Source organism: Idiomarina sp. 017G, assembly GCF_004362265.1.
GTDB lineage: Bacteria > Pseudomonadota > Gammaproteobacteria > Enterobacterales > Alteromonadaceae > Idiomarina > Idiomarina loihiensis.
Map to the genome: position 1 here is coordinate 1 of NZ_SNWT01000004.1, position 195,588 is coordinate 195,588.

Below are 195,588 nucleotides of genomic sequence, written 5' to 3' on the forward strand. Positions count from 1 at the left end.
ATGTTGGTCAGAATGCAGCGGTAGCGCTTGTTCAGGTATAGCTCGTCAATGCCCAGGATGCGGGGCGTCTCGAAGCGGTGCCAGCGCCCCAGGAACTCGGCGCGGGCGTTGAAGATGTCGCGCACCGTCTTCTCGTCCAGGCCGGTCTGTGCCGCCACAAAGGTGTAGGGGTGGTTGAAGGATTCCTTCTCCACGTACTCATGCAGCCGCAGTGTCATACGGAATCCGTCCACCATCTCCGGTAGCTGGGGCCTGAATGTTGTCTTGCAGGCCCGGCAGGTGTATCGGCGGCGGACCACCCAGAGAGTGACCCGCTTGCCGTGGATGGGCAGATCACGATAGGGAACATCACGCTTGCCGAACCGCACGAACTCACCCTGCACGCCGCATTCCTCGCAAGCGACGGGATCGGGCGCGTCCACCTGGAAGTGCATTTCGTCGTCGGTTGATTTGCAGCCCAGTACTTGGTATTGCGGCATGTGAAGAATGTTGTCGGGAAGTTCGGTCATGGTGTTGTATAGGCGAAGGTGTCAGTCAGATCCATCCGACTCGGCATTGGTGTTTGTTTTTTTACCCAAAAAGCTGCCGGAAACGAAAAGTAAGGCACCGAGGACAATTGCAATATCAGCCAGGTTGAAGGCCGGCCAATGCCAGTCTCGCCAATAGAAATCAAAGGAATCCACAACATAGCCACGAAAGACCCGGTCAATCAGGTTGCCCATGGCGCCACCGAGGATAAGACTGTAAGCGATGGCTTCTCCTTTATGACGATTTTCAAGGATCAGCTTGATCAGAAAAATCGAGACCGCCACCGCGATCCCGATAAAAAAGTAGCGCTGCCAGCCTCCACCATTCGCAAAAAGACTGAATGCGGCACCGGTGTTCCATAGGTGCACCCAGTTAAAGAACGGGGTCACCGAAACAGACTCGCCATAGGCCATTGATTGCTGCACCAGCCACTTTACAGCCTGATCAGACGTTGCCAGCAGGCCCGATATGGACAATAGGGCATACGGCGAGAGCTTTTTGCCAATAATGAGCATTATTTAACCCTTGAGCGCCAGAATGCGCCTGGCACCGTTAAGCACGACGAGCCCCGCGATGGTGCCGATAATTAGATCCGGATAATTGGAACCGGTCCACGCGACCAGGGCGCCGGCGGTGATGACCCCCAGGTTGATCACCACGTCGTTGGCCGAGAATATCCAGCTTGCCTTCATGTGCGCCCCGCCCTCCCGATGTTTGGATATGAGCAGCAGACAACTGGTATTGGCAATCAATGCGACGAATGCGATAGCCATCATCACCAGCGATTCAGGCTCACTACCGAATACAAAGCGTCTCACCACCTCTATGAGTACGCCCACAGCCAAGATCAGTTGCAGTACACCAGCAACATGCGCGGCACGTAACTGCATTCTCACGCTATGTCCAACCGCATAAAGGGCGAGCCCGTACACGGCCGCATCGGCGAAATTGTCCAGGGACTCTCCAATCAGGCCGGTGGACTGGGCGATCAGGCCGGCTGTCATTTCCACTACGAAAAGGAGTGCATTGATGCCGAGCAACCAGCGCAGAGTCCCGGATTCTTGCGTGGCAGAGGCTGCCGAGAACTCGGCCGCCTTGATGGTCTCCGGATCGGCAGCGACGCTTTCCTGAAGCGAGGCGCCTAGCTCCAAGGTCTTCAGTTTCGAGCTGACGGGCTCGACCTCACCGTCATGCACGACCTTCACCCGGCGGTTCGACAAGTCGAAGGACAGTGCCCGAATCCCCTCAACGCCGTTCAGGGCCAGGCGAATCATGCGCTCTTCTGATGGACAGTCCATCTTCGGCACGGCATAAACACTGACCCATTCCCCCGACGCATCGGAGGAGGCCTGCATATCGGTATCCGCCGCAGGCCTTGCATCGTCGCCACAGGGGCCTCCGCAGTTTTTACTCATGATATGACTCCACTTGAATGTGATCGGGCTTTCATTTAATACTATATAGTAGCTATAAGGTCAATAGCGTAGAGAATCCGTTGCGGAGGAACCCGATGCGTATTGGTCAGTTGGCACAGTCAGTAGGGGTAGATACACAGACGATCCGCTTCTACGAACGGCAGGGCTTGTTGCCGCCGCCTGATCGGCAGGACAACGGTTACCGTGTCTATACCGAGAAGCATGGTGAGGGGCTGGCCTTCATCCGTCGCTGCAGAATCCTGGGCCTGTCACTGGCTGAGATTCACGAACTACAGAGCTATCAGGACGACCCTCATCAGCCTTGTACCGCCGTCAACGCCTTGCTCGATGATCACATCTCTCATGTGCGGTCGCAGATAACCGCTCTGCAAGCGCTTGAGAAACAACTCGTTTCACTGAGAGCGAGTTGCAACGATGACCGGGAAGTTGAGGCGTGTGGGGTTCTTGCTGGAATTAGCGAAGGAAACATGCACCAGCAGTAGGTGAAGCATCAACCAGATAATCCGATGAGATGCCGGTCTGTCTCACTCTCATGCAAAGGTAAGATCAACCATTTAATCCGCTTACCCGAATTTATTTGCCACTACACGTTCACAAGTTGCAGACCACTATAGCTATGTTCAACGTGTTAAGCGAGTATTGGGCATAGCCAAAAAGTTAAAAGATTCATTTGTGAAAAAGCTTTCAATCAAAAAACTAAAGCTGAAGTTTTAGTAACAAGGTAAGTAACACGCTTGAATCTTAATATTTTTTATCCACTATAAAACAATAAGTTATTAGATCTTATCGATTCCGCCTCCGGCACCAACTTCTTCCTAAAGCCCTGCACTTCGTGCGGGGCTTTTTTGTATCTGTAGCCTGATGTTCACATCAGGTGCGATATCTCACCTGACATAAATGTCAGGCTACATATCAGAGAACAATATTTGGCCATTGAACCTGACGTGAACGTCAGGCTACATGCGGTTACAGAAGGTTAAAAGGGTCATCCACTGAGCGAGATGGTTCGGTAAACCAGAAAGGGCCCTCTTCGCTCATATAAAAATGGTCTTCCAGGCGCACGCCGAACTTTTCCGGGTTAATCACCATAGGTTCATTACTGAAACACATTCCCGGTGCCAGCGGGGTCTTGTCCCCACCGACTAAATACGGCCATTCATGCAAGTCCATACCTATACCATGGCCTGTTCTGTGCGGTACGCCGGGTAATTGATAGTCCGCCTTTAAGCCCAGTTCGTTCAACTTAACCCGAACCGCGTCATCAACGGATTCGCAGCTTTTACCGATACGAGCCGCATCAAAAGCAGCCTGCTGTAAATCACGTTCGTACTGCCAGAACACTTGTTGCTCTTCAGTCGCGTTGCCAAAGGGGTATGTACGGGTAATATCGGAGTGATAGCCATGCAGCTTGCAACCGGTATCAATAAGCACCCAGTCGTCTTTTTCTAAGCGCTGCTCGTAATTAACGCCGTGCGGGTAACTGGTGCCTTTCCCAAATAACACAATACAGAAAAACGACCCGGACGCTCCCACCTTACGGTGTGCTTCATTAATAAAAGCTCTGACTTCAGAAGCTGTTACGCCCTCGTGCAGCATGGCACCGGTGGCTCTGTGCACGGCCATGGTCATATCCATTGCCGCCTGAATTAACGCCAGCTCTGCGGGCGACTTATGCATGCGGCAGGCAGCGGTAATAACTTTTGCGTCGCACATTGTTTCGGCTGGTTTACGCTCTTCCAGCTTTGCCACAACGCTGTAAGGTGTAGACTCATCCAACGCCAGTTTATAGCCGTCAGAAAAATGCTCGGTTAGAAAAGCCAACAACCGCTCATAAGGTGATTCGTGTTCGTCCCACAAAAGCGTGTCCATAGGCAGTACCATTGCCTGGGTTAATGAACCGACTTCAAACGCGGGCGCTATTAAGGTGACATCCCCTTCAACCGGAAGAACGGCCCCGACCAAACGCTCACTGGGGTACCATTTTAAGCCGGTAAAATATTCCAGGTTAGTACCTGCGTTTAAATACATAGCGCTGATGCCTTGTTCCTGCATCAGTTTCTGTGCATTAGCAACGCGCTGTCGGTATTCTTCCAGTTTAATAGGCTGAACACCTTCGGTCATATCTTCCAACGCACTGAGGGCTTCCTCAGCTCGCGCAATTCCCACACCATGGGTCATAAAACACTCCTCTTATTAATTGTGCCACCAAGACAAACTCTGTATCGATTCGTCAATTACCTACTTAGCTACATGAATAATCTCAACTGACTGTAGACCGCGGTTGGTTTTCCATTGAATAGACTGCCCTACGGAAAGACCAATAAGCGCTGCCCCCAAAGGAGCAAAAACCGATAAGCTGTCTTCATATTTATCCACCTGATCGGGCGCAGTCAGGATTTTTGTAAACACTTTCCCCGTTTCTAAAACCTTAAAGGTCACTTGCCGATTCAGACAAGCTACGTCGGCTGGAATGACATTTGGTTCAACAATTTTAGCACGGGCCAGCTCAACCTCTAACTCATCCAAAAACTCTCGAGGTAAACTGGTCTCATCTAAATGATGTTCAATTACGGCCATATCGACACACGAAATAACAATGTTAGGTCTAGTATTCATAATTCTCTCTCATAAAAAAAGGCTCCGGAGAGCCCTTTAAGTTTACTCTTCAAGTTTCTTTTTCTTCTTTTCTTTTCGTTTTTCTTTCAACGTTAACTGCGGTTTTTTCTTTTGTTTTTCTTTACTCATTGGATTCACCTTATCTGTTCAAATGTTTAAATTAATCGACACATTGCACAACTAAGTTACTCCAAGGCACTACCCTCCTTTGAATTCCGGCTAAGCATCAACAGATGCGAGTCGATTCTGATTTACCGTCAGAACCTCCCATTTTATTGATATACCTTTCACAGTAACTGTTGCTATATCGCCTACGCGAAGACCAAGCAACGTCGAGCCTAAGGGGGAAATAAAAGACACCAGGTAGTTATCAGTATCCGCCAACTCTGGCGGAACCAACCTAACCCTTACCTGTTCCATTGTTTTTACATTACGCAGGACAACTGAAGCTCCGACTCGAATGCGTTTTTCAATTAAGGCTTCTTTTGACTCACTGAACTCAAGTCTATTCAATAAAATACTGAGCTCTACGGGATCTATCAGCATTTGCTGCCCCGCTTCCTGAAAAATTGGGTTTGACGGACAAACCGAGGTTTTACAGAACCTGAATGCACGCTTAAGCACGGCTTTATCTCCAACCGAACTGAACATAAATTATTTAAAGGGAATAACAGACAGACTTGCCGGACGCTTAAGGCGCGTCCGGCTTAATTTGGAAAGGTGAGAGCGGTGCTCTGTATTGAATAGTTAGACTTAAACATGATGTCCTCTTAACAACTGAATCCATCATAGCCCGTTAAAAATTTAAAGCAAGCCGACGACATTCTTTAGCCGAGCAATGTAATCCTGACTAAAGACGTTCTCTGCACGTTCAATATAAGCGTCTAAGTCAACGTACTTCAGCGCATTTTTAAAATAGAACCTATCAGCAAAAGGCTGCATTTTTTCCTTTTCGAAAATGTCCTTTACTTGCCCAAAATAAACTTCAATGTCATTAACCATAGACACCATATGCCAGTCGCTACCGTACATCATTTTATCGGCCAGTTTAAAAGGTTTGTCGGTAGTGGCTTCACGCGTTAGCTCTATCTCAAGTCGTTTAGCCAGGCTTGCCTGCGCTTTCTTGCTTCCGACAATTTCGTGCAGGTAAGACAAATCACAATAGACATGCCGGTAGCGCCGACACAGCTCTACAACTTTACGAGCGTAGTTATTCGGATCATTCCATTCATCTTCCGTATCCGACAGCCACCCTTTAACCCAGCGTCCGTTCATTTTCCGCTTTCCACCACCGGCATGGCCAAAGCATAATCTCATGGTTTCTCTCTGCTTATTCTTTGTCAGCGCCTGTTCCCAATAATCCGGGTCTGAATTCAGGCCCGAGCCTTTATAGGCTTGAAAGCCTTCCGGAGTGCAGTGAGTGAAAACCGGAATGGAATACTCCACACAAAAATCCAGAAAATAATCAACAATTCGTTCCACGTTAGGTTCGTTGCCTGCAGGCTTGTACCCCATAGGAGGATAAAACTTGAACCCTGCCTTGCCATGTTCTAGTGATCTTTCTATAGCATCACGAAGCACTCGGTCAGAGGGAGACTGAGAAACAAAACGTAAAGGGTCAAATGCGGAGAAGCCAAGGACTATTCCATCCGAAAAATTCTCCAGCGCAGTCATGCGCTCCAACTGCTGATCATAAAAATCGTATTTGGGGTCATCATCAAATGGGTAAGCCATATCCATCATGTAATGAAAAAGCACATAGCGTTCCGAGAAGTTGTCGTAATAGCCTTTTAACCGCTTAAGTATCCCGACTTCACTGCGTAGCATATTCAAGACAAAATCTATTTTGTCCGCAGCGTCTTCCAGAAACTCCAGTGACTTACGTAGCATTCGCTCTATCATTTTGTGAATGCCTGAGAACCAGCCTGATATTTTATCCTGAACGCGAGTTTCTGCTTTGAAAGTCCATTTCGTTTTTATGTAATCTAACTCCAGCTCCTGAGCCGATTCACTGTCACCGTAATACTGGTGTATTTCCTTCAGAACCGAATACAGCTCGCTGTTTACGAATTGCTCCTGATAGGCTTCGACTAACTCCGGGTTGCTATCGCCTTCTTCCAGTAAATAGTGCTCTATCTCAATACAAACCAGATGGGCAAATTCGTTGCAGATTTTTTCAGTGGCGCCTTTTTTCGATGCTACTGAAAACGATTCTAGCCGCTCTTTTAGCGTGGAACTGGCGGTTAGGGAATAGGCCAGTTTGCTAATCAGCTTTGCCGGTATTTTCCAAATTCCCCAACTTTCGAGAATCCCCTGCAAAGGCACGTAGCGGGCGTTAAAAAGGTGGGTATGGGCATCAACAACGAAAGGTAGTTTACTCATGGCCGTATCCGTTTGAAGTAACCTGATTTTTCTAGGTTTTAGTTAAGTTAATAACTCATAAAAGATCAACCAGCCCCCCGACAATTGGTAACTTTTCCTAATTTTTGGTCAGACACACAAAACCAAATAAAAACAAAAATATTAAGCCATTGATTTCAAAATGATTTATTTCTGGCCTAAGAATTGCTTTGTTGTCCATAATAAGAAGATAAGAACAACAAGGAAACATCATGAGTGTAAAATTTGAAGACCGTCCACTGGAAAAGGTCCGCGAAGAGACGATTGATCAGTTGGTAATGAACTACGGCCACGGTGAATTATCTGAAGAAGCTTTTGAACGCCGGCTTGATCAAGCCATGGATGCAACTGAACATCGCCAGCTTTCCGATTTGGTAGAAGACCTGGAGCTGAAGCCCGACACCTCATACGACAGCATGAAAGAGCAGAAATTCTCACCACATTATGGCGAAGGACGCATTCAACCAACCGAAAAGGTGATATCCATACTGTCTTCTAATGAGCGCTGTGGCGTGTGGACAGTGCCGCGTGAAATCACCATCTACTCTCTGCTAGGCTCTGTAGAACTGGACTTTACCGATGCCGTTTTTCAACACCCGGACGTCACTATCAAAATTATTGGCGGGCTTTCAAGTCTTGAAGTTTTTGTGCCTGAAGAGGTTACCATTAGCACCAACGTCTTTAGTGTTCTTGGCTCTACCGAAAATAAAGCGCCCTCAATGGGCAACCTAAAGCAAGCTCCGCATATACGAATTGAAGGCTTCCAGTTGCTTGGCTCGGTTGAAGTGAAAGTAAAACGCACCATAAAAGAGAAGTTCGTAGCCTTTGCTAATAGCTTGAAGGGCACCTTTCAATCTCGGTGAAGTCGGGATAGGTGAATTCAGTTGCGAGTCGATGACCGCTGGCCTAATCTAAAAGCCTGGTACGAGCGTATGAAACAGCGCGACTCATCAAAGGTTTAAGGAATAAACATGATTGAACTCTACACATCAGCAACCCCCAATGGTTACAAAGCCACGGTCACATTAGAGGAAATGGGGCTGGACTATAAACTGCACCATGTGCAGTTGCAGGAAAATGAGCAAAAACGCCCGGAGTTCCTAAAAATGAACCCTAACGGTCGTATTCCGGTGATTGTCGATAAAAACAACGACGATTTCGCGGTGTTTGAGTCAGGTGCCATTATGCTGTATCTGGCTGAAACCTACGACAAGCTTAACCCTAAAGACCCGAAAGAACGTTCACGTATGATCCAGTGGCTGATGTTTCAGATGGGTGGCATTGGTCCCATGATGGGTCAGGCCAATGTCTTCTATCGATATTTTCCGGAAAAGCTGCCCTCAGCCATTGAACGCTATCAGAATGAAAGCCGTCGGCTTTTTGAAGTGCTGAACACACGCTTGGGCGAGTCTGAATACTTAGCGGGTGATAACTTCTCGTTAGCGGATATTGCCAACTGGTGCTGGGTGCGTACCCACGACTGGTCCGGTGTGAGTCTGGATGGCCTGGAAAACCTGAAGCGCTGGATGAACACCATTAGCGAGCGCCCTGCCTGCCAACGCGGCGTAACAAAGCCGGAGCGCATGGGCGACCCTGACGAACTGGTCAAGAGCGCCCAGAAAATGGTGCAGCGTTAAACCGAAGCCAACTGCGCCAGATATTCATCGTAACTGCCGGCAAAGTCGCGTAAGCCTTTGTCGGTAATTTCGATAATACGCGTAGCCAGAGTCGAGACGAACTCGCGGTCATGGCTGACAAACAGCAAAGTGCCTTCAAATTGTTCCAGCGCCAGGTTCAGCGACTCTATTGATTCCATATCCAGGTGGTTAGTCGGTTCGTCCATCACCAGAATGTTCGGGCGCTGCAAAATCAGTTTACCGAAAATCATCCGGCCTTTTTCACCACCAGACAAAATCGATACCGGCTTTTGAATGTCATCAGAAGAGAACAGCATACGGCCCAACACACCCCGAATAGCCTGCTCGTCGTCACCCGGTTTTTTCCACTGATACATCCACTCGTAAACGGTCATATCCTGTTTAAACCAGTGGGCGTGATCCTGCGCGTAGTAACCTATCGCCGCATTTTCAGACCACTTAATGCTGCCTGAGTCTGGCGTGTATTCACCCATTAAGCATTTCAACAACGTGGTTTTACCGATACCGTTGGCACCAATAATGGCGACTTTTTCACCCACTTCTATCGAGGTACTCAAGCCTTTTAAGACCGCTTCGTCTTCGAAGCTCTTACGCACGTTCTCGGTTTCAAGCGCTAACCGGTAGAGTTTCTTTTCCTGAGTAAAACGAATGTACGGATTAACACGACTGGAGGCTTTAACCTCGTCCAGCTGAATTTTCTCCATTTGTTTCTGACGCGACGTTGCCTGTTTAGCTTTTGACGCGTTCGCTGAGAAGCGGCTAACAAAGCTCTGCAGCTCGGCAATTTTCTCTTTTTTCTTGGCGTTATCGCTCATTAACTGCTCGCGCGCCTGAGTGGCGGCAAACATGTATTCGTCATAGTTACCCGGGTAGACGCGCAGCTCGCCATAGTCAATATCGGCCATATGCGTACAAACCGTGTTCAGAAAGTGACGGTCGTGCGAAATAATAATCATGGTGCTTTGCTTTTCGGCCAACACGCCTTCCAGCCAGCGAATGGTGTTAATGTCCAGGTTGTTGGTCGGCTCGTCCAGCAACATAATATCCGGCTCGGAGAACAGTACCTGCGCCAGTAACACCCGAATTTTTACACCCGGCGCCAGCGCCGACATCAGTCCAAAGTGCTGCTCTACCGGTATGCCCAGCCCCAGCAATAACTCACCGGCGCGTGACTCCGCAGTATAGCCATCCATTTCAGCAAACTCGGTCTCCAGGTCGGCCACACGCATGCCGTCTTCTTCGCTCATTTCGCCGCTGCTGTAAATGCGGTCCCGTTCTTCTTTTACCGCCCACAGCTCTTCGTGGCCCATAATAACGGCATCAACGACACTGTAGTCTTCGTAAGCAAATTGATCCTGACGCAACTTACCGATGCGAATATTGGGTTCCAGCGACACATTGCCAGCCGAAGGCTCCTGCTCACCACTTAATATACGCATAAAGGTCGACTTACCGCAGCCATTAGCGCCTATCAGGCCATAACGGTTACCATTGCCGAATTTAACAGAAATATTTTCAAAAAGAGGCTTTGCACCAAATTGCATGGTGATATTTGCAGCAGAAATCACGTAGTCAACATCCAGGATCATAGGGTAAAAATTGAGCGCGCAATGTACGTGTTTTTCGCGTAAATTACAAAGAAAGATTCACTATAATAGGTAAATAGATTATGCAAATGTCCTGGACAGACATCTCTTCTGGTTTAAATAGAATCTGGAATGTCGAGTTATGGAAAACCGGAGACGCGCAGATATACCTAAGCCAGGTCATTATTGCTATTACGCTGATTATTGTTGGCGTCATTGTCATACGCTGGATAGGCTCTAGTCTGGTTAAGCGTGCCTTAAAATCCGGCCACGCCTCTCAGAACACCATTTATGCTTTTCGTAAGTTATTCTCTTTTCTGGCTTATGTACTTATTGTGCTCATTGCCCTACCGGTCGCTGGCATCCCTATTACCATATTCGCGGTTCTGGGTGGTGCATTAGCCATTGGTGTCGGTTTTGGTGCCCAGAACCTGCTAAACAACCTTATTTCCGGCATGATATTAATTGCCGAGCGCCCTATCCGCATTGGCGATATTGTAGAGCTGGAGAACGAACGCGGTCGTATTGAAGAAATTGGTAACCGCTGCGTTCGCATCAAACGTTTCGACGGTGTGCATGTGCTGGTACCAAACAGCTACTTTCTGGAACAGCGCGTAGTGAACTGGACGCTGGTATCCACTGAAATACGCAGCACAGTCACCGTGGGCGTTGCTTATGGCTCGCCGATAGACAGAGTCCGCGAATTGATGATGGAAGCGGCCAGCCAACACGAGAAAATCGTTCAGCGCTTACCTTTTGAAGTGTTTTTCGATGACTTTGGTGACAACAGCCTGACGTTTAATTTGCTGTTCTGGACGGAAGTAGAAGCCCCTATGGATATTCGCCGGGTGCAGTCAGACATTCGCTTTAAGCTGGATAAGCTTTTCGCCGAGAACGATATTGTTATCGCCTTCCCTCAACGCGACGTGCATTTGGATACGTTAAAGCCGCTAGAGATAAAGATGACGTAGCCTGAGGTTCACCTCAGGTGAGGTGGATGTAGCGGGCGCTGAGGCCGCAGGGACTATTGAGGAGGACGCCCGTAAATACATCCCTGTAGGGCTTGGGCAGCGCCATCCATGGCGCTGCACACCTCCTCAATAGTCCGCTGCAACCGTCAGGCGCGCCCTCTACCACTATTCCTCTCCGTAGCCGAATGTTCAACATCAGATAATGACTTCAAGCATCTCACCTGATGTAAACATCAGGCTACTTAGAACTCGTAGCTGTAACTTAAGCTAACGACAGTTCCTACTTCTTTACTACGAACCAGAATATCCGACTGAGTCACTTCCTGATCTTCGCCCAGCAGGTTCTTAACTTTTAAGCCGATTTTAGAATTAAAGCTCGGATAATAGTTATAAACCAAGTCCAGTGAATGGAAGGGTTGCTCATAAGCGTCCTCACGTCCACCGATACCAGCCGCTAAGATACGCTCACCAAACACGTTATACACCAGTGAGGTCGCATGTTCTCCGTTAGCTGAGTCGTAGTTCAACTGGAAGTTGGCAACGTACTCAGAGTGTCCCGTCATACGCTTAGTCCGGTTGGTTAAGTTACCCGCCAATGCCGGATCAATCGACGCTTCAGAGTCACTCCAGGTTAAGTTACCAGAGGTAAAAAACCCGTTCGCCAGGTAACCTAAATCGTGCAGCCACTCAAGCTCAACGCCATAGACTTCAGCTGATTCACCATTAACGTAACTTAAGGTGTAATCTTCATCGCCCACCTGAAGCACTGACTCAATGGGGTTCTCTATGTCCTTATAGAAAGCCGCAATGGTGTAATTGTCGCCATTATCGGCATAGTACTCAAAGCGTGCATCGTAGTTACGTAAATCACTGCTCTCTAAGCCAGCTCTACCGAACGTACGAATGTCCGTAATTGGGTCGTAGTAAGCCACCGGCACTGTTTCACGTAAATCCGGACGCACAACGGTTTCGCCGTAACCAAAACGCAGCTGGTAATTATCACTGGCCATATAAGTCAACGATAAAGCCGTGTAGAGGTCGTCTTCAGCAATGGTGCTTTCAAGCACACGCTCAGGATTGAAATAATTATTTAAATCCTGCTCACTAAAAATTAAGCTCGATGTTGCCAGAGAAACCTGTTTAAAGTCTTCATAACGAACACCACCACTTACACGCCAGGTGTTATCGAATATTGCATCGAACTCACCGTAATAGGCATCAATTTTCTGAGCGGCCAGATAGTCATCCGCATTTGGCGCACCGGGTTCACGGAAAGAAATACGGAAATCGTTGTCATCAATAACATCATCCGTCAAATAACCCGTGACACCTAACACGTCATCTAAGTCGTCCAGCACTGACAAACGCGAACCCGATGCATTGTCCAGACTAAAGCGACTGGTACTGTAATAACGCGCTTTATCAACAAAGTCATAGCCTGCTTTTAGCTCAAGCTCTATTCCAGAAAATGCAAGTGGTAATGACAGGTTACCGCCGTAAGACTTAACGTTATCTTCCATATCAACAAACTGGAAAATAGCACGGTTGTCATCGCCCGTTACGCGAGTTTCAGAGAAGTTACCCTCGGTGTCATAAATATCGTCAAAACGATACGAAACTTCGGTAGGGATATCCGTTTCCGCTTTTGATTCCGTATACTGCCAGTCGAAACCAATGCCCCAATAGTCCATAAGAGTATGTTGGCCGCGGAACTGATCAACGTTTAAGACACGCTCTTCGTATTTGAATTCGTGCTCGCGGTTAGCTATACCGGTTCCAACTATGGTTTTCAGGTTACTACCGTTCGGGCTTTGCTTGATACCAAACTCCGATTCATCTTCCGAGTCTTCTAGATAAATTTTGGTATAACTGACACTGTGTGTATCTAATTCATAACCCGCAGTGAAAAAGCCGTTCAGACGCTCAGTTTCTGTCGTTACTGTGGTTTCTTCAAAGGTGTTGTAACAAGACTTAGAGATGTCTTCGACCGTCGCCAGAGACGTTGAACAATCAGCTGTTGCGTTGTTACTGATAACCGCATTTTTGCGCTCAGAAACATCCCAGTCATTATCGTAGGAAGCCGCGGCTAACACGCCTATAGTTCCACCGAAAAATGACTCGTCAAAGCTATTACCTAAGGTGGCTTTAAAGTCCATGTTAGGGTCTAAAGATTCTTTCTTCAGCACCATGTCTCGTGGTAACTGTTTAGCCAGCGACGCATTTATTGCCCGAGCCTGATTACCCGCACTATTTCCAGAACCGGTCAGACCGTCGGTATTAACAATATTACGTAGACTAAAGTCACCCTGGTAGCGGCCAATTGCGTCTTTTATGCCTGCCGGAATACCGCTGTCGTCCCGGTTATAGGTATAACCTTCGTCTGCGTTGCTATTCATGCCAACACCCGCTTCAAGACTAAAAACAAAGTCGTCAGGCAAAGAACGCGTACGAATATCAATATTACCGCCACCAAAAGCCGCCGGCATTGAAGGTGAAAACACCTTTTGCACTGCCATGCTTTCAATAATAGTTGATGGGATAATATCCAAAGGAATGACGTTACGGGTTAAATCCGGGCTGGGAATGCTGGCACCATTAATACGGGCACTTGAATAACGCTCGCCTAAACCGCGCACATAAATAAATTTACCATCGACCAGGGTTAAACCGGTCACCCGGCGTAAAGCCGAGGCCGCGTCGCTGTCGCCAGAGCGGGACAACTGCTCGGCACCCAGAATATCAGCCACAAAAGCCTGATTTTTACGTTCCTGAACAACAGCCGCGGCACTACCCTGCAAACGACTGCCGGTGGTAACCACTTCTTCAATGGTCGATTCGCGTTCAACGTCTGCTTCATCGGCTTGCTGAGCCAAAGCTGCTGGCGCAGAGACAAACAACCCTAATCCAACCGCTAAAGCAACAGGCTTGAGTTTGTATTGATTTTTCATAACCAACTCCTGCAATAAAATCGGAAAATAGGCGCAACACCGTTGCGCCTATTCATTCGCATTCCAACTCAAATTAGTCTGCGTCAGCAGCAGCTACAGCAGTTTCAACCCACTGGTACCACTCAGAGCTTGTATCGTCGTCAGACAATGCGCCGATGAAATCAACCGGAGTAAAGAAGTCATCGTTTAGTGACGTTAAGTCATTCGCCGAGATAGTGATAGAAGAAGTCATATCTGTAGAGATACCGTCGTCATTCAGAACAGTAGCGGAGCCATCAAGAATTTCGTTTACGCCGCCGTTCGGATACCAGGCTGAGTAAGTTTCGCCATCTGCAAAGGTGTTATCACCGGTATTTACGAAGTTGTTAGTACAGGCTAAAACTGAGCTGTAGAAGTCCAGCTCGCCGTTATCTACGCCTGCTTCACCGTCTGAAGTAAAGAAGATACAACCGTCGTCAGCAGTACCATTCTCTTTAACTTTCAGGACGTTATACATTTGACCCTGGAAGTTATCATCAAACTTAGTGGCAATAGATGGATCGTTATCACGTACAGATTTACCATCAGTGGTGATAATAGTTACGTTAGCAATGGTCGGTGCTGACGTTGGTGCCTGGCTGTAGTCTGGACCGTTATTTTTCTCACCGTCGGCTTCAAATCCGCCGTTACCCATGTAGTTAGTATTGCCATCTACCGTCACTGTACCGTGTTTAATAAACAGGAACTGTGCACGGCCTTGCCAACCAGCATCGATGTCCATTGAGTCATCCTGAGTATCGGTGAAAACCACGTTTTTAACATCCGCTTTCCCCCCGAAGAACTCAATACCGTCATCATAGCCTTGATGAATATGGATAAATTCATAAGATGATCCAGAACCAACAGCGTTTAAAGTTAATGAGTTAAGGTCATCGCCATCACCACCATCGCGAGGGCCTGAACCGGCGTACCAAATTTTTGCATATTTCATTGAGCCGCTGCTATCAGTGTTATCATTACCACCGTAATAGCTCACAATACCTTCAGACTCTACGTTACAAGTACCGCCATCGCGCTGTGCATCAGTACACTGGTTGGTAATACCGTTACCGTTAATAATGATGCCGCCCCAGTCTGCATAACGTGGCGCGTCGCCAGAAACATTCAGACGGTCAAATGCGTTAGCTGAGGTAAATGTAATTGGCTTGTCGAAAGTACCAACAGCATTTAACTGCGCGCCACGAGCAATCTGAATAATGGCTTCACCAGAAGTAAAGGCCAGTGTAGCACCTGGTTCAACGGTCATAACCGGGCCATTCTGGTTAATTTCACAGCTTGTCGTCGTGTCGCAATCGACACCAACTTGCAGCGCGCCTTCAAATACGTGCACACCACCGTCAGGCAACTCTTCAAAAGTAATATCTTCATCAATTTCGATGGTCGCACTGGCGAAATTTTCATCATAGGTACAGTCTTGACCGTCGTAGGTACCTTCCACATCGCCGTAACTAGCGCACTCTACGCTGGTACCGCCATCGCCACCATTACCACCGTCAGCGCCGCCGCCATTATTAACCGTTGGTGTAACATTAATGTCGCCGCCGCAACCGGCCAAAAATAAAGCTGTCGTTACTGCAGAGATTTTGAATAAGGTATTAAATTTCATTGGGTTCTCCCGACTTGGATTTTATCCAGTTATGATTTAAGTCGGGGTGAAGAGTAAAACGCTTGCATGACAATATTGTGACAACATAAGAATGTAACAATATATTCACATTTAAGTCACTTGAGGTCATGCTGTTGATCTTTGCGCTTGTTGAATAAGTAACCTATATCAATAATGAAAAACCAAAAAGGAAACCCCATGCGTAAATTATTACTCAGTTGTGTACTGACGACTCTGTCTGTACTTGCTTTACCAGCAGCGGCCTATCAATCCGAAGAGGTTATCGTCGAGCACAACGAAGTCGCCGATAATATTTATATGCTCACAGGCGCTGGCGGCAACATGCTGATGTCATCCGGCGATGACGGCGTATTCCTGGTTGATGATCAATACACTCAGGTAGCAGAAAAAATTGCCGCCAAAATTAAGGAGCTGAGTGGTGAAGAGGTTCGTTATATTCTGAACACTCACTTCCACGGCGACCATGTAGGTTCTAATAGTTGGTTTGCCAATAATCAGAACTCAACTATTTATGCTCATGACCATGTGCGAGAACGCTTGAGTCAGGATAGCGATTTCAACGCAGCCGGCCTTCCAGCCATTACCTTTGATTCAACCCTTACCTTCCACTTAAACAATGACACCGTTAGTGTGTTTTATTTGCCTGCAGGCCACACCGATGGTGACAGCGCCGTATGGTTTGAAGACGCTAATGTGCTGCACCCGGGCGACTTATTCTTTAATGAACGCTTCCCTTTTATTGACCTGAAGAGCGGCGGTGACGTTGACGGCTACATTGCCAACGTTGAAGAGTTATTAAGTCGCATTAATGACGACACGGTGATCATTCCGGGCCACGGTCCGTTAGCTAACAAACAAGATTACCAAGGCTTTCTAACCATGCTTAAAGAGACCAAAGCCGAAGTTGATACCATGAAACAACAGGGAATGACCCTTGATGAAGCAAAAACCAAGGGGCTTAGCGATAAATGGGACGGCTGGAGCTGGTCCTTTATTAACGAAGAACGCTGGATCACAACGCTGTACTAAAGATTAGCCGTTCGTCCGGTGGTTGAAGGTGAAAGTCCATGGCCAGCTCATCGCAGTTGGCCAGCCTTGGGCATAATTCGCAGTCCTTCATGACTTTTTCCGGCAAGCTGTCTTTAGAACAATGACTAAAACCTTGCTGCTCAAAAAAGTCCGGTACCCGGGTCAGCACAATGACCCGGTTCAATTGCAGTAACCGCGCCTTTTTCAATAAATAAGACACCAGCATGCGACCCTGCCCGCGAACTTCCGTATGCGGATGGACACCCAGCGAGCGGATTTCGGCAAGGCCAGTGGTATAGATGTAAAGCGACGCACAACCCATCACCTTGCCGTCCACTTCGGTCACCGCAAACTCATTAATTGAATGTACGATGTCGTCCTTGGCGCGCGGTAAGTTTTCCCCTGCTCCGGCCCAGTGCTGAACTAAATCCAGAATTGCTCCAATGTCACCGAGGTTAGCATCCCTAATGCGAATTTTCTGCTGCTGTTGAGCGCTCTTTAATGCTTCGTTTACGCGCTGCGGTGAGGTACCGCCCAGAGCACAGCGCTTTTCCAGTAAGGCATCCAGCGTCAGCCACTCATAAACATCCTGCTCAATAACCGGAACAACCGCCTGAAACGCCTCCAGCGGCATATCTTCCAGCGGTTTTTGAGCCTGAATAGCCTGCTGCACTAACTCGCCCACATTATGGTGTGCCTGACGGAAAGGAACGCCTTTGGACACCAGATAGTCCGCAAGCTCGGTAGCATTCGCATAACCGCCCTGCGCTGCTTTACGGCAAACATCATGGTTCACGGTTAACCCATGCAGACTGGAAGTCATCATAGCCAGCGAGGCCTGCCAGGTGGTAAAGGCGTCAAATAAACCTTCTTTGTCTTCCTGCATGTCTTTGTTGTAAGCCAGCGGCAGAGACTTTAAGGTCATCATCAACCCAGTTAGCGAGCCCACCACGCGGCCGCTTTTGCCACGTACCAGTTCCAGCGCATCGGGGTTTTTCTTTTGCGGCATTAACGAAGAACCCGAGGTCACGTTGTCTGCCAGCTCAATAAAGCCAGCCTCGCCGGAATTATAGAAGATGAGATCTTCCGCCAGACGCGACAAATGCAGCATAGATAACGATGCCGTGCTCAAAAGTTCCACCACAAAGTCACGGTCGGAAACGGAATCTAGACTGTTGCGCGTCGCCTGGCTAAAGCCCAGCTCACTGGCAATGGCTTCACGGTCCACCGGATACGCCGTTCCCGCCAAAGCCCCGCAACCCAGCGGACTTTTATTCAGGCGCGTTACGGCATCCTCTAAACGTTCGCTGTCGCGCTGCAGCATTTCTACATAAGCTAAACACCAATGCGCCAGCAATACCGGCTGGGCTCGTTGCAAGTGGGTATAGCCGGGTATAACCGTGCCCTGTTCGCGCTCAGCTAAACCCAGCAATGCCTGCTGGGTTTGCTGCAACGCCTGTTGCAAAACTTCTGACTGCTGACGACACCATAACCGCAAGTCGGTCGCGACCTGATCGTTACGGCTACGCCCGGTATGCAGTTTTTTGGCTAAGTCTCCAACCTTGGCTATCAGTGCCGCCTCAACAAACGAGTGAATGTCTTCATCACCGCCGACAGCAACAGCCGCAGGGTCAGAACGCACTTCACCTAATAGTTCCTCCAGTGCCTGTTGTAACTGTTCGCACTCTTCAGCACTGAGCACCCCAACTTTTTGCAGGGCGTTGGCCCAGGCTTTAGAGCCGGTAATATCCTGCTCCGCCAGCACATAGTCAAAGGGTAACGAGTCATTAAACTGCTGAAACGCGGCATCGGGTCCTGCCGCAAAACGTCCGCCCCATAACGCCATAACCTATCCCTTTTGTTGTTTTTGCAGCGCCGCAATCCGGCTCGGAAGAGAGAACAACCGGATAAAGCCTTCGGCATGTGCCTGGTTGTAAACCTCATCGGCACCAAAGGTAGCAAAATCCTCGCTGTACAAGCTGTGCGGCGAACGTTTCTGTACCGCGGTTACCGAGCCTTTATAAAGCTTCAGAACCACCTCTCCACTGGCTGTTGCGCATAACGACTGTGCCGCAGACATAACCGATTGCTGCAAAGGGGTAAACCAGCGACCATCGTACAATAATTGCGCAAACTGCTCGCTCAACTGAGTTTTCCAGCTACGACTGACTTTGTCCAGCACCAGTTCATCAATAGCCTGCAACGCTGCCATCATCACGGTACCGCCCGGGGTTTCATAACAACCGCGGCTTTTCATTCCCACCAGACGGTTCTCCACAATATCCACGCGGCCAACACCGTGCTTAGCAGCAACGTCATTTAAAACACTCAAGCTTTCAAAAGGCGACAGCGCCTGGTTATTCACCGCCACAATTTCGCCGTTTTCCACCGTAACAGAAAGGTATTCGGGTTTGTCCGGTGCCTGCTCCGGCGATGCCGTCATAGTCCAGACCTTCTCGGTAGGCTCGCACCAGGGGTCTTCAAGTTCGCCACCTTCGTGCGAAATATGCCAGGCGTTAGCGTCGCGGCTGTAGATTTTGGTCGCTGAAGCTGAACAGGGAATATTACGTTCCGCCAGATAACCTAGCAAAGACTCGCGGCTGCTTAACTCCCATTCCCGCCAGGGCGCAATCACTTGTAAGTCTGGTGCTAAGGCCGCATAACAAGACTCAAACCGCACCTGATCGTTACCTTTACCAGTACAACCGTGAGACAGTGCGTCAGCACCGACTTTACGCGCCACTTCAACCTGAGCTTTGGCAATTATCGGCCGCGCCATAGCGGTGCCCAATAAGTAAGTGCCTTCATAAATTGCGCCGGTTTTCAGGGTCGGGTACACATAGTTTTTAACGAATTCGTCCTTTAAGTCCACCACATGGCATTCAGAAGCACCTGAAGCTTTGGCCTTTTCCTCAACGCCTTCCAGCTCTTCTGCTCCCTGCCCAACGTCAGCCACAAAGGCCACCACTTCACAGCCATAGTTTTCTTTTAACCAGGGCACAATCGCCGAGGTATCCAGGCCACCAGAATAGGCCAGTACCACTTTTTTTACATTGCTCATGAGGCTTTCTCCATAAATTCTGGCAGTGCGGCTGCCGTGGGGTTTAATAATAAAGTTAATAAGGCATTTTGCGCATACAGGCGGTTCTCAGCCTGCTGAAAACAGCGCGACAGCGGGCCGTCCATTACATCGGAGGTAATTTCGTAGCCCCGATGCGCTGGCTGACAGTGCAACACCGAAGTGGCGCCGCTGTGCTCGACCAGCTGCGAATTGATTTGGTAGGGCTGGAAGGTGTCGCGCACTTCACTCAGCGGTTTATCATCGCCCATCGACACCCAAGTGTCGGTATAGAGCGCATCAGCACCTGCCACAGCGGCAATATCGTGGGTAACCACAATGTCAGCACCACTTTCTTCAGCTTGTTTTTTCGCTTTTTTGACAAGTTCTGCATCAGGTTCATATCCCCGAGGGCAAATAATGGTGCAATCTGTGCCCAGTGCGGCCGCAGTCAACATCAAAGAATGCGAAACATTATTACCGTCGCCCAGATACACCAGCTTCAGACCTTTCACCTTGCCGTAGTGCTCCTGCAGGGTTAAAAAATCGGCCAACGCCTGACAGGGGTGAAACCGGTCACACAAGCTGTTAACTACCGGCACTGAGGCGTGCTGAGCCAGTTCTTGTAATGTATGGTGCGACATAACCCGTGCAACAATGGCATCGGCCCAGCAGGATAAATTGCGGGCATAATCAGCAACACTTTCGCGCACGCCTATGCCCTTTCCTTGCTCATTCAAATAAACCGCATGACCGCCCAGTTTTTGCAGGCCAATATCAAAAGACAAACGCGTACGCAGACTCGGCTTTTCAAACAGAGTCACAACGCTACGGCCTGCCAGAGTCTGGCGGTATTTTTCGGGGTGTGCTTTTTGCTCTTGCGCTAACGCCAATAATTGCAATGTGTTAGCCGGAGTTAACTCCAGCCCGGATAGACAATGTTTCATCATACTTACTCACTAATCTGTGTGCCTGAATGGGTTTTACTTATCAAATTCCAACTGCCTATTCGCACACATCGTCGTAAGCGTTTTGCTGCGTTAAGTGCGCTGCGAACTTTAACCAGCATGCCATATCTAATCACACCGCTTTTTGTCAGTTCGTCAATACTCCTGCTGTCCAGCTGCTCTATCAAGCGGCCTTCGCTGTCGAGCACGCCATCGACATCGGTTAGAAACAGTAAATCGGCGTCTAAGTTTGCGGCAACCGCAACCGCGGCGTCATCGGCGTTAACATTGAACCATTCGCCCTGTTTACCGAAGCCAATAGAGCTTATTAATGGCAGGTAACCGCATTTGAGCAAATTAGTAATTAACCCGGACTCAAACAGCTCGCAAGTACCTACCTGCCCAAGCTCGGCAGATTGCCGCCGACAAGAAATACCCGCCTCATGCAGCGTTAAACCAATAGGCCATGCTCCTGCAGCAATCGCCCAGGACATCAGCTGTTTATTCGCACACCCCGCCAAAGCACCCACTATGTAAGGCATATGTTGCTCAGGGCTGACACGCAGCCCTTCATGCTTTTCACTCTTTAGGCCAGCGGTGGACAGCCATTGCTGAGCCAGAGCGCCGCCGCCGTGCACAATAACGGTATTGTTTTCAGTGTCTGACAGGGACGCGAACAGAGCTCTCATCTCATCGGGCTGTTCAAGCAGGCTGCCGCCCAGCTTTATCACTCTCATAACAGCCCCTCTTCAAGTGCTAAGCCAAGCTGCAGGTTCACACACTGAATGGCCTGGCTGGCAGCACCTTTTAGCAAGTTATCAATGGCCGAAAAAGCAATAAGCTGGTTGCCCTGCCGGTGCCAGCCAATATCCACAAAGGGTTGCTGCACCACATTCTTAATGGCTGGTCGTGCTTGTTTTTCAAAACGAACCAAAGGCTGATCTGCATAACATTGATAGGCTTTATCTAAATCGGCGTCGCTAACATCATCGTTAAGCTCGGCATATACAGTCGCCAGAATGCCGCGCGGAAACTGCGCTAAATGCGGAGTGAACAACACCTCATGCTGTAACTGTTGAGCAATTTCCGGAGTATGCCGATGCTCAAACAGCCCATACGCTTGCAAAGAAAGTTCCGCACCATGACTCGTCAGCGCGGCCTTCCGCCCGGCACCGGTCACACCGGATACCGCATTAATAATAATTTTGTTGCAGCTGAGTAAGCCTGCCTGTTTTACCGGAAGCAATGCCATTAACGCCGCTGTAGGGTAACAACCGGGCACAGCAACTAACTGTGCGGCAGCTATTTCTTGCGGGTACCATTCCGCCAACCCATAAACCGCTTGTTGTAGCCACGAGTCCTGCTGATGCTCAAAGCCGTAAAATGAGGGATAATCTTCAGTTGCGTTTAACCGAAAGCCACCGGACAGGTCTATGACTTTCAAGCCAGCAGCCAGAAACTCGGGCGCAAGCTCCACACTCACGCCATGATCCGTGCAGAGGAACACTGTGTCAGCCGAGCTTTTAATGAGCTCTTTTTTTTGGCTGGATAAGCCCTGCAACGAGAGTTTCACTAAATGTGCATATTGTGGGTGTAAATCACTCAACAACGAGCCTGCATCACTGCTATGCTCAGAAACATAACAACCCAAAAGACTAAGCGCCGGATGTTGTTGCACCAAGCGGGTTAGTTCGACGCCGACGTAACCGCTGGCTCCGATTATTGCGACTGACTGAGACTGCGCTGCTGTATACTGCATGCGACAAAAACCTGTTGCTGTTTCTGAGTAAAAATGCAGAATAACCGAATAAATATACTTATGCAATAATAGTGAATAATTATATTAAGGATTACTATCATGAGCACCCCAGCCTTACCATCATTCTTCTCAATGTATCAGCAACTCATTGCACAGCCTTCCATCAGCTCTATCGACCCGAAGTGGGATCACAGCAATCAGAAAGTTGTGAATTTACTGGCTGAATGGCTGGAGATATTAGGGTTTGAGTGCGAAATCAATGAACTGCAAAGTCAGCCGGGAAAGTTCAATTTACTGGCTCGCCGGGGAGCAGGAAGTGGAGGCTTACTGCTGTCCGGACATACTGACACAGTGCCTTACGACGCCAGCCGCTGGAACTTCGACCCTTTTAAACTCACTGAACAGGACAACCGCTGGTACGGCCTTGGCAGCATTGATATGAAAGGTTTTTTTGCTTTTGTTATTCAGGCTCTGAGCGAGCTGGACGCGGCTCAGCAAACCAAGCCCGTGATGATACTGGCCACCGCTGACGAAGAAACCACTATGGACGGTGCCCGTGAGGTTAGTCGTTTTGTTAACCTCAAACCCGACTACTGCGTAATAGGCGAACCCACAGATATGCGCCCGGTATACGCGCACAAAGGCCACATGAGCGAAGTTATTCGCATTACTGGACGCTCCGGCCACAGCTCAGATCCGGCATTGGGTATTAACGCCATAGAACTGATGCACGAAGTCATTTCAGCACTTATGAAATTAAAAGAAGAGTTCAAGCATAAATATTCAGATTCAAGCTTTTCTGTGCCACACCCCACCATGAACTTTGGTCACATTCATGGCGGCGACAACGCCAACCGTATTTGTGGTTGTTGCGAGCTGCATCTGGACATTCGGCCGCTGCCGGGCTTGTCTGTCGATGAGCTTTACGTTCACCTGCACCAGGCAACGGAAAATATTCAGGCTCGCTATCCGGGGTCAATTGAGCTCATTTCACTGCACCACCCCATACCGGCTTTTCAGCAAAGTACCGACTCCGCATTGGTACAATTAGCCGAGAAAATTTCGAAAACTCAGGCGCATGCGGTTAACTACTGCACTGAAGCGCCCTTTCTTCAGGAACTCGGCTGTGAAACACTGGTTATGGGGCCTGGATCGATACGCCAGGCACATCAGCCCGACGAATATCTGTTAACTGAAAGCATAAAACCAACTCAGGAAAAACTAAAAAGTTTACTAAAAAGTTATTGTTTCTCGGGTTAGCTGCCGATAGCAAATGAGCGTTCAAATTTTAAATGTATACAAATTTGCTACACTTAGTTATCAGCAACTGCATAACGAGGAAATAAATCATGCTACGTCAAATTTCCATAGGTATTCGCGCCAGTATCGCGTTTGGACTGATAGGGTTACTCACTCTCATTTTGGGTATTTTCGCGTTAAACCGTATTGAAATTATTGATAACGGAATAACCACCGTTAGCGAAAAGCAGTTACCTGTGCTTGAAGAAATTAGCGAGCTGAACCAAGAGTTTCTTCTGGTGCGAATTCATTCTGCCAATGTATCAAGTTACGTAAACGATCCACAGCGTCTTGCTACATACAAACAGAAGTTATCAGACGCAATAACTCAATTGAAGGAAAGTCAGCGCCAATACAAGAGCATGGTTCAAGACCCTCAGGCTCAAAAGCTCTTAAGCGAATATGAAGAACTTGACAAAGAATACTGGAAGCTCAATGAACAGTTTAACAAGCTTGTCGACGCAGGTCTGGTAGACGCTATCGCATCTATTCGTGAAAACAGCATACTTCCGTTAACGGATAAAATCACACAGCAACTGGATAAAATGTATGGCGCTGAAAGATCTCTAATTAATCAGGCAGCGGACAACGCTCACAATGTCGCCGAAAACTCGATTCTTGCCGTTATAGTAGTACTAGTCGTTGTCATTGCGTTATTAGTTCTGTTCGCCGTTGTACTGACCCGCAGCATTGTCAAACCTATCGGAGCAGCCGTTGATTTTGCCGAAAGCATTGCTAAGCGCGACTTAACGCAACGTATTGAAATTGTCGGCAAGGATGAGCCTGCACAGCTACTTCGTCAATTAGAACGAACGCAAACAGAACTGCGCAATTCTATTACCACCATATCGGAATCGTCGGAGCAATTAGCGTCAACCTCTGAAGAACTAAGCTCAGTGACTGAAGAGTCTACCCGGACTATTCAGCAGCAGTCGGAAGAATTAGAACAGGCAGCAACGGCCGTAAACGAGCTGACCACCGCCGTTGAAACCGTTGCTCAGGATGCTCAAAACGCTTCTGAAGCTTCCGACGAAGCAAATCAACAAGCGCAACAAGGTAATGACCGCGTACGTAAAACGGTCCGTGCTATTGAAGAGTTGTCTCAGGAAATTGGAGATTCTTCAGGTAACGTGACCGAGCTTGCGGAAAAAGTTAAGAGCATTACTAAAGTGCTTGAAGTTATTAGCGGTATTGCCGAACAAACGAACCTGCTGGCACTAAACGCAGCAATAGAAGCGGCTCGTGCTGGTGAATCAGGTCGCGGGTTTGCCGTTGTTGCGGATGAAGTTCGCTCGTTAGCTCACAAGACACAGCAGTCTACCGTTGAAATTGAAGACATGGTTAAAGCTATTAATGAGTCCAGCGACCGATCTGTCGCCACCATGGATAAGAGCTTAGAGCGTGCTACTAAGACTCTGGACGTAGCACGTGAAGCCGGTGAAGCATTGCAGCTGATTACCGCTGCTGTCAGTGAAATAAACAATCACAACACATCCATAGCCAGTGCCGCAGAAGAACAGGCAAACGTGTCGCGCGATGTGGACAAAAACCTGGTCAGCATTCGTGACCTGTCTAATTCAACAGCCTCCGGTGCAGAGCAAACCAATGCCTCGAGCCGCGAACTCTCGCGCCTGGCCGTTGATCTTAATGAATTGGTTAAGCGTTTTAGAATTTAAATGCCTGACACTTATGTAGCCTGATATTTATGCCAGGTGGGGCATCTCACCTGATGTGAACATCAGGCTACAGGGTGCACATAGCCTGACATTTATGTCAGGTCCAATGCCGTTTCTGACGTAAACGTCAGGCCATCATAATAACCCTCCTGAATACTGCCAATTAACAGCATAAATTAGACTAATGGTGCGACCAGCATCTACTCTTAATCCGTGTTAACAAACTAGTAACAACGGATTCAAAAATGAACAATCTATTTAACTTCAGTCAACCCCTTGATGACGATGCAAAAGCGCTGTTCAACGACGAGAATCAGTCTTTTCTCGCTGAGTTAGTCGATACCTTTCAACCACGGTTAGAGTCGCTGTTAAAGAAGCGTCAGCAACGTCAGGCTCAATTTGACCAGGGTCAGTTACCTGATTTTGACTCTGCAACTCAAAACATCCGTGAAGGAAACTGGCGCATTGCCGAACTGCCAGCAGATTTGAAAAAACGCCGCTTAGAAATTACCGGACCGGTGGATCGCAAAATGGTCATCAACGCTCTGAATGCCAATGTCGATTGTTACATGGCCGACTTTGAGGATTCACAATCTCCTACCTGGGAGGGCATGGTTAACGGTCAAATTAACCTGCGTGACGCCAACATTGGCGGCATGACCTATACCGACCCAGACAGTGGCAAGCACTACGAAGTTGGCCCTGATCCTGCACTCCTAATTGCACGAGTTCGCGGCCTGCACTTACCGGAAAAGCACGTGCAGCGTAATGGCCAAGCTATTCCCGGCGCGCTAATGGACTTTGCTTTGTACTTTTTACTGAATTACCAGCAGCGACTACAACAAGGTTCAGGTGTGTATTACTACCTGCCCAAGCTGGAGCACAGCGACGAAGCCAAATGGTGGGCCGATGTTTTTCACTTTACCGAGAAAAAATTCAGCTTAAAAACCAGCACCATTCGCGCCACCATACTCATAGAAACCCTGCCGGCAGTGTTTCAGATGCATGAAATACTACACGCCATGAAAGACCACATTGCTGCACTTAACTGCGGCCGCTGGGATTACATTTTCAGTTACATAAAAACCCTGAAAGAACATCCTGAACGGGTTCTGCCCGACCGTCAGGTGGTTAGTATGGACAAGCCCTTTCTTAACGCCTATTCGCGCTTGTTAGTGAAAACCTGTCACCAGCGCGGGGCTTTAGCTATGGGCGGCATGGCAGCCTTTATTCCCAGCAAAGATCCAGCCAAGAATGAGAAGATCCTCGCTAAAGTTCACGCCGACAAAACCATGGAGCGCGACAATGGCCACGACGGCACCTGGATTGCCCACCCGGGCTTAGCTGACACCGTACGCGCAATTTTTGTCGACGGTATTGAAGGCGACAACCAGCTTCACGTACTGCGTGAAAACGACACCTCGATTGATCAGACCTTACTGCTGCAACCCTGTGAGGGCGAGCGTACTGAAGCCGGTATGCGCACCAACATTCGGGTATCGCTGCAATACATTTCCTCCTGGCTGAACGGCAAAGGCTGCGTGCCTATCTACGGCTTGATGGAAGACGCCGCCACCGCTGAAATTTCACGTACCTCAATCTGGCAGTGGATCCGCCACGGCAAAACCCTGTCCGACAACACCCCGGTCACCAAAGAGCTGTTCCGGCAGTATCTGCAGGAAGAAGCTGAGGTAGTGAAAAACGAAGTGGGTAAACAACGCTGGAACGACGAACCTTTTGAACAGGCATTAAAGCTTTTAGAAGAAATTACCACAGCCGACGAGCTGGTCGACTTTCTGACCCTGCCCGGCTACCAACAACTCAAGTAATTACAATTAAAGAACAACAAGGAATTATTTATGACAACCCAGAATCTTTCATTCGCACAACAGGTTAAAGAATTGCAAAAGCAATGGGACACCGACCCACGCTGGAAAGGTGTTGAGCGCCCCTACAGTGCCGAAGACGTTGTGCGCCTGCGTGGTAGCGTGCAGCCAGAATACACCTACGCCCGCAACGGTGCCGATAAGCTATGGCAGCTGATTCACGGCAAAGCACAGGAAAAATTCGGCAAAGACTATGTCAACGCATTGGGTGCTTTAACCGGTGGTCAGGCGGTGCAGCAAGTTAAAGCGGGTCTGCAGGCCATTTACCTTTCCGGCTGGCAGGTGGCGGCCGATAACAACTCGGCCTGCAGCATGTACCCGGATCAGTCGTTATATCCGGTCGACTCAGTACCTACGGTTGTCGAGCGCATTAACAACTCATTCGCCCGTGCTGATCAGATACAGTGGTCAAAAGGCGTTACGCCGGAAGACGACAATTACGTAGACTACTTCGCACCTATTGTTGCCGACGCGGAAGCCGGTTTTGGTGGCGTTCTCAATGCCTACGAGCTGATGAAGCGCATGATCCAGTCCGGTGCTGCCGGAGTGCATTTTGAGGATCAACTGGCTTCAGTGAAAAAATGCGGACACATGGGCGGTAAAGTACTGGTACCCACACAAGAAGCGGTGCAGAAACTTTCAGCCGCACGTTTAGCTGCCGATGTTGCCGGTACACCGACACTGATTGTCGCCCGTACTGACGCTAACGCCGCCGATCTACTAACTTCTGACTTTGACCCGAACGACAAGCCGTTCATTACTGGTGAACGCACTGCCGAAGGTTTCTATCGCGTGAAGCCGGGCATTGAACAAGCCATTTCACGCGGCTTAGCATATGCTCCGTTTGCGGATCTTATCTGGTGTGAAACCGCCAAACCAGACTTAGACGAAGCGCGTCAGTTTGCTGAAGCCGTTCATGCCAAATACCCCGGCAAACTGCTGGCCTATAACTGTTCACCGTCGTTTAACTGGAAACGCAACCTGGACGACGACACCATTGCTAAGTTCCAGCGCGAGCTTGCCGCAATGGGCTACAAATTCCAGTTTATTACCTTGGCCGGTGTGCACAACATGTGGTACCACATGTTTGAACTGGCACATGACTATGCCCGCAACGACATGTCAGCCTACGTTAAACTTCAGCAACAAGAGTTTGAAGCGGCAGACAAAGGATACACCTTTGTCGCGCACCAGCAGGAAGTCGGCACAGGCTACTTCGACGAGCTGACCAACGTCATTCAGGGCGGGCTATCCTCAGTCACTGCACTGAAAGGCTCGACCGAGGAAGACCAGTTTAAAACCTCCGCGTAAAGCGCAAGTCGGCATCATAAGGAAAGACATCCGTAAGCTCACCCTTGCGGATGTTTTTTTGTACGCGGCACCAGTAAGCCGAATCAATTAACTCTGGGTGACGCTTCAATAGCTTGTTGCGATATTTTGCTTGTGGCACCGCAAATTGCGCCAACTGCTGCGGAAATACATCGTCCGGTGCGTAGGAAACCTCCCAGTCGTTTTCCGGCAAACGTCTGAAACTCATATCCGTTAAGTAGCGCACTTCGTCGTAATCGTAGAACACCACCCTTTTATGCCGGGTGACACCAAAGTTTTTCAGCAGCATGTCGCCGGGGAAAATATTCGCCGCCATCATTTCTTTTAACGCCCGGCCGTAGTCGTCCATCGCCGCATCCACTTCTTCGTCATTGGCGTATTCTAAGTACAAATTCAGTGGCGTCATTCGGCGCTCAACAAACAACTGGTGAATAACCAAAGTATCACCCTCTATCGAAATAGAGTTGGCAATGGTTTGCTTAAATTCGTCCAGTAAGTCGGCAGAGATACGTTTCAGCGGCAGTGCCACGTCGACAAACTCTAACGTATCGGCCATACGCCCAACCCGGTCGTGCCGCTTAACCATGCGGTAACGGTCGATAACCGTCTGCCGACCAAACTCCTTAGTACCGCCCAACCGGTCTTTAATGACTTTAAACACATAAGGAAAGGACGGCAGCGTAAACACCGTCATAACCATGCCTTTAACACCGGGGGCAGCAGACAGCTGGTCGTCTGTACGGCGCAAATGATGCAAAAACTCCCGGTAGAACTCAGTTTTTCCCTGTTTATGAAACCCCACTGAAGAGTAAAGCTCTGCCAGAGTTTTGTGCGGCATTAAATCCTTTAAAAACCGCACCAAGGCAGAAGGCGCCTCTGTTTCGACCATAAAATACGAACGGGCAAAGCCAAAAATGGTCGCCATGCGGTCCGACCGGGTAATAAAAGCATCCACATAAAGCTTGCCCTGCGAATTAATCAGCACCGGTACAATAAAAGGGTAATGGTTATTTTCAGTCACCACTCGCCCGACAATATACGCGGCTTTGTTGCGATAAAACGGCGACTTCAAAACATCTATGCGCAGGTTGTGGGCTTCAATATCGGTTTCTGTTGCGCGTTCAAAGAACTTATCGCGCAGCTGTTCAATATCATTTTCAAAGTTTTCAAACTCACCACCTAAGCCAATATCCTCAAACACCCGGGTCAGTGTTCCCTCCAGCCCGTCAACCACCGGGAAATAAGAGTGGCATTCGTTCTCTACCGGCACCGGAATGTGGTTCGCCAGCACGGTTTCCACAAAAATATAGTCGTTATTAAAGTAGGCCCGGTCGAACACCCGACAAAACACCGAGTTGTAAAAGGTTTCGGCAAGCTCCGCCTGAGGGTGAAACTTCAGCAGTTGTTGGTAACGCTGCCGGGTAGCTAGCCAGAGGCCTTCATCCAGTTCTGTACCGACGCGGCGCTCGACTTTCTTAGCCGTTGTACCCACCTGATGGTCGTAATAATGAATACGCTCTGAAGCTGCCGACACAACCGCGGTCCAGTCGCGCTTTAAGAAACGTTCACGCGCGCCCTGAGTCAGCACCTGAAAACGCCGGTAATGACTATGGAAGCCATCCAGAATACTTTTTGCCAGGGTCTCGGGGCTAATTGTCATGGTCTTTCATCCGCTAAACCGGTCACAACGACTCTCTACTTGAATCAAGTTAATCATCAATAATGACAGAAACAAGACTGGCGTTATACATTCACCCTATTTATAATCCCGATAGATTTTTTATATTCCACTTATTCTGGATAGTTATGAACACCATCAAAGACATTGATCTGAACCTGCTGGTTTACTTAGATGTGCTGCTGCGGGAGAAGAACGTAACCCGTGCCGCAGCTCAGCTTAATATTACCCAGCCGGCCATGAGTAACGGTCTAAAGCGTCTACGCAACCTGCTGAATGACCCTATTTTAGTTCGCACCAGCGAAGGTATGGTACCAACTCAACGCGCGTTAGACATGCAGGAAGCCCTGCGCGGCGTATTATATTCGGTTGAGGAGATGATTCAGCCGGTGCGTGAGTTTGATGCGCCCACCAGTGACCAGGTCTTTCGTATTATGGCGTCCGACTATGCCGCCTCGACACTCATGCCAAAGCTGCTGGAAAAACTCGATGAGCAGGCACCTCACGTATCACTGGATATTATGACTCCCAGCGATATCAGCTTTCACGACGTTGAGAACGGCAAGGTGGATTTAGCCATTAACCGCTTTGAACAGTTACCACAGTCGTTTCATCAAAAGAATTTATGGAGCGACGAGTTTTCCTGCCTAATCCGCAAAGATCATCCGTTGTTGCAGGACTACACCTTAGACAACTACTTAAAAGCTCAGCATGTGTGGGTGAGTAAAACCGGTTTTGGAGTGGGCGTAGGGATGGACCCGCACGACGTACAAAAACTCGGCTGGGTAGATGACGCTTTAGATAAACTGGGCAAACGCCGGAAAATTAAAGTGTTTACCCGTAATTATCATGTGGCTATGTATCTGGCACGTCAGGGGCTGGTTGCTACCTTGCCAACCCGAGCAGCGGAACTGTATTCACAAGACAGTCAGTTAGTTATGAAAGCTCCGCCGTTTGAGATACCGGGTTTAACTCTGACCATGATCTGGTCACCGCTACTGCAGCACGATGCAGGCCACCGCTGGTTCCGACAAGTCGTCGCCGAAACAGCGGCAGCTTCCTAGCTTCCTTAATAAGGGCTTATTCTTCCCAGAAAAAGTCCTTACGTTTGAGTGGCTCCGGCAACAAGCGATCCATGGTGGTCGCGTCATAGAGTACGCCATTAACCATGGTGTGAGTCACTTTATCGGTATCACGGATGTTCTCCAGCGGGTTGCCATCAATAACGATAATATCCGCCAGTTTACCTTCTTGCAGTGAGCCTAACGCGTGGTCCATACCGAAAACCCGGGCAGGGTCGATGGTCGCCGTGCGTAAGGCTTCCAGTGGTTCCATGCCGCCCTGCGCCATCATCCATATTTCCCAGTGCTGCGCTAAACCTTCACGCTGACCATGGGCTCCGGCAAGTACCTCAACCCCCAGGTCCTGCAATTCAGTTGCCACTTCGGCATTATTAAAGTGATTGTAGTGGTTATGCGGCGCCTTTTCACGGCGCATCGCCTTGCCCACTAAAAATTCCATGGGCACATATTGAGTCAGCTTGGGATGCTTCCATACATCGGTTTCCGCATACCAGTAGTTCTCACCCCAAATACCGCCATAAGCCACACCCAGGGTTGGTGTATAAGCTACGTCACTTTGCTGCCATAACTGACGAATATCATCATAGATATTGGCTACCGGTAATGAGTGCTCAACCGTGGTGTGCCCATCCATGATCATGGTTAAGTTGTGCTGCAACAAAGAGCCTCCTTCCGGCACCACCATCATTTCCAGTTCGCGTCCGGCTTCAACCACTTGTTGACGCTGGTTACGGCGTGGCTGGTTGTAACTCTTGACAGAAAACGCGCCCACTTTCTTCAGACGCTCTAAATGAAACTTCGCGTCTTCCAGGCTATCCACATGCGAGGTGTAACCCGGGCCATTAGCACCGTATAAAATGGTACCGGTTGAAAACAGTCTTGGCGCGGCAATTCTTCCCGCTTTCTGCAGCTCTGAAGCGGCAAAAAACTCGGTTGTGTCGTTAGACGGATCGTGAATTGAGGTCACACCGAACGCCAGGTTCGCGTACTGTCCCCAGTTCTGCTGCGGGATAATTTCCGCCTGCCCCTGACTACCGTGCGCATGTGCATCAAATAAACCCGGCATAACAGTCTTGCCGCTGGTATCAATAACTTCAGCACCGGAAGGCAAATCAACCTCAGCTTCGGGACCAACCGCTACAATTTTATTATTGCGAACCACCACAGTACCCTGCTTATAAACCGTGTCGCCGTTCATGGTAATAACCTGACCACCTACAAAAGCAACCGTCGTATCCGGTACCATAGCGTCATGTTCAAAACCAATGTTCTGGCCATTTTCTACTTTCAGGGTTTCACTTTCGGTTCCGGCATTAAAAGCTTCAGCCACCGATGTATGGTAAAGCTCCGGCCCTAATGTCCAGTAAAGCTGGTCACTGTTTGCCGTCCAGGATAAGTTTTCACCAGCGCGAACGGACAACTGATGCACCGGCATTTGTTTATCACCCGGACCAACATTAATAACACTGCCACGCTCGACTAAAGGCGTCACAAATACTTTAAAACGTTCAGCAAAAGCCAATTGCTTGCCGTCCGGAGACACACGGAACTCAGTTGCTAGTTCCGACTGATACAAGTCGCGCTGCTCCAGCGTGCGTAAATCAATAGCACTTAAGGTTGGTTTATCGCCCGGAGTCATCAAATAAACCCGGTCGTTACGCGCGCCGTATTGCGGTAAATGCCCACTTTCAGCAATTTGCTCCGGTTCTGCATTGGCAGACACCGCTACGCGATAAATACCGTTTTCCAGACCAAACTTATCGGAAATTAAATAGCCTCCACGCACCTTGCGGTAAACCACATGCTTGCCGTCCGGAGAGAATGTGGGTTCAACAAAGTTGCCCTGTCCGGTATTCAGCACTTGCTCATCACCAGAACTGATATCGCGAACAATAACCTTTGCCTGCGCTTCGTCATTCCAGCGAACGAATACGACTTTTTCGCCGTCACGTGAATACTGCGGATAGAGTTCAAAATCTTCGCTATTGGTTAAACGCTGCGGCTCACCATCTGGCAACGAACGTTGATACAAGCTGCCCAAAGCTTCGTAAATCACCGCATCACCCTGAGGAGATACTTGCGCCATACGCAACATTTTCACGTCAAACTGGTCAGCTTCAACGTTTTGTTTAAAGCGCAACGCATGCTGTACTTTCTTCTCGGTTTCAACTTTAAACGGAATAATACGGGCGCTGCCGTCATCAATGTTCAGCTTCTGAATATGACCACCGGCCCAGAACACTAATTGCTTCGAATCTGGTGTCCAGTCCATAGTGGGGTAAACCCCATGAATGGCCCAGGTTTCCTGCATGTCGCGTTCCATTTTCCCGTAAACCCGCTTGTGTTCACCGGTTTTCAGATCCAGCACGTACAGCACGCTGTCAAAATCTTCACGCTTAATGTAAGCCAGGTAACGTCCGTCGGGTGACGGTGTTGGGCGAATAGCCCCACCGGCACCGCTTATCAGCGTTTCAATCTCACCAGTTTCACGCTCAAAACGTTTTATGTCGTAAATACCTTCCAGCGAATCTTTACTGTAGTGAAAGGTTTTGCCCGGCGTGTCATCCTGGGAAAAATAGATGTATTTGCCGTCCGGCGAAAACGCCGGCTCGCCTAAATCCTTCTGGTCATTGGGGCGTTCGGTCAGTTGCACACCCGAGCCGCCGCTGCGGTGGTACATCCACACTTCCCCCGCGCCTAATGAACGGCTGGCAGTGAAGTGTTTACGAGCAACCAAAAACTCGCTGTCCGGACTCCAGGCCGGGCTGTTCAGTAACCGGAAAGTTTCTTCGGTGACGGCGCGCACGTTGTTGCCATCGGCATCCATCACCCAGATGTTATCGCCACCGCCCTGGTCGGAGGTAAAGGCAATGTAGCGGCCATTTGGTGAATAAACCGGCTGCATATGCCACGCAATACCGCCTATCAGTTTTTCAGCTTCACCGCCGCCAAACGGCATACGGTAAATGTCCCCCAATAAATCAAACACAATGTATTCACCGTCCGGGCTGACATCCACATTCATCCAGGTGCCGGAGTTGACCGATATATCAATGGTTTTAAACTCCCCTTGGGGGTCGCTCACATCCCAGCCCTGGGTTTGCTCCTGTGCCATGCTCACCGGCGCAAAGCTTAAAAGCGATGCAACCGCTAAGGTTAATGTTGTTCTTTTCATGGTATAGCCTCATTAAAAATGTCTTACCTTTGTAAGGAGTTAAGATCCAAATGTCCAGTAGCTAACGTTAAATGGTGAGGAAAGGTCGATTAATGGACTTTAGAGGTCAGTAAGTTATAGTGAGAAAATATTCAGGTAACCGGATTGAATATGAACGATGCCTTAGAGAACATCCTCCTCGACGTATCTAAATCGCCAGATATTGACGGTGGCGACTTAGAGAAAGCGTCCGAGCTTATATTAGCCTCTGCTCTGAAAGGGTTGGATATTACCAGGGTTAGTATCTGGTTACTGCAATCGGACAAACAAGCCATGAGAGCGGCTAAACTCATTGACGAGAAATCGCCAAACGCTGAAGTCCCGGTACTTTACAAAAACCAGTTACCTTCTTACTTTCAGGCGTTAGAATCCGAACGCACCATTATTGCCAACGATGCCCGCTGTCATCCTGCAACTATAGAGCTAACTAACGGCTACCTGGAGGAAACCGGCGTTTACGGCTTACTTGACGTTCCCTTACGCCATAAAGGCGAGATGATAGGCGTTATGTGCTGCGAAAGTCGAAGGGAAAACCGCATCTGGACATCCGCCGAAGTCGCTTTTGTTGGTATGCTGGCCGATATTTACGGTCGCGCGGTTAGTGCCGCTGAACGAGAACGGTTTGAGGCCCTGCTCATTCAACAAAATGAACAGCTGGAAAGCATGGTAGAAGAACGTACTCAATCTCTGACCAAAGCACTGGATAACTTTAAGCAGGCTCAGGAAAGGTTAATTGAAACAGAAAAAATGGCAGCGCTGGGCAAATTAGTTGCCGGTGTTGCTCACGAGGTGAATACCCCGCTGGGCGTTTCAGTAACCGCCGTAACTCATTGCGAACATCGCCTGAAAAAACTGAATCAGAGTTTTACTGATGGTTCCATTTCACGAAAACATCTGCAGACCTTTATCGACAATACGTTTGAAGCTTACCAGCTACTAAGCAGCAACCTTGAACGCGCCGCAACACTGATTCAGAACTTTAAGAAAACGGCGGTCGATCAGTCCAGTTTTGAGCTGGTGAAATGCCAGCTCAACGACTATTTACACGCATTAGTCTTAAGCCTCAACCCTATGGTGAAAAAGAAAAAAGTCACCATTACTATTCACTGCAATGAAGATATTGTCTTGAAAACCTACCAGGGCGCACTAGCACAAATTGTGACTAATCTGGTCAGTAACACCAACGACCACGCCTTTGCCGAACCCGACGAAAATCATCAAATTGAAATTATAGCCACAGAAGAAGATAGCGGTGTACGTTTTTCTTTTCGTGACAACGGCAAAGGTATGGACAGCGAAACCATAAAAGATATTTTTGAACCCTTTTTCACCACATCTCGCCAGACTGGCGGCTCCGGACTGGGCTTATCCATTGTTTATAATTTAGTAACACGGAAACTCAAAGGTCAGATATCTGTCCAATCAACGCCTGGCGAAGGCACTGAATTTTCTTTTTTCTTACCTAATTTACCTAAATAGGATGTTGTATGCTTAAAGCTCTGCAAAACTTTTTTCAAAACAATACTGCCGCTGAACAGGCCAGCCTGAATAAGGCAGAAGGTATGACAGACGATGCATTCCTTTCACTGGTATTAATGACTGAAATAAGTCTTGCCGACGGTACGTTGTCGGACGAGGAACGCCAGCACCTCTTACATGAGCTTGAGCACGAATATGACATTACGGATGAGCAAGCAGAAAACGCTATTAGAAAAGCCGTAAAAACAGTAAAAGAAGCCGCTTCGCTGTACGAGTTTACCGCTCAGCTAAAAGCTCTCGCTTACGAAAAGCGCGTTGAGCTATTGGAAAGTTTATGGGTAGTTGCCTACGCTGATGGCGAGCTTGACCCTTATGAGGAAAGCATGTTGCGCAAGCTGGCAGACTTACTCTACATTAGTCACGCTGACTATATTCGAACCAAATTAAAAGTCATGGATTCCTAAGGTCGACGATTAAAAGCTCGGTCAGCGGCCATTTTAATGGCCGCTTTCTCTCGCCGCTTCCATTTCACTTTCCAGACGAGCGGCTTCATCGGCACGCGGCTTAGTGAAACGCGCTAACCACAAATAGAGTACTGGGGTCAGGTAAAGCGTAAACAGAGTTGCCAGCCCTAAACCACCAAATACAACCCAACCAATTGAGTTACGTGCTTCAGCGCCCGCACCAGAAGACAGAATAAGCGGTAAGCCACCCAAAACCGTGGATACCAGTGTCATCATAATAGGCCGTAAACGTATCAATGACGCCTCTTCTATCGCCTCCCTAACCGCTAATCCACGGTCCCGCAACTGGTCAGCAAACTCTACCAACAATACAGAGTTTTTCGCCAGCAGACCTATCAGCATCACTAATCCAATTTGAGAATAAATGTTCAGTGAAGTGCCGGTCAGGAATAAGGCGTAAATAGCTGCGGCAATGCCGAAAGGCACGGTCAGCATAACGACCACTGCACTGTTTAATGACTCAAACTGAGCGGCGAGTACCAGCAAGACAATCAGGAACGCCAGAATATAAGTCATAGCAATTTCCTGCGAGGTGTCTTCAAATGTTGCGGCTTCCCCTAAAAAGACCAGCCCCATACTATCAGGCAAAACTTCTCCGGCTATAGTCCGCAACTGGTCAACAACGTCTGACATAGGCATGTCATCAGGCAATTGCACATCTACTTCTATCGCCCGCCGCTGTGCTTGACGCTCAAGCTCTGCTGACACGCCTTCTTCAATAATTTCGGAAACACTGGAAATAGGAACCAAATCACCGCTGCTGGACGATACATAGAGGTTCTGCATGTCCTGTGGCGACTGAATTAAATTATTACGGGTGCGCAGCATAACCGGAATTTGCTGGTCTCCCACGTTTAAGTCGGCTACGTCATCGCCGTTAATGGCAGCACGTAAAGTTGCGGATATATCATTTAATGATACCCCCAGCTCCGCGGCTCGACGACGGTCAATTTTAACCCTCAACTGCGGCTGCGTCGGTTGATAGGAGACATTAATGTTACCCAAATCAGGCATACGTTCTTTAATAATGGCGGTAAATTCACGAGCAACCTTAAAGATCTCGTCATAATTTTCGCCGGTAATAGCCATTTCCAGGCCGCCCCCCTGACCTCGCAAGTTCAGGCTATTGTCACCAAAGGCCTGTCCCGGTGCACCCGGAACCTGACTTAACGGCTCCCGGATATTATTAATAATTTCCTGTTGGCTAATATCTCGTTCTTCCCAGGGTTTGAGGTTTGCTGTAATAAAAACTAGGTTCGGGTCCCACTGACCAACAACAGTGTAAATCGACTCTATGTCACCACTTTCTTTATACTCCAGCAAAATTTCTTCCAGTTTTCGTGCCTGGCGATCCATAAACTTCAGACCCACACCGTCAGGTCCGCGCGAAAATACCCGAACCGCTCCGCGGTCTTCATTGGGCATAAGTTCGCTGTCAATTTCATTGTAAAGCAGCGCGCCGCCACCAGCAGATAACAAAGACAAAACCACCACAACCCAGCTAAAATCGAGGGCTTTGTGCAACGTTCGTTTATAGAACCGCTTAAAGGCGTTGCCGATTCCCGCAAATCGGTTATTCTGCCCGGCCGATTTAGGCAAACGAGCGGTAAAGGCCGGAACCAGAGACAAGGCAACAAAAGAAGAAATGACCACTGCCGCCGCAAGCACACCGCCAAACTCGCGGAATAAACGCCCGGCTGTTGAAGGTAAAAACGCAATAGGAACGAAAACCGCAACCAACACCGCCGTCGTTGCCACTACCGCAAAAAACACCTCGCGTGTCGCTAATACCGCTGCTGCACGGCTGCCAAGCCCCATGCTGCGGCGGCGTTGAATATTCTCAGTAACAACAATGGCATCATCCACTATCAGACCGGTTGCCAATACCAATGCCAGCAAGGTCAGAATGTTAATGGAAAAGCCCATCAGCCAAATAGCAGCAATAGCGCCGAACAGCGCAACCGGAATAGAGAACGCAGGAATAATAGTCGCGCGGAATGAACCAATGAAGACCCATAGAGTAGCCACAACCAGAACAATAGTAATGGCAAGAGTGGTCACCACTTCAGCTACCGAGGTACGAATAAACTGCGCATCATCGTTGGTGATGCGCATTTCCATATCAGGAAAGCGCTCACGCAGGCGTTCGAGTACCGCTAACGCCTGATCAGAAATTTCGATGGTATTAGAGCCCGCCTGACGTATTACCCCCAAACCGACAACGGGTTTACCGTCAAGGCGAACAAAACTACCGGCATCAGCCGGTGCAAAATAAGCCTGAGCGACATCACCAATACGCGTGTCGTCACGGACAATTATGTTCTCAACTTGATCTTCGGTAATAGCTGTCGCATCAGCTCGTATAATTAATCGCTGGTCGGTCGAACGTAAACTTCCAGCCGGCACGTCAAAAGGCGCCAGCCGCAACGCATCGGCTACATCTGTTACCGATAAACCAAAGCTCACAAGCTTAAGGGGGTCAAGATCCACCCGCAGTACGCGTTCCCGGTCGCCGTTCAGGCGCACATCGGCAACACCATTTATAGCCAAAAATGCCGGCGATAAGTCGGTTTCCAGGCGACGCGTGAGCTCCTCCTGCGTCAGAGTATAGCTGCTAACTGCAATATCCAGAACGGAGCGCGCATCGCTGTCTGCTTTCTGTACATTAATTTGTTCGACATCGTCGGGGAGCTCGCGACGCACTTGGTTAACCGCTTCACGGACTTCTGCCGCAACCACGTCTAAATCAACTCCGGGACGGAATTCAATTGAAATACGCGCGCTATTTTCTTCACTCGAAGACTGGATAGATTCCACGCCAGAAACACGAGCCGCCGCGCCTTCCAGAATACTGGTAACCTCGGCGTCCACCGTTTCTGGTGCGCCACCCGGAAGTGTCGCACTCACACCAACAACAGGCCTGTCGACATCCGGCAGTTCACGTACTTCAACACCCATGAGCGCGGCCAGACCGGCTATGGCAATAAGAACATTGAGAACAACAATCAGTACCGGACGACGAATGGAGACCGAAGGTAAGTCGTTCGCATCCTGCTGGTTATTCAGTTGCTGATCTGACATTATTCAACCGCCTCTTGCGTATCGAGGGTGGCTCTGTCAAAGGTTACTGGTTGGCCTTCTCGCAAGCTTTGAACACCTTCAACTATCAATATATCATCACGTTGAATATCGCCTGAAACTAACACACGGCCTGCCAGACGTTGCTCTATTTGCACATCAATCCGATGCGCTTTGTCATCTTCAATAACCCAGACGAAAGGATTATTAACCCCCCAGGACAACGCCGCTTCGGGTATTGAAGCAAACTCTTCACCGGCAAGTTCTATAGCCGTTCTGAAACTGGTTCCCGGAAGGAAATCGTCGCTGTCATTATTAATTTCAGCACGGGCTCTGTACATACGGGTGGTGGCGTTAATACGAGAATCCAGTTCAATAATTTCGGCGGTTACCGGAGTGCCCGAATAGCGCCAGGGCTCTACTTTAAGTTCTGCTCCGTCCTGCAACAGGGAAACCGCTGCTTCAGGAATACGAAAATCAATTAATAAGGTTGAACGGTCATCTAAGGTTGCGATAGCCGTTTGTTGATCAATGCGGTCACCAACTTCAACGTCAGTAATACCAATAATCCCGGTAAAAGGCGCACGGATAAAACGGTCTTCCAGTTCAATTTTAGCGTTATCCAGTTCTACCCGGGCTAAATCTCTTAATAAAATAGCGTTGTCTAACTCGGACTGGGGCACAGCTCCCTGTTCACGGCTGGTTCGTAAACGTTCTACCGTACGCTCTGCATCGCGTAAGTTAATTTGTGCTTGTTCTACAGCCACTTGCTGACGACGGGCATCCAGCTCGACCAATAACTCGTCTTTCTCAACTTTGTCGCCAGGCTTAAAATTTACCGCCACGACTCTGTCGCCAACAGCAGGATAAATGGTAATGGAGCGCACAGCTTCAGCCGTACCAACTGCTTCTACCCGGTTACGCTCACGCTCAAAAGTAACTTGTTGCGCTAAAACCAGCGCTTCGCGCGATCCAAATTGTTGTGCCTGGCTCGTTTCACTTTGTAGCGAGAACAAAAACACTAAGGTAATGAGTAAAAACTTCATAACGGTCAAATGGAGCTCCAAAAAAAACTGCAGCCACGTAGGCTGCAGTTATTACTAGTCAATTTGCGGTTAAGCAATGTTGCGAAAGTTACTCTTTAATCGCAAAGCTGCCTTGCATAATTGCTGAGTGGCCAGGGAAGGTGCAGAAGAATTTATAATCAGTGTCTGCACTCATACCTTCTGTTGAAAACGTCACTGACGTTTGCTCACCACCACCAACAACATCCGTTGCAGCAATTACGGCATCAGAATCTGGCACATAGTTGTTATCCATACCTGCTGACATACCTTGTTGTACAACAGACTGCATGTCGCCAGCTTCACTCAGTACCCAGTTATGACCCATCACTTTTTTATCCAGTTTACCTGTGTGATGCAGGGTTACTGTTACTTCGTCACAGCTAGCTGGTACGGACATCTCTTTTGTATCAAATCTCATGTTGTCATTGCTATCTATGGAGAGCTCACATTCGTTCGCCTGCGCGGCGTTTGCGACAAACAGCATAGAACCCAGTAGTGCGGAAATTATGTAACGCATTGCAATACCTCTTCGGTTAGTATGAAATGATTCCTTTCTTATATACGTGATATCTCGCATTGAGATTACTTTAACGAGAATTTATATGACGAAACGTCCTTTTTCGCCGCAATCACTCCTTGCTCAGGGTGGTAGTCACTCTGACAACGAAAATGGAGTAATTATCCCTCCAGTATACACATCAACGACTTATCTGCGTGATGACGACAATCAATATCGTAGCGGCCGGGTGTATTCCAGAGCTGACAATCCTACTTATCGCCCCGCAGAAAAGCTGTTGGCAGAGTTAGAAAATGCGGTAGATGCTCGTCTGTTCGCCTCGGGCATGGCCGCCGCTACAGCTGTTTTTCAGGCTTTGAAACCCGGCGACTCGGTCATTGCTCCCAAAGTGATGTACTGGGCTTTGCGCAAATGGCTACAAACTTTTGGTGTCGATAGCGGACTTGATCTTCGGTTTGTAGATACCACGAATTTAAATGAGTTACGCGACGCTATTGCGGAAAAAAAGCCTACACTTATTTGGCTGGAAACGCCGGGTAACCCTTTGTGGACAATTACTGATATTGCCGCCGTAGCTGATATGGCTCGCAATTGCGGAGCTCTGCTTGCTGTCGATTCCACAGTAGCAACACCACTGCTGACCAAGCCATTAGATCTTGGCGCCGATATTGTTATGCACTCCGCCACCAAATACCTAAACGGCCACTCCGATGTGATTTCCGGCGCACTGGCGGCTCGTGAAGATAATGAGTTCTGGCAACGCTTAGTGGCTATTCGTGCCCAGTCCGGAGCCGTGCCGGGGCCACAGGACGCAGCACAACTCTTGCGTGGCATGCGCACGCTGTTTTTACGGGTCAGGGAAAGTTGTCAAAGTGCGTTACATATTGCCGAACAACTGGAGCTGCACCCGCAGGTTATTGAAGTGTTGTACCCTGGCCTGAAAAGCTTTGTCGGTCACGAAGTCGCGGTTAAGCAAATGCAAGGCGGTTTCGGCGGTATGCTGTCTATTCGTTTAGCGGGTGGCGAAAAAGCCGCTATTGCCGTTGCGGCTAAAACGCAGCTCTGGCACCGCGCGACGTCATTAGGTGGCGTAGAAAGCCTGATTGAACACCGCGCCAGCATTGAAGGGCCAGACACACCGGTGCCGCTGGATTTATTACGTTTATCGGTAGGTATTGAAAACGCCGACGACCTGCTGAGCGATTTACAGCAGGCCATCGATTTAGCGCATTCTTAAATACTTACGCGCTTGTAGAAGCGATATTCCGGTTTCCAGAAATTGTTGTCGATGCGCTCACGCAGCGTGTCGTCATCAATTTCCAGCGCTAAACCTTCCTGCTGCGCCACTTTACCCACCGCAAAAGCAATGTCTTTGCTTAACTGAGTTAAGTCGTTAAAAGCTGGCAACAATGCTTCGCCTTTACCATTAGCGCTGGGTGACGCATTAGCCAGTGTCTTACTTGCTACACGCAGCATTTCATCGCTAACCCGTTCGGATTTAACCGCTAACACCCCAAGACCAATGCCCGGGAAGATATAGCTGTTGTTACACTGCGCTATTGGGTATATACGGCCGTCATACTCAACTTCACCAAAAGGGCTTCCGGTTGCGACAATGGCTTTACCCTCACTCCACTTCAGTACATCCGCCGGGTGCGCTTCCACATGTTTGGAGGGGTTGCTCAGTGGGAAAATAATGGGGCGATCAACATTTTTGGCCATAGTCGAAATAACTTGCTCGGTAAATAGCCCCGCCTGACCAGACACACCAATTAAAATATCAGGCTCAGCACAATGCATCACATCCAGCAGCGACGGATACTCACCGCTGTATTCCCAGGCGTTTAAATCATTGGTTTTCTGCGCCAGCGCCTGCTGGAAGTCACGCAAACCATCCATGGTGTCCATGACCAGACCAAAGCGATCTACCATGAAAATTTGTTGCTTCGCTTGTTCTTCAGTTAAGCCCTCGGCGGTCATCTGAATCATAATCTGTTCTGCAATACCGCAGCCCGCAGAGCCAGCTCCAACAAACACCACCTTCTGTTCGCTAAGCTTTTTACCTTTTTGACGGCAAGCTGCCAGCAAGGTGCCCACAGTCACAGACGCGGTGCCTTGAATGTCATCATTAAAGCAGCAGACTTCATCACGATAACGACGCAATAAGGGCATGGCATTAGGTTGAGCAAAGTCCTCAAACTGAAGCATCACGCCCGGCCAGCGTCTGGTCACCGCTTTTATAAATTTGTCCAGGAACTCATCATACTCGTCCTGTTCAATACGCTTATGGCGGGCTCCCATATACATTGGGTCTTCCAGAAGTTTTTCGTTATTGGTACCAACATCCAGCATCACCGGCAGCGTATACGCCGGGCTAATGCCGCCGCAAGCGGTGTACAGAGAAAGCTTTCCTATAGGAATACCCATGCCACCAATACCCTGATCACCTAAGCCCAGAATTCGTTCACCATCGGTAACAACAATGACCTTAACCTTCTGCTTCGTCGCATTGCGCAGAATATCGTCTATCTGGTCACGTTCAGAATAGGAAATAAACAAACCACGTGAGCTGCGGTAAATGTCAGAAAATTTCTCACAGGCATCACCCACAGTCGGGGTGTAGATAATCGGCATCATCTCTTCCAGATGATCCGTCAGCAAGCGATAGAACAGAGTTTCGTTGTTGTCCTGAATAGCGCGCAGATAAATATGCTTGTTAATGGGCGTTTCAAAGCTCCGGTACTGCATGTAAGCCCGTTCGGCCTGCTCTTCAATACTCTCATAGCGTGGCGGTAACAAACCCGTCAGGTTAAACGCGGCGCGCTCTTCCTTACTGAAGGCACTGCCCTTATTCAATAAAGGGGTTTCCAACAAATTAGGGCCAGAATACGGAATATAAAGCGGACGCTGCGTCTGCGGCATAAGTACAAACTCCTGAAAGCCAAAGTAATACGAATATCATAGCAAAACGCGGCTGCGATTCACATGTTTCGCTGGGCTTGGGAGGAAGCGGCTGTTAAGGCGCATGTTTCGCTGGAGCGTTGAAGGGCTTTATGCCAGAGACGCTGCAAGTTCATCCATGAACGCTTGACGAAGGCCATCCATGGCCTTCGACACTCTGACATAAAGCCCTTCAACACCCGTAACGCTTACATGCGCCTTAACAACCGCTCATCAAGCTTCAGTTCGATCTAGTTCGTAATCCATAACCAGGCATTCCAGAGGTATATGTAAGCCGCTATGGAGTCGTCGAATCATAGGCAGCGTTAAACGCCGTTTCCGATTTAAAACCTCACTAACCCGACTCCTCTGACCTAAAAATGGCACCAAGTCAGAATCTTTCAGACCCTCCTGATCCATTCTGAATTTAATCGCTTCCACAGGATCGGGCGCATCGATTTTATACTTCGCTTCTTCATACGCTTCGACCAAAGTCACCAGAATATCAAGTTCATCAGCCGCTTCTGTGTTGGGTTCAGCATCCCAAAGCTCATTAATACGAGCCAGTGCACGCTGATGATCCTCAGCTGTTTTTATGGGCTTTATATTCATACCCTCACCTCTAAATTGTTTCTGCATCAATTGCGTCGTATTGCTTATGCGTACCAACGAAACGAATGTAAATCATCGAGAACTCATACTTCATCGCGACAACAAGCCGGTACTTGTTACCGTGGATATTAAACACAACCCGATTATTAGCTATAAAACTCGCATGCCGGTATTGCTCTTTTATATCCTGGGGCTTTTCCCATGACGCATATCGAGCTTCATCGAACCACGCTTTTAAAGGTTGCTCTGCATCCCTGTAGCTAGGCTTTTCCCAAAACTCGCGAAGAGTTGCCCTTGATACAATTCTCATGAACCTAGTTATCCCTAACCTGATTTCCCATTATGGGAAAAAAAGAAGTTTTGTCAATTAAATTCCCGATACGGGAAATAAACCTTTTTATCTATTGAGAGTAGCTACATTTCACAAGAAGAAAATAAGAGAAGGATTAAAGAGGCATAAGAAGTAATGGGCTACGAGGTGTAGCTTGATGTTATTACATTATAGGAAACACGAAATACGAGTGCTTAAGGGGTTACAGCGTCTTACTCAGATGATTCCCAGGGGCAGGCTTTGGCGGCAAAAGGCGATAAAGGAAAGAACTCGTGGCTTGAGGAGTGTCGAAGGCCATGGATGGCCTTCGTCAAGCGTTCATGGATGAACTTGTAGCGTCTCCTCAAGCCACGAGTTCTTTTCTCAGCCGAATTGCCGGCAAAGCCTGTCCCCGGGGCTAGAGCTTCAGGCCCCAGCGGGTGGCGGTGCGTTTGACGGCGTCGACATTTTCGGTGGCTATGATGTGCAGTGGCGTAGTGTCAAACTGGGCGCTTAAGTCCAGATGTTGTTTTAGCCAGGCCAGCATGGCTTCGCCGGAATGAATCGTTTTGGCACCGTTGAAATACGCAGAAATGCTCTCGGCTATTAGCGGAAAATGCGTACAACCCAGCAGCACCACGTCGGGCTTTTCAAGCTTGCCAAAATAATGCTTAAAGGTTTCCTGCAGTATCGGGCCGTCGTACAACTCTTCTTCGACAATAGGCACAAACAACGGCGTGGCCATAGCGTTTACCTGGTTGTAACCTAAAGCCTGTATCTGCTGCTGATAAGCACCGGAGTTTATCGTCGAGCGAGTGGCTATAACTAACACCCGGGCGCTGGTATCAATACCCTGCAGTTGTTCCAGCGCCATGACACCGGGTTCCAGCACGCCGTACACCGGTTTATTGGAAAATTTCTGCATTTGTTCCAGAGCGGTCACACTCACCGTGTTACAGGCCACTACCAGACAATCCACATCGGCGCCGTTAAAAAACTCTACCGCCTCCAGCGCATAGCGCGTAACGGTGTTGCTGTCCTTGCTACCGTAAGGCACCCGGGCTGTGTCTCCGTAATACAGCAGCTCGCTGAAACAACCACTTTGTTGTAGTGACCGCGCCACAGTTAAACCACCGACACCGCTATCAAAAACTCCGACTTTCATGCCCGTCTATTCCTTGCAGTTTACTTTTCCAAATTTACAGTTTTAAGGCGCAGCGCGTTAGTTATCACGAACACACTGGACAATGCCATGGCCCCCGCGGCCAGCATTGGCGACAGCAGAATACCGAAAAACGGATACAGTACGCCTGCGGCAACAGGAATTAGCGCGGTATTATAAGCAAAAGCCCAGAATAAATTCTGGCGAATGTTGCGCATGGTGGCTTCAGACAACGCAAAAGCCTGTTGCACAACAGTCAGGTTGTCCGACATCAGCACCACATCGGCAGATTCAATCGCCACATCCGTACCAGTGCCAATAGCAAAACCTACGTCTGCAGAGGCCAGTGCCGGTGCGTCGTTTATACCGTCACCCACAAATATGACCTGCCCCCATTGTTTTTTCAGACGCTTAACGGCATCCACTTTGCCATCGGGTTTTACATTGGCAACCACTTCGTCAATACCCAGTTCTTTGGCAATACGTTTTGCAGTAGACTCAGCGTCACCGGTTACCATGGCGGTTTTGAGGCCGTCGGCGTGCAGGCGCTTAATCAATTCTTTGGCACTGGCTTTTATGGGGTCATCCTGAGTAAATACAGCCGCCAGCTTACCGTCGATTGCGACATAAATCGGGGTGCGTCCACTCTCTGACCATGTTTTAGCATCCGCAGGCTCAGCATCCAGCGCAATATTGTTGTCCCGCATTAGCTCGCTAGTACCAATGTAAAGCGTTTTACTGTCTACTTTACCCGTGGCACCCAAACCTGAAATAGCCTCAAATCTCTCAGGCTCGCTAATTTTAATGTCCTGCTCTTTGGCGTAATTCACCAGAGCTTCTGCTGTAGGATGCTCGGATTTAGCTTCAACCGAAGCCGCTAATGTCAGCACCTCTTTTCCGTCAAACTCGCTTAGGGTAATCCACTCTGTAATAGTCGGTTTGCCTTCGGTCAGCGTACCCGTTTTATCAAAGATAACGCCTTTAGACTGCTGTAACGCCTGCAAAGCACTGCCCTGACGGAATAACACGCCCATTTCCGCACCGCGGCCGGTACCCACCATAATTGAGGTTGGCGTCGCCAGTCCCATGGCACAAGGGCAGGCAATAATCAAAACCGCGACGGCATTAACCAACGCAAAAGTAAGCGCTGACTCACTCGCCGCAAAGTACCACACCACAAAGGTCAGTAAGGCCGCCAGCATCACCGCTGGAACAAACCACAAGGTAATGCGGTTCACCGTGTCCTGAATCGGCAATTTACTGCCCTGCGCCTGCTCAACCATACGGATGATCTGCGCCAGCACGGTTCCCTCGCCGGTTGCCGTCACTTTAAAACGCAGAGTGCCTTTTTCGTTCAGCGTTCCGCCAACGACTTTGTCTTCTTTCTGCTTATGCACCGGTTCAGCTTCACCAGTTATCATAGCCTCATTGACATAACTGTCGCCGGAAGACACTTCGCCATCCAGGGCAATACGTTCACCCGGACGTACTTCAATTTTATCGCCTTTACCCAGTTCAGCAATATCGACTTCGGTCACCTCACCGTCCCGCACCACACGTGCGGTTTTGCTTTGCAGACTCATCAGTCGCTGAATCGCGTCCGAGGTGTGGCTTTTAGCCCGTGCTTCCATGAAACGTCCAGCCAGAATCAGCGTGACAATAACGGCTGAAGCTTCAAAGTAAACGTTCACTGACTCACTTGGTAACCAGGTTGGGAAAACCGTTGCCACCACCGAATAGCCCCAGGCCGCCGTAGCGCCCAGTGCAACCAAAGAGTTCATATCCGGTGCGCCCCGGAATAGCGCAGGAACTCCCAATTTATAAAAGCGAGCGCCGGGAACCGCCAATACCAGGGTAGTAAGCACTAACTGTATCCACCAGCTGGTTTGTAAACCCAGTGAGTTATGTACCCACTCGGAAAACACCGGCAGCATATGGTTGCCCATGGCCAATATAAACACCGGCAACGTCAGCAAAGTCGAAAGCCATAACTGGCCTTTTAACGTACGCATTTCCTTTGCCTGTTGCTCACGCTGTTTGCGCATTTGCTTGTCGCGATCAATCACTTCATGGGCATCGTAGCCCGCATTTTTCACTGCCTGAACTAAATCGTTCACCGACAGCTTTTCAGAATAAGTCACTTCCGCACTATCCGACGCCAAATTTACCGACGCATCTTCAACGCCGTCTAAGCCATTTAATGCCTTGTCTACACGACTGGCGCACGAGCCACAGCTCATGCCTTCCACACTTAAACGAACCGAATTACTCATTACTGCCTCCGTCGGCTTCTGCCGGTTTAAGCCACAACAGCAGCCAGAAAACCACCAGTTGTGCCACGCCAATATAACGCTGTATCGCGCCGCGTACTTCTGCCAATTCGGGGTTAATCATTAGCACAAAACCTAAGGCGATAATTACCGACAAAAGAACAAAAGCACAGCGCACCGGCCAGGTGGTTTTCGGCGTAAAGGTCAGTAAAAGAGTACCCAAAGCAAAACCGAAGTAACTGACCATGCTAATAACATTATGTAATGCCTGTGAACTGGAACCATCCGTCGGACAGCCTAAATCGCATGGTGCCAGTGCCGCACCGAGGTAAGCCACAGGGTAGAAAAATAGAAGACTCCAGCCAATATGGCTAATGCCTTTAACGCGTAAATGCGGACGCGCAGTTAGTAGTACACCGAAAGAAACCATCGCCAGTGGAATAAAACCGACCCAGCCAAACGCGCCAGCGGCAGTACTGCCAGTGGCATTAATTTCGCTTATATACTGGCTTACATGAGAAAAGTCGTCTTTTACCCAGGTGGCAACCAATTGCAGACCAACCCAAAATAAGGTCAGAATAATGAGTTGCGGCATAACGGGAGAGCTTTTCGTCGGTGTGTTTTCCATGTAGCCTCCTCGGCTGTATTAATGTGATAATCTTTCACTACAGTGTAAACCAAGATGGGAACAGATTGTGAATATTCAAGTGCTTGGCTGCAGCGGCGGACTCAGTGGCGACAATAAAGGCGGTTCCACCTGCATTCAGCTCAATCATAACATTCTGATTGACGCCGGCACCGGTCTGAATCAACTGAGTCTGGCTCAGATGCAGCAGGTTCGACATGTGTTTCTGACCCATTCTCATATGGATCACATTGCCGCTTTGCCTACGTTTTTAAGCAACCAATACGGAAGTGAGCACTTACCTGTTACGGTTTACGCACAGGCTCACACTCTGGAAAAGCTGCAAAATAATATTTTTAACGGCGATATCTGGCCTGAGCTCAGCAGCATGACCGAAGGCCCTGAGCCGATACTAAAATTTAGAAAAATCCACCCGGGTGAGTGCATAGAGCTTGAAGGTCTGGAAATTAAAGCTTTTGCCGTAGAGCATAGCGTGCCAACCGTGGGGTACAGTGTAAAAAATCAGGGCAAACACTTTGTTTTTGCCGCCGATACCATTGCCGGCAAGCAGCTGACCGAACAGCTTAACCGCTTAGGCCATATCGACACCCTAATGCTGGAATGCGCTTTTCCCGACGAGTTACTGCATGTTGCAGAAAAAACCAAACACATGACCCCGGCCCTACTACAAAGCGCCCTGAATAGTCTGGAACAACAACCCGCCGAGCTTTGGGTTACCCACTTAAAACCCAGTAACGAAAAAGCCCTGCGCGCAACCTTAGCAGCCAACCCACCGCATAAAAATACGGTGGTGTTGTAATCGGATACTTGCGGTTTCGTCACCTGACCTATGCGATTTCGTAGCCTGACATTTATGTCAGGTGAGATATCGTTCCTGACGTAAACGTCAGGCTACAGAAACATTAAACACCTACGTTACTTCAAATCCTCAGCTTACATACCAGCTTCCGCCGCTCTGCTAATTTACCCATCTTATTTGCTAAAGTGTATTTTAAAAACTACAATGAGCTTATCAATATATGAATCAAATAAATTTCACCAATGGTTGTCAGGTATAAAAGATCAAACAATCAAAGGCCGAATTATTTCGCATATTAATCGATTAATAGAAGGAAGCTCCTGTGACGTGAAGCCTATTGGTCATGGGCTAAGCGAATTAAGAATGCACTTTGGTTCCGGCTACCGAGTTTATTTTTATGAAGATCAGGGTGTGCTCATTTTGTTACTCGCCGGAGGCGATAAAAAAAGCCAAAGCAGGGACATTAAAAAAGCACACATACTTTACGAATATTGGAGCAACAACAATGGCAACGACTTTCAGAAGGTTTGATGCGGCCTCTTATTTGAACGACGCCGAGTCTGTAGCGGCATTCGTTGCCGATGCTTTGGAAACAGAAGACGCAGGCTACATTGCCAATGCTATTGGCATAGCGGCAAGAACAAAAGGTATGACAGAATTAGCCCAAAAAACTGGGCTATCCAGAGAGCAGCTATACCGTTCATTCAGTGAAAAAGGCAACCCAACCCTTAAAAGTGTACTGGCTGTTACTAAAGCTCTAGGCATAAAAATAACAGCCAGCACCTGACGTAAACGCCTGGCTACACGTCGCGAACCAGATGTTCACATCAGGTGAGATACCATGGATAGCAGGATAGCGAGCGCCCAACGGTTGCAGGGACTATTGAGGAGGTGTGCAGCGCGAGCTGCAAGAGGCATCAAACCCGTGGGCTTTCTGCTGCAGGAGTGTCGAAGGCCATGGATGGCCTTCGTCAAGCCTTCAGGGATGAACTCGTAGCGTCTCCGCTGTAGCCTGATGTTCACATCAGGTGAGATCTGGACCTGACGTAAACGTCAGGCTACACGCCCAGCTAACCGAGGTGCTTACGGGCGTTGCGGAACATGCGCATCCATGGGCTGTCTTCGCCCCATTCGTCCGGATGCCAGCTGTTGGCTACGGTACGGAACACACGCTCAGGGTGTGGCATCATTGCAGTCACACGACCATCGTCACTGGTCACTGCGGTAATGCCTTTGGGTGAACCATTCGGGTTGGCCGGGTACTGCTCAGCTATTTCACCCCAGTTATCAATGTAACGCAGTGCAACCTGACCACTTTGCTCCAGCTGTGACTGCTGCTGAGGGTTAGCAAATTCAGCACGGCCTTCGCCATGCGACACTGCAATTGGCATACGCGAACCCGCCATGTCACCTAAGAAAATAGACTTAGACTCCTGTACTTCCACTAGGCTAAAGCGCGCTTCAAAACGCTCACTGCGGTTGGTCACAAAACGCGGCCAATGCTCGGTTCCCGGAATTAACTGCTTCAGAGTCGACAACATCTGACAGCCGTTACACACACCCAGTGCCAGTGTATCGTTACGCTTAAAGAAAGCTTCAAACTGCTCACGCGCACGGTCGTTAAATAAAATAGATTTAGCCCAGCCCTCACCGGCACCTAATACGTCGCCATACGAGAAGCCACCACAAGCAGCCAGTGCCTGCATATCTTCCAGCGAGACACGACCAGCCAGAATGTCGCTCATGTGAACATCAACCGCTTCAAAACCGGCACGGTCAAAGGCGGCTGCCATTTCGTAATGCGAGTTCACGCCCTGCTCACGCAGAATCGCCACTTTCGGCGCAACGCCCTTAGCAATATAAGGCGCAGCAATATCCTCAGAAGGATCAAAAGTTAAGTCGGCCAGTAAACCCGGGTTATCGGCACGTTGTTTCAGACGGAATTCTTCGTCAGCACACACTGGGTTGTCACGCAGGCGCTGCATGTGGTGCGTTGTTTCTGCCCACACAGTACGCCAGTGCGTACGGCTCTGGGCTAATACATTCTGTTCCTCACGGGTAAAGACAATGGCGTCTTCATGCGTTGGTTCACCAATGCGTTTCACGCAGTCACCCAAGCCAGCCTCACTGTAGGCATCCATAACTTGCTGATACTGTTCATCACTCACCTGAATCACAGCACCCAGCTCTTCGTTGAACAGAGTCGCTAAGTTATCCTCGCCTAATTCGTCCAGTGCCACTTTCGCGCCACAGTTACCGGCAAAGGCCATTTCCGCAACAGTAGTGAATAAACCACCGTCCGAACGGTCGTGGTAGGCCAGTAAACGACCTTCGGTTACCAACTGCTGCGTGGTGTTAAAGAAAGCTTTAAAAGCTTCAGTGTCGTCCAGGTCTGGCGTGTGTTGCCCCAGTTGCTGGTACACCTGCGCCAGTGCAGAGCCGCCTAAACGGTTCTGGCCTTTACCTAAATCAATCAGCACCAGATGCGACTGACCTTTGTCGGTGCGCAACTGCGGTGTCAACGTCGAGCGAATGTCATTCACCCGGCCAAACGCCGTAATAACCAGACTCATTGGCGCTGTCACGGCTTTGTCTTCGCCGTCTTCCTGCCACTGAGTTTTCATCGACATCGAATCTTTACCTACCGGAATAGTAATACCCAGTTCAGGACACAGCTCTTCACCGACGGCTTTAACGGCCTCATACAAACCTGCGTCTTCACCCGGATGACCAGCTGCGCACATCCAGTTGGCGGATAATTTAATGCGTTTTAAGTCGCCAATGTCCGCAGCGGCAATATTAGTCAAAGACTCTGCTACTGCCATGCGGGCCGAAGCACCAAAGTTCAGTAACGCCAGCGGTGTGCGCTCACCCATAGCCATCGCTTCACCATGGTAGCTATCATAACTGGACGCGGTTACCGCAACGTCCGCCACCGGTATCTGCCACGGGCCCACCATTTGGTCACGGGCAACCAAACCAGTAACACTCCGGTCACCGATGGTAATTAAGAATGTTTTTTCAGCAATAGCCGGTAAGCGCAATAAACGGTCAGCGGCGTCATTCAAATCAGCGGCTTCAAGGTGTAGTGGCGTACCCTCAGTCTGTAAGCGAGCCACGTCGCGGTGCATCTTCGGCGGCTTGCCTAACAGCACGTCCAACGACAAATCAATTGGCTGATTCGAGAACTTGGCGTCGTTCAGTAAAATAGTAAGCTCTTCAGTCGCTTCACCAATAACCGCGTACTCTGCACGCTCGCGCTCACACAAGGCTTCAAAACGCGCCAGGTTTTCCGGTGCAATGGCAATAACGTAACGTTCCTGCGACTCGTTGCACCAAATTTCCAGCGGTGTCATACCCGGTTCATCGTTTGGTATTTCGCGCAGTTCAAAGCGACCACCACGACCACCATCACTAACCAGTTCCGGCATCGCATTCGACAGGCCACCAGCGCCTACGTCGTGAATAAAGGCAATAGGGTTATCGGCACCTAGCTGCCAGCAGCGGTCAATCACTTCCTGACAACGGCGTTCCATTTCCGGGTTTTCGCGTTGCACTGAAGCAAAATCTAAATCTTCGGTCGACTCGCCCGACGCCATAGACGATGCTGCGCCGCCACCTAACCCAATGTTCATAGCCGGGCCACCTAGTACAACTAGCTTAGCGCCAACCGGAATATCACCTTTTTGTACATGAGCTTCACGAATGTTACCTAAACCGCCGGCAATCATAATTGGCTTATGGTAACCGCGGGTTTCGCGCCCATTGTGGCTGTCGACCGCTTGCTCGTAGGTACGGAAATAACCGGTCAGAGCCGGGCGGCCAAATTCGTTATTAAAGGCTGCGCCGCCTAAGGGGCCTTCCAGCATAATATCCAGTGCCGAAACAATACGCGCTGGTTTGCCGTAGTTTTCTTCCCACGGCTGCTTAAAGCCCGGAATATTCAGGTTAGAAACGCTGAAGCCCACCAGGCCAGCTTTGGGTTTAGAACCAACACCGGTAGCGCCTTCATCGCGAATTTCGCCGCCGGAGCCGGTTGCAGCCCCCGGGTAAGGAGAAATCGCGGTTGGGTGGTTATGCGTTTCCACCTTCATCAAAATATGCACCGGTTCGTGGCTGTAGCCATAGCTCATGCTGTCCGGTTGAGGATAGAAACGCCCGGCTTCATGGCCTTCCATAACAGCAGCGTTGTCTTTGTAGGCCGACAACACGTAGTCCGGTGTGGTTTCAAAGGTGTTTTTAATCATTTTGAACAGCGACTTAGGCTGTTCCGCGCCGTCTATGGTCCAGTCGGCGTTAAAAATCTTGTGGCGACAGTGCTCAGAGTTTGCCTGGGCAAACATATAAAGCTCAATGTCGTTCGGGTTGCGATCCAGTTTGCGGAAATTTTCTACCAGATAATCAATTTCGTCATCGGCCAGTGCCAGACCCAGACTGATATTGGCCTGTGCCAGAGCTTCACGGCCGCCTGCCAGAATATCCACCGAAGACAATGGCTGCGGTTCCTGCGAGCGGAATAGCTGCTGCGCGTCGTTCATATCGTACAAGACACTTTCGGTCATACGATCATGCAACAGTAACGCCGCTTGCTTCAGCTCTTCTGCCGACAAGTCACCCTGCAAATAGAAAGCCACACCACGCTCAACACGATGAATACTTTTCAAGCCACAGTTGTGGGCAATGTCAGTGGCCTTTGAAGCCCAAGGAGAAATAGTACCAATGCGGGGAGTAACCAGTACCAGAGCACCTTGAGGCTCGTGTGCCGGCATTTCAGGGCCGTACTTCAGTAACTGAACCAATACGGAACGGTGTTCGTCGCTCAGTTCATGGTGCAAATCAACAAAGTGCTGATACTCGGCATAAAGCTCTTTGACAGGAATTCCTGCCTGTTTCAGTTGTTCAAGTTGCTTCGTTGTTTTGAAGGCTGATAAGGCAGGTGCACCGCGGTAGATTTCCACAAGCAAGGTCTCCAAAGCTGGGCGATTTTTGCTGGCAGATTATACAGTAGCCTGACATTCATGTCAGGTACAATATCGAACCTGACATGCACGTTTGGCTACTCAATTTTCGGGGTGCCTTCGCGGTTCACTATGCGAAACCACTTTTCGCGGCGCTCAATAATACGTTGTTTACGCTTACGAATAACGGCACGACGGCGAGAGTTGTTTTCACGTCTGAGGCGGTTGGCTTGCATAGACTTAGGCCTTTATTGCGTTGAAATGCTTAATCAGCTTACCGTGTCATAGCGGTTTTTTGCAACGACTTTATGCTAGCTTACCAGCCTAATTTGCGTAACTTAGGCTAATGTGGAAAGATCGGCGGCCGACGCACAAAAGGACCTGTTATGAATGAACTCGAATCTGACGTTTGGTACATAGTACGAACCAAGCCTAAGCAGGAGGAACGCGCCATACTGAATCTGGAAAATCAGGGGTTCGGCGTTTTCGCGCCCGAGTTAACCGTAAAAAAGGTTCGTCGGGGTGTGCGTACCTCAGTCGTTGAGCGTATGTTCCCGGGCTATGTGTTCGTTAAACCCGATGACATTATTGAGCAGTTTTACAAGTTGCGCAGCACCTATGGTGTCGCTGGTGTTCTGCGTTTTGGCGACAACATTCCGAAGGTTCCGCAAAGCTGGATTGATCAAATGCGAGGTGTCGACCAACTGACCGATGAACAGGCACCTCAAATAGGCGACACGGTCGAAATTCGGCAAGGCCCTTTCCGTGGATTCCTTGCTAAAATTGTGAAGCTGGACGGTGAATCGCGCTGCTTCGTTATGCTGGAATGGATGCAAAAAGAAGTCAAAGCCAACTTCAGCTACAAAGAACTGCAGTTTCAGTAGCCTGACGTTTACGTCAGGAACGATACCCCACCTGACATAAATGTCAGGCTACGTCGCGGGACGGCTACAGCCGCCCTTGTTCATCTAAATATTTCAATGTGTCGTAAAAGCGGCGGATGTTACCAACATAGGTCACGGGTTCATCGCCTCGCGCGAAACCATAGCGAGTATGACGGTAAAACTGCTTTTGTCTCAGCAGTGGCAAACGCTTTTTCACGTCCACCCAACGATCGGGGTTGCCGCCCTGACGCTCTGTTATGATTCGCGCGTCTTCTAAATGCCCGAATCCTATATTATACGCAGCTAAAGCAAACCAGGTTCTGTCAGGTTGCGGAATTCTTGCCGGCACCCTATTCAGCATGCGCTCCAGATAACGCGCACCGCCACGAATACTTTGTTCCGCATTCAAACGACTTTTAACCCCCATAGCTTTCGCTGTAGGCAACGTCAGCATCATCATGCCACGCACACCCGTAGGAGACACCGCTCGCGGATTCCACAACGACTCCTGATAGGAAATAGCAGCCAGTAACCGCCAGTCAAGCGAGCCCGAATGTTCTTTAAAGGTTTCAATATAACCAGGTAAAACTTGCTCTACAGCTTCAATAAATAAACTGGTAGTGACATAGTTAAATTGTTTTACATGACCAAAGTGCTGCTCTTTAATATGAGCTAAACGCCCACTGGAACGAATTTCACCAAAATACTCAATAACCGCGGCAAACAAAGAGTCATCCGTACCCTGCGGTAAAGCCCAGGCAATATCCTGATCATGCTTTACCGTAAAAGCCACACTTAAATCAGGATGAAACCGCCGTTGAATATCTAATGCAGTACTGTCGGTAATGGTGTAATCGACCTCGCCGCTAATCACCATCTGTAGCAATTCAACCGCATCATGGTCCCGGGTCGCGCGCCACTTTAAAGTAGGAATACTGTCGCCCAGACTTTTTAAAAACTCATGGTGCGAACTGCCTTCTACTACAACAATTTCACCATCAGTAATTTGCTGTAAGTCACGCGGGCGCTGCCGTGAACCTTGCTTGAAAACCACTTTCTGGCTAATAATGTCGTAAGGCGGGCTAAAACGGAACAGCTGAGCACGCGTCGAGGTCCGGTCAAGTCCGGCCGCGACAATGTCAACTTCACCGCGGCGTAGCATAGTAAACAAGTCATTCACGTCAAAGCGCGGAACCATTTCCAGTTCAACCCCCAGACGAGCGGCAAAACGTTTCGCCAGATCGTACTCGAAGCCTTGCTCACGGTCATGATCAAAATAATAGCTGGTTGGGTTTATCAGCGTTCCCACCCGCAATACCTGACGTTCCTGAACTACGGACATGGCATCGGGGCGGGTTTGAGGACTGCAGGCCGTTATTACACTAGCGGCCAGCAGTAAAATAGCAAACAGCGATACTGCAGACTTCGGCATATTAGAGAGATTCCAGAGCCCAATTCACATAAAGTTCCGTACCGGTTTTCAGTGCGTCTTCGTCGGCATAGAAGTGTGGCGAATGGTTGCTTGGTTCATTAGCCATATCACGCTCTGGTGGGGTAACCCCCAAAAATACAAACATACCCGGCACTTCCAGCGCGTAATACGAGAAGTCTTCAGCGCCGGTTACTAATGGTACTTCCTGCACCTTGTCAGCTCCCGCTACCGCTTTAGTTATCGGCAACATCTGCTCAACCAGGTCCTCATCATTACTGGTTACCGGATAGCCTAAATCGACATGAACGTGAGCTTCGGCTCCGTTTGCTTCAGCCGTTTTTTCTGCCGTTAACTTTAATTTCTCGTGAATATCCGAGCGAATGTCCATGTCAAAATTGCGGATAGTACCAATTAAGGTCACTTCGTCCGGAATAATGTTATTACGCACACCACCTTCCACAATACCGAAGGATAAAACCGCTGGCGCTTTGGTAATATTGGTCTGGCGGCTGATAATGGTCTGTGCGTTATTAATAATTTGTGCCGAAGTCACAATAGGGTCAACGCCTGTCCACGGAGCTGAACCATGAGCTTGCTTGCCCTTCACTTTAATCTCAAATCTATCTGCAGAAGCCATCAGAGGACCTTTCCGATAACCAACATGACCTGTTGGAAAACCTGCCCAGACATGAATACCAAAGACTTTTTCTGGTTTGTTATCAGCAAAAAGCCCTTCTTCCAGCATTAATGCCGCGCCGCCCTCTTCACCTTCAGGCGCGCCTTCTTCAGCTGGCTGGAAAATAAACATCACATTCCCCGCCAGTTCATCTTTCATTTCGGCTAACTTTTCTGCTGCCCCCATTAACATAGCAACATGAGTATCATGCCCGCAGGCATGCATCACACCCACTTCATTGCCGCGATACTCTGATGTTACCGTTGACTTAAAAGGGACATCGGTCTGCTCGGTAACAGGTAAAGCGTCCATATCCGCACGCAAAGCTATAGTTGGGCCTGGCTTACCGCCTTTTAGCACGCCAACGACACCTGTGTGCGCAACACCAGTTTCAACTTCCATGCCCAGAGAACGCAAATGCTCAGCCACCATTTTGGCGGTTTCAAACTCACGGTTACTCAGTTCCGGGTTGGCGTGAATATGGCGACGCCATTCAATGACCTGAGCTTCTAAGTCGCTGCTGACTTTTACCGGCGACTGCTGTGCAGCAACCTGAGCGCTATAGCCAAAGCTACTGGCCAGCATTAAGCTAATAATGAGCTTTTTCATTGTTCTCTCCTGCATAAGTGCGGATTGTTATTCTGGTACTGGGTAATATCCTGCGCTAAAATCGCCCTCATGACAACCGATGAAATCTACATGCAGCGAGCCTTAGAACTTGCTGAACAAGCGCAAAACGCAGACGAAGTGCCTGTTGGCGCGGTGTTGGTCATGGACGATAAAATTGTTGGCGAAGGTTACAATCAGGTGATTTCTTTGTCCGACCCGTCCGCTCATGCCGAAGCTCAAGCTATTCGTTCTGCAGGTCAGGCTATCGATAATTATCGGTTGGTCAACGCTACCCTGTACGTAACCCTTGAGCCCTGCGCCATGTGTGCGGGTTTAATTACCCATGCCCGAGTCAAGCGCCTGGTGTTCGGTGCAACCGACCCGCGTACCGGAGCCACAGGCACTGCCATTGAGGTTATTAACCACGCCTCTATGAACCACAAAGTGGAAGTGCACAGCGGCGTACTGGCAGAAGAATGCGGCGATATTCTGCGGCGTTTTTTTCGAGCCCGCCGCAAATCAGCCAGCGTTAAATAAGCATCCCCGTTATGGCGTAAGCCACCGTTGCCGCAAGCCCCGCTACTAACGCATAGGGCAACTGTGTCCGCACATGGTCAATATGCTCCACGCCCGACGCCATAGAAGCAATAATGGTGGTATCGGAAATGGGCGATGCGTGGTCTCCAAATATGCCACCGGAAATAGCTGCCGCTATAAAAGGCGCGGCCGGCAAACCTAACGTCATTGCCAGCGGTATCGCCAGAGGCAGCATAATGGCAAAGGTTCCCCAACTGGAGCCAATAGAAAAACCGGTAATAGCCGACAGCACAAATATCAGCGGTAACAGCATCCACAATGCCACCGAACCATCCAGAGCAGCCGCCAAAAACTCTCCCGTACCTAAGTCGCGGGTTAACCCTCCCAGCGCAATAGACAGCCACAAAATGACCGCCAGTGGCAGAATATTCCAGGCGCCTTTTAACAGGTACTTCCCAACATCGACCAAACCTGCTGGCTGTGTCATCAGGGTTCCAGCTACGGCAATACCTAACGCCACATAAATAGCGACAAACACACTTAATGTACCGTTGCCGTCAACCAATACGCCGTTCCCGGTAACCAGCAGCATAACCGGAACCATCACCACCAGCGAAATCAGGCTGGTCATAACCACCGCTGTACCTTTGCCAAAACTGGCCTCATCATCCGGACCATCGCCCCAGGTATTTTTGGAAACTTGATCGGGCACAGCATTCTTTTCAAAGGCTTTCATGGGCCCAATGTTCCAGTCGAACAACGCCACAAACAGCGCCAGCAATACCGCAAAAATGGCATAGAAGTTAAAAGCAATAGACTGAATAAACACCAGCAATGGTTGCTCAACGCCCTGGTTCGTAATGAGCGTTAAATTAAACGCCCCCCAGGCATTCAGCGGAATTAAGATACAAATAGCAGCACAGGCAGAGTCAACAATGTAAGCGAGCTTTTCGCGGGCAATGCCCAAGCGGTCATAAATAGGCCGCGAAGTGGTGCCGGAAATCATAATAGTCACGTTCGACTCGATAAAAACCACAACGCCCAGTATCCAGGTCATTAACCGTGCCCGGCGCTTGTTTTCTATCCACTGCTTTTTTTCCAGCTTCAGCACAAACTCTTTAAACGTACCGCCATTTTCCAGCACGCCAAACAACGCACCAATACCCAGAGTAAAAAACCACACCAACATATTACTGGGGTCGATAAGGGTGTCCCAAGTGCTGTTTAAAGTGCCGTAAGCAATATTGTCAGGAGCAGGCCAGAACAGCAGTATATTGGCCAGAATAATACCGCCAATAAGCGCCAGCAGAACTTTTCGGGTAACTATGGCAAATACAATTGCCAATAAGGAAGGTAAAAGACTGGTCCAGCTCAGTTCCATTTGGATGCGTTTATAAGTGTCTGATACTGGGAGGTTAAAACAATAAACCGCCGCGGGCAACACCAGCGGCGGTTTATTCATAACACTAACTCATAACCTGACATTCCGTAATCTGAAATGCCACCCCGTAGCCTGACATTTATGTCAGGTGGGATATCGTTCCTGACGTAAACGTCAGGTTACGTCCGTTAGAACTTGTATTCGATACCGATACGAGCTTCCCACAATGATGGGTTGGTCACACGGCCTTGCCCGCGAGGTTGCGAGAAACGGTTAAATTCATAACGGCCCTGATCATCGATATTAGCTTCCACTACGCCTTCTGCTTGAGGGAAACCCGCTTGGTATAACACGCCCCAGTCGTCATTCAGCATGTTAGTGAAGTTATCAATTACAAAGAACAGGCTTGCTTTATGACCGTCCATAAGACCTGGTAGCTCTTGTGATATACGCAAATCTACTTTGTGCCACCAGTCGCTGGAGAAGTCATTACGTGGAGCAATTCCCCCTGCATGCTTACCTAACCCAGACTCTTCAACAAACTCAAAGAAAGACTCCTGGTCAAACTCTGGTCCGAAAACAACGTTTGCATCATCAGCACCTGTTGGAACATAAAGCAGGTCACGGCCTGAAGTTACGTCGCCAGGATTGATGTTTGATCCGCGAGAGAACGTGTAACTGTATGGACGCCCTTTGTTCGCAGAACCAAACACGCTGAAAGTAGTATCATAACCATCAAAGAATTCGTGTTTGTAAGTTGCGCGGAACGTGAAACGGTGCGGAATTTCATAATTAGAAGTTGCCGGTAGAGGACTGTTAATGTCCGCTAAAGCCACGTTAGTGTAGTTAGAATAGGCCACAGAACTCGTCATTGGATGTGATTCTTCTGCATCTGCATAAGCATATGCAATAGACATATCTAAACCAAAATCGTATGACTTACTTAACGCTAAAGACAAAGACATAACATCAGAGTCTTCGGCAGCATTCGTCAACAAGAAGTCCTGACCACGGTCAGCTTCGCTACGCTCATAAATTGGGCGACCATCGAACAAAGTCCTAGTAGATTCTACGGCAATGTTACTAATGATTGGCTCATTCTGCTTAGAGGTGTACATCAGGTCAGCTTGTAAGACGTAGTCCTGTGGCAAGAAATAAGTAGCACCTAAAGCATATTTCCACTCGCTCGGAATCTCGAAGTTTGGATCTAACGCGTTAACGGCGAAGTCAGAGTCCGCTGCTGCAGCCTCGTCGACCATAGCCTGAGGAACATCATAACCTGGACGACCTTCTCCAGATAAAGGAATGTCAAACAAGTTAACATTAGATAGTTCGGTTTCAGCTAAGGTGATACCGTTATTCTGGTAGCTGTTAGCCAGCCAAACATTCGGATTACCGCCTGAATATAAACCAATACCACCACGTACTTCCAGTTCTGGTGATACAATCCAATTAACGCCTAAGCGTGGCTGTATAAGACCTTCACCATCAAAAGTTCCGGTATTTGCAAAACCATAACGATTTTCGAAGTTTTCGTTGTAGCGCGGGCTGTTTCCACTTTCGTACCAATCGTAACGCAGACCGGCCGTGATGGTCATGTCCATGTCTGCATAGTAGTACTCATCTTGAAGGTACACTGTGTTAGTTGCGTAATCGAATGAAGCCGCTGCATCACGCGGGTCGTTTGTCCCTGCTCCCGTATTATATGCAACTTCTGTGGCCTGACCATTACGGAAAGCCTCGATTCCACCTTCAAAAATGTACTCACCACCACGTGACTGTGGAACATACATATTGAATACGTTCAAATCTTCACGCTCGTAACCACCTGAAATGACATGGTCTCCCATAAAGTAGGTACCGCGGAACTTATAAAACGTTGTGTCGTAGTTTAGTTCATTCGCTTGGCGTGAATCATCAGCTCCTAAATAAACAATTGCATCAGAGCCATCAGGTCCAGTCGTATATATCTGAACATCACCAAAATCTTTAGGGCCTACAGTTTCCTGAGTATTATCAAGTTCTGAATAACCTACACGAACTTCGGTCGAGAAATTATCAGTCCAATCCGAGAATAGTTGTCCAACGTATGATGTAGACTCTGCACCTCGGAAATAACGGTGGTTAGCAAATTCATATTCGTCATCATCGCCATCGGAGTTAGATAAGTTACCACCATCGTTCCAGTTGTAAGTTAAAGATGCACGGTGTTTGGTGTTGATATTCCAATCAAGTTTTAAAAGAAGCTTCTCGTCTTCCACAGGAGCTGTCGAAATAGGGGTTCCAACATCATAGCCATAGACATCTTGGGCTATTTGAGCAATTTCATCTAACTGCGCCTGTGTAACACCAAAGACTGGGCTGCCAGCGTTTGAGTCAACAGGCCCACGAGAGAAGTTAGTCACACCTTCAAACTTTTCGTAGGCAGCGAAGAAAAATAGTTTATCTTCTATCAATGCTCCGCCTAAATTTACGCCGTAACGATCTTCAGAATAATCTCCGTTATCAATTGGAGTACCCTCTAACTTATCGCCACGGAAAGAGTCGCTGGTGTAATCATAAAAGAAGCCACCCTTGAATTCGTTGCTACCAGACTTAGTTACAGCATTGATGTTACATGCGGTGAAACCGCCATACTGAACATCGAACGGTGCAAACTCAACAGCAACCTGCTCAATTGCGTCATAAGAGAACGGCATTTGTTGAGTTGGATAACCATTTGAGTTAAGTCCAAAGTTATCATTTAAACGAACACCGTCAACGGTCAAGCTATTAAAGCGTGGACTAGCACCAATACACTGAACACCATCACCAAAGCTACGATCAATATATATACGAGGATCAGCTCTGACAATGTCTTTCAAGTCACGGTTAATTGCCGGGCTATCCTGTAAGTCAGACAGGTTGAAATTTGCTGCCGGGCTGTTACTACCGTAGAGGCTGTTTGCGCTTGGTGAACCTGAAACCTGAATTTTTTCCATTTCAGATTTAAGGACAATTCGCACCGACTCAGAGTCACCCAAGGTCAAATAAATGTCTTCGATTACTTCAGTACGGCCTTCCGGACCTTCAGCGACGATAGTGTAAGGGCCGCCGACACTCAATCCTCGCGCCGCGAATGCGCCTTGCTCATTAGTAGTATAAGTCTGTACCGTTCCAGTTCGCTCATTGCGCAACTGAATCGTTGTATTTGGCAGAAACTCACCCGATTGAGTGGTAACAGAGCCACGTAAGCTAGATGAGGTATCCTGAGCTATAGCTGTACCGCTAAGGCCCATGGCTATAGCAGCTGCAACAGCTGTACGCTTGAAAGTAGAGTTAAACATAGTTTTGTTCTTCCCGGTTTTGGTTTTGGGTGTTTATGCGAAAGTGAGGGTAAAGCTTGTTTATGACAATTTCGTGAAAGTTGAAAAAAATATCAGAAGCAATGGAACTTTTTTGCGAACGCAGAAGAGGAAGTTGGATCGTTCGCTTATTATTAGATGAGGAGCCACGGCACAACAGCTGATTCATTACCGGGAAGCTCATAGCCTGAAAGGCATTCAGTACGCGGCAAGAGGTCGGAGCTGTATGGGATCGGGCTGATTTCATTACGCTTCTAAGACATTTTTGTGTCAGATATGTGACATATTTTAGTCAATTTATTAGCTCTTGCCTAGTCATCCGGGAACCTTTATTCTCACCCACTGTCTTAGGCTGCTCTCAAACGGTTATCCCATGGGCTTTATACGGTTTTTATTAATTTTAACATTCGTTGTTCTTATGATTCCTACCTCTTTTAATGCAACCGCCGGTTCCGGCAAAAGCGAACCAGAAACCATACGGGTTGCGACTTTTAATGTCAGTATGGACGCATCTAATTACCTGAGCGACAGTGAGCTCCCGCAATTAGACAAATCGCCTGTACCCGAGGTGTTAAAGCAGAATCATGAACAAATTCGTGGTATTGCCGAAATACTGCAACGTGTACGACCTGATATCGTTTTAATGAACGAATTCGACTACGTTGATAAACAGGTTGGCGTAAATGTCTTTCAGGAAAAGTACCTGTCAGTTTCACAGAACGGACAAAAAGCAATTGAGTATCCTTATGCTTATATTGCTCCGGTAAATACGGGTGTGCCCTCGCCTTTTGACTTAAACCGCGACGGCAAGGCACAAGGCACCGGCATCGACGCCTGGGGTTTTGGTTGGTATCCGGGTCAGTACGGTATGGTCATTTTGTCGAAATACCCACTGCAAGCCGATAAGGCACGAACCTTTCAGCACTTCTTGTGGAAAGACATGCCCGGCCGCCATATTCCTTACGTGATGAACGAACAGAAACAGCCTACTGACGAGCAATGGTACCCCGAGGAAGTTATGGCGCAGTACCCTTTAAGTTCGAAGTCGCATTGGGACATTCCGGTGCAAGTGGGCGACAAAGTCATTCATTTATTGGCCGCTCACCCGGTACCGCCAGCGTTCGACGGCCCGGAAAACAGCAACGGTATGCGTAACTATGATGAAATTCGCTTATTCGCTGACTACCTAACGCCGGGTAAAGACAATTATATTTATGATGATAAAGGTTCACGCGGTGGGCTTGGTCAAAATGAAAGCTTTATTGTTTTAGGTGACATGAATGCAGAGGCTGGCTCTGGTGGTGTTGATGGCGCTATAGAACAATTACTGCAACACCCTCGGGTAAATGACGTTAAACCCCAAAGCCACGGCGGTGAACAGCACTCACCAGACAAACAAGGCTCGCAGTATCATACAGCGGCCTGGCGCAAGCGCGTCGACTACGTGCTGCCGTCTAACGATTTAGTCGTTAAAGACGCAGGCGTGTTCTGGCCTGTCGGTGATGAAGCCGGTAGCAAGTTAATGCAAAAGCGCAGCGCCTCTTCCGACCATCGCATGGTCTGGCTGGATATCGTGAAGTAACAAAAAACCGCTACAGCCCTTTATTTTACTGAACCTTTACAGTTGAAGGGCTGCTATTTCGCCTCTTAGATGCCATAATACAAATGTCATATCCAAGGAGGCAAACTATGAAAAAATTGATACTAACAACAGCTCTACTCGCAAGCGGCTCGCTTATGTTTTCAGCAGCCAGCAAAGCTGATGATCTAAACTATGTTAGCGGCGGCTTCTCCGATTTCTACGATTCCGATTTCTACGTAGAAGGCTCCAAAACTATCGCCCCAAACTGGGTGGGTGAAGTACAGCTACAAGATATGGGTGACTACTCACTTCGTGCTGGTGCTAAATACTTCATGGACATGGGCGCAGGCAAGCAATTCAATACTTTCCTGAAAGCAGGTGTTAGCCACTATGACTTTGGCAACTACGACGACACCAGCGCTTATGCCGGTATCGGCACCATGACTAAGTTAAGCCAGCAAACCACAGCTATTGTGGACGCCGGTTATGACTGGGGCTTAGATGGCTTTGCATCAGTTGGCGCGCGCTTACGTTACGCTTTCACTGAGCAGTTCTCTGCTGACGCCGGTTTCCGCGGAAACTTCAACAGCATCGACAACGAAGTACATTTAGGCGTGACTTACCACTTCTAAGTGGATTAAGTAAATAACAAGTCAACATTGGCGTTACGCCGTTGCAGGAAAATCTGGAGAAAGTGTGCAGCGCCATGGACGGCGCTGCACAAGCCTTACAGGGATGTACTTGCTGGCGTCTTTCGGAAGATTTCCTGCAACGGCCAGCCAATGTTTACCTGCTTATTCCCACTCGATGGTGGCAGGTGGTTTACCTGAAATATCGTAGGTTACGCGGGAAATTCCGTTAACTTCGTTGATAATCCGGTTTGATACCTTCTCTAGCAACTCATACGGCAAATGAGCCCAGCGCGCGGTCATAAAGTCGATAGTCTCTACGGCGCGTATGGCAATAACCCAGTCGTACTTACGCTGATCACCCATAACCCCCACCGAACGTACCGGCAGGAATACCGCAAAGGCCTGGCTGACTTTGTTGTACCAGTCCGCGTTGTGCAGCTCTTCAATGAAAATCGCATCGGCACGGCGCAATAAGTCGCAGTATTCTTTCTTAATTTCACCCAGCACACGAACACCCAAACCAGGTCCCGGGAACGGATGACGGTAAAGCATGTTGTACGGCAGGCCTAACTCAAGCCCAATTTTACGCACTTCGTCTTTAAACAGCTCGCGTAGCGGCTCAACCAAACCTAATTTCATGTCTTCCGGCAAACCGCCCACGTTGTGGTGTGATTTAATCACGTGCGCTTTACCAGTTTTAGAACCCGCAGACTCAATTACGTCAGGGTAAATCGTGCCCTGCGCCAGCCAGTCAACTTCGGTCAGCTTACCGGCTTCTTCATCAAAAATTTCAATGAAGGTATTACCAATAATTTTACGCTTTTTCTCCGGGTCATTCTCACCCGCCAACGCATCTAAGAAACGGTCTTCTGCACGTATTGGCAAAATGTTCAGACCATAGTGGTCGCCGAACATTTCCATCACCTGCTCTGCCTCGTTCAGACGCAGCAAGCCGTTGTCAACAAATACGCAGGTCAGCTGCTCGCCAATAGCGCGGTGCAGCAGCATAGCCGTTACCGACGAATCAACACCGCCAGACAAACCAAGAATAACTTTGTCACTACCCACTTGTTCACGGATGCGTTCAATAGCGTCATCGATGATTTTTGCCGGCGTCCATTGCTTCTCACAGCCGCAGATATCGCTGACAAAATGCTCCAGCATACGCTGTCCCTGGCGTGTATGAGTCACTTCCGGATGAAACTGTACACCATAAAACTGGCGTTCTTCATCAGCCATCGCAGCATATGGGCAATAAGAGGTTTTCGCTACGGTGTGGAATCCTTCCGGAATCATTTCCACTTTGTCGCCGTGGCTCATCCACACATCCAGTAATGGTGCGCCAGACTCAGACACAGCATCTTCAATGGCTTTAAACAGCGGACTTTGCTCTACCAGCTCAATTTGAGCATAACCAAATTCGCGCTCCAGCGAGCATTGCACAGAACCGCCCAACTGGTGTGCCATGGTCTGCATGCCGTAGCAAATACCAAATACTGGTACGCCTGCGTTAAAGACATATTCAGGCGCACGCGGCGAACCTTCTTCAGCTACACTTTCCGGGCCACCCGATAAAATAATGCCTTTAGGCGAAAATTCGCGGATGTCGGCTTCATCAACATCCCAGGCCCAAAGTTCACAGTAAACGCCAATTTCGCGAATGCGGCGGGCAATCAGCTGAGTGTACTGAGAGCCGAAATCCAGAATCAATATTCGGTGGTCGTGGATATCTCTAGTCATTAGTCATCCTGTTATGAACTGCGGTAATTCGGTGCTTCTTTGGTAATGTGCACATCGTGTACATGTGATTCGCCCATGCCGGCTGCAGTTACTTTTACAAACTGCGGCTTAGTGCGCATGTCATCAATTGTCGGACAACCGGTTAAGCCCATAGCTGAACGCAGGCCGCCCATTTGCTGATGAATAATCGCAGAAATTGGTCCTTTGTAAGCTATACGCCCTTCAATTCCCTCAGGTACCAGCTTATCGGCTTCATCGCTCTTCTGGAAGTAACGGTCAGACGAACCATTGCGCTGGTTCATTGCACCCAGGCTGCCCATACCACGGTATGATTTATAATAACGTCCCTGGTAAAGCTCAACTTCACCCGGCGACTCTTCCGTACCGGCCAGCATGCTGCCCACCATCACACAATGCGCGCCGGCAGCCAGAGCTTTAGCAATATCGCCTGAGAAGCGAATACCGCCGTCAGCAATAATCGGAACACCCGAGCCTTTAATGGCATCTACGGCATCGCTAATAGCGCTAATCTGCGGCACACCACAACCCGTAACAATACGCGTAGTACAAATTGAGCCCGGACCAATACCAACTTTAACCGCATCAACGCCCGCTTCAACCAGCGCCTTAGCGCCAGCGGCAGTTGCTACGTTACCGGCAATAATTTGTAATTCCGGGTAGTCTTTACGAGTTTGCTTAACGCGGTCTAATACGCCCTGAGAGTGCCCGTGCGAAGTATCAATAAGCAATACATCAACGCCCGCCTCAACCAGTAATTGAATACGTTCTTCTGTGCCCGCGCCAACACCGACAGCAGCACCAACACGCAATGAGCCTAGTTCATCTTTACAGGCGTTCGGTTTGTTTTCCGCTTTTTCAAAATCTTTCAGGGTGATCATACCCTTCAACTTGTGCGCGTCATCCACAACCAGAATTTTTTCAATGCGGTGTTTGTGCATAAGCTGAAGAATTTCTTCGCTTTCTGCCGTTTCGTGCACAGTTACCAAGCGATCATTGCCGGTCATTACGTGGCGAATCTCTTTGCTGTCGTCGTCTTCAAAACGCGTATCCCGACCGGTAACAATACCAACCAAGTCGCCATTACCTTCAACCACAGGAAAACCCTGAAAGCCATGCTCGGCAGTCAGCTTTTTAATTTCACCAATGGTGGTAGTAGGTCTTACGGTAACCGGGTCAGAGACCATGCCACTTTCGTATTTTTTAACTTTACGAACGTGCGCGGCTTGTTGCTCTGCGGTCATATTTTTGTGGATAAATCCGAGCCCGCCTTCCTGCGCCAGCGCAATTGCCAGTGCCGATTCAGTAACGGTATCCATCGCAGCTGAAACCAAAGGAATATTTAAAGAAATTCCACGCGTTAATTGCGTGCGTAAATCAGCGGTATGGGGGAGAACTTCGGAATGACCGGGAACGAGCAAAACGTCGTCAAAGGTCAAGGCTTCTTGGGCAATTCGCAGCATGTGCAACACTCCGTGACTGGATTCATGTTGCGGGTGGATTTTACCCGTTTAGTGCGTGGAATGCAAGTAGCCTGACTACGTTGATTTCGTAGCCTGACGTTTACGTCAGGAAAGATATCTCACCTGACATGAATGTCAGGCTACATACCACTGACTGATGAAAGTAATCGCTCAGAACCAGGAACCACCACACTATCAAAGTATTCTTTTTTCACCCCCATAGCTTCTGCTTCTTTTCTATAGGTATCATGATTATTCAGAAGGTTCTGAAGTGCCCGCCTTAAGCTGTTATTTACGGCATCAATTCCATAATGGGTGTGAGCTTCCGCGTACGCCTCGGGTGGTATCTCCCCCCAGTTTTCAAACATAACAATCAAATCAAATATGTCTTTATAAGGTTTCTGCATCCACCTATCAGCATTTGCCAGAAGCTTGGTGATAAAACATGAAGTACGGTCAATAAAAGGCACATTAAATAAATCTGCGTCATCTCCTTGCTCTAACGCGTAGTTGTCAAAAGCTACAAACTCAAGCTTAATTCTCACACCATCAACATCCAGAAAAGTGCGCACACCATATCTATCAAACGAAATATCGCGAGAATAAATAAAATCCTCTTTTACCAGCTCACCTAGCGTTCTATTCGTTACCTGTTCTCTTACCGCTCGAAATGATTTTTTATCTCTACAAAGAAAATCAATGTCAACTGATTCACGATACTCGCTAAGCTCCAGAGCTATCCGAGTGCCGCCACCAAAAAGAATTGCGTGTTCCGTTAAGTAGTGGCTATTAAAATTATCCAGGCAACGCTGAATTAACTGGTGGTGTTTACGCTGGTAAGTGCTCATCAATTTTTACGCTGCACTTGGGAGAAAACCGCCTGCATCTTTTGCCAATTTATCAATTAGCTGACGCTCGCGCTTAAGCAATTGCCTTTCTTCGACAAAACGCCAGCGAGTTTCATAAATATCCAATGCTTCTTTAGGCGTTAAGTATTTCGTATTGGTATCCCACAGAAGCTTGTCGAGCTCTGGATAATAAGCACGATCAATCTTGTCCATCAAGCCTCCGCCTACTCTTAAATATTGATACTAGTTAGTCTAATTAAGTGATTAGTATTTGTCCACTAGGGTATCCAGCACACACCGCCTTTTAACTGGGGTTCAGGCTCGGGAATAAACTGGCAGGTAGAATAGCCTGTTTGAGCATCTTTTTCGGCCTTCTTATTGTAGCGATGCACAGCATCCAGCAGTTCTCTCTCATCGGTAATGGTTTCGCTACTGTACACCACATAACTCGCTGGCCCACCACATGCCTTTTTACCTATTGGCAGTACCTTACAGCTATCTATGCTTTGCGCTTCCGGCTTACCAATCAGTTCTTTAATATCGGCCATAGTGACCGGAGTATCTGTTGCTGACTGAGCTGCACTGCAACCAGCCAATAACGCCGTTGCTGCAAAAGCTAAAAGTAGTTTCATGTGTTTCACCTATAGGTTCCTTTCAATTTGCTCAAGCCGCTCAGCTAACCAGACTTTAATAATAGATTGTCTTGTTACTCCAATGCGGGCAGCCTCTTCATCTAAAGAGTCTAGCATCCATTCAGGAAAATCCACATTCACTCGCTTTTGTTTGCGCATGGGTCTTTTCGCCTTTTCCAGCTCAAGCTCATCCATAACGTCTTCATCTGAATCGAACTTTTTGTCAAATTCACTCGCTTTCATAAAGCTTCACCTCGCTATGCCTAGAGCGTCTGACAGAAATAATCCTGATTGCTCTTGTTCGATAAGTAATCACAGCTGACCAATGCTTTCCTTTGTACTTAGCTATAACTAAATAACGCTTTTCATCTTCAGTTTTAGCCGGAATTTCAATTAACTCCGGGTCATTCCAAAGAGATTGAGCAGAGTAAAAATCAATTCCATGCTTTTGCATGTTTGATAAACTCTTTGCTCCATCAAACTCGAAAACCAACATTAAATATATACCATTTATAAATAAAATTTAAACTTAAATGGTATTAAAACGTCATTACTAAATCATTTGACGAAAGCGCATTTAGTCATGAGATATTACATCAATGGCAGAAACATAAAATCACCGATACTAGGTAATTTATAATTTTAATTACACCAAAACCAATTAATACCCGATATCAGTTAATTTATATTGATAAAAGCCAAAACCTACCTATAATCACTTTATTCGGTGAATAAAAGGAGGTGGTATGCCTAAACGCGTTAAAGCAACAGAGGCTCCCAATGTATCTGCAATTGCCAGTCCAGAATTATTAGGTCAGCTTATTAAAGCTAAGCGCACGGGAATGAAGCTTAAGCTTCGTGACTGCGCTGCACTGTGCGGTGTTGGAATCAATACTTTGTCCCGCCTTGAGCGTGGCAACCCCAACACCACTCTGGCGGCAACTTTTTCTGTGCTACAAGGTCTGGGTATCCAATTAACAGCAAAAGCAGACGCTTCAACAGAGGAGTGGGTGTAAATGCTGCATTCCGTTAATATCCGCTATGGCGAAAAGGTTATTGGCCATATAGGCCTTAGTGCAGAAACCAACCTTCCTGTCGTAGAGTATCAACATCAATGGAGGGAGAACGGCTTCCCCATCTCACCTTCACTTTCTTTCCAGAACCCCAGTACGCCAGCTAGTGTCTATAACTACCTGGATAACTTACTCCCCGAGGGAAAAGCCAGAGAGTTACTCGCGCAGAACCTTGGTGTCAGCGAAAAGAATGTCTTCGCTCAGACTTTGGCTCTGGGTCAGGATGTATCCGGAGCCTTTACATTCAGTAGCCAAAAGACTCCCAACCAACCGACTTTTCGGGAGATTCCATCGAAAGAACTCATACGGCGACTTGAACAAAAAGAAGATTTTGGATTGCTGCACTGGGACGACAAGCCCCGCTTGAGTGTTGCCGGTGTGCAGGACAAACTTAATGTTTATATTAGCCCTGACGGCCAAATTGGCTTTGGCGATGGGACGTTATCTTCAACCCATATTCTCAAGTTTGAAAAAGCCAATTTGCCGCATTTGGTGCTAAACGAATTCATTTGTATGCGGTTGGCTAAGCTTTCTGGGTTACCGACCGCAGAAACCCAGTTTATGCGCTTTGAGCAATTCCCGGCGCTCCTGGTGAAACGCTTTGACCGACGTTACGAGGCTAAAGCGGAGAAAGTATTGCGTCGCCACGTTATAGACGGTTGCCAGGCTCTGGATCTTCCCCGCGAGTATAAGTACGAACGCAATTTCGGTGACAACCGCGACATGAAGCATATTCGCGATGGCGCCAGCCTCCCAAAACTTTTTAACTTTTGCCAGGCTTCACCCAGTCCAGCACAAAACACCATGCAACTTCTGCAATGGCAGCTATTTAACTTGATGATCAGTAACTACGACAGCCACGCTAAAAACGTATCATTTTTCTGGGGACGTAACAGTTGTGACTTCACGCCAAGCTACGACTTAGTTAACGTCGCCATGTTTCCTCAGTTTAAACAGACCCTAGCCATGGCTGTAGGTGATGAATTTGAGCCTGATCATATACATGCATACCAGCTTGCTGACTTTGCAGCGAGTTGTGGTCTAAAACGCCAACTTGTAGTCGAATCACTGCGTGAATTGTCAGCTAAGGTTCTACAGGTAATCAACACACAAAACCTGTCAGAAGAGCTCGAGCAACAACAGCTTATTTCAACGGAAGAAAAAGACTATATCGCGCAGCTAATTGAGCACATCCAGGCTCGCACACAGCAGTTGCAAGCGTGTGCCGATAATATCGCTGATATAAGTTTGTAGCCTGACATTTATGTCAGGTGAGATATCGTTCCTGACGTAAACGTTAGGCTACAAACAAAAAAACCGCACCGGGCTACGCCTGGTACGGTTTTTCTTCAAAGCGAAATATTAGTGGCTAAGGCCGTCAGGAAACTTAGTCACATCCATCATATTAATACGGTTATATGCACCGCCCAATACCGAAATATCGTCAGTACTGTCTGCAACCTGATCATAAAAGTCAAATTCTAGCACGTACATCCAACCATCATCGGTTATATCAAGCACATGCCAGCGACGAACTAAATCACCAGAGTTACCGCCATTCACCCTATCAATTTGAACAACTTTCCCCGACTCTTTTACTTGCCAGCCAGGTAGCTGGTCGGCAGCAACTCGTTGAGTTGTTACGCCATGCTCACAGAAGAAAACGTCTTCGGGTAAGTCACAAACTAACCGGACATTAAAGGCCTCATTCGGTGACTTAAATTGCCACCCCCAGTACTGATCGACAGTAGGCAAATCTGCGTCTTCATTCCAGTTAGGGCGCATCCAGGAATTAATATGACCAAACCAGAACTCATCGGCTTCGGTATATAAGTCTTCAGCGGTTACGGTAACTTCCGGATCGTCTTTAACAACACGTCCATAATAACCAGCAACAGGTCCATTGGCGTCTTTCACAGTCATTAACGAGCCATAAAGCCCATTAATTTTGTCGTACATTACAACTGTTTGCTCGTAGCCATCGTACATTAAAATAATAGTGCCAGAGTCTGTCAGCTCCCATGTACCACTTACACCCGCGTATAGTGAGCTTAAGCTTCCGTCGGCGCCGAAAGTAACCATGTCTGGAATAAAGCGATTATTATTTTCTTCAGCATACTGCCCCAGTACGTTCATCGCCCAAGTTCCCTCAACGTCACTCTTGTTTAGGGGAATGAGGGTCATTCCATCGCCATTTAAATATGCCTGGCTGTCAGCCTCTGCATCAACAGCTTTAGTATAGGAACCAGAATCAGTTTCACAAAGGTCTGTAGTAATCGTCTGTTTATAAGGGGCTTTTTTTCGCACCGTATCGACACTCTGTCCTTCGACAAGAACTTTGAACTCAATATATTCATAGGTAAACTCAGTGTATACCTGATTATCGCGACAAGCCGCCTTTACCTCATCAGTAGCCCAGGAAGGAGCCCCCATCGGGAAAGACACATGAGTCCTTGGGGTATCATAGACAATTTTATAAAACCCATTGTTCTGTAACTTCCAAGTAAATGTATTTTTAGCGCCTGGGTCAGAATTAACCGGAACAGCGAGACTTTTGCCAGTCCCATCTTCATTGAAGACCAAAACTTCTGAGGACTTACTCACAAAGCCCGGAACTGTTGCTGCTGTGGGAATATAAAACGAAGGCAAGTTCGCTTCAGTCTTTTGCGGTACCAGGTTTTTGTCCGACGCAATTTGGCTTATCATTTCGCCAATTGCATTCGGGTTTTCCTGTTTTATTTTTTCAACTTCCTCTTTGAAAGCTTTTTTCTTTTTAACAAAATCCAGCGTGCTTTTGTTGCCTTCTGGCATTTTCCGGCCTTCATCAATCACCATTTTAATAACGGCAGACATTTCTAAAAGTTCGTTAGCGTCAATCGCTTCCTGAGCCATACTCAAGGCTTCGTCGTCTGCCGGTGTTTCCCCGTCGTTGGCGTCAAGCATCAGCGCGTAGCTTGCTGTGGTCACGTTAGTAACGTTCGTACCAAACGCTTCGTTGCTATCCAAGATGCCATCGTCACCCGCTTTTGACTTCAGGGAGTTTAACGAAGGAAGCGTGCTAACTAGCTCCACAAAATCCTGATTATTGCTCTCTGAGCCCTTTGCATTAATGATTAAAAGCTCTTCACCCTGTGTAAAGCTCACATCTAACGTGTAGTCACCATCAGCATTTGAAGTTGTGGTATAAGTTTCACCACCAACCGTTACAGTTACCGTCGCATCAGGGATAACTTTATCGACAATTTTACCCGAGATACTAACGGTATCCTGAACGGTAACAGTGACTTCAGCAGATGCCTCCGATTCACCATCTGTCATGGTGTAGGTAAAAGTGTCAGTGCCTAAGAAGCTGTCAACTGGCGTATACAGAATGACACTGCCATCAATGGAAGCTGTTCCATTTTCTGGGTCCGATACATCGACAATTTCTAAAGCATCATCGTCCGGATCGGTATCGTTTGCCAATACATCAATAGAAGATTCAACTCCAGTATCTACTGATACGGAATCATCAACTGCAGTAGGGGGCGCGTTATTATTGTTATTGTTGTCGTCATCACTACAGGCCGTCAAAAGCAGCAGTGAACCGAAGAAAATAGGAACTGCCTGTTTCATTAAGTTATCCTTAGGTTTGCTTTAAAATCCTGAGCCTTTTTAGCTTTCCCCAAAAATAAAGTCAACGGAAAATTTACAATTTCTTTACATTGAAACCACCCAAATCAAACAAAATGTAGCCTGACATTCATGTCAGGTGAGATACCGTTCCTGACGTAAACGTCAGGCTACAACACCAATCACCGGGCAATAAAGTGCGGGTTGAGGTAGTCTGCTTTTTGGTTGTACAGCAACGGTTCGCCGTTAAGGGTTTTGACCTCACCACCTGCTGCGCTTAATACCGCATGGGCTGCGGCGGTGTCCCACTCGCTGGTGGGGCTTAAACGGGGATAAATGTCGGCTTTACCTTCGGCTACCAGGCAAAACTTCAGTGAACTGCCTACCGCCAGCATCTCGTAGGATTTGCCCTGAGCATCTAACCAGTCGGTCGTTTCCTGTGAGGGGTGTGAGCGCGAGCCTACAACGCGCAAAGCTTCAGGTTCCTGCGTGGCAACCGAAATCGCTTTGTCGTTTAAAAACGCACCGCGGTCACGCTCGCCGGTATACATGGCGTCTAACGCCGGAGCATACACCACACCTAAAATGGGCACGCCCTTTTCTATCAGGGCAATGTTCACGGTGAATTCGTCATTTCGCTTAATAAATTCCTTGGTGCCGTCCAACGGGTCAACCAGCCAATAGCGGCACCAGTGCTTGCGCTGCGCCCAACTAATGTCTGACGACTCTTCCGAAATAACCGGGTACTGAATATCCAGCGCACGCAAACCCTCACAAATGATGTTATGCGCGGCTAAATCCGCTTTGGTCAGCGGACTGTCATCGGCCTTTTTCTGCACATCAAAGTCATTGCTTTGGTAAATGTCGATAATGGCAGCGCCTGCATCCCGGGCTATGTCTTTTACTTCTTTAAGCATGAGTCATTCCGTTGTTCTATTCAGTTACAAGGCTTGCGTAGCCTGACATTTATGTCAGGTGGGATATCGAACCTGACGTAAACGTCAGGCTACATAACCAAGCACTTGGTTCCAAAGTAACTGTATTCGGTTACAAGTGGTAAAGTAACCATATTTAGTTACATTTAAGTATTTCTAATACTTCAGTGGTGGCAATGCCGACAAATAAAACTATAGCAAAACTTGCCAAGGTTCCCAGAAGCACATATTCATTTAGCTTCGTGTCCTTCCCTTTATTCTCGCCGAAGCGCAATACCGACTTAGCGGCTATCACAAAACCAATTGCGGTATATTGCCCGGCCAATATCAGAGTAAGAATAACCAAACGCTCTATATAGCCAATGACCGCACCAGCCTCATTCAGAGTTTTATCGTTTTTCTCTCGTGTTTCACACAATTTTAAAATAAGACTGACTAATACAGAGGTCGGCTTCAAAACAAGAAGATAAGAAATGAAAACAACAAGGTATTGAACTGACAAATATTCGACAATAGAGGAAAAAGGTTGGAATAACCCGAGCCAAATTAGAATTATAACGCTCAAATGAGCCAGTTGATCTAATACAAACCAATAGAATTCACGGTTCCTTTTCCTTGGTTTACTATCTTCCTTCGGTTGTTCGTTTTCTTCCCTAGTATCAACCCATTTAATAACGGCTGCTGACTTAAGTGAATCGATAATAAAATGAGTCACGCCTATAACAGCTGTCGTTACCAATAAATCATACCAAGACATTTTCAGCATCAGCAGCAGAAACACGACCAAGCAAGCATGAATAAAAGCATGAATCGCAGTAGCATACAGTCGCTTTCGGAAGCTTGATGATAACTTTTTACCAACCAAACAATCCGGCTGAAAATAAAAATCACCGGCTATGTGCGCCAGCAGTAACAGCATCAAAATTAAATAGTCATTCATTTTATCCCCGAGCCTCTATTATCAGGTTCTCGGCATAGTACAAGTACTTCAAAACGCTATTGTAACGAGCTGAATTCAGCATCTTTGTCGTATTAGGTCTACTTTTACCTATCTCTTTCGCCAGTTCAGCATGCGAAACTTCTGGATCCCCCAGGTAACTCATCAATACGTAAGATTCTGTTTTTGTTATAGAACTTAAATGTGCATCCAGTAATTCAATGGTCGACCCGAGGTGATGTTTGAGGAGTTCGATTGTAGAGTCAAAGATTAATAACTCAGATTTCATTTTATTTAAGTTCTGCCCTGATAAAACGAAAGCCTCTCCGGTAGAACTCTTCACGTCATCTCGCAATTCGTTACTGTCACCTACAGACAAACTCTGTCGGACATCAATGTTGGTGGAGCCCGATTTAAGCGATAAACGAATAATTGTTGCTAAATAGATAACTTTTTCAGGCCGCTTTAACAGCAATTGAAACTCGTCGCCACGAAATACATCAAAATGCATCTGATAACGCTCACTAAAAGACTCAAGCGTCTGGTGCAGCCGATAAAGCATACTATCGTATTCCTCAACAGGAATTTGCCGCGAATTAACGATATCGCCAGTTATTACACCAATCATAGAGTTTTTCATGTTGTTTTCCCGTAGAGTCACACTATCAAATGTAACTCAATATAGTTACATTATCAATTGTAACTGAATACGGTTACAATATGTACGTAGCCTGACATTCATGTCAGGTGGAGTGCAGAACCTGACGTAAACGTCAGGCTACATCACCGCATACGCTTAATTATAGCATCAGTGCTGTCATCAAAGGTCTCGTCGCTTTCGCCGTCCAGTACGCGCAGTACGTCCATGGCAATTTTCTTGCCCTTCTCTACGCCGGGCTGGTCAAAGCTGTTCAAGCCCCAAATAACGCCCTGGGTAAACACTTTGTGCTCATAAGCAGCTATTAAGGCGCCAAAGCTCTCAGGGGTCAGGTCGTCCATTATCAGCAGGTTAGACGGGTGCCCGCCCGGGTAATGGTCACTGGGTGAATCGGCATTTTCGCTGCCGTCCCACATTAAGCGTCGGTGCGCCAGACAGTTGGCTACAGCCAAACGCTGCTGCTCGGCCAGACCACTGCGGGTGGCATCAGAAAAGCCGGGAGCCTCACGTTTAAGCACGGTGACAAAGTCCGCAGTAAACTGGTCATAACCCTGGTGCAAATGCTGGAAAAACGCGTGTTGTCCGTTAGGTCCAAAACCGCCCCAAATAATAGGGCCTGTGGGGTAATCTATGGCCTCATTCTCGGCAGTGTACTGCTTACCGTTACTTTCCATATCCAGCTGCTGCAGGTAGTTCGGCAACATACGCAAGCGACCGTCGTACGGCAAAATAGCTAAGTTATTAATGCCCAGCTGCTCGCGGTTATACACACCATAAAGCGCCAACAAAACCGGTAGGTTGTCCGCTAAAGGCGCGTCTAAAAAGTGCTCGTCCATGGCTTTAGCGCCTTCCAGCATGCGCTCAAAAGGTCGAATGCCGGTGGTCAAAGCAATACTTAAGCCCAAGGCCGACCATAGCGAAAAGCGCCCGCCTACGCCCTGACCAAAAGTAAATTGCTGCGCCGGTGGTATGCCATAATCCGTCATGCCTTGTGCATTCGCCGACACGCCTATTACATGCTTTGCCAGCCACTGCTCCTGAGTTAAATCAGGCTCTATCCATTTGCGTACGGTATCCACATTGGCAAAGGTGTCCACCGTACCAAAGGACTTAGACGACACAATGAATAAGGTGGTTTCCGGGTCAACAATGGGCAGTACCGCATAAAGCTGGCCACCGTCCATAGAAGACACAAAATGTACCTGCAAGCCATGTAAAGCAGCGTCGTCCGCAAACTCTTTCAGCGCAAAGGCCCCCATTTGCGGACCTAAGTCGGAGCCGCCCACACCAATGTTCACAACATCGGTAATGGGTTTTCCGGTACTGCCTAACCAACGGCCGGAACGCAGCTTTTGTACGGTATCCACAAAGCGGGTTTTGCGGTTACTTTGCTTAGCCACCGCGTGTACCGAGCGGCTCAACACATGAGTTACCGGGCGATCTTCGCTTAGGTTGCGGTATTCACCGCGGCACAGCTGCCGGCGGTAATCATCGAAGTGTTCGGGTAAGCGTTTGCCAGCGGTTTCGAGTAGTTCGTCCACTGACAGCTTTTGGTAGCTGGTATCTAAAGCTAAGTAAGGTCCGTTTTTTATCATCCGTTTGTCCATTTTCATTTTTCGTCTGGGCGTCGTCTGACATGCCTTCGTAGCCTGACGTTTACGTCAGGAACAATATCTCACCTGACATAAATGTCAGGCTACATTCATCATGTCAGGTCACATTCACCATGTCAGGCGACATCCGATTCATCATCGCTACAGGTGCGGTGTTTATTCCAAATAACATCACAAATACGGTCGTCCAACGGGGCGTAGCCGGTTGGGGCGTCCAGCAATAACTGGCGCAGTTCGTCAATGGCGAAACGTTGGCATGTATCGTCTAACAGCCCCAGCAATTTCTCCATTTCGTCCCAGCTTAGCGACTGCTCATTGGCACGCAATATACGCGGGTGGTCACTGGCTTCTACATTGTCACCAATTAACAGTTCTTCGTACAACTTCTCGCCCGGCCGCAAGCCACTAAACTCTATGGCAATATCGCCGTGCGGGTTCTTCTCGGTTCTCTCTTCCAACCCCGACAGGCGGATCATCTTGCGGGCTAAATCGACAATTTTAACCGAGTCGCCCATGTCCAGCACAAACACCGAGCCGGAATGCCCCATGGTGCCTGCCTGAATCACTAACTGCGCAGCCTCGGGTATGGTCATAAAAAAGCGGGTAATATCGGGGTGCGTTACGGTTACCGGCCCGCCGTGTTCAATCTGCTCCTTAAACAAAGGCACAACCGAACCGGAAGACCCCAGTACATTGCCAAAACGCACCATTGAAAAACGCGTTCCGCGCTGGCGTTGCGCCAGCCCCTGCAGCACCAACTCCGACAAGCGTTTGGTAGTACCCATAACATTGGTAGGCCGCACGGCTTTGTCGGTGGAAATTAACACAAACTGCTTAACACCCGCAGCAATTGCCGCCTCGCCGGTATGCCAGGTGCCAAACACATTATTGCGCACGCCCTCAACCATATTGTATTCAACTAAAGGCACATGCTTATAAGCGGCGGCGTGGTATACGGTATCCACAGCAAAAGTTCTCAACACAGTTTCAATACGGTTGCGTCGCTGAACCGTACCTATAACAGGAATAATTTCTGCACCAATGCCCTGCTGCTGGCAAATAAGTGTAAGCTCGCGCTCTATAGCGTATAGAGCAAATTCCGACAGCTCATACAGCACCAATGCCTTAGGCCTCTGCTTCAGTATCTGGCGGCACAATTCAGAACCAATAGAGCCACCCGCTCCCGTTACCAGTACAGTTTGCCCGGTAATATGCTTTTCCATTAGCTGCGGCGCCGGAGTCACCGGGTCACGCCCTAACAAGTCTTCAACCCGAACATCCTGTAACTGGTCAATCGACAAGTCGCCATTCACCATATCGGCCATACCGGGTACGGTTTGTACTTTTACCGGCAGAGCTTCCAAAGCATCCAGAATTTGGCGGCGTCGCGAGCGCAGCGTGCTGGGCAAAGCCAACAAAATACGTTGAATATCCAAGTCGCGAATGGCGCGCTCGATATGTTCTGGCGAAATAACTTTTAACCCCAAAACCGAGGTATTCTGTAAGCCACTGTCATCATCAACGAATAACACCGGGTGAAACTCATCACCGTTAGATATCGCCTGAGCTAATTGTCGTCCGGCCGAGCCCGCACCATAAATAATAACCCGGTCTTTTTGCCGACTCATTACCCGTTGATACCCTTCGCGAACCACAAGGCGACTGCCGCCTGTCAACAGAAAAGCAATAAGCACATAATTCACAACAGCGGACACAGGTAAAGAAATACCCATTACCCATGCCCCGGCAACCAACAGTACGCCGCTGAATATAACGCTAAAAAACACCAGGCTCAGCACTTTAAAGCCAACATAGCGCACTACCGCCCGGTACAAACCCAAACGAGTAAAAGCAAGTAGCGTAATACCTAAAACTACGCCGCCCAGAATAATCCATTGCGACCAACGCAACGGCACAATGGCATCAAAGCTTAATAAGTACGCCAAAACCATAGCCACAGTTATTGACCCTATATCAATAACCAGACCAATCCCCCGCTTAACGTTGCGAGGCAGCTGCATCAGTAACTTAAAAAGTTTCAATGTCTACATCCTTTTCAGACTATTTTAACGGTTATAAAACGGCGCTCTGTCATCAGTGTAATCATACAAACGCGCTCTGCGTTGCAACTGCTGACCACCATTTCGGGACAATGGTACCCAGCTAAAACCAATGCGTTCACGTGTATTGCGTACGCTCATTAAGTCAAACGGAATACTAATGAAAAAGCCTTTGGTAAAGCTACCTTCACCATACTCTTCGGCCGACACATTGGTAAAGGCAGCAAATGCACCGGCAATTACGCCGCTATCAAAACGCTTCTGCATGGTCACATTAACGCCTTTATCACCCGCTAAGAACTGGCCAAAGTCTAGCTGTAATAAAGTATCAGACAACCACGGCATTTGGTAATAAGCGCTAACAAAACCCGTAGTTACCTCATAATCTAAGAAGCCACTACCGCCTGTATAGTTCCGTTGACGCACTCGGTTAATATGCGCACCAAAAGCCCAGGGGCTGTCTATAGGCCGGTACAATATTTCAGCACCGGCACCACCAAACATCCGCTCAAGGTACCCAGCGTACGCCATAGCGAACCAATCCTGACTAAGCCGTTTATGATAAGTCACCTGTGCAGAGTCTAGCCACACGTCATTCTTAATATAGCGTCTTACCTGAGTACGCACTTCGGGTAAGTCAGACGGCCCACCACCCAGGAAGTTAAACTCGTCGTAGTTATTTGCCACGTTAAAGCCAACTTCACCAAACACTTCTAAGTTTTCTGCTAACCAACGCCGCCCAAAAGCAAAGACACCCAACTGATAAGTCTGAAAGTTTTCGGGACTGCCAAAGTCTTGTTTGAAGAAGGGTTTTAGCCCGTAACTGTTACTGAAACGATAGTCGGGGTTAAGCTTCCACTCGTCACTGTCTTTAACCGGTGGCTGTTCCGGATACAAGCGCGTGAAAAGCTCCTTGGTTTCATCCACGCCCTTACCCGGCTCTTCGTTTCGAATTCGCCGTTTAAATTCTTCGGCATCAACCTGTGTATTTACACTTGGGTTAAACAGCGCCTGATCAACCATATTGTAAGTTTCTACTGACTCAGGAAGCTCTGCGGCCATAATACGGGCAGCACGGTCGTAGGCTTCGTCACTGTTACGAAAACGACGATGATACGCGTACATAGTCACTTCTTCATCCGTTGCTGCAAAACGAGCGCCACTAAATGCGCCCTGCTTAATCATTTCGCCTCGCATAGCTACCCAGTCAACGTCATCTAGCTTATTGGCTTTCGGCTTCTGAGGCGGAGTTTTAGGCGGAGTGGTCTTCACCTGATTCAACTCATTAAAGTTGGTTCTCAAGCTAAAGTTAAACATGAGTGTATCGCCACGTTCGTAACTTATCTGTACGTCGAAGTAGTCCGTTACCTGATAGTTCGCTCCAAAGTTCCAGCGGCTGTCTGCAACAATTGGCACACCAGCCTGGTCGCGGCTGTAATCATTGCCTTCGTACTCAGCTTTTAGTGTTAAAGGCTCCCAAGGGGTTTGGTATTCAACGCCACCAAACAAAGCCATAGGCCCGGTAAACCACTGGTCATATTCCAGTTCACCACCTTTTCCGCTAAACCCAGTCTTTCTGGTACAGTATTCGTCAGACACTTCACAAAAAGGGTTAGAAACATCATCGTATGTGCCTAAACGCCCAAACCCCACACCTAAGCTAATATCTACCGGGCCAAAACGTTTACTACCCACAATATACTCAGCATCAAAAAGCCCGGTACCGGCTAAGTCGCGTAAACCCACGCTCACTTCAGGCAACCAGTAACTTTCCTGCCAAAGGCGGGCTTTTACATCAAAGCCTTTGTCAGTATAAATGCTGTCTCCGCTAAAGTCCGGCACATCGCTGTATAAACGGTTAGGAAAACGCGTATAAAATGCGGTTGTTTCAAGCCAGGGTAAAAGTTGTAAATTTACAGTGTATCGGCGGTACTCTTCCATATTGGAATAGGTAATGGCTAATTCACCTTCTTTTGCCATACGCGCGGTTGGGTTTTGCATTAAGCCTACAGAGCCATAATTGTTATAACTCGGCGACAAATCCATACGCGACCAATGGTTTTCAGGTGTCGGTTCATTACTCAGCGTATATAAAGGCGTATTCGTTTTGCTTCTGACAGACTCATCAGCGACAAAGTGCTCTAAAAGCTCCCTAATATTACTGTTTAAATTCTTAAACTTAGGCGGCAGCTGGTTCTGCTCAAAGCCTAGCCATAAAATACCGCCAGGCAACAGCTCCGTATCATCCTGTTCAAAGTAACTCCAGTGACTCTCGACTTCGCCAGCAACCGATATTTTTGCAGCTTTAGTTTTATTATAGGCTCCCAGTAATTGGGCTCTATTTTCAATGTTGCTTATCCAGTTGGCTACTGTTTTGCCTGACTGGAACTCATATCGCCCCGGTTCAGAGAACAAACCATAGACATAAACAAAATTTGATCTCCTGCTTACTACCAACTCGTAACGGCCTTTCGGCAGCAAGGGGTTATCAACTAGCTGCTGACGCGCACCCTCTATACTTATTTCGCCTACCAGTTGTTTACCTAAGCGCCAAGCTTTTACCTGACGAGCCACTATAGCGGCCGCGTCGGCTTTGTTCGTTTCTCTTCGGCTACGCCAGTAGCTCTCTAAGTTCGCTAGTTCTGCCAATACCTTACGCTTTTGCTCGTCTACCGCTTTTTGCTCATCAACTTTGACCAAACGCGCTGTTGGCCAGTAAATGTTCTCTAGCAGCCCTTGATCTTCCATTGCCGACAATGCCTGCTGCAGGCGCACTGGCCCCTCAAACGCAATTTTTTGCGTTTCGGCAGTTACCGGAAAAGCAGTAATTAAAAATGCGGCTATTGCAAAAGGGAGTAACAGTGTCTTTTTCATGAACGGGCTCATTTCGCTGCTTTATTAGAGTATTCGCGACCTATCCAGGTCACTTGAGTTAGGGTAAGAGAGGCTTTATTGGGAAATAGCTGTTGTTCACTTTTCACCACATGCCCGTCACTCTCAACCCAAAAACGATTCGTGAAGGTTTCGCCGCTTAGCTCAAAACGCCCGCTCTCTTCCACAAGGGTAGCGCTCACTTTACCAAAAGGCATTTCCAGCGTCTGCTCTTCCAGAACCGCAAACTGCGATGCGACTGTGCGGCTAAATGTTTGTTCCTGCATTTGGTAGTCGTAGTTACGCTGCCAGCGGGTTTTACAATTATTAGGCTCGGTAATAATGCACTGCAGTGGGTCTTGCTTTAAATTTGAAACCGCTAGTAAGTTACGATTTAAACCCTGAGTTCGAATAACCCGCCCATTACGTACAACTAAAGTTTCCTTCTCGGCTGTAATAAAGTGCCTGTCGTTCGGTTTATCTATAAAGCCCAGCACAATTAAAGTGCGCGGCTGTGCTTTCCACTGGGCGTATAGCGAGGTATAAGGAAAGTTTTCAATTTCTTCAGAAGAAAGCTCAGCGTCCTGCTGTGTTTTAAAAGCGTATTCAACCGTTTCGCGAACCTCGTCGGTAACGGCGGTGCATCCGTAAGTAACAACCCCAAGCAAAGCGAGCAGGCAATAGCGAATTAACATGAACGAGTCTCTTATTCAGCTTAAGTCAAAAGTAAAGTTCACCGGACAAAAAAATACCGCCCTATGGCGGTATTTTATCACAGTTTTTTTTCAGTAAGTTTAGTGAAGCGCTTCACTAACTTACCTAAACCACAAACAATTACTGAACAGGAACAGTAACTGTGTAAGTATTTGTGCCAGTACCAGTTACAGTTACTGTAGTACCTGGCTCTTCAGGGTTCTCAGGGTCTTCGTCATCAATAATTGAATTAGAAGAGCTGTCAGAAACAGCGGCTACCGTTGCAGCGGCTGCAACACCAGCAAACACTAATGCCTGAGTAGACAAGCCACCAATACCTGCACTTGAAGCTGATGTTCCAGCTGTACCAGTGCTTTCATCTTGTGCCATTGCCGGCGCGGTCGCTAAACCAAACGCAGCAACAACTGCTAATGCTAAAGTTTTCATAATATTCACCTCACTCCAGAGATATAGATACATGTATCGCTGTGACTGAAAACATTCCAGTTAACAGCAACCTTTATACTATGCCGATGCACCTTAAAATGCAAATGGCATTTACGTGAATTTACAATCAAAGTCCGTTAATTGCGGCAATGGCTATAGCCGAATTATAAACAATACCAGTAACCTGCGACCACAACTCTAAGTTCTCGGTATAGGTTGTATCCATGGGCACAATAATAGTATCACCCGGCCCTAACTGGACATTACTACTAAAGCTAAACCAGCTGCTACCGCCTTTATAAGGCTCAATGGCTCCGTTCGCTTTAACAATATAAATACGTTCTTCGTCGGCCTTCTCTTTGGTACCGCCGCTTCGCTCAATGTATTCACCAACACTCACTTCAGGGTCAAAGCGATATGAGGTTGCCATCTGCACTTCGCCCATAATGCTAACCGAATCAGTTCTAGAAGGTACATGCAGCGCATCCCCATCTTTTAACTGAACGTCGTTAGCACCGTTGCTACTAAGTAACTTGGGCAAGTCCATAATTAACCGACCAACAGGTTTTGCATTAAGCAGATCAGATAAAAGGGTACGCATTTGGCCATAAGACACGCGACTGTCGCCGGTACCGGTCATCATATTACCGGCTATTTCTCTTTGCAGCTCCTGAGCCAGCATACGTTTACGTTCCTGCTCCCGGGCTTTAAGTTCTTCGCGGGTAAATATAGCGCCTTCTATAAAGGCATGTTCAGTAAAGCCACCAGCGCGTTCAATTAACTGTGTAAGAGTTTCTCCCCGCTTAATAGCGTAAGTGCCCGGAAAACGAACTTCACCACGAAGCCTTACTTCATAGGTGTTTTGCCACTCGGGAATACTCAATACATTCAGGCGGTCACGCCCCTGAATGGCCATCTCTGCCTTTCCAGTGAGAACGTCACTTAAAGACACGGTTAAATATTCAGTTTCGCCGGACTGTCCTCCGTATTTAAAACGGGTAATTTCGGCTCGTTTTAAATAGGCAGAATCCTTCACGCCCCCGGCGGCATCAACCAGGCGGCTGGCAGTTGCATTTTCAACTAAGGGGTAAACACCGGGGTGGTTAACCTCTCCGGCAATATAAACCAGTGGCGCGGAACCGGCCTTAGAGCGTTCCTGACGTATTCGCAACATTATCGGTTCAAGCAAGTTTTGACGGGAGTAAGGTGCTAATTTTTCCTTAGCAATATTTACGTCGTCTTTGTCCGGTGTACCAAATAGTTTGGTGGCATCAACAAGTTCCTGTGTTTCAAGTTTCTGAAGCTTAACGCCTTTGTCTTTAACTAAGCCCCGCAAAAAAGCCTGACGATATTCATTCAACAGCTCCTGGCGCTCTTCAGCTTCACGCTCTTGCTTAGTCAGTGTATAACGTGACAGCTGTTGCTCTTCTTCGGCTTTAGTGTGATACCGGCTGAAAATAACAATCTGGTCGCGCTCCTGCAGCAACAGGTTTTCACCTTGAGTGCCGCTAATAGCTTCAGCTACATTAAACTGATACAGGCTAAGCTTGCGCTTCGGTCCGGTTTCGCGAACTACTAAGCCATAGCGTAAATCGGCTTGTTCTAGTAAGTCATGGCGGCTGCTTCGAAGCACATCGTTAATACGCAAGTCCGGCTTCCATTCATAATGCCCGGGTCGGGTTACCGCACCTACCAGCAGTAAACTGTTTTCTAAAGAGTCTGAAACCTGGCGTAGCGTTAGTACGTCACCACCTTTTAAAGCGTCGTTTAACTGAGCGTTAGAGGTTAAATCGACGGTACTAATTAAGCGTTTGCCTTTAACAATACGTTCAAGTTGTGCGGCCTCTAAGTAGGCGTCGTCTTCGCTGCCACCAGCAAAACGCAGCGCGTCTTTTAGGGTTTCATCACCTTTTAACTCATACAACGCCGGGCGCTTCACTTCACCTTTAACGGTGACCATGTCGCCACGAGCCGGAATAAAGACAACATCACCGCTTTGTAGCATTTTGTCGTCAGAGGTATCACCTTCTAAAAGCAAATCGTATAAATCGAATTCTGCAACCACTTCACCAGCCCGCATTAAGCGAACAGACCGTAGCGAAGCAATGTCGGATACACCACCGGCAACATAAAGCGCCTGGCTAATAGTGGATAAAGAACTGACCGTGTACGACCCCGGCTTATAAGCCTCGCCAGCAATAAATATTTGAATAGAGCGCAGCTCGCCCATAGAAACTGCCGCATTAAAACCAATTAACCGCTGCTTTACCTGGTTTTGAATAAGCTCCTGCATTAAGCTGTAACTTAAGCCAGCAACCGTTAGCTCACCCAAGTCTGGAATAACCACTTTGCCTTCGCGGTCTATGGTTAACTCATAATCTCTGTTTTCTTTACCAAACAGCTGTACCTTAATACTGTCGCCCACACCCATAATGTAATTGGATGGAACCGGCGCATAAGAGGTTGGTGAGAAGCTTTTCGGCTCCCCCGCAAACAACTCATAACCAAAAGGCTTTAATTCATCGCTTTCACGCGAAAACTGGGCTTCTAAGTCATCGGGAATTATCGGGTCGCCATTTTCATCAAAGTTAGTACCACGGGGAAACACCACATTGTTCTGCTGCTGTTTTTGATTCTCGCTAGATGAACTCGACGAGCTACCGTTTAAGCTGTCAAGCATACTGACATCTACACCATACTGACGTGCTAAAGCTTCTTGCTGAGCCCGGGGGAGCTTTTTAAACTGCTCTATTTGGCTTTGGCTTGGCATTGATTGCGCGCTTACTGTTGCTGAACTCCCCACAAACACAACAGCCATTAGCAGTACAATACCTGACACGAAATATTTCCAAGAAACCAAAGCACTTCCCCTTTATGTATGCGTTTTAGCACCTAAACAATTGCAGTATTTTATAAGTTAACTAACAAAAAAGCTACGATAGTGTTTGTAAAAGAAAACGTAAAACTCAAAATTAAGAATGTCCGTTTAAATCTTTATTTCGACTACCCAAAACAAATATTAATAGGACTTTATCAGTCGTTCAAAGGCGTTTCCCCGGAAACTTAGGATATTTTTCAACAAATTCCCTCATCGCTTTTTCTTCAAAAATCGGCTCGTAGCCTTAAATCTTATCTAGCAAGCATTATTGTAAATTCATTCAACAACCGATAATGTAAAGATTCGCAAAGGATGCTTGAACTTACCGATAAGGACGTACCTAAGCAATGGCAATAGAGCTCAATTCCCCCAGCGCCATCTATGAAACCATTACTGATGAGTTAATAAAGGTTGTCGAGTCTCTCAACCAAACATCTGATGACCCGACTCTTGAAAACGCGGCAAAAAATACACGCGAACAGCTCAAACAACTTCAGATAGAACTTCAGCATCAACTAGCTGAATTACAAAACAACGCAGAGTGGGACGCTTTTACCATCGCCTTTTATGGGGAGACTGGTGCAGGTAAATCCACTGTTATTGAAACCTTAAGGATCTTACTCAATGAGTCGACTAAGCAAGCTACTCAGAAGATCTATAGAGAGGCGACAAACGAGTACGAGACCCATCAGAGAGCGCTTCAGCAACTACAAGAAACGATTGAAATCGCCAACCAAAAACTGAATCAGCTAGAGCAGCAACTGAAAAACATCGGTTACGACTTTGAACAAGAGCGAACTCAAGCCGTTGAGCAATTTGAACCAACAGAGCGAGCACTCAGAGAAAAAGAGCAAACGCTTAAAGAGCGATTCGCTGAAAAAGAGCAGGCTGTCAATCAGCTCAAAATGAGTATAAAGCAGCTTACAGCTGACATTAACAAACAAAAACAGCACACTTCACTGTGGCAAAAGCTACTCAACATATTGCGGAAGTTGCCCGAAGAAAAGCAATTTATTAGTCTCGAGGACAAACTACCGCAAATAAATGATGAACAAAATAGCGCTTACCAAGCACTTGCAACACACCAGTCAAAAATCGAAGGTGCTCAACAGGAGCTTTCAAAGCAGTTATCTGATATTCAAGACAAGGCAGAGAATAGCAAACAGCAAGTACTCACTCAGCAAAAAGAAGCTGAACAACATAAGCAAAGGCTATTAAGCGAAGAGCAGCAGCTTAACCTAGCTATAGAAGACAAGCTGGCTGAGCTTAGTACTTCGGCCGATGGTCAAATCATTGGAGATGGCCGTTCTGATTATACTCAACGCACTCAGCGCTACGACTTTGCTGTTGATGGTCATCAATTTGCAATACTCGATGTGCCGGGAATTGAAGGTAAAGAAGGGCAAGTTGTTCGTGAAATAGAAAAAGCGGTACAAACGGCCCACGCTGTATTTTACGTTACCAATAAGCCAGCTCCGCCTCAAACCGGTGACAACCAAAGAAAAGGTACGCTTGAAAAAATTAAGCAACATTTAGGGACACAGACTGAAGTTTGGTCTATTTTTAATAAAAAGGTCAGCAACCCGCAACACGCGCTAAAAGAGCGCCCGCTTCTATCAGACGACGAAAGCAGCAGCCTGCTGACATTGGAAAACAACATGCGCGAGCATCTAGGCTCGCATTTTCAAAGTGCCATTCCATTAACTGCGTTACCGGCGTTTCTGGCCTCCACCGAATGTTTACTCCCTAATTCTCAGCATGCCAAACGCCGCCAGAAATGCTTAAAAGATTTCAGCGAGACGGAGCTTATAGAAGCCTCCCGCATGCAGTCATTCATTGATATGCTCAGCCACAAGCTACTTCCCAGCAGTACCCAAAAAATTAAGCAGTCGAACTTCCACAAAGCCAAGTCGGCTGTTGATAGCACAACAGATGCACTCGATGTACTTGAAAAGACTTTTAAGAAGCTTGCTCAGAATCTTAAAGACAATCGCAACAGTGCCCAGCATCAGCTCAAAAGTAGTTTTTCAGCGTTGCAAAAACGCCTGGACTCCCGGGGCCAATCTCTTATTCGGCAGTTTGCAAGTAATGTGCGCCAATCCACCTATGGTGACATTGAAGACGACATTAGTAATGATCGCTTCAAGCAAGAGTTAAAGGCGGCTATCGAAAAGCAACAAGAGCAACTGAACGAGGCACTTCCTGAGACTATGGCAAAGGAAGTAAAACAATTTGAACGAGAAGCGGCTGACATTCTTCAACGTTTTGAAGAGCAGACTCAAGAGCTTAGCAGTATCTCAGAAAAGTTAGCCGCCACTAAGCTAAACAGCGACCTCAAACTTAAAATAGAAATCGACAACGGCGTCAATATGAAGGGGTTAATTACCTCACTTATCGGAGGTGCCATATCAATCCCACTTAGTGGCGGAGCCGGTTTATTCTTCGTGATTGCCTCAGCAGCAGGCCTTCTTTTGTCTATAGGCAAGTCCGTAGCCAGTTTTTTCAGCACAAGCTACAAAATGTCGCAACAGCGCAAAGCCACCGAGGAAAATTTACGTGACATTAAAAGTAAACTTCGGGACAGCTTCGACAAAAGTCTGAACCAGTCGATATCAGACATGAGGAAAGTGGTTGATGAGCTCAATAATGCGCTCAATGCGCCGGTAAAGCAGACAGAGGAGAGTAGCAAGCTGCTGCATAACGCTAACGTTAAATTGAAAACGCTTTCGCAAGAAGTCAACACATTAGGAATTTTGTAATGGAAAATACACTTAATAGCTTCAAACAACAGCAATCAGAAACGCTGAATTTACTGAATAAACTAAAACAATTTTTAATGCAGGGAAGCGACGTTGGTGTCGACATTGACCCCGCTTTTATCAAAAAAATACAACAAGCTACCGAGAGTGTCATCGGCGAGAAGCTTAAAGTCGCGTTAGTTGGTGGTTTTTCAGAAGGAAAGACTTCAATTGCCGCCGCCTGGATGGAAAAGCTGGACAAATCGAGTATGAAAATAAGCCACCAGGAATCGTCTAACGAAGTGAAAGTCTACGAGGTGGGTGAAGAGTTTGTGTTGGTCGATACACCCGGACTATACGGCTTTAAAGAGCAAACAAACGCCGAAACGCACAGCATAGAAAAGTACAAGGACATCACCAAAAAGCACGTCAGCGATGCGCACCTGGTACTTTATGTAATGAACTCAACTAATCCTATAAAAGACAGTCATCAAGACGATTTAAAATGGTTATTCAGAACACTTGAGGTATTGCCACGAACCGTTTTCGTTCTCAGTCAGTTTGACGAGGTGGCCGATGTTGAAGACGAAGAAGACTATCAAGAAAATCTTCACATTAAGCAGCAAAACGTCACCTCTCGCTTACAGGAAATGCTTAATTTAAATGATACTGAAATAGACACACTTTCTATCGTGGCTGTCGCCGCTAATCCATTTGACCTCGGCGTTGAGCATTGGCTGCGACACAGTGAACAATTTAAGGCTTTATCGCATATTGAGACGCTTCAACGTGCCACTACGGAGAAGATCCACCAAAGCGGCGGGCACGAAACTTTAGCGCTTGAAATGCAAACTAGCGTTATTCGCGACATTCTGCATAAACAATTACCCGATGCTATTGAAACCGACCAGATGATTTCGGAAGAAGTTGCTAAACTGGAAAGTTTGCACAGTCGCCTGAGCAATCAGCTTGCACACACAAATGATGAAATTGAACAAACCCGCATTAATCTTCGCGAATTTATTAGCAACTATTTTTCCGACCTTATTATGCAGGTTCGTGGCTGCAGCATGGAAACTATAGGAGAGTTTATTGAGAGGGAGATTGGTAACGAAGGCATTATCATTCAAACCAACTTACAGAATGAGTTCGCCCGCCAAATGGGTGCCATCAATCTGAAAGTAGAAAAAATGCAAAGCGGTTTTGACAACGAAGTCAGTCACTTTAATACAATGCTTCGCTCAATGGGCAAAGAAGGTATCAACCATACGTTAAAAAGTAATTTGATCAACAATCAAACCATCCTCGCAGCGCGCGATGGCCTGGTTAAAGCCGCCAAAACCTTTGGTGTCGATATCGCCAAGTATTTGAAGTTTAAACCATGGGGCGCAGATAAATTAGCCAAAGGGGCTAACGGTGCCCTGGCATTCCTCAATATAGCAATGGAAGCTTGGGACTCTTACGATCAATACAAACGTGAAGAAGAGTTTCAAAAGTCGGTGAGAGAGACTGTCGAAGGGTTTGAAACACAGCGTAAAGATTTACTCGAACTAGTCAATTCAGATGATTTTAAAGAGAGTTTCTTCGCTAACTATATTGCGCTCAGCACACAGCTAGACGAGCTTAATGTTAGCTTAACGGAAAACCGCAAGCGCCAACAACGTTTTCAGGCCTGGCGCGCAGAGGCAGAATCAATCGCGAAGCAATTGAGCTCCATCTAAACTCGCGCACGTCAAATATCTGTGTAAATGGCATTCTTAACCTTCTTGAAGAAGAGGCCCAGAATGCCACTATCAGCCAAACGCATCGACCAGCTGTTTGAATCGCTATGCGCCTATTCAGTCATTCCCAAACAAATCACGTGTATATACCTTATCAGCCACATCCTGAAGCTCTGGTGCCATACGGTTCGAGACAATTACGTCCGCTTCGGCTTTGAATCTCTCAAAGTCATTCACGACACGCGAATTATAAAAATGTTCGTCCTCAAGCACCGGTTCATAAACAATAACTTCAATGCCTTTTGCCTTAATACGTTTCATTACACCTTGTATAGCCGATGCGCGGAAGTTATCAGAACCCTGCTTCATAACCAAACGATAAATACCCACCACTTTTGGGTTACGAGCAATAATACTGTCCGCAATAAAGTCCTTTCGAGTACGGTTTGCATCAACCACTGCACGCATTATATTTTGAGGTACATCTTCGTAGTTGGCTAATAGCTGTTTGGTGTCTTTTGGTAAACAGTAACCACCGTAACCAAAGCTTGGGTTATTGTAATGGTCACCAATACGAGGATCTAAGCTAACACCCTCAATAATTTGACGCGTATCTAAGCCATGCACTTCAGAATAAGTATCTAACTCATTAAAATACGCTACGCGCATAGCCAGATAAGTGTTCGCAAACAGTTTAATGGCTTCGGCTTCCGTGCTGTCAGTAAACAAGGTTGAAACGTCTTTTTTAATTGCACCCTGCTTCAATAAACTAGCAAAGATCTCGGCGCGTTCAGAGCGTTCACCGACAATAATACGTGAGGGGTAAAGGTTGTCATAAAGGGCTTTACCTTCGCGCAAAAACTCCGGCGAGAAAATGATGTTGCCGGTACCCATTTTCTCTTTTAACATTTGAGTGTAGCCCACCGGAATAGTCGACTTAATGACCATTACGGCATCCGGGTTTATTTTCTTAACCTGGGCTATAACCGCTTCTACGCTATTGGTATTAAAGTAGTTAGTTTCGGGATCATAATCGGTGGGCGTGGCTATAACCACATATTTAGCATCACTGTAAGCCTCTTCGGGGCTTAGGGTTGCTCTTAAACTAAGCTTCTTTTTCGCAAGAAATTCAGATATTTCGTTGTCTTCAATGGGTGATTTCTTGCTGTTAATAAGGTCGACTTTCTCTTCTATAATATCAACCGCATAAACCTCATTATGCTGCGCCAAAAGTACAGCATTTGATAAACCAACGTACCCAGTGCCTGCTACTGCTATTTTCATAAAATACCCAATTTCTCGTTCTTGTTATGAAATTTTAGACATTATAAAACCGCTTGTACCACTCAACCGTGCGTTTTATGCCTTCAGTTACTGGTGTTGACGGTCTATAACCCATATCGTTTTCTAGCTCAGAAACCTCGGCATAGGTTGCTACAACATCCCCCGGTTGAATCGGCTGAAAGTCTTTTTGTATTTCAACGCCGGCAGCATTCTCAATGGCTTCAATAAAGGTCATCAGCTCTATAGGTTGGCTGTTACCTATATTGTAAATTTTATAAGGTGCCGAGGAGCTCGACGGGTCTGGCTGTTTGCCGTTCCATCCGCGGTTGGCTTTGCACGGGTTTTCAATAACGCGAGCTACACCTTCAACAATGTCATCAATATAGGTAAAGTCACGCTTCATTTTACCGTTATTAAAAACTTTAATGGTGTCGCCATTTAATGCGGCTTTGGTGAAAATAAAGGGCGCCATATCTGGCCGACCCCATGGGCCATACACAGTAAAAAAACGTAGCCCAGTACATTGTATGCCGTGCAAATGCGCGTAGGTATGCGCCATCAATTCGTTCGACTTTTTAGTGGCAGCATACAAGCTTACCGGGTGGTTCACACTGTGCGAGGTTGAAAACGGCATAGCCTCATTTAAGCCATATACTGACGAGCTTGACGCATAGCTTAAGTTTTTAACGCCGTTATGCCGACAAGCCTCCAGCACATTCATAAAGCCAACAACGTTAGAGTCTATATAAGCGTTGGGATTTTCCAGTGAATAGCGCACCCCTGCCTGGGCAGCAAGGTTACAGACGGCGTCAAATTGTTCTTGTTCAAACAGGGCGTCTAGTGCGGGCTTATCTTCAAGTTTTAACTGTACAAAGGAATAGTCGGGGTACAAATGCGACTTAACCATTACGCCGTATTCAATGCTACTTTGCTTTATCCCACTTTCTTTTAATCGGCCATACTTTAGATTTACATCGTAATAGTCATTGATGCTATCGAGCCCAACGACTTGGTATCCTTGTTTAAGCAATTTTAATGCGGTGTAAAAACCAATAAAGCCTGCTGTTCCGGTTACCAGTATTTTCATAGGTAGTTATTCGACCGTGACCGACTTTGCGAGAGTACAAGACTGATCAACATCCGTCCCTTTCACTAATACAACATAATAAGACAGTAACTAAAGTGGCTCACCGTAAACACTAGCACCACCTTCATGTTTTTACTTACGTTTTATCTGAGGGAATTACTTAAACTTCACAACGACATAGTCATGATAAAATTTCTTTTACCGCTTCCACTACCCTCTCTAGATCACCTTCTGTCATTTTAGTATATAAGGGGAGACTTACTTCATTCTCATACAATCTTTGAGAAACGGGAAACTCCTCCTGCTTCAACTTATAAGCTTCTTTCCAAAATGGATGTAAATGAAGAGGGATAAAGTGAACTGAGCAACCTATACCTCGCTCGGCCATTAGTTCAATAAACTGGTCTCGGGGAACCTGGCTGTCACTATCTAGCAAAACTGGATATAAGTGCCACGCATGCTGATCCGTTTCCCTCATTAAGTGAGGTAATGTCAATGGTAATCCTTTCAATTTTTCACTATAAAAGGCTGCCATTTCTGCACGTTTCTTCTGAAACCCTGTCAACCTCTTGAGTTGATGCACACCAATTGATGCTGCAATGTCAGGCATATTGTATTTGTAACCAGGCGCTACAACTTCGTAGAACCATGCTGGCTTGTTCGAAGTATATCGATCAAACGCATCTTTGCTTATACCGTGTAAGCGCATTATTCGGCAACGCGCAGCTATATCCGGGTTACGTGTTACAAGCATACCTCCCTCTCCAGTTGTCATTGTTTTATTAGCATAAAAACTAAATACAGTGGCATCCGACTCAAGAGTTCCAATAAGCTTAGATTTATACTTTGTCGGTAGAGCATGCGCAGCGTCTTCTATTACTCTAAAGTTATGCTTTTTGGCTAGTTCCAGTATCTCGTCCATTTCACAAGATTGGCCCGCAAAATGAACAGGAATTACAGCCTTTGTATTTGGTGTTATAGCTGACTCTATTCCAGACACTGCAATATTGAAATCGCATTTACTAACATCGACAAAAACTGGTGTTGCGCCTAAGTAGCGTACGACTTCAGCGGTAGCCGTGAAGGTATAAGAAGGTATAATAACCTCATCTCCAGGACCTACTCCAATTGCTTCTAAAGCTAAATGTAATCCTGACGTGGCCGAGTTAACCGCGATACATTCAAGCCCACCACCCAGGTATTCGGAAAATTCACTTTCGAAGCGTTTGGCTTTGGGGCCTGTAGTTACCCATCCACTTTTCAGGGAATCTACCACTTCATCTATCTCCTCTTGCCCCAAATCAGGTAAGGCAAAAGGTAAAAACTCTCTGTTAGTCATTAGCACTCTCATCTAAAACTTTAAATAAACGAAGCATCGTGCGATTTCCACTTTGCCTAAATCTAGAGTGAACTCTATATCCATTTTTCTCATAGAAATGTATAGTTAGTTCATTATTGTATGCATCAGTTGTAAGATATATTAGGTGGCATTTACTTTCTGATAAACGGAGCTCAGTATTTTGGAGCAGTAAACTGCCAATACTTTTTCCTGCGGAATCAGGAGATACTCCAATACTACTCAATAAAGCCCCACTCTTTATGTCTTCGGCTTTATCGCCTCTATAGAAGATGCCCCGGAATAATTTGTTTAACACCGTTCGAGGCTGCTTAAAAAGGATGGGGAACATCTTGCAAAAGAGTGAAAAGCCTTTCTGCTTCTTTAAATCAGCAAAAAAAACAGCAGGGTCGCTTGTAAATGCGGAAAAACCAGCTACGGTACCTTCATCTTCCCAAATAATTAATCGCCCGTGTTCATGAGTAATGAAAAATTTATAAAAGCTGGTTAAAAAGGACGGACCCAGCAAAGTTAGGAAAAAGTGAGGAAATGCTTTCATATGTACATCTACCACACTAGATAGGTCACTCTCGTCAGCTAAACGAATCATAAACTTTCCTCGATCACTTCAATGATCTTTTTCTTAGCAACATCTGCAGACAAATTCTCGTGATAATAAGATTGCCCACTTTTCCCCTTACTTATTAGGTCCTCACGAGTCGCAGCTATAACTTGTTTGATAGCATCTCTAATCGAATCAACATCTTCTGGTTTCGCACCGAACCCCGCTCCAGCATCTAAAACCAATCGATTCGCCTCACCACCAGCGGCTATCAACAATGGTTTTCCTGAAGACAAGTAGGCCTGTATCTTTGACGGAATAGTTATTTTGAAAAGCTTCTGGTCTTTCAAGTGACAAACCATTACATCAGCGTCTTCAACAAGTCGCTTAAGCTTATTCGGAGGAATAAAGTTCATGAACTCAATATTTTTTGCGCCAAGTCTCTTTGAAAGCTCTTTTAAATGTTCTTTCTCCGAGCCCTCACCTATGAGAGTTAAAGTGGCTTGGCAAGGGGAGAACGACGCAAATGCTCGAATCATGGAATCCAAAGCCTGAAGTCTTCCATGGTTTCCCGTGTAAAAGAAAGAGCGGGAACCTTCATTCAGATTTAGTGAGTGACCTTTTTCGCTTTGCTGACTAAAACTACTTTCTTCCGGACACCAATTATATATAACTTCAATTTTCTCCTCCGAAACGCCTTTTTCTAACAAATAAGATTTGAATCCCTCAGAGAGCACAACAACTTTTGTAGAATTCCGAATAGAGACATTAACAGTGCGTCTAACAATTTTTGCTAAAAAAGAGTCTTCATTCAACCCTTCTGCAATTAGTGACTCAGGCCATAAATCTTGGATATCTGTGATGAACTTTGTTTTTCTTAACTTTTTCAAAATGGTAGCGGATATCCCAGTAGTCACCTGTGGGTGGTATGCATAAAGCAGATCCGCTTTCCTAGTAAAAAGTATATAGAAAGTTGAGGTTATAAAAAAACTAAAATAATTAAGTAAGCGAGCCATCTTACTTTTTCTCGGAGTAATAAAACTCCAAAGTCTAGTAATAGGCACACCCTTCATAGTCTCTTTTTTTATTAAAGCTGGCTTATAACCATTAAAACATTCTCCTTTAGGGTAGCTTGGAAAAGTAGTTACAACTTCTACATCATAGCCCTGTTCTCTAAGAGTTCTTATTAAGTTCAAACCTTTAATTGAGTATTCAGGGTCGAAGAGTTGAGATAAAAATATGATGCGTCTTTTCATCGTATTATCTTTATAACCGTCTTAAGTATTATACAGATATCCCCCAGAAAAGAGCGTTCATTAACATATTTCACATAAAGGCGCTGCTTTATGGGCAAGATATGCTGAACATAGCCTACTTCAGGATCATCGAAGTCTGATAGTAGCTTGTTTTCATCAACCAATAAAATGGATGCATTGTCAGTTATTCCTGGCTTTACTGATAACACTTTATCTCGAACATCTTTAGGATATTTAGCAATAAACTCAGGAACTTCTGGTCTAGGACCAACTAGACTCATTGTTCCACGCAAAACGTCAATTAGCTGAGGCAATTCATCGAGCTTATATTTACGAATAAACTTTCCCGAGTTCGTAATTCTCAAGTCACCTGAACCAACGGTCAATTTCCCCTTAGACTCAGAGTCAACTTTCATAGAACGAAATTTATGAATTTTAAACAGCTTCCCATCTTTACCTACGCGTATCTGTTTAAAAAATAAAGGGCCCTTTGAATCTAACTTTACCCAAATAGCCAAACACAAAAACAACGGAGCTAGGATAAGTAGCCCAAACAATGCCATCACAAAATCAAATAGTTGTTTCATTTAACGTCACCAATCGTACCGACTAAACGAATCCATGTTTTTCCAGTGCGGAGTTAATTTTGCGGTTCCGGTAATTAAACGTACAACTCGCTCTGAAGTGTTTCGAATTTTGTATTCTTCCGGAGTTTCACGTTCTGCACCAGAAAAAACATCGCGAGAACTTGTAGCTATGCGAACTCCGTCAACTAGCATTTGCTTATCCAAGCCAGTTAAAGCTATAGCACCGGTATCGAGCGCTTCGGGGCGTTCAATGGAGCGGCGTAACGTCACGGCAGGAAAGTCTAAAATTGAAGATTCTTCGCTGATGGTCCCGCTATCAGAAATAGCACAAAAAGCATCCATTTGTAGCTTGTTGTAATCAAAAAAGCCAAAGGGCTTTAAGAACTGGATGCCTTCTAAGTCCTCAGTTAACCCGAGCTTTTCTAACCTATTTCGCGTTCTAGGGTGTGTAGAAACAACAACGGGGTAACCATAGGTTTCATATAAAGAACTTAAGCACTCAACAACTTTCTTGAGGTTCTCTTTACTGTCTACATTTTCCTCTCTGTGAACGCTAACAATAAAGTATTTATTCTTCTCAAGCTTCAGGGTATCCAAAATATTAGACTTTTGAATTGAAGGTAATACATGCTCTAAAACCTCTCGCATCGGCGAACCGGTAAGGTAAATAAAGCGATGGGAGAGCCCTTCACTTAGAAGATGCCTTCTTGCGTGCTCTGTATAAACCAAGTTGAAATCAGCTAAATGATCAACCAGTTTACGATTAATCTCTTCTGGTACGTTAGCGTCAAAGCTTCGGTTACCCGCTTCCATATGGTACGTAGGTACCTTCATTCGTTTCGCCATCATAGTGGCTACAGCACTATTGGTATCGCCTAAAACCAAGACCGCATCAGGCTTCTCCTCCAGAATAACCTGTTCCGTCTTTATCAAAATTTCACCAAGGCTTTTACCTAAAGAAGAGGTATCAACATTTAGAAAATGATCGGGCTGACGTACACCAAGCTCTTCAAAAAAGACATCGTTCAATTCGTAGTCGTAGTTTTGACCCGTATGAACAACTTTATGATCCACTACCTGGTCTAGCGCTGCCATAACGCGAGACAGACGTATTATTTCTGGGCGTGTACCCAGAATAGTCATTACTTTTAATTTTTTCATGAAAGCTTTACCGGTGCGTAGTAAGTGTCAGGGTTATCGCGATCAAATATTTCATTCGCCCATAGCATCACAACCATTTCGTCATCGCCGACGTTGGTAATGTCATGACTCCATCCGGGGGCAGTTTCAACTATTTCTGGTCTATCGCCACTTGTAAAAACTTCGTGGTATTCGTTAGCTACCATATGACGAAAGCCAAAGTGTGCTTGCCCTTTTATAACCAAGAATTTTTCATTTTTTGTGTGATGGTAATGCCCACCTCTGGTGACTCCAGGATGAGCTGTAAAAAACGAAAACTGTCCAGAGTCTTTGGTTTTTAGCATTTCGACAAAAACACCGCGTTCATCACCGTGTTTAGGAACTTCGTATGAGAAGCGTTCTTTGGGTAAATAGCTAACATAAGTTGAATACAGCTTACGGGTAAAGCCGTCGCCGACCTTCTCTGTAACTAAGGTGTCACGACTCTCTTTGAATAGACTCAACAGCTCAGCTATACCGCCCACTGTTTCTTCATAAATAGGCAGCACTTGACTAGGCTCAGCTACTGTTTCAACTTTTTTCTCGTCTAAAACCAAGCTACGTGCAGCTTTAACGAACTCATTCACTACGTCATCTATGTAAACAAGCTTTACTTTGGCATCAGCGTCATTGACTTGTATGGCGAGGTCACGAGCAATGTTATGGCAAAAGGTCGCCACCATTGAGTTATAGTTTGGTTTACACCATTTCCCAAAAACGTTGGCTAATCTATAAACTTTTGTAGGAACGCCAGTAGCCTGAGAATAACTCATGACTAACTCTTCAGCTTGTCGCTTACTTTTACCATAAGCATTGTCACGTTCAGCCTGAATAGATGAACTATAGATGACAGGTAAGGGTTTAGGTTGAGCGCTTAACGCATTTAGTAACTGTTCCGTAAAATCAGTATTCCCCTCGAAGAATTCACTTTCTTTTTCAGGTCGGTTTACACCAGCTAAATGTATAACGCAGTCGACATCTTTTAATAAATCTTTAAGTTCCGACACTTTATGATCTTTCGTGAACTTAACGTACTCTATATCTTCTACTTCATCGATATGAACAGTCAGGTTCTTACCGACAAAGCCGTTGGCGCCAGTAATCAATAACTTCATAGCTAACCTTCTGGATTAATATATTCGCCGTTTGCAAACGCACGCATGAAAGGAAGTTTATTCAACAGCTGTTTCATTCCCTCAACATCTAACCGTTCCGTATTATGGGAATTGTAGTCTTCAACCTGCTCTATTCTGTTATCGCCCTGGTCAACATACTTAGAGTAGTTGAGGTCGCGAAGATCTGGCGGTACACGGTAATAGTCACCCATATCCTCTGCGCAAACCATCTCTTCTCTTGATAAAAGAGCCTCGAAAAGCTTTTCACCATGACGCGTACCCAAAACTTCAATTTTATGCTCATGTTTACGAACAAAGGACAAAACCGCTTTTGCTAAAGTTTCAATAGTCGCAGCTGGAGCCTTCTGAACGAAAATATCACCGTTAGTACCGTGTTCGAATGCGTATAAGACAAGATCAACAGCATCGTCTAAGGTCATCATGAAACGCGTCATATTAGGGTCTGTTATCGTAATCGGCTTCCCGCCTCTAATTTGATCAACAAAAAGAGGAATTACTGAGCCACGTGAGGCCATAACGTTTCCATAGCGAGTTCCGCAAATAACGGTCTTGTTCTCATCTACGTTACGCGATTTAGCGACCATGACTTTTTCCATCATGGCTTTTGAAATACCCATTGCGTTAATAGGGTAAACAGCTTTATCGGTACTTAAACAGACAACTCGCTTTACTTCATTTTGAATGGCTGCTTCAAGAACATTTTCAGTGCCTATAACATTTGTCTTTACCGCTTCCATTGGGTGAAATTCACAGGACGGCACCTGCTTTAGAGCCGCCGCATGATAGATGAAGTCAACACCTCGACTGGCATTTAAAACACTTTGGTAATCCCGAACATCACCTATGTAAAACTTCAACTTTGGATGGTTGTAAGCCTTACGCATATCATCTTGTTTTTTCTCGTCTCGGCTGAAAATTCGTATTTCAGCGATATCAGTATCAAGAAACCTGCGCAAAACCGCATTACCAAAAGACCCTGTTCCGCCCGTTATGAGGAGGGTTTTATTTTGAAACATTAAAAATTCACCTATAAATAACTTTGAAACCCTGAACTAACATATACGGTTAAGCTACCTCATAGCTTAACCACTGAATCAGTTCGTCGACATCCGTTACCTGTTTAATACGGTCATCCCAAAGTGATGGAAATTGTTCATGAAACGACTTGCTATCGTCCGAATCGAAAAGTAGAGCGCAGGACAAACTGCCCGAGTATAGAGCTTCTAGCAATACTGTAGACTTTCTAGCCAAAATCACATTACCTGATATAGCTTGGCTAAAGTCGTCAATAATATTTTCAGGAGGCAAACCTAGCTCGATGTAATCATCTTTTGAGTCTAACGGATGCAACTTTAGATACACGTCTATTCCGTTTTCAAGTAGAAGAGATAGTATCATGAGGTTAATGTCCTTTCCTCTAGATTCAGGGAAAAACACAACCCTTCTCTCTACGTTTTCCTTTTCAACCTGACGCCCCAGAAGTTTTTGTACAATCTCTGGAGAATAAATGAAGGTTTGATCGAAGTTTTTATAAATATCTTCATAATACTTTTTTGTAGCCTGTGAATAGCAGTAGAATGTGTCTCCAACCACTCCTCGCGGCAATTGAATTGCATACTCTAAACCATGCGGGTAACAAACCAGTTTAATACCTTTTTCCTTGCAGATGGTTTGTTCTGATAACGCGAAGCGATCTTCCTTGTTACCGGTTACTACTACACTAGGGTTATAAAGATTAAGAAGTTCAGAAAAGTACGAAGTAAAATTCACCTTGTGAGCAAACCGGGGAATGTATAACTTTATCGCGCTAAAAGCGTCGCGTAATGGCAAGTAATTTGACACTTCGCTACTAAGCTTGGGGAAATCCTTGAAAAAAATAGAAAAAGATCTAAAAAAGGCTATCAGCCGATGCTTAAGCGGTAAGTTATAAAGATTATTCTGCTCTACCTTGCTAAATGGGTTCTCCGAAAAAAAACTTACGGACTCTTCTTCGAGGAAGCGTAATTTACTGGAAGTAGCAAACGTTCTAGCAACGCAGATTTTCGTTTCACATTTAGCGTGTTTATCCACTTTTCTAGGAAATATAAAAAGAATAAAAGAATAAATAGCAGTTACAGTCAATAAAGCTGGGAGTGCTACTAACCACCATAACAGTAGGCTTAATGCTTTTGACGTCCCCTCATACTGCCGTTCAGAGCGTGCACTATAATATAAAGTAAGTTCATTTATGTAGTCACTCAACTGTTCTTCCTTTGGCACTTTCAACTACTCTCGCTCTAGGCTCATTAAAGATTCCATATTTCTAGTAGCACAAATGCCATTTTCAGCTACCCATGATTCCCAGCCCTTTACTTCACTCCAGCCACTTAAAAAGACAAAGTCTAAACCGACAAATTTAGCTGCCTTAAAGTCATACTTGCTATCACCAATAAAAAGAGCAGGTGTAAGAATGTTGCCGTTTTCTAATTCTCTAGTCAAAATGTCTTCCTTGGTATCCGGACTACCAAAGATCCCAGCATCAAACCAATCACTGAGACCTCGCATCTGGAAGATCTCTCTTAACTCCGCCTGATCCCCTCCCGACACAATTAGCCAACGGCTATGAGGTGTTCTATTACGTAGCCTTTCCAAGGCCGGTGCAATAGCGCAGTTTTGCAACCCAGCCTGAACGTTAGCTGCATAATCCGCTAGTAGCTCTTTCAGAGCAGCTTCTGAGGGCTTCTCAACAATATGATCCAAAAAATAGGAAAATTTCTTGTAACGCGACACTCCGCCATTCGCTACATGATACTCAACGAGTTCATCTGCAGCTCTCTCTCCATATGGGAGAGCTGCCTTATAAAATGATTCGGTTTTTACCTTATTCGAGTCGAGAACAACGCCGTCGCAATCAAATACCAATGTCGAATAGCTTGTTACATTAAGTTCCATTACTGTGGGTTATTCCTAAGAGCATTCTCAACTTTTGAAACATCACCCGGTATATCTACAGCTAAACTACCCGGTTTTGTTTCTATCATCTTAACTTTTTTATCAAGCTCTAAGAAACGCAGTATTTCAATATCTTCGCTTTTCTCCAGCTCGCTTTTTCGACCAAATTCCCTGAAAGCACTCAAGTCTTCTTTAGTAAAGGCATAAATAGAAACCTGCTTCTTATATTTTACTGGAGCATTTTTAGGGTCTTTATAGCCCGGTAAAGCTGCGCGCGACATATACACTAATTCATTTTTCTCATTCATTATTACTTTTGGGATGTTCACGCTGTGAGGGTCTTCATTTTCCGATAGCCAGCTAAACCCATTAATAATAGAGCTAATATCATTAATTTTGGCATCCCTAATCTTTAATATATCTTTCGGATCAACTAACGGTTCATCACCTTGCACATTAATAAAAATATCTGCGTCAATATGCGTAGCAGCTTCGGCTAAGCGATCCGTTCCCGTTAACGCATCGCTAGAAGTCATAACGGTCTGAAAGCCTGCCTCTTTTACTACATTAGCTATTCTTTCATCCTCTGTCGCAACATAAACATTCTCTCGGCCAACTGCCTTTTCAGAGAGTTCAGCTACCCATACAATCATAGATTTACCCAAAAGCTTAACAAGAGGCTTACCTGGGTATCTACTCGAGCTAAAACGAGCAGGAATTAGTACAACACTTCGCATATAAATATTACCTTTTATAACGCGTAAACAGATTCGCTATGCATTCCATACCGTGTTGGCGTAATTGCAGTTAATGGAATCGATTTTTCACTATTTTGATATAGCTCTAGTAGCCCATTCATTTCCTGACTTCTAGGATCATCCGCACCATAACCATCAAACCCGGCCATTAGAATATGTTTAGCCTGACCACTTGTTGCAACGGCTAGTGCGTAAGCAATAACTAAAGAATTAGGCAAAGTACAGCACGTTTTTCCAAACTCGAATTTGCCATCTAATACATTTAATCCAAAATCAAATATCTCTTTACCCGATAGTGATTTTTGGACTTCAAGAGGAAGTGCTGAAAGAGGCGTAATTAATGGTTGCGGCAACTGAGTGTGTCGCTCGCAGTCAGCTAGCAGCCTCACTGGATGACAAGCCAAACGGAAATCAATCATTTCAGCTTTTACAGAGGTTTGCGTATTTAACGCCAGAACTAAGGGTCGTTCTTTTGCTATATAGTTTTCAAGCGCTAATTTATGTTCCGAAACTCCCGGACCGCTACCAAGAAGAAGAACCGCTCGATCTTTGAACGTATCAGAAGGAGACCATGCCCCGTCGTGCTTATCGAAATAAAACTGACGTGCTACACCCAGCGCTGTCGGATCAAACTTTTTACCACCAACAGTCCGCAAATGCTCTATTACAGCCAAAATATCTTCCTCCCCATATCTCGGGTCAGAGAGCATTTCCTGAACGTAAGTTGGGTGAATACCGTACTTTCCAGAAAGGTAATAATAAGGGTTAGAGCCCCAGCCATATTCGTTTTTCAATGGTTGGAAATATCGACGAATAATAGACATAAGAGGAATAAGGTTAACTTGGCTATTTCTTCTTTCTGCGGCCTCAATAACGAGCTCTTCAGTTCTTGAATTGCCAGGACCTCGTCCCATACCAGTTACCGTTGAATCTAGCCAAGTAACCCCCTCATTGAAAGCCGCCATTGTATTTTGAAGAGCTAGCCCCATATTATCGTGGGTATGAATACCTAAAGCCCCCTTCCAATATTTTCTTAATAACCTAATAATTTTTGTACAATGTTCAGGGGTCATACTTCCCATAGAGTCCGCAAAATACAGCACATCTAGGTCATAATTAGCGGCCGACTTAGCAAGGGCTGATATTTCCTCGTCTGTCCTATCCGCAACCTGCATTAAATTAAAGCCAACTTTATAACCTTTCGACTTCAACCAGGTGGCAGCCGGTAAAGCTTTTTCAAACTCATGAACATGGCAAGCTATGCGAACCATATCTACAGGGCTGTTCGACACTGCTTCAGGAAATAGTTTTAGCAAGCAATCTTCAAGCGGTTGTTCACCGACTAACTCAGACGCATTAACCATCACAGCCACTTCTAAGTTCCCTGGAATAGGCAGGCTGCTTAAGTACTCATCTGTCGTGTAAGCTGAAGCTCCTTTAAAGCCTTGGTTCTTCAGCGAACGAAGACCTAGTTCAATGACATCCACCCCACTAGCAGACATCGCATTCAGATATTCGTAAACGACATCTACAGGAAAATTCCAGCTATTATAATAGCCACCGTCTCGAAGCGTGCAATCCAATAGTTTCACTATACAATCCCTTTTTTTTGTTACTTTAATCTTGGTGTTATTTGTTAGTTGAACCAGCGCGATAACAACTAACCTGAATCAACAAGGGTTATTCGAGCCACATTGTACAACGTTAAAAACATAATCAATCAGGTTTAAGAAGTAATATGCACTAGTAATAAAGAAACCAAAATTGAGCCCGCCCCTTGTCTGAACGCAGTAATACAAGAAAACAAAGTATCCTAAAACGTTTATTCTCATTCCGCCTACAAGCGAAACCATAACAAAAAGAATAGAAAAAATAGTAACAACTTTTCCTAACTCCTTTCTTCCGTAAAAAAGAGTTAGAACAAAAAAAAGTATCAATCGAAGAAACTCATCGACTGATAAGCCAACGCTATAAGCACTTAACTTATAACTAATATGCCCATAGAAGAAATATAACGCCAAGGAAAAACAGACAAAAACAAAAACAAACATAAAAACAGCTTTTTTTGAAACCTTCAGCTTCAGAAAAAGCTTTGAAATATCAGAGTAATATTTATCTAAAACAAATATTATAACGACTATAGTGTTTTGTAAGTGTGTAACGACCGAAAAAAAAAATGCCACTAAAGAACTAAATTTACTTCTATTTAGATATAGAAAAAAACCTAGTAGTAAAAATAGCGCAGATACTTTCAGTCGCTCAGCCGAAAGAAAAAGACTCCAAGAATAATACCCCAACACCACAGCAGTAAATATAACAAAGAAATTTGCACCTTTATTTTTCAATAACCATGATGCTAAGTACGCAACTATACCATTAAGAAATGACATTAAAAGGTCTTTTTCGACGAGGGAGCTAGAAAGCCAAATAACTAAAAAATGACCAAACTCATCAGTATATATATTTGCCTTGTAAAAGCTAAATGCTTCAATAAAAGACTTTTCCTGAACTCCTTTATATACGAGCCTATATATTTCTTGATCTTCATAAAGATAATAGGGGGACAAAAGCAAACTTAAGATGAAGACTAATAGAGCTATAGAAAAACATAGCCAGTTGTTAAGTGAAGCTCTTTTCATTTACTATCTACTGCAGCTTTAACAAAGAGGAACTTAAGCGGCCCCACGAAAATTGAGACCTCAATATATCAAATTCACTAGCTGGTGCATGCCAACCTTCTAATATGCAGGAAATCAATTCACTTTTAGTTGAAGCGTACCTTACAAGGTTAGGAGTACTTTCAAATATTTCATTGGTAGCCGTCTTTACATTTTCACCTTCATAAAAGTCATCCAAAGCCACCACCTTCACACCTGAAAAAGCTGCCTCTAGCAATACTTGGCCAAAAGGTTCATAAATAGATGTAAAAAGAAAAAAGTCTGCTAATGAATAAAATCGTTCAGGTGTTTTTGAACTTCCAACGAATTTCACTCTATCCGAGACACCTAAAGAAATAGCATGATTTAGTAAATAACGTTCCTCTGATCCAGAACCAACAATTAGCAATTTAAAGTCATTTGGAAGTTCCGGCATTACCGAAATAGCTTTCTCGAAAGACTTCATTCGATTGAGCCTTCCCACACAGAGCAACACCCTATCACTAGCACTAACTTCTAATTCTCGGGCTAGCTCTTCATCCCTTGATCTAGGTTGAAACCTATCTGAGTCACAACCTGCGTTCACCTTGATAGGAGAACAGTTAGGAGATAATCTCTTCACCTGATGAAACATGCTTTCACTAAAAACACAGACTCTATGACATAAACTAAATGCCAATTTTTGCAGGAAATCACTATACAAAACTCGTAAATTAGAAGATGAGCTATTCCCTGCTTTTTCATGAAGAGACGCAATTCCGGGCACTAAATATATAACTTTAAACCCAGTTAAAGCTCCCAGTATCGTGGTCACATGACTTCTCGAAATAACCGCATCAAAAGAATTCTTGATTTTTAAACGAAGAAACAAAAAGAAGCAAGTTAACCAATAAAGCTTAAATGGCCACATTTTAAACCTAACGATTTCGGCACCGAACATTCTGTCATGCTTTGGATAACGATGCCCCGTGTCATCTACTATATCGCCACAAACTACAGTAACTTCATCTCCGTTTTTTTTATACTCGTTAATCAAATGAACTAGGCTATTTTCAACTCCCCCTATACGAGGATAGAAGGAAGTGTTAATCAACAAAATCTTTTTTTTATTTTCCATAGACCTTTATAAAACCACCCAATAGCTTACCTTAAATAATAAGCGGACTATCTACATTAAAATATTTAACTAGAACTACAATGTTCAAGAAAACGGAGACATCTTTATCAACGATCTTTCAATTTACTTCTCAAGATTTGGCAATTCCAATTTTGGATTTTTCGCAAATAAACTTAAACACTGATATATATTCTCGCCTGAAACTAACGAAACTGGCCAAAACTAAAACTATCCAAGCTATCGTCATCAAGTTACTCAGGACTTCACCATATAAAGTAAAAGTACAAGCTAGTGAAACGGAAAAAGTAGTATATGTGTAAAGCGTTCCTCGATGAATTTTACGCCAGAGATATATGGAAAATTCTGTACGTAAAATGAAAAAAAATAAAAATGAAACACATGTACTTACAGCTGCTCCCTTAGCACCAAATAAGGGTATTAGCCACAAGTTGCCGATTACATTCACCCCGAACGCGATTAAAGCAGCTAACATTGCAAAAGAACTTCGCCTTGAAATGCCTATACCAACTACAGTAGTTTCTGAGAGCATATAAAGAAGAGGAAAACCTAAACACGAGACTACAATCCATTGCACAGGTTTATAAGCTGGAGGCAAAAAATAAGTGACAATCCAAGAAAATAACCCTACCAAGCAAAATAGCAAGACTACAATAGCAAGAACAAAACGCGTTGTTTTTTCCACATTTTCAAGACCTTTACCAGAACTAGCCCATTTATAAACTGTCGGTGCCCAAACAGTAGAAAAGACACTCTGAAATATAGTAGCGGCTGCGGCAAAGCTAACTGAGACAGAATATACTGCCAATTCTTCAAAACTCGAAAGCGTACGGAGAAACACTTTATCAAGTGCAGTTAGTCCCCAAAAAGCGAGGCCGCCAAGGATTAACGGAAGACCAAACCGGAGCAAAGACTTAACTTCACTTAGATCAAAAGGTGCGGGTATAGCCTTAAGCCATTCATCACGGGTATTCCACGCAAATACAAGTGTAACTGTAACAAATGAAGCGGTTGTAGCTAGTACTAGGTTCGTTAAGGTTTTATCAGCTTCCAGTAATACATATAACCCAACAAGGACAACAAGTAGTAATTTTGGTAAGAGCTGACTCATTGAATAAGCCAGACCTCGCTCATTCATTCGCAATACCAACGATAAAAAGCGCGATATGAAACTAGCTAATAAGGCAAGTGCAACTAGCAGACTTAGATGGACAGCTGAGATCCCAAATAGTAACTCTGAGATTACCCCTCCAAAACACAATAAACCCAAGAGCGTAAGAATTAACAGAACCAGCCCAGGGAAAGAAGCTTGTTTAAGTAATGCTGGTTTATTCTCTCGCTCGTGAAACTCCCTTACGTAAGCTTGATCTAACCCTAGACTAAACAGCAACACACCAAAGCTCAATGTCACTTGAAGCATTGATAAGCGTCCGACATCTTCCTGAGCAAAAAACCAGGTTACTAAGGGTAAGGTTATAAGTCCGAACAAAGCCCCACCAACAGGACCTATCGCAAAACTAAGGATTTTTCTTGGGGTCACGCGTAAAATTCTTTAATAGCATCAACAACTAGATTCTGATCCAGCTCTGTAATGCCATACCAAAGTGGCAAGCGTACAAGACGCTCACTTTCCGCAGTAGTGTACTTATCGTCCCCATGGAGTCGTCCAAAACGTTCTCCAGCAACTGCTGTATGGAGCGGTACATAATGAAAAGCAGCCATTATATTACGCTCTTTCAGAAATTCGATTAATTCTGAACGCTCCTCTAGGTTTGCAACCTTAAGGTAAAACATGTGTGCGTTATGCTTACAGCCCTCCGAGAGAGTTGGTAACTCTATTAGGCCTGACGCTTCTAAATCACTCAAGTCAAAAAGGTATTTTTCCCACGCAGTTAATCGAGTTTCATTAATTTTTTCCGCACTTTTTAGTTGGGCCCATAGATATGCTGCCTGAAGCTCGCTTGGTAAATAGCTGCTGCCGACATCTACCCATTGATACTTATCAACCATACCTCTGAAAAATTGACTGCGATTCGTTCCTTTTTCTCGGATGATTTCGGCACGCTGTTTGAAAGTGTCGTCATTGACAATCAACAACCCTCCTTCTCCGCCGCTAGTATAGTTTTTTGTTTCGTGGAAACTAAAAGCACCGAGATGCCCTATAGTACCTAAAGATTTTCCTTTATAAGAACTCATCATACCTTGTGCAGCATCTTCCACGACAAACAAGTTGTGCCTATCAGCGATATCCATAATCACATCCATTTCGCAACCAACACCGGCATAATGGACAGGAACTATAGCTTTGGTTTTCTCCGTGATCGCTGGTTCAATTAGCGTTTCATCAATGTTCATTGTATCAGAGCGTATATCAACAAATACTATTTTTGCACCCCGCAATACGAAGGCATTAGCTGTGCTGACAAACGTGTAACTCGGCATAATGACTTCGTCACCGGGCTGAATATCAGTAAGAATAGCGGCGAGTTCGAGCGCCGCAGTACAAGAGGGAGTTAAAAGAGTTTTCTTTGCCGGCAAGTTTTGTTCAAACCACGTTTGGCACTGTTGACCAAACGGGCCATCACCAGAAATTTTATTACCTTGCAACGCCTGAGTTATGTAGTGAATTTCATTGCCTGTCAATGGTGGTTTATTAAATGGAATCATAACTTTGAGTATCCAAACCTCGTGCGGAACTTTAAAGTAGGTCTCATACCAGATGTAAATTCGTAAAATAAAACTATTTTCAGCAAGCCTTGACCACAAATCACTACTGGATCCGAGCCCTGCATAAATATAACCTTACCTATATGCTGCTCCCGATCTACTACATTAATATCATTCAAAACTTCCACTTCCTCTAAGACTATCTCACATCCATCAACCGTTGTTCTTGCTCCTGAGTATGGCTTTCCAACAGCATCAACTAGCCTCTTTATGTAAGCTGCATCCTTTGACCAATTTATAGTGTAATCTTTCTCATCACGCCATGGGCTATAGGACGCTTCTGCCTCATTTTGCGCGTGAGATGGAATTTCTTTATTCTCTCTTGCTTTCTCTGAAATGCTTATTAACATTTCGATATAGAGCGGGGTTAGAAACTTTATCGCATCTGCTATCTTAATTGGGTATTTAATTTTCAGTGAACGTTGTTCAATAATGTTTCCCATATCGTAATCATCACTAGCCCATATTGCTGTCGCCCCAATGGTATTATCCCCATTTATTAAGGCATTCACCACAGGAGCAAATCCTCGATACCGCGGAAGTAGTGAATCATGAAAAACTATTAAATTTTTACTATCTTTAATTAACCACCGCCAACCTATAGAGAATTTAATTGTATGACTCTCAGAGCAAGTAGCTTGGCTAGCTTCATACCTATTAATAAGTGTAAGACTACGTTTTTCACAAAGAGATTTAATTTCGTCAAAGAAATCATTATCAATATTCTTATCATGTTCTGCGCAAACAAATTTTATGCTACTTGAACCAAACGCATCTAAAAACGCTTCTAAGCATTTAAATCCTTTATAGCCTAGTAAATAAAATTCAAAGCTAGTCACTTGCTAAAAATCCTCTCGTACTGCATTACTAAAGTTTTACAATTAAAATAGGATTTAATTATATGTATATTCCGAGCTAACTCATCATCTTCTAGACGCGAAAACAAGTCAACTTCATTGATGTCCTTAACAACAACACCTAGCTTTCTAAATAACGACCATTGCGTGACATCAGATCTTAAAAAGACAACTTTTCCCATACCTAAAAGCGTTATAGTATTTCCCATTGCCTGCTGACGCTTGTGGTTAAACATCGCAATATCTATCGACTTGAGGATGCCCTTATAATCACTTAACGGAATAAACGCAGTTAATGGTTCGAATTTGTCTCCAAACTCTTGGCGCCCATAAGAAATAACTTTTTCTGCATTTTCTTTATCGCCATATGATAAAGGAACTATTAAGCGGATATTTTTATTTTTGTAAACGGCTAATTTCTTAAGAATTTCTATATGGTTATTACTAGGATCGGCGGAGTTGCCAATAACAATTTTTATAGTTTCACTATCTGATTTATTCAGTTGAGACGTGCTTTTGATAAGCTGGTCATCGACGATATTGCTTAAATACATTAGACACTCTTTATATGTCCCTTGAGCTTTGTACCATTTTCTCGCAAGTGCCACATCACCAGGTATGTAAGTAACCAAGTAACCTAAACGCTTTATGACGAATGACCTAAAAGCCTCTTTTATTTTATCCCTTTTTCTAGGCTTCGGCGTTTGATAAAAATACAAGTCTCCCCCCCAAATAATCCAGTAGCATTTCTTCAAAACCCACGGCATCATCGAAAGTAAAATGATTAGACGAATATCAAATAGTCCATGCAAAATTACTTTTTCTGCACGCTGAATATCCCTGAAAACTCGCGCATAATGTTTTACAACACCAATTAGTGTGGGTTTGGATATTTTAAGGTTATTTTGTTGACGTATTGGATACTTTTTATTATTACCCAAAACGCAAAATAAATGCTTCTTACCATCGAAGTTTTCATTGATTAATTTGACAAAGGGAGGAATGAATTTATCAAGATTCGCAACATGAAGTATCACAGAAGATCTACTTGCCTTTTACCAAGTCTAATAAATATTGGCCATATCCATTTTTCTTTAACTGTTCAGCATTATTTAACAACTGTAATTCAGATAGCCACTTTTGATTGAATCCAATTTCTTCTAGACATGCAATTTTATAACCTTGGCGTCTTTCGATAGTTTCGACAAACTGGGCAGCTTCGAGCAGGCTCTCGTGTGTACCAGTATCTAACCATGCAAAGCCTCGGCGCAATAACTCGACGTTTAAGCTTCCATTTTCTAAATAGGCTTTGTTGATGTCCGTTATCTCTAACTCTCCTCTCGCTGAAGGAGTAACATTTTTAGAAATCTCAACCACGTCGTTGTCATAAAAGTATAAACCGGTAACCGCAAAATTTGATTTTGGTTCGGCTGGCTTTTCTTCAATTGACAGAACTTTATTGTCGTTATCAAATTCCACCACTCCAAAACGCTCAGGGTCTTTTACCTGATAGCCAAATACAGTTGCCCCACCATCAGTCTCAGTTCGTTTTACAGCGTCTAGCAGTTTGGGTCTAAATCCATGCCCATAATAAATGTTATCACCCAGTACTAGGCACACACTGTCATCACCAATGAATTCTTCTCCAATGATAAAAGCTTGTGCTAAACCATCTGGACTCGGCTGCTCTTTGTAAGAGAGCTTTATGCCAAACTGAGAACCATCACCTAACAGCTTTTCAAAATTTGGTAAGTCTTCTGGTGTGGAAATAATGAGTATTTCACGAATGCCAGCTAGCATTAAAGCCGATAGCGGATAATAAATCATAGGCTTGTCGTAGATGGGTAGTAACTGCTTCGAAACACCTTTTGTTATTGGGTATAAGCGCGTTCCTGATCCGCCTGCTAATACTATTCCTTTCATAACACTTCTCCTGACTGAGCACTTCCTAGACGCTCGCGTTGGTAACTACCGTCCTGCACACGCTGGCACCATTTTTGGTTATCCAGGTACCACTGCACAGTTTTTCGTATACCTGACTCGAACGTTTCTTCAGGTACCCAGCCTAAGTCATTCTTGATTTTAGTAGAATCAATCGCGTAGCGCATATCGTGACCGGGGCGATCCTCAACGTAGCTTATCAGCTCTTTGTACGGCGTATTATTTGGTACTAACTCGTCGAGTATTTCACAAATAGTAGTCACCACGTCAATGTTTTGCTTTTCGTTGTGACCACCAATGTTGTAGGTTTCGCCTACTTTACCTTCGGTTGCCACGGTCACTAACGCTCGTGCATGGTCTTCGACGTATAGCCAATCGCGTATCTGGTTCCCTTTGCCGTAAACAGGCAGTGGTTTACCGTCTAAAGCATTCAAAATCATTAAGGGAACAAGCTTTTCCGGGAAATGATACGGCCCGTAATTGTTTGAGCAGTTAGTAATAACCGTTGGCAGGCTATACGTACGATGCCAGGCTCTGACTAAATGGTCACTGCTTGCTTTTGAGGCACTGTACGGCGAGCTGGGCTTGTACGCAGTGGTTTCGGTGAATAGCGGTAAATCACCCTTATGAGTGTCTGGGTGTGGTAAGTCACCATACACTTCGTCGGTCGATATATGATGAAATTTAAAAATGGCTTTTTTACTTTCCGGCAAGCTCTGCCAGTACGCTCTTGTCTGGTCTAATAGCGTGTAGGTACCAATAATGTTGGTTTGCATAAATTCGCCAGGACCGTCGATAGAGCGATCCACGTGAGACTCTGCAGCTAAGTGCATGACAACGTCAGGTTGATGCTGCTCGAATACACGCTTTATTTCGTTTGCGTCGCAAATATCAACTTGCTCGAATGCATATCGCTCATTCTTACTAACAGATGCCAGGCTTTCTAGGTTGCCTGCGTAGGTTAACTTATCAACATTAACAACACTGTGATTCGTGTCATTTATTAGATGGCGGATAACTGCTGAGCCTATGAAGCCTGCTCCGCCTGTAACTAGTATTTTCATAGAATTCATTTTATTAATTTAGATATCTCACCTGACGTAGAACGTCAAGTTACGGAATTAAATATCACACCTGACGTGCAACGTCAGGCTACATCTTCATTTTCTTTTCTAAATATGTTTCGGACTAAAACAAACCCAACGCCTAAAAAGCCGCCTAGGAAGGTACCAATAATGCATATTAAAGCGCGTGATGGTTTCGCCTTTTGTTCTGGTACCACTGCAGGGTCTAAGGTTTGAAAAATGTACTCAGGGCGGACATTCGCCAGCATAATAGTTTGAGTTTGCTTTTCTATTAGCTGATAAAATACCTGCTGCATGTCGCTTAAAGAGGTATTCTGAAGTTCTTCATCTAGATACTCCAAGCTTCGCTGAGCTTCCTGAATGTCCCTTTCGCGCATATGATTATTTATTTCTTCAATAAGCCAAACCACCCATTGCTGAGCAATTTCTGGTGACTGATGGTTAACCGCTATAGTCACTAAGCCTGTCGTGTCGTCCTTGCTAACTTCCAGAACCTCTTCTCTAAATACTTTTACGTATTCCCAGCTGGACGGTTCTGGCTGTTTAGGCGGCTCGACTTCTCTCACCCACTCTTGAGAGTCTGAGTTATAGGTTTCATCGTCAAATTCGATGCCACTACCACGGTTCCACCCTTCGACCGCCATAAGCTCCGGCAGAATGTCATATTTTTCGACAAAGCCTCTAATAAACGCACGTGACTTAAGTATTTCTAACGCAATAGTGGTTTTATCCGCACCTTGCTGACCTAAGTTAACCCCGGCTAAACTAGCTAGTCCCCCCAATTGTCCAGCCATTTGCGAGATCCCACCACCACTGGCTTCCTCAGTCGGCGCCAGCGTTGCCTCAGACTTATAAATGTTAGGTAGGCTTAATGAGTAAATAACCGCCCCCACCGCAAACACAAAGGTAATGGCGATAATCCACCATTTACCTTGCCAGATTATGCCGAATAGTTCACGCAGGTCTATTTCGTCATCTTGGTAATCCGGATGGCGTTGCGGTTCGTAGTTAGATGGTGTTAGCGGGGCGTTTTGAGTATCTTTTGTCATTTTTTAGGCCTTAAGGCACGCTACCGCCCATAGGGTGCGGCTCCCATAGACCGATAGCTCTGTTATTTTTTTGTGATATGTGCGTTACTGAATTTAGATCAAGCGCGTATAATAGCGCATGCAGCCCTTGTCCTACAAAGGCTTTTCACTCCCTTTTCGATGGAATTTTGAGCGGTTGGTTCCGTTGGTTGGGATGGCGTAGCCTGACGTTTACGTCAGGGGCGGTGTCTCACAGCGGTGGCATCACCGAATTATTTTGACGGTGGTTGAACCGGATATACCGCACCTGATGCAATAGCATCAGGCTACATGACCGGCGGGGTAAACCGGTATTGACGAATATGTCGATTAAAGTCAGCAATGCCTTCATCAGGTAACAAGTGGGCTTTATGCGCTTCCAGCGTGTCTCTTGCTTCACCATAGTCCGCCCAGTCTATAGATGCGGTATAGCGTTGCAGTTGGTAAAAAACTTTTACCAGGGTTTTAAAGTTTCCATCGCGAGTGGCTTTTCTAAGCCCATTCAAATAACTGTCTCGATGCACTGTCGGTACTATTAGTTTATATTCGCCTGCTGCATGAAGCTCTGCATTCATCATTATGCGTGACAGTCGGCCGTTACCGTCGTCAAACGGATGACATTCTGACACTAAAAATTGCAAGAATATGGCTCTGGCGAGCCCCTCAGGCACCGACTTATAAATGGCAAATGCCTGCGTTAGTGTGCCTACGACATCTTCGGGACTTACAAAAGTACTGCTACCGGCTTTATTGACTCTCGATTTAAATTCCCCGGGGTTTTTGTCTGGGCGCTCAAACAAAAATTCGAAGTGACGGCGCTGCAGGCTTCCAATTAGTTCGTCAGGTGTTTCGGGTGTAATGCTCATGCCTTGGTAGTCAACCACCTGGTCGTAGATAGAAAGAACATCATGACTGTCTGCATGTCGATTATTAATTTCACTGCGTTGGAAGACGATTTGTTCCGCCTCGTCAATCTCAAACTCTGTGCCTTCTATGTAATTTGAAAAATAACTTTCGAAAAAAGCGAGGTGATTCCAACCAGACTTATTGTATTCATAAGGTAATTTGGGTAACTGACAGCGCTTAAGGTAATTGGCCAGGTCTTTAAACAGTGCAATGCGATGCACGTCAAACGGTTCTTGCTTAGCACTAGCCAGGCCCACTTCGGTTTTTAATATCGATTCACCTGAATGGGTTGTCAACAAAGCGCTTATAATCGCATTTAATTTTTCAAACTCAGTTTCAAAACCCTGTTTATCGGCAAACACTCGTGCCTGGTCGCGTATCTGATTCAAACTGTCTTCATTATTGGTGCGTTTAAGTTCAATACACAGGCGCTCCTCCACCCAACTTTGGCCCAGGCTCTTTTTTACTTTAGAGCGACTCACCGTTAAGTTTTCTAAATACTGACGAGCTGGTGCGGAGCGCTTCATTTCGGGCAAAAACGGTTCGACAAGGTCGCTGGTTGAGCCCGGCCAAATATAAATAGTTAGAATGGACGCAATATCGATGGTTCTGCGCGCCGCCACGGCATCAGCGACAAACACGGTGCCTTCTACTGGACGTAGCTCATAAGCCGTTCTATAAGCCGCTATAGCGCAAAATAATAAAACTTACATAACTATCACGTTAAACTGAGTTTTTAACATAACTATAACGCTAAAAGTTGCTATAATGCAACTGTAAACAACTGAATGGATGCAGTTATGAGCGTAAATGATAAGGATACAGCAGAACTACAAAACCAAATATCTGAACTTGAAGCGCAGATGAGAGAGCTACAGTTAAAAAGTGCTCAGTACGAGGGAAAGGTTGACTGACCCACCAGTAAGACAACGTTTTACTCTTGCTCATGAGCTTGGACACCTTGTGTACGATGTATACCCAAATATTGATGATAGTAATTACGACGAAGTTATAACCGACGGTATTGTCAGGCTACGCTTACTCACATCTTAAATTTTGGCGAACCACTACTTTGCGCTCGTAATAGCTGGTCGCCCATTCGGATCACGGTATCGACAAGATAGTCGACAAAGCCATCCTGTTCGATACTATTAGCGACCGTTGATGAGTGTAGAAAGCGTCGCATTTCCTGCTCAAAATCACCTGAAGCCATATAAGATGGTAGTTCTTTTAGCCGCCCGGAAAGCGCTTCAAAACCGGTAGTTTGATGATAGTCCTGAAACTTGGTTCGAACTAACTCCGCATCTACCTGTACATTACGCTGATTTAACCAAGCGATGTCCCAAACGTCGCGTGCTTTAATAGCGCGGCGCAGGGCTAGCGCAACAAATTTATCAGCGGCAATTTCTTCTAGAGTTTCACAATTGAGAAGAATGCTTACGTAGGCATCGGGAACACTAGGATAGGTTTTTACAAGCGGCCTTAGAACTTGCGTATGGGCAACAACTGTTGCAATTTCTAATTTAACTTTCTGCCATGGCAGGCTTTTCTTTTCAGGTTCGGTTTCAATAGATATTTTCCAACGGCCCACCTGAATAGCTTCTCTATCCGATAGTTTATCGTAATTGGGTTCAGTAACATTGACTCTTAGGTTGTGCCTTTGCGACAGGTCTTCGTGTAAGCAATCGCGAAGATGGGCTAGCTGATCAAAGTCGAAATTCGCGCCACCCACAAAGTCCAAATCTTCCGATAGCCTATTCGAGCCATACATCATTCGCAGACAGGTACCACCTTGAAAGGTCAATTGTTTCAGAAAACCATGCTTTGCCATTGAAGCTAATACTTCATAATGGAGAAGCTCTTTTTCAACTGTTGTCGTAAGGCCCGCTAACTCAGGCGAATCAGCACAAATTTTTTGTGCAAGTGCTTTAATATTCATAGTCATCACTTCCTTGTCTTGTAATCGCTTCACTTAAAGCATCCTGGTCAACCAATTCGAGGTTTCGCCCGACGTTTTTCAAATCTAAGTAGGCCCTCTTAATAGTCGCTTCTCTCAATGGGTAGTCGTCTAATGGATACGTCTCATTAGTAATTTTTATTGGATCACGCTTAGTGTGTGTAAGCTCAAGCGTCCCAAGCGGAGTTTTGAATATTCCATTCCGCCCCGTTGTCATTACCGTAGCATAATCAAACATCTGCTGACTGATAACACTGTACTTACTGAGTACAGACTCCAAACTAAGATAATTAAGACTGGTTGGATGCACCAAATGTGGTAAGTGTAAAATACTGGTCGAGTGGTAATAGTGGCTTTCAGGAAAAGCCCATACTCCCCGACAAACCTTTTGAAGCACGCCCTTTTTTACAAGGTAATTTAGACGTACTTTTAACGCATCGTTTGAGTATTCTGGCATTAACATCCTGAATTGTGGCATTGATACAAGCGCGTGATGTGTATATTTTTGCAACGCATGTAACTTACTTTTCAACTGATGTGTGCTCATGGATGCGCATTAGGTTAATAAAATTGATAACCTAATGTATACTAAGCAATCAATGAAGTCTACAGTTAGTTATTAAAAAGGATAACCTACTGTAGACTTAAAACCTCGGTTATTTGGAATGATCCAATATCACCCTTTTGTCCGATAGCGTTGTTTCATAGGCTTATGTAATCTTACCTCCTAAATGTAGCCTGACGTTATTACGTCAGGATAGATCTCACCTGATGCAATAGCATCAGGCTACTGGGGTGTTGCATAAAGCGATCAACGATAAAAGGAACCTACACATGGATGTTATTCATCACGGCGCGTTTGAAGGGGTTACAGGCTCTTGCCACGAGCTATTTTTAGACAGTGACCACTCACTACTCATTGATTGCGGTTTATTTCAGGGGGCCGAGACTTCCGGTTCCGGCGCGAATTCTAACGCCCAGGAAATAGACTTTGATATAAGCAAGGTACAGGCGCTGGTAGTGACTCACTGCCACATAGACCACGTAGGCCGTTTGCCCTGGTTGCTTATTGCGGGCTTTGTCGGTCCCATATACTGCACCAAAGCCACCGCGCTGTTGCTGCCGCTGGTTATTGAGGACGCTCTGAAAATTGGCTTAACCCGTAATGGAGAAATTATTGATGCGGTTATTGCCCGCTTACGCCGCCAGCTGCGGCCTACAGCTTACGATAAATGGATTGAACTACCTGCGGACTTTGCCGCAGAGCGCTTTAAACTGCGTTTTCGTCAAGCCGGACATATTCTGGGCTCGGCCTATGTTGAAATTGAGAATGTGAGTACCCACTACCGCGTGGTGTTCTCAGGTGATCTGGGCTGTAAAAACACGCCACTATTGCCCGACCCTACGCCATTAGAGCGCGCTGACTTTTTACTGCTTGAAAGCACCTACGGCGACAAAAACCATGAGTCCCGCGCTGACCGTTCTCAGCGGTTAAAAGCCGTGGTTGAGCGTTGCGTGGAGAACAAAGGTGTTATTTTAATTCCGGCTTTTAGTATTGGTCGCACGCAGGAGCTTCTGTACGAACTGGAAGACATTATTCACACCGCGCGTGAGCAGGAAGCTGAAACCGGTGAGGTGAATAAAGTTTGGCATAAAATGACGGTTATTCTGGATTCCCCGCTGGCTGTGCAGTTCACAAAACAATACCGAACAATGAAGAATTTATGGGACGAAGAAGCTCGCAAACGTTTAAGTGATGACCGCCATCCGCTTAATTTTGACCGCTTGCTGACGGTAGATGAGCACAGCGAACACGAGCGCATTGTGAACCTTTTGCAGAGTAGCGGTGACCCTTGCATAGTTATTGCTGCCAGCGGTATGTGTACCGGCGGGCGCATGCTGAACTACTTAAAAGCTTTGTTACCAGACCCGCGCACTGATGTGCTGTTTGTCGGGTATCAGGCTGCGGGTACACCGGGACGGGATATTCAGCAATATGGTCCGGGTGGCGGTTATGTCGAGCTTGACCACGAGCGGGTTTGGATTAAAGCGGGCATCTATACCTTAGGCGGCTACTCCGCCCACGCCGACCAACAAGAGCTGCTGGACTTTGTTAACGCCACCGAAGAGCCGGTTAAGCGCATACGGTTAATTCATGGCGAAGCCGATGCACGACAAGCGTTAGCGGCTAAGATTAAAGCTCGTTACGGGTTGGACGTAGCCTGACATTTATGTCAGGGGCAATATCCCACCTGACATAAATGTCAGGCTACATTGTGGGCATATCAGTCCACAAAATAGTCCACGGGTAGGTTAAAAAATGTGGATAAGCCTTTGGCTTGCTTTAAATTAACGTTACGTTTTCCGTTTAAAATTTCGCTGATAACGCTTTGTGGAGCCACGTTCTTAAGGTCTTTCTGCTTAACGGACTTTGAGTCCATAAGCAAACGCAAACGCTCCGCCACAGAAACTTTGGGCATATCCATTTGCTTTTCAAACTCTTCAATACGATCAGCTATAGAGTTAGCAAAGACTAAAACAATGTCATTATCGTGCGTGGCGAGATCCGTTAAATAGTCCATAACCTCAGCACGTTCGAGGACTTCGTCTTCTGACTCTATTGGCATAGAAGTGTAACGAAAAAGCTCGTCTGCACTACCTGCAAATTTCATTGCCGTTGCACTTAGTGCGGAAGCAACTTGCCCAAGCGCTAAAATATCATCCTGTTGAGCATTCATAACAGCTACCTCTTTAATTTGCCCTGGTGTACGTTTTGTTTACACCATTTATCGTATTTCGCGTGCGAAAAAACGCCTCTGATAAACAATATGTCATGACCCAGTTTTGCAAGTATCCGGCAATCAGTACCGTGAACATCGAAAACATACAAATCAAACACTGAACCATAATCGCCATGCTCGTTCTTAAGCCGTTTCCCGGCAATACGATCTGTGTTCCAACCAGAAGCATCTAACCATGCTTTTTTAATCTCTTGATAAGAATTAGCGTTAAGCTGCTTCTGGTCAAAAACCTGACACCATAAATCTAAGCCTATCTGCCATTGCGGGTAGGCGAGCATGGCATCTTTTATTCGCTTTTTAGTAATAATTCGCAATGTGTATCCTTACACTTAAAACAATATCGCATTTTGCGATATTTGGCAATATCCGTTATTTGAGGCGAAATAGTATATTAGTTTTGATTCCGTTCGTGTCAAATTTAGGGGGTTTGAGTAGCCTGACATTTATGTCAGGGCAAATGTCTCACCTGACATAAATGTCAGGCTACATCGTATTCATGCCGGGGCTACGAAGAGGTCAGGTAATTTGATTGACAAATTCCCCGATGCACCTGTACCGGATATTACGCAATAGTTGCAATTCACCAGCTTTTCCCTCATAAACAGGCATCTCTTCTATCTGTGCAATAAGTTCATCTGCCTGCTGTTGAATTTGAACGCAAAGTTTGTCAATTTCACGCTCTGCAACACGCTGACTTAACCTAAGCTCTTGCGCGAAAACTAACACGTTCTCCCGGGTGACTTGCCCAAAGTTCCTCGCATTTCCCAATGGCTGAGACAACTCCTCATTAATATGCTCACCGGCAGCTGCGTAAACAGCTGTCGATAAAAGGTCATAATGTGGCATCAGCTGGCAGTCGTTCAAACTGTATGAAAATGTCAGGTTTTTTAAGTGAGCATCGCCGTTACCAACAAGGAAATTAAACAGCGCCCAGCGAAACAAACGGATTGCCGTTTGCGCGGGAGCTCGTGTCATTGCAATTAAACGATTAAGCGCGGTGACGTTACTTGCCCGGTATTTAGCCGATGCAGAAATATCCAAAATTTGGCAACCATCCAGAACATGAAGCCGCTTAATGTTTGGTAGTTGCCCAGTACGATCAAAGCGTTCAACAATGTAGACCGGTTCCGGGATGTAATCGATAGCAACACGTGGAACCGTTAACTGGCACTTTTCGGCTAATGTCATTACGAAGTGTTCATTGCGCACAGTAAACCAGTATGAGCCCGGTTCAGAGTGTTCCGGTTTTAAAATATGCGTTGATGGCACCTGCCCGCTTGGCTCAAACCGCTCTTTTCCTTTTATTACCAACAACATTTTATGCTGTGCGCCAGCAAGCGACATGCGCTTACGTTCTTTATTATTGAGCTGTGTTTTCGGCAATTTTTGAATTCGTTGGCTTAGTTCTTTGTCCGACAAAGGAAACAGTTCACCCGGCGGCAGTTTCTCATCGGGTTTTAGCAAGGTAATAGCACCTGCTGATTCAGACCCTATAGCCTCTAGAAGCGCAAATGCGTCCTCTTTATCTAGTTGATAGTCTTTTGCCAAAACCTCGCGGGCTTTCTCTTCCGGCAACAGGTTGTCAAAAAACCATTGAACTGGGCGTTTGGTGCCGGTATCGATATGCGCTTCTTGCCGTAAGAGGAGCGACGGAGTAAGCGGAAAGGCATTCGGCTTACTGAGCCAGTCGAGGGCGTATTCAAATGCCCATAAACCATTGTGCTCGCGCAGTTCGCCGACAATATTATCGTTGATATAAACGACAAGACGGCGTTCTTCAACTATGGATTCACTCATTGCCGGTTAGCTCTTGTAGCTTTTGATTGCATGAGCTGTCGGGGACATCCAAATACACTTTTATACCCAACGCTGAGAGCATGTTAAGCGCTTTCTCCAGTTGCACAGTTGGTTTTCCGTTCTCAAATTGGCTAACAAAGTTAATACCGCAACCAGCAAATGACCCAGCTGTTGTCTGATCCAGCTTTTGCTGTTGCCGCACAACTTTCGCTACTTTTCCAATGACCTTTGTGTTTTTCGCCTCTAACAACATAGTAGCTCCTAATTCACGCAATAGAGTGAATATAGAGCTTTTTTTAGATTAGATCAATTTAATTCATTAGATCTAATGAATATGCTTTATTTATTGTGGAGTTCTTGTTTATTCATTTGAACGAGTGAATGTAGCCTGACATTTATGTCAGGGCCAATATCTCACCTGACATAAATGTCAGGCTACATGGCGTGCACGTCAAGGGTACGTGGTGGGCATGTCCGGCGGCAAGGCGGGTGGTCACCCCCACTCAACAACAACGGGTTGTTCGAGGTAGGGGTTGTGGTGGGCGCGCAGGCTTTCTTTGGCTGCTTCTTCGGAGTTTAGTCCGTGGTCGATGCTGCCGTCGTTGTAGCGCAGGGCGAAGGGCTGGTTAAACGGCCGCGAGCGCACGCAGTCATAAAAGGCTTTCAGGGTATGACAGGTTGTCGCTGTCATTTTGCTGTTACTGGTGTTGTCACTGGACATAGTTCACCTCGCGCGTTCAGTCGATGCAGATTGATCCACTGTTGTTCAAAAAGTTCGTTAAAAGCGGCAGCCTTTGCCAGCGCCCGCTGAATGGTGGCTTCATCGGCTTCGACGATAACCTGCAGCCGCATAGGCCGGTGCACAAAGTCGCTACCGTTATGTACTGACTGCCAGGCCAGCCCCTGGCGCAAGTCACCACCGTTGCCTTCAAAAACACCAATGTCGTTGGCTACTCGGTTATGCAGCAACTTATTGCCGCTACCCAGTTGTTTGGGTTCGGTTACTGAGCAGTAGTACTGCCAGTTTATCCAGTTAGCGACCAGCCCCGGAGCGCTCATGAGCTGAGCCAGCAGTTCACCATTTGGGTCATTTTTACTGTTGTAGTCGTGCAGAAAGTTACTGCCGATGGTATCAGCCGAGGTTAGCCGATCAGCCTGTCCGAAAAATAAGACGTTGTTGTCAGCCAGCCCCCATTCCGGGCGTAGTTCAGCCCAATGGCCGGAACGTGTTTTACGGTCTTTTTCTGACTCGCCGCAGGCCTGGGTTAGCTTTTCTGTTGCTGCGCGGAACACTTGTTTGACGCTGTCCGGAACAGTATTGGACAGCCAGATAACCTTATCGGTTACGGTTTCATGCATAGCGGAATGGAACTGAGTAGCGTCGGGAATAGCAACGCCCTGCTCGCGCAATTGTTCACGAATATCCTGGTTGTTAAGCAGCCGCACTAATACCCGGGCACTTAACGCACCGGTTTGACCACCGCAGGCGCCGCAGTTAAGTCCTGCTCGTTGAGCATTGTTGCTGTGATGCGAGCCATGCCCGACCAGCACAATATGCCTCGCGAAGCGAGTAAACTGCATTCCCGCCAGAGCCTGCTGGCAAATACTCACCAACGATTCCATTGACGCCTCGCCGTTATGCTCACAAATGCTGCCGTCAGCAATGTACGCATTATTAGCTGTAGCCAGTTGTCCGGGCACTCCGGTGAGTAAGGACTTCAGTTTACTTAAGCCCAGTGCTTCAACGCCGCTGAACATGGAGACCGGCGCATTGAACATATTGCTTAATAAGGAACCAACCGATTGCTTACGCGCTGGTGCTTTAATGTAGTACGCCGGTTGCAGTAACCCCGGTACATGAGGAACATTGCGACCTTTACGCTGAATGGCCAGCGGCACCCCAAAGAACCCGGCAAAGCCTTTGCTTTGTACTAAGCTGCCCAGGCTTTTCCCAGCCTGTTCCAGCGCACGACGATAACGCTCTGAGCGCACATCAATACAGAACACCGCCTGCACGTCCGGCGCGTTACTCTCTTCTACTGTGTCGGGTTTAAACTGCAAAGTGTTTAGCTGCGAGCGTTCGTAAACCGCCTGCCATTGCCACAATAAGCTGTTGTGCTGCTCAATATGAGCCACCTGCCCTTCACAATTTTCAACTTGCGCGCTTAAAGCCTGCTGCAGCTGCTGATAAACCTTAGTATTGGTGCGCTCGGCCAGCTGCCACAGAATGTATTCCCAGGCCAGACGAATGCACAGCAGTTCGAATACCCACTGGCTGTCCTGACGAGCGTCCTGATAGGAAAATGCCGCGGCCCAACCCCATAAGTCACTGATAAGCGCCTGGCTGTAACAGCGTAGAGCGTAATCTGACGCGTCACTTAAAAAGTTGTCATGGCACACTTGAATAAGCTTGTGTGGGTCATCCGGCAATTGTGCGAACAATTCGGTGAGTTCAGCCTCGTCCATTAAGGTTTCAATGCCGCGATCGGCACGCGAAATAGTCAGCCAATGCTGATACAACGAACTGTCTTTACCGGCCTGCTGAAAGCGGGTTGGAAACTGCATGAATAAGCCACAGGTTTGGCTAATTTGTAGCACCACTTCGTCGTTCCAGCGCATTTTGCGGCGACGCCGCGTGTATTTGTCCACTAACTGACTGAGGTTACGCCACTGCGGCAGTTGCGCTTTTAGCAGGGAGCGCTGCTCCAGCTCGTTTACCATTTTGTTGGTGACCAGCGCTGCGTCTATTCGATTTTGCTGCCATTGTTGCCAGTAAAAGTCCGGGCTCATGAGCAAACGTGTTCCGGCGCTGTAACGCCAGTGCGCAGCAACACCGGCTACCGGCTGTTGGCGGTAATGCCAGAAGGGGTTAACCGCTATCCACTGAGACAACGGCCATTGTGGCGCAATGGCTTTACTCACCTGCCCGGCAATAGTCGCTAAACGATTCGCTGCGCTCATGAGTGTTTCTCCTGCTGAATGCGACCCTGCCGCTGGTAATAGTGAATGGGGTGACTGGGCCAGAGCCACAGCACCAGCCGCGTTAACCATTCGTCTAGATACAACCCGGCGTTTAAGGTAATGAACCAGCGCTGGCTAAGCCGGTGCGACGGCGTGTGATGCACCAGCCAGTAGGTAAAGGCGAAGGCGTTAAACATAAGGGTTACAGCAGGCTCCAGCCAGACGTTACTGAATGGTGGCTGCGGCTCAATAATCTGATGCGCCAACGCACCCAGCAAAAGGTAAACTACGACAGTTAACGCCGACACCGCAATTCGCAGAAGCTTCTGATGCAGGTTCATCCATAAGGTAGTTAGCGCCATGGCGAGTAACGCCGACGGAAGCCATTTAGGGTTACCGAGAAACCACCAGCAGGCAGCGGCAATAATGCCCTGAAACACCATAAAGACAACGCCAATACGCCACAACGACCGGGCCTGAGGCTGCTTTATTATTGCGACCTCGCTTACCGACAAAAACGCATGGGCTTTATAAACCGAGTGCGCCACCAGGTGCAGTAGGGCTAAGTCGTAATAACCTAAGCCAATTTCCAGCAGCATAAGCCCCATTTGCGCGCTGGTAGACCAGGCTAAGCGCACTTTTATGCTAATGCGGGTGGCCATAATAAGAGCGGCAAAGCAGCACGACGCTGCCGACACCAGACACAGCAGCCACACGGCCGGCGCGCTGTTACTCCATAGCGGTACGGTTGCCAGCAGTAAAAAGCCGCCAAGGTTAATAATACCGGCATGCAACAAAGCTGAGACCGGGGTCGGTGCTTCAACCACCTGGATAAGCCAACCGTGCAAGGGTAGCTGGGCGCATTTAATGAGCGCCGCCATAACCAGGCACAGCGCGGCAATATGCTGAGAGAGGTGCGTGGGGGCAGTGCCGAACTGCTGCAAAGCCGTGTCCAGCTGCAGACTGCCGGTTGTTAAGTACATAATAATAAAAGCCGTGCCCAAAAAGGTTTCGGAGCAGCGTGCCAGAATGAATTTTTTATGGGCAGCCAGTACGGCGCGGTCGCGTTCGGGGTAGAACATAAGCAGGCTGTGCAACTGCAGGCTTATTGCCATCCAGGCGGCGAAAAAGACAATAAGGTTATTGCTGACAATAAGAATGAAGACCGCTATAAGGCAGCCAACCAGCTTGGTGACGAATGCGCGGCGGCGCGGGTCCAGCCGGAAATTTCTGAAGGCGTAACGCGTAACGACCCACGCTAATACTGCAACCAGCACCAGTAAAACCGGTCTTATGCCCGATAGTGTCAACCATTCCGCCATGAATGCGCCTCGTGTGTCTTCTTTGGAGCAATTATGGGGGCTGGCTTGATGTTAAGTAAAATAGATATAAACTATAAATTCATTCGCTTTAAGTGAACGGTTGGTAAGCCCGATGAATTATAAACACCTTTATTACTTTTGGCACGTTGCAGAAAACGGGCATTTAACCCAAACCGCGCAAAAGCTTCATGTGTCGCAGTCGGCGTTGTCGGCGCAAATAAAACAATTGGAAGAGTGGCTGGGTACGCCTCTGTTTGAGCGCACAGGGCGTAAGTTAGTACTGACTCAGGCCGGGTACATTGCGCGCCAGTATGCCGACCGCATTTTTCACGAGGGTGAGAACCTGGTTAACCAGCTAAAGCAAGGTATGGACGGCAGCGATTTGGTTGTGCGTATTGGTCATGCCTCGACCATGTCGCGTAACTTTGTGGAAGCTTTTATTCACGAGCTGGTGCATCAGCAGGACGTTCAGTACCGGCTGCATTCGATGACGCCGGACCAGTTATTTAATGAGCTGGCGGATCATCAAATTGATATTGCGCTGGCCAATACCAGTGTTCGCGGCAGCGACAAGCAATTGTGGCAGAGCCGTTTACTGGCGCGGCAGCCGGTGTCTGTTATTGGGCCACCGGGTCGTGACATTGAGCAGTTAACCGATGTGGCTTTGCGCAATAATAACTGGGTGTTACCGCCGGAGAATATGCCGCTGCGGGCGGCTTTCGATATGCTCAGTGCGGAGTACAACTGGCAACCGCGAGTGCTGGCCGAAGCCGACGATATGGCAATGCTGCGCCTGTTGGCCAGGGATACCGGCGCGCTGGCAGTTATTCCGGACGTTGTGGTACGGGACGAGCTGACCAGCGGGCAATTGAAACGCTATTTAACTCTGCCCAATGTGTTCGAGCATTTTTACGCCATAACCCTGAAGCGCCCATTCGAACACCCCATGGTCGCCAAGCTGCTGCAGCGGTTTGTTTAATGTTACGTGAACTACACCCACCGAATGGGTTGGCGGCCGTGTTGCTGCAAATAGTCATTGGTTTTGCGGAAATGATTGGCGTCGAAGAACCCACGATGTGCTGACAGCGGCGATGGATGCGGCGCGGTCAGTATGCAATGTTTGTTGCCGTCAATAAGCGGTATTTTTTTCTGCGCGTGCGAGCCCCAGAGCAAAAACACCACATGATCGGTAGCGTCTGACACCTTGCTGATAACCGTATCGGTAAAAGTTTCCCAGCCCCAGCTGGCATGACTGTGCGCATTGCCCTGCTCTACGGTGAGCACGGTGTTGAGCAACAACACGCCCTGCTCGGCCCAACTGGTTAAATCACCATGCTGTGGTAAGACGGTATCGGGGTAGTCTATGGCTATGGCTTTAAACATATTGCGCAGCGACGGCGGAAACTTAACGCCTTCGGGTACCGAAAAACTTAAACCATGCGCCTGACCGGGGCCGTGGTATGGGTCCTGCCCCAGAATAACCACTTTAATGTTTTCCGGATCGGTGAGCTTAAGTGCGTTGAATACGTCTTCTTTGGGCGGATACACTACGGTTTCCTGCCGCGCCTGCTCTACCCGCTGCCACAGCTGCTGAAAATAAGGCTTCTGCTTTTCTTCGGCTAAAAGAGTGCTCCAGGGCATAGTCTTATTCCTTTGTTTTGTGTCGTGCCGGGTTCCACGTACGTTGTTGCTGACGGCGTAGCCTGACATTTATGTCAGGTGAGATATCGTTCCTGACGTAAACGTCAGGCTACAATTAATTACGTTTCATAACCATTAGGGTTTTGGCGTTGCCACCGCCAGGCGTCTCTCACCATATCTTCCAGACTGTGTTGTGCCGTCCAGTTTAGTTCTTGCTGAATTTTCGCGGTATCTGCCCAGAATGCCGCTAAGTCGCCCTGTCTTCTCGTTTCAAAGGTAAAAGGTACTGACACATTATTCGCCTTCTCGAAGGCCTTAACCATGTTCAGCACCGACACTGGCTGACCGGTTCCTAAATTGTAGGTATGTACTCCCGAGTGCTGCGCACATTTCTCAGCAGCCACCTGGTGGCCTTTAGCTAAATCGACTACATGAAGATAATCACGCTCGCAGGTACCATCCTCGGTCGGGTAGTCGTTTCCAAAAATGGATAACTTGTCTCTTCGCCCTATGGCTACCTGTGTGATAAAGGGCAACAAATTATTAGGAATACCTTTTGGGTCTTCACCAATGAGTCCACTGGGGTGCGCGCCAATAGGATTAAAATAGCGAAGTAAGCTGACCGACCAGTCCGGGTCTGCATGAGCTAAGTCGGTGAGTATACGCTCCACTATGGCTTTGCTCTCCCCATAAGGGTTGGACGTACTGCCTCGCGGCATAGATTCAACATAAGGCACAGGCGCTTCAGCGCCATAAACCGTTGCTGATGAACTAAAAATGATGCTTTTCACTCCAGACTTATGCATCGCCGAACATAAAGACAAAGTTCCGTTTACATTCGTATCGTAGTACTCCAGAGGCTTGTTCACGCTCTCGGCTACGGCTTTTAGTCCGGCAAAATGGATAACGCTGTCGATACTGTGGAGGCGCAACAATTGCTCGACTTTACCAGTATCGCGAATGTCTCCTTTAACAAAAACCGGTCTTTTACCGGTAATTTGTTCCACTCTTTTAAGGCTAAGATCAGAGCTATTAACTAAGTTATCCAGAACGACCACCTGGTGCCCTGCAGTGAGTAATTCAGCCACGGTATGAGAACCAATATAACCCGCGCCTCCGGTAACTAAAATTTGTGACATAGCCGTCCGCTTGATAACTGGTGTTATTTATTCTAACTAACTTACCGATGTTGTACTAACCGCTTCAACTGCTGCTGATAAAAGCTAATAACTTCTGCACATTTAGCCTGCGGTTCGAAATTACTCATATCATAGCTTACCGGAGAAGAGTTCTCAGCCGCCTGACGCATTTGAGTTGCCAGTTGTTGCACGTTACCAATTTCACTTAACGGATAGCCGAAATATGATTGTAAATACTTTCCGCCCTCTGAAGCGGTTGCGACAACCGGAAGCTCAGCATGCATTGCCTCAAGGAAAACCAATCCGAAAGGTTCGCTGTTGGCTGCACTCACAAAGACATCAAAACACGCCAGCCAGTCCTGCGGCTGTTGAGAAAACCCCGGCATAATAATGCTATCGTCAGCTTTATCTCTAATAGACTGCCAGTTTTTTCCATCACCAACAATTACCAGACGGCTATTAGGCACCTCAGCTAAGTTAAAAGCATCAACTAGCGTTTCGTGTCCTTTACTGGCGACAACACGGCCTAGCGCACCAAAAACTATCGCATCATCAGCTATGTCATATTGCTTGCGTAGCCGCTGGCGTGCATCGCCGCTAGCCGCCAGGGGCTTGCTCCAATTATCTATCTGTGTGCAATTCTGTCGTAAAGCAGCCGGAATCGCATCAAGCTGCCACGGCGCAATAGCGATTAACGCATTCAAGTGTTTATGTTGTTGAGGCTTATAGTAAATATGTAACGTCGCAACTCGTAAACACTGACCTTTCAACCCTTTCAAAGCTTTACAGGCAGCACTCAAATGCGCATGTGCAACGTCTGGATTTATTGTTTTAATGAGTCTACGGCAGCGCCAGCGTGCCAGTCCACGCCAACCACTTACTACATGAATAGTAACGTTTTTATTAATATGCTGGATAATGGCGTTATCGCGTTGCTCAGTGCCCCGGCAATGCAAGATCATACTGACATCGTGCCCGGCTTCCGCCTGCAGATTAGCCAGTTCTACCGCATGCCGTTCACTACCCGCAAAGCTGTGTGTCAAAATGGCATGTACTATTTTCATACACCAGTCCCTGCTGCCTTTGCTGCTGCAATATAGTGCTCAAGGACTCGCGTTGGCTCCACTTCTTTACGTAGCGGCCAGGCATTTAAATCAACTTCCGGAGCTGTCTCTATAAGCTCATTGGCTCGTTCAGCTAATGCATTAGCATCACGGCAAGGAACTAACCAATCTTCATGAAACCCCTGTAAAACATCGCTCGGCCCCGACGGACAGTCAGTTGACACAACGGGCGTTTCACAGGCTAACGCTTCAACAAGCACATTTGATAACCCTTCATAGTCGGAACTCAGTAAAAGTAATTTGGCATGTTTCATCCAGTAATACGGGTTGTCTACCTGTCCGGGAAGAATGACATTATCTGTGAGATCACGGCGTGCCAATTCCTTTTTTAACTTTTTTGACACACGGCATAACAGCACTAACTTCAGGCTCGGGGTTTTACGTAAAATCAGTTGGAATGCATCAAACAAAATATCATGGCGCTTAGCCTTAGCGTATCGACCTACATGAATAATATAGGGCTCAGCTACGGGTGGCTTTTTATCCACTTTCGCAAGAGAGCGAATTTCTTGAATATCAAAAGGATTAAATATAGCCTTTATACTCAATGGCTTAAGCCATGATTCTTGTTCTGTTTCAGCTTTTAACGACGGTGAAACCGTAATGAGGTGCTGGCCGACAAGAGCTTTTTTCTTGCGCTTGAGACGTATAAATTTCAACCAGCTCATACGCCGGTAACTAGCCAATTCTTTCGCGATTGATGTATGAATTATATGTAAAACGGGGGCATCAATAGCTAGTTTCTGAAGTAACATGCTGGCTTCGTCTAAGTGACCGAATACAGCCAAAACCCCTTCTTCCTGCTCAATACGTTGAATTCGTGAGGATAACAGTCGCAGAGCTTTTTTTTGCTTCCAAATAAAATCAAGGTTTTTTGCGTTACTCAACGGTAAACGATGAATATTGGGTATGTCCTTAATATCATATGTACAAATTTCACTTAGCACGATTAAGTGCGACGAATACCCCTGTTCAAGCGCGGTTTGGTGTAAGCGCATACAAACCTTTTCCGCTCCTCCACTACTTAATGTAGGGATAACATGAATAAGAGCCTGCATACTATTCTCCGCGTAATTTTGAATGGTAATAAAATCTCAATTGCTCTCGCAGGCGCACCCAGCGCCTTTTTTGCTTGTCTTTACGTTGCTCAATTTGCTGAATTTCGCTTGCGAAACTTAGATTATGCCCTGCAACATAAGGGGTTAGTCCCAGCACTTTAATCGGTACTTCCCATTGCCATTGTAAATCCACGTCGACGGGACGGAAGAAATTTGATCTTGAAGCCAGCAAACGTTTGGCGGCTTCATAGCTGACCACTTGGGCGCACGTTCCGGATGGCGCTTTGTCGTAACTCACCAGACTAAATCCGCCCTGCTTTTCAACGGGGGTTTCCTGGCGAGACTTAAATGGATTGCCGAGTTTGATGAATGACCAGTTTGATTCTAGTTGCTCTAAAACGCTGGGGATCTTAACGAAATCGTCACTTAAATGCAGATCATCTTCCAGAATAATGGCGTAATCCAATTGTTCATCAACAATCCGTTGCCAGCAACGAATATGGCTTAAGTAACAGCCGACTTCGCCCCATGTCAGATCATAATGATAACGTTTCTGAGCCCTAGCTTGATCAAAGCAAGCTCGCTCAGATTCAGTCAGATTACTTCCATCAGCGGCACTGACACGTTCAAACGGAATATTTAAAGCATCAAGCTGTGTTTTGGCGTCGGCCAGCCGCTGTTTAGAACGATCTAAGTTAATCAAAAAGGTTTTGTAATTCATGCAATGCTTTTTCTTTATAGATGAGTGTTTTTGGATACACTTTTAAGCTGTGTGTACGCAGAAAAGGATATGAAAAATATATGCGTATTAAACACGGTTTTTGCAAACGACGCAATTGGTGGGTAGTTAAGAAGCTCACTACAGAACAACCTGCAATGAGCCTCCGGTAGTCGTTTTTTCTGAATAATGTTATCAGATGCGCAGCCTGACGTTTACGTCAGGAACGGCATTCCTCCTGACATGAATGTCAGGCTACTTTGTCTTTTCTTGGTACTTTTCAAACCAATGCAGAATATAAGCTACTTTGTTCATCAGGTTACTGGGCCGCGCGTAAATACCGTGGCCTGAGTCCTGAATACGAACCATGGCGGTGTCCACACCTTTCAATTTCAGTGCCTGATAGTACTGCTCGGTTTCTGACATAGGCGTACGATAGTCGTTTTCACCAGTCAGCAGCATGGTTGGCGTAGTCACATTGCCGACATAGCTGATAGGCGAATACTTCATGTAATGTTCCATATTCTCCCATGGCAGACCCGGGAACCAGTACTGATAGAAAAAGTTGTACATATCGGCGGTAAGCACAAAGCTGTACCAGTTAATAACCGGCTTAGCCACAACCGCAGCTTTAAAGCGGTCGGTATGTCCGACTATCCAGGCGGTTAGCACGCCGCCGCCACTACCACCAGTAACGTAAAGCTCGTCTTCTTCGATAAAGCCTTTGTTAATAACTGCGTCTACGCCGTCCATTAAGTCGTTGTAGTCGTGGCTGGGGTAGTTGTGGTGAATTTCATTGGCAAAGTCCGAACCATAACTGGTACTGCCCCGCGGGTTGGTATAAAGCACCACGTAACCTGCCGCCGCAAACAACTGAATTTCAGCCGCAAAGCGAGGACCATAGTTAGTGTGCGGGCCGCCGTGAATTTCCAGCATTAGCGGGTAGTCTTTGTCTTTATCGAAACCCGGCGGGTAGGCTATCCAGCCCTGCAGGTCGATGCCGTCAACACTCGATTTATAGTTAATTTCTTCTACTTTAGCTAACTGCTTGTGCGCCAGCGCGTCCTCGTTTAACCGGGTGAGCTGCTGTACGTCTCCGTCGTCCCACCGTGCCAGCTCCGCTGGACGCATTGGGTTGGAGATGGTAAACGCTATGCGGTCATCTTTGGCTACGCTGAAGTCACCTCCGCCATATGGCCGGGCGTAAGACAACCCACCCACGCGGTCGGTCAGTTTCGTATGCTCTCCATTTAATGTGGTGCGGGCCAGTTGGCCAATACCGTTGTCGTCGTAGGTAAAGTACACACCCTGGCTGTCGCTGTCCCACTCAAAGCCTGTAACACCGCGATCTAGGTCTTCAGTAAGCAGTTCGACGTCGGAACCGTCTAGGTCCATTACGTACAAATTAGCCGCCTGAAAGCTCATTTTGGTGTCGTCATAACCGGTAAAAGCAATCTTCTCACCGTCGGGGGACACTTTTGGCGAACCATCGGGGCCGTCGCGGTCAGTAATAGCAGTGATTCCTTTATTATTCAGCGTTAAACGATAAATTTCGCTGTTAACCGGCTGGCGAAAAGCGTCGTCACGGCGGTTTGCCGAAAAGAAAATATGCTTACTGTCCGGCGACCACGATAGTTGCCCACCGTGATTAAATTCTTCGTCTGTTAGCTGACGCGGAGAGCCACCGGTCGCCGGAATAACATAGATTTGCTGGTGTCCGTCTTTGGCATAACCACCGCCGTCATAACGGTAGTTGCCTTTATCGATATACTTAGGCGCAGCAGTCCAGTCGGCACCTTCGGGTTTGCCCGGTAAGCTGACCGGAGCCGGTTGTGACTTGGGTGTAAACATGGAAAACGCAATTTGGCTGCCATCGGGTGACCAGCTTAAGCCAGATGGCGCTTGTGTTAGCTGAGTAACTGCCGCGCTGTCACCGGAATCGACCCAGTAAATATGCACTTGCGGAGAGCCGGTTTCGGTTGATACGTATGCCAGGCGGTCGCCACTGGGTGACCAGACCGGCTGGCTTTCACTGCCCTGACTGCCGGTTAACGGGCGAATATCACCGTCGGGCAGGCTGGCCCATAAACGCCCCACTTTGCGGTCGTTGTTTATGTCCATAGACTGACGAACAAATACTGTCCATTCGCCGCTGGGGTGAATAGTCGGTGATGATGCGTATTCCAGCGTGAAGATGTCTTCTAACTGGAGTTTTTCCTGGGCTGCGGCTGTACCTGAAAGCATCAGCGCCGCCGCTGTTATTATCCATTTTTTCATTGTTGTTCTCCCGGAAAATGTAACCTGCCGTGATGTAGCCTGACATTTATGTCAGGTGAGATATTGTTCCTGACATAAATGTCAGGCTACATAATAAAAAAACCGCCTCAGTAGAGACGGTTTTATCGTGATTCACGGTGTGAATCAATGTATTAGAACGCGTATGAGAAGCTGACTGACGCATAATCGCGGTCAGAGAGCGGATCGAGTTCTTCATCAGAATACATGGTGTAACCTAAGCTAACCTTGTAGGTTGACAGGTAGTCGGCTACCAAATTCAAACCTAATGACTTACGACCTTCAATAAAGTTACTGTTAGTTGAGTAGCCATTTACGTCGTGGTTAAACTGAATAGTTGGGTTTAAACCCCAGCCCTGCCAAACGTTTGAATATTCAAACTGGAAACGGGTGCGGTAACCCCAGGCTGTTGATGTAGCAAAACCTTCGCAATTGCCGACTCGGCTTTGGAATTGTTGTGCAACATCACCACGGCCAGCCTGCTCGGCTGCCCCAATAAGCGGGTTCATATCAGCCTGAGTTAAACACTTACCATACAATGGCAGACGACCATAACGTTGCTCTTGTAATCCCGGCATGTCGTGAACGTTATTCATAGCCACTTCGCCCACGAAAGTCATGCGATCAGAGCCCCACAAGCGGTCAACAAAACGCACAAAGCTTAACTGGGTTTGACTAACGTCTAAACGGTCATAACCATGAGCTAAACCATTACCGCCAAACGGGGTGTTATTAAAACGGTTTGAAAAGGTACTTGGCACATTTGGACGCAGACCAGTCGTTAAAATTTCGGTGGTGTTAATTTGCACAGGCACACCATCACGGTAACTGTATTCACCGGAAACTGACCATAGGCCTAAGTTAGTACTAAAACTAAAGCCATACACTTCGGTGTCTTCTGGGTACTCGAGTACTAACCGGGGGCCATCAATAGGGTAGCCATTAGGAGAAGACCAGGTAAAACCAAGATCAAGAGGCGATACGCCTTCCTGGCTCGCTCGAGGATCTTCTGTCCAGTTATAAGCCGAAATAATAGGCGTATTGTTATGCAGGTTAAGATAATAAACGCCAAATTCAGCACCAAGATCTAACGAGTAGTAACGTAGGTTAGCACCCCACTGACCGCTGTCAGAGGCTTCTAAAACTGGGTTACTACCAATATAAGCGCCAGCTTGTACCGACTCAAAGTCGCTTAAAAAGTTTCCTTCGGTTAGTTCGGGGTTAAGCGTGACCTTGCCGCAACCCGGACCACCAATAATATCAACGCTTGAGAAATACGTACCACAGCCATCGAGTTTGGTGTTATCCCACTCATACTGGTAAAACGCTTCTAAGTTAAGCGAGTCGGTTAGACCAATGCTAGTACTGAACATTCCTACGGGTAGCAAGGCTTCTTTAACTTCAGCGCCCGGACGACGAGCAGCGTTAACATCTAACGGGTTAATGTCGTTGATGCCATTAAAAATAAAAGAGCTTTCACCCCAGCTTAATACCTGGCGGCCCAAACGAACGTTAGTTGGCATGCCACCTAAGTCAAAGTTAGCGTAAACGAAGGCATCCAATAGTTCGACACCTTTGCCCTGCGAGTAATCGTCAAAGATATCGTCGTTTAACTTGGTGTCAGGGTAATAATTATTACCGGCATGGCCATGCGGCATGTTTTCTTCTGAAACCACATAGTCGTACCAATAGTTGAAACGGATAAAGGCACCGTGGTCGCCACCATCAATGCTTAAATCGTGTACGCCTTTAAAGACCGATGACACTAAGTCACCTTTATCGAAGTTCAGGTTGCCGTCGTCGCCAACACTAGACCCCGCTGTACCTCCGGGCATATTGCCGGGGTGGATGAGATGGCTGGCCTGATCTTCCATACGCCACGAAGCGCCATAAGACAGAATAGAATCGAATTTAATTTCATAATCGCCGACTTCAAAGTCAGCTGCCTGGCTTGGTACTGCGAAGCTCAGTGCAATGGCCGTAGCCAGAGGAAGTTTTTTTAGCATAGTTGTTCTTCTTTTCATTGTGAGCCACCTAATCTTTTTAACTTGTTTGGCGGTTATGTCTGAATCATGTCCGATGAGTTAAAAATATGCAAGTATATGAACACGAAAATATAACAAGTTGTTAGAAAAAGTGCGGGGAAATGTCGCTACTGACGGCTAAAACTGCGCGCCAGCAGCGACTTTTAACAGCTAAATAGAAGTTAAATTTTACTGTTTAATTCCGGTAGTACGTCGAATAAATCGGCGACTAATCCGTAGTCTGCTACCTGGAAGATAGGCGCTTCTTCGTCTTTGTTGATAGCAACAATGACTTTAGAGTCTTTCATACCGGCTAAGTGCTGGATAGCACCACTAATGCCAACCGCAATATAAAGCTGCGGCGCAACAATTTTACCGGTTTGACCAACCTGCATGTCGTTGGGTACGAAACCCGCGTCTACTGCGGCACGTGATGCACCGACTGCAGCGCCCAGTTTGTCAGCTACGTCTTCCAGCAGGTGGAAGTTTTCGCCATTTTGCATACCACGACCACCAGAAATAACGATTTCTGCTGAAGTCAGGTCAGGGCGTTCAGATTCGGCCAGTTGTTCTTCAACGAACTCAGATTTGTCGTTGTTAAATACGGAGTCGATGTTTTCAACGTCGCCGCTACCGCCTTCTTCTGCGACAGCATCGAACGCCGTTGCACGAACAGTAATGACTTTAATGTTGTCTTCTGACTGCACAGTGGCAATGGCGTTACCGGCATAGATAGGACGCTTAAAGGTGTCTTCGCTTTCTACCGAAATAATGTCAGAAACCTGTGCTACGTCTAATAGTGCAGCAACGCGCGGCATGAAGTTTTTGCCGGTAGTTGTGGCCGGAGCCAGAATGTGACTGTAGTTTTTACCTAAGTCGGCTACCAGTTCGCTGATGTTTTCCGCCAACTGATGCTCGTAAGCTTCATTGTCTGCCAGGAAGACCTTCTTCACACCGTCGGCTTTTGCTACGTTTTCAGCAACGGTTGAGCACCCTTTACCGGCAACCAGCACCTCGATCTCGCCACCGATTTTCTGTGCAGCGGCTAACGTTTTCAGGGTTGATGGATCAACCGCGTTATTGTCGTGTTCTGCTACCACTAAGATGCTCATAATACTTTCGCCTCGTTTTTCAGTTTGTCGACCAGCTCATCTACGTCAGCTACTTTCACGCCGGCACTACGTTCCGCAGGCGTTTCAACTTTCAGTAGCTTGATAGTGCGCTTAACTTCCACACCCAGTTCGTCCGGAGTTGTGGTTTCCAGCGGCTTACGCTTGGCTTTCATAATGTTTGGCAACGACGCGTAACGCGGTTCATTCAGGCGCAGGTCAGTGGTGACAACCGCTGGCAGATTCAGCTTAACGGTTTGCAGACCGCCGTCGATTTCCCGAGTGACATTAACAAAACCGTCACCCACTTCCACTTTAGACGCAAAGGTACCTTGCGGCATACCGGTTAAGGCGCCCAGCATTTGGCCGGTCTGGTTGTTGTCTGAGTCGATAGACTGTTTGCCCAGAATAACCATGTCCGGACCTTCTTTCTCTACGACGCCTTTTAAGATTTTGGCGGCAGATAAAGAGTCTGGCATGTCGTCGGTTTCAACCTGAATGGCACGGTCTGCGCCCAAGGCTAAAGCAGTGCGAAGTTGTTCCTGCACGGCTTTAGGGCCAATAGAAACAACCACCACTTCGTCTGCAGTGCCCGCTTCTTTCAGGCGCACGGCTTCTTCTACCGCAATTTCACAGAATGGGTTAAGTGCCATTTTGACGTTTGCCAAATCGACATCGGACTGATCTGGTTTAACGCGCACCTTGACGTTGTAGTCAATGACGCGCTTAACCGCGACAAGTATCTTCATGTTGTCTTCCTTTTTCTGGAATGTTCTGAATGTTGGTATTTATTATGTTGCCATTATCCTAGACTGGCGTCGATCTCACAAGTTATGGGAGAATAAAACTCTATTGCCGTAAGGGAGAGTTTACATGGCCAGCTGGGAACAGCTTTTTCGTCACTTAGTTCAACAAGCTAAAAGTCTACCAGAATACCCGCCGGAATGTCGTGATGACGATCATCTGGTGGGTGGCTGCGAGGCGAAGGTGTGGCTGTGGCTGGATACCTCTGATGTGGAGGCAGTAGTGATTCGTTTTGACTCGGAGTCACGCATTGTGCGCGGCTTACTGGCGCTTTTGCAACAACGGCTGGACGGATGCCCTGTAGCGGAAATAGCGGCCTTTGATATTGACGCCTTTTACCGAGCCGAAGGCCTGGACAACGCGCTCAGCCCCTCGCGCAGCAACGGCCTGTACCAGGTAGCCAAAACCTTGAAGCTGCGGGTTATTGAGGCGTGAGAGAGCGCTGAGGTTATAGGAACTACTGCGGAGGACGCCCGTGAATACATCCCTGTAGGGCTTGGGCAGCGCCATCCTTGGCGCTGCACACCTCCGCAGTAGCTCCCATAACCGTCGGGCGCGCTCACGATACCTTCAATGTACGGCGCTTTAACCGGGCGGATGCCGGAACCAGGCCAACTTTTAGTCCAAAAGGCTTAAACAGTCTATTAATGACATCACTAGAATAATTACCCAAGTCATTTTCAACTTCCGAAACGGTCTTTCGGGAAGTTTTCGTGAGCTCGGCATAGTCGCTTTGATTCATTGCAGTAATTTTTTTCCTGAACTCCTGCAACGCTTGTCCCTGGCTTATTTCACCCTGTAATAGCTGTAGCGCAATACGTTCAATAAGAGCTTCTCGCTCTTCGCCGCTAAGCCGGTTATTCTTGCTCATAGCAGCCCCCAGCGTTTCAGTTTTTCTGGAATATTTGCCAGTCCGACTTTGGGCATGGTCATAATACTTCCTGGAACGCCCCGCTTTCTTAACCTACCTTCCAAACCAATAAGTTGCTCAGCGGTTTTATGCAAACCATCGAGCAATTGCTCCGGTTTAATCAAGTCTGAAAGCTCTTCACAAATCGCGCTAAAATTATATTCGCCGCCGCTTTCCATTGGCTCTCCCCAAACGGTCGATCTTGGTACACCTTCGGGGTCTGCTCGCATTGGAGCAAAATCATAAATTGGAGTGAGCTTTATTCCGCTTTCATCTCTGAAAAATGCCGTGTTGCGACCGTGATTATCCGAATTCCCAAAAGCGATATTCAATAGATCCCGCCGTACCCATTCGGTTACAAACGCCTCTACATTAAAATAAGCTCCCTGCTCTTTCACCATGTATGAGTTTTCAATTTTGCTGACTAACTCACGTATTACATCGGCATGACGAAGACGTACACCTGGCGCTCGCTTTAATATTGAATAGACAGACTCCATAGCCTTACGAGTAACGACGCCGTTAACAACTTCAACGTCGAAACGCGGAAGCCAAAGTGACGGAAAGTTATCTCCTTCTTCAAGCCTCATCTGTTCGGTTGCGATGGCGCTAACTCCCATTTCCTCAAGCTCGCAATAAAAGTGATATTCCGCGCGCAGGATATCGCAGTCAATTTGCTTTCGTTGACCTCGGGGAAACTTCACCAGATAAAATGCGTCCTGAGTATTGGTACCGTCTTGAAATGTATCTATCCAAACCTCGTCATTATTATTGCATCGCAGCAATAATTTTGGCGCTTCCCCGCCCGCGCCGGTTGCTCCCCCGGCAATGGCCCCCCGCTGTTGAGCATATTCTAGAAAGCTCGCGTTTCTCTCTACAACGTCGCTGACAGTAAACTGGGGAGGTTTTATAGCTTCGTTCTGGTTTTCGACAGCTTCTTTTATTCTCAAATGTCCAACAGGCGCAATCGCTACTTTTTCCAGTAATATCAGATTTTGTTCGCTTAGTGGCGAATTGGATATTTCAATCTGATCTACCCAAAACCGTCGTGCCGCACCACTTGGGATAATATCGTCAAGAAAACGAAGCCAACCGGGTTGATCGTCGTCATCAAAGTAAAGCTGAACTGGATGGTTTAAGGAAACAGCATGGTGGTCATCCTGCTCCAGGTGCTCAATAGCGTAGTCCGTTTTATACTGCACTTGTACATCGGGCTCATTCTGCCCGGCTCGTTCAGTAAAAGTTAACATGGCTATGTCCTGCCATTGGCTTTGCAGGTAAGCCTGGATCGTAAGGCTGTTCATAACACACCTAAATTGAGTGATATTACACTCAAAATAGACAAAAAAATCTATTTTTGCAACCTATATCACGCAAAAGATTATTTTTTGGATGTCAATCGCTTCAATAATGTAGCGGTGGCTTGCATGGCGAAGCTGCAGGTGACTACCATGGCGGCGCCAAAGCCGGAGCTGCAGTCCATGCGCATGGTGCCGGAGCCCGGTTTTTGCAGCGTGACTTCGCCTTCGTGTTCACCGGAAATTATTGGATAGCGCAACTGCTCTTCGGAATAGACACAGTCAACGCCCCATTTACGTTTGGGGTTCTTGGAAAAGCCGTAGTCGCGGCGCAGTTGTGAGCGCACCTTAGCCAACAACGGGTCTTGTTTGGCTTTGGCAAGGTCACCGACGCGGATCATACCAGGGTCTATCTGCCCACCCGCTCCGCCGCACACCACTATGCGCAGCTTGCGACGCTTACACCAGGCCACTAAAGCCGACTTAGTATTAACGCTGTCTATGGCATCGAGCACGGCATCGGCGCCGGTTAAGTATTCTTCAAAGTTTTCCGGCAGCAAATAGTCGTCAATTAACCGCACTTCGCAGTTAGGATTAATGCTTTTCACCCGCTGCGCCAATACTTCGCTTTTAAGCTGGCCTATGGTGTTATCCGTTGCCGGTAGCTGGCGGTTAATATTAGTGACACACACGTCATCCAGGTCTATAAGCGTTAGCTTACCAATACCTGTACGCGCCAGAGCTTCCACCGCCCATGAGCCAACGCCGCCAAGCCCGGCGACCACAATATGTAACTGCTGAAACTGCGTTAACGACGCTTGTCCGTATACACGGCTTACGCCGCCAAAACGTTGATCAGGTACTTCTTCACTCATGGCTGGGTTGTTCACTCACATCGTAAATAATAATGCCCACCTGGTGCACTTCACCACGCGGGTTCTTCAGCGGAATTAAGGTGACATTCTGGTACATCCATTCACTCTGCCCGCTTATTGGGCGGCTGTGGCGAAAACGAAAGACGTAAGGACGTTGTTGCCAGGTAATAAACACCCGCGAATTTAACTGCCGCACCCGGTCAATTTTACGCTGAAACCAAGCCTCTTCGATACCCGGACAGCAGCGAAATAAGTTTTTATCGCGTACTTCACTAGGCCGCAGGCCACTGTGATTCTGCATAAACTCGTTCCACATCTGAATGTTGTTGTCGTTATCAATAACCACAATACCGACATCAATGGCGCCCAGAATGCTCAGTTTACTGTGCAGTTCGTCCATATCGTCTATCATTCGTCGTCTCCCTGAAGCCAATGAGCCAGCTGCTGGTCAAGAATTTTCACCGCATCGGCCGGAAATAACAGCAGTAAGTCGAAAGCCAGTTTGTGCTCCGGTAACTGATAACCTATTTCTATTGCCAGAATTTTCTGCCAGCGATGTTCGCCGTGTTTAATCAATTCCCGCATTGACTGATGTTCGCCTAACAGCACCGGCTGCGAAGCTGCAAATTCCACATGCAGTTGCTGGCCTAAGCCGTTTAAACACGCCGAGGACAAAATGGACGCGACGTCCATTAACGACTCAATGCGTTGTTGCTTAATTGAGCCGCTTTCACCAAGCTTAGCGCCCAACAACTTGCCAATATCGTCAATAGAGGCGTCATTAAACAGCGTTAGCGCTTCGCCAAGAATACCGCTGCCGGAAAACCCCTGACTTACCGCGGCCACCTGCTTGTTGGTGTCGATAGACTCTATGGCCATGTGCAGCTCGGAAGGGGCGATAAAATTGACATTAGGTACAGGCAGTTCAATAAAGGTATCCAGCACCCGGGCTAAGTGATCACCTGCTTGCCCCATGGCAACGTTCGATACTTCCCGGTAAACATCCAGCGGATTCGCCGGCGTTTGTGGTGTTTCATCGGCCAGTTTAAGCTGACCCGCGGCCGGTTGGTACAAACCAAATTGCTGCAACAGAGTTTGTATGTCTTCTGGCTTCATTGGCTTTTTCACAAAAGCCATAGCCCCCAGCGCCTGCACACGCTTTTGAGCTTCGGGCTGAATGTCACCGGACACGACAATAACCAAAGTTTCTAATTGCTCTTCTTTTATAGCCTGCAGAGTTTCGTAGCCGTCTTTTACCGGCATGTTTAAGTCCAGAAACAGCACTTCGGCGCGACCTTCGCGCACGCATGCCAGCGCCTGCTCGCCGTGTTCCGCCTGGTGAACCTCAGCATCCCAGTCATCTGGCAGCGTGCGTAGTAGCTGCTTACGCGCCATTTTGGAATCATCGCACAGAGTGACTTTTAACGTCATAGATTCAGGCTCCCGGCCATTGTTGAATGCTTTTATTCTAGCGCAGGCCACAACCCGATGCCATTGCATGTGGATATACCCGCCGACGTAGCCTGACATTTATGTCAGGTGAGATATACCCACAGTTAAAATACCGCCTAAATAATTAGGCGATGTCATGCGTTCAACATCGCTCCTGACGTAAACGTCAGGCTACATCAATGTCAAGCCACATCAATCTCAAGCTCCATCAACCAATACGCCGTTTTCCTACAACACAATGAAATTGACCGTTTCCGGGTTATGGCTATTAATTACCTGCATGACTAATGTACGCAGATACTACGAAGGTGGATGGTATTTCTTTACTCTCTGCACCCACAAAAGGCAAAAAATACTGACGCGGCCTGATGTTCTGGCGGCGTTACGCAATGCCGTGAAAGAAACCATAAAGACTCACCCGTTTGAAATAGAAGCCTGGGTTGTCATGCCTGATCACCTGCATTGCGTATTGAGAATAATGGACACGAATGTTCCGGTTCGGTGGTCTAAAATTAAGGCCTTAACCTCTAAAGCTGTGCCAGAGTTCTCCTCTAAAAATTATAGTAAGCACTATAAGAATAAAAGTAGACAAAAGCGCCAGTTAAACAGCCTATGGCAGAAAGGGTATTGGGAGCACACAATTCGTAACGAAAAAGAACTTCATATGTACTTACTTTACTGTTGCTATAACCCGGTAAAACATCGTTACGTTTCAAACGCTACCGAGTGGCCCTATTCAACTTTGAATCGTTACCTGCGTAATAATCGATACCCGCCCGATTGGGCTTACATTAACGAATCTTGGGTAGACAGTAACTTGGCTGCATACGACCCATGACGCAACCTACGTTGGTGATGTAGCCTGACATTTATGTCAGGTGAGGTATCCCCAGTATATATACCGCCCAAATAATTAGACAATGTCATGTTTTCAGCATCGTTCCTGACGTAAACGTCAGGCTACACGGCGAATGGGTATTTAATGGGTTCGTGGCACTGGTAGCCGCTGACTGTGAAATCGTCTTTGCTGACCCAGGTTTCAATGTCTTCTAAAGACTTTATCTCAGGGTTAATATGCAGCTGTGGCGACGGGAAAGGCTCACGCTTCAACTGAACATCACGCATTAACTCTAGCTGGTTTTCATAAATGTGAGCGTTCACTATCTTGTGGTAGGCTTTGCCTGGCTTGTGACCGGTAATTTGTGCCACCAAAGCTAAAAGAACAAAGCACTGAATTTGATTAAAATTGAGTCCCAACGGTACGTCGCAGCTGCGTTGGTACGAAGTAAGATACAACGTGTCACCTAACAGCGAAAAGTTGTGGGTATGCATGCACGGACGCAAACAACCCAGTTCAAATTCGCCTGGGTTATAGAAGGTCACGATTTCTCCACGGTCATCAATGCCTTTCGACAGGTTATTAATAACCTTTTTCAACTGATCTAAGTGCCTTCCGTCCGGTTTTTGCCATGAGCGCCCCTGCACGCCGTAAACGCGTCCCATGTCGTCTTCGCCTTTGCGATTCGGGTTATTCAACCAGGCCTGGTTTTCGTTGGCATTGGCGTCCCAGGTTTTGCAGCCAATATCACGGAATTGAGCAGCGCTGTCGTAGCCTCGCAAGTACCCTAGAAGCTCAGCAATAGCCGACTTGTAATAGCTTTTCCGAGTGGTAATTAGCGGGAATTGGTTGTTGGCAACGTCGTACTCTAAGTCAGCGTTTATGACCGTTAGGCAGTTAATGCCTGTACGTTCATTTTTAACCCAGACCCCTTCGTCGACAATGCGTTGGCACAGTTGTAAATATTGTTTCATTTTTTATGCAGAATCATCTTGTGCGTAATGTTTTATATCGTACCTGATGCTGTAGCCTGATGCTATTGCATCAGGTGAGATCTTACCTATGAAAGCCCATCTGCAGTAGCCTGACATTTATGTCAGGGCCAATATCTCACCTGACCTCTCCGTAGCCTGACATTTATGTCAGGGCCAATATCTCACCTGACATAAATGTCAGGCTACGTCCCGCATCCATCAGCCCGTAGGCGATTGTTTCTTTGCACGTACCATGAGAATAATACCCAGAATAATCATTGGCAGGGTCAGCCATTGGCCCATGGACATGCCGAGTGATAATAAACCTAAGTGTGCATCGGGCTCCCGGAAGAACTCAACTATGAAACGAGCCACGCCGTAGCCTAACAGAAACAACCCGCTAACCGCACCAACGCCTCGGGGTTTGCGCTGGAACCACAGAATAACAGCGAACAACAGCAGGCCTTCTAACAAAGCTTCGTATAACTGTGACGGATGGCGTGGCACCGGCCCGCCACTGGGAAAATACATAGCCCAGGGCACTTCTGCCGCACGCCCCCAAAGCTCGCCGTTAATAAAGTTACCAATGCGTCCGAAAAATAACCCCATAGGCACTAACGGAGCAACAAAGTCGCCTACTTGCAAAAACGAGCGCTGTTTTTTGCGGGCATACAGATACATAGCAGCAATAACACCCAGCAAGCCGCCGTGGAATGACATACCGCCTTCGTGAATATAGAACAGGTACAACGGGTTATCGATAAAGTAGTCGAAGTGATAAAACAGTGTATAACCGATGCGACCACCGAGAATAACGCCAATAAAACCCCAGAACATCAGGTCGCTGAACTCTTCTTTGCTCCAGTTAGGGTCTGTTTTGGTCTGGCGCATGCCCCAAAAATAAGCGAAGGCAAAAGCCGCTATATAGGCAAGGCCATACCAGCGAATGTCCAAAGGTCCCCAAATATGAAAAAGAACAGGATCAATGGCGGGAAATTGCCAATAGTCATTAGACGGCACTGCTTGTACTCCCTGCTTTATGGTTAGTTAAAAATAAGTTGTATGGCGACCAGAATTAAAAACGCCGCAAAAACGCGCTGTAACTGTTTAACTGGTAATTTGTGCGCCAGTTTAGCACCCAGTGGGGCGAATAGCACCGATGCAACGGAAATCCCTAACCAGGCAGGCACATTAATTAGACCTAAAGCACCGGTTTCCCTACCCGACAACCAGCCATTTAAAATGAACATTACGACCGAGCTACAACCAATAACAAAACTGCCGAGCGAGGAAATAGCGATAGCCTGGCGCACCGGTAAGCGCATACGGCTTAAAAATGGCACGGTCAGCGCACCACCGCCAATGCCAACCAGGCCCGATATGGTCCCGATAATATAACTGCCCAGAGCCACTAACCGTTTAGAAACTGAAGTTAATGGTTCGCCAGTTTTCTGCGGAAGTACCATGCGGGCAGCCAGGGCTATTAACACAATTGAGAAAATGATTTTTAACCAGTCCGGATCAACAACAGTGACCAGAAAAGCGCCCGTCATTGCGCCAACCGATAACCCTGGCAATACCCTAATTAGCCAGAATTTTTCCATCAAACCATGTTTGGCGTGCGCACGTGATGCACTGGCTGTGGTCATGCAAATGGTTGCCAGACTGGTGGCAATTGCGCTGGGGACAACCAGCTCCGGCGGCACGCCAATAATAGGCAGTAAATAAATGAGTAGTGGCACAATAACCAGACCACCGCCAATACCCAGCAAGCCGGCTAATAAACCCGCCACTGCTCCGCCGCCAATACACCAAATCCAGGTGGTGAGTAACATGCTTATTTCCCTGCTCTGACAAAACCACCGAGACCGATGCTTTCCATCTTCTCGGCAATCATTTTGCGAATTTGATCGGGGTTACGTGCCTGCAAAGCTTTAGCCAGCATCACGTTTAACGTGCTGGAACGCACATTACGCAGTATCCAGCGCACCCGGTCGACGTTATAACTGTTCATACTGAGCTGTCGATAACCCATAGCCACCAGCAGTAAAGCACCGCCCGGATCACCGGCTAACTCGCCACAGACACTAACGGGCTTACCAATTTCTTCGCAGCGCCGGGCGATTTCATCCAGGCTGGCTAATACTGCCGGGTGGTAGGCGTCATAAAGGCTGGCAACGCGGCGGTTATTCCTGTCCACCGCCAGCAAATACTGTGTCAGGTCATTACTGCCGACCGAGAAAAAGTCGACTTTGCTGGCCATCGCCGGCAACTGATAAATAGCGGCGGGCACTTCTATCATCACGCCCAGCTGCGGCTGAAACAGGTTAACACCCACTTCACAGCCCTGCTCTTCGGCTACCTCAAAGTACGCTTGTTTGATAAGCCGTGACGCTTCGTCAACTTCGCTGGTGCTAGTTATCATGGGCAGCAAAATACGCAAATTGCTTTTGCCAATACTGGCTCGCAACATAGCGCGAATTTGAATCAGGAAAATTTCCGGATGGTCCAGAGTTAACCTTATACCGCGCCACCCCAGAAATGGGTTGTCTTCTTTTAACGGAAAATAGGGTAGCGGCTTGTCTCCGCCAACATCGAGCGTACGCATAACCACTGGCTGATCAGGAAACTGATCCAGCACTTCCTGATACATTTCCGTTTGTTCGTCTTCTGTGGGCAATTGGTCGCGCATCATGAAAGGTATTTCTGAGCGATACAGACCCACGCCATCGATGTTCAGCGTTTTCAGGTAGTCGTGAGTAACATCCAGCCCAAGGTTCAGGTGCAGGCTTATGCGCTGACCATCCTGCGTTTCTGCAGGCAAATGACTATGCTCAGTAACAATGTCACGCAGTTCTTGTTCTTCTTCGGCTAACTGATGAAACTGAGTTAATACTTGCGCTGGCGGGTCCACATAAATTTCGCCAGTGTAGCCATCCACTGCCAGCAAGCGGTCGGAGAAGAAGTGCAGCTCGATGTCGTCGACACCCAGCACCGCCGGAATGTTCATGCTGCGCGCCATAATAGCAGCATGCGAGTTACTCGAACCATTTAATGAAATGATACCGGCAATTTGCTCTCGCGGCAGCTCGGCCAACATTGAAGCAGTGACTTCGTCCGCTATCAAAATGAAGTTGTCCGGCAAGGGCTTGCGTTTACGCTGACGGTTTTGTAAGTGCAACAGCACCCGCTGACCTATGTCACGCACATCGGTGGCGCGTTCTTGCAGATAAGAGTCTTCTAATGCCTCAAACTGAGCAACAAACTGCTCGACCACGTATTTTAATGCGGTTTGCGCGCGCCAGCCTTCTTTAATCATGTTTTCGACGGCGTCGCCCATACTGGCCGCGTCCAGCATGCCCTGGTACACATCGAAAATTGCCAGCGTATCATCCGGCACCTGCCCCGCCATGCGCCTGGACAGTTCTTTTAAGTCGGCTCGGGTACGTGCAACCGCCTGACGGAACTTGCGAATTTCGTGAATGGGTTTGTCGGAACGTCGTGGAGTCACTTCATCTATACGCGCTTCTGGTCGCGACACATAAGCCTCACCCACGGCCACACCGGGCGAACCGGGCAAGCCCCTTAAGCTGTGTATCCAGGGGGAGTGTTCACTAACCAGCAAACCTTTGGCATCGGCATGCGCTATAACTGCCGCCAACTGCGCTGCCAAAGTAACAATAAAAGCTTCTTCTTCACGACTAAAACTGCGCGCCACACTTTGATGCACCACCACTATACCCAGCACTTTGCGGCGGTGGATAATAGGAGCGGCTAGTAAGCCCTTATAAATATTCTCGTTGGTGTCGCTGAGTTTTTTGTTGGCGGGATGCATACTGGCATCGGCAATGTTTAGCGGCTCTTCTCGTTGTGCCGCTAAACTGATAATACCTTCGCCAAAGTCGACCCGGACGGGTTTTCCGTCTTCGGCACGCAAGCCGTCACTGGCCGCCATAACAAACTGACGCTGGTCGTTGTCGGCCAAAAATACACTGCAACTGTCGGTTTCTAAGGCTTCGCGCACCTGACTCACCATGGTAGTTAATGCCATGTTGAAATCAGGCGCTTTATTGACGCCCTGGACTATCCTTTGCAATGTAACCAACATCATATTTAACGTTTACGCCTGTGCTGACGCCCTCCCGAAGCTCGAAATGGCATCGCCTGCGTGGCAAACTCTTTCATCACCCGACGATATACATCGCGCTTGAAGGATACGACCTGCCGCACCGGGTACCAATAACTGACCCAGCGCCAGCCATCAAATTCAGGGTGGCCTGAATGTAAAACATCTACGTCTTCTTCACGACATTTTAGCCGTAACAAAAACCACTTTTGCTTTTGTCCAACACACATGGGCCGCTGTTCACGTCGAATTAAGCGCTTTGGCAAGCGATAACGCAACCACTGTCGGCTGGTGTACAGAATTTCAACCTGCTCCGGCTTTAACCCGACCTCTTCGTAGAGTTCGCGGTACATTGCCTGCTCAGGGGTCTCGCCTTCGTGAATTCCTCCTTGCGGAAATTGCCAGCTTTGCTGGTTAATTCGACGAGCCCAAAATACCTGCCCATGCCCGTTACAGATGACGATTCCTACGTTTGCCCGGAACCCTTCTGCATCTATCACGCGAGCATCCTCAATTATTCTCTGTTACAGTGGATTCTTCCATAAAGCCCGGTTGCGGGCAAATGCTGATTCACTATTTACGAAGATTTAAGTCATGACCGACAAGCCACAACGCCCTCAGTCCATTGATGAATTGTTTCAGCGCGCGGCGGCTTTAGCTGGCCGTACATTTGCTGACCTGGCTGCTGAAACCGGGTTGCAGGTACCCAAAGATTTACGCCGCGACAAAGGCTGGGTGGGACAACTACTGGAGCTGCAACTGGGCGCCACTGCGGGCTCCAAGCCCACGCAGGACTTCCCTGAGCTGGGTGTTGAACTCAAAACGCTACCGGTAACGCCCGACGGTGAACCGCTGGAAACCACTTTTGTCTGTACCGCTCCTTTAGTAAATATTCAGGGAGTCCAATGGACCACTTCTAACGTACGAAATAAATTACAACAGGTGTTGTGGCTACCCATTGACGGCCGCCGCGAAGTGCCTTTAGCCGAGCGGGTAGTTGGCAGTGCGTTTTTGTGGGTGCCTAGCGAACAGGAGGAAGCCTTGCTGCGCAACGACTGGGAAGAACACATGGATCGTATTGCTTTGGGCCAGGTTGAGAGTATTACCGCACGTCAGGGGGAAGCCATGCAAATTCGCCCCAAAGCCGCAGACGGTTCGGCGCTGACCGAGGCCATTGGCCCGGAAGGTACTATAATTGAAGTGCGCCCACGGGGCTTTTATCTTAAGAAGGATTTCACCCGGCAGATATTGCAGCGGATGTTTATGTAATCCGAGGCATCATCGGTTGTACACAGGAGAAACTATGCAATTTAATGTCAGTCCTCAGGCTAAGCGCAATGCATTAACCTTTTGTGGGTTGGCGGTATTGTTGTTTGCGCTACTGGTTTTCCTTCATCTGGTGCGAGACGATATTCCGGTGGGTGTTACTGTGGTGCTCGGCGCAACGTCCGGCATATTCTTGCTGTTAGGCATTGGTAAAGTGATAGAGCCTCCGGTTTCACTGGTGATCACCGAAGACGGCATTCGTTATTTGCACCGCCGTGGACAATGGCAGATTCGCTGGGAAAATATTATCCGTTACGACGTTCCCCGAGTGAACCGGGTGCTGGAGCTTGAAGACGCCCCCTTTCTGGGGTTCCGGTTGTATCAGGTTGAAGAAGTGCTGGATGATATTTCGCCCCGGCTTGCTTCTGCCTTATTGTTCGAACAACGTCAGTTGCTGACTATGGCGTTGCGGCATCAGGCACCGGAGCGCGAGGATTATACACCTTATTTTGATATTCCGGACAGTTACATTAGCCCTAATGGCACTGTTTATAAGGGGCTAATTGGTGTGTTTGGTAAGCGCATGGAACAAATGCGGGAATTACTTGGTTACGACCTTTACGTAAGTTCCAATGCGCTGGACCGCGACATTTACGATTTTAAAGCCCATTTGCAGAAGTTACAGGCATCGCGTAAGTAGCCTGACGTTTACGTCAGGAGCGATATATCACCTGACATAAATGTCAGGTTACAGGGCGCACAGAACCAGGATCTCACCTGACATAAATGTCAGGTTACGGGAAATTAATGTCCTGGAAGGCTTCCAGCATGGGTTTTTGGAAGAAGTAGCCTTGCATTAGGGTAATGCCACTGTCGCGCAGGTATTTGTACTCGTCTTCGGTTTCAATGCCCTCGGCTATTAGCTGGATACCCAGCTCTTCTGAAATTTGCTGAATGGAACGAACCAGTGTTTGCTTCACTTTATTGTGATTAATGTCCCGAATCAGCTTCATATCAATTTTCAGGATGTCCGGCTGAAAGTCAGCCAATAAATTCAAACCGGCGTAACCGGCACCAAAGTCATCGATGGCGGTTCTGAACCCCTCTTTACGATAAGCTTCAAACACTTCCACCAGAAACTCCTGGCTCACAACCTGTTCCTGCTCAGTCACCTCAAAAATAATTTTATTCCGGTCAAACCCGGTTTTGCGGGCTGTCGATAAAGTGGTTGCCAGGCAGGTTTCCGGTTCGTAAATGGCGTTAGGCATAAAGTTAATGCTCAAACTGCCCGGTAATTGAATACGAGAAGCTGTCTCTATTGCCTTAACCCGACAGGTTTGATCAAAAGTGTACTTGTTGTCTTCAGTCACTTGCCCCAATATTCGTCCGGCACCCTCGCCGTTTTCTCCGCGAACCAGAGCCTCGTGTGCGAATACGCTTTTCCTGGAAATATCGACAATGGGCTGAAAGGCCATTTTAATGCCAAACCCCAAAGGTTTTCGACAATCACAAGATGGGCAAACAGACATGAGCTATCCTTAAGTTGAGTCTTATTACTTATTTTATCAAAAGTAGCAGTTTTCGTTGCTTACGTAAAAAGCTATCACACCTGACATGAATGTCAGGCTACATAAATAAAAATTGCGTTTTACCAAAAATACTGTATTAAGCATTCAAGATTTACAACAAGGTAGCACAATGACAACAATTGGCTGGCAAGAGTGGGGAGCACTTCCTGAACTCAATATTAATCTGATTCATATGAAAGTCGATACTGGCGCCAAAACTTCGTGTTTACACGCGTTCAAACTTGAACCTTTTGAACGCGACAGCCAGGAATGGTTGCGTATTTTTATGCACCCGGAGCAAGGCTCTTTGCGCGAACAAGTGTGCGAAGCCCCGGTATTTGATAAACGTGAAGTAACCGACTCCGGCGGTCATACTGAAACCCGTTATGTGATCCGAACCCGATTACAACTGGGTAAGTTTGACCAGGCGGTCGAACTGACATTAACTAATAGAGACACCATGAAGTTCCGTATGTTATTGGGTCGACAAGCCATGCGCGGAAACTTTATCGTAGATCCACAAGCCTCTCACTTATTAGGAGAAGAGCAATGAGAATTGCGATTTTATCGCGTAACGCCTCACTTTATTCAACTCGCCGCTTAGTGGAAGCCGCTGAAGAGCGTGGACACGAAGTTGACGTGCTTAACCCGCTAAGATGTTACATGAACATTAATGCGCGTGAATCATCCATCCATAAGCACGGCAAGGAACTGCCCCACTACGACTGCGTTATTCCGCGTATTGGAGCGTCAGTGACCTTTTATGGCACCGCTGTTTTGCGCCAGTTTGAAATGATAGGCAGCTATCCGTTAAATGAGTCGGTTGCCATTTCCCGTAGCCGCGACAAGTTGCGATCGCTGCAATTGCTGTCGCGAAAAGGCATAGGCCTGCCGACAACTGGTTTTGCCAGTCAGCCACAGGACATTCCTGACCTCATTGACATGGTTGGCGGCGCGCCGCTGGTTATTAAATTGCTGGAAGGTACTCAGGGCATTGGTGTGGTGTTAGCCGAAACCCGTCAGGCCGCTGAAAGTGTTATTGAAGCCTTTATGGGTCTGCACTCCAACTTTATGGTGCAGGAATATATTAAAGAAGCTGGTGGTGCGGACATTCGCTGTTTGGTTATTGGCGACAAAGTCATTGCAGCAATGAAGCGCCAGGCAAAAGCCGGTGAGTTTCGTTCAAATTTGCACCGTGGCGGCAGCGCGTCGTTAGTTAAACTAACACCGGCTGAGCGCGCAACGGCGGTTAAAGCCGCTAAAACCATGGGGCTTAACGTAGCGGGTGTGGATATCTTACGCTCTAACCATGGCCCATTAGTTATGGAAGTGAACTCGTCACCCGGGCTTGAAGGTATTGAACAGGCAACCGAGAAAGACGTTGCGTCGCAAATTATTACCTTTCTTGAGAAAAACGCCAAAGCGCATAAAACCCGTACCAAAGGGCAAGGATAAAATGAACGGTTTTGAACTGGCTGGACAATGGGTAGAGCCGGGATCGCATCAGCATATAACTCTGCCCGCGTTGCGTTTATATAACGACGCACCGCTGGACTTACGCATAGATGTGTTTCATGGCACAAAGCCCGGACCGGTATTGCTGGTTTGCGCGGCTATTCATGGTGATGAGCTGAACGGCATTGAAGTTTGCCGACGCTTAATTAATACCACCGACGCCCGCACGCTCAGCGGCACTTTAGTTGTGGTGCCTATTGTTAACTTATTTGGGTTTATTCAGCAGTCTCGCTATTTGCCTGACCGGCGTGATTTAAACCGTTGCTTTCCGGGCTCGGAACGCGGTGCTCTGGGAAGTCGTATGGCGTATTTGTTCAGTGAAGAGCTGGTCAAAAAGTCGACCCACATTGTGGACTTGCACACGGGAGCTATTCACCGCAGTAACCTGCCGCAAATTCGGGTAGACGTTGAAAACGAAAAAGCACTGGCCATGGCGAAGGTTTTCAGCACGCCGGTTATTCTGCACTCTAAAGAGCGCGACGGTTCCTTGCGGGCTTTAGCCAATGAGCTCGGTATTCCTCTCATTTTATATGAGGCAGGTGAAGGACTGCGCTTTGATGAGGCCTCGATAAGTGCCGGCGTTATTGGCGTACAGAATGTAATGAAGCACTTAAAAATGATGAAAGGCCGCCGTCGTGGTCGTCGTATTACACCTGTCATTGCCCGTCGTTCCACCTGGGTTCGGGCAGAACGCGACGGCCTTATTATTCCCAAAGTTGAGCTAGGACAAACCATTCAGAAACAACAAGTATTAGCCTTAAGCGTTAACCCGCATGGTGGCGAAGGCGATGCGGTTGAATCTCCGGTACGCGGCATTATTATAGGCTGCAGTAATATTCCGGTAGCTAATGAAGGCGAAGCCTTATTCAACGTTGCACAGTTTGATAAAGACGCCATGTCGGACGCTACCGAAAGCGTTGATTCTTTTACCGAGGTTTACGAGAACAAACCTTATGAGCAGTAATTCAGTACAGATTGATTTTAACCGCGGTCTGCGCCATTGTGATAACCAGCACAACCTCTACCGGGAAGTGCTGAACTGTTACCTGGAACAGTTTGCTCCTTTGCTGAATACAGAGGACTTATTAGAAGATGTTGAAGCGGCCCGCTTACAGTTACATACGTTAAAAAGTTTAAGTGCTACTATTGGCGCGACTGACTTGAGCCTTTTGGCTGCACAACTTTTCAAAAACTGGCAGCAGAAGACTTATGAGCAGCGCGCTGAAGCAATTACACAAGTTAACGTTGAATTAGCCGCAGTGAATGAAAAAATAGCAAGCTACTGTAATGAAGTTGTCCTGGACGATTAAAATTAATACAAAAAAGGGTAAACATTCGTTAAAATAGCCCGATAAAAATTATAACAACAATTAGAGTACAGGCGCCCTATGTCCAGTCCGGTCAGTTTCCGGGTTTCTGAAAGAGATGTGTACATCAGTATTGATGCCGGCACCCCTCCCTCAGAGGTCAAAGCAGATAAACTACAGCAAGCTTGGCAGGCTTCTAAGTTTTCGGCTGCAAAATTGCTTGATCCACAAATGCTGCTGCAAACCGCAACAAAGTATTCCCAGCATTACAGTAAAGACTCTAACAGCAGCATTCCCTTTCAAGTCGCTATTGCCGAGATTTTTGACGCTGATTTAAATTTGCAAGTAAGCGACGATGATATGAAAGTCACTGCCAGCGGTATTGTCGGTTATGGCGGCAAAGCCCTGACGCAGGAATCTATCATTGCCAAGCTGAAGGAAAAGAAAATCACCTCGGGCATTCAGCGCAAGGCTATTGACGCCTTGGTTGAACACACTAATGAAGCTCCACCCGGTGCTGAGCTATCGGTTACCGTGGCCAAGGGAAAATACCCTATCAATGGCAGCAATGCCAAATTTAAACCCCTGACAGATGATGCTCGAAAACGCGTGTTACGCCCTCAGTTGCGTGAAGACGGTACGGCGGACATGCGCGATTTAGGAGCCGAAGTCACGGTTGATCCAGACTCTCCGCTATTGCAGAAGATACCTCCGAGCAAAGGTCGTGTTGGTTTTACTGTTTTTGGACGGGAACTGGAAGCCCGGGACGGTGAAGATCGGGACTTTAAACCCGGAGAAGGGACACGCGTCAGCGATACCGATACCAATTTAATTGTTGCTGACCGAACCGGCATGCCTAGTTTTAACGAAAACAGCGTGCAAGTTGATGATGTTATGCAGCTAAACAACGTCGATGTATCAACTGGTCACGTTAAGTTTAAGGGCAGCGTGATTGTCACCGGCAATGTCAGTGAAGGAATGAAGGTAACTTGTACAGGCGACATTACGGTTGGCGGCTATGTCGATTCTGCCGAGCTATACGCCGATGGCAATATCACTGTGCGTAAAGGCTGTATTGGCCACCTGATTCATTCAGGTGACAATGCCGAGCACGACGAAGATGCCGACGAATGGATACCCGATGTGTCCACCAAGCTTGTTGCCGGTGGTTCCATCTGGTGTGCCTATGCTCAGTATTCCTACTTTGAAGCTCAAACCGGTGTGAATACGGACAAACAGTTAACCCATTGCCATGTCATAACCAAAGGACCGCTGGCCATTGGTGGTGAAGGCCGTAATGCCCGCGGCAAACTCATTGGTGGCACTATTGAAACCTGTGATCATGTCTATTGTGGACAGCTGGGCGCTCCGGCTGGCACTAAAACCCGTATTTACTGGTCGCTTCCGCCCGCTGACCCCCAGTCACTTCAGCACTTAAACAGTATGCGTGCGCTGCTGGCAAAAACTCTGGCCAGAGTAAAAGTGGTACAGCAGGGGTTAAACCGTTGCGACAAACTGGAAGATGGCGTGAAAAAACTCGAATACCAGAAAAAGCTAAAAATTGAGTTACGCAAACTTAAAGCTCGCATTGTTAATACCCGAACCAGCATAGATTCGATACTGGAAGCATTCGAAAACCACCCCGTTTTGCGCACTATGGTCAGCAAAGAAGTCTTCCCGGGTATTTTGTTTATCTTTAAAGAGAAAAGTCTGCGCATAAAAGAACATCGAAATGGTACAATGTTCTTACTTCAGGACAAAAAACTACGAGTAGACAGCTTGCTCTAAGCCGTTGAGTATCACTATGTCAGCTGCAATTTTATCTATGCTTGGACGTCAGTCCGGGCAACCCTGGGCTAATGGCTCATTATTGGTTATTCATCCCGGTGGTGGCGAATTATCTGCCTTACCTAATGCCTCGGCCTGGAGTTTTCACGCGGGTCACGCGGCTTATTGGAAAGCAGCCGGGCGCCCGGTTTTTTGCCAAATTCAACCTCCTAACCTTAGTCATTACGACGGTGTTTTATTTCTGGTAGCAAAGGAAAAAGAGCTGAATCAGTATTTACTGGAACAGTTAGCGTCGTTACCAACTGGCACTCCGGTATGGTTTGCCGGCGAAAAACGCTCTGGTATTCAACCTTTAATGAAACATTTGCCTGCCTGGTTACAGCCGCCGCAGAAACTGGCTTCGGCAAACCATTGCCTGCTTTTTGCCAGTGAACGCAATGAGCAGGTTCATCAAAGCGCCTCGGTTGAGGACTACGCCAAAAACATCACTTATGAATTAAACCAGCAACAAGAGTCTTTTGTTACTTTGCCTGGCGTATTCAGTCGTGAGCATATTGACCCGGCAACTTTGCTGTTACTGCAACATATTAAGGATCTACCCAAAGGCCGCGGTATGGATTTTGCCTGCGGTGCGGGAGTTATCGCTAAGCAGTTAGCTTCAGTGGCCACTGAACTTATGGCCTGTGATGTGAGTCCTATTGCCATTGCCGCCAGTGAGATAACACTGGCCAATGAACCAATAACACCCGAGTTGCGTTTAGCCGATGGCATACCGGAAAATGCCGGACAGTTTGATTTCATTGTCAGTAATCCCCCGTTTCACACCGGACAGAGAACCGACTATGAAATTGCACGGAAATTTATTAGCAATGCCCGGCAACACCTTAATAAACAAGGTGCTTTTAGAGTCGTTGCTAACCGTTTTCTGCCCTGGCCAGAGGTTATTGAATCGGTGTTTGGCAACTGCAGTGTTATAGCCGATAATGGCCGTTATCGTGTTTACCATGCAACTTGTCGATAAATAACCCGTTTTTTTGTTTAACTGATGCCTTTTTTGTTAACGCTTTGCTAACATTAGTAAACATATAATTTTTTCAGAGATTGAGCCGTAGACTGAATGCATACCATTTCACTGAAGCGCATACTGATTTATATCGTGTTGTTGGTCACCAGCTTCGCGCTTCTCGTCGGTTTTACGGTTAATATTGTGAGTCAGGTTGCACAATATCAGGAATCATTGCATGACCAGGCTTTGTCTTATTCCCGCATTGTGGCTGGCAACGCTGCCAGCAGCTTAGTTTTTAATGACAACGCTAACGAAAAACAACGCCTGAGTTCATTAGAGAACACCTCGTTTATTCAGCATGTTCATGTCTACAAAATGGATGAAACCAGTAACGAACTGACCTTTTTCTCGAGCTACAATAAAAAAGGCCTGCCCCCTATTCCGGCGCGGTTCGCTAAACTGGATAAACTGACAACACCGCAAACTAACGACAACTACATTGAAGTTTCTCAGCCCGTAGTACTTGACGATGAAGTCATTGGTTACGTGTATTTGCGTGGCTCACTGGAGCAGGCCCGCTTATTCATGTGGCGCTCAATTGGCATTGCCAGCGTGGTTTTCGTACTGACACTGCTACTTTGCTGGCTAATAACTTTGCGCTTGCGAAAGACTATTGTCACGCCATTAGACAGCGTAGTTGATGTGATTTCTCAGGTTGCCCGGGACAAAAACTATTCATTGCGCCTGGCGCCGTCAAAGCTGGTTGAATTCGATATGATGGCGCACGCATTTAACACCATGCTTGATCGTGTGCAGCAACACATTAGCCGGCAGCGCCGGGCCGAAGAAGAAGCCAGTCAGTTAAATACCGAGCTGGAACGTCAGGTTACTCAGCGTACCCAGGCACTAAAAGAATCCAACAGTGAGTTGCTTAAAACACTGGAACAATTGCACCAGTATCAGGGGCAACTGGTTGAATCGGAAAAAATGGCGTCACTGGGCGACATGGTGGCCGGTATTGCCCACGAGGTTAATACACCAATAGGTCTGTCAGTTACCGCTTCCACTTTGCTGCAGGACAAATTAACGATAATGCAGGAGAAATTCGACGAGAAGCGAATTTCAACCTCAGAGTTCGAGCGCTTTTTAAGTGATTGCGATGAAAACCTGCAAATTATTTACCGTAATTTGGGCCGGGCGGCGGATCTGGTTACCAGCTTCAAGCAGGTGGCAGTTGATCAGTCATCAGAAATTGACCGGGATATTCATATTCCGTCGTTCATGAACGATGTTCTTATTTCGGTTAAGCCCAGACGCCTGGATCCGGAGAAATTCCCTATCCGTATTTCATGCCCTGAAGGGCTGACTGTGCGCGCTAAAGCCGGACCGTTAAATCAGGTGCTTATTAACCTTATTGTCAATTCTATGATCCATGCTTTTGAAGGGTATAGCAGCGGACGAGTGGACATTAGCTTTACTATGGTAGGTGATGACAAGCTGGAAATGGTTTATACCGACAATGGTAAAGGTGTTCCCAGTGATATTAACCGTAAAATATTTGACCCTTTTGTGACCACCAAACGAGGTTCCGGCGGCAGCGGGCTGGGTCTGCATTTGGTCTACAATTTAGTGACTCAGGTACTGGGCGGAAACATTCACTTCTTTAGTGAAGAAAAGAACGGCGTGGAGTTTATTGTCCGTTTTCCTGTCACTTTGGTCAGCAATGCTTGAAAAATCTCAAACAAAAGTCATAATGTAACGTCATAACTTTTATAAATATAAGTTCAACACCGTACGCACAGCGACGAACTTTCCGGGAAAATCAACGCTTATGAATGCCAGAATACTGATTGTTGAAGACGAAGTTGTTACGCGCCAGACCCTCACACGTCTATTCCAACAAGAAGGCTACGAAGTTTTTGATGCTGCTGATGGCCTGCAAATGGAAAACATCATGCGTCAGGAACGTGTGGATGTCGTAATTATGGACGTCAATTTGCCAGGTAAAAATGGTCTGGAACTTGCGGAATCCTTACGTGAAAGCGACAACATTGGGTTAATTTTCTTAACCGGTCGTGACAGCGAAGATGACCGCCTGTTAGCACTGGAGTTAGGGGCTGATGACTACCTCATTAAACCTTATAACCCAAAAGAGCTGACAATTCGTGTACGCAACCTGTGTCGCCGTATTGAAGCATCACGCTCAGGCAGTCCGGTTGAAAACAACAGTGTTGAATTCCAGTTCCATGGCTGGCGTTTGAACAGCGACAGTCGCTGCCTGTACTCACCGGAAAACCAAATGTTCCGCTTGCCGAAAAGTGAGTATCGTGCGTTGGAGTTATTTTTATCTAACCCGGGCCGCATTCTTGACCGTGAAACTCTGGTTAAACGTATGCTGGATCGAGAACTGCGTCCGAATGACCGTACCGTTGACGTTGCCATTCGCCGAATTCGTCGGCATTTCGAGTCTCACCCGGAAACACCGAACTTAATAACCACCATCCATGGTGAAGGCTATCGCTTTATCGGCGAGGTTGATCAGCAAGCTCAGTGATGCTCAGCTAACCAGGCATCAATTTGGCGTCGGTGCGGAATAACCGCATCGGCCCATTCAATTAATAAACGCTCAGCTACCGGCCACTCCCACTCTTCTTTCTCAATCTTTTCCATCAGCTTAGATAACTCAGTTAAACCGACTGAACCGCAAGCACCTTTAACTTTATGCGCCTGTTTGCGTAGCTCGTCTTCATTACGGCTTTTAGCTGCCTGATGCAATAATTGCGCATAGCTTTGAATAATACCGTCAAAAGTCGCCAGCGTTGAATTCACGCCTTCAACGCCTAAGGTATCGACGTATTGCTGTAATAACTCGGTGTCTATCGCCGATTTTTCTGCCATCTTTTTATGCTCCATCAATCCAAAACCCTATCCTCGGCGTATTCCTGTTTTGAGTCAACCACTGTGCAGACAGAATCGATTAGGGCAATCGGTGTCACCTGGTGAAATTCTGCGATATAATGCCCACCTTTAGACTGAGCCTCATTGATCAAGATCAAACAGGCCGGACAATATTCACGACACTTGGAGTTCACAACGAATGCCAACAGTTATGCCCGACGTAGCCAACCAAACGCAGGCCCAGACAGAGGGAGCTCTCGATTGGGTTGGCATGAGCAATATTGAAGTTCCATTGATGGTAGCAGCAGCCGGCGTACCAGAACGCCCGGTAGCAGCTAAAGTGGAAGCTTTTGTCAATCTGAAAAACCCGAAAACCAAGGGTATTCACATGTCTCGCTTGTATTTGTTGCTGGACAAAATGTCGACCGAAGGTGAGCTCAGTCACGATACTTTAAAGCAGTTGCTGAATGACTTTATCGAAAGCCATAAAGACATCAGTGATCAGGCCTTTATTAAGTTTGATTTTGACTATCACCTGCGCCGCAAATCGCTGATTAGCAAAAAGCAGGGCTGGAAAGCGTACCCCGTCAGCTTAACCGGCCGCTACGATGCGGGTCAGTTAAAGCTGGAGTTGTCTGTCGATGTCCCTTATTCATCGACTTGCCCTTGCTCTGCGGCTTTAGCGCGCCAGTTAATTCAGGATGCCTTTAGCGAGAAATTTGCCGGTCAGGAACAGGTAGATGCCAGCATCATGCACGAGTGGCTGGGTTCCACCGAAGGTATTGTTGCAACACCGCACAGCCAACGTTCAGTTGCTGAGGTTAAAGTTGCCTTAAGCGACAGTGTTAATGACTTTCCCATTGTAGAACTCATTGACGCCATTGAAGGGGCTCTTAAAACACCAGTACAAGCCGCCGTTAAACGTGAAGACGAGCAAGAGTTTGCGCGTTTAAATGGACAGAACCTGATGTTCTGTGAGGACGCCTCGCGTCGCTTACAACATCAGTTAAACCAGATGTCGAACTTCCGTGATTTCTGGTTGCGGGTTAACCACTATGAGTCACTGCACGCGCACGACGCAGTGAGTGTCACGACCAAAGGTGTTCCCGGCGGTTACTCGGCGTAATTCGGGTTAAATTAATTCCATAAGCAGCCACAGCTGGCACAGCTTTTGCTTCACACCTCACAGAGCGTCAATTTTCTGATGAGGTGTGAAAAATGGAAATTATCCTGTTGTTGTTTGTTGTAGTGTTAATTGCGGTGGCTATTATTGCCAGCCGAATGTCTGAAAACTATGTACCCTACCCCTATAAGCTAAAAGACGTTTCCTTGTGCACCGCGCAGGAAGATCAGTTTTTGACACTATTGGAAAAGTCGGTCGGCGACAGCTTCCGCATATTCACCAAAGTTCGTTTAAGCGACATTGTTACGGTGCGCTCAGGTTTATCCTCTACCGCACGCAAAGATGCCCACAACAAAGCCAGCCAGCGCATTCTTGACTACGTATTGTGTGATATTCACACCATGCAGGTTAAAGCGGCTATTGAGCTGGAGCCAGGTCAGTCGTCAATGAACCAGCAGAAACGTAACTTATTCCTGAAGAACACCTTATCTGCTGCCGGACTGCCGTTCCTGCGCTTTAAAGCAAAACCCGGCTATCGCGTTGCCGAGCTGCACGACTACATTCACGGTAAAATCCGTCAGGCTGAACATGTTCGTGCCGCGGTACCAACAAATAAAGATAAGAATAACCAGCCGATTGCCGCTTAACTTGCTCCGTGGCAGTATAGCTGCATGAACACGGAACTTTTAACCGACATATTATTATCACCTGTTGCTCTGGCTCTGCTGGCTTTGCTGGCAGAGCGCTGGTTTCCCTGGCCAGAGCAGTGGCACCCCTTTGCCGTTTTGCGGCTAATGGCCGCCTACATGAGCGGCAAAGTTAACAAACCCAACCGCCCTGTCGGCCAGCAACGCCTTGCCGGTTTTTTGGCGTGGTTAACTATGTCACTGCTGGTATTACTGCCAGCGGCCATTGTATTTGCCGGTGCTGAAGTGTCTTTGGCTATTGGCTGGCTAATTTTACTGGTGAGTCTGCGTCAGCAGCCCGTCAGTCACGCCATCAAATTAGCCGATAGCCACCTGCAACGTGGCCGCAAGAATGCCGCCCGCGCCTGGCTAAGCCGCATAACCTGGCGCGACTGCGATTTACTGAGTGAACATGGCATTGCCAAAACCAGCATCGAACTGCGCGCAACCAGCATTCTGGAGCATCGCTTTACGCCTTTGCTCTTCTGGTTTGTTGGTGGGCCACTAGCGGCACTTGGGGTACGAACCCTTTCCGAACTGACTCAGGTTTGGCCGGTTGCACAGGCAAAGTACCGACACTTTGGTCTGGCAACACACTGGCTTCACACCGTAACCCATTTCTTGCCTTCATTTTTGCTGGCCTTGGCTGCACGGTTTATAGCGCTATTTCAGCGTAATAAATTCAGGCTGCAGCCGTTAAAACGTAACCCTTTGTTCTCTACTATTCTGCTCAGCTGGATACAAAGCTTCAGCTATTGTCACCGGGTCAGTTTGGGCGGGCCTATACAAGTGCAGGGAATTCGTATCGCAAGGCAACGTTTTGAAGGACGTCCCGCCGAGTTGTTGATATCGAGAGCGCCCCGCTGGCAAAGGCAGTGGCAGTTTTTTTTCGTTGCTTGTCTGGTTATTGCACTTTTTGCCTTGTTCATTTATCGACCCTGAGTGACTCATCGGGTATACTACGCGCCCTAATAAGCAACCGTTTAATATTATGAAAACCATTGATGTAGTCGGCATTGGCAATGCGCTGGTGGATCAGGAGTTTGAAGTCTCTGAAGACTTCCTGCAGAAGCACGATTTAAAAAAAGGCATGATGGAGCTGATTGATGAAGACGCTCAAAACACTCTGATTGCAGAACTTAGCCAACTGGGCGAACTGAAAAAGCAAAGCGGCGGTGGCTCAGCAGCTAACTCGTTGGTGGCTTTCGCTCAATTCGGCGGCAAGGCCTACTACTGCTGTAAAGTTGCTGACGACGAAGCCGGCATGTTTTACCGTCAGGATTTAGAAAAAATAGGCATAGAAACCAGCCTTCACCAACAGAAGAACCCGGGCACTACTGGGCGCTGTCTGGTTATGGTGACTCCTGACGCCGAACGCACCATGCGTACTCACCTGGGCATAACAGCCGATTTATCTAGCGCGGAAATTGACGACCATGCCATTGCAGCGGCAGACTATCTTTATATTGAGGGTTACTTAATTACCTCAGACATTGCGCGCGGCGCGATTCAGCATGCGAAAAAAGTCGCACGGGAAAACAATACAAAGCTGGTTATGACTTGCTCTGACCCTGCCATGGTGAAGTTTTTCCGCAGCGGAATTGACGAAATTCTGGATGGTGGTGTCGATTTAATGTTCTGCAACCGCGAAGAAGCAGAATTATTAACCGGTAAGGACGATCCTCAGGCCGCTTTATCCGTATTACTAAAGCAGGCCGACACGGTTGCTATTACCTTAGGTAAAGACGGTGCTGTAATTGCTAACCGTGAACGTCAGGTACATATTCCGGGCGTGCCGGTTAAAGCCATTGATACCAATGGTGCAGGCGACATGTTTGCTGGTGCTATGCTTTATGGTTTAACGCGTAATATGTCGCTGGAAGACGCTGGTCGTTTAGCCAGCCATGCGGCGGCGGAGCTGGTCACTGAATTTGGTCCCCGACTGAATAAAGACCGACAGCAACAATTAATTGAGCGCGTTATGAGCGCCCAAACTGCTTGAATTTACTTAAAATTCACTGACAGAAATCACTGAAAAAGAGAGTCACTATGAGTGCAGAAAATTCACAAGACTACAAAGTAGCAGATATTAGCTTAGCCGAATGGGGCCGCAAGGAAATTGCGATTGCTGAATCTGAAATGCCGGCGTTGATGACTATCCGCCGTAAATACGCTGACAGCAAACCACTGGCCGGTGCTCGTATTATTGGCTGTATTCACATGACCATTCAAACAGCTGTGTTGATTGAAACATTGCTTGAACTGGGTGCCGAAGTGCGTTGGTCATCGTGCAACATTTTCTCTACTCAGGATCACGCTGCTGCCGCTATGGCTGCTGCCGGTGTGCCGGTATTTGCCTGGAAAGGTGAAACCGAAGAAGAATACGACTGGTGCTTAAAGCAGACTTGTCATAAAGATGGCGAATTGTGGGATGCCAACATGATTCTGGACGACGGCGGTGATTTAACCCTGATGATCCACGACGAATTCCCGCAGATGCTGGAGAAAGTTCACGGCATTACTGAAGAAACCACTACCGGTGTTCACCGTTTGCTCGATATGCTGGAAAAAGGCACTCTGAAAGTACCGGCCATTAACGTGAACGATGCCGTAACTAAGTCAAAAAATGACAACAAGTACGGCTGCCGTCATTCACTAAACGATGCCATTAAGCGTTCCACTGACCACTTATTGTCAGGTAAGAAAGCTCTGGTAGTTGGTTACGGTGATGTGGGTAAAGGTTCTGCCGCTAGCCTGCGTCAGGAAGGCATGATTGTTAAAATCAGCGAAATTGACCCAATTTGTGCCATGCAGGCCTGCATGGACGGCTTTGAAGTGGTCTCTCCTTACCTTGAAGGCAAAAACAACGGTACCGGCGACAACATCAACAAAGCCTTGCTGGAAAACACCGACCTGATTGTGACCACAACCGGTAATATGGACGTATGTGACCGTTACATGCTGGCTGCGCTTAAGCCTACTGCCCTGGTTTGTAACATTGGCCACTTTGACAACGAAATTGATACGGCCTTTATGCGCAAAAACTGGCGCTGGGAAGAAATTAAGCCACAGGTTCATAAAATTTACCGTTCAGACGACGACAACGACTACCTGATTCTGTTAGCCGAAGGCCGTCTGGTGAACTTAGGTAATGCAACCGGCCACCCCAGCCGTATTATGGATGGCTCTTTTGCTAATCAGGTACTTGCTCAAATTCACTTGTTCGAGCAGAAATTTGCCGACATGGAAATTAAACAGCAGGAAGAGTATCTGCGTGTAGAAGTTCTGCCTAAGCAACTGGACGAAGAAGTTGCGCGTTATATGGTGCAGGGCTTCGGCGGTGTTATCACTAAGCTGACAGCGGATCAGGCAAACTACATACACGTTGATGTGGAAGGCCCGTTTAAGACAGACGAGTACCGCTACTAATGAGCGATATCATTTATCGTGAAATAACGGCTGCCGATATGGCGGCCGTTATTGATCTGGCCAATGAAGTTCATGGTGACAACTACCTGAACGAAGAGAGTTTTCAGCAGTACCTAGCTGGCGGAACTGTGGGTGATGTGCAGCTAAACTGGATAGCTCTGCGCGGTGAAACCCCATTGGGCGTGCGCATTACCCTGGCGCCCGGACAATGGCCAATCGATGATTTTTGCACCCCAGACGCCTGGCCAATTCCAGCCGAGAAGCTGTGCTACTTTAAATGCGCAGCGGTATCAGAAAAGGCGCGCGGCCTGGGTATAGGCAAAGAACTGTTGTTCCGCAGTATTGAAGCCGCCAAAGAACTGGGCTGCCGTGGTGGTTTAGCGCATATTTGGATGCAAAGCCCCAATAACAGCGCCTATGAATATTTCACTCGTTGCGGCGGTGAAATGATTAAGCAACATGAAAAGCGCTGGTACAAAGCCTCAGTAGAAGACGGCTACTACTGCCCAGTATGCGACGGCATCTGCTACTGCAACGCCGGCGAAATGCTGCTGAAATTCGATACGTAAGGCTCCGAATAGCGAGCGCTGAGGTTGCATGGGCTTGGGGCAGACTGCTCACTTGTTTCGCTTGAGCATTGAAGGCCTCTGTGGCGGAGACGCGACGAGCTCATCCATGAGGGCTTGACGAAGGCCATCCATGGCCTTCGACACTCCACCACAGAGGCCTTCAACACTCGTAACGCTCACAAGTGAACAGTCTGCCCCTTTTGCCTCCCTCATAGCGGCTTAAGTTGGCTTTTTATATGAGGCGGGAGATAGTGAGCGCGCCAACGGTTACATAGGGCTATTGTGGAGGTGTGCAGCGCCATGGATGGCGCTGCCCAAGCCCTACACGGATGTATTCACGGGCGCCTCCACAATAGCCCTTGTAACCTCAGCGCTCGCTGTCTTCCCTCTCCGTTTTATAGGTGGGTGTTTATGTATGATCCTTTGGTTAATGCGCCTCCGGGGCCTCATGATGCTCCTGAGCCTAGTTATTGGCAGCAGCATACACAGGCCGAGTTTCCGGAGTGTGTGGATGCGCCGGAGGAAGTGGGATTTGCTGTTATTGGTGCGGGTTACACGGGCTTAAACGCGGCTCGGGTTCTGGCCGAAAATGGGCATTCTGTTGCAGTATTTGAAGCCAACCAACTGGCCTGGGGTTGTTCGTCGCGTAATGCCGGGTTTGTGATGAAAAGTACCGGCCGACTGGGCTTGTCGGCCTGGGCTGAACGCCTTGGTGCTGACATTGCGCAAGACATTGCCGATGAACATCAAAAGGCACTGCAACTGGTTGAAGAAACTTTGCGTTATTGCCCGGAGCAGTGCCAGCGCCAAAATGGTGGTTACCTGAAAATAGCGCACAAACCCAGCGCTGTTGAGCCATTAAAGCAACAGTATGAGCAGTTAAAGCAGTTTGATCAGCCAGTTGAGTGGCTGACTCAGAGCGAACTTTCGGAGATTATCGCCAGCCCACAGGCCCATGCCGCATTACGCTTCACCGACTGCTTTGCTCTAAACCCGATGTTACTGGCGGCAGCAACAGCTCGACGGGCAGCGGCTGCCGGTGCGCAGTTAATACAGCATTGTCCGGTAACTCAGGCCGTATCGCTGGGCAGCAAAGGCGTATACCTGAAAACTGCGAAAGGCGCTGTACGCGCTCGTAAGCTGTTGGTTTGTTCAAACGGATATTCATCAGGGCAGTTACTGCCAGAGCTTGCCAGTCGCTCGCTACCGGTACTCTCAAGCATTATTACCACCCCACCTCTGAGTAAAGAGCAAGTGGCCAGCATTAAGCTATCACCTCAATACGCCATAATGGATACACGTATTCTGAAGTACTACTTCCGCTTACTGCCCGATAACCGCCTGTTGTTTGGTGGTCGTGGTGCCATTCAGGGGAAACATGCCGCCAACCCGGTTTATGCTAAGCGCCTGTTACAAGCCTTGCACCAAACCTTTCCGCAGCTACGCGATATAAATAAGTGGGAGCACTTCTGGAGCGGCTGGGTCAGTGTGTCACTGGACGATTACCCACGCGTAGGCAAAGTAAAAGACAATATCTACGCCAGCATGGGCTACTGCGGTGCCGGTGTAAGCTTTACTGCCCTGGCCGGCCAGCGACTGGCAGAAGCCGCCATGGAACAGCCCCTGCCCGAGCTGCCTTACTACCAGTCACAACTAAAGCCCTTCCCATTACCACGCTTCCGCCGCCTAGGCCAATGGCTCTACTACCACTACGGCCGCCTACGCGACTGAGGGGGGAGGTCGCAAATAGAGAGCGCTGAGGTTATAGGGGCTACTATGGAGGACGCCCGTAAATACATCCCTGTAGGGCTTGGGCAGCGCCATCCATGGCGCTGCACACCTCCATAGCAGCCCGCTCTAACCGTCGGGCGCGCTCTCTATTATCAGCCACCTCACCCCATCATATTGGCCTACGAGCAGAATAAGCTCGGAGAGGACAGGTTATTCGCTTGTAAGCGTTCTGAGTGTTGAGTACTTCTGTGGCGGAGTGTCGAAGGCCATGGATGGCCTTCGTCAAGCCCTCATGGATGAGCTCGTAGCGTCTCCGCCACAGAAGTATTCAATGCTCAAGCGAAACAAGCGAATGGCCTGTCCCTACAGGCCGAAGACGATTTTTTCGCTTTTGAGCATTCGGGCTATGTATTTCATTAGCAGCAATGCGGCTGCCAGGGTGGCAATTGCGCTGATGACCGTTCCCATGACATTCACGTTCTCACCGCGTATCAGTGACAGAAAAGCCTGATGCTGACCGGTTAGCGGGAGATAGTAGAGAATTGGATTTTTAAGCCGTGCAAATTCGACACCGAATGACGCTGCCATGGGAATGATCAATAAGAAGCTGATGTAGGTTTGTGCTTCTTTGAAGTTCTTAGCCCGGAAGGATACAAACAACTGCAGGGCTGTGGCGAACAGGGCTAGTGGCACCAGTAGTATGAACATCAGCGTCATCATACCTACACTAAAGTTCACGTTCATACCAATTTCGTGTAATGGGACGTAGGCAAATATAATGGGTATGAGTACCAATGACAGTATTGCGCCGAACAATGAAAAGGTCGTTGCGGTCAGTGCTTTACCGGTAACAATGTCCCAGGTGCTTAATGGCTGACTCAGCAAAAATTCCAGTGAGTTACGCTCGCGTTCGCCTGCACTAATATCAATAGCCACGTTCATGCCAGACCAGAACACGGACAAGATAATAAACACCAGCACACTGCCCATAATTAAGGCCGCTTTTGAGCCCCGGGTTGCTAAGTCCTGTTTTTGCAGTTGCACCGGTTGCATGACACGCGGATCAACGCCCCGCAATGTCAGTCGGTAAGCCGCTATTTGACTGGAGTATGCCTGAACTGCCTGCTCTACACGCTTAATTTCGGTTTGTTGCTTTTGGGCCGACCAGTCGGCACGCAAGGTTACCTCTACTGGCTCCGCTTTACTTACATTCTCCTGCCAGTTTTCCGGTAAGGTTAATATTATCGGCGTTTCGGTTTTCGCCCATTCCCCTTCTTTAGCAACAACACCACGTTCGTTCAAAAATTCGACGAGTTGAGGGGCATTTTCTTTGCCTTCAATGGTAATTTCAACGTCTGCTGGGTCGGTCAGTTGGGTTATTAAGAAAAAGAAGGCTACGGCCATTAATAAAGGGCCAAAAAACGCATAGGACATTGCCGCTAAAACAGAACGTTTATCACGAATAGCGTCCCGGAACTCTTTTTTCCATACGGAAGTTAATGCACTCATTAGGCTGCTATCCCCTCGTCGGTACCGATAATTTTAACGAAGGCGTCTTCCAGCTGTTGCTCGCCGGTCATATCGCACAGCTCCTGCGGTGTTCCTTCAGCTGCAACTTTGCCTTTTGCCATCACCACCACTCGGTCACATAGAGCGGCAACTTCCTGCATAACGTGGCTGGAAAACAAGATACAGGTGCCTTGAGCGCGTTGTTCGCGCAACACATCTCTTAAAATTCGGGTACTCATAACGTCAAGACCGCGGCTGGGTTCATCCAGAATTAGATGTTTTGGGCTGTGTACTAAAGCCTGAGCCAATGCGACTTTCATCCGCTGGCCTTGTGAAAAACCAGCAGTACGACGGTCTGCAAGCTCTTTAATATCCAGCTTCTCTATCACCTTCTCAACCGCCTGCTTTTGCTCCGTGCCTTTTAGCCCGTGCAGCCCGGCGAAATAAGCTACTTGCTCGCGTACGGTCAAGCGTTCGTATAAACCGAATTTATCAGGGAATATACCGAGGTTACGGCGTGCATCAATCGGGTTCTGGTTGGCATCAACACCTTCAATCTCTGCTTTGCCGGTATCTGCCTGCAACAACCCGTAAATAATACGCAGACAAGTCGTTTTCCCGGCTCCGTTAGGCCCAAGAAGCCCGGTAATTTCGCCATCTTTTGCCTGAAATGAAAGAGAGTCCAGCGCTTGCACATTTTTGAATGTTTTTGTCAGTGCATCTACGTTTATCATTATTTATAGCCCCGCTGCATTCTGGTTCAGCACAAATGGCTTCAGCCTTTGTTCTTTTAAGCAGCTGCCATCAATATTTTCGATAGAACCTTGCTCGATAAAATCTGCAATGAGCTTATTAGCGCAGGTATGGCTGGCTATGGTATGCCCGGCGTTAGGTGCAATCAGATGTTTACTGTTAGGTAAGGTTCTGTGGGCAATTTCGCCCCATTCCGGAGGCGTCACCGGGTCCAGCTCTCCCGATAACAACAAAACCGGCTTATCACTAACAACCGGATCGGACCAATAAGATGGAACACTCGATGATTGCCAACCCGCACACATGTCGACAAAGGCATCACCGGTGCGGCTGCCAATAAACTCATTGTTGCCGTCCTGAGCGAAAAGCTCAGGAGTCGCCCTTGGCAAGTCTTCGCCACACACAACCGAGAGCATAAGCCCCAGGTAAATACTGTTTTGTGACATAGTACCGCCCATCAGCCCCAGTATTGCATGGTAGTTTCCTTCAGCTGCTGAGTGAATCGCGTAAGGCAATAACTGACGAGTACTGGGGTGATATAAAGCAACACGAATAATTGAGCTAAAACGCCCGGGAGTCAGTTTTATTTCCAGCGGCTCAAAAGAGAGGGGGTCACGCGTTTCCAGCAATATATTCTCAGCTTCAAGCTCACTCATCACCTCATAGTATTCTTGCTCTAGGTTAGGGAACTTCTCATGACACGGGCTTTGTTCGGAACAGTCTTTGAGCATTTCGTCAAATGCATTGGCTCCGTGTTGACCAAAAGGCCCGATGATTACCTGAGGCGGAGCTACGGCATCGAGGGTAGCCGTACGAACTGAGCTCGGTGCTTCACGTAAATAAGTTAGTCCAACGCGCGTTCCATAAGAGCCGCCATAAAGGTTCAGTTGCTCTATACCTAAATGTTCACGTACTCGCTCAAAGTCTTTAACTGCGTTAACCGTATGATATTGCGTTGTGTCTGTATCAGGGTACTGTTCCTGACATTCACGACTCAAGGCTCTAAGGTCCTGCTCATCGTCAGCTCGTATCAATTCATCAGGGCGTTCAATACCACATTCAAGCGGGTGACTTTTACCTGTGCCACGCTGATCAATTAGAAGGATATCGCGCTTTTGACGCACCGCTTCGAACATACGCGCTATCATTGGAGTTAATTCGGTAGCGGCCTGTCCCGGCCCTCCGGCCAGAATGAGCATAGGATCGGCTTGCGCTCCTTCCTGAATAGCGGGAAGAATCGCGTAGTAAATACCAATATGCTTGCCGTCGGGTTGTTCGTAATTTTCAGGAACTGAAACTGTGCCACAGTGCAGTTTCTCTTGCACGCCGGGTAAATAACAGCCCGAAGCTTCATTTATTTTTGTCTGTGCCTGACCGCTATGCGGTATCAGTCCCAGTAACAGTAGCGATAATGCCATCCATTGTTTCATAGCGGTTCCGTTTATATATGCAACGGATCTATTGTCGTAGAGAACAGGGGAGAATTACAAGGTAAGTCACTGATTGATTTGTTAGAAGATGTAAAAAAGCCCGCAAAAATTGCAGGCTTTTAGAAAATAATTTTATTAGTGCCTAACTTACAGGCCAGCGCGATCTTTAATTGCTACTGCAATTGCACTGCTGCCATGACCGTTAGATTGCGCCCATTCGTAGTCGCCAGAAGCTTTCAGTTCATCTACTGACAAGCGACCAACAATGAACTCACCAATGTCTTGTGAGCCATTTGACATGGCAAATTGCAATAAGCTCTGACCATTACACTGAATACCACTGTAAATATCGCGTACGCGGACACGAGCATCACGTAATTTTTTACGCATACGCATGGTGTCATCACCCTGTACGTATGTGCATAAGCTTAAGGCTAATTCATTTGCCTCTGCGCTCTTTGAAAACGTTACGCCAGTTGCCGCAACGGCAGCCATCATGGTGCCTAATACAATTGCTTTCATCTAAAACCCCATCACAAGATTGTTCAAAAATTCATCAAGATGATACTACGAACTCAAGCCTGCTGCAATGGCTTAAAATACATGTAAGTTACTGAATTTATAACTTCTTATTAACTTACTCTGTCGAAAATAAGAGTACTAAAGTTATGGGAGTTGCGCTCATCAGCGGCAAAGTTTTGCCGCTCTATCTCTTGCCAGTCGGCGACTTGATGATAATCGGGAAAGTAAGTATCACCCTCAACATTTAGTTCTATTTTAGTAACATATAGTCGGTCTGCGAGGGGTAAAAATTTCTCATAAATTTTTCCACCGCCGATAATCATGAGTTCCTCAACCGGACCTGCAGCGGCTATTGCCTGTTGCACCCCAGACACCCAAACCACCTGACTGTCCTGATTTTCCGAACGATCCGTTCGACGGCTTAGAACGATATTCTTGCGGCCGGGCAAAGGACGACCAATTGACTCAAAAGTCCGGCGCCCCATAACAATTGGCTTACCTAAGGTAATTTTTTTGAAATATTGCAACTCGTCCGGCAGGTGCCATGGCATTTTGTTATCTTTTCCAATAACCCGATTATCGGCCATAGCAACCACGAGTGATATTTTCATTCGGCGATATCCTTAATGCGTAGCCTGACGCTTACGTCAGGACCAAGACCTCACCTGACATCAATGTCAGGCTACTTCTGATAAATAACTTCGACGTCGTGATCATCGTCATCGTCGTCGTCATCTTCGTCATCCATCTCTTCTTCAAGAACTTCTTCGTGGTAAGTGTCCCACATGAACTCAACCGGGTCGGCTTCTTCATGCTGCTCAGTGTCAGGTGCTGGCAATGTTTCAAGATAAGACATTACCTCACGACAAAGCGCGTCGCTGCCACGCCCTTCCAGAGCTGCGATTTGGAACACTGGGCCGTCCCAGTTCAGAGATTTAACCAGCTCATCTACTTTTTCCTGAACCTCTTCGTCCAGCAGCAAGTCGACTTTATTGATGACCAGCCAGCGTGGCTTTTCAGCCAGTTTCGGGCTGTATTTTTCCAGCTCGTTGATAATAATACGCGCCTGCTCGGCAGGGTCGGTTTCATCAAACGGGGCTAAATCTACCAAGTGCAGTAATAAACGGCAGCGCTCTAAATGTTTTAGGAATTGTATGCCTAGTCCAGCACCTTCGGCCGCGCCTTCAATAAGACCGGGGATATCGGCAATAACAAAACTCTGATGCGGAGCGGGACGCACAACACCCAGGTTTGGTATCAGGGTGGTAAACGGATAGTCGGCCACTTTAGGGCGTGCTGCGGAAACCGAGCGAATAAAAGTCGATTTACCGGCATTCGGCATACCCAGCAAACCAACATCAGCCAACAACATCAGTTCCAGTTTTAGCGGGCGTACTTCGCCAGGAGTACCATCGGTTTTTTGTCGTGGCGCACGGTTTATACTGCTTTTAAAACGCGTATTACCCAGACCATGGAAACCACCTTTGGCTACCATTAAACGTTGACCATGTTTCGTCAAATCGCCAAGAACTTCGCCAGTATCAATATCGGTAGCGCGGGTACCAGGAGGAACCGGCAGCACGATGTCGTTACCGCGCCTGCCCGTACAGTTTTTGCCCATACCGTTTTTACCGCGTTCAGCTTTATGAAAACGTTCAAAACGATAATCGATAAGGGTATTCAGGTTCTCGTCTGCTTCTAGATAGACATCACCGCCGTCGCCACCATCGCCGCCGTCAGGGCCGCCTTTGGGAATATATTTTTCGCGACGGAAACTGATACAACCATTACCACCGTCACCCGCGTCTACGCGGATTTCTACTTCATCAACGAATTTCATCGCAATCTGCTACTTATCACTTATAGAATACTGTGCAAAATTCTAGCACATATGAAAAAGCCCCGCCGTAAGGCAGGGCTTTCAGAACCGAAACTTTTCAGTTTATGTTCGCATTATTAGTCAGTAATAACGCTCACAAATTTACGGTTTTTGCTGCCCTTCACATCAAAAGACACTTTGCCTTCTGAGGTTGCAAACAATGTGTGGTCTTTACCAATACCAACGTTCGCACCAGCGTGGAACTTAGTACCACGTTGACGAACCAGGATGTTGCCTGCTAACACAGACTCACCACCGAAGCGCTTAACACCGAGACGTTTACTCTCTGAGTCGCGACCGTTTTTAGTAGAACCACCAGCCTTTTTATGTGCCATGTCGTTACTCCTTAATTAGCTGTTGATACCAGTGATTTTCACTTCCGTGAACCACTGACGATGGCCTTGTTGACGGCGAGAATGCTTACGACGACGGAACTTAACGATTTTAATTTTATCGCCACGACCGTGATCAATCACTTCCGCTTTCACTTTACCACCGGACACGAACGGAGCACCGATGTTTACATCGTTGCCGTCAGAAACCATCAAAACCTGGTCGAATTCAACTACATCACCGGTAGCTGCTTCCAGTTTTTCCAGGCGGACGATTTGGCCTTCAGACACACGGTGCTGCTTACCGCCACTTTGGAATACTGCGTACATATTATTCTCCACAACCCTATTGGGCATCCAAATTCAAATCAGGGCGCGAATTGTACGTAATCCAGTCAGCGATCGCAACCCTTAATTTGAACTTAAAAGCGGCACCGCTTACCGCGGATTGAGTTTCCGCTCTGCTATAAATAGTGTACCATCTGTTTTCCGTTAAATTTTGTAAATAAACAGATATCTATGATGGATATGCAGTCCATTAACGCATTAGCCAAAGACGACATGCTTGGTGTTAATGCATTAATAGGTGAACAACTTCAATCGGATGTTGCCTTAATTAACCAGTTAGGCCTTTATATTGTCAACAGTGGCGGTAAACGCTTACGGCCGCTGCTAGCCATATTAGCTTGTCGGGCTCTGGGTTATGAAGGTAACGATCACCGCAAACTTGCTACGATTATCGAGTTTATTCATACCGCGACTCTGCTTCACGACGACGTCGTTGATGAATCGGAACTGCGCCGCGGACGCAAAACCGCCAACGCAGTGTTCGGTAATGAAGCCAGCGTACTCGTTGGTGACTTCCTTTATACCCGCGCCTTCCAGTTAATGGTCGATTTAGACTCCCTGCGGATTCTGCGTATTTTAGCGGACGCCACCAACATCATTTCTGAAGGCGAAGTCTTACAGTTAATGAACTGTAACGACCCGGATACTTCAGAAGCCAGCTACTTTAATGTTATTTACGGCAAAACCGCCAAGTTGTTTGAAGCAGCTACCGAGTTAGCCGGTGTACTAACCGCACAAGACGAAAAGGTGACTCAGCAACTGGCTGATTACGGTCGTTACCTGGGTACCGCGTTTCAGCTAGTAGATGATTTAATGGATTACACCGCGGACAGCGAATCTATGGGCAAAAATGCGGGTGATGACTTAGCGGAAGGTAAGCCCACACTGCCGTTGTTATACGCTATGTGGCACGGCAACGAAGTAGAACAAAAGCTGATTCGCGAAGCCATTGAGCAAGGCGACGGACGTGAGCACTTACAAACCGTGCTGACCGCTATGGAACGAACGGGAGCATTGCAGTACACCCGCGACAAAGCCTTAGAAGCCGCCGAACAAGCGCGTGAATCCCTAAGTGAACTCCCCGACTCCGACTACAAACAAGCCCTGCTCACCCTAACCCACCTTGCAGTCGACCGAGTGGCGTAAGAAATGCCTTGGGGGAGCGGGTTCTGTTTCGGAGGACGCCCGTGAATACATCCCTGTTGGGCTTGGTTAGCGCCATCCATGGCGCTACACACCTCCGAAACACAACCCTTCCCGCTTTAGGCATTTCCAATAAGCATCCATGGCCTTCGACACTCCGCCACGGAAACCTTCAACACTCGTAACGCTCGTAATCCAACAGCCTGCCCCTTTTAACCATCTTCTAGCCTGATAATTAAAAAGCTAACACTGTGTATCAATTGGAACATTTGAGCGTACGTCTAGCTGGAAAAATATTGGGGAAGGTCAGTATTGGCGAGAAGTCATTGCGGGTTATCTGGAGGTAGCCTGATGTTCACATCAGGTGGGATATTGCACATTGGACCTGACGTGAACGTCAGGCTACATGACTTTCAGCAAGTAGCGTGGAAATGTTGGGGCGGCTATTACAGGAGCGTCGAAGGCCAGGGACGGCCTTCGTCGAGCGCTCATGGATGAGCTTGTAGCGTCTCCTGTAATAGCCGCCCCAATATTTTCAAAAGCGGACTGCTGAAAGTTATTTCAGCTTAGCTGGCGAAGTCGATGCCAGTTTGGATGTCGCCTTTCAGGCCGTCTAGCATTTCGTCCATGCATTTTTGTTCGAACGCACTAAGTTTGCCGTAAGACAGGATTTCTTCTGCGCCATTTTTGCCTAAGCGTACTGGTTGCGCGAAGAACTTAGCGTTGTCGCCCGGGCCTTCTACGTAGGTGCATTCAATAGTGTCCTGACCTTGTAAACCTTTCAGCAGTGACAATGCAAAACGTGCTGCTGCCTGTCCCATAGAAAGGGTTGCTGAGCCGCCGCCAGCTTTAGCTTCGACAACTTCAGTACCGGCATTCTGGATACGGTGAGTTAAGTCTTTGATTTCTTGCTCTGTAAACTCAACGCCTTCAACCTGAGACAGCAATGGCAGAATAGTGGTACCGCTGTGCCCGCCGATAACTGGTACATTAACGTTTTCCGGGTTCAGACCACGCAACTCACCTACAAAGGCTTCTGAACGAATAACGTCAAGTGTGGTAACACCGAACAGCTTACGCTTGTCGTAGCAACCAGCTTGCTTCAGTACTTCAGCAGCGATTGGAACGGTGGTGTTTACTGGGTTAGTAATGATACCAACACAAGCGTTAGGGCAGTTGTCTGCAACGCCTTGCACTAAGTTTTTAACGATGCCTGCGTTCATGTTGAACAGGTCAGAGCGATCCATGCCCGGCTTGCGTGGTACGCCGGCAGGAATTAATACGATGTCGCTGCCAACTAATGCTGATGCCAGGTCGTCTTTACCGAAGCCTGTTACTTTCACGTCGGTAGGGATATGACTTAAGTCAACCGCCACACCTGGAACTACTGGCGCAACGTCATACAACGATAACTCTGAACCTGCTGGTAATTGGGTTTTCAGAAGTAATGACAATGCCTGGCCGATACCACCGGCCGCACCTAATACGGCTACTTTCATCTCAGACTCCGTTTTTGTTGGTCAATTTAAACTGCTTAAAAATGCAGAATTTGGGGCAAAACTGTACTCCTATATCAATAAAAATACAACTTTGCGCGATACACATTCAGCACTCGAATAGCGCATCTTTATGCAGTACACTGTCTATTATTATAGCACGTAAACAGCATAGGAATTTGACACTCACATGGTGCAGGACACGTTACTCGAAGCTTTTAAAACTTTGCTCCGCGAAGAGCGTTATGGCTCTCAAGGGGAAATTGTTAACGCCTTAAAAGCCGAGGGCTTTGATAACATTAGCCAGTCTAAAGTGTCGCGCATGCTGAGTAAGCAAGGAGCGGTTCGTACCCGCAATGCGAAACAGGAAATGGTCTACTGTTTACCGCCTGATTTAGCCGTGCCTTCCACCCGGGCACCATTAAGCCAGCTTGTACTGGATATTCAGCATAATGATGTGATGGTCATTATTCGCACAAGCCCGGGCGCCGCCCAGTTAATTGCGCGGTTGCTGGATTCGGTCGGTAAAAAGGAAGGCGTACTTGGTACTATTGCTGGTGACGACACGATTTTTATTGCACCGCTTAAAGTTGCTGATATTGAATTCACTCTGCGAAAAGTACGCGAGCTGTTTGCGAATCAGGCGGTACTGCCCTCTTCATAGTCAGCTATGTCGTCGGCAACTTCTTTGTTCGCTTCCATAAAGCGCATTGAAGGAACAAAAAAACCTGAGCTGGACACGGCTTGTGAGTAATCTAGTAAAGGGTCGTAAGCTCCCTGTTCGTCGGCGTAATAACGGTTCTTTAGCCACTGAACAACCATTTTAGGCGAATGGCTAAAATACATTGCCAGAAGCCCCTGTTCGCGCAAGTCGCCCCAGGGCATATTCTGCCGCAATAGTGGAATAGGCTGTTCGCTACTATCAATTAAGCGACTTTTCGCAGCGTGAGTGACACCTTCGATTTTGGCTTCTGATAAACGTTCACCAGATACTTTCTCGCGTCCCATTAGCAGCTCCTGCTTTTCAGGGCCTAAGTAGTCCCAACGACGCAAGTCATGCCGAAACTTCTGTACGAATAAGTAGCTGCCGTCGACAAAGTCCGCATCGTCCTGCGCCTCAACTAAAGCGACTTTACGCTTGCGCATACCCCGCGGGTTATCCGGCGCATCGATAAAGCCGGTTAAGTCGCGGCCGTCCAGATAACGAAAGGAACGGATTTGCTCAGCCACTTCAATGTCGTAGCCAAACCATTCCATTAACGTGCGTCCCGCCAAGTAGTTAGCGTCAAAACGATCACAACGAATCTGTATAACAAGATCATAGGGGTGTCTTGGCGCTTCACGGTCGCCATCGCTGAGCTCGGGAAAAGCCTGCAAGTGAAGCGGTCGCTTATGCGGATAAAGAATATCCCAGTAGTCCGCCCCTATGCCAACAAAGCCTGTTAACATGCCTTCAGAGAAACGGGCGTCAAGATCGCGTAAAATTGCTGGAAAACGAGCTAACTTGCGACGTAAACTTTCAACGTCGTCGCTCATGACGTGACAAAACAACGTCAGACCATGCAGATTAGGTTCCGCGTAGACTCCTGACTGAGCTTTATCCACCCTATTCTCCCATTTAACTGTTATTTTTGTGGGTTCGTTCTATTCGCTTTTACATTAATTAGCGTAAGAGGCATTATAGAATGCCTGTATTCGTTATGACACCGCAAGGAAAAATCATGCGTAATCTGATACTTATTTTTGGTTTGCTGGGCGTTACTGCCTGCACCACCACAGCTGATAACCAAACCCAGCGTAGCAGCACACAGCAACAGAGCCCTGCTGCCGAGTTTCATCAGCTGGCTGACACTATCTGGGAAGAACTGAATAAGTCCAGCGATACTGAGCTGACCGATATGTCACCGGAGGCGTTAGAAAAACGCTATCAACAACGCTCAAAGTGGCTCGAACAGCTTAACGCCGTTAACCTTAACGCGCTTAGCCGGGATGACCAAATTAATCATGCGATGATCCATTATACGTTAAAAAATAAAGTAGATGAGTATCGTTTTAAAGCACACTACATGCCATTGACAGCAGAGGGTAGTTTCCATAGTTCTCTTGCTTTTATGCCATCGTACACCTCGTTCTCTTCGGCTGACGATTATCAGAATTACATTGCGAAACTGCGTTCCATTCCTCGTTACATGGAACAACAAACGCATTGGTTGCGTAAGGCGATAGAAGAAGGTTATACCCAGCCAGCTGCCGCAATGGCGGGCTTTGAAGAGAGTATACTGGCCTACATTGTGCAGGACGCTGATCAAAGCGTTTATTTCTCGCCGTTTTCCGAACAACCGGGCTTTATTAATGACGAGCAATGGAAGCAACTAAAAGAAGATGCCTTAACAGCCATTGACCAGCAAGTCATGCCGGCGTATGACGACTACTTCAACTTTATGGTCACCGAGTATCTTCCAAATGCACGTGAAACCATTGGTGCCAGCGAACTGCCGAATGGCGACGCTTTTTATCAAAACCGTATTAAACATTACACTACGTTAGATTTAACTGCGGATGAAATTCACCAAATTGGTCTACAGGAAGTGGCGCGTATTCGTGGTGAAATGCTGGAAGCTATTGAAGCAAGCGGGTTTGATGGCAGCTTTGATGAGTTCGTCGAGTTCTTACGTACCGACGACCAGTTCTATCCGGAAACCGCAGAAGAATTGCTGCATTACGCTGCCTGGATAGCAAAAAAGATGGATGGCGAATTACCCAAGCTGTTCAAGACCCTACCACGGAAGCCATACGGCATTGCCCCGGTTCCTGAAGAAATAGCACCGAAATACACCACAGGTCGCTATTCTGGAACGAATCGCGACGACCGCGCCGGTTTCTACTGGGTCAACACCTATGCATTAGACCGCCGTCCGCTTTATCAGATGGAAGCACTGACATTGCACGAAGCGGTACCGGGTCATCATTTACAAAACGCGATTGCCGGCGAGTTGGAAGATTTACCAGAGTACCGCCAGCAAACCTATATTTCTGCGTTTGGTGAAGGTTGGGGTCTGTACTCTGAGTACTTAGGTCTGGAAGCCGGTTTCTATGAAGACCCTTACAGTAACTTTGGTCGTTTAAGCTACGAAATGTGGCGCGCGGCGCGCTTAGTGGTGGATACCGGTATGCATTCCAAAGGCTGGAGCCGTGAACGCGCAATGGACTTTATGGCCAACAACACCGCGTTGTCACTGCATAACGTGAAAACCGAAATTGACCGTTACATTACCTGGCCTGCGCAGGCACTTTCGTACAAGTTGGGCGAACTGACCATTAAGCGTTTGCGTGCAGAAGCCGAGCAACAGCTGGGTGATAAGTTCGATATCCGTGAGTTCCATGATGCGGTACTGGAAAACGGCAGCGTGCCACTGAAAGTACTAGAACAACACATCAACGACTGGATTGCTGAGCAGAAATAAAACAGAACCCCCGCTATCAGGAAGACGCCTGCAAGTACGTCCCTGTAAGGCTTGACTGGCGCCATCCATGGCGCCAGACACTTCCTGATAGCGGGGATTCTATTTGTTTATTTCTACCGTCTACAAAACCATCCATGGTGCTGCACACCTCCACATGAGGCCCTGTAACCATTGGACGCGCTCACGACTATTCCTCCCCGCGTTAAGTTTTGTAGCCTGACGTTCTACGTCAGGTGAGGTGTTCGACTATCTCACCTGATGCATTAGCATCAGGCTACCAAATTGTTATTTGATAAAGCAGATCTTGAGTATTCTGTTTCTGTCGTAGAAAGGCCATGACATAGCTCACCCGAGCTTTTTCATCTAAGCGAAATAAAATTTTATAGTTATCCACGAGCACCACTCTATAATCAACTATGCCTAGTGTTTCAAGCTCATGGGAAACAGGGAATTGCAGCGGGTTGTCACTTAGCTTACTTACCGAAAAATCAAGGAGCTGTTCACCTAATCGAATGGTTTCTTCTTGACCAAGAAACGCTTCCATGTAGCGAGTTAAAGTAGCCAGTGTTTTATAACTAAGCTCAGTGAAATAAACATCGTAGTTCATAAATGATATGGCTAAAGCTCAAACTTCTTTGTACTGAGTTCACGCTCTAGCCTTTCTTTTGCTTCGCTAAGGGATAGCAAATTCTGGTTGCGAATATCCCTTTCAGCCAGGTTCATCAGTTTAAGTGTCGCAATAGCCTCATCGCGCTGTCGAGCACTCGCTTCCGACTCAATCCGGTAGACAGGCTTGCCGCCTTGAGTGACCACAATAGGCTCTTCCACATCCAGCGATGCTGCATTTTGCTTAATGTAACTGATGGTTTTTATCTGCATGATTCTCTCCCGACTGAACAGTCTAAATATAGACCACTAATAGACCATAAGACAAGTTAAGTATCGTACCTGATGTGAACATCAGGCTACTGAATATCGGACACAAAAAAACCGCCGAAGCGGTTTTATAAGTTGCTAATGAGTGCGATCAGCGGTTGCGAGGACTCTTAACGAGGTGTGCAGCGCCATGGATGGCGCTGCCCAAGCCCTACAGGGAAGTACTTGCGGGCGTCCTCGTAAAGAGTCCTTGCAATCTAAGCACTCATTAAGCCACGTTGATGGTTGGGATGATGTTTTCCTTGGCAGCTTTTTCTGCGTCGCGGAAGGCATCCATCTGGTCGAAGTTCAGGTATTTGTAAACTTCGCCAGCCATTGAGTTAATGTCCTGTGCGTACTCCAGGTATTCTTCCGGTGTTGGCAGACGACCAACGATAGCACCGACAGCGGCAAGCTCTGCAGAGGTCAGGTAAACGTTAGCGCCATCACCCAAACGGTTCGGGAAGTTACGAGTTGAAGTAGACAGTACCGTTGCGCCCGGTTCTACCCGTGCCTGGTTACCCATACACAGTGAACAGCCCGGCATTTCTGTACGAACACCGTTACGCTCGTAAATGTCGTAGTAGCCTTCAACTTCCAGCTGGGCTTTATCCATTTTCGTTGGTGGTGCAATCCACAAACGGGTATTTAATGGGTCAGAGTTTTTCTCTAGCAATTTGCCTGCTGCACGGAAGTGACCAATGTTGGTCATGCACGAACCAATGAAGACTTCATCAACGTTGTTGCCTGAAACTTCGCTCAGGAACTTCGCATCGTCCGGGTCGTTCGGGCAACAAACGATAGGTTCTTTAATGTCGTTCAGATCAATTTCGATAACCGTAGAATAGTCAGCGTCTTTGTCCGCACGAGTCAGCTGTGGATTCTCTAACCAGTCTTCCATCTTACGGGCACGACGCTCCAACGTACGCGCATCGCCGTAGCCTTCGTTGATCATCCAACGCAGCATAGTGATGTTTGAACGCAGGTACTCGGCAACCGACTCTTCAGACAAATCGATGGTACAACCGGCAGCAGAACGCTCAGCAGAAGCATCAGACAATTCAAATGCCTGCTCAACGGTTAAGTGATCAAGACCTTCAATTTCTAAGATACGACCTGAGAAAATGTTCTTCTTGCCACGCTTATCAACGGTCAGGTGACCTTCTTTGATAGCGAATGCAGGAATGGCATGAACTAAGTCACGCAGGGTGATACCCGGCTGCATTTCACCTTTAAAGCGCACCAATACAGATTCAGGCATATCCAGCGGCATAACACCGGTAGCTGCAGCGAACGCGACCAGACCAGAGCCTGCCGGGAATGAAATGCCCAGCGGGAAACGCGTGTGCGAATCGCCACCAGTACCAACTGTGTCTGGCAACAACATACGGTTCAGCCAGCTGTGGATGATACCGTCGCCAGGACGCAAACTTACGCCGCCACGGTTCATGATGAAGTCAGGCAAGGTGTGCTGAGTTTCAACGTCAACTGGCTTAGGATAAGCCGCCGTGTGACAGAACGACTGCATAACTAAGTCTGAGTTAAAGCCAAGGCATGCCAGGTCTTTTAGCTCGTCACGAGTCATAGGGCCAGTGGTATCCTGAGAGCCTACAGTGGTCATCTTAGGTTCGCAGTAAGCGCCCGGACGAACACCTTCCATACCGCAAGCTTTACCGACCAGCTTTTGCGCCAGCGAGAAACCTTTACCGCTGTCTGCCGGTTGCTCTGGCTTACGGAATAAGTCTGATGGACCCATGCCCAGAGATTCACGTGCTTTTTCTGTCAGGCCACGACCAATGATCAGGTTAATACGGCCACCGGCACGGACTTCATCTAAAATTACGCGAGACGCATAATCGTATTCAGCGATAATTTCGCCGGCTTCGTTCTCGATTTTGCCTTCGTATGGGTAGATAGTGATGACATCGCCCATGTTCATTTTTTCAACGTCGGCTTCAAACACCAACGCACCTGCGTCTTTCATGGTATTGAAGAAAATCGGCGCAACTTTAGATCCGATGCAGATACCGCCGGCACGTTTGTTCGGTGTGCCCGGCATGTCTTCGCCAATGTTCCACAATACGGAGTTGGTTGCCGACTTCCGTGAAGAACCGGTACCCACTACGTCGCCAACGAAGGCAACCGGGTGACCTTTTTCTTTTAATTCTTCAATTTGCTTGCCTGCATCGGTAATGCCTTCGCGTGGCATTTTGTACATCGCTTTAGCATGCAAAGGAATGTCCGGACGAGACCATGCATCTGGTGCCGGAGACAGGTCATCGGTATTGGTTTCGCCAGTCACTTTAAAGACAGTTGCTTTAATGGACTTAGCCAGCTCGTCGCTGTTGGTAAACCATTCAGCATTGGCCCAGGATTCAACCACTTCTTTCGCCAGCGCGTTACCGGCTTTCATTTTCTCTTCCACGTCGTGGAAGGCGTCGAACATTAAGATGGTTTCTTTCAGTTCTTTTGCCGCCAGTTCAGCCAGCTGAGAGTCGTCCAGCAATTCCACCAAAGTGACGATGTTGTAACCGCCGTGCATATTGCCCAACAGCTTCACTGCGTATTCTTTACTCACAACCGGACTTTCAATTTCGCCCTTAACAACGGCGCTTAAAAAGCCTGCTTTAACATAAGCCGCTTCGTCCACACCAGGTGGTACACGCTCGGCTAACAGCTCGACCAGAAAGTCTTCCTCGCCTGCTGGAGGATTTTTCAGTAATTCCACTAAATCGGCTACTTGCTCGGCATTTAATGGCTTCGGAGGGATGCCTTCTGCGGCGCGCTCTTCTACGTGCTGACGATATTCTTTAAGCACTTATAGTACCTCTCATTTGCTTGCATGAATTCTAGACGGTTCACTAGTGCGGCGCATTATACGGATTTTACTGTTAAATTCCCATGACACGGGGCTATAAAACAGATAATTCAGGGTATAAATGGGGTGAATGCGCCCGGGTTACGGGCGCGGTACTCGTTGCACTATGGCGTACATGACAGGCACAACAAACAAGGTCAGCAAAGTGGCAAAACCGAGACCAAACATGATGACCGTTGCCATGCTGGCAAAGAAGTCATCGAACAGCAGCGGGATCATCCCCAAAATGGTGGTGGCTGCCGCCATGCCTACCGGACGAACACGGCTAACCGCAGCATCGCTTAACGCTTGGGTTGCTTCTTTACCGGCGTCAAGCTCAGCATTAACCTGTTCCAGTAACACCACACCGTTTTTAATCAGCATGCCGGAAAGGCTGAGGAAGCCGAGTAACGCCATAAAGCCAAAGGGTTTATCCAAAAGCAAGAGCCCAACAGTCACACCAATAATGGAAAGTGGTACGGTCGTCCACAACACAGCGGCCTGACGAATGCTGTTAAACAGCAGCACGGTGATAATAAACATCACCAGAAAACCTAAGGGCAAGGCACCAAACAACGCTTTTTCGGCTTTACCGGCGGCTTCATGCTCGCCGCCCCAGGTTAATTCGTAACCTAGCGGCAAGTCGATACCCTCAAGCTTAGGCCGGACCCGCTCAAATACTTGCGCGGCCGTTTCCTCACCAAGTAAGTCGTGATCGGCCATAACAGTGAGTGTTCGCTTACGGTCACGACGGAGTATTAAAGGGTCTTCCCAAACCACATCAATTGAACGCGCAACTTGAGCCAAAGGTACAAAACGGTCGAACGCCGGACTGTAAATTTGCAGCTCCTGCCAGTTGTCTAAATCGACCCTCTCTGCCGCGGGTGCACGCTGCACTATCGGTAATAAATCGGTGCCATCGCGGTAAATGCCAATTTGCCGGCCAACAAAATTAGCCAGTAGCAGATTGTTCACGTCTTCTTTTGTAATGCCGGCGCGCCGGCCTGCCGCTTCGTCGTATTCCGGCCGCAACAATTTGGTCGGCGTACGCCAGTCGGAACGAATGTTTACTGCGCCTGAATCCTCGGCAAGAATAGCCTGGGCCTTTTTACTTAGCTCACGCAGGGTACCAATATCCGGGCCGGAAAAACGTGCTTCAATCTTTGCCGGAGTAGCCGGACCAATTTCAACCCGTATCAGTTTGTCCTCAACGTCCGGATGCTCTTCACGAATTCGCTCACGAATGTCACGCATTAACGCATCCATCGCGTCTTTGCCTTCTACCCGTACCAGTAGCTGCGCATAACTTTCGTAACTTTTTTCCACCAGATAAGTCAGGGTAAACCGCGGTGCTCCCTGACCTATGGTCGTGGCTACGGAGGTCACTTCACTTTTCTCCAGCAAGTAGTCTTCCAGGCGCTTAGAGTCCTGTTCGGTATGACGAATATCCGTACCTTGTGGGTACCAGAGATCGACATAAAATAACGGCGTTGTCGATGGCGGGAAAAATGCTTGTTTCGCCTGTCCGAATCCAACCACCGCTGCCACCAACGTCACGAGCATTACCAGCATACTGATAATGCGGTGACGCAAACAAACAGCCAGCATTTTCTTATAGCCACGATAAACCGGATGAGAAAAGACATCGTCCTGCTCATCGCTATTACCAATGTCCTTCGCAGAGTATAAGCGGTCGGCTAAAAACGGAATGAGGGTCAGTGCAGTCACCCAACTCAGCAGCAAGGAGATCAGCAGCACCCAGAATAAACTCCCGGCAAATTCACCAGTGGCGTCTGACGATAAACCGATTGGCGCGAAGGCAATAATGCCGATAACAGTCGCTCCCAGTAGCGGCCACTGGTTTTGCTTGACCACGCTAACGGCGGCATCCACTTTACTCATGCCCCGTCGCATACCGACCATAATACCGTCGGCAATGACTATCGCGTTATCTACCAGCATGCCCAGCGCAATAATCAACGCACCGAGGGAAACTCGTTGCAGGTTAATATCTCCCAGGCGCATAAAAATGAAGGTCCCCAGCACCGTCAACAACAGTACCGTGCCAATCAGCAGGCCACTACGGAAGCCCATGGTCAGCAGTAATGCAATAATAACGATGGCCACCGCCTCTACCAAGTTCAGCAGAAAATCATTAACTGAGTTTTCAACTTGATGCGGCTGATCGTAAATACGGTCGACCGACATCCCTATCGGCTTAGCATACTCCAGCTCATCCATTCGTTTTTGCAGACGCTCTCCCACTTCGACAACATTCACGTTATCCGCAAACGACAATGCCAGCCACAAGGAAGCCTTTCCGTTATAGCGCACCACATGATCCGGAATGTCTTTGGTTTCACGATAAATGGTCGCTACATCACGCAAGTAGATACGCTGTTCAGCGCCGGGGTTACTAATAACCAGCTTTGCCATATCTTCCACATTGGCAAATTCACCGCTGGTTGCAATGCGCAATGCTTCCTGATCAACGGTTACCCGTCCGGCGTTTGCTACGGCATTCTGAGTTTGCAGCAGCCCAGCAATACGGCTGGGAGGAACCCCGAAATTTGCCAGACGTGAGCGCGACACTTCCACCACAACCTGCTCTTGCTGCTCTCCTGCAAGAGTGACTTTGCCTACACCATCAACTAAAACCAGTTCACGACGTAAAAAGTCAGCATAATGCTCAATATCTTTGTAGGAATAATCGGGCCCGGTAATGGCCATCATAACGCCATACACGTCAGCAAAGTCATCGCGAATAATAGGCTCGCTGGTGCCAGGAGGAAGCTGACCTTTGGTGTCGTTAATTTTACGCCGCAATTCGTCCCATATTTGGTGCAAATGCTCTTCGCGGTAGATGCTTTTCATCTCAACCGTTATTTGCGACAACCCGGGCTTGGAAATAGACTTAACGTGGTCAACGTAACTTAGCTCCTGAATCGCATTTTCCAGCTTATAGGTTACCTCTTCTTCTACCTGCTGAGCCGATGCGCCCGGGTATGGCGTAATGACCATGGCCTGCTTAATTGTGAACTTGGGGTCTTCCAGGCGACCGAGCTGAGTCAGGGCAACCAGACCACCAATTAACAGGATGAGAAATAACATCCAGCTCGTGGTTTTTCGCTCCATGCTGTATTGAGCTATATTCATTACAGACCCCGTTCACGTTGCCATTCACGCACCTGCTGATTATCTTTCAGCTGATGAACCCCGGCTATGACGATGGTTTCACCTTCTTGCAGCCCGTCAAGTACCGTAAGGCCATCGTTGGTCATTGGTCCGACATTCACTTTACGTTTTTGCACACGCATATCGTCGTTAACAACCCAGACATAGGAAGCGTCATTTGTGTCACTAAACACCGCTTTTGCCGGCACCACCATGCCTATTTGAGAGGAACGCAGTACTTCATTAATGTCGACAATAACTGTTGCCGTCATACCCGGCAGAACATTGATATTTTGCGGTTTAGGTAGTGTGAACACGACTTCGTAGGTATTCGTCGCGCCGTCCGATTGTGAATCCCACTCTTTTAAGTGAGCCGGATAAGTGAATTCCGGCGCGGCATCAAAGCGCACTTCAGGCTGGTAATCGATTTGTTTTTTGACCTTGGCAAAAAGTTTTTCCGGTACATTAATGCTGATATCAATAGCATTGCTGATTTGTAAGGTAACAATAGGCTGCTTAGCCTGCACATTTTCATAGGCTTCCACGGCCAGGTTCGCCACAACGCCATCGAACGGTGCGGTCAGTTTGGTATAGCGTAAATTCGCTTTGGCGGTTTCGTAGTTTGATTTTGCCACTGCGAGCTCTGACTCTATCTGGTCAAATTGTCCTTCCGACATGACACCTTCATTAACCAAAACTTTGTTTCTATCGTATTGAGATGATGCCAGTTCATATTGTGCTTTCGCCTGATCGACAGCCAGTTGGTAGTCGGTTGGGTCCAACTGCGCGATGAGATCGCCCTGCTTGACTTCGGTACCCGGGCGGGCTGGTAACTCAGTAATTTCTCCCGCGACGCGGAACGTCAATTGCGCCACTTTAGCCGCCTCGACCACCGCGGGGAATTCACGTAACCGCGGACCGTCAGCTTCAGTCACTTGCATAAGCCGCGCCGGGCGCGCTTGTTGAGTATCATTAACTTCTGCTTGTTCACTGCACGCCGCTATAACAACAGCAGCCAGAGCGATAGAAAGAGGTTTCAGCCAGCGCATGAATTCAGTTCCGATATTTTCAGGGAAATTTAATTGGAATAAGTTTACCCTAAGTATAGTTACAGTTATATTGAATTAAAATTAAAAAGATAATCAGAAAAATTTAATGAATTTATCTCACCTAAAAATGATGATCACCGTAGCTAACCTCGGTAGTCTGCAAAAAACAGCCGAGCAACTCAACCGCACACAGTCTGCGGTGAGTATGGCGTTGAAGAAACTGGAAGAGAACGCCGGTTTCGCCTTATTCAACCGCGACGGTTATCGCCTGGAACTGACCGAACAGGGTCAGCATTTTCTGCGGCAGGCGGAGGAAGTGGTGCGCCAGCAGCAGCGGCTGCAATCACTGGCTAACCAGCTGAAACACGGAGCAGAACCTTTGCTGACGCTGTGCTATGACCATACCTGTGACAGCAAACTCTGGGTGCCCAGTATTCAGCACATTCAACAGCAATACCCGGCTACCGAGCTGCACGTAGACGGTGAGTCGCAAATGCGGGCGCTGAAGCGTATTGATAACGGCAGCGCCGACTTAGCTTTGTGTCCCTGGCTGCCTTTATTTCGCCAGTACGGCGACTTTGAAACCTTGCCGGTGGCACCGTTTGAATTGACGGTTGTGATGTCAGCCGCGCTGATGAAAGAGTTTGGCCGTATGCCACAAAGCCGCCAGGATTTATTAGAGTTGCCTATGCTGGTACCGCAGAATCTGGAAATAGGCATTAATCTGGATGCAGTATTACGCCTTCCCAGCCAGCAGCGCATAAGGGTGAATGAGGTGAATACTCAGTTTGAACTGCTTATGGCCGGTTTTGGCTGGGGCATTATTCCCAAACACATTGCCCTGGACGCACTGGAACAAGGCAAGCTGGTTGAAATCAGTATTCCCGGATTCGTTCAGCAAGTGCGTTTGGAGATTCACTTAGTACGCTCAGCTAACCGTACCTTAGGCCCGGCGGCTAATGCCATTTGGGAAAGTTTCGCCTGACGTTAATTTTGGGGGAATTGCGCGCGTGACGATCACAGCACGTAGCCTGACATTTATGTCAGGTGAGATGCCGGGCGGAAAGATCGGTGCAGTTTGCGTCAGGTGCGGTGGCAGATAGTGGGCGTGCCTGACGGTTGCGGCGAACCATTGAGGAGGTGTGCAGCACCATGGATGGCGCTGCCCAAGCCCTACAGGGATGTATTTACGAGCGTCCTCCTCAATGGTTCCTGCAACCTCCAGCGCTCGCTATATTCCACCTCACCTGACATAAATGTCAGGCTACGCGCTCCTTTTTCTCCACCGCACCTGACGTGAACGTCAGGCTACGCCGCGTTATTTCCGGGCGAGATAGAACACGGCAGGGATAACCAGCATGGAGATTAGCGGAGCTAATACCATACCACCCACCATGGGAGCGGCGATGCGCTGCATGACTTCGTTACCGACACCGCCACCCAGCATTATCGGCAGCAACCCGACAATAATGGTCAGCACGGTCATGGCTTTGGGTCGTACCCGCAACAACGCGCCTTCTTCCACCGCTGCTTTTAGCTGATCTTTATCGTAGGCCACGGCTTTCCAGGCGTTGTTCAGGTATAACAGCATAACCACGCCGAATTCCGCAGCAACCCCAGCCAGAGCTATCATGCCGACAATAACCGCCAGTGACAGGTTGTAATCCAATAGATAAATCAGCCATAAGCTACCGGTTAATGCCAGCGGTAAGGTCCCTATCACCAGTAATGCCTGCGGTAGTGAGCGGAAAGTCATGTACAACAACAGCAAAATAACCAACAGCGTCAGCGGAATGATCTCTTTTAAGTCGCTTTCCACCTGTTGCATGGCTTTGTATTGCCCGGTCCAGCTCCAGTTATAACCAACCGGTATCTCCACTTTAGCCATAGTATCGCTAACTTGATTAATGTAGTCGCTAACCGTGAGGCCTTTCGCTGGTTCAATAAAGATCCAGCTGCTTAAGCGGGCGTCCTCACTTTTCAGCATAGCTGGGCCCTGAGTTACCCTTATATCGGCGACATCGGACAGAGTCAGCCACTGCCCGGAAGCCGATTTAACTGGCAGGGTTTTCAGCTTCTCGATATGGTCGCGCTGCTCTCGCGGATAACGCAGGTTAATAGGAAAACGCTCATTGCCCTGTACCGATGTCGCAATATTCGCTCCACCAATGGCGTACTGAATATGATCGTGAATGTCGCTTTGGCTAATGCCGTAACGGGCAGCTTCACGCAGTTTCGGCTCAATTTCTATATAACGACCGCCACCAGAGCGCTCTGCAATAACAGAACCCGTTGCCCCCTGTTCAGAAAGCGTATCTTCAATACGGGTGGCCAGTTTTTCTATTTCACGAAAATCACTACCGCTGACTTTAATAGCCAACGGGGTTTTAACGCCGGTGGCCAGCATTTCAATGCGGGTACGAATGGGCTGTACCCAGGCATTAGTCACGCCGGGTATTTGCACCCGCTCATCCAGCTCAGCAATAATGTCATCTACCGTCATTCCTTCACGCCATTCGCTTTCCGGCTTCAGCGTAATGCTGGTTTCTATCATGGTCATTGGCGCAGGATCGGTGGCGGTGTCAGCACGACCAACTTTACCGAATACGCGCTCAACCTCGGGCTGCGCAGCAATGAGCTTGTCGGTTTGCTGTAACAGCTTACCGGCACTTTCAACACTGATGCCCGGCAGTGTGGTGGGCATGTACATTAGGTCGCCCTCATGTAGCGGCGGCATCAGCTCGTAATTAAGCTGCTTATACGGGTGCCAGGCAGATGTGGTGATCAAAAGAGCCAGTACAATAATGGTTTTAGGGAACTTAAGTGTGAAAGCCAGCAGTGGTCGGTAAAGCGCAATTAAACCGCGAGACAGCCAGTTCTTTTCTTCAGCGGGTATTTTCCCGCGCACCAGTAACGCAATCAGCACGGGAATAAGTGTCACGGCAATAATTGCGGCAGCGGCCATGGCCAGAGTTTTGGTATAAGCTAAAGGCTCAAACAGACGCCCTTGCTGGCCTTGCAGCACAAACACCGGAACAAAGCTGACGGTAATGACCAGTAGCGAGAAGAACAGCGAAGGCCCCACTTCGCGACAGGCTTCATTGACAATTTTAAGCCGCGCGGCGCCTTTAGCTACTATCTGATGCCGTTCCTGATAGTTCTGCAGATGCTTGTGGGTGTTTTCGATCATGACAATGGCAGCATCCACCAACGCACCAATGGCAATGGCGATTCCCCCCAGGCTCATAATGTTGGCACTGATACCCAGCATGTTCATTATCCACACCGCGAACAACACCGACAGCGGCAAACTGATAATGGCCACCACCGCTGAGCGCGCATGCCAGAGAAACAAGATGCACACCACAGCAACAAAGAACATCTCTTCTATCAATTTGGTGATGAGGTTGTCCGTTGAGGCTTCAATCAGGCTTGACCGGTCATAGGTCGGCACCACTTTGACGCCGTCGGGCAGACCCTGCTTCAGCTCCTCCAGCTTGTTTTTAACAGCGGCAATGGTTTGTAGGGCATTTTCGCCATGACGCATGACCACAATACCACCCACGACTTCGCCGTCACCATTCAGCTCGGTAATACCGCGGCGCACCTGCGGCCCAATGCGAATATCAGCCACTTCTTCCAACAGCACAGTACCCTGCTGCTCTGATGTGAGCGGCAAGGGAATTTTGCGAATGTCTTCGACACTTTTTAAATACCCTAAGCCGCGCACCATGTATTCAGCTTCACCCATTTCAACCACAGAGCCGCCCACTTCGTTATTGGCCTGCTGAATGGTTTGTTTTACCTGGTTCAGGGTGAGGTTATAACGATGCAAGGCTTCCGGCTGCAGCACCACCTGATAGGTTTCGACCATACCGCCAACCGTTGCAATTTCTGCTACCCCCTGCACACTTTGCAGCTCCTGTTTTAGGAACCAGTTTTGCAGGCGGGTTAGTTCACCCAGGTTACGCTGGTTGGTCTCATCAACCAATGCGTATTGATACACCCAGCCAATACCGGACGCATCGGGGCCTAACTCCGGCCTAACTTGGTCCGGAAGCTGGTTTTGCGCCTGATCCAGGTATTCGTTCACCCGGCTTCGGGCCCAGTAAGGGTCGGTTCCGTCTTCAAAAATAACGTAAACGTAGGAGTCGCCAAAAAAAGAGAACCCGCGTACTGAGGTGGCTTTAGGTACGGACAGCATCACACTCGAGAGCGGATAGGTCACCTGCTCCTCCACTACCGCCGGCGCTTGTCCCGGGTAATTGGTTTTGACGATAACCTGAACTTCTGACAAGTCCGGTATTGCGTCCAGTTTGGTTTGCTGCAGCGACTGCCAGGCCCAGAAAGCCAAACCAAAGAACAGCAGTAACACCATCCACGAATTACGTATGGAGGCTTCAATAATACGAGCTAACATAAAACCTCCTAGTGGTTATGTTGTGGCGCAGGGGCATCATCGCTGCTATCCAGACCCAGACCTTGCAAGCTGGCCTCTGAATCCAGAAGGAATTGCCCGGAAGTGACCACTAACTCACCTTCCTGCAGGCCTTCTTCAATGGCTATTTGGTTACCCACACGCAGCCCGGTCGTCACTTCGCGCACTTCAAATTCGCGCGCTCCGGATTTTACCACCACACGGTTATTGGCTCCGGTGACAATTAAGCTGGCAACCGGCACAACCACAGCATCTTTTACTGCCTCCAGTTCAATATGAGCCGTCGCCCAGAGTCCTTCACGCAGCCGATCAATGGAGTCATTAACCGGAATACGGACTTTGATGGTCTGGGTTACCGGATCAACTTGCGGATAAATGTAGTCAATGGTGTTCATCCAGTGGCCGCCAGGGAAGTGCTCAGAAGAAATATGGGCCATTCGCCTAATGCTTGTCAGTTAAGCTAACTGGCTGTCGGTTTAGAAGGCGGTCGCATCGGATAACGTTGCGGCCGCCTTTTTATTGAACGAGGGTAATATC

168 protein-coding genes are annotated in these 195,588 nt (G+C 47.4%); 49 read left to right on the forward strand and 119 right to left on the reverse strand.

The window, feature by feature from the left end; all coding sequences use genetic code 11:
- From DEU30_RS07010 to DEU30_RS07020, 3 genes are all read right to left on the reverse strand, one after another.
- Nucleotides 1-509 (reverse strand): transposase family protein (locus tag DEU30_RS07010; protein WP_133493652.1); only part of this gene is annotated, 509 nt, incomplete at its 3' end.
- Nucleotides 510-530: 21 nt separating this feature from the next.
- Nucleotides 531-1,043, reverse strand: coding sequence for a signal peptidase II (gene lspA / locus DEU30_RS07015; RefSeq protein WP_068518357.1), 513 nt, complete (start codon nucleotides 1,041-1,043; stop codon nucleotides 531-533).
- 3 nt (nucleotides 1,044-1,046) lie between these two features.
- Nucleotides 1,047-1,943 carry a cation transporter gene (locus DEU30_RS07020; protein WP_114981953.1) on the reverse strand — a complete coding sequence of 299 codons (897 nt, stop codon included), beginning with the start codon at nucleotides 1,941-1,943 and terminating at the stop codon, nucleotides 1,047-1,049.
- 95 nt (nucleotides 1,944-2,038) lie between these two features.
- Here DEU30_RS07020 and cadR point away from each other — a divergent pair, with 95 nt between their 5' ends.
- The gene (cadR, locus tag DEU30_RS07025; protein ID WP_114981952.1) at nucleotides 2,039-2,446 is read left to right on the forward strand and encodes a Cd(II)/Pb(II)-responsive transcriptional regulator; all 408 of its coding nucleotides are present in this window, start codon (nucleotides 2,039-2,041) and stop codon (nucleotides 2,444-2,446) included.
- A gap of 484 nt (nucleotides 2,447-2,930) precedes the next feature.
- On the opposite strand, the gene DEU30_RS07030 is transcribed toward cadR, so the two are convergent.
- From DEU30_RS07030 to DEU30_RS07045, 4 genes are all read right to left on the reverse strand, one after another.
- On the reverse strand, nucleotides 2,931-4,142 hold the full coding sequence (locus tag DEU30_RS07030) for a Xaa-Pro peptidase family protein (protein WP_114981951.1): 1,212 nt from the start codon (nucleotides 4,140-4,142) through the stop codon (nucleotides 2,931-2,933).
- Nucleotides 4,143-4,202: 60 nt separating this feature from the next.
- The gene (locus DEU30_RS07035) at nucleotides 4,203-4,580 is read right to left on the reverse strand and encodes a GreA/GreB family elongation factor (protein ID WP_114981950.1); all 378 of its coding nucleotides are present in this window, start codon (nucleotides 4,578-4,580) and stop codon (nucleotides 4,203-4,205) included.
- A gap of 219 nt (nucleotides 4,581-4,799) precedes the next feature.
- On the reverse strand, nucleotides 4,800-5,204 hold the full coding sequence (locus DEU30_RS07040) for a GreA/GreB family elongation factor (RefSeq protein ID WP_227016348.1): 405 nt from the start codon (nucleotides 5,202-5,204) through the stop codon (nucleotides 4,800-4,802).
- Between the two features lie 180 nt (nucleotides 5,205-5,384).
- On the reverse strand, nucleotides 5,385-6,962 hold the full coding sequence (locus DEU30_RS07045) for an amidohydrolase family protein (protein WP_114981948.1): 1,578 nt from the start codon (nucleotides 6,960-6,962) through the stop codon (nucleotides 5,385-5,387).
- 230 nt (nucleotides 6,963-7,192) lie between these two features.
- Between DEU30_RS07045 and DEU30_RS07050 the strand changes: the two genes are divergently transcribed.
- Both DEU30_RS07050 and DEU30_RS07055 read left to right on the forward strand, forming a co-directional pair.
- Nucleotides 7,193-7,843 carry a DUF1707 domain-containing protein gene (locus DEU30_RS07050; protein WP_114981947.1) on the forward strand — a complete coding sequence of 217 codons (651 nt, stop codon included), beginning with the start codon at nucleotides 7,193-7,195 and terminating at the stop codon, nucleotides 7,841-7,843.
- Nucleotides 7,844-7,951: 108 nt separating this feature from the next.
- On the forward strand, nucleotides 7,952-8,617 hold the full coding sequence (locus DEU30_RS07055; protein ID WP_114981946.1) for a glutathione S-transferase family protein: 666 nt from the start codon (nucleotides 7,952-7,954) through the stop codon (nucleotides 8,615-8,617).
- On the opposite strand, the gene DEU30_RS07060 is transcribed toward DEU30_RS07055, so the two are convergent.
- Nucleotides 8,614-10,206 (reverse strand): ABC-F family ATPase, encoded by a 1,593-nt coding sequence (locus DEU30_RS07060; protein ID WP_114981945.1) that lies wholly within the window; start codon nucleotides 10,204-10,206, stop codon nucleotides 8,614-8,616. The genes DEU30_RS07055 and DEU30_RS07060 overlap by 4 nt on opposite strands.
- A 101-nt stretch (nucleotides 10,207-10,307) precedes the next feature.
- Between DEU30_RS07060 and DEU30_RS07065 the strand changes: the two genes are divergently transcribed.
- Entirely contained in the window at nucleotides 10,308-11,195 is an 888-nt protein-coding gene (locus tag DEU30_RS07065) for a mechanosensitive ion channel domain-containing protein (protein WP_114981944.1), read from the forward strand.
- Between the two features lie 242 nt (nucleotides 11,196-11,437).
- Here the strand turns inward: DEU30_RS07065 and DEU30_RS07070 are convergent, their stop codons facing one another.
- Nucleotides 11,438-14,143: a TonB-dependent receptor gene (locus DEU30_RS07070; RefSeq protein ID WP_114981943.1), complete on the reverse strand. Its 2,706-nt coding sequence runs from the start codon at nucleotides 14,141-14,143 to the stop codon at nucleotides 11,438-11,440.
- 73 nt (nucleotides 14,144-14,216) lie between these two features.
- A complete protein-coding gene (locus DEU30_RS07075) occupies nucleotides 14,217-15,788 on the reverse strand; it encodes a hypothetical protein (RefSeq protein WP_034818319.1) in 1,572 nt (523 codons plus the stop codon).
- A gap of 198 nt (nucleotides 15,789-15,986) precedes the next feature.
- Between DEU30_RS07075 and DEU30_RS07080 the strand changes: the two genes are divergently transcribed.
- On the forward strand, nucleotides 15,987-16,838 hold the full coding sequence (locus DEU30_RS07080; protein WP_114981942.1) for an MBL fold metallo-hydrolase: 852 nt from the start codon (nucleotides 15,987-15,989) through the stop codon (nucleotides 16,836-16,838).
- Here DEU30_RS07080 and argH read toward each other — a convergent pair.
- The 5 genes from argH to argC are packed head-to-tail and all read right to left on the reverse strand — an operon-like array spanning nucleotide 16,822 to nucleotide 22,602.
- Nucleotides 16,822-18,684 carry an argininosuccinate lyase gene (argH, locus tag DEU30_RS07085; RefSeq protein ID WP_114981941.1) on the reverse strand — a complete coding sequence of 621 codons (1,863 nt, stop codon included), beginning with the start codon at nucleotides 18,682-18,684 and terminating at the stop codon, nucleotides 16,822-16,824. The genes DEU30_RS07080 and argH overlap by 17 nt on opposite strands.
- Nucleotides 18,685-18,687: 3 nt before the next feature.
- Nucleotides 18,688-19,899 (reverse strand): argininosuccinate synthase, encoded by a 1,212-nt coding sequence (locus DEU30_RS07090; protein ID WP_114981940.1) that lies wholly within the window; start codon nucleotides 19,897-19,899, stop codon nucleotides 18,688-18,690.
- A complete protein-coding gene (locus DEU30_RS07095; RefSeq protein ID WP_114981939.1) occupies nucleotides 19,896-20,846 on the reverse strand; it encodes an ornithine carbamoyltransferase in 951 nt (316 codons plus the stop codon). The genes DEU30_RS07090 and DEU30_RS07095 overlap by 4 nt, the downstream gene beginning before the upstream one ends.
- Nucleotides 20,847-20,848: 2 nt before the next feature.
- Nucleotides 20,849-21,580 carry an acetylglutamate kinase gene (gene argB / locus DEU30_RS07100; protein WP_011233869.1) on the reverse strand — a complete coding sequence of 244 codons (732 nt, stop codon included), beginning with the start codon at nucleotides 21,578-21,580 and terminating at the stop codon, nucleotides 20,849-20,851.
- Entirely contained in the window at nucleotides 21,577-22,602 is a 1,026-nt protein-coding gene (argC, locus tag DEU30_RS07105; protein ID WP_011233868.1) for an N-acetyl-gamma-glutamyl-phosphate reductase, read from the reverse strand. The genes argB and argC overlap by 4 nt, the downstream gene beginning before the upstream one ends.
- Nucleotides 22,603-22,701: 99 nt before the next feature.
- Here argC and argE point away from each other — a divergent pair, with 99 nt between their 5' ends.
- From argE to aceA, 4 genes are all read left to right on the forward strand, one after another.
- Nucleotides 22,702-23,862 (forward strand): acetylornithine deacetylase, encoded by a 1,161-nt coding sequence (argE, locus tag DEU30_RS07110; RefSeq protein ID WP_114981938.1) that lies wholly within the window; start codon nucleotides 22,702-22,704, stop codon nucleotides 23,860-23,862.
- A gap of 89 nt (nucleotides 23,863-23,951) precedes the next feature.
- Entirely contained in the window at nucleotides 23,952-25,577 is a 1,626-nt protein-coding gene (locus DEU30_RS07115; protein ID WP_114981937.1) for a methyl-accepting chemotaxis protein, read from the forward strand.
- 245 nt (nucleotides 25,578-25,822) lie between these two features.
- Nucleotides 25,823-27,406: a malate synthase A gene (gene aceB / locus DEU30_RS07120; protein WP_011233865.1), complete on the forward strand. Its 1,584-nt coding sequence runs from the start codon at nucleotides 25,823-25,825 to the stop codon at nucleotides 27,404-27,406.
- A gap of 30 nt (nucleotides 27,407-27,436) precedes the next feature.
- Nucleotides 27,437-28,774, forward strand: coding sequence for an isocitrate lyase (gene aceA, locus DEU30_RS07125; RefSeq protein WP_011233864.1), 1,338 nt, complete (start codon nucleotides 27,437-27,439; stop codon nucleotides 28,772-28,774).
- Here aceA and aceK read toward each other — a convergent pair.
- Nucleotides 28,758-30,452: a bifunctional isocitrate dehydrogenase kinase/phosphatase gene (gene aceK / locus DEU30_RS07130; RefSeq protein WP_011233863.1), complete on the reverse strand. Its 1,695-nt coding sequence runs from the start codon at nucleotides 30,450-30,452 to the stop codon at nucleotides 28,758-28,760. The two genes, aceA and aceK, sit on opposite strands and share 17 nt — an antisense overlap.
- 146 nt (nucleotides 30,453-30,598) lie before the next feature.
- On the opposite strand from aceK, the gene DEU30_RS07135 reads away from it, so the two are divergent.
- A complete protein-coding gene (locus tag DEU30_RS07135) occupies nucleotides 30,599-31,534 on the forward strand; it encodes a LysR family transcriptional regulator (protein ID WP_011233862.1) in 936 nt (311 codons plus the stop codon).
- Between the two features lie 16 nt (nucleotides 31,535-31,550).
- Here the strand turns inward: DEU30_RS07135 and DEU30_RS07140 are convergent, their stop codons facing one another.
- Nucleotides 31,551-34,727: an amidohydrolase family protein gene (locus DEU30_RS07140; RefSeq protein WP_114981936.1), complete on the reverse strand. Its 3,177-nt coding sequence runs from the start codon at nucleotides 34,725-34,727 to the stop codon at nucleotides 31,551-31,553.
- Between the two features lie 150 nt (nucleotides 34,728-34,877).
- Here DEU30_RS07140 and DEU30_RS07145 point away from each other — a divergent pair, with 150 nt between their 5' ends.
- Together DEU30_RS07145 and DEU30_RS07150 are read left to right on the forward strand one after the other, a co-directional pair.
- The gene (locus DEU30_RS07145; RefSeq protein WP_114981935.1) at nucleotides 34,878-36,245 is read left to right on the forward strand and encodes a GAF domain-containing sensor histidine kinase; all 1,368 of its coding nucleotides are present in this window, start codon (nucleotides 34,878-34,880) and stop codon (nucleotides 36,243-36,245) included.
- 8 nt (nucleotides 36,246-36,253) lie between these two features.
- Complete coding sequence (locus tag DEU30_RS07150) at nucleotides 36,254-36,709, forward strand: TerB family tellurite resistance protein (protein WP_011233859.1); 456 nt, start codon at nucleotides 36,254-36,256, stop codon at nucleotides 36,707-36,709.
- Between the two features lie 33 nt (nucleotides 36,710-36,742).
- Here DEU30_RS07150 and DEU30_RS07155 read toward each other — a convergent pair whose 3' ends face one another.
- The 3 genes from DEU30_RS07155 to azu form a co-directional block, all read right to left on the reverse strand.
- Entirely contained in the window at nucleotides 36,743-39,850 is a 3,108-nt protein-coding gene (locus tag DEU30_RS07155; protein WP_114981934.1) for an efflux RND transporter permease subunit, read from the reverse strand.
- Nucleotides 39,850-40,893, reverse strand: coding sequence for an efflux RND transporter periplasmic adaptor subunit (locus DEU30_RS07160; protein WP_114981933.1), 1,044 nt, complete (start codon nucleotides 40,891-40,893; stop codon nucleotides 39,850-39,852). Before DEU30_RS07160 ends, DEU30_RS07155 begins: the two co-directional genes overlap by 1 nt.
- An 88-nt stretch (nucleotides 40,894-40,981) precedes the next feature.
- Nucleotides 40,982-41,431 carry an azurin gene (azu, locus tag DEU30_RS07165; RefSeq protein WP_114981932.1) on the reverse strand — a complete coding sequence of 150 codons (450 nt, stop codon included), beginning with the start codon at nucleotides 41,429-41,431 and terminating at the stop codon, nucleotides 40,982-40,984.
- Nucleotides 41,432-41,516: 85 nt separating this feature from the next.
- Between azu and DEU30_RS07170 the strand changes: the two genes are divergently transcribed.
- On the forward strand, nucleotides 41,517-42,668 hold the full coding sequence (locus tag DEU30_RS07170; RefSeq protein ID WP_114981931.1) for an aminotransferase class I/II-fold pyridoxal phosphate-dependent enzyme: 1,152 nt from the start codon (nucleotides 41,517-41,519) through the stop codon (nucleotides 42,666-42,668).
- On the opposite strand, the gene DEU30_RS07175 is transcribed toward DEU30_RS07170, so the two are convergent.
- From DEU30_RS07175 to DEU30_RS07200, 6 genes are all read right to left on the reverse strand, one after another.
- Entirely contained in the window at nucleotides 42,665-44,353 is a 1,689-nt protein-coding gene (locus DEU30_RS07175; RefSeq protein WP_114981930.1) for an NAD-dependent malic enzyme, read from the reverse strand. The two genes, DEU30_RS07170 and DEU30_RS07175, sit on opposite strands and share 4 nt — an antisense overlap.
- Before the next feature lie 252 nt (nucleotides 44,354-44,605).
- Nucleotides 44,606-44,983: a DNA-binding protein gene (locus DEU30_RS07180; protein WP_034818354.1), complete on the reverse strand. Its 378-nt coding sequence runs from the start codon at nucleotides 44,981-44,983 to the stop codon at nucleotides 44,606-44,608.
- Between the two features lie 10 nt (nucleotides 44,984-44,993).
- Nucleotides 44,994-45,293, reverse strand: a complete 300-nt coding sequence (locus tag DEU30_RS07185) for a type II toxin-antitoxin system HigB family toxin (protein WP_114981929.1) — start codon at nucleotides 45,291-45,293, stop codon at nucleotides 44,994-44,996.
- A 418-nt stretch (nucleotides 45,294-45,711) separates the two neighbouring features.
- Entirely contained in the window at nucleotides 45,712-46,458 is a 747-nt protein-coding gene (gene murI / locus DEU30_RS07190) for a glutamate racemase (protein ID WP_114981928.1), read from the reverse strand.
- Between the two features lie 20 nt (nucleotides 46,459-46,478).
- Nucleotides 46,479-48,728 (reverse strand): heavy metal translocating P-type ATPase, encoded by a 2,250-nt coding sequence (locus DEU30_RS07195; protein ID WP_114981927.1) that lies wholly within the window; start codon nucleotides 48,726-48,728, stop codon nucleotides 46,479-46,481.
- On the reverse strand, nucleotides 48,721-49,353 hold the full coding sequence (locus DEU30_RS07200; protein WP_114981926.1) for a DUF998 domain-containing protein: 633 nt from the start codon (nucleotides 49,351-49,353) through the stop codon (nucleotides 48,721-48,723). The genes DEU30_RS07195 and DEU30_RS07200 overlap by 8 nt, the downstream gene beginning before the upstream one ends.
- Nucleotides 49,354-49,420: 67 nt before the next feature.
- Between DEU30_RS07200 and DEU30_RS07205 the strand changes: the two genes are divergently transcribed.
- The 3 genes from DEU30_RS07205 (at nucleotide 49,421) to DEU30_RS07215 (ending at nucleotide 50,957) form a co-directional block, all read left to right on the forward strand.
- Nucleotides 49,421-50,170, forward strand: coding sequence for a 3',5'-cyclic-nucleotide phosphodiesterase (locus DEU30_RS07205; protein WP_114981925.1), 750 nt, complete (start codon nucleotides 49,421-49,423; stop codon nucleotides 50,168-50,170).
- Between the two features lie 204 nt (nucleotides 50,171-50,374).
- On the forward strand, nucleotides 50,375-50,701 hold the full coding sequence (locus DEU30_RS07210; RefSeq protein WP_114981924.1) for a type II toxin-antitoxin system RelE/ParE family toxin: 327 nt from the start codon (nucleotides 50,375-50,377) through the stop codon (nucleotides 50,699-50,701).
- Nucleotides 50,676-50,957, forward strand: coding sequence for an addiction module antidote protein (locus DEU30_RS07215; RefSeq protein WP_011233848.1), 282 nt, complete (start codon nucleotides 50,676-50,678; stop codon nucleotides 50,955-50,957). Before DEU30_RS07210 ends, DEU30_RS07215 begins: the two co-directional genes overlap by 26 nt.
- A 283-nt stretch (nucleotides 50,958-51,240) precedes the next feature.
- On the opposite strand, the gene purL is transcribed toward DEU30_RS07215, so the two are convergent.
- Together purL and DEU30_RS13580 are read right to left on the reverse strand one after the other, a co-directional pair.
- Nucleotides 51,241-55,128, reverse strand: coding sequence for a phosphoribosylformylglycinamidine synthase (gene purL / locus DEU30_RS07220; protein ID WP_114981923.1), 3,888 nt, complete (start codon nucleotides 55,126-55,128; stop codon nucleotides 51,241-51,243).
- Between the two features lie 98 nt (nucleotides 55,129-55,226).
- A complete protein-coding gene (locus DEU30_RS13580; protein WP_158511967.1) occupies nucleotides 55,227-55,364 on the reverse strand; it encodes a hypothetical protein in 138 nt (45 codons plus the stop codon).
- 150 nt (nucleotides 55,365-55,514) lie between these two features.
- Here DEU30_RS13580 and DEU30_RS07225 point away from each other — a divergent pair, with 150 nt between their 5' ends.
- On the forward strand, nucleotides 55,515-56,012 hold the full coding sequence (locus DEU30_RS07225; protein WP_114981922.1) for a transcriptional activator RfaH: 498 nt from the start codon (nucleotides 55,515-55,517) through the stop codon (nucleotides 56,010-56,012).
- A 64-nt stretch (nucleotides 56,013-56,076) separates the two neighbouring features.
- Here the strand turns inward: DEU30_RS07225 and mltF are convergent, their stop codons facing one another.
- Both mltF and DEU30_RS07235 read right to left on the reverse strand, forming a co-directional pair.
- On the reverse strand, nucleotides 56,077-57,444 hold the full coding sequence (mltF, locus tag DEU30_RS07230; RefSeq protein ID WP_114981921.1) for a membrane-bound lytic murein transglycosylase MltF: 1,368 nt from the start codon (nucleotides 57,442-57,444) through the stop codon (nucleotides 56,077-56,079).
- Nucleotide 57,445: 1 nt separating this feature from the next.
- Nucleotides 57,446-58,729 carry an amidohydrolase gene (locus tag DEU30_RS07235; protein WP_114981920.1) on the reverse strand — a complete coding sequence of 428 codons (1,284 nt, stop codon included), beginning with the start codon at nucleotides 58,727-58,729 and terminating at the stop codon, nucleotides 57,446-57,448.
- Nucleotides 58,730-58,798: 69 nt separating this feature from the next.
- Here DEU30_RS07235 and tadA point away from each other — a divergent pair, with 69 nt between their 5' ends.
- A complete protein-coding gene (tadA, locus tag DEU30_RS07240) occupies nucleotides 58,799-59,266 on the forward strand; it encodes a tRNA adenosine(34) deaminase TadA (protein WP_114981919.1) in 468 nt (155 codons plus the stop codon).
- On the opposite strand, the gene DEU30_RS07245 is transcribed toward tadA, so the two are convergent.
- Nucleotides 59,259-60,728, reverse strand: coding sequence for a Na+/H+ antiporter NhaC family protein (locus DEU30_RS07245; protein ID WP_227016347.1), 1,470 nt, complete (start codon nucleotides 60,726-60,728; stop codon nucleotides 59,259-59,261). The genes tadA and DEU30_RS07245 overlap by 8 nt on opposite strands.
- Before the next feature lie 107 nt (nucleotides 60,729-60,835).
- Nucleotides 60,836-63,973, reverse strand: coding sequence for a TonB-dependent receptor (locus DEU30_RS07250; protein WP_114981918.1), 3,138 nt, complete (start codon nucleotides 63,971-63,973; stop codon nucleotides 60,836-60,838).
- Between the two features lie 436 nt (nucleotides 63,974-64,409).
- Here DEU30_RS07250 and DEU30_RS07255 point away from each other — a divergent pair, with 436 nt between their 5' ends.
- Nucleotides 64,410-65,573: an endonuclease/exonuclease/phosphatase family protein gene (locus DEU30_RS07255; protein ID WP_227016346.1), complete on the forward strand. Its 1,164-nt coding sequence runs from the start codon at nucleotides 64,410-64,412 to the stop codon at nucleotides 65,571-65,573.
- Nucleotides 65,574-65,680: 107 nt separating this feature from the next.
- On the forward strand, nucleotides 65,681-66,205 hold the full coding sequence (locus tag DEU30_RS07260; RefSeq protein WP_034818364.1) for a hypothetical protein: 525 nt from the start codon (nucleotides 65,681-65,683) through the stop codon (nucleotides 66,203-66,205).
- A gap of 162 nt (nucleotides 66,206-66,367) precedes the next feature.
- Here the strand turns inward: DEU30_RS07260 and guaA are convergent, their stop codons facing one another.
- From guaA to DEU30_RS07295, 7 genes are all read right to left on the reverse strand, one after another.
- Nucleotides 66,368-67,945, reverse strand: a complete 1,578-nt coding sequence (gene guaA / locus DEU30_RS07265) for a glutamine-hydrolyzing GMP synthase (protein ID WP_114981915.1) — start codon at nucleotides 67,943-67,945, stop codon at nucleotides 66,368-66,370.
- An 11-nt stretch (nucleotides 67,946-67,956) separates the two neighbouring features.
- Nucleotides 67,957-69,426, reverse strand: coding sequence for an IMP dehydrogenase (gene guaB / locus DEU30_RS07270; RefSeq protein WP_011233835.1), 1,470 nt, complete (start codon nucleotides 69,424-69,426; stop codon nucleotides 67,957-67,959).
- A 140-nt stretch (nucleotides 69,427-69,566) separates the two neighbouring features.
- Nucleotides 69,567-70,274: a nucleotidyl transferase AbiEii/AbiGii toxin family protein gene (locus DEU30_RS07275; protein ID WP_110013724.1), complete on the reverse strand. Its 708-nt coding sequence runs from the start codon at nucleotides 70,272-70,274 to the stop codon at nucleotides 69,567-69,569.
- 6 nt (nucleotides 70,275-70,280) lie between these two features.
- On the reverse strand, nucleotides 70,281-70,487 hold the full coding sequence (locus tag DEU30_RS07280) for a hypothetical protein (protein WP_011233833.1): 207 nt from the start codon (nucleotides 70,485-70,487) through the stop codon (nucleotides 70,281-70,283).
- Nucleotides 70,488-70,552: 65 nt separating this feature from the next.
- Nucleotides 70,553-70,906: a hypothetical protein gene (locus DEU30_RS07285; RefSeq protein WP_114981958.1), complete on the reverse strand. Its 354-nt coding sequence runs from the start codon at nucleotides 70,904-70,906 to the stop codon at nucleotides 70,553-70,555.
- 9 nt (nucleotides 70,907-70,915) lie between these two features.
- Nucleotides 70,916-71,149 carry a hypothetical protein gene (locus DEU30_RS07290; RefSeq protein WP_034818371.1) on the reverse strand — a complete coding sequence of 78 codons (234 nt, stop codon included), beginning with the start codon at nucleotides 71,147-71,149 and terminating at the stop codon, nucleotides 70,916-70,918.
- Entirely contained in the window at nucleotides 71,136-71,402 is a 267-nt protein-coding gene (locus tag DEU30_RS07295) for a BrnT family toxin (protein WP_034818372.1), read from the reverse strand. Before DEU30_RS07295 ends, DEU30_RS07290 begins: the two co-directional genes overlap by 14 nt.
- A 250-nt stretch (nucleotides 71,403-71,652) precedes the next feature.
- Here DEU30_RS07295 and DEU30_RS07300 point away from each other — a divergent pair, with 250 nt between their 5' ends.
- A complete protein-coding gene (locus tag DEU30_RS07300) occupies nucleotides 71,653-71,922 on the forward strand; it encodes a helix-turn-helix domain-containing protein (RefSeq protein WP_114981914.1) in 270 nt (89 codons plus the stop codon).
- Nucleotides 71,923-73,233 carry a HipA domain-containing protein gene (locus DEU30_RS07305; RefSeq protein WP_114981913.1) on the forward strand — a complete coding sequence of 437 codons (1,311 nt, stop codon included), beginning with the start codon at nucleotides 71,923-71,925 and terminating at the stop codon, nucleotides 73,231-73,233.
- Nucleotides 73,234-73,341: 108 nt separating this feature from the next.
- On the opposite strand, the gene DEU30_RS07310 is transcribed toward DEU30_RS07305, so the two are convergent.
- The 10 genes from DEU30_RS07310 to DEU30_RS07355 all read right to left on the reverse strand — a co-directional run bounded on the left by DEU30_RS07310 (nucleotide 73,342) and on the right by DEU30_RS07355 (nucleotide 88,644).
- Nucleotides 73,342-75,594, reverse strand: a complete 2,253-nt coding sequence (locus tag DEU30_RS07310; RefSeq protein WP_114981912.1) for an Ig-like domain-containing protein — start codon at nucleotides 75,592-75,594, stop codon at nucleotides 73,342-73,344.
- Nucleotides 75,595-75,773: 179 nt separating this feature from the next.
- Nucleotides 75,774-76,508, reverse strand: coding sequence for a 3'(2'),5'-bisphosphate nucleotidase CysQ (gene cysQ, locus DEU30_RS07315; protein WP_114981911.1), 735 nt, complete (start codon nucleotides 76,506-76,508; stop codon nucleotides 75,774-75,776).
- 154 nt (nucleotides 76,509-76,662) lie between these two features.
- Nucleotides 76,663-77,466, reverse strand: a complete 804-nt coding sequence (locus DEU30_RS07320) for a DUF3307 domain-containing protein (protein WP_114981910.1) — start codon at nucleotides 77,464-77,466, stop codon at nucleotides 76,663-76,665.
- A gap of 1 nt (nucleotide 77,467) precedes the next feature.
- Nucleotides 77,468-78,103 (reverse strand): SatD family protein, encoded by a 636-nt coding sequence (locus DEU30_RS07325; protein WP_114981909.1) that lies wholly within the window; start codon nucleotides 78,101-78,103, stop codon nucleotides 77,468-77,470.
- Between the two features lie 143 nt (nucleotides 78,104-78,246).
- Complete coding sequence (gene pgi / locus DEU30_RS07330; protein WP_114981957.1) at nucleotides 78,247-79,716, reverse strand: glucose-6-phosphate isomerase; 1,470 nt, start codon at nucleotides 79,714-79,716, stop codon at nucleotides 78,247-78,249.
- A gap of 134 nt (nucleotides 79,717-79,850) precedes the next feature.
- Complete coding sequence (locus DEU30_RS07335) at nucleotides 79,851-81,755, reverse strand: nucleoside-diphosphate sugar epimerase/dehydratase (RefSeq protein WP_114981956.1); 1,905 nt, start codon at nucleotides 81,753-81,755, stop codon at nucleotides 79,851-79,853.
- 45 nt (nucleotides 81,756-81,800) lie between these two features.
- Nucleotides 81,801-84,668 (reverse strand): YjbH domain-containing protein, encoded by a 2,868-nt coding sequence (locus DEU30_RS07340; RefSeq protein WP_227016345.1) that lies wholly within the window; start codon nucleotides 84,666-84,668, stop codon nucleotides 81,801-81,803.
- A gap of 8 nt (nucleotides 84,669-84,676) precedes the next feature.
- Nucleotides 84,677-85,360: a YjbF family lipoprotein gene (locus DEU30_RS07345; RefSeq protein WP_114981907.1), complete on the reverse strand. Its 684-nt coding sequence runs from the start codon at nucleotides 85,358-85,360 to the stop codon at nucleotides 84,677-84,679.
- A gap of 139 nt (nucleotides 85,361-85,499) precedes the next feature.
- A complete protein-coding gene (locus DEU30_RS07350) occupies nucleotides 85,500-85,805 on the reverse strand; it encodes a hypothetical protein (protein WP_114981906.1) in 306 nt (101 codons plus the stop codon).
- Nucleotides 85,806-85,932: 127 nt separating this feature from the next.
- Complete coding sequence (locus tag DEU30_RS07355; RefSeq protein ID WP_227016344.1) at nucleotides 85,933-88,644, reverse strand: SLBB domain-containing protein; 2,712 nt, start codon at nucleotides 88,642-88,644, stop codon at nucleotides 85,933-85,935.
- Nucleotides 88,645-89,030: 386 nt separating this feature from the next.
- Between DEU30_RS07355 and DEU30_RS07360 the strand changes: the two genes are divergently transcribed.
- Nucleotides 89,031-91,442, forward strand: a complete 2,412-nt coding sequence (locus tag DEU30_RS07360; protein WP_114981905.1) for a DUF726 domain-containing protein — start codon at nucleotides 89,031-89,033, stop codon at nucleotides 91,440-91,442.
- The gene (locus DEU30_RS07365) at nucleotides 91,442-93,142 is read left to right on the forward strand and encodes a LeoA/HP0731 family dynamin-like GTPase (protein WP_114981904.1); all 1,701 of its coding nucleotides are present in this window, start codon (nucleotides 91,442-91,444) and stop codon (nucleotides 93,140-93,142) included. Before DEU30_RS07360 ends, DEU30_RS07365 begins: the two co-directional genes overlap by 1 nt.
- 117 nt (nucleotides 93,143-93,259) lie before the next feature.
- Here DEU30_RS07365 and DEU30_RS07370 read toward each other — a convergent pair whose 3' ends face one another.
- The 25 genes from DEU30_RS07370 to DEU30_RS07495 form a co-directional block, all read right to left on the reverse strand.
- On the reverse strand, nucleotides 93,260-94,426 hold the full coding sequence (locus tag DEU30_RS07370; RefSeq protein ID WP_114981903.1) for a nucleotide sugar dehydrogenase: 1,167 nt from the start codon (nucleotides 94,424-94,426) through the stop codon (nucleotides 93,260-93,262).
- A 34-nt stretch (nucleotides 94,427-94,460) separates the two neighbouring features.
- Nucleotides 94,461-95,513, reverse strand: coding sequence for an NAD-dependent epimerase (locus DEU30_RS07375; RefSeq protein ID WP_114981902.1), 1,053 nt, complete (start codon nucleotides 95,511-95,513; stop codon nucleotides 94,461-94,463).
- 181 nt (nucleotides 95,514-95,694) lie between these two features.
- The gene (locus DEU30_RS07380) at nucleotides 95,695-96,852 is read right to left on the reverse strand and encodes a DegT/DnrJ/EryC1/StrS family aminotransferase (RefSeq protein ID WP_114981901.1); all 1,158 of its coding nucleotides are present in this window, start codon (nucleotides 96,850-96,852) and stop codon (nucleotides 95,695-95,697) included.
- Entirely contained in the window at nucleotides 96,845-97,459 is a 615-nt protein-coding gene (locus tag DEU30_RS07385; protein ID WP_114981900.1) for a GNAT family N-acetyltransferase, read from the reverse strand. The genes DEU30_RS07380 and DEU30_RS07385 overlap by 8 nt, the downstream gene beginning before the upstream one ends.
- The gene (locus DEU30_RS07390) at nucleotides 97,456-98,667 is read right to left on the reverse strand and encodes a glycosyltransferase family 4 protein (RefSeq protein ID WP_114981899.1); all 1,212 of its coding nucleotides are present in this window, start codon (nucleotides 98,665-98,667) and stop codon (nucleotides 97,456-97,458) included. Before DEU30_RS07390 ends, DEU30_RS07385 begins: the two co-directional genes overlap by 4 nt.
- Nucleotides 98,664-99,254 (reverse strand): sugar transferase, encoded by a 591-nt coding sequence (locus tag DEU30_RS07395; RefSeq protein WP_114981898.1) that lies wholly within the window; start codon nucleotides 99,252-99,254, stop codon nucleotides 98,664-98,666. Before DEU30_RS07395 ends, DEU30_RS07390 begins: the two co-directional genes overlap by 4 nt.
- 6 nt (nucleotides 99,255-99,260) lie before the next feature.
- Nucleotides 99,261-100,415 (reverse strand): UDP-N-acetylglucosamine 2-epimerase (non-hydrolyzing), encoded by a 1,155-nt coding sequence (wecB, locus tag DEU30_RS07400; RefSeq protein ID WP_114981897.1) that lies wholly within the window; start codon nucleotides 100,413-100,415, stop codon nucleotides 99,261-99,263.
- Complete coding sequence (locus DEU30_RS07405) at nucleotides 100,412-101,548, reverse strand: NAD-dependent epimerase/dehydratase family protein (RefSeq protein ID WP_114981896.1); 1,137 nt, start codon at nucleotides 101,546-101,548, stop codon at nucleotides 100,412-100,414. Before DEU30_RS07405 ends, wecB begins: the two co-directional genes overlap by 4 nt.
- Nucleotides 101,549-101,550: 2 nt before the next feature.
- Complete coding sequence (locus DEU30_RS07410) at nucleotides 101,551-102,585, reverse strand: polysaccharide biosynthesis protein (protein WP_034818429.1); 1,035 nt, start codon at nucleotides 102,583-102,585, stop codon at nucleotides 101,551-101,553.
- A 49-nt stretch (nucleotides 102,586-102,634) separates the two neighbouring features.
- A complete protein-coding gene (locus DEU30_RS07415) occupies nucleotides 102,635-103,828 on the reverse strand; it encodes a hypothetical protein (RefSeq protein ID WP_133493653.1) in 1,194 nt (397 codons plus the stop codon).
- A 6-nt stretch (nucleotides 103,829-103,834) separates the two neighbouring features.
- On the reverse strand, nucleotides 103,835-104,500 hold the full coding sequence (locus tag DEU30_RS07420; RefSeq protein WP_114981894.1) for an HAD family hydrolase: 666 nt from the start codon (nucleotides 104,498-104,500) through the stop codon (nucleotides 103,835-103,837).
- Nucleotides 104,500-105,237: a 3-deoxy-manno-octulosonate cytidylyltransferase gene (locus DEU30_RS07425; protein ID WP_114981893.1), complete on the reverse strand. Its 738-nt coding sequence runs from the start codon at nucleotides 105,235-105,237 to the stop codon at nucleotides 104,500-104,502. The genes DEU30_RS07420 and DEU30_RS07425 overlap by 1 nt, the downstream gene beginning before the upstream one ends.
- 14 nt (nucleotides 105,238-105,251) lie before the next feature.
- Entirely contained in the window at nucleotides 105,252-106,850 is a 1,599-nt protein-coding gene (locus DEU30_RS07430; RefSeq protein ID WP_114981892.1) for an aldolase catalytic domain-containing protein, read from the reverse strand.
- A gap of 78 nt (nucleotides 106,851-106,928) precedes the next feature.
- The gene (locus DEU30_RS07435) at nucleotides 106,929-107,897 is read right to left on the reverse strand and encodes a hypothetical protein (RefSeq protein ID WP_114981891.1); all 969 of its coding nucleotides are present in this window, start codon (nucleotides 107,895-107,897) and stop codon (nucleotides 106,929-106,931) included.
- Between the two features lie 7 nt (nucleotides 107,898-107,904).
- A complete protein-coding gene (locus DEU30_RS07440; protein WP_114981890.1) occupies nucleotides 107,905-109,032 on the reverse strand; it encodes a glycosyltransferase family 4 protein in 1,128 nt (375 codons plus the stop codon).
- Nucleotides 109,033-109,162: 130 nt separating this feature from the next.
- The gene (locus tag DEU30_RS07445) at nucleotides 109,163-110,590 is read right to left on the reverse strand and encodes an oligosaccharide flippase family protein (protein ID WP_114981889.1); all 1,428 of its coding nucleotides are present in this window, start codon (nucleotides 110,588-110,590) and stop codon (nucleotides 109,163-109,165) included.
- The gene (gene rffA / locus DEU30_RS07450) at nucleotides 110,587-111,717 is read right to left on the reverse strand and encodes a dTDP-4-amino-4,6-dideoxygalactose transaminase (RefSeq protein WP_114981888.1); all 1,131 of its coding nucleotides are present in this window, start codon (nucleotides 111,715-111,717) and stop codon (nucleotides 110,587-110,589) included. Before rffA ends, DEU30_RS07445 begins: the two co-directional genes overlap by 4 nt.
- The gene (locus DEU30_RS07455; protein WP_114981887.1) at nucleotides 111,714-112,616 is read right to left on the reverse strand and encodes a formyltransferase family protein; all 903 of its coding nucleotides are present in this window, start codon (nucleotides 112,614-112,616) and stop codon (nucleotides 111,714-111,716) included. Before DEU30_RS07455 ends, rffA begins: the two co-directional genes overlap by 4 nt.
- The gene (locus DEU30_RS07460; RefSeq protein ID WP_114981886.1) at nucleotides 112,613-113,671 is read right to left on the reverse strand and encodes a TDP-N-acetylfucosamine:lipid II N-acetylfucosaminyltransferase; all 1,059 of its coding nucleotides are present in this window, start codon (nucleotides 113,669-113,671) and stop codon (nucleotides 112,613-112,615) included. Before DEU30_RS07460 ends, DEU30_RS07455 begins: the two co-directional genes overlap by 4 nt.
- 7 nt (nucleotides 113,672-113,678) lie before the next feature.
- Nucleotides 113,679-114,557, reverse strand: coding sequence for a glucose-1-phosphate thymidylyltransferase RfbA (gene rfbA, locus DEU30_RS07465; RefSeq protein WP_114981885.1), 879 nt, complete (start codon nucleotides 114,555-114,557; stop codon nucleotides 113,679-113,681).
- Complete coding sequence (gene rfbB, locus DEU30_RS07470; RefSeq protein ID WP_114981884.1) at nucleotides 114,554-115,639, reverse strand: dTDP-glucose 4,6-dehydratase; 1,086 nt, start codon at nucleotides 115,637-115,639, stop codon at nucleotides 114,554-114,556. The genes rfbA and rfbB overlap by 4 nt, the downstream gene beginning before the upstream one ends.
- An 83-nt stretch (nucleotides 115,640-115,722) precedes the next feature.
- Nucleotides 115,723-116,709 carry a Wzz/FepE/Etk N-terminal domain-containing protein gene (locus tag DEU30_RS07475; protein ID WP_114981883.1) on the reverse strand — a complete coding sequence of 329 codons (987 nt, stop codon included), beginning with the start codon at nucleotides 116,707-116,709 and terminating at the stop codon, nucleotides 115,723-115,725.
- Between the two features lie 305 nt (nucleotides 116,710-117,014).
- Nucleotides 117,015-118,274, reverse strand: a complete 1,260-nt coding sequence (locus DEU30_RS07480) for a Fic family protein (protein WP_227016343.1) — start codon at nucleotides 118,272-118,274, stop codon at nucleotides 117,015-117,017.
- Nucleotides 118,275-118,675: 401 nt separating this feature from the next.
- Complete coding sequence (locus tag DEU30_RS07490) at nucleotides 118,676-119,572, reverse strand: nucleotidyl transferase AbiEii/AbiGii toxin family protein (RefSeq protein ID WP_166649034.1); 897 nt, start codon at nucleotides 119,570-119,572, stop codon at nucleotides 118,676-118,678.
- Nucleotides 119,562-120,137 (reverse strand): hypothetical protein, encoded by a 576-nt coding sequence (locus DEU30_RS07495; protein ID WP_133493655.1) that lies wholly within the window; start codon nucleotides 120,135-120,137, stop codon nucleotides 119,562-119,564. The genes DEU30_RS07490 and DEU30_RS07495 overlap by 11 nt, the downstream gene beginning before the upstream one ends.
- A 287-nt stretch (nucleotides 120,138-120,424) precedes the next feature.
- On the opposite strand from DEU30_RS07495, the gene DEU30_RS07500 reads away from it, so the two are divergent.
- On the forward strand, nucleotides 120,425-121,816 hold the full coding sequence (locus tag DEU30_RS07500; protein ID WP_114981879.1) for an MBL fold metallo-hydrolase: 1,392 nt from the start codon (nucleotides 120,425-120,427) through the stop codon (nucleotides 121,814-121,816).
- Between the two features lie 59 nt (nucleotides 121,817-121,875).
- Here DEU30_RS07500 and DEU30_RS07505 read toward each other — a convergent pair whose 3' ends face one another.
- From DEU30_RS07505 to DEU30_RS07535, 7 genes are all read right to left on the reverse strand, one after another.
- Nucleotides 121,876-122,328, reverse strand: coding sequence for a hypothetical protein (locus tag DEU30_RS07505; RefSeq protein ID WP_114981878.1), 453 nt, complete (start codon nucleotides 122,326-122,328; stop codon nucleotides 121,876-121,878).
- 5 nt (nucleotides 122,329-122,333) lie between these two features.
- Nucleotides 122,334-122,705, reverse strand: coding sequence for a type II toxin-antitoxin system HigB family toxin (locus tag DEU30_RS07510; RefSeq protein ID WP_114981877.1), 372 nt, complete (start codon nucleotides 122,703-122,705; stop codon nucleotides 122,334-122,336).
- Nucleotides 122,706-122,907: 202 nt separating this feature from the next.
- A complete protein-coding gene (locus DEU30_RS07515) occupies nucleotides 122,908-124,188 on the reverse strand; it encodes a HipA domain-containing protein (protein WP_114981876.1) in 1,281 nt (426 codons plus the stop codon).
- Nucleotides 124,181-124,441: a helix-turn-helix domain-containing protein gene (locus DEU30_RS07520; RefSeq protein WP_114981875.1), complete on the reverse strand. Its 261-nt coding sequence runs from the start codon at nucleotides 124,439-124,441 to the stop codon at nucleotides 124,181-124,183. The genes DEU30_RS07515 and DEU30_RS07520 overlap by 8 nt, the downstream gene beginning before the upstream one ends.
- Before the next feature lie 240 nt (nucleotides 124,442-124,681).
- On the reverse strand, nucleotides 124,682-124,909 hold the full coding sequence (locus DEU30_RS07525) for a hypothetical protein (RefSeq protein ID WP_227016342.1): 228 nt from the start codon (nucleotides 124,907-124,909) through the stop codon (nucleotides 124,682-124,684).
- The gene (locus DEU30_RS07530; protein WP_034818454.1) at nucleotides 124,876-127,149 is read right to left on the reverse strand and encodes a putative inorganic carbon transporter subunit DabA; all 2,274 of its coding nucleotides are present in this window, start codon (nucleotides 127,147-127,149) and stop codon (nucleotides 124,876-124,878) included. The genes DEU30_RS07525 and DEU30_RS07530 overlap by 34 nt, the downstream gene beginning before the upstream one ends.
- Nucleotides 127,146-128,471, reverse strand: coding sequence for an NADH-quinone oxidoreductase subunit L (locus DEU30_RS07535; protein ID WP_114981874.1), 1,326 nt, complete (start codon nucleotides 128,469-128,471; stop codon nucleotides 127,146-127,148). The genes DEU30_RS07530 and DEU30_RS07535 overlap by 4 nt, the downstream gene beginning before the upstream one ends.
- Nucleotides 128,472-128,583: 112 nt before the next feature.
- Here DEU30_RS07535 and DEU30_RS07540 point away from each other — a divergent pair, with 112 nt between their 5' ends.
- The gene (locus DEU30_RS07540) at nucleotides 128,584-129,450 is read left to right on the forward strand and encodes a LysR family transcriptional regulator (RefSeq protein ID WP_011233782.1); all 867 of its coding nucleotides are present in this window, start codon (nucleotides 128,584-128,586) and stop codon (nucleotides 129,448-129,450) included.
- A gap of 11 nt (nucleotides 129,451-129,461) precedes the next feature.
- Here the strand turns inward: DEU30_RS07540 and ung are convergent, their stop codons facing one another.
- From ung to DEU30_RS07585, 9 genes are all read right to left on the reverse strand, one after another.
- Nucleotides 129,462-130,112 (reverse strand): uracil-DNA glycosylase, encoded by a 651-nt coding sequence (gene ung / locus DEU30_RS07545; RefSeq protein ID WP_011233781.1) that lies wholly within the window; start codon nucleotides 130,110-130,112, stop codon nucleotides 129,462-129,464.
- 119 nt (nucleotides 130,113-130,231) lie between these two features.
- Nucleotides 130,232-131,251: a UDP-glucose 4-epimerase GalE gene (gene galE, locus DEU30_RS07550; protein WP_114981873.1), complete on the reverse strand. Its 1,020-nt coding sequence runs from the start codon at nucleotides 131,249-131,251 to the stop codon at nucleotides 130,232-130,234.
- A 41-nt stretch (nucleotides 131,252-131,292) separates the two neighbouring features.
- Nucleotides 131,293-132,315 carry a glycosyltransferase gene (locus DEU30_RS07555; protein ID WP_114981872.1) on the reverse strand — a complete coding sequence of 341 codons (1,023 nt, stop codon included), beginning with the start codon at nucleotides 132,313-132,315 and terminating at the stop codon, nucleotides 131,293-131,295.
- On the reverse strand, nucleotides 132,312-133,433 hold the full coding sequence (locus DEU30_RS07560) for a glycosyltransferase (protein ID WP_114981871.1): 1,122 nt from the start codon (nucleotides 133,431-133,433) through the stop codon (nucleotides 132,312-132,314). Before DEU30_RS07560 ends, DEU30_RS07555 begins: the two co-directional genes overlap by 4 nt.
- 1 nt (nucleotide 133,434) lies before the next feature.
- Entirely contained in the window at nucleotides 133,435-134,154 is a 720-nt protein-coding gene (locus DEU30_RS07565; protein WP_114981870.1) for a glycosyltransferase family 25 protein, read from the reverse strand.
- Nucleotides 134,155-134,406: 252 nt separating this feature from the next.
- A complete protein-coding gene (locus DEU30_RS07570) occupies nucleotides 134,407-136,428 on the reverse strand; it encodes a S9 family peptidase (RefSeq protein WP_114981869.1) in 2,022 nt (673 codons plus the stop codon).
- Between the two features lie 152 nt (nucleotides 136,429-136,580).
- Nucleotides 136,581-138,470, reverse strand: coding sequence for a DUF1302 domain-containing protein (locus DEU30_RS07575; RefSeq protein ID WP_227016341.1), 1,890 nt, complete (start codon nucleotides 138,468-138,470; stop codon nucleotides 136,581-136,583).
- A 182-nt stretch (nucleotides 138,471-138,652) separates the two neighbouring features.
- Nucleotides 138,653-139,582 carry an FAD-binding protein gene (locus tag DEU30_RS07580; protein ID WP_114981867.1) on the reverse strand — a complete coding sequence of 310 codons (930 nt, stop codon included), beginning with the start codon at nucleotides 139,580-139,582 and terminating at the stop codon, nucleotides 138,653-138,655.
- Nucleotides 139,579-140,328 carry an electron transfer flavoprotein subunit beta/FixA family protein gene (locus DEU30_RS07585; RefSeq protein WP_114981866.1) on the reverse strand — a complete coding sequence of 250 codons (750 nt, stop codon included), beginning with the start codon at nucleotides 140,326-140,328 and terminating at the stop codon, nucleotides 139,579-139,581. Before DEU30_RS07585 ends, DEU30_RS07580 begins: the two co-directional genes overlap by 4 nt.
- Nucleotides 140,329-140,452: 124 nt before the next feature.
- Here DEU30_RS07585 and DEU30_RS07590 point away from each other — a divergent pair, with 124 nt between their 5' ends.
- On the forward strand, nucleotides 140,453-140,818 hold the full coding sequence (locus DEU30_RS07590) for a SufE family protein (RefSeq protein WP_034818467.1): 366 nt from the start codon (nucleotides 140,453-140,455) through the stop codon (nucleotides 140,816-140,818).
- A gap of 124 nt (nucleotides 140,819-140,942) precedes the next feature.
- On the opposite strand, the gene DEU30_RS07595 is transcribed toward DEU30_RS07590, so the two are convergent.
- The 5 genes from DEU30_RS07595 to DEU30_RS07615 form a co-directional block, all read right to left on the reverse strand.
- Nucleotides 140,943-141,254 carry a transcriptional regulator gene (locus DEU30_RS07595; RefSeq protein ID WP_051018709.1) on the reverse strand — a complete coding sequence of 104 codons (312 nt, stop codon included), beginning with the start codon at nucleotides 141,252-141,254 and terminating at the stop codon, nucleotides 140,943-140,945.
- Nucleotides 141,251-142,597, reverse strand: coding sequence for a HipA domain-containing protein (locus DEU30_RS07600; RefSeq protein WP_114981865.1), 1,347 nt, complete (start codon nucleotides 142,595-142,597; stop codon nucleotides 141,251-141,253). The genes DEU30_RS07595 and DEU30_RS07600 overlap by 4 nt, the downstream gene beginning before the upstream one ends.
- A 77-nt stretch (nucleotides 142,598-142,674) precedes the next feature.
- Entirely contained in the window at nucleotides 142,675-143,466 is a 792-nt protein-coding gene (gene tcdA, locus DEU30_RS07605) for a tRNA cyclic N6-threonylcarbamoyladenosine(37) synthase TcdA (protein WP_034818470.1), read from the reverse strand.
- Nucleotides 143,459-143,878 (reverse strand): PAS domain-containing protein, encoded by a 420-nt coding sequence (locus DEU30_RS07610; RefSeq protein WP_011233771.1) that lies wholly within the window; start codon nucleotides 143,876-143,878, stop codon nucleotides 143,459-143,461. The genes tcdA and DEU30_RS07610 overlap by 8 nt, the downstream gene beginning before the upstream one ends.
- A complete protein-coding gene (locus DEU30_RS07615; RefSeq protein ID WP_227016340.1) occupies nucleotides 143,875-144,966 on the reverse strand; it encodes a response regulator in 1,092 nt (363 codons plus the stop codon). Before DEU30_RS07615 ends, DEU30_RS07610 begins: the two co-directional genes overlap by 4 nt.
- Before the next feature lie 232 nt (nucleotides 144,967-145,198).
- On the opposite strand from DEU30_RS07615, the gene DEU30_RS07620 reads away from it, so the two are divergent.
- Nucleotides 145,199-145,756 (forward strand): transposase, encoded by a 558-nt coding sequence (locus DEU30_RS07620; protein WP_114981954.1) that lies wholly within the window; start codon nucleotides 145,199-145,201, stop codon nucleotides 145,754-145,756.
- A gap of 122 nt (nucleotides 145,757-145,878) precedes the next feature.
- On the opposite strand, the gene DEU30_RS07625 is transcribed toward DEU30_RS07620, so the two are convergent.
- From DEU30_RS07625 to rppH, 5 genes are all read right to left on the reverse strand, one after another.
- On the reverse strand, nucleotides 145,879-146,730 hold the full coding sequence (locus DEU30_RS07625) for a thymidylate synthase (RefSeq protein WP_114981864.1): 852 nt from the start codon (nucleotides 146,728-146,730) through the stop codon (nucleotides 145,879-145,881).
- A gap of 219 nt (nucleotides 146,731-146,949) precedes the next feature.
- Nucleotides 146,950-147,750: a prolipoprotein diacylglyceryl transferase gene (gene lgt / locus DEU30_RS07630; protein ID WP_114981863.1), complete on the reverse strand. Its 801-nt coding sequence runs from the start codon at nucleotides 147,748-147,750 to the stop codon at nucleotides 146,950-146,952.
- A gap of 23 nt (nucleotides 147,751-147,773) precedes the next feature.
- The gene (locus DEU30_RS07635) at nucleotides 147,774-148,565 is read right to left on the reverse strand and encodes a sulfite exporter TauE/SafE family protein (RefSeq protein WP_011233765.1); all 792 of its coding nucleotides are present in this window, start codon (nucleotides 148,563-148,565) and stop codon (nucleotides 147,774-147,776) included.
- A gap of 2 nt (nucleotides 148,566-148,567) precedes the next feature.
- Nucleotides 148,568-150,838: a phosphoenolpyruvate--protein phosphotransferase gene (gene ptsP / locus DEU30_RS07640; protein ID WP_041291772.1), complete on the reverse strand. Its 2,271-nt coding sequence runs from the start codon at nucleotides 150,836-150,838 to the stop codon at nucleotides 148,568-148,570.
- A gap of 5 nt (nucleotides 150,839-150,843) precedes the next feature.
- Complete coding sequence (gene rppH, locus DEU30_RS07645) at nucleotides 150,844-151,356, reverse strand: RNA pyrophosphohydrolase (RefSeq protein ID WP_011233763.1); 513 nt, start codon at nucleotides 151,354-151,356, stop codon at nucleotides 150,844-150,846.
- A 94-nt stretch (nucleotides 151,357-151,450) separates the two neighbouring features.
- Here rppH and mutH point away from each other — a divergent pair, with 94 nt between their 5' ends.
- On the forward strand, nucleotides 151,451-152,125 hold the full coding sequence (gene mutH, locus DEU30_RS07650; protein ID WP_011233762.1) for a DNA mismatch repair endonuclease MutH: 675 nt from the start codon (nucleotides 151,451-151,453) through the stop codon (nucleotides 152,123-152,125).
- A gap of 34 nt (nucleotides 152,126-152,159) precedes the next feature.
- The gene (locus DEU30_RS07655) at nucleotides 152,160-152,822 is read left to right on the forward strand and encodes a DUF2982 domain-containing protein (RefSeq protein ID WP_110013609.1); all 663 of its coding nucleotides are present in this window, start codon (nucleotides 152,160-152,162) and stop codon (nucleotides 152,820-152,822) included.
- A gap of 94 nt (nucleotides 152,823-152,916) precedes the next feature.
- Here DEU30_RS07655 and DEU30_RS07660 read toward each other — a convergent pair whose 3' ends face one another.
- Nucleotides 152,917-153,651, reverse strand: coding sequence for an EAL domain-containing protein (locus DEU30_RS07660; protein WP_034818477.1), 735 nt, complete (start codon nucleotides 153,649-153,651; stop codon nucleotides 152,917-152,919).
- A 169-nt stretch (nucleotides 153,652-153,820) separates the two neighbouring features.
- On the opposite strand from DEU30_RS07660, the gene DEU30_RS07665 reads away from it, so the two are divergent.
- The 8 genes from DEU30_RS07665 to arcA all read left to right on the forward strand — a co-directional run bounded on the left by DEU30_RS07665 (nucleotide 153,821) and on the right by arcA (nucleotide 161,860).
- Nucleotides 153,821-154,243 (forward strand): RimK/LysX family protein, encoded by a 423-nt coding sequence (locus DEU30_RS07665; RefSeq protein WP_034818478.1) that lies wholly within the window; start codon nucleotides 153,821-153,823, stop codon nucleotides 154,241-154,243.
- On the forward strand, nucleotides 154,240-155,145 hold the full coding sequence (gene rimK, locus DEU30_RS07670) for a 30S ribosomal protein S6--L-glutamate ligase (RefSeq protein WP_011233758.1): 906 nt from the start codon (nucleotides 154,240-154,242) through the stop codon (nucleotides 155,143-155,145). The genes DEU30_RS07665 and rimK overlap by 4 nt, the downstream gene beginning before the upstream one ends.
- Before the next feature lies 1 nt (nucleotide 155,146).
- Complete coding sequence (locus DEU30_RS07675) at nucleotides 155,147-156,169, forward strand: succinylglutamate desuccinylase/aspartoacylase family protein (RefSeq protein ID WP_034818479.1); 1,023 nt, start codon at nucleotides 155,147-155,149, stop codon at nucleotides 156,167-156,169.
- Nucleotides 156,159-156,515 (forward strand): Hpt domain-containing protein, encoded by a 357-nt coding sequence (locus DEU30_RS07680; RefSeq protein WP_034818480.1) that lies wholly within the window; start codon nucleotides 156,159-156,161, stop codon nucleotides 156,513-156,515. Before DEU30_RS07675 ends, DEU30_RS07680 begins: the two co-directional genes overlap by 11 nt.
- Nucleotides 156,516-156,593: 78 nt before the next feature.
- On the forward strand, nucleotides 156,594-158,300 hold the full coding sequence (locus DEU30_RS07685) for a FapA family protein (protein ID WP_034818481.1): 1,707 nt from the start codon (nucleotides 156,594-156,596) through the stop codon (nucleotides 158,298-158,300).
- 16 nt (nucleotides 158,301-158,316) lie between these two features.
- The gene (locus DEU30_RS07690; protein ID WP_034818482.1) at nucleotides 158,317-159,321 is read left to right on the forward strand and encodes a class I SAM-dependent methyltransferase; all 1,005 of its coding nucleotides are present in this window, start codon (nucleotides 158,317-158,319) and stop codon (nucleotides 159,319-159,321) included.
- Nucleotides 159,322-159,417: 96 nt separating this feature from the next.
- On the forward strand, nucleotides 159,418-161,037 hold the full coding sequence (locus DEU30_RS07695; RefSeq protein WP_011233753.1) for an ATP-binding protein: 1,620 nt from the start codon (nucleotides 159,418-159,420) through the stop codon (nucleotides 161,035-161,037).
- Between the two features lie 100 nt (nucleotides 161,038-161,137).
- Nucleotides 161,138-161,860: a two-component system response regulator ArcA gene (gene arcA, locus DEU30_RS07700; RefSeq protein WP_034818483.1), complete on the forward strand. Its 723-nt coding sequence runs from the start codon at nucleotides 161,138-161,140 to the stop codon at nucleotides 161,858-161,860.
- Here arcA and DEU30_RS07705 read toward each other — a convergent pair.
- On the reverse strand, nucleotides 161,854-162,204 hold the full coding sequence (locus DEU30_RS07705; protein WP_034818550.1) for an Hpt domain-containing protein: 351 nt from the start codon (nucleotides 162,202-162,204) through the stop codon (nucleotides 161,854-161,856). The genes arcA and DEU30_RS07705 overlap by 7 nt on opposite strands.
- 199 nt (nucleotides 162,205-162,403) lie before the next feature.
- Between DEU30_RS07705 and folE2 the strand changes: the two genes are divergently transcribed.
- The 7 genes from folE2 (at nucleotide 162,404) to DEU30_RS07740 (ending at nucleotide 169,742) form a co-directional block, all read left to right on the forward strand.
- Nucleotides 162,404-163,330 (forward strand): GTP cyclohydrolase FolE2, encoded by a 927-nt coding sequence (gene folE2 / locus DEU30_RS07710; protein WP_011233750.1) that lies wholly within the window; start codon nucleotides 162,404-162,406, stop codon nucleotides 163,328-163,330.
- A 92-nt stretch (nucleotides 163,331-163,422) separates the two neighbouring features.
- Nucleotides 163,423-163,974 (forward strand): DUF2726 domain-containing protein, encoded by a 552-nt coding sequence (locus tag DEU30_RS07715; RefSeq protein WP_034818485.1) that lies wholly within the window; start codon nucleotides 163,423-163,425, stop codon nucleotides 163,972-163,974.
- Between the two features lie 24 nt (nucleotides 163,975-163,998).
- The gene (locus DEU30_RS07720) at nucleotides 163,999-164,955 is read left to right on the forward strand and encodes a cobalamin biosynthesis protein (protein WP_114981862.1); all 957 of its coding nucleotides are present in this window, start codon (nucleotides 163,999-164,001) and stop codon (nucleotides 164,953-164,955) included.
- A 49-nt stretch (nucleotides 164,956-165,004) separates the two neighbouring features.
- Nucleotides 165,005-166,015 carry an adenosine kinase gene (locus tag DEU30_RS07725; RefSeq protein ID WP_114981861.1) on the forward strand — a complete coding sequence of 337 codons (1,011 nt, stop codon included), beginning with the start codon at nucleotides 165,005-165,007 and terminating at the stop codon, nucleotides 166,013-166,015.
- Nucleotides 166,016-166,062: 47 nt separating this feature from the next.
- Complete coding sequence (gene ahcY / locus DEU30_RS07730; RefSeq protein ID WP_114981860.1) at nucleotides 166,063-167,442, forward strand: adenosylhomocysteinase; 1,380 nt, start codon at nucleotides 166,063-166,065, stop codon at nucleotides 167,440-167,442.
- The gene (locus tag DEU30_RS07735) at nucleotides 167,442-168,011 is read left to right on the forward strand and encodes a GNAT family N-acetyltransferase (RefSeq protein WP_114981859.1); all 570 of its coding nucleotides are present in this window, start codon (nucleotides 167,442-167,444) and stop codon (nucleotides 168,009-168,011) included. The genes ahcY and DEU30_RS07735 overlap by 1 nt, the downstream gene beginning before the upstream one ends.
- A 411-nt stretch (nucleotides 168,012-168,422) precedes the next feature.
- Nucleotides 168,423-169,742: an FAD-binding oxidoreductase gene (locus DEU30_RS07740; RefSeq protein WP_114981858.1), complete on the forward strand. Its 1,320-nt coding sequence runs from the start codon at nucleotides 168,423-168,425 to the stop codon at nucleotides 169,740-169,742.
- A 363-nt stretch (nucleotides 169,743-170,105) separates the two neighbouring features.
- Here DEU30_RS07740 and DEU30_RS07745 read toward each other — a convergent pair whose 3' ends face one another.
- From DEU30_RS07745 to rplU, 8 genes are all read right to left on the reverse strand, one after another.
- Nucleotides 170,106-171,251 (reverse strand): ABC transporter permease, encoded by a 1,146-nt coding sequence (locus DEU30_RS07745; RefSeq protein WP_114981857.1) that lies wholly within the window; start codon nucleotides 171,249-171,251, stop codon nucleotides 170,106-170,108.
- Entirely contained in the window at nucleotides 171,251-171,985 is a 735-nt protein-coding gene (locus DEU30_RS07750) for an ATP-binding cassette domain-containing protein (protein ID WP_011233742.1), read from the reverse strand. Before DEU30_RS07750 ends, DEU30_RS07745 begins: the two co-directional genes overlap by 1 nt.
- Nucleotides 171,986-171,988: 3 nt before the next feature.
- Nucleotides 171,989-173,434, reverse strand: a complete 1,446-nt coding sequence (locus DEU30_RS07755; protein WP_011233741.1) for an alpha/beta hydrolase — start codon at nucleotides 173,432-173,434, stop codon at nucleotides 171,989-171,991.
- 147 nt (nucleotides 173,435-173,581) lie between these two features.
- A complete protein-coding gene (locus DEU30_RS07760) occupies nucleotides 173,582-173,956 on the reverse strand; it encodes a DUF3718 domain-containing protein (protein WP_011233740.1) in 375 nt (124 codons plus the stop codon).
- Nucleotides 173,957-174,066: 110 nt separating this feature from the next.
- On the reverse strand, nucleotides 174,067-174,567 hold the full coding sequence (gene folA, locus DEU30_RS07765; RefSeq protein WP_011233739.1) for a type 3 dihydrofolate reductase: 501 nt from the start codon (nucleotides 174,565-174,567) through the stop codon (nucleotides 174,067-174,069).
- Nucleotides 174,568-174,638: 71 nt separating this feature from the next.
- The gene (gene cgtA, locus DEU30_RS07770; protein ID WP_034818493.1) at nucleotides 174,639-175,796 is read right to left on the reverse strand and encodes an Obg family GTPase CgtA; all 1,158 of its coding nucleotides are present in this window, start codon (nucleotides 175,794-175,796) and stop codon (nucleotides 174,639-174,641) included.
- Nucleotides 175,797-175,912: 116 nt separating this feature from the next.
- Entirely contained in the window at nucleotides 175,913-176,170 is a 258-nt protein-coding gene (gene rpmA, locus DEU30_RS07775) for a 50S ribosomal protein L27 (RefSeq protein ID WP_011233737.1), read from the reverse strand.
- Between the two features lie 15 nt (nucleotides 176,171-176,185).
- Nucleotides 176,186-176,497: a 50S ribosomal protein L21 gene (gene rplU, locus DEU30_RS07780; protein WP_011233736.1), complete on the reverse strand. Its 312-nt coding sequence runs from the start codon at nucleotides 176,495-176,497 to the stop codon at nucleotides 176,186-176,188.
- A gap of 192 nt (nucleotides 176,498-176,689) precedes the next feature.
- Between rplU and ispB the strand changes: the two genes are divergently transcribed.
- Nucleotides 176,690-177,661 carry an octaprenyl diphosphate synthase gene (gene ispB / locus DEU30_RS07785; protein WP_110013656.1) on the forward strand — a complete coding sequence of 324 codons (972 nt, stop codon included), beginning with the start codon at nucleotides 176,690-176,692 and terminating at the stop codon, nucleotides 177,659-177,661.
- A gap of 563 nt (nucleotides 177,662-178,224) precedes the next feature.
- Here ispB and mdh read toward each other — a convergent pair.
- On the reverse strand, nucleotides 178,225-179,157 hold the full coding sequence (gene mdh / locus DEU30_RS07790; protein WP_114981856.1) for a malate dehydrogenase: 933 nt from the start codon (nucleotides 179,155-179,157) through the stop codon (nucleotides 178,225-178,227).
- Nucleotides 179,158-179,344: 187 nt separating this feature from the next.
- Here mdh and argR point away from each other — a divergent pair, with 187 nt between their 5' ends.
- The gene (gene argR, locus DEU30_RS07795) at nucleotides 179,345-179,818 is read left to right on the forward strand and encodes a transcriptional regulator ArgR (RefSeq protein ID WP_011233732.1); all 474 of its coding nucleotides are present in this window, start codon (nucleotides 179,345-179,347) and stop codon (nucleotides 179,816-179,818) included.
- Here the strand turns inward: argR and DEU30_RS07800 are convergent.
- The gene (locus DEU30_RS07800) at nucleotides 179,794-180,759 is read right to left on the reverse strand and encodes a Dyp-type peroxidase (RefSeq protein ID WP_114981855.1); all 966 of its coding nucleotides are present in this window, start codon (nucleotides 180,757-180,759) and stop codon (nucleotides 179,794-179,796) included. The two genes, argR and DEU30_RS07800, sit on opposite strands and share 25 nt — an antisense overlap.
- 116 nt (nucleotides 180,760-180,875) lie before the next feature.
- Here DEU30_RS07800 and DEU30_RS07805 point away from each other — a divergent pair, with 116 nt between their 5' ends.
- Nucleotides 180,876-182,618: a DUF885 domain-containing protein gene (locus DEU30_RS07805; RefSeq protein WP_114981854.1), complete on the forward strand. Its 1,743-nt coding sequence runs from the start codon at nucleotides 180,876-180,878 to the stop codon at nucleotides 182,616-182,618.
- A gap of 274 nt (nucleotides 182,619-182,892) precedes the next feature.
- Here the strand turns inward: DEU30_RS07805 and DEU30_RS07810 are convergent, their stop codons facing one another.
- The 5 genes from DEU30_RS07810 to DEU30_RS07830 form a co-directional block, all read right to left on the reverse strand.
- Entirely contained in the window at nucleotides 182,893-183,225 is a 333-nt protein-coding gene (locus tag DEU30_RS07810) for a hypothetical protein (RefSeq protein WP_114981853.1), read from the reverse strand.
- 11 nt (nucleotides 183,226-183,236) lie between these two features.
- Nucleotides 183,237-183,497 (reverse strand): type II toxin-antitoxin system Phd/YefM family antitoxin, encoded by a 261-nt coding sequence (locus DEU30_RS07815; RefSeq protein WP_114981852.1) that lies wholly within the window; start codon nucleotides 183,495-183,497, stop codon nucleotides 183,237-183,239.
- Between the two features lie 265 nt (nucleotides 183,498-183,762).
- Nucleotides 183,763-186,351 carry a bifunctional aconitate hydratase 2/2-methylisocitrate dehydratase gene (acnB, locus tag DEU30_RS07820; RefSeq protein WP_114981851.1) on the reverse strand — a complete coding sequence of 863 codons (2,589 nt, stop codon included), beginning with the start codon at nucleotides 186,349-186,351 and terminating at the stop codon, nucleotides 183,763-183,765.
- A gap of 141 nt (nucleotides 186,352-186,492) precedes the next feature.
- On the reverse strand, nucleotides 186,493-189,546 hold the full coding sequence (locus tag DEU30_RS07825; protein ID WP_114981850.1) for an efflux RND transporter permease subunit: 3,054 nt from the start codon (nucleotides 189,544-189,546) through the stop codon (nucleotides 186,493-186,495).
- Nucleotides 189,546-190,613, reverse strand: a complete 1,068-nt coding sequence (locus DEU30_RS07830; RefSeq protein ID WP_114981849.1) for an efflux RND transporter periplasmic adaptor subunit — start codon at nucleotides 190,611-190,613, stop codon at nucleotides 189,546-189,548. Before DEU30_RS07830 ends, DEU30_RS07825 begins: the two co-directional genes overlap by 1 nt.
- A 106-nt stretch (nucleotides 190,614-190,719) precedes the next feature.
- Between DEU30_RS07830 and DEU30_RS07835 the strand changes: the two genes are divergently transcribed.
- A complete protein-coding gene (locus tag DEU30_RS07835) occupies nucleotides 190,720-191,598 on the forward strand; it encodes a LysR family transcriptional regulator (protein ID WP_114981848.1) in 879 nt (292 codons plus the stop codon).
- 333 nt (nucleotides 191,599-191,931) lie between these two features.
- Here the strand turns inward: DEU30_RS07835 and DEU30_RS07840 are convergent, their stop codons facing one another.
- Nucleotides 191,932-195,033 carry a CusA/CzcA family heavy metal efflux RND transporter gene (locus DEU30_RS07840; protein ID WP_114981847.1) on the reverse strand — a complete coding sequence of 1,034 codons (3,102 nt, stop codon included), beginning with the start codon at nucleotides 195,031-195,033 and terminating at the stop codon, nucleotides 191,932-191,934.
- 8 nt (nucleotides 195,034-195,041) lie between these two features.
- Nucleotides 195,042-195,488: an efflux RND transporter periplasmic adaptor subunit gene (locus DEU30_RS07845; protein ID WP_227016338.1), complete on the reverse strand. Its 447-nt coding sequence runs from the start codon at nucleotides 195,486-195,488 to the stop codon at nucleotides 195,042-195,044.
- Between the last annotated feature and the right edge of the window lie 100 nt (nucleotides 195,489-195,588).

Bases quoted from the DNA above. Each gene is read 5' to 3' on its own strand.
- DEU30_RS07185 (WP_114981929.1), bottom strand. From the start codon at position 45,293: ATGAGAATTGTATCAAGGGCAACTCTTCGCGAGTTTTGGGAAAAGCCT.
- DEU30_RS07515 (WP_114981876.1), bottom strand. From the start codon at position 124,188: ATGAGTGAATCCATAGTTGAAGAACGCCGTCTTGTCGTTTATATCAAC.
- DEU30_RS07275 (WP_110013724.1), bottom strand. From the start codon at position 70,274: ATGAGCACTTACCAGCGTAAACACCACCAGTTAATTCAGCGTTGCCTG.
- DEU30_RS07080 (WP_114981942.1), top strand. From the start codon at position 15,987: ATGCGTAAATTATTACTCAGTTGTGTACTGACGACTCTGTCTGTACTT.
- DEU30_RS07360 (WP_114981905.1), top strand. From the start codon at position 89,031: ATGGCAATAGAGCTCAATTCCCCCAGCGCCATCTATGAAACCATTACT.
- DEU30_RS07655 (WP_110013609.1), top strand. From the start codon at position 152,160: ATGCAATTTAATGTCAGTCCTCAGGCTAAGCGCAATGCATTAACCTTT.
- rpmA (WP_011233737.1), bottom strand. From the start codon at position 176,170: ATGGCACATAAAAAGGCTGGTGGTTCTACTAAAAACGGTCGCGACTCA.
- DEU30_RS07675 (WP_034818479.1), top strand. From the start codon at position 155,147: ATGAACGGTTTTGAACTGGCTGGACAATGGGTAGAGCCGGGATCGCAT.
- DEU30_RS07725 (WP_114981861.1), top strand. From the start codon at position 165,005: ATGAAAACCATTGATGTAGTCGGCATTGGCAATGCGCTGGTGGATCAG.
- ahcY (WP_114981860.1), top strand. From the start codon at position 166,063: ATGAGTGCAGAAAATTCACAAGACTACAAAGTAGCAGATATTAGCTTA.
- ptsP (WP_041291772.1), bottom strand. From the start codon at position 150,838: ATGTTGGTTACATTGCAAAGGATAGTCCAGGGCGTCAATAAAGCGCCT.
- DEU30_RS07375 (WP_114981902.1), bottom strand. From the start codon at position 95,513: ATGAAAATACTGGTAACCGGAACAGCAGGCTTTATTGGTTTTTACACC.
- DEU30_RS07760 (WP_011233740.1), bottom strand. From the start codon at position 173,956: ATGAAAGCAATTGTATTAGGCACCATGATGGCTGCCGTTGCGGCAACT.
- DEU30_RS07215 (WP_011233848.1), top strand. From the start codon at position 50,676: ATGGCAACGACTTTCAGAAGGTTTGATGCGGCCTCTTATTTGAACGAC.
- DEU30_RS07030 (WP_114981951.1), bottom strand. From the start codon at position 4,142: ATGACCCATGGTGTGGGAATTGCGCGAGCTGAGGAAGCCCTCAGTGCG.
- DEU30_RS07530 (WP_034818454.1), bottom strand. From the start codon at position 127,149: ATGAGCGCAGCGAATCGTTTAGCGACTATTGCCGGGCAGGTGAGTAAA.
- DEU30_RS07425 (WP_114981893.1), bottom strand. From the start codon at position 105,237: ATGCGAAGTGTTGTACTAATTCCTGCTCGTTTTAGCTCGAGTAGATAC.
- argB (WP_011233869.1), bottom strand. From the start codon at position 21,580: ATGAGAGTGATAAAGCTGGGCGGCAGCCTGCTTGAACAGCCCGATGAG.
- ung (WP_011233781.1), bottom strand. From the start codon at position 130,112: ATGCCCTGGAGCACTCTTTTAGCCGAAGAAAAGCAGAAGCCTTATTTT.
- mltF (WP_114981921.1), bottom strand. From the start codon at position 57,444: ATGCCGAAGTCTGCAGTATCGCTGTTTGCTATTTTACTGCTGGCCGCT.
- DEU30_RS07410 (WP_034818429.1), bottom strand. From the start codon at position 102,585: ATGTTTCAAAATAAAACCCTCCTCATAACGGGCGGAACAGGGTCTTTT.
- DEU30_RS07250 (WP_114981918.1), bottom strand. From the start codon at position 63,973: ATGTTTAACTCTACTTTCAAGCGTACAGCTGTTGCAGCTGCTATAGCC.
- DEU30_RS07095 (WP_114981939.1), bottom strand. From the start codon at position 20,846: ATGATGAAACATTGTCTATCCGGGCTGGAGTTAACTCCGGCTAACACA.
- DEU30_RS07020 (WP_114981953.1), bottom strand. From the start codon at position 1,943: ATGAGTAAAAACTGCGGAGGCCCCTGTGGCGACGATGCAAGGCCTGCG.
- arcA (WP_034818483.1), top strand. From the start codon at position 161,138: ATGAATGCCAGAATACTGATTGTTGAAGACGAAGTTGTTACGCGCCAG.
- folA (WP_011233739.1), bottom strand. From the start codon at position 174,567: ATGAAAATATCACTCGTGGTTGCTATGGCCGATAATCGGGTTATTGGA.
- DEU30_RS07610 (WP_011233771.1), bottom strand. From the start codon at position 143,878: ATGATAGACGATATGGACGAACTGCACAGTAAACTGAGCATTCTGGGC.
- DEU30_RS07825 (WP_114981850.1), bottom strand. From the start codon at position 189,546: ATGAATATAGCTCAATACAGCATGGAGCGAAAAACCACGAGCTGGATG.
- DEU30_RS07135 (WP_011233862.1), top strand. From the start codon at position 30,599: ATGAACACCATCAAAGACATTGATCTGAACCTGCTGGTTTACTTAGAT.
- DEU30_RS07440 (WP_114981890.1), bottom strand. From the start codon at position 109,032: ATGGAAAATAAAAAAAAGATTTTGTTGATTAACACTTCCTTCTATCCT.
- DEU30_RS07195 (WP_114981927.1), bottom strand. From the start codon at position 48,728: ATGAGTAATTCGGTTCGTTTAAGTGTGGAAGGCATGAGCTGTGGCTCG.
- DEU30_RS07500 (WP_114981879.1), top strand. From the start codon at position 120,425: ATGGATGTTATTCATCACGGCGCGTTTGAAGGGGTTACAGGCTCTTGC.
- DEU30_RS07180 (WP_034818354.1), bottom strand. From the start codon at position 44,983: ATGAATATAAAGCCCATAAAAACAGCTGAGGATCATCAGCGTGCACTG.
- DEU30_RS07660 (WP_034818477.1), bottom strand. From the start codon at position 153,651: ATGTCTGTTTGCCCATCTTGTGATTGTCGAAAACCTTTGGGGTTTGGC.
- rfbB (WP_114981884.1), bottom strand. From the start codon at position 115,639: ATGAAAATACTAGTTACAGGCGGAGCAGGCTTCATAGGCTCAGCAGTT.
- DEU30_RS07580 (WP_114981867.1), bottom strand. From the start codon at position 139,582: ATGAGCATCTTAGTGGTAGCAGAACACGACAATAACGCGGTTGATCCA.
- DEU30_RS07805 (WP_114981854.1), top strand. From the start codon at position 180,876: ATGCGTAATCTGATACTTATTTTTGGTTTGCTGGGCGTTACTGCCTGC.
- mdh (WP_114981856.1), bottom strand. From the start codon at position 179,157: ATGAAAGTAGCCGTATTAGGTGCGGCCGGTGGTATCGGCCAGGCATTG.
- argH (WP_114981941.1), bottom strand. From the start codon at position 18,684: ATGGCGTTATGGGGCGGACGTTTTGCGGCAGGACCCGATGCCGCGTTT.
- DEU30_RS07380 (WP_114981901.1), bottom strand. From the start codon at position 96,852: ATGACTAACAGAGAGTTTTTACCTTTTGCCTTACCTGATTTGGGGCAA.
- DEU30_RS07310 (WP_114981912.1), bottom strand. From the start codon at position 75,594: ATGAAACAGGCAGTTCCTATTTTCTTCGGTTCACTGCTGCTTTTGACG.
- DEU30_RS07295 (WP_034818372.1), bottom strand. From the start codon at position 71,402: ATGTTGGTTTTCGAGTTTGATGGAGCAAAGAGTTTATCAAACATGCAA.
- aceB (WP_011233865.1), top strand. From the start codon at position 25,823: ATGAACAATCTATTTAACTTCAGTCAACCCCTTGATGACGATGCAAAA.
- DEU30_RS07720 (WP_114981862.1), top strand. From the start codon at position 163,999: ATGAACACGGAACTTTTAACCGACATATTATTATCACCTGTTGCTCTG.
- DEU30_RS07255 (WP_227016346.1), top strand. From the start codon at position 64,410: ATGATTCCTACCTCTTTTAATGCAACCGCCGGTTCCGGCAAAAGCGAA.
- DEU30_RS07615 (WP_227016340.1), bottom strand. From the start codon at position 144,966: ATGCAATGGCATCGGGTTGTGGCCTGCGCTAGAATAAAAGCATTCAAC.
- DEU30_RS07565 (WP_114981870.1), bottom strand. From the start codon at position 134,154: ATGAATTACAAAACCTTTTTGATTAACTTAGATCGTTCTAAACAGCGG.
- murI (WP_114981928.1), bottom strand. From the start codon at position 46,458: ATGAAAGTCGGAGTTTTTGATAGCGGTGTCGGTGGTTTAACTGTGGCG.
- DEU30_RS07235 (WP_114981920.1), bottom strand. From the start codon at position 58,729: ATGAAAAAGCTCATTATTAGCTTAATGCTGGCCAGTAGCTTTGGCTAT.
- DEU30_RS07625 (WP_114981864.1), bottom strand. From the start codon at position 146,730: ATGAAACAATATTTACAACTGTGCCAACGCATTGTCGACGAAGGGGTC.
- DEU30_RS07050 (WP_114981947.1), top strand. From the start codon at position 7,193: ATGAGTGTAAAATTTGAAGACCGTCCACTGGAAAAGGTCCGCGAAGAG.
- DEU30_RS07835 (WP_114981848.1), top strand. From the start codon at position 190,720: ATGAATTTATCTCACCTAAAAATGATGATCACCGTAGCTAACCTCGGT.
- DEU30_RS07490 (WP_166649034.1), bottom strand. From the start codon at position 119,572: ATGAATATTAAAGCACTTGCACAAAAAATTTGTGCTGATTCGCCTGAG.
- folE2 (WP_011233750.1), top strand. From the start codon at position 162,404: ATGCCAACAGTTATGCCCGACGTAGCCAACCAAACGCAGGCCCAGACA.
- DEU30_RS07555 (WP_114981872.1), bottom strand. From the start codon at position 132,315: ATGAAAATAGTACATGCCATTTTGACACACAGCTTTGCGGGTAGTGAA.
- DEU30_RS07665 (WP_034818478.1), top strand. From the start codon at position 153,821: ATGACAACAATTGGCTGGCAAGAGTGGGGAGCACTTCCTGAACTCAAT.
- DEU30_RS07525 (WP_227016342.1), bottom strand. From the start codon at position 124,909: ATGTCCAGTGACAACACCAGTAACAGCAAAATGACAGCGACAACCTGT.
- DEU30_RS07600 (WP_114981865.1), bottom strand. From the start codon at position 142,597: ATGAACAGCCTTACGATCCAGGCTTACCTGCAAAGCCAATGGCAGGAC.
- DEU30_RS07420 (WP_114981894.1), bottom strand. From the start codon at position 104,500: ATGGAACTTAATGTAACAAGCTATTCGACATTGGTATTTGATTGCGAC.
- lspA (WP_068518357.1), bottom strand. From the start codon at position 1,043: ATGCTCATTATTGGCAAAAAGCTCTCGCCGTATGCCCTATTGTCCATA.
- DEU30_RS07590 (WP_034818467.1), top strand. From the start codon at position 140,453: ATGGCCAGCTGGGAACAGCTTTTTCGTCACTTAGTTCAACAAGCTAAA.
- DEU30_RS07070 (WP_114981943.1), bottom strand. From the start codon at position 14,143: ATGAAAAATCAATACAAACTCAAGCCTGTTGCTTTAGCGGTTGGATTA.
- DEU30_RS07685 (WP_034818481.1), top strand. From the start codon at position 156,594: ATGTCCAGTCCGGTCAGTTTCCGGGTTTCTGAAAGAGATGTGTACATC.
- DEU30_RS07840 (WP_114981847.1), bottom strand. From the start codon at position 195,033: ATGTTAGCTCGTATTATTGAAGCCTCCATACGTAATTCGTGGATGGTG.
- DEU30_RS07690 (WP_034818482.1), top strand. From the start codon at position 158,317: ATGTCAGCTGCAATTTTATCTATGCTTGGACGTCAGTCCGGGCAACCC.
- tadA (WP_114981919.1), top strand. From the start codon at position 58,799: ATGACAACCGATGAAATCTACATGCAGCGAGCCTTAGAACTTGCTGAA.
- DEU30_RS07035 (WP_114981950.1), bottom strand. From the start codon at position 4,580: ATGAATACTAGACCTAACATTGTTATTTCGTGTGTCGATATGGCCGTA.
- DEU30_RS07175 (WP_114981930.1), bottom strand. From the start codon at position 44,353: ATGCCGCAGACGCAGCGTCCGCTTTATATTCCGTATTCTGGCCCTAAT.
- DEU30_RS07715 (WP_034818485.1), top strand. From the start codon at position 163,423: ATGGAAATTATCCTGTTGTTGTTTGTTGTAGTGTTAATTGCGGTGGCT.
- DEU30_RS07045 (WP_114981948.1), bottom strand. From the start codon at position 6,962: ATGAGTAAACTACCTTTCGTTGTTGATGCCCATACCCACCTTTTTAAC.
- DEU30_RS07140 (WP_114981936.1), bottom strand. From the start codon at position 34,727: ATGAAAAGAACAACATTAACCTTAGCGGTTGCATCGCTTTTAAGCTTT.
- DEU30_RS07335 (WP_114981956.1), bottom strand. From the start codon at position 81,755: ATGCAGCTGCCTCGCAACGTTAAGCGGGGGATTGGTCTGGTTATTGAT.
- DEU30_RS07560 (WP_114981871.1), bottom strand. From the start codon at position 133,433: ATGCAGGCTCTTATTCATGTTATCCCTACATTAAGTAGTGGAGGAGCG.
- DEU30_RS07325 (WP_114981909.1), bottom strand. From the start codon at position 78,103: ATGAAAAACTCTATGATTGGTGTAATAACTGGCGATATCGTTAATTCG.
- aceA (WP_011233864.1), top strand. From the start codon at position 27,437: ATGACAACCCAGAATCTTTCATTCGCACAACAGGTTAAAGAATTGCAA.
- DEU30_RS07075 (WP_034818319.1), bottom strand. From the start codon at position 15,788: ATGAAATTTAATACCTTATTCAAAATCTCTGCAGTAACGACAGCTTTA.
- DEU30_RS07370 (WP_114981903.1), bottom strand. From the start codon at position 94,426: ATGAAAATAGCAGTAGCAGGCACTGGGTACGTTGGTTTATCAAATGCT.
- DEU30_RS07405 (WP_114981896.1), bottom strand. From the start codon at position 101,548: ATGAAGTTATTGATTACTGGCGCCAACGGCTTTGTCGGTAAGAACCTG.
- DEU30_RS07705 (WP_034818550.1), bottom strand. From the start codon at position 162,204: ATGGCAGAAAAATCGGCGATAGACACCGAGTTATTACAGCAATACGTC.
- DEU30_RS07210 (WP_114981924.1), top strand. From the start codon at position 50,375: ATGAGCTTATCAATATATGAATCAAATAAATTTCACCAATGGTTGTCA.
- aceK (WP_011233863.1), bottom strand. From the start codon at position 30,452: ATGACAATTAGCCCCGAGACCCTGGCAAAAAGTATTCTGGATGGCTTC.
- DEU30_RS07065 (WP_114981944.1), top strand. From the start codon at position 10,308: ATGCAAATGTCCTGGACAGACATCTCTTCTGGTTTAAATAGAATCTGG.
- DEU30_RS07505 (WP_114981878.1), bottom strand. From the start codon at position 122,328: ATGAATGCTCAACAGGATGATATTTTAGCGCTTGGGCAAGTTGCTTCC.
- DEU30_RS07200 (WP_114981926.1), bottom strand. From the start codon at position 49,353: ATGGAAAACACACCGACGAAAAGCTCTCCCGTTATGCCGCAACTCATT.
- DEU30_RS07350 (WP_114981906.1), bottom strand. From the start codon at position 85,805: ATGAAAACTTTAGCATTAGCAGTTGTTGCTGCGTTTGGTTTAGCGACC.
- DEU30_RS07285 (WP_114981958.1), bottom strand. From the start codon at position 70,906: ATGAAACTACTTTTAGCTTTTGCAGCAACGGCGTTATTGGCTGGTTGC.
- cysQ (WP_114981911.1), bottom strand. From the start codon at position 76,508: ATGCTTAAAGAAGTAAAAGACATAGCCCGGGATGCAGGCGCTGCCATT.
- DEU30_RS07385 (WP_114981900.1), bottom strand. From the start codon at position 97,459: ATGATTCGTTTAGCTGACGAGAGTGACCTATCTAGTGTGGTAGATGTA.
- DEU30_RS07155 (WP_114981934.1), bottom strand. From the start codon at position 39,850: ATGTCAGATCAGCAACTGAATAACCAGCAGGATGCGAACGACTTACCT.
- DEU30_RS07735 (WP_114981859.1), top strand. From the start codon at position 167,442: ATGAGCGATATCATTTATCGTGAAATAACGGCTGCCGATATGGCGGCC.
- DEU30_RS07260 (WP_034818364.1), top strand. From the start codon at position 65,681: ATGAAAAAATTGATACTAACAACAGCTCTACTCGCAAGCGGCTCGCTT.
- DEU30_RS07740 (WP_114981858.1), top strand. From the start codon at position 168,423: ATGTATGATCCTTTGGTTAATGCGCCTCCGGGGCCTCATGATGCTCCT.
- DEU30_RS07150 (WP_011233859.1), top strand. From the start codon at position 36,254: ATGCTTAAAGCTCTGCAAAACTTTTTTCAAAACAATACTGCCGCTGAA.
- DEU30_RS07345 (WP_114981907.1), bottom strand. From the start codon at position 85,360: ATGTTAATTCGCTATTGCCTGCTCGCTTTGCTTGGGGTTGTTACTTAC.
- argE (WP_114981938.1), top strand. From the start codon at position 22,702: ATGAGCACCCCAGCCTTACCATCATTCTTCTCAATGTATCAGCAACTC.
- rimK (WP_011233758.1), top strand. From the start codon at position 154,240: ATGAGAATTGCGATTTTATCGCGTAACGCCTCACTTTATTCAACTCGC.
- DEU30_RS07680 (WP_034818480.1), top strand. From the start codon at position 156,159: ATGAGCAGTAATTCAGTACAGATTGATTTTAACCGCGGTCTGCGCCAT.
- DEU30_RS07810 (WP_114981853.1), bottom strand. From the start codon at position 183,225: ATGAACTACGATGTTTATTTCACTGAGCTTAGTTATAAAACACTGGCT.
- DEU30_RS07225 (WP_114981922.1), top strand. From the start codon at position 55,515: ATGAATGAACTCGAATCTGACGTTTGGTACATAGTACGAACCAAGCCT.
- DEU30_RS07495 (WP_133493655.1), bottom strand. From the start codon at position 120,137: ATGAGCACACATCAGTTGAAAAGTAAGTTACATGCGTTGCAAAAATAT.
- DEU30_RS07390 (WP_114981899.1), bottom strand. From the start codon at position 98,667: ATGAAAAGACGCATCATATTTTTATCTCAACTCTTCGACCCTGAATAC.
- DEU30_RS07745 (WP_114981857.1), bottom strand. From the start codon at position 171,251: ATGAGTGCATTAACTTCCGTATGGAAAAAAGAGTTCCGGGACGCTATT.
- DEU30_RS07595 (WP_051018709.1), bottom strand. From the start codon at position 141,254: ATGAGCAAGAATAACCGGCTTAGCGGCGAAGAGCGAGAAGCTCTTATT.
- DEU30_RS07340 (WP_227016345.1), bottom strand. From the start codon at position 84,668: ATGAAAAAGACACTGTTACTCCCTTTTGCAATAGCCGCATTTTTAATT.
- DEU30_RS07830 (WP_114981849.1), bottom strand. From the start codon at position 190,613: ATGCGCTGGCTGAAACCTCTTTCTATCGCTCTGGCTGCTGTTGTTATA.
- DEU30_RS07395 (WP_114981898.1), bottom strand. From the start codon at position 99,254: ATGAAACAACTATTTGATTTTGTGATGGCATTGTTTGGGCTACTTATC.
- DEU30_RS07280 (WP_011233833.1), bottom strand. From the start codon at position 70,487: ATGGACAAGATTGATCGTGCTTATTATCCAGAGCTCGACAAGCTTCTG.
- galE (WP_114981873.1), bottom strand. From the start codon at position 131,251: ATGTCACAAATTTTAGTTACCGGAGGCGCGGGTTATATTGGTTCTCAT.
- DEU30_RS07695 (WP_011233753.1), top strand. From the start codon at position 159,418: ATGCATACCATTTCACTGAAGCGCATACTGATTTATATCGTGTTGTTG.
- DEU30_RS07475 (WP_114981883.1), bottom strand. From the start codon at position 116,709: ATGACAAAAGATACTCAAAACGCCCCGCTAACACCATCTAACTACGAA.
- DEU30_RS07845 (WP_227016338.1), bottom strand. From the start codon at position 195,488: ATGGCCCATATTTCTTCTGAGCACTTCCCTGGCGGCCACTGGATGAAC.
- DEU30_RS07115 (WP_114981937.1), top strand. From the start codon at position 23,952: ATGCTACGTCAAATTTCCATAGGTATTCGCGCCAGTATCGCGTTTGGA.
- rfbA (WP_114981885.1), bottom strand. From the start codon at position 114,557: ATGAAAGGAATAGTATTAGCAGGCGGATCAGGAACGCGCTTATACCCA.
- DEU30_RS07585 (WP_114981866.1), bottom strand. From the start codon at position 140,328: ATGAAGATACTTGTCGCGGTTAAGCGCGTCATTGACTACAACGTCAAG.
- DEU30_RS07145 (WP_114981935.1), top strand. From the start codon at position 34,878: ATGAACGATGCCTTAGAGAACATCCTCCTCGACGTATCTAAATCGCCA.
- DEU30_RS07815 (WP_114981852.1), bottom strand. From the start codon at position 183,497: ATGCAGATAAAAACCATCAGTTACATTAAGCAAAATGCAGCATCGCTG.
- DEU30_RS13580 (WP_158511967.1), bottom strand. From the start codon at position 55,364: ATGCAAGCCAACCGCCTCAGACGTGAAAACAACTCTCGCCGTCGTGCC.
- DEU30_RS07570 (WP_114981869.1), bottom strand. From the start codon at position 136,428: ATGAAAAAATGGATAATAACAGCGGCGGCGCTGATGCTTTCAGGTACA.
- DEU30_RS07090 (WP_114981940.1), bottom strand. From the start codon at position 19,899: ATGAGCAATGTAAAAAAAGTGGTACTGGCCTATTCTGGTGGCCTGGAT.
- DEU30_RS07435 (WP_114981891.1), bottom strand. From the start codon at position 107,897: ATGAAAAGAGCTTCACTTAACAACTGGCTATGTTTTTCTATAGCTCTA.
- DEU30_RS07520 (WP_114981875.1), bottom strand. From the start codon at position 124,441: ATGTTGTTAGAGGCGAAAAACACAAAGGTCATTGGAAAAGTAGCGAAA.
- DEU30_RS07245 (WP_227016347.1), bottom strand. From the start codon at position 60,728: ATGAATAAACCGCCGCTGGTGTTGCCCGCGGCGGTTTATTGTTTTAAC.
- argR (WP_011233732.1), top strand. From the start codon at position 179,345: ATGGTGCAGGACACGTTACTCGAAGCTTTTAAAACTTTGCTCCGCGAA.
- DEU30_RS07750 (WP_011233742.1), bottom strand. From the start codon at position 171,985: ATGATAAACGTAGATGCACTGACAAAAACATTCAAAAATGTGCAAGCG.
- mutH (WP_011233762.1), top strand. From the start codon at position 151,451: ATGACCGACAAGCCACAACGCCCTCAGTCCATTGATGAATTGTTTCAG.
- rplU (WP_011233736.1), bottom strand. From the start codon at position 176,497: ATGTACGCAGTATTCCAAAGTGGCGGTAAGCAGCACCGTGTGTCTGAA.
- DEU30_RS07055 (WP_114981946.1), top strand. From the start codon at position 7,952: ATGATTGAACTCTACACATCAGCAACCCCCAATGGTTACAAAGCCACG.
- ispB (WP_110013656.1), top strand. From the start codon at position 176,690: ATGGATATGCAGTCCATTAACGCATTAGCCAAAGACGACATGCTTGGT.
- rffA (WP_114981888.1), bottom strand. From the start codon at position 111,717: ATGATTCCATTTAATAAACCACCATTGACAGGCAATGAAATTCACTAC.
- DEU30_RS07535 (WP_114981874.1), bottom strand. From the start codon at position 128,471: ATGGCGGAATGGTTGACACTATCGGGCATAAGACCGGTTTTACTGGTG.
- pgi (WP_114981957.1), bottom strand. From the start codon at position 79,716: ATGATAAAAAACGGACCTTACTTAGCTTTAGATACCAGCTACCAAAAG.
- DEU30_RS07620 (WP_114981954.1), top strand. From the start codon at position 145,199: ATGACTAATGTACGCAGATACTACGAAGGTGGATGGTATTTCTTTACT.
- DEU30_RS07575 (WP_227016341.1), bottom strand. From the start codon at position 138,470: ATGAAAAGAAGAACAACTATGCTAAAAAAACTTCCTCTGGCTACGGCC.
- azu (WP_114981932.1), bottom strand. From the start codon at position 41,431: ATGCGTTACATAATTTCCGCACTACTGGGTTCTATGCTGTTTGTCGCA.
- DEU30_RS07300 (WP_114981914.1), top strand. From the start codon at position 71,653: ATGCCTAAACGCGTTAAAGCAACAGAGGCTCCCAATGTATCTGCAATT.
- DEU30_RS07290 (WP_034818371.1), bottom strand. From the start codon at position 71,149: ATGAAAGCGAGTGAATTTGACAAAAAGTTCGATTCAGATGAAGACGTT.
- DEU30_RS07635 (WP_011233765.1), bottom strand. From the start codon at position 148,565: ATGTTACTCACCACCTGGATTTGGTGTATTGGCGGCGGAGCAGTGGCG.
- DEU30_RS07305 (WP_114981913.1), top strand. From the start codon at position 71,923: ATGCTGCATTCCGTTAATATCCGCTATGGCGAAAAGGTTATTGGCCAT.
- argC (WP_011233868.1), bottom strand. From the start codon at position 22,602: ATGCAGTATACAGCAGCGCAGTCTCAGTCAGTCGCAATAATCGGAGCC.
- DEU30_RS07540 (WP_011233782.1), top strand. From the start codon at position 128,584: ATGAATTATAAACACCTTTATTACTTTTGGCACGTTGCAGAAAACGGG.
- DEU30_RS07755 (WP_011233741.1), bottom strand. From the start codon at position 173,434: ATGAAACAATGGATGGCATTATCGCTACTGTTACTGGGACTGATACCG.
- cadR (WP_114981952.1), top strand. From the start codon at position 2,039: ATGCGTATTGGTCAGTTGGCACAGTCAGTAGGGGTAGATACACAGACG.
- guaB (WP_011233835.1), bottom strand. From the start codon at position 69,426: ATGCTGCGAATTGCCCAAGAAGCCTTGACCTTTGACGACGTTTTGCTC.
- guaA (WP_114981915.1), bottom strand. From the start codon at position 67,945: ATGACTAGAGATATCCACGACCACCGAATATTGATTCTGGATTTCGGC.
- DEU30_RS07365 (WP_114981904.1), top strand. From the start codon at position 91,442: ATGGAAAATACACTTAATAGCTTCAAACAACAGCAATCAGAAACGCTG.
- DEU30_RS07160 (WP_114981933.1), bottom strand. From the start codon at position 40,893: ATGAAGTTTTTACTCATTACCTTAGTGTTTTTGTTCTCGCTACAAAGT.
- cgtA (WP_034818493.1), bottom strand. From the start codon at position 175,796: ATGAAATTCGTTGATGAAGTAGAAATCCGCGTAGACGCGGGTGACGGT.
- tcdA (WP_034818470.1), bottom strand. From the start codon at position 143,466: ATGAGTGAAGAAGTACCTGATCAACGTTTTGGCGGCGTAAGCCGTGTA.
- DEU30_RS07170 (WP_114981931.1), top strand. From the start codon at position 41,517: ATGACGAAACGTCCTTTTTCGCCGCAATCACTCCTTGCTCAGGGTGGT.
- DEU30_RS07320 (WP_114981910.1), bottom strand. From the start codon at position 77,466: ATGAATGACTATTTAATTTTGATGCTGTTACTGCTGGCGCACATAGCC.
- wecB (WP_114981897.1), bottom strand. From the start codon at position 100,415: ATGAAAAAATTAAAAGTAATGACTATTCTGGGTACACGCCCAGAAATA.